This is a genomic window from Sphingorhabdus contaminans, assembly GCF_007280415.1.
Lineage (GTDB): Bacteria > Pseudomonadota > Alphaproteobacteria > Sphingomonadales > Sphingomonadaceae > Sphingorhabdus_B > Sphingorhabdus_B contaminans.
Map to the genome: position 1 here is coordinate 452175 of NZ_VKKU01000001.1, position 230686 is coordinate 682860.

Here is a 230686-nt window from a genome sequence, read left to right on the forward strand (position 1 = left end):
TTTCGAATAGCGCAGCTTCGACACGCAAAATCAGCCCCGGATTTGTCCCACCGGGCAAATGTTCTGCGCATTGCCAGGCAACTGGCCATTCTGCCCGGCGGAACAATTTGGATAGACCTTTAGCCAGATTGCGGTGCGGCGCTTCGCGGGATGGGACAAGAAGAAAGCCCGAGAAAGGAGGGCCTCCGACAAATTTGGATCCCGACAACATGACCATAGCGCCCCTGTCAAGATAGGCTCGGACCGCCCCCGGTTCCAGGCGGCATTGGCAGGCATCAACAACTATTGAAATAGAGTTTCCGAAACAGGCGTGTAATTGGTCGAGATCGTCGAGATCGGGCAGGATCAAGCCAGTTTTAGATCCGTGCACGGTATGCACAAGCAGATGGCGCCCACTACTGATTTGTTGCTCACCAATCGCCTTTAGGTGCGCTGTAATGGTGGCGCTGTCAAAGGGTTGGCCGTGTTCATCGCGGATAGGTAGATTGATGAGATCGGTGTCTTCGAAGCCTTTGACATAGGAACCCTTCTGTACAAAAGATTCCAAAGCGGTCTCGTTGGCAAAAAATTGTCCGGCGGCAGCAAAAACACAGCCGCTTCCTACTTCGTCCTGTCCGAGCAAGATGTTGGCGACCCGCTTGCCAGACAATGCATTTGCCAGTGCGAGTGCAACAAATTCAAGGTCGGTGCCGGACGGCGCGAAAATGACATCGACATCATTTTCCAGACCCCATACATCGCGTAACCTGCGTCGCTGAGCCTCCAATGTCTGAGTGTAGAACGCAGGGTCCGAAAGAGCGCCCGCCGGCGCCCGCGAAACAAATTTTTCCAGATGGCCGAAAGCCGAAAGAGAGATGTCGTTCGCTGTAGATGAAGCATAACCCAGAGTGGCGCGGGGGTAGGGTGATGCGCCATAGCGATTAGTGTTTTGTCCGGTCGGCACCAATATGCGGCTGTCGCCACCGGAAGTCAGCATCAACGATAGAAATGGTTCGTTGTTCATTGGACAATTCCATTGTGGATTTGCGCCAAACTAACAGTCAAATGCGACCGGCATGTTACAAGCATGCGTTCTATTCACGGTAGTGTCATATTGCTGGGCGATAATATGTCATCATGCAGATACTACGTTTTGGCGACCGTCGCATTTCACGCATTCCCGAAGAGACCCTCCGGCGTATCCGGATATTGTTCGTGGCAAAACACGTGTTTTGGCAGGGTGGGTTGCATCACGAAGATGGAAATCATGCCCTCTATCACCGCGAAATTAGAGAGGTTTTAGAAAGCCTTGGCCTCAACCTGCAACTAGCGGATAGCTATGAAGCGCTGTTCGCCGACCCGGGTTGTGATTTTGTATTTCCGCTTCTCAATCGCGGTGGTTTCCTGAATTCTGAAATGCTTTTGCCTCTGCTAACGACGCGACTGGGCATTCCGTTCTTGGGTGCCAGCCCGATTTTACGCGGCCTGTCAGATGACAAACATTTGACAAAATTGGAGGCACAGGCCCGGGGAGTGCCCACGGCACCATGGGCCATTTACCGTCGAGGTGCTCCCATTATCCATGATCCTTGTCCTCGGGCTGAAAGGCTGGTCATCAAGCCCAACGCATCCTCCGCAAGCTGGGGTGTACGCGACGCAACCAACTGGAATGAAACGCGTATCGCAATCGAAGAGATCCAAAGTGAAGGCCATGACGCGCTGGTCGAACCATTTCTGGATGGAAGCGATGTGGAGGTTCCCGTGATCCATTGCGGCGGCCTGCCGACGATTATGCCAATGATGCTGTTCGAGCAGACTGACCCGAGCCATCTTCGAACCTATCAGGAGAAAAGGGATTTGGTGGAACGGGAGCAAAAATACCGGTTGGTCCCGTTCGAAGGCAGCGAATGGGCACCCAAAATCGCCGAATATACTAAGATGATGGCCGGTATATTCTTTCCCTTTGATTATGGCCGCTTTGAATTCCGGCTGGATGAACGAAGCGGCAAATTGCATATGTTGGAAGTCAATCTTAACTGCAATTTATGGTCGCAAAAGGTTTTCGGGAAATCGGCCGAACTTGCCGGTTGGAGCCATGCCGACCTAATTGAGACAATCCTGTGCGAGAGCCTGATGCGGCAGGGTTTGATTGCCCACACTGAGGCTGTTGCAGCCTGAAAAATCTCCTGAAGGACCAATATGCCCCATGTTCGCGTTATAGTGCTTGCTGCCCAAAGAAATGGGCAGGTCGATCCGCTCGCGGTACGATTTGGCACGAGCCACAAATGCGTGGTTCCCTTGCACGGCGAAGCTCTGATCATCCATGTGTTACGGACCTTGTCGGTACATCCCGACGTCGAAACTGTGATGGTTTCCATAGAAACTGAAATGTTTCAGTCGATTGCCGACATTGCCGCAAACTATGGAGTAACCGCCGACAAAATCCATTTCTGTGCCGCCGCCGATAATATTGCGGACAGCGTACGGAACGCGGCCGAGGGCCACCAAGGCCCATTGATAGTAACGACCGCCGACAATGCGCTTTTGAAGGCTGCTTCAATCAACGCGATGGTCGGTGCGCTGCAAAGCCATGACGTTGCGATCGCCATGGCAACCCGTGAAGCTGTGCTCGCCGCCCACCCGGAAGGGCAGCGCCGATTTTATCGTTTTAAGGACGGAGAATTCTCCAACTGTAACCTTTATGGCCTGCGCGATGTATCCGCCCTGAAAGCTGCGGAGTTCTTCCGTGGGGGTGGGCAATTTGCCAAGAAGGCAAGCCGTATTGTTCAAGCATTCGGGCTGATCAATTTGCTCTTACTCCGCCTACGTCTGGTAAGCCTTCCGACAGGGCTCGACCGGATTGCACGGCGTATCGGAATGACTATAGCTCCGGTGATACTTCGCGATGGAACGCAGGCCATTGATGTCGACAATGATCGTACTTACGCGATTGTCGAACATCTGATGGCACAGCAACACGCCGCCTAACCGCACCTATTTTAGCGGCGCAACCTCTGCATCCGGAAGCGGAACGCCCAGCCATTTTGCCAAGGTCGGCGCGATCGCCCGCATGTCTACTTCGCCAATATTGTGTCCTTTGGGGATATTTTTGCCCATCATCATGAATGACGAACGCATCAGCGGACTGGTCGGAAAATAGCCATGCGTTCCTTTGCCCGGGGATCGCGATAGCAAAGGGGCATCCTTACCCTTGAAGCCACCGCCATAAGCGTTGGAAGCAAAGCTGACGTAGAAACTCGCCTGCGGATTGCCACCCATTTTTGCGATATCCGTTTTGTTCGCAATGGCAGCGATTCCGTTTGCTGGATCTGCTTTCAGCTTTTCGAGCACTGCCAACACGCGCGCTGTCAGAGCAGTGTCTTCGGGCCGTGCCAGCACGATGGCGGACGAACCGCCTGAGTTCCAGGGACTTGCTTCCCATTTTGAAATCTTGCCATTGGCATCGAGGGTAATCAGCCCGGCATCGATAAAGGCCCGATACAGATTGACCTCGGTGTCTACCTTGGAAAAACCATGGTCCGAGACGACGGCGATGATGCTGTCGGGCAGGGCTTCCAGTTGGACGGAAACCAGTTTTCCAACAATGGCATCAATCCGCTCCAGCACCGCATGTGCCGCAGCGGTGTCGGGGCCTTTTTCATGCTGCTCATGATCGAGCGCCGTAAAATAGAGCGTAGTGAAATAAGGCTTCTGTCGCTTGATAAGGGCTGCCCCAAATGCACCCCGGTTCTCATCAGCCTCGATGCTCTCGTCTATTCCGGCGGCATATGTCCCGAGATCCGCCTCAAGCCCCTCCAGCAGTCCGGGTGTCGCCAGCGCTTTTATCAGCTTGGCGTCATCGCCATGACCAGTGCGCCAAATTTGCGGAATATTCCACGTTATGCCGGCCGTCTTAACACTTACCGGCCAATGCACATTTGCCGTAGAATATCCAGCCTTGTGGACCGCGTCCCAAAGGGTAGGGACATTGAAATCGCTGGCATACCAGTACCATCCAGTCTGGTTGATCTGCATAGGATCAAAGCTCGTATTACCTATAATGCCATGTTCTGAAGGACTCACGCCGGTCAACAAGGTTGCATGGCTTGGGTAGGTGACGGTCGGTAGCACCCCTTTTACGCCGCTGGCATATGTGCCCTCGGTGACGAAGCGCTTCAAATTCGGAATATCTAGACCGCGCTGTTCGGCGTCGATAACATCAGCGGGCTGCAGCCCGTCAATCGAAATCAGCAACACTGGTTCGGCCAATGATGCCGATGGCAGCGCGCCCAATGTGAGCGCGCTGCCGATCAACCATCTCGTCTTCATCAGAAACCGACCTTGACCGTGGCAAAGAATTGCTGCGGTGCGCCCGCGAGCAATGTCTGGTTGTCGCCGCTATTTCCAAAACCATTGGAGCCTATGGTCGACACATATTTTTTGTCGAGCAGATTGGTAGCATTCAACTGCAACTCAATCGGCGACCGCATGCCCATGTCGAAGCGATAGCCGATGGTGGCATCAACAAGCACGCGGCTGGAAACCGAGCGATCGTTAAGGTAGTTGAAGTAACGCTTACTCATATAGTTTGCGCCGATACGACCAAAAAAGCTGTCGCTATCATAGGCAATTTCACCACGAAGCAAATGCTTTGGCGTATCGACCACATCCTTGCCTTTGGTCGGGATGATCGCGGTCGGGGTCACCACGTCGTCCCGATAGGAGGCATCGGTGTAACTATAGGATGCAAACAGCGTCAAACCTCCGCCGAGACGCAAGTCACCTGCTGCTTCAAAACCTATCGAACGAACCGAGCCTACATTCTGCAAGATCGCTGGATTACCAACGATACCGGCACCAGTCTGCACACCAAGCAGTCGGTTGCGGAAGTTGACATAATAGACGCCAATTACACCGTTGAAGACACTGTCGTTATAGCGGGCACCCAATTCATAGGTGTCCGACTCTTCCGGTTTCAACCCGCGTGCAATCAACGCGTTGAAGCCAGCCTGCGTGGTGGAGAAGGGACCACTGGTCGCGGATGAAACGAAAGCGCGAGTTACTTGGGTAAAGCCCCCGAAGATTTCTGCGTTGTCGGTGAGTTTATAGGCAACGCCGGCATGGGGTTGGAACCAGTCCCGGGATTTGATCTTTCCGGCCGCCAAAGCACCCTGTACCCGCGGATCGGCCTCATTATTTACTTGAAAGCCCTTCCAACCGAGATTGATGGTCAGATCGCCAAGGCTGATTTTGTCCTGCACATAATATTGCAGTGTGTCCGTGTTGAAGTCGAACAACCATTGGGTGAAGAAGGGGTTGCGCTGAAACTTGGTGTGGTCCCGACCCGGCGTTGTGAGGCTCTCATAGGCGTAGAAGCGGCGAGCCTGTGTAAAGTCATTATGCTCATACCAACCGCCGACCGTAATCTCATGGTCGCCTACTTGCGCATTTAGCGAACTGAAGACGCCACCGCGTTGGATGTCATATTCGGTGGTACGGATCGACATTGGTACGCCGTTCGGACTGGGAACATAAGGTGTGCCCCATGTGCCCTGACCCGTATTATCATGATAATAGGCCTTGATTTTGAAGGTCACGCCATCGCCGAGGGGAGCTGACAGTCCGTAAGATGCAAGCGTGTCCTTGCGCAGACCCGACGCATCATAATAGCTGTCGTCAAGATTGTTGATCGGTGCTGCGAAGATACCCTGCGCGGCGCGGATTGCCGTTGCATAGTCCGGAAAATAATTGTCGTGGTCGTAGCCAAGTCGCGCAATCATTTCCAGGGACAGGTCCTGGTAATCCTGCTCTGCACGATCGGAATAGGCAAAATAGGCATCGAATTCAGCTACACCAACTGGGATGATCGCCTTTGCATTGATCTGCCAGTTGCGCTGGTCGCCACCACCTTTCCATTTTTCGGCATTGTGATACACGCCTGAAATGAACCCGCGGATGCCGTCGGCTTCACCAAAATTGACCCGGCCAAAACCGCGAACGGTGTTTTCGGAACCATAGGTCAGGTTAGCATCTACGCCAAAACCATCGCTCGGGTCAGCAGAGAAAAACTCGAGTGTACCACCAAGATTGTTGGTCGCTTGGGTGCCGATGGAACCGGAGCCTTGGGAAACTCGGGTAACTCCGATATTTTCGGAAATGATGGCACGACCGATGTGGAGGCCGTTGTTGTTGCCGTATGTCGAGTCACCTAAAGGGATACCGTCAAGTGTGTAGCCCAGCTGGTTCTGGTTAAAACCGCGGATGGAGACACGGCTGGACCATTCATAGGTGCCGAACGGATCCGCCGATTGGAAGTTTACGCTGGGCAGTTTCTCAATTGCCTTTAGCGGGCTGGTCCCTGGGGCGAGAATCAGGAGTTCCTTACTGCTGATCTCCTGAACCTGCCGGGTCTCGCCTTGGCCGAAAACGACAATTTCGTCGTCTGTTGCCTCGGTATCCGCAGGCAAATTCGCCTGTTGCGCCATTGCGGGAGAAGCAATGAGGGCCGCACTCGCCAAAAGCATTGAAGTAAATGTACGCATTATTTTTTCCTTCCCTGAGATCGTTTGCGGTCTGCGAAATAGGGTCGGTCGATTGCGCTTTGATGCCGATATGCATTCAGTTTGATAGATGTTTCACGACAGCAATGTGACAGCCATCAATCATCTCGTCGGGCCCAACGACGAAAAATGACAGAAATATTACAATTTTATTGCATTAATGTCATATAACTGTAATATTTCTGTCAGGATTGAGGAGATTAGTCATGAAAACTCTATTTATCAGCGCTTTGGTTTTGGCCGGCATGAGTGGAGTCGCGCATGCACAACCCGCGGCAAATGGTGAAGTAAGCTATCCAAAGGGTTCGATTGGTTATGATGCCTTGATTGCGGGCGATAATGAGCGCGCGATTTCGCAGATTTTGTCGAACGAACGGGTAAGTCGCCATGACCCAGCGAAACTTATCAATTTGGGTCAGGCCTATGCACGTACCGGTCGCATTGCCGAAGCTGCCGATCTTTTCTCGACGGCACTGCAAAGCCGCGAAGAGGTCGACCTGGTTCTGGCCGACGGACGAGTCATTAACTCGAAAGAGGCAGCGCGACTTGCCCTGACAGGATTGCAGACGAAACTCGCCTCTCGTTAATTACACATCCTTTGCAAGGGTGCTGAAGGGCACTTTTGATAAATGGGCGGGTTGGTTTGACCCGCCCTTTTTACATGCGCAGAAAAATAAATGCTGCGCCGCACCACATGATTCTGCGGATGTCACAAAAGTGACCAAAATGATTCTCTCAATTGTAATGCGATAACCACAGCCCCGTCACAGGCGGCTTCTATCCGCATGCTCGACAACGGGTGGGGCCTCTGTTGATTCGTCGCTGGTCCGTTGCATGCGCCTGAGTACAGGCATTTTATTTGTTGCGGAGAATCAGAATGTTAGATCCAAAATTGCGTGGCATTATATATGCAACTGCGGCTGCTGCCCTTGTTGCCGGTTGCGGCGCAGACGATATCGCTTCGCCGGGCACCGGCGGAAATATTACAATTAACAATCCGGCGCCTCCGCCACCCCCGCCGCCTCCGCCACCACCTCCGGCGGCTGTGACGCCCGCTGGTGGCTGTCCCACGATCGCGGATGCTCAGGGTCTGACGGATTCCGGTACGATCACCGGGCCTACAGGAACTTATCGCGTCTGCACATTGCCGGCGCGCATCAATACGACAAGCACATTGCCCAAGATTACCGGCGTGCTTTATCGTTTGGGTGGCCGCGTTGACGTAGGTACGGACCAAGGTCCTGCTTCAACGAACAACGTCGTAACCTTAAACATTGAACCCGGCGTCATCGTTTTTGGCGGCACCGGCGTATCCTGGTTGAACGTGAATCGCGGAAACCGCCTGAACGCCGTGGGTACGGCAGCTTTGCCGATCATCTTTACCAGCCGTGACAATGTGCTTGGCTTGAACACTGACAGCTCAATAGGCCAATGGGGCGGCGTCGTTCTGAACGGACGTGCGCCAATCACCGATTGCGCAGCACCTGCGGCAACACCGGGTACAGTAGCGTGCGAACGCCAAGTTGAAGGCGCCGTTGATCCGGCACTTTATGGCGGCGCAAACAGTGCGGATAACAGCGGTCGTCTAAGCTATGTTCAAATCCGGTATTCGGGCTTTGTGCTCTCGGGTAACTCGGAATTGCAATCTTTGACGACGGGCGGAACCGGCACAGGTACCGTCTTGGATCATATCCAGTCATTCAACAGCTCGGACGATGGTGCTGAGTTCTTCGGCGGTAACGTCAACATGAAATATTTCGTGTCGATTGGCGCGGATGACGACAATCTTGATACCGACACGGGTGTTAAGGCGAACTTCCAATATGTTCTCGCCGTCCAGCGCCAAGGTGCGGGTGACTCAATGATCGAGGCGGACTCGGACAACGCACTAGACGGGAACATCCCGCGCCAGAATACGCGTCTTGCTAACTTCACCTTCATTCAACGCAGTAATACCGGTAACTTGGCTGCGATCCTTTTGCGCGGTGGCACGGACTACACGCTGGCCAATGGCGTGATCGTCAGCCCGAACACGTCCTGCTTGCGTATCAGCCGTCCGCAGACAATTTCCGCAACGGTAGACGCGGCAATAGATGAAGCGGGTGCACCTGTTATCCGTTCCGTCGTTGCGCAATGCGGAACGCCTGCATTCGTAGGTTCGAATGGTGTAACCGAAGCTCAGGTTTCTGCCATCTTCGGATCGGGAAGCAACAATAACAACAGCGCATTCACACCGACATTGACGTCGCTGTTCATCAACGGCGCAAACGAGACCGCAGTGGGTGCGTTTAACGCCAGCACACTGAGCGCATTTTTCGATGCGACGTCTTATGTAGGCGCCGTGCGCGATGCTAACGATACCTGGTATGCCGGCTGGACCTGCAACAGCGGGACAGCAAATCTCGGAACCAGCACATCGGGTCTCTGCACCTCCTTGCCGACCTTCTAAGAGGCGGCACGATATTGGGTGGGGTGCACGTTTGACCGCGCACCCCACCTTTTTTGAATGAAAAATAAGGGATAGTTTATGTTGAAGCCATTGGGGGCCATCAGCCTGTTGCTTTTGACGTCAGCGCTCGTTTCGCCGTCTTTGGCATTCGCGCAAGATGCTGAACAAACGCCAACCGAAACCACAGCCGAGCCACAAGAAACAGAAGCAAATAGCGAGCAGGTGCCCGCTGATCCTGCTGCCGACGCTGGTGCTACGGAAGAGGAGCAGGTTGACGTTTCCATCCCTGGTGGTGAAGAAATTGTTGTGCGAGGTTACCTTGACCGCAACATTTCGAAAAATGCGCCGCAAGTTGTTTCGGTTCTTTCTAGCGCCGACATTGAGCGTACTGGCGAAGGTGATATTGCCGGGGCGCTGGCCCGCGTAACCGGCCTTAGCGTCGTCGGAAATGGCTTCGTTTATGTGCGCGGCCTTGGAGATCGCTATTCACTGGCGTTGCTCAATGGCTCGCCGCTTCCAAGTCCGGAACCGCTGAAACGCGTTGTTCCGCTTGACCTTTTTCCGACCAGTGTGATCGCCTCTTCGCTGGTCCAAAAAACCTATTCCGCCAATTTCCCTGGTGAATTTGGGGGCGGGGTCATCAATCTCACCACTAAAGCCATCCCTCGCGAAACGTTCCTGACTATTGGCGGTGATCTGAGCATCAATGGTGAGACCACGAACCAGTTAGGCTATACTTATTATGGCAGCTCGCAGGACTGGAGCGGGTTCGACAATGGAAATCGTGACCTTAAGCCTGCGCTGGCGGCCTATCTTGCCAGTGGAGAGCGGATAAGCGCTGGCAATGTCAATACGCAAGCAATTGCCGGACAACTGGTCACAGGCCGAAACGCCGTAATACAGCGGAACCGCAATCTTCCGCCGAATGGCTCCGCATCCATTACCGGGGGCACCAATTTCGATATTGGCGATGATGCTACGATGGGTATCATTTTCAACGCCGGCTACAGTAACAAATGGCGCACACGCGACACCATTCAGCAAACTGCGTCGACCCTTGATCTCTCCCAGAAAGAGCTCGATTTCCAAAAAGTGATTACCGACAACCGTATCGTCGTAAACGGACTTGTCGGTTTTGGTATCGAAGCAGGTGATCAAAAAGTCCGCTGGACCAATCTGTTTATCCGCGACACGCTGAAGCAGGCCCGTCTGGGCGTAGGTACACGCCAGACCACATCGCCGACCGCGACACTGATGCAACAGGATACAGCATGGTTTGAACGCCAGTTGGTGGACTCGCAGCTTGTGGGTGAGTTCAAGCTTTCGCCGGACGTCAACCTGAACTTCCGCGTCGCCTATGCCAATTCAAAGCGGGAAGCTCCCGATGAATTCAGCTTCGAGTATTTTCGGAGCAACATCGCTACCGATCCTTTCGGCCAGCAGTTTATCAACCGACTGAACAATGGGCAGCAGGGTAGTGCGGAAGTCAGCTATTCCTATCTGAATGAGGATTTGTGGGCAGGTGGTCTTGATTTGTCGGTCAAGGTGACGCCTGACATCACCGCAACCGTGGGATATGCATATTCGGACACCACTCGCCGTACCGAACGTCGCGATTTCCAGTTTACGGCACCGGCGACATTCCCGACAGCTGTCGCGCTGTTCCGGCCAGATTTCCTGTTGCAGCCTGACGTCATCAATTTCTACAACATCGCTTTGATCGATACGAACGAAGCCAATCCGGTATTTGATGCGCGCTTGTTAAACAATGCCGGCTACGGACAGATCCAGGCATTCATTACACCTGAAATCAGTCTGAACATCGGTGTCCGATATGAAACGGCGAAACAGACTGTCGTTCCTGTCCAGGTTTTTAACACACCCACCGCTTCGCTTGCATCGACCAGTCTGAATAAGAGTTACTGGCTGCCGGCTGCGACGCTGACGTGGGATATAACCGATCAAATGAAATTGCGCCTGAGCGGTTCGAAGACCATTGCGCGGCCCCAGTTTCGCGAGTTGATCTTCCAAAATTACTACGACACCGATTCAAACCGTCTGTTCCGTGGTAATCCGCTGCTGACCGACAGCCAATTGTACAATGCGGAAGCGCGCTACGAATGGTATTTTGATCGTGACCAGCGTTTAACCGTGGCCGGATTTTTCAAACGGATCGACAAACCGATCGAATCCTTTTCGAGCTTCGACGATAACTCGGTCATCACCAGCTTCGCCAACGCCCCCAAGGCAGATCTTTACGGTGCGGAAATCGAAACTCAGAAATATTTCGATCTATCGGGTATTGGTGACAAAGGTTTCTTTTCGACACGCCGTGCGGTCATAATCGCGAACTATACCTACACCAAATCTAAGATCAACGTGAAGCCGGGAGACACGGTCGCCGTGTTCAACTCTTCTTCCACCAATGCTCTGGACTTTTTTACCAATGGGTCGCCATTGACCGGACAGTCTGATCATCTCGTAAACCTGCAGTTCGGCCTTGAGGATACCGAGCGCCTGTCGCAGCAAACCATCCTGCTGACTTATGCGACGGAGCGGGTCACGAGCCGCGGTGCATCGGGACAACCGGATATCAAGGAGAAACCCGGCTTTCAGCTCGATTTTGTCGCGCGCGAAGGCTTTACCTTTGCCGGCAAAGAAGCAGAGTTGAAATTCGAAGTTCGCAACCTGACAAACACTAAATATCAGGAGTTTCAGGAAAGCGGCGATAACAAGATCTTCTATAACCGCTACCGCCAGGGGATCAGTGCCTCGATTGGTGTGGAGATCAATTTCTAATCTATTCAAGGCCCCCTGACTCGCGGCAGCACGTCCTGTGATGTGCTGCCGTTATTTTTTCGGTCGCATCGCGCAGACCGGAGCAAGCGGTACTTTCCGGCGGTCATTAAACTGTCACTTTAGCGTCATTCGCGAGTCACAGCACCGCCTTAGTTCCGCATTTGATTGTACAGAATCATCGGGGGAAAGTGTGGCGTTTTTGCTGGCAGATCGACTTAAGTTGCGCCCGCGCCGGTTCGCATCGATTTCGGCAGCAACGGTGCTAATCGGTTTGTTGGCATTGCTCGCTGCGGTCCAGTTTGCCCGGTTGGTCTGGTTTATTGTCACTCCTGTCGGAACGCTTGGCGACTGGCGGATGCAGACGGTCAATATTGTGCCGCCGTCGGCACGCGCATCGTTATTCGCAGGCTTTGATCCCTTTTTTCGAAATGACCAGACGACGGCAGGTGCCGATAATGTGACGTCGCTCAACCTGACCCTGTACGGCATACGCGCCAATGAAAGTTCGGGCGGAGGATCGGCGATTATTGCCGGTGAAGATGGCGTGCAGCGTAGCTACGCTGTGGGTGAAGAAGTTACCCCCGGCGTTACACTTGATGCCGTTGCTTTCGACCATGTCATTTTGTCGCGCGGCGGTGTGAAGGAATCCCTGTATCTGGACCAGTCGGTTCCGGCGGAAACAGTCAATCCTTCAGGGACCGCTTCGGCCCCTGTCATGCCGTCCTCTCCGTCTTCCACAGGTGCCGCCCTGAACGCCGCTACTTTGCAAAAATCTATCGGTTTCGCTCCGCGCAACGAAGGTGGGCGAATTACCGGCCTTGTCCTTCAACCGCGCGATGACGGCACGATGCTGCGTCTTGCCGGATTTCAAGATGGAGATGTCGTTGTTGCAGTAAACGGACGACCTGTTTCTTCGGCCGCTGATGTTGCTGCCCAATTCCGACCCGGATCTCGCCTCAGCGTTGATGTTGAACGCGGCGGGGCCAAGGTACCTATTTCGATAAATTTGGAACAACCGTGAACCCTAAACTTCCCCTTTGGCTGGTGTGCGCAGCCTTGATTTTTGCCGAGCCACTTGCTGCGCAACATACATTGAATGTCCGCGACGCTGACATTCGCGCCTTTGTTCAGGATGCAGCACGTGTCACGGGACAGACGTTCATCGTGGACGGGCGCGTGACGGGCAAGGTTTCCGTCGTCACCGATCGCCCGCTTTCGCGGTCCGAATATTTTGAAGTGTTCCTGTCAACGTTACGCGCCAACGGTCTCGTTGCCATTCCGATGCGCGGCGGGGGATATCGTGTTCAACCATCTGAGGGCGCGGCTACACAACCAAGCCGCGTGGGCAGCAAGACTGCCGCTCCCAGCCAGTTCGTCACCGAGGTATTCCGCTTGCGATCCATCGACGCCACCACTGCCGTTGAAACACTCCGTCCGCTGGTCAGCCGCGAAGGGTCGATAACGGCCAACCGGAATGCCAACAGCCTTGTCGTAGCGGATTATGCAGACAATTTACGTCGTATCCGGGAGCTGGTCCGCCAGATTGACCGTGACTCCGCCGCCACGCAGATTGTGACATTGGACAATGCGGGAGCGCGCGAAATTGCGTTGGCTTTGCAAGGCTTGGCTGGGCAGGGTGGCGGTGAGGGCGGACGTCCACCGGTCACGGTTGCTGCGATCGACAGCAGTAACGCAATAGCGCTTCGGGGCGATCCGACATCGGTTGCCCGTTTTGCAGCCATGGCCAAGCAGTTGGATGCGCGTGCGCAGTCCGGCGCGGAAATTCGCGTTTACCGTCTTGAACATGCAAATGCGGAGACTTTGCTGGAAACGGTCCAGTCTTTAATCGGCGGGCAAAAGGGCGTCGATCCCGTTGCCGATATCCCGCCAGTGGCTGCACCCGCTGGTGCTGCCAGTGCACCCGTATCGGTACCGAGCCCTGTAACTTCTGTCTCATCAGCAAATGGCATGAACGGAATAGGGGGCAGGGGCCCCGTTGTGGTGACCCGCTATGAAGGCGCAAATGCACTGATCGTGGCCGCCAATCCGGAAATGCAACGAATGCTGGGTGAGTTGATCCGCCAACTGGATACGCGTCCGGAACAAGTTCTGGTTGAAGCTATCGTCGTCGAAATCGGCAACGATGCGGCGAAGAAGCTCGGTGTCCAGTTTCTTGTCGGCGGAGAGAATTTGCCCTTCGCCGCAACCAATTATTCCAATGCGACGCCCAATATCCTGACCATTGCCGGTGCTATCGGTGCCGAGGAACTGACCCGGACCACAACGACAGTCAACGGCAACACAACGACCACGTCGACCAACAGCGCGCTGGGCGACAGCTTGCAGGAAGCAGCCGCAGCTTCGATTTTGAGCGCGACCGGCGGATTTGGCGGATTTGCTCTGGATATCGGGAAGAACGCGGTTTTCGGTACAATCATCAATGCCATTGCCGCTGACACCGAATCCAACTTGCTCGCCACGCCTCACATTGTCACTTTGAACAACCAAAAAGCGAAGTTTTTGGTGGGACAGGAAGTTCCTGTCAGCACGGGCGAACAACTTTCTGCCAACTTCGAAAACGCTTTCCGCACCGTGCAGCGGCAGGAAGTCGGCATCAAATTGGAAGTGACACCGCAGGTGAATTCCCAAGGTGATGTAAAGCTTTTCCTCAAACAGGAAGTGTCAAGCGTTGCAGGCCCCGTATCCTCCCGATCAAGCGACCTTATCCTGAACAAGCGTGAATTCGAAACCACATTGACCGTAGGCGATGGCCAGTTGCTTGCGATCGGGGGGCTGTTGAATGACGACGAAAGGCGGACGATCGAACGAATCCCGCTTTTGAGCGATATTCCCCTGATCGGCGAATTGTTCAAATCACGCAGCCGTAGCCGCAGCAAAACTAACCTCATGGTCTTCATTCGTCCGACCATTTTGCGCAGCAAGGCGGACGGTGACCGGCTTACCGCACGGCGTTATGACTATGTCCGGGGGATGCAACTGGCCCGCAATCCGGACATCGAACCGAGCATCGATGATCTTTTGCGCGATTATATGGGCGCTGTTCCGCCTATCGCTCCGGAAGCCGGACCGAATGATGTTGTCGTGGGCGCGACCAATGTTCTGGAACGGCCCACGAGCAATGGTGCGCTTCAGCCTGCCGACATTCCACCCAGCAACATCATCCAGACGGACGGGGACGGCCGATGATCATACGGCGTGGCGATGCAGACCCAGCAGACATGGCAGAGACCGTGTCAGACGAGGTAGTGGAAAATGCTGTACGCGCTCCCTTGATCGATATTCCCTATGCCTTTGCAAAAACCCATGGCGTCGTGTTGCGCCACCAGGTTGATGACCGACTGGTTGTGGCGATGCGAGAGGGGGCGGACCCTCTGATGCTGCTGGAAGTCCGGCGTTATCTGTCGATGCCTTTTGATGTCGAGATATGCGATAACAGTACTTTCGACCGCCACTTGTCAGATCATTATGCGATGGACGGCTCCGCCGCCGCTATGGCCGGTTCTATCGGTATGGGCGACACGGATTTGCTATCCGACATGTTACCCAGTGCCGATGACCTTCTCGACAGTGCGGATGATGCTCCGGTAATTCGTCTAATCAACGGGATCATTGCGGAAGCCGTGCGGCAGGGTGTTTCGGACATCCACATCGAGCCTTATGAAACAGGCCTTGTTATCCGGATGCGGGCCGACGGGGTGTTACAGGAACGGTTGCGTCTGCCGGCCAATGTTGCCCCGGTCGTCGTCAGCCGGATCAAGGTAATGGCCCGTCTTGATATCGCCGAACGTCGCATACCACAGGACGGCCGGATCGGCCTGACATTGGGCGGTAAGCTCATTGATGTGCGTGTTTCTACGCTTCCCAGCCGGGTGGGCGAGCGCGTAGTGATGCGTATTCTGGACAAGGAAAATACCGGCATATCTCTCGATGTATTGGGCATGTCCGACGACACACTCAAAATATTGCAGGAAGCTCTTGCGGAACCGAATGGAATCATTCTGGTCACCGGGCCGACAGGGTCGGGCAAAACCACCACATTATATGCTGGGTTGAAGAGCCTGAACGACGGCACCCGCAACATTTTGACTGTCGAAGATCCCGTAGAATATGCCATTGACGGAGTTGGCCAGACGCAGGTCAATTCCAAGGTGGGCATGACATTTGCCGCCGGACTACGTGCGATTTTGCGCCAAGATCCGGATGTCGTGATGGTGGGCGAAATTCGCGATCGGGAAACGGCCGACATAGCGGTGCAGGCGGCACTGACAGGGCATCTGGTATTGACAACCGTGCACACTAATGACGCGATTGGTGCAATTACGCGGATGCGGGACATGAAAGTGGAACCGTTCCTGCTGGCATCGACGTTGCGCGCGGTCATTGCACAACGGCTTGTCCGGCGGCTTTGTCCGTCTTGTCGCCAGACGGTCCAAGCGGATGGGAATGCAGCATCGTTACTCGGCTTCGACCAGGGGACTGCCGTTTTCAAGGCTGTGGGATGTCCGCAATGTAGTAATACCGGATATCAGGGTCGCATTGGCGTGTTCGAAGCGGTCCGGGTCGACGAAACAATCCGCCGTTTGATCAACGATGGTGGTGACGAGGCAATTCTGGCGCGTCATGCGTTTGTGAACCAACCTAATTTAAGCGCTGCGGCGCGCAAGCTGGTGCGTGCCGGACTTACTACGCCGCAAGAAGCTATACGCATTTCCCGCCGCGAAGACATTGACGATGCCTGAATTTGCCTATCAGGTTATCGACACTTTAGGTCGGGACATCAAAGGTAAAATCCATGCTGCCGACGATGAAGCAGCGCGGGCGGCGCTTGCGAAAAAGAGCTATTATGTCGTTAAACTTGATAGTGCTGCGGCTCGACAATCTGTACTTACTGGTTTGCAACGGCGTCGGAGACGTCTGTCGACCAAACAACTCACCTTATTCACCCGGCAATTTTCGTCCCTGATCCAGGTTAGCCCACTTGAAGAAGCTATCCGTACCATCAGCCGGCAGAGCGAGCAGGCCCATGTACGCGATATTCTCGGAAACGTGCACACAGGTGTCGTGGAAGGCCAACGGCTTTCCGAGGCGATGCGCCGCGAAGCGTCAAGTTTCCCGGCGCTCTATCGCGCCATGATCGCAGCGGGCGAGGGAGCAGGGACCCTGTCGCTGATTTCCGAACGACTTGCGTCCTTGCTGGAGCGGCAGGCTGAAATGCGCGGCAAGATCATCGGGGCCTTGGCCTATCCAGCGGTACTTTCGCTTGTGGCGATTTTAGTCGTGATGGGCTTGATGGTCTCGGTCGTTCCCCGTGTCGTGGAGCAATTCGACAATGTCGATCAACAACTGCCCCTGCTGACACGCATCGTCATCGGCCTTTCAACATTTTTGGCAAGCTATTGGTGGGTGTTGCTCCTTGTTATCATGGCGTTTGCTATGCTGTTTTGGCGGGCGTTGCAGCAACCGCAATTCCGGTTGTTCGTTGATCGGAACGTGCTTGCAATTCCGGTAATCGGCAAATTGCTCCGTAATCTCCATGCTGCCCGAATGGCGCGTACCCTGTCGACTATGGTCGCCAGCCGTTTGCCCCTTTTGGAAGGCTTGCGTTTGACAGGCGGGACAATCCGTAACAAACTTTTGCTGCAGGCGAACGACGATATTGTCGAAGCGGTACGCAGCGGTGGCAGCCTTTCGGGCGCCATGCGCGCCAGCGGCGTGTTCCCGCCCTTGCTTGTCTATCTGACCGCCAGCGGAGAAAGTGCGGGACAGCTTGAGCTGATGCTGGAAAGGGCATCGGAATATCTGGAGCGGGAATTCGACAATTTCACGAGTGCCGCACTCTCCCTTCTTGAACCGCTTATCATCGTTGCCATGGGCGGCGTGGTGGCGATCATCATTCTGGCAATTTTATTGCCCATTCTCCAACTTCAAAATCTCACGGGAATATAGAAATGTTGCGCATCTTGTTTCACCTTTTCACCGATCTGGAACGTGCACCGATTGAATTCCGACGTTCGCGACCAAAGTCCGAGCGAAATGGTTTCACCCTTGTCGAAATGATGGTGACACTTTTCATCCTGGCCTTGCTGACCACCATCGTCGCCATCAATGTTTTGCCCAATCAGGACAAGGCAATGGTCCAAAAGGCGAAGGCGGATATCGCGGTTTTGGGGCAGGCGATGGAGACGTACCGCCTCGACAATCTGACTTATCCTGACGCTGGCACAGGGTTGCAGGCTCTCGTGAACCCTCCTTCAACGGCGGGTGGCCGGACTGAGGGCTATATCAAAAAATTGCCAAATGACCCGTGGAACCGCCCCTATCAATACACTGTTCCCGGCCGGAACGGGGCGTTCGACATTTACTCGCTGGGTGCAGATGGCGCGCCCGGCGGCGAGAATGAAAATGCGGATATCTACGGCGAATAGGCCAGCTTCCACATCCAAACCCGCAGTAAGCGAGCGTGGCTTTACTCTGGTTGAACTGATGGTTGTATTGTTCATCATCGGCGTGGCGAGTGCTGCGGTCGTGATGACAGCGCGAACCACGGAACGCGGTGCCCGCGACGAAGCCGAGCAATTGGCGGCGCGCCTTGCCGCGTTGCGCGACCAATCGATTTTACAGTCGACACCGATGGCTTTTTCAATCCGGCCATCAGGCTACTCTTTCGAAGCACGGACAGATGGAGCGTGGGGGCCATTGCAGGAAAAACCCTTTGTCAGCCAGAAATGGGCGCGCGGAACAAGCGCATCTATTGGAGGTGCGCGTCAGCTGCGAGTGGCCTTTGACAGCACCGGCTTGCCATCCAGCAGCGCGGAAATCGGCGTCAAACGGGGCGACAAGGTGGTCGTCGTCAACCTGTCCGCAACGGGAGACGTACGTGTCGCGCGTTAATTTGCCCATTGTCCGCGACGGATTCACGTTGCTTGAAATCATGGTTGCGCTTGCCATCTTCAGCCTGGCTGCGCTGGCAATGGTGCGGCTGCAGGGATATTCGGTCCGGTCGACGTCGCAACTGGGCGAAAGTGGTCTGGCGTGGCAGGTCGCGCGCAATGTGGCGGTCGAGATTTTATCCAGTCCATCCGTTCCGACATTGGGTGAAACGGGCGGAGAGGAACTTAACGGCGGGCAAAACTGGCGTTGGACCGCGACGACAAAAAGAACGGATGATGCGCGATTGGTGCTTGTCGACATTCAGGTGTCCGGCACCGGAATTGCAGCGGCGCGTAAGGCACAATTGACCATAGCGCGACCGGTAGAGCAATGAAGAAGGTAAGGACTTCCGAAGCGGGTTTCACGCTGGTGGAACTGCTTGTGGCCTTGGCCATTTTTTCACTGCTGTCACTAGCAGGGGTGATGCTGCTGCGGTCCGGAAGCGATACACAACTTGCTGTCAAAGACCGCTTGGATGAGCTTTCGCGCGGCAACCGTCTGCACAATAATGTTGAGGGAGATCTGGCCCAGGCGATTTCCCGTTCGGTTCGTGACCCTGCCGGTGCTTCGATCCCCGCATTTGTCGAAGAAAGCGGCGATGTTCCCGGCATGTTGTTCGGCTTCGTTCGGGCCGGCTGGTCCAATCTGGATGAAGCGCCACGGCCTGCTTTGCAAAGGGTGGCCTATGTACTCGACAAGAATAGCCTGAAGCGCTTGAGCTGGCCGATGCTCGACGGTGCAGCACCGTCGGATGCCACTGTCATTGTCGACAATGTGGTTTCTGCACAAGTCCGGTTCCGTGACGATCGAGGGGAATGGCGGAATGACTGGACTGCGGTCGATGCCGACGCACTTCCACGGGCTGTTGAGTTGCGCATCGCGGTTGCGGGTAAGTCCGAACAACGGATGCTTTTTCTGGTGGGGCCGCAAAACAGGATCAAACCGGCCGAAACGGATGAGGGTTTGGACGGATGATTAGTACCGCTCCATCGGAACGCGGTGCTGCACTGTTGTCGGTGTTGCTGATGGTAGCCATCCTGACGGTGATTGCCGCGACGACGCTTGATCGCCTCGCCATTGCCACAAAGCTTTCCGGCAACGGCAATAGCCTTACCCAGGCCCGTATGTTCAGTTACGCCGTTGAAAATCTGGCAAGCACCCGCATCGAAGATCTGCTGGCCCGCGATGCCGCACAGACAACGCTTGAAGGAAATTGGCTCGGCAAGGAACAGGTTCTTCCCGTACCTGTCGGTGCGGCTTCGGCAACGGTGCGCGATGGGGCCAATTGTTTCAACCTCAATAGTCTGGTGTCGGAAACAGAGGGACGATATTCGCCTAACTCCATCGGTCAGGAACAGATGGTTTCCCTGATGGTCGTTCTCGGTATCAATGAAAGCACTGCGCGGCCGGTTGCGGCAGCCGCGACGGATTGGGTGGATAGCGACAGCATCCCGTCGACCAATGGGGCCGAAGACGATAGCTACCGGTCGGCCGTTACACCCTATCGGACAGCGAACCGCCTGTTTGCGCATCCGTCGGAATTGCGTGCCGTAAAGGGCGTGACTCCTGCTCTTTATGCCAAGCTTCGGGGATGGATTTGTGCCTTGCCTGAGGCCCGTCTTTCGCCGCTGAATGTAAATACTTTGCTGCCTGAACAGGCGCCTTTGCTGGCAATGCTCTTTCCGCCCGGACAGTTTAGTCCGGTCACTGCACGCAGCTATCTCGCCAAGCGCCCCGCAAGCGGTTATGGCAGCCTCATTCGATTCTGGGGGGCACCCGAAATGGCGTCAATCGAGGCGTCTTCTCCGGTCCAAGGGCAAGTGAAACTGACTAGCACCTATTTCCTGTTACGCACGAAAGTGTCGCTCGGTGAGCTGATACTGGAAGGGGAGTCTATGCTCGCCGCCACGTCCGGGCAGGTCCGCCTGATTTGGCGCAGTTGGGGGGAACAGGCATGACTCTGCTCGTTACATTCCTTCCCAACATGAACCAGACCGACCCTCTGATATGGAGATTATCGGATTCGCTATGGTCCGAGCCACAGCGGCTTTCGGAGTATATCCCGGAGACGGACGATGACCGGATTGTCGCTATCGTAGGAGCAGAAGCGGCCCGAACAACGTGGTTTTCTTTACCCGATCTGACGGCCCGACAGGCAGAGGGCGTAGCCAAAGTCCGCGTTCTGGAACAATCCCTGGGTGCAGTGCATGTGGTGGCCCGTCATGTCGACGGGGATGAAGTGGTCACAGCAACGATTGACCCGACCATTTTGGAAACGGGCCTCGAAATATTGAAGGCTCGCGGGCTGGACCCTGATGTTATCATTCCCTTCGGGTTGCTTCTGCCGTCTGACCCGGCGCATGTTTTGCGGGCAGAGCTGGGCGGCAACATTGTTTTGCGCGGAAACCAGTTTATAATTCCTGACGAGCCGGCTTTCCGCAAAATGTTTGTGGGCGATGCTCCCATATTGGATATGGAAAGCACCGCACTGCATCAAGCATTGCAGGTAGCAAGCGTGAATCCGGCACTCAACTTTCGCGAAGGAGCATTTGCCAAACGCGAACCCCGCGTCATTGCCACTCCGAACCAGCGCAAATGGATTTTCCTGCTGTCCGGTTTTTGCATAGCGGCGACACTCCTTTTGGGTGTGGCGACCTATGCGAAATATAGCCTTGCGACATCCGCCGAAAATGAAAGGGCACTGGTTGCGGCGCAGCGGATCAACCCTGCCATTTCGGATATCACCCAAGCAGAGGCGCAGCTTTCCTCTGCGTTGCAGCAAAAAGGTTTGGCAGAAGGCCGCTTCACGCCGCTGTCCGCCGGTCTGTGGCGCGCGGTGCAAACGTCGCCAAATGTGTCGGTACGTGAACTCCGTTTCGCACGTGACGGAATTCTGATTGTAGTTCTTTCGGCTCCTGATGCGGGAAGCATCAACAAGGTACTGATCGCCATACAACGCGATGGTTTCCGCGTTACGGCCACATCGCGGCAAGACTCAACTGGCGCAACCTTGGTAGATCTGACCGTGAGGATGCCATGATGGACAAAATGAAAACATGGTATTCTGGGCTGAGCAACCGGGAGCGTATCCTGGTGTCGGTTGCAGGAGCGCTGACCGCTGTTGTCATCCTGCTTTTCGGAATTTTGCTACCAACCCTGTCGGCGCTACAGCAGGCCGAAAGCGGTCTGGATGAGGCTGTTCAGCGGCGTGGCCGGATTGAAGCCGCTGTTGCTGCCGCTGCATTGCAAAAGCCATCTGCTGCGTTGCCTCAGCAAGCTGACATTGATCTCGTAGTGACGCAAGGTGCCGCCGAGAAAGGTTTCGACCTTTTGAAGTCGGCAAATTCTGTTCCCGGACAAGCCAATTTCCGCATTGATCAGGCCCGCGCGCCAGCGCTGCTGGCATGGCTGAGCGAGCTTGAATCGCAGGGCATCTTTGTATCCAGCATTACATTGCGAAGCGCGGCCAATGGCAGTGTTTCGGTAGACGCCCAATTGCGACGGGCCGCCCGATGACCCGTCGATCCTACACAATCGCTGCTGCTTTGCTCCTGCTTGTTGCATTCGGCGCCTTCATTCCGCTGCGCACTGTTGTCAGTGGTGACCAGATTACAGCCCGCAAAGTCGAAGGCATCATCTGGGATGGATCGATCCGGGACCTGCGTCTTAACAAAGTACCCATTGGCGATGTGAACGCACGCGTGAAAATTCTGCCTCTCCTGCTCGGACGCGTTGAAATCGCATTATCGCGGGGCGACGCACCATTTGCCCCCGGAATAAACGGTTCGGTCACAAAGCGCTTTGGCGGCATCTCCATCGACAGGTTCAACGCAACTCTACCGATCGGGGCTCTGTTCGAACCGCTGCCTGTCGAAGATATTATCTTGCAGGATTTTTCTGCGCGGTTTTCAGGTGGCCGCTGTGCCGAAGCGAGCGGCGGGATCCGAATGACTTTGACTAAAGCAATTCCGGGGCTCGATCTGTCAAATGGCTTGCTTGCCAAGCCTCGGTGTGATCGAGGTCAACTGTTGATCCCGTTGCTCAGCCAGTCGGCGACCGAGCATGTCGATATCCGGTTATCTGCGGACGGCAGCTATAGCGTGATAATCTTGCTTGAAGGCGACAATAGCGAGAATGCCGGGACCCTCTCGCTCGCAGGCTTCCGGAAAAGCGCGCGCGGTTTCCAGATGACCAAAAGAGGTCGGCTCTGACGGCGATCCAACTCACGGTGGAACAGGGGCTTTCCGGTTTGCCGCTATGGTTTGTGCTCGCATGTCTCGCAACATTGGGCGCAATCTGGGGCAGTTTCGCAGGGGCATTATGTCGCCGTTGGCCAGAGGGCAGGAGCATAACCAGCGGCCGTTCCCACTGCGATAGCTGCGGCGCACAGATCGCCGCTTTCGATCTGATACCCATTTTGTCCTTTTTGGCTTTAAAAGGGAAATGTCGTAACTGTAGATCGCGCTTTACTGTCGGAACCGAATTTGCCGGCCTGTGCATCGGCGCGTTTACCGCCTTGTGGTTCCCCCCTGCGCAAGCATTCGCTGCTGCCATCTTCGGATGGTTCCTGCTTCCTCTGGCTATCCTTGATTACCGGCATTTGTGGCTGCCAAACGCATTGCTGTTTCTACTGCTGTTAGGAGCGGCTATATTCGCTCCTCTACTGATCAGCGATATCACTTGGACGGACCGATTGATCGGAGGCATTGCCGGCTTTGCAACACTGGAAGCTCTTCGGCAGCTCTACCATGTTATCCGCCGAAAAGAGGGTATGGGTGCCGGTGACCCCAAATTGCTCAGTGTTCTCGGTGTTTGGCTTGGGTGGCAATTGCTACCGCTGACCGTGTTGGTCGCGAGTTTTGTGGGTCTTGCGGTCGCCTTGCTATCGTCACACCGGAACGAAAGTGAGCCGTTGGAATATCCGCTGGGGACATTCCTGGCGTTTGCTGCCTTTATTGTCGTGTGCTTGCCCTGACCATTCGGTTGCGGCCAGGTCGGTTGTCTGCGCCATTGAAAAATGGTGAGCCCTGCTGGATTCGAACCAGCGACCTACTGATTAAAAGTCAGTTGCTCTACCGACTGAGCTAAGGGCCCGGACCAAAACCGGGATACCGGTTTGAACGAGAGCGCTCCCCCTAATGGCGCTAGACTGCGCGGTCAAGCCGCTTTGGACGGTTAAATCGTGTTTGTAGCTGTCTTATTGTCAGACCTGTGACGGGGTCGCGCCAGTCGGGTGCAATCATTGCCGCCGGCGTAAGGACAAAATTGCGGGTGCGGAGCGCCGGATGCGGTATCGACAGATGCGGGTGGCTCTCCGCCCAAATGCCTTCGGACCATAGAAGTATGTCGAGATCGAGCGTTCGTGCCTGCCATGGCTGTCCACGTCGGGTACGGCCGAAATGTATTTCAATCTCCTGCAATCGCCGGAGCAGGGCAGGCGGGACAAGCGGAGTTGCCACAACAGCCGCCGCATTTGCATATTGCCGCCGCGACGGCCCCAAGGGCGCACTCGCGACTATGGCTGACTGCGCAAACACGTCAATGTCATCCATTTCGAGCGCCGCAATAGCCTGATCGAGGATCTGCTGCGGGCGACCGACATGGGGAAGTGGCTGGTTCGATCCCAGACCAATGAGGTAGAGATAGGTCAGACTAAATATCCTCTACCAGCCGGCCATAGAGTTGCGGTCGGCGATCGCGGAAAAAGCCCATGCTCGCGCGATGGGCGCGGGCCTGATCGAGATCGAATGTGGCCACCAATATTCCGGTTTCGGCGTCGTCCAGATCGGAAACGATGTCGCCCCATTCATTGGTAATAAAACTGGTTCCATAAAACTTCTGGGGGCCAAGGCCATGATCGTTCTCGCTGCCGATCCGGTTAGCGGCGATCACCGGCATGCAGTTGCTGACGGCATGGCCCACCATGGCGCGCCGCCACATGTGGCGCGTGTCGAGCGTTGCATCCTGAGGCTCCGCCCCGATGGCGGTGGGGTAGAACAGCAGCTCAGCACCCATCAGGGCCATCGCCCGTGCGCATTCTGGATACCATTGGTCCCAGCATATACCGACGCCGATGCGGGTGCCGAACACGTCCCAGACTTTAAATCCCGTATTGCCGGGGCGGAAATAATATTTTTCCTGATAGCCAGGACCATCGGGGATGTGGCTTTTGCGATAGGTACCAACAATCTGGCCATCGCTGTCGATCATTGCGAGCGTGTTATAGAAATGCGCGCCATCGCGTTCAAAAAAGCTGGTGGGGATTGTAACGCCCAGTTGTTTTGCAAGTTTTGCCATCGCCTGCACCGACGGATGTTCCATGGTCGGGCGGGCGAGGGCGAAATGTGCTTCGTCCTGCGTCTTGCAGAAATAAGGGCCCGAAAAAAGCTCCGGCGGAAGAATGATCTGCGCGCCCGCTGCCGCAGCCTGACTCACAAGATCAGATACGGCGTCTATATTTGTCGCCTCGTCTCCCGCGAGAGGAAGTTGCAAGGCCGCAACGGTAATGGAGCGCGCAGTCATGGGATGTCAGGGCCGCTTTTTGAACAGGAGCGTCATACGATCGGATTCGCCAATGGCTTCATATTTTGCCTTGTCGGTTTCGCCTTTGGCAAGGCGCGGGGGCAGGGTCCAGACGCCGTCCGGCCAATTGGCCTCGTCCTTTGGATTGGCGTTTACTTCGCTTTTCCCGACCAGTTCAAAGCCGTTGATTTCCATGAATTTGATAACATCGGCTTCGCGCAGATATCCGTTCTTACCATCGGCATAGCTATAGGGAGCGTCCGCTTTTGCACGGTGCTGTTCGATGCCCAGAAGACCATCGTCCTTCAGCAGATCCCGCATGGCCTTGATCTCGGCGTCCGCGATATTCCAGCGCTGCATGTTATGTAGCATGCGCATGACGAGGATACGGTCGAACGTACCCTTTGCGCCTTCAGGAATTTCGCTCAGAGAAAAGGCGCTGAAGTCGGTCGCGGGGCGGCCGGAAACGGCAGCCACATCGGCGGGGAACTTCGCAATTCCGGCCTTGATGCCTTCTTTGGCAGTGTCGCTGAAATGGGTTTTTGTGCCGAAGAACAGCCCGACATATTTGCCCTTTTCATCGACATAGCGGCCCAGAATGCGCGACACCCACTCGCCACCCGGGGCGTATTCGCCGATGACATGGTCGGGATGAAGCCGGAAGAATTCGAACGTTTCCGCCGGATGGCGATATTTGTCGCGCTTTGAATCTTCGGCGCGCGCCGGATCGGCCAATATCTTTGCCATGCGCGCCTGATGCGCCTTGTGCATCTTGTCATGTTCGGCCTTGCTCATGCCCTTATGGTCGTCGGCATAAGAGGGAACAGTCAGCGCCGTGACGGCGAGGGCGAAAAGAAGGGACTTTTTCATGGGGGATTCCTCTCTGTTTAACTGTGCTTGTATATGGGTCGAAAGGTATCAAAAGCCAATACAGCTAAATTGGCACCTGCTGGCTGGAACAATGGAAGCTGCCGCCACCGGTCAGCACGGCATCGGCGGGTAGGCCGACAATTTTGTGGCGGGGAAACAGGCTTTCAAGTTGAGCCAGGGCTGTATCGTCGTAACGGCTGCCATAGGTGGGAACAACAACCACGCTGTTGCCGATATAGAAATTCATGTAGCTCGCAGGAACGGCTTCGCCATATTGTTCAAACCGCCCGACTGAGGGCAGGAGGGTGACCTGGCATCCGAAGTCCTCCGCCGCTTTGCGGGCGGCAGCATAGACGGCGCTATTGGGGTCGTCCGCATCGCGTGCTTCGGGAATGACCAGATGATTTGGTCCAACGAAACGTGCAAGATTGTCGACATGTCCGTCCGTATGGTCATTGGCAAGGCCATCGCCCAGCCAGAGCAGGCGCTCGATTCCGAGATCGCTGCGCAATCGCGCCTCGATCTGCGCCTTGTCCAGTTCCGGATTGCGGTTGGGGTTCAATAGGCAGTCGATAGTGGTAACGGCGCGGCCCTCGCCATCTACATCGATGGAGCCGCCTTCCAAAACCCAGTCGCAGGGCGTGACCGTCAAGCCAGCGGCCTTTGCCAGCGTCCTGCCGATATCCTGGTCGCCATCGAAATTGAAACGGTTGCCCCAGCCGTTAAAGCCGAAATCCCGCGCGATCCGGCCATTGCCTTCGCCGACGATGATGCAACCTGTGTCGCGGAGCCAGACGTCGCCGATATGGCGTTCCTCAACGATGACGCCGGGGGCGGCCAGTTCACGGGCGACCTTCGCCGCATCGGCATTGCCGGCGATCAGATATACGGTCTCGCCCTTACCACCATCGTGTACGGCATTGGCAAAGGCGGCAATCTGTTTTTGCGCGGCTGCAAAGGGTTCCTCCCAATGGCCCCAGAAGCTGGGAAAACCGATCCAGACGCGTTCATGCGGTGCCCATTCGGCGGGCATTCTCAAGGACATGGAAACTTATTTCCCTTCGCGGCTTTTGTCGCGAATGGCGCGGAATTCGTCGCCTTCATTCCAGTTGGGCCAGGCATCGGTCATCGCGAGCATCCGTCCGACGCGATAGTAAAGGCGAAGATCGGCCATCACGCCGGACCAGTCCCAGGACTCGTCATATTCGTCGCCGGGGGCATGGTAGCGGTTTTTCTCATAATCTTCGGCGGCCGCTTTTGCGGCTTCCTTGCCACCCTTCACCAGATCATCGCCACCTTCAAAATAGACCATCGGAACGCCCAGCTTGGCAAAGCTGAAATGGTCGGACCGGTAGTAGAAGCCCTTTTCAGGCGTCGGTTCCATTTCAGGTGTACGTCCTTCTGCCTTTGCGGCGGCGTTAAGATAGTCATCGAGCTGCGATTTGCCTTTGCCGATAACGGTCAGGTTTTTCGCAGGGCCAGCCATGGAGAAAGCATCCATGTTAACGCCACCGACCGTCTGGCTCAGCGGATAGATCGGGTTTTCGGCATAATATTTGGAACCCAGCAGACCCGATTCTTCGGCCGTCACCGCAAGAAACACGATGCTCCGGTCAGGTGCGCCAGCTTTTTTGAAGCCTTCGGCCAAGGCGACCAGAGCTGCGGTGCCCGTGGCATTGTCGACCGCGCCATTGCAGATATCGTCCCCATCGGCTGCCGCGGTGCACCGGCCCAGATGGTCCCAATGCGCGGTATATAGGACATATTCCTCGGGCCGCTTGGCGCCTTTCAGGACACCGACAACATTCTTGCTCGCCTTGCGCGCGATGTCATTATCGAAGCTCAACGACGCCTTCAGGCCCAAGGGAACGGCCTTGAACCCCTTCTTCTTTGCGGCTGCCATTTGCTTATCGAGATCCTGTCCGGCGGCTTCGAAGATTTCCCGCGCCACATCTTTCTGGATCCAGCCATTGGCGGCTGTCTGGCTTGCGCCTGCATCTTTGGACTGGGCCAGGAACTGTGTGCCGGTCCAGCTTGAATTGACGACATTCCAGCCATATGCGGCAGGCGCGTCATCGTGAATGATGAGCGCAGCTGCAGCACCCTGCCGGGCGGCTTCCTCAAATTTATAGGTCCAGCGGCCATAATAGGTCATCGCCTTACCGCCGAAATCGCCTTTCAGATCGGTGGCGTCGAAATCGGGGTCGTTGACCATGATGACCACGGTCTTGCCTTTGACATCCAGCCCTTCGTAATCGTTCCAGCCCTTTTCAGGCGCGACGATGCCATGCCCGACGAATATCATTTCGCTCTGGTCAATCTTTGTCTTGGGCGTTTCGCGATAGCTGCCGACAACAAATTCACTGCCATAGGCGAAGGACATAGCCTTCCCGCTCTTGTCCGCAATGCTCAGCGCCGAGACATTTTTAGCAGTAATTTCGACCAGAGGTACGTCCTGGGTCCAGCTTCCGTTGTTTCCGGGCTCAAGTCCTGCTTTTTTGAACCGGTCGATCAGGTAGGCAACTGTCTTTTCCTCACCCGCCGAACCCGGCGCACGACCTTCGTAGCTGTCGAGCGACAGTTCCTTGACCACATCCTTCATAGTCTGTTCGGACAGTTCCGGAACCTCAACCTGAGGCAGCGCCGCGCTGTCCACAGTCTTATCGTCCATCTGTTTACAGGCGGACGTGAGGGCAAGTGCCGAAGCGAGGGCGAGCGTAAGGAAACGCATGATATTCTCCAGAAGGGAAAAGTTGTTGCCGCGCCTTCTGCCAGAGGCTGTCTCTCGCCTCAAATGAAAAAGCGGTTTCCTTCGAAATGGAACGGAAATCCGCGCTGTTCTGCCACGTTGCCGGAGGAATCCATTATTTCCAAGCATTTCAACGCTTTTGGCTTGCAACCCGATTTCTTGGGATTACCCATCATGTAAACGGAAGTGGGGGGCTTCGATGCTGAGACAATTTTTCCTTTTTACCGCTTTATCCATGTCCACCGTTGCGGTGGCGCAGGACAAAGCCGCCTTGGACTTTGGTGCGCGTGAAGGCGTGGCAGACGTCTCGCTTTCCCCCGACGGCACGAAGATTGCCTATATCATACCGGACAAAGGGCAGGGCAGTCGCCTGTTTACCGTGGATATTGCCAATGGCGGTAAATCCGTTCCGGCGCTGTCCGCAACGGGAGATCCCGAACGGCTTTCCTATTGTGAATGGGTGTCAAATGCGCGCCTTATCTGTCTGGTTTCAATGGTTCTTCGGGAAGCTGGTGAACCCGTTTCGGTCAGCCGTCTCGTCGCGGTAAACTCCGACGGAACCGAACTGAAACTGGTTTCCATGCGGCAGGGATATAATGCGGAACGCTTTTCCTATTTCGGTGGCAGTCTGATTGACCTGCTGCCTACAGAGGATGGCGCGGTGCTGCTTGGCCGGGAATATGTGCCCGAAGGCCGCACCGGATCGCTGATTTCAAAATCGGACGAAGGCTATGGCGTCGACAGGGTCGATACCAAGACATTGGCCGCCAAATCTGTCGTGCGTCCGACACGACTGGCCAACGAATATATCAGCGACGGCACCGGAGCGGTTCGCATCATGGGGGTTATGAAAACCGACGCCGGATATGATAGCGGCGTGCGGCGCTATGTTTACCGTCCGGCCGGGCAAACGGGTTGGCAGGCGCTGAGTGAATATGACAACACCACAGGCACCGGCTTTAATCCCTATGCAGTCGACCCCGTCGAAAACGCGGCTTATGGTTTTGAGAAATATGAAGGGCGTTTTGCGCTTTACAAGGTGAAGCTGGACGAGAGCCTTGCAAAGACGCTGGTCTTCAACCGCCCGGATGTCGATGTCGACAATCTTATAACCCTGGGCCGCAAAAAGCGGGTCATTGGGGTCAGCTTCGCCACGGAAAAACGGCAAGCCGTCTATTTCGATCCGGCTTTTAAAAAACTGGGTTCTTCCTTGTCCAAGGCACTGCCAAACGCAGCATTGATCCACTTTGGCGGGATGAGCGCCGACGAACAGAAACTGATTGTCTGGGCGGGTAGCGACACCAATCCGGGGCAATATTATTATTTCGACAAGGCGACCAATGCGGTCAGCCCGCTGTTTGCAAGTCGCCCCGAATTGGAGGGCTACAAGCTGGCGCCGGTCAAGGCAGTCAATATCAAGGTGGGCGATGGCACTCTGGTTCCCGGTTATCTGACGTTGCCTGTCGGCGTGGAGGCCAAAGGGCTGCCCGCAATCATTATGCCGCATGGCGGGCCGAGTTCACGCGATGAATGGGGATTTGACTGGCTGGCGTAATATTTTGCAAATCAGGGCTTCGCGGTGCTCCAGCCCAATTATCGCGGGTCGGCCGGTTATGGCGATGGCTGGTATCAGGAAAATGGCTTCCAATCCTGGAAAACCGCCATTTCGGATGTGAACGACAGCGGCCGCTGGCTGGTTTCCGAAGGTATCGCAGCACCGGATAAACTTGCAATTGTAGGCTGGTCTTACGGCGGATATGCGGCGCTCCAGTCGGCGGTGCTGGACCCACAGCTATTCAAGGCAATTGTCGCCGTCGCGCCGGTGACCGACCTTGCAAAGCTGAAGGAAGAAAGCCGCGGCTATATGAGTTTCCGTATTGATCGAGATTTTATCGGTTCCGGGCCGCATATAACCGAAGGGTCGCCTGCGCGGAATGCGGCCAAGATCAAGGCGCCGGTGTTGCTTTTCCACGGCGCTCTTGACCGGAATGTCGGTGTCCACCAGTCAGAATTCATGGCGGATCAATTGCGCGAAGCCGGAAATCCCGCCGAACTGGTGCTTTACAAAAAGCTCGACCATTATCTCGAGGATAGTAGCGTTCGGGCCGAACTGCTTCAGAAAAGCTCCACCTTTTTGAAGGACAAGATGCAGATCAAATAAGGTTCACACCGCCGGTGACGATCAGGAAGCGGACGGCGGCTGCCGGGGCACTGGCGGACGGAAATGCGGCTTGCGCCAGGGCGGGTTGGGAATCTCGCCCGCCACCTGCTCAACGCCGTTAAGATAGCCGAAATAGGATGCAATCAGCCGGTCTTGCGGTTCGGTTATCGCGTTGCGGCCGTGCATGAAACGGCTGTTGTCTAGGATCAATATGTCCCCCGGTTGCCAGTCGACGGCAAAGGTGATCGGCCGTGCCGCTGCGGCGATAGCCTCCACAATCCAGTCTGGTATCCTGTTGCCGTCATCGAAAAGGGGGATGCGGTCATTGTGCAGGTAATAGCGCGCAAAAAGCAGGAAGTTACCAAAGGCAGCTTCGTTGCTGAGCAGCGTGCGGTGGATGGCCGGGTGCCAGAAATAGCGGACAACGGCATTATCAAACCGGCGAAAACGATAGGGGCAGTGTGCTGGTGGATTCGCCAGCGCTACATCATCGGGTTGTGCTGTTCCCAACCAGTAATTCAAAATATCGGGTCCGGCCGGCTGAATGTATAACAGCGCCCGGTTTTCGAGAGCCGACAGCACATTTTGCGGCAGGCGTTTCAGAAGTTCGACACCATCGCAATAGGTTGTTTCCCCGCCACTTTGCGGTGCATCGATACAGTGGAAAAAACACATATCGGGTTTCCACGGTTCGCGAGACAATTCGGGGTGCAGGGGAAAGGGTTCACTGCCCAGATTGACGGACTGGATATTGTTGTCGCCATCCAGAACCAGCCGGTTCGGACTTTCGTTGAAAACCGACACCGCGCAAAAACGTTTCGCAAAGGCATTGAACGAGGCGAGATCGGGCGCGAAACCCCTGACCAGCACAGCGGTTGTGCGGAGTCTTTCAAGGATATCGGGCGCGTTGATCGTATCGAGACTTTCACCAACCGCGGCCTGTACCAAGCTTAGGGGTCTGTCCGGATAGGGGGTCGAAAATTCGGGCATAGGTCCCAGGGTTGTTGCAAAGGGCGATGTTCAAATCCTGTGTAGGCGAGTGGGGCGTAGATTGCTACATCGCAGCTATGGAACGGATAACGCTACCGGATTTGCTCACGAACCCCGATTTTTATCTGTTCGGAACCGAAAATGATGTGGCCATTTTTCTGGCCATGAACCGGCAGAGTTACGAACGGTCGATATTCTTTGACGGCAGGATTGCGCCCGTTTCGGAACAAGCGATTCCCGTGGCGCTTCAGCCCTTGCTGGCGGCGTTACCCGCCACTCCCGCTTCGCCCCCGCACATTGGCTGGATTTTTCATATGGCCCATACAGGGTCTACATTGCTGGCACGGGCGCTCGATCTGCCAGGACGGAATTTGGTGATACGCGAGCCTGTCTTACTACGATCTTTAGGCATTGAGGCGGGACCTTTGCATCAAAGCGGCAAGGGCACTGCGCATTGGTCGCAAAAGCTCCAACTGGCGCTGCATATGCTCGACCGCCGTTATGCACCCGACCAGCCTGTGCTGGTCAAGGCCAATGTCCCTGTCAATCGCATCATTCCGGACCTGCTCGAACGGTCGCCTTATCAGAAAGCCGTGTTTCTGCATTTTGGACTGGAGGATTATCTTGCCGCCATATTGCGGGGGCCAAACCACCGAAAGTGGGTGGAGCATATCTACACCGAGCTTCAGCTTGCAGATGCTCCAGATGCGCAGACGGTTATGAATATCGGCGAAAAGGCGGCGGCGCTTTGGCTTTACCAGATCGACATCTACGCCCGGATGCTTGCACAGAACAAGGATCTGCGCAGTCTGGATGCCAACATCCTGTTTGACGATCCGTTGGAAAGTGTGCGTGCGGCGGCGGCCTATTTCGGATGCCCGATGGACACTGAAGAAGCCGGGAATATCGTCGCAGGGCCCTTGTTTTCGACCTATTCCAAAAATCCCGGTGCCGCCTTTGACAATGCGGCGCGCAAAAAGCGTCTGGCGCTTGCACAGACGGAGATTTCAGAACAGCTGATGGCCGCCAGGCACTGGGTCGAAAGGAACCCGGCAGCAAAAGCCTTGCCGGTGCGGTTGGGGCAGGCGCTGTGCGGCGAAAATGGATCGCTTCTCTGACCTTGCGATCCCGGTCCAAACAAAAAAGGCGGCCCCGCAGGACCGCCTCTTTGTTGGCTGAAAACCGGAATTAGCGCGAATAGAATTCGACGACCAGATTCGGTTCCATTTTTACAGGGTAAGGTACTTCGTCAAGCGTCGGAACGCGCGCGAAGGTTACCTTGTCGTTGCCGTCAACAGCAACATATTCCGGAATGTCACGCTCGGCGAGGCCTTGTGCTTCGATGACCAGAGCCATTTCCTTCGCCTTGTTGCCGAGGCTGATGACGCTGCCGACGTCAACCTGGCGGCTGGCGATGTTGCACTTCACGCCATTGACGCGGATGTGGCCATGGCTGACGAGCTGGCGAGCCGCAAAGATCGTCGGCGCGAATTTTGCACGGTAGACGATCATGTCGAGACGACGCTCGAGCAGACCGATCAGGTTCTGCGAGGTATCGCCCTTCATGCGGTTGGCTTCCTGATAAGCGCGCTTGAACTGCTTTTCAGTGATATCGCCATAATAGCCCTTCAGCTTCTGCTTGGCGCGCAGCTGAATGCCATAGTCGGACAGCTTGCCTTTGCGGCGCTGACCGTGCTGGCCGGGGCCATATTCACGCTTGTTGACAGGTGATTTGGGGCGACCCCAGATATTTTCACCCATCCGGCGGTCAAGTTTATACTTCGAGCTTGTACGCTTCGACATTTACAGTCTCCAATTTGCTAACAACGATGTTCCCGGTACCGCGCGACACATGCTGGATGGGCCGGACACCTGCTTCACCGGGGTGCAGGGTCAATTGCGAAGGCGCGCCTATGGCGGCAAAGCGCCTGATTGTCAACATCGCGCTCGACTTTATTGCCGCAGCTTTCTAAGGCGCGGCCATGTCCGAAATCGAACCGAGCGTAGACCCGCAAAATTGCAGAAACATGACCGAAGTCCGGGCCGGGGTCGACGCCGTCGACCGCGCGCTGGTTGCACTTCTGGCCCGGCGCTTTGGCTATATGGATGCCGCCGCGCGTATCAAAACCGACCGTGCCGCGGTCCGCGACGAAGCGCGCAAGGCAGAGGTGCTGGCCAATGTGCAAAAAGCGGCTCAGGCGGCGGGATTGCCGGAAGAGCCGCTTGTGCAACTTTGGGATCAGCTGGTGGAAAGCTCGATCGCGTATGAATTCGCCAAATGGGATGCCAGCCGTAGCTGATTAGCCTCCGGTCGGGAATTGCGGCGGCTGGGTTGTGCCCTGTGCGCCTTTGACCGAAAGTTCGGCGGCATATTCAGCCTGTTCCCACTGTTCCTTTGTCTTGCACTGGCGCTTGCCGATACGGCTGCCGGTCATGTCGACGTTTTTGCAGATTTTCTTGGGCTTGGGCTTTGCCGTTTCAGTAGCGGCCGCGCCATCTGCTGCAGGGGCGGTATCGCTTGCGCCCGAGGCAAGCAGCAGTATGGACAAAAGTGCGGTAGTTAGCATGTTGGGGGTCTCCAATATTCGAATAAGCAGAAACCTTATCGAAGCCGGAGCCGACCGCCAAGCGGCTATTTTTCTGTTCGTCGATTTCTTGTGAGCGTGGTCAAAACGCCACGCAAGGTCCGCACCTCCAGCGCATTCCACGCCGGTTTGGTGAGCAGGTTGCGCAATGTCCGGCGGGTCACAGGAGCACGGTCCTCCGGACGGAAATAGCCGAGCGGCTCCAGCATATCGTCCAGTTGCTGAATGAGGCCGTCCAGTTCAAACTGCGTCGCGGGCGGGTCCAGTTCGGTTTTGGGCGGGCTGGCGAGCTTTTGCGTCTTTGACCATTCATAGGCGCACAGGATAACCGCCTGCGCCAGATTCAGCGATCCGAATTCCGGATTGATGGGAACCGTGATGATCGCGCGCGCCACCGTAACCTCGTCGCTGTCGAGGCCGGAGCGTTCGGCGCCGAACAGGATCGCGCTGCGACCACTATTGCCGAGTACTTCCTGCGCAGCTGCTTCGGGGGTGATGACGGGTTTGGTCACGCCGCGTTTGCGAACGGTTGTGGCGTAGATATGGCTGATATCGGCAGTCGCCTCGGCCAGCGTGTCATACACCTGTGCATTAGCGAGCACGATGTCGGCGCCGGATGCCGCGGGACCCGCTGCCGGGTTGGGCCAACCATCGCGCGGTGCCACCAGACGCATCTCGGTCAGGCCGAAGTTGAGCATGGCCCGCGCAGCCTTGCCGATATTTTCGCCCAGTTGCGGACGAACGAGGATGATAATGGGCGGCGAGCTCATTTCTTCGCCGCTTCGACCACGCTCCCGGCGAATTCTTCGAAATCCTTGGCTTCGCTGAAATCCTTATAGACCGAGGCAAAGCGGATATAAGCGACGCTATCGAGCGCCTTCAGGCCCGCCATCACAAATTCGCCGATGCGTTTGGACTCGATCTCGCTTTCGCCCAGCGTTTCCAACTGCCGCTGGATGCCTGAAGCCAGTTTTTCAATCTGGCTCGCGTCCACAGGCCGCTTGCGGCAGGCGACGGAAAGCGAGCGCTCCAGCTTTTCCCGTTCAAATGGTTCGCGTTTGCCCTCGGACTTGACGACGGTCAGTTCGCGCAGCTGGATACGTTCGAATGTCGTAAACCGGCCGCCACATGCCTCGCACTGGCGACGGCGACGGATGGCGCTATTGTCTTCCGTCGGCCGGCTGTCCTTGACCTGGCTGTCGTCATGTCCGCAAAATGGGCAACGCATCTATTTCTGATTTTCCTGATTTTTCTTTTTATTTACATGCCGGTAGGCGACAATGCCAGCCCCGATCAACGCACCTGTGGCCAGTCCGATCGGTGCAATCACCGCTGCTGCAGCGCCGATGGCGGCACCGCCGGCGACTTTCTTGACGGTATCCTGATCGGCGAGATGCTTGCCTGTGTGATACGCGTCCTTGGTCGCGCCCCACAATTCGTCCGCAGCTTCGCCGACATAATGCCGGGCCTGGTTCGGAAAGCTTTCCGCCGCGCGCTGTTCCGGCGTTTTGGCGCCGCAATGCGGGCAGAATTTCGCGCCGTCCTGATACTCACCGTCGCATTCGTTGCAATATCCCATGGTCAATTTCCCTTCTGTGTATTAGATGGGTAAGTCACCTATATAGTTCAAGAGGGATAGATTGGAAAGCGCTTGCACAAGGCTTCCGCTTCGGCCTTCACCCGTGCTTCGATCTGGCCGTCACCGGCTTCGCCATTTTTGCGCAGACCTTCGACCACATCGGCAATCATCCGGCCGATTTCCCGGAATTCTGCCGGACCAAAGCCGCGCGTCGTTCCCGCAGGTGTTCCGAGGCGCAGGCCGGAGGTCAGGGTGGCCTTTTCCGTGTCGAACGGGATATTGTTCTTGTTGCAGGTGATTGAAGCGCGATCGAGTGCATGTTCGGCATGCTTGCCCTTTGCATCCTTGGGACGCAGGTCAACGAGCATCGAATGGTTGTCGGTTCCGCCCGACACGATGTCGAGGCCCTGTTCCTGCAAGCTGGCGGCCAGCGCCTTTGCGTTTTCGACAACGCTTGCGGCATAGGTCTTGAATTCGGGCTTCATCGCTTCGGCAAAGCATACAGCCTTGGCGGCAATGACATGCATCAGCGGGCCGCCCTGCAGCCCCGGGAAAATCGCGGAATTCAATTTCTTCGCCAGAGCTTCGTCGTTGGACAGGATCACGCCCGAACGCGGACCGCGCAGCGATTTGTGGGTGGTTGTCGTCACGATATGCGCATGCGGAATGGGTGAGGGGTGGGCGCCGCCCGCCACAAGACCCGAGATATGCGACATATCGACCAGCAAGGTTGCCCCGATTTCATCGGCGATGGCACGGAAACCGGCCCAATCCCAAATTCGCGAATAGGCGGTGCCGCCAGCGATGATCAGCTTGGGCTTGTTCTCGCGGGCAATCCGCGCGACTTCGTCCATGTCGATGATCTGGTCTTCACGGCGCACGCCATAGGGGATGGGGTTAAACCATTTGCCCGACAGGTTGACGGGCGAACCGTGGGTCAGGTGACCACCGGCCGCAAGGTCGAGGCCCATGAAGCTGTCACCGGGGTTCAGCAGTGCAAGGAAAACAGCCTGGTTCATCTGGCTGCCGCTATTGGGCTGCACATTCGCAAAATTGCATCCGAACAATTTCTTGGCGCGTTCGATGGCGATCGTCTCGATCTCGTCGACATATTCGCAGCCGCCATAGTAGCGTTTGCCCGGATAGCCTTCAGCATATTTGTTGGTCAAAATCGAACCAGTCGCCTCCAGAACGGCGCGCGACGTGATATTTTCCGATGCAATCAGCTCGATCTTGTCTTGCTGACGGCCAAGCTCCTTTGCAATCCAGCCCGAGATTTCGGGATCCGCCTCGGCAAGGCCGCGGGTGAAAAAGCCGTCGGGCTGTACATTGCTCAGATCATTGGCGGGATGGCTGCTCATGCTGATTCCTTCGCATTTTGCGGGTTGGACAATTTATCGACGCGACGCTGGTGGCGATCGCCGCCAAATTCCGTCGCAAGAAAACGGTCGACGCAGGCTTTCGCCATTTCAACGCCAATCAGGCGTGCGCCCATCGCGATAACATTTGCGTCATTATGTTCGCGGGCCAATTGCGCCGAGAGTGGCTCGGACACGAGCGCGGCGCGGGCGGCCGGGTTGCGGTTTACGGCGATCGAGATGCCAATGCCCGATCCGCACAGAGCAATGCCACGCTCTGCAGAGCCATCGGCAATCGCGGCGGCGAGTTTATAGCCATAGTCGGGATAATCGACCGAGCTTTCGTCATGCGGGCCAAGGTCCGTAATCTCATGGCCCTGTTCGCGCACATAGGCGACCAGCGCGGATTTCAGCGCGAGGGCGGCATGGTCGGAGGCAATGGCGATACGCATGGGCATATCCTTCGCGGGCGTGGGGACTCGTCAATGGCGTCCCTCTAAGCGAGGGACAGCCAAAACGCTATGGCGAATTTGCCCGATTGTGCAGCTTTTCCACGGGCTTTATGGGGGGATATGCTCAACGCCATACTCTCGCTCGCCATGATCGCCGCTTTTTTGCTTCTCATCGGGGCGTGGAAGCGTTGGCGGCGTGATGGATTCAGCCAGCAAATGTGGCTGATGGTCGCGGCGGCTCTGGTGATTTTTGCCAATATCGCAATCTGGGTCGTGCCCGATGAAAAGGGCAACAGCCTGGTGACGGGCGAAGTGAAATAAAACCCCGCCTGACGCTTAACAGACCAAATTCACTTGATGGGTGAATTGGGGTCCAGACGGAAATCCAGATAATTGTTCACCGAAGCCATCAGCATATCCATTTCATTTTCGTAGAAATGGTTGGCGCGGGGAATTTCGTCATGGTGGATTGTGATGTGGCGCTGGGTCCGCAACTTGTCGACCAGCTTCTGCACCGCATTGGGGTTCACAACCTCGTCCTGCGCGCCCTGAATGATAATGCCTGAAGACGGGCAGGGGGCGAGGAAGCTGAAATCATACATGTTGGATGGCGGCGAAACCGAGATGAATCCACGGATTTCAGGGCGACGCATCAGCAACTGCATGCCGATCCACGCGCCGAAGCTGAACCCTGCGATCCAGGTTGTGGATGCTTCGGGATGGAAGCTTTGTACCCAGTCGAGCGCCGATGCGGCATCGGACAACTCGCCAATGCCATTGTCAAATTCGCCTTCGCTGCGACCGACGCCGCGGAAGTTGAAGCGTAATACGGCAAAGCCGCGGGCCACGAAGGTCTTGTACAAGGCCTGCGTGATACGGTCGTTCATCGTGCCGCCTGCCTGCGGATGCGGATGCAGGATCATCGCAACCGGCGCACGCGGACGTGGCGGGGGCGAGAAACGGGCTTCGAGACGGCCTTCGGGACCTGGAATAGCAATGGCAGGCATCTGTTTTTTCGATTCTATATTTAAGTGCCGCGCAGCAACCGATTGTTCGGGCTTTGCAGGAAGTTGAAGCGCTATATAGAAGCAGTCACGATTTTCGCAACTGTCATGGAACAAATGACCCAAAGCCCGCGCATATATCTCGACCACGCCGCCACGACGCCACTGCTCCCGGCGGTACGCGAAGCCATGGCCGACGCGATGGAACGGTGGGCCAATCCATCGTCCCCCCATAGCGAGGGCAGAGCGGCGCGCGCTGCACTCGAAGATGCACGGGCGCGGATAAATGCCGCGCTGGGCTGGGATGGCGAACTGATCCTGACAAGTGGTGCCAGCGAAGCCATAGCACTCGCCCTGCGGGGACAGGATGCCGTGGCAAGCGCGGTTGAGCATGATGCGGTGCTGGCCGTGGCTGGAAAAACGCGCCTGCCGGTCAACGCGGACGGCTATGTGGAGGCATCCGCGATTCAGGCCGCCGCCCGCTATGCGGTGCAGTCGGTCAACAATGAAACCGGTGTGATCCAGCCGCTGCCCGACATTCTGGCGGCGGTCCGTGCCGTTGGCGGGACATTATTCACCGATTGCTCGCAAAGCGCCGGAAAATTGCCTTTGCCAGAGGCGGACCTGATTGCGATTTCCGCGCATAAACTGGGCGGGCCGCCAGGTGTCGGGGCCTTGCTGACCCGCAATTTGGGGCTTTTGCAACCCACCGGCGGACAGGAACAGGGCTATCGCCGGGGCACAGAAAACCTTCCCGCGGCGATCGGTCTGGCCGCTGCGTTGGAAGCCCGATTTGCATGGCTGGCCGAAGCTGCGCGTCTGCGGGCCGTTCTGGATGCTGCGGTGCGCGAGGCCGGGGGAATTATAGTTGCCGATGCGAGCAATCGGCTTGCGACCATTGCCAGTTACCAGATGCCGGGTGCGGCGGCATCGAGCCAATTGATCAGCTTCGATATGGCAGGAATCGCCGTGTCGGCAGGTAGCGCCTGTTCTTCGGGTACGCTGAAAACCAGCCATGTGCTGGGTGCGATGGGCTGGGATGAAAAGGCGGCCTCGCAAGTCATTAGGGTTAGCTTCGGCCCCGAAACCAATGCAGCCCATATCGAACGCTTTATCGACGTGTGGCGCGGAATATTTGCGCGGGCAAAGGCGGCATGATCTACCTCGATTATCAGGCCACAACGCCACTGGCTCCCGAGGCCTTCGCGGCGATGGAGCCCTGGTTGAAAGAGGGCTTCTGGAACCCGCACAGCGCCCATGCCGGTGGACGCAAAGCGGCCGCGGCGGTGGAAGTGGCGCGCGATCAGATCGCCGCCTTGCTCCCTAAAGGGGGACGGGTGATTTTTACCAGCGGTGCAACCGAGGCGCTCAACCTCGCCATCAAAGGCTGTGGATTGCCGGTTGCGGCGCTTGCAACCGAACATGCGGCGGTGCTGGATTGCGTGGCCCATCTGGGCGGGGCGGTTGTGCCGGTCGGGTCAGACGGACGCGCGGGCTTTGGTGATCTGGGGCAGGGCCTGTTTGCGGCCATGCTCGTCAACAATGAGGTGGGAACTATCCAGCCAGTCGCGGAATTGGCAGACCAGTGCCATCTGCAGGGCGGCCTGCTGCTGTGCGATGCGGTGCAGGCCTTTGGCCGGATGCCCATCCCGGACGGGCCGGACATGATTGCCGTGTCCGCACACAAGATTCACGGACCCAAGGGCATCGGTGCCCTTTGGGTGCGCGACGGGATTGAACTTGTGCCGCTCATGCATGGCGGGGGTCAGGAACAGGGGCTTCGCTCGGGAACATTGTCGCCCGCCTTATGCGCGGGTTTCGGCGCGGCCGCCGCGCTGGCTGCGCGGCACATGGAACAGGATGCCGCACATGTTGCGCAATTATGGGACCGTGCCCTTGCGGCATTTGCCGACTGGACGGTGAACGGTTCCACGACCCATCGTTACCGGGGTAATCTCAACATACGCCGTGACGGGGTGGACGTGGGTCGCCTGATGTCCGAATGCCGCGACATTGCCTTTTCCGCCGGTTCGGCTTGCGCCAGCGGGTCCGGCCGGCCAAGCCATGTCCTGTCCGCGCTCGGACTGTCCCAAACACAGGCAAAATCATCGATAAGGCTGGGTTTTGGGCGCTATACGACGCTTGCGGAAATTGATATTGCTGCCGAAGCAATCAACCGTGCAGCAGGGGCGATGATATGATCAAAATTACCTTCATCAACGCCGAAGGTGAAGCACATGAGGTTGAGGCCGAAACCGGCATTGGGTTGCTGGAGGTCGCACAGGGTGCCGGAATGCCCTTGGAAGGAACCTGCGAAGGCCAGATGGCCTGCTCGACCTGCCATGTGATTGTGGACAAGGCATGGTTCGACAAACTGCCGCCTGCCGTCGAAGATGAAGAAGACATGCTCGACCTTGCCAGCGGCGCACGGCGCACCAGCCGCTTGTCCTGCCAGATCCTGTTGACCGACGAACTGGACGGCCTTGTCGTGCGCATACCGGCGGAAAGCCGGAATATGCAGGGCGTTTAACGCTCTTCACTTCCCATTCACGAAACAGCGCCTATATAGGTCGGTGCCGGGTTCGCCCGGCTATGGCAATAAATTGCGATGTGCAATAGATGCAGCGGACCCGGGGGCGGTACCCGGCAGCTCCACCATATCTCCCGGTTTACCGGGCGTTCTGACGGGGCTGAACTAGGATCGACGTGCGTTGAAAAGCATTGTTTTTGCCCGGCATGAATAAGCCGTGAAATGGTTCAAAACTCATAAGTGCCAACGATAACGAAGCACTTGCTCTCGCAGCATAATTTTGGGCCTCACGGTCTGAAATTATCCTAAAAGAACGCGGCCGGACCGGCCGGGCAACAGAAAGGTTACAGCGGCCCCCCGGAGCCGGGCAACAGAATCCGGGGACTTTTCCTTTCAGTCGACGCCAAATGCCTTGTGCAGCTCAATCGCCTCCAGCATCTTGGATGCGGCGATAAATACGGCGACGGTGCACAGCACAAAGAACATCTTGCCGACATTGCCGGGATATTGGACCATATAGTCCTTCCCCCGCTCGGCTGCGCCCAGACCGAGCGCGTAGGTGATCAGGAAGACCTCCAATTTGGTCTTTATGGTGAACAGGCGGGCGATCTTTTTCATAGTTAAGAAAATAAACTGCAATGCCCGTGCCAGTTCAGCAATTGCGGGCATTGCAATGGTTAACGCCGGCGCCAATTGTAAAGGATTTCGACGCCTAGCGCAGTTCCGCCAGCCCGCAGGCATCGAGCAACGCCTCGCGCGCCTTGCGGACGGTCGAAACCAGTGCCGGATCACCCAGTTGGGCAGGCGCGATCGTCTCTGGCCAGTGCGCGGCGATAATCCCGGCAATCCGGTCCAGTTTGGCCTCGTCCGCCATGAAGCGCGGGTCGACCGTGGCGGGGTCGCATGCCACGCGCAGACGCAGACATGCCGGGCCGCCTCCATTGGCCATGGATTGGCGCACATCGACGGGGATCAGCGTGCGGATCGGGCCATTGCCCGCAACCATTTCGTTCAGCCAGCCCCAGACCCGGCTGTTTTCCTGCGCCTCACTGGGAAGGATAAGCGCCATGCCACCATCGGGCAGGGTCACAAGCTGTGCATTGAACAAATAGCTCTGGATCGCGTCGGCGAGCGATACGCGGTCGGCAGGGACAATCACAATCTCCGCCTCGGGCATCAGCCTTTTGATATCGGCATAGGTTTCTTTTGGATATTCAAAGGCCTGTTCATGGGTGAACAGGACGCGCTCATTCGCGACGGCAACGACGTCATTGTGGAAGGCGCCTGCGGCAATGGCCGTTTCCGACTGCTGCACGAACAGCGTCTTTGCCGGGTCCAGCCGGTGGGCGCGGGCGATGGCTTTTGACGATTCCACATGCTGCCGCGCGGGGAAGGGGCCGCCCGCCTTGCCATAGACAAATATCTCGATACCCGCCTCGCCATGCGATGGGCAGAGGCGCATGAAATTGGCTGCGCCTTCATCGCCATAGGGTGGCGGCACGGGGCCGTGGACGGTGAAGTGCCTTTCGTCGGCAAAGGCGATGCGCAACTGAGCAAGGGTACCGGTCCATTCGTGGCTGCGGTGCGCCATGGTCAGCAGGTTCGCCGCCGACAGATGGCATTTGCCATCGGCCGTATCGGGCGCAGGCGACACCGTCGCGGCATTGGCGGCCCACATGGCCGAGGCGGAGAAGGCCGCCGCGCGGATATGCGGCTCTGCACTTTCCATGTCGGTCGCCAGCCCTGAAAGCCAGGCGGTGTTCGGCCGGTCGAGCGGCATGAAAAAGCCCTGCGGCAGGCCGAGCCGCAGATTTGCGCGCATTTTCTCAACGCCCTGCAATGCCGCCGCACGCGGTTCCGATACTGCGCCTGCATTATTGGCCGAGGCGATGTTGCCAAGGCTGAGGCCCGCATAATTGTGGCTGGGGCCAATGATGCCGTCAAAGTTGATTTCCGCGAATGCCATGTCTTACCACCTTGGAACAAATGTGACGGTTTCACCCGCCGAAAGCTTCAGCGCTTTTGCGCTTTCGGGATCAAGGATGACCGTGTCGCCATCTTCCTGCACCCAGCCATAGGTCGCGGCAAATCTGTCGAGGCGGCCGCTGCTGACCAGCATCTTCTCGCCTTCCTTATGGTCGCCCAGCCGGTCGCTGATCTCGCCGACGATTGCATCTCGTGCCTCACGCACGCTGCGGATCTGATCGGTGCGGGCGGTCATGGTCGGGCCACCGTCGAAGATGTCGACATAATTTTCCCAGGCAAATCCTTCATTTTCCAGCATCCGCATGGCCGCCCGTCCCGAAGGATGGGGAACGCCAATCACCGATTTGGCATTTTCGGGAAGCATCGCGATATAGACGGGATGTTTCGGCATCAGGTCGGCGATGAACTGGTTGCCGAACTTTGCGTTGAATTCGTCCGCTTCCTGAAAGCTCATGCCAAAAAAGCGGCCCGCAACGCCGTCCCAGAAGGGCGAGCCGCCAGCCTCGTCGATTACCCCGCGCAGTTCGGCGATTGTCCGGTCGGCAAAGCGCGCGCGGTGGTTGCGGATAAACAGATAGCGGCTGCGCGCGATCAGCATGCCAAGGCCGCCCGCGCGTTCGCCGGGATGTAGGAACAGGCCGCCCACTTCGGTGGTTCCTTCCAGATCGGTCGACAGGTTCAGAATGTCGGCACGGAATGTCCGGCCCAGTTCTTCGCTATGCTGGGTCAATGCACCGATACGGTAGCTGTAAAAAGGCCATTTCTGCCCGACATAGCCGAAAATCTGGCAGGTCCCGCGCACTTCGCCGGTCGCGGTATTTTGCAGGACAAATACATAAAGGTCATCACTGACGCCGTCCTCGGTCCGGCTGAAACCTGCAACCGAACGCTCCAGCTTTGCGGTCAGCGCCTTGCGATCGGGCGGCAGGTTGGTGAACCCGCCGCCGGTCCGTTTGGCCATTTCATAGATTGGTTGCAAATCGTCCATATTTGCCGGACGGATAATGAAGGTCATAAGGCTCCCTTTTTGGCGATACGCAATATGGTCAAGGCGGACAGACGCGCGCGCTCGACCAGACTTTCGGTAATCAGAAATTCATCGGCACTGTGAATTGCCCCACCGCGCACGCCCATGGTGTCGATCACGGGGATGCCGCAGGCGGCGATATTATTGCCGTCGCACACACCGCCGCTCGCTTTCCAGGCAATAGCGAGACCGAGGTCGGCCCCGCATTGTTTGACCAGATCGAACAATTTTGCGGCCCCTGCATCAATGGGCTTGGGCGGGCGGCCAAAGCTGCCGTGCAGATGGGCATGCACATCATGCTCCCGCTCGACATCAGCGATCAGGGTGCGCAGGGCCTGATCAGTTTCCTCGACAATTTGCGGCGTCATCGGCCGGAAATTGACGCGCAGTATGGCGTGGTCGGGCACGACATTATTGGGGCTGCCCCCTTCGATCCGTGCCGGATTGACGTTTAGGCCGGGACGGGTGAGGGCCTTTAGCCGCAGCGCGAGGTCGGCAGCCGCCAGCAGGGCATTCCGGCCATCTTGCGGATTGCGTCCGGCATGTGCGCTTTTGCCGGTAAAGATGATGGAAAAATTCCCGCTGCCCCCACGTTCGCCCGCCAATGTTCCGTCGGGCAGGGCAGGTTCGTAGGTGAGTGCCGCGGTCTTTCCCTTGGCAAGCGCGGCAATCAGCGGCGCTGAAGAGGGTGATCCCACTTCTTCATCGCTGTTGATCATAACCTGATAGCCGACATTCGCAAATTCAGGCGCCGTTTCTGCGGCGGCAAGGGCGGCCAGCATGACGGCAATACCACCTTTCATGTCGGCAACGCCAGGTCCGTTCAACACGCCATCTTCAAGCCAGCGCTGTTCCTGAAAGCTGTGGTCGGCGGGGAATACGGTGTCCATATGGCCGGTAAAGAGCAACTGTACAGCGGCGTCGGGACGGACAGTGACGACCAGATGGCGGCCATGTTCGACATTTTCGACGACCCCGTCGGCACGTACCTTTTCAACCGGAACAGGTTCGCGCAATTCGATGGTTCCGGGAAGAATCGCAAAGGCGTCGGCCAGCATGTCGGCGGTCGCTTTCAACCCTGCAAGGTTGCCGGAACCGCTGTTAACGGCGGCCCATTGCTGCACCTGGGACAGCATCGGGTCGTGCGTGATCCGTTCAAGCGCAGCGCGTTCGGTGAAAGCCAGATTTTGCATCCATCGCCTTTAGCCGCGCGCAATGCGAAGCGCCACCCCTAGCGAAATGCAACATGCGCCTTGGACGCCGACATTATCCCAATTGCCGGGCGAGAGCACACCATTCGGGGATCGTGACCGTTTCCGGACGGCGGTCTGCCGCTATTCCGGCTGGTTCCAGTGCATCCAGTGCGCCGGGAACAGCTTTCAGGCTTTGCCGCAGCATTTTGCGGCGCTGTCCAAATGCAGCGGCAGTCAGTTTTTCGAGTACAGCCATCTTCACACCCTCGGGCGCCTCACCGGGGGTAATATGCACAACTGCGGACATAACCTTTGGCGGCGGGGTAAAGGCCGATCGGTGGACGGGCATCGCGATTTTGGCATGGGATCGCCACTGGGCCAATATGGCCAGCCGTCCATATGCATCGCTTGCCGCAGGGGCGACAATCCGGTCTGCAACCTCGCGCTGGAACATCAGGGTCAGCGAAAGCCATTCGGGCGGCCATGTGTCGCCGCCAAGCCAGCCGACGGCAAGCGCAGTGCCCACATTATAGGGAAGGTTGGACAGGATATGGAATGGCCCGCCTATTTCCTTCGCCGGATCGATCTTCAGGGCATCGCCTTCAATTACCCGCAACTGTCCGGGGAAAGCCTCCGCCAATTCGGCGAGCGCGGGCAAGCACCGGTGGTCTCGCTCAACGGCCAGCACATTGGCACCGGCGCGCAACAGGGCGCGGGTCAATCCGCCGGGACCGGGGCCGACTTCATAAACATTCTGTCCCTTGAGCGACCCGGGGATGGCGGCAATGCGGTCAAGGAGCTGTTCGTCGAACAGGAAATTCTGACCCAGCGCCTTGCTCGCGGACAGGCCGTGGCGGGCAATGACATCCCGAAGCGGGGGCAGGAGAGGCCGGGTCATGCCGCGTCGGCAGCTTGGCGGTTCAACGCCGCCATTTCCGCCATCTTGATGGCTGCAATCATGGAATGGGGCATCGCTATATTCTGGCCCGCAATGCCAAAGGCTGTGCCATGATCGGGGGATGTACGCACCACCGGCAGGCCCAATGTGATGTTGACGGCATCGTGGAAATATAACGTCTTCAGGGGAATCAGTGCCTGATCGTGATAGGCGCACAGGGCGGCGTCATAATGTGAGCGTGCCTCTGCATGGAACATCGTGTCGGCCGACAGGGGGCCAACCACATCAAAACCTTCGCTGCGGATCTGCGCGATGGCAGGGCCGAAAATGTCGATCTCCTCACGGCCCATATTGCCCGATTCGCCTGCATGGGGATTGAAACCGGCCACCGCCAGGCGCGGTTTTTCGATCCCGAAATTGCGTTGCAGCCCTTTCGCTGTGGCGCGCAGCCGCTGCCGTATCAGGCGCCCATCCAGTTTGGATGCGACCGACGCAAGCGGGATATGTGTCGTCATCGGCACGACGCGCAGGTCGGGGCCGGCAAGCATCATGACCGCATTATTCTTGGATACACCACAGCGTTCGGCGATGAATTCGGTCTGTCCGGGATGGGTGAAGCCGACGGCATAAAGCTGGGTTTTTGATACTGGCCCTGTGACCAAGGCCGAGGCACTGCCCGCGCGGGCGAAACCTATGGCCATTTCCAATGCCTGATAGGCGCAATGCGCACCATCCAGATCAGGCTCGCCCGGTTTGACGGAGATGCAGCTATGCACCTCAATCACCGGAAGCGCCGAATCAAAATGGGCAAAGCTGTCGGCGGGGTTGTCGATCTTCACGACCGGGCCGTTCCAATGCGGCGCAAAGCAGCCCACATCGCCGATGGCGAAAAACGGCGGCAGCTTTTCGCGGTTCCGCGCTTCCCATGCCTTGCCGATGATTTCCGGTCCTATGCCCGCCGGGTCGCCGACCGAAATCGCCAACGGCAGGTCAAGTCGCCGTGACGGCATCAGTTATATTCGATGACTGCGTCGCGGCGGAGGTCGCGCAAGTAGATTCGCGCACGTTTGTTGACCCGTTCCTCTTCCAAACGCGACATGATCTCGTCAAAGGATTCCGAAGCGGCTTCCTGCGGCGCGTCGCGGCCGCACATGACAAAAACGCGAACGCCATCTTCCAGCGACCCATAAGGCGGTGTCGACTGGCCAACCTGAAGATCGAGCATCACCTGCTGCAACGGGGCAGGCAGGTCGCGGATCTTGATGCCGTCGCGGTTCACCACATCGGCATTTAACTGGCGTGCCATTTCATCGGCGGCACCGCAGCCATTGATCTTGCTGGTTTCTTCGCTGAACCGTTTCACCAGCGGCGCAACCTGCGCCTCGGTCGTGCCGGCGGGGAAGGTGATCGCAATCTGCTTCAGGCTGAGAACCGAATCGCGTGGATCCGATGTCGCCACCTGGCGGCGATCAATCAGAAGCAGGATCGAAATGCCGCCCGGCGAGGGAACGGCCTGGATTTCATTGGCCCGCATATTGGCCGCTGCGGTCGCAAGCGAGGGCGGCAATTGGGCGAGCGACAACCAGCCAAGATCGCCGCCGACCGAAGCGGTCGATGCTTCCGAAAACTGGCGGGCATAGGCGACAAAATTGCCGCCCTGACGCAACTGGTCCATGATCTTGCGGGCATTTTCGGTCACCGCAGGCATGGTTTCGGGTGTGGCCGACAAATAGATTTCACCGATACGATATTCGGTGGTGCCTTTGGTCGCCTTGATACGTTCGATGATCGCGTTGACTTCATCGTCGCTGACATTGGCCGAAGGACGCACATTGCGCGACAACAGCCGGCTCCACGACAATTCGCCTTTGATCTGCCGCTTCAGCGTGGCGACCGACGAACCGATGGAAACGAGATATTTTTCAACTTCACTCGCCGGACGGTTGAAATTCTGTTGCGCGACGCGGTCGAAATACTGGTTCACCTCGGCATCGGTGACTTCGATTTCATTCGCGGCTGCTTCCTGGATCTGAAGTGTTTCGTCGATCAGGTTGGTCAGGATCTGGGCACGGAAACGTGCAACTTCTTCCGGGGGAAGCTGGTTGTTATTGGCAGCGACGATCAGGGCGAGACGGTGGTCAATATCGGTACCGGTGATGATTTCGCCATTTACCTGCGCGGTGGCGCGGCGCACGTTGGGATCGTTTTTGCCGTAAAGGGTCTGGCCATCGGGAATGTCGAGACGCGCTTCTGGCGATGTTTCATCCGAAACAGTTTGCGCGATCGAAGGTGTCAATGCTGTGGCAGTTGCCAGCAAAGCCGCAATGGAAAAGCGCTTGGAAAACTTCATTGATGACAATCCAGTATATAATCAAATTCGGTCGGGAAATAGTGCGGCACTGCTGAACCGCAGATGAGCAGCCACCATTCTGTCCCCCATGTGCAGTCGGCCTTACACACCCAGATTACGAAATGCCAGCCGGAACAGGAAACTGTTGCCACGGCGTGCATCGCCCGTCGGCTGGTAATCGCGCCGCCAGGTCAGGCTGAGCGAGAGGCAGTCGTCATCATAGGCCACGCCGAGGCGATGGCGGATCGGGTCAAACCCGTCGGAAAGGGTGGTGGGATCTTCGGTCGTGTCGGTCAGATCGATAATGGTCGACCCGAAAACCGACCAGTAACGCGCCACACGGACACGTCCGGCAAGGCGGATTTCCTCACGGTCCGAAAGGTCTTCGACCGTTGGACCGATATTGCGGTTGAGCTTCAGATAACCGGCTTGGACATAAGTGCCGCGCGATCCGATGGTCGCGTCAATTTCGTTGCGCCGTACCGCAAGATTGTCCTTGTCCAGCCGGAAACGGTGGGTCAGCTTCACGAAATCCTTGAAACGGAATTCGCTGCGTCCGACAATATCCGACGCCTTGTCCGAAAGGCCGGTGCCATCGGGGAAGATCGACTGGCGGTTCGACAAACGGTAACTTTGTCCGATATTGATATCGGCGGTGAAATTGGTTTTCCGTAAGGTCCAGTCGAAACCGTAGGTGATGCGATAGTCATCCTCAAACCGGTCGTAGCCCGGGAAACGGTTGAGGGCGAACAGGTTGCTATCCTCCAGATCAACAGCGCGCGAATCTTCGTTCGGAATTTTCAAATTGCTGACCGAAGGTGCGGCGACCAGCTGGATACGGGGCGTGAAAATCTGGGTTCCGCCAAAGGCTTTGCCCACGAACGGCCATTTGACGTCCATGGCGCCTGCAAAAATGGCCCGGCTTTGCCAGCCGCTGTTGCCGCGATAAATCACGGTGGTCGTGCTGGCATTTTCGTCGCTGTGGTAAACATCGCCACGGGCGAGGGCGGTAAAGGTGACTTCCTGGCCCAGGCCGGTAATCTTGCGCAGATCCCATTTGACGGAACCGAAGGCGCGCTGCGTATCCTGTCCGGCAGTGCGGCCGATGGCGAGGCTGTTTGCCTGCAACTGGATCGTGCCGCCCAGGAGCGGATCATTGAGGCGGCGGCGGTAATCAATCTCGGGCAGGGCGATGGGTGCCAGCCCCTGCCTGTCGCCGGTCCGCAAGGTCTGCACGGCCCAGCCGGCAAGCGAGAAATAGCTGTTCTCGTCGATCCGCTCGGCCGCAAATGTGGACCGCAGGCGGTCGTCGCGGCTGATATCGTAGCGGCGCAGGAATGTCCGGTCGGACGCATAACGGCCCGAAGCGGATACGGACCAGTTGGGGTTTAGCTGGAACCGGCCTGCACCCTCGACATATCCGCGGAACACATTGCTGCCCGTGGGGATGACCGCACCGCTGGTGTCGATACGGTTACTATAGGTGCCATAGGCCGCGATTTCGAAGGCGCCGCTTTTTTCCAGCGAGCGGAATTTGACCTGGCCCAGCGGGGCTGCGTCGGAAAACGCCGTGATGGACCCTGTCAAATCCCGGTTCTGTGCGATACGCCAATAATAGGATTGCTCGATCTCCAGTCCGTTGTTGCGCGAAAAGCCGACGCTTGGCACCAGAAACCCGCTGCCCGCCTTGGTATCGACAGGGTGCGACAGAAAGGGGAGCGGCACAATCGGCAGGCCGAACAGCTCGATCCGCGCACCCTGATATTTGACGCGCTTGGTCGCGGGGTCATAAACGACCTTCACCGCTTTCACTTCCCAGCTCGGCTTTTTGGGGCAGCCATCGGGGCCTTCGACCTTGCACGCGGTGTAGGCGGCATAGTCGAGCGAATAGACACCATCCTTGCGCGCGCCCCTTTTGGCGGCGAGGCGGCTTTCGTCAGCCAGAACGACGAGGAGATTTTCGACGATCCCGTCCTTCAGCGTGTCGGTGACGACAATCTTGTCCCCATAGGCGACATCGCCTTCCGGGCTGACCGACCGGATATTCCCCTCGGCCGTCACTTCGCCGCTGTTGCGGTTCCACACCACCGTATCGGCGCGCAGGGTGTAGCCGTCGCGGTTGACCACGACGTCGCCCTTGGCGGTAACGATTTCGGTGTTGGAGTCATATTCGACAACAGCCGCTGCAAAGCCAATCTGGTCCTCTGCCGCTTTGGTCTCCACCGGCGCAGGCGCGGCTTGCGCGAACGCCGCGGCTGGCAACGCGCCGCCTGCAAGCAGCAAAGCTGCCAGCAAAAGCCGGGAAGAGGAGGGCTGTAGGGCGGGGATAATCATAAAAACCGGCACGTCCTTTATAGCCGCTCTAAGCTCAGGTCCACCCATCTTGCGCCGGATGGCTGTATATGTGGTTAACAGCGGACAAACTGTGCTTATCTTTTGCTTTAAGTGACAGGCCAAATGGGCCTATAGAGCGCGGCCATAACCAACGCCCAGCGGAAAGGCTGACTATTTCCATGAAGATTGAATTTGTCCCCACACGTCCTGCCGAAGCCGATGTGCTCGCTTTCATCGTTACGAAAAGCAGCTTTGAAGGATTCGCATTCCCCCTCGAAAATGCGCAGATGGTGCACGACACCGCAAAGCTGGCGCGCTTCAAGGGTGAAGCCGGACAAAGCTTTTTGCTGATCGCCAGCGAAGGCGGCAAGCTGGTCCGTATCGTCCTGCTGGGCGTTGCTGACGGAGATGCGGGCGATTACCAGAAGGCGGGCGGTGAAATCATCGCCAAGGTGCAGACCTCGGGCGCCAAGCATATCGCCATCCACGCCGAAAACCTCTCGGCGCAGGCCGCTGCCGAGGCTGCCTATGGCGCGACCTTGCGCAACTGGCGCATGGATAAATACCGCACCAAGCTTGCCGAAACGGCAAAGCCCTCGGTCGAGGCACTCAGCGTCGCAGGCGCACCGGCAGAGGCCGCAGCTCTGTGGACGCGCTATGCCGCGATTGCCGACGGTGTTGCGCTGACCAAGGAACTGGTCACCGAGCCTGCCAACATCATCTATCCCGAAAGCTTCGTCGAACGGTGCAAGCATCTGGCGGACCTCGGCGTAGAAATCACCATCCTGGACGACAAGCAGATGGCCGAACTCGGCATGGGCGCGCTTCTCGGCGTGGCACAGGGATCGCGGCGTCCGGCACGTCTGCTGGCGATGAAGTGGGACGGCACCGGCGGCGCGCAGGAACGTCCCGTGGCTTTTGTCGGCAAGGGCGTCACCTTTGATACCGGCGGCATTTCGATCAAGCCTGCCGCAGGCATGGAAGATATGAAGTGGGACATGGGCGGCGCAGGCGCCGTTGCCGGCGTGATGAAGGCGCTCGCCGGACGCAAGGCCAAGGCCCATGTCGTCGGCATTTGCGGCCTTGTCGAAAATATGCCCGACGGCAATGCGCAGCGTCCCGGCGACATCGTCACCTCCATGTCGGGGCAGACGATCGAAGTGCTCAACACCGATGCCGAAGGCCGTCTGGTTCTGTGCGATGCCCTGCACTGGACGCAGGAAACCTTTAACCCCGAATATATCGTCGATCTGGCGACTCTGACCGGCGCGATCATCGTTTCGCTGGGCAGTGAATATGCCGGCATGTTCACCAACGACGATGGTCTTGCCGACAAGCTGAACGCTGCGGGCAAGGCTTCGGGTGACCAGTTGTGGCGCTTCCCGTTGTCCAAGGCCTATGACAAGATGATCGACAGCCCCATTGCCGATATGAAGAATATCGGCGGCAAGGGCGCAGGCTCGATCACCGCGGCCCAGTTCCTGCAGCGCTTTATCAAGGAAGGCGTGAAGTGGGCGCATCTCGATATTGCCGGGACCGTCTGGGCCGACAAGCCCGGTGCCGTCTGGGACAAGGGTGCGACCGGTTTCGGCGTGCGCCTGCTCGACCGCTTTGTGGCCGATAACTTCGAAAGCTGACGCCAAAAGGCGATGCAAGTCGACTTTTACCAGCTGACCCGCGACCCTGCCGAAAAGGTGATCCCCGTCCTCGCCCAGCGCGTGCTGGACGGGGGCGGGCGGCTGCTTGTCGTCAGCGGCGAAGGGGATCAACTGGACCGGCTGTCGGCCGCCTTGTGGAACGCCCGACCGGACAGCTTCCTCGCCCATGCCAAAGCGGGCGAGGGCGACGATGCGTTGCAGCCCATTCTTTTGTCGCCTGCGCCGGACGCTGCCAACAGCGCCCGCTTTGTCGCGCTTGCCGATGGCAAATGGCGGGACGAGGCGCTGCAGTTTGAACGCGTCTTCTATCTGTTTCCCCCCAGCCACACAGACAATGCCCGCACCGCCTGGCGCGCGCTAGCCAATCGGGACGATGTCGAGCGCCGCTACTGGAAACAGGATGGCGGCAAATGGGTGCAGGGCCCCTGATTTTGTGATAGGTCGCGCTTCTATTGCTGGAGGAACGACATGCGACACTTTATCCCATTTGCTGCGCTGCTGGCGCTGACCGCTTGCGGAAGCAAGGAAGAAACAACCACGGTTACCACCGCCGATGGTCAGGAAATCAAGATCACATCGGACGCCGACAATAATTCCGAAAGCGGCACCATCACGTTCGAGGGCAAGGATGGCGAAGGGAAAATCACCTTCGGCGATGCCGCCGCGAAAGAGGGATTGCCGCTGGGCATGCCGGTCTATCCGGGCGGCGAAGTCAAAGGCGCGTTCATGGGCGGCAGCGAGAAGGAAGGTTCCGCAGGTGGTATGGCAACCGTGATGACCAAGGATGCCCCGGCCAAAGTGGTCGATTTCTACAAGAAAGAGGCGGAAAAGCGAGGGTTGAAGATCGAATCGCAGGCAACATCATCGGCAAATATGGCGAGTTTTACGGCAAAGGGCGCAAATGACAGCTCGCTGGTGGTCACCGCAACACCCAGCGACGAGGGCGGAACGGCAGTAGTTCTGATCGGTGGGGCCAAGCAATAGGTCCTGACCCCGGACAGCCATCACAACCCTTGCCATGCTGCGCCGCAGCGGCTAGAGGCGCGCCAGTTTTTCACACATCATAATCAGGAGTTTCTCCCATGGCGGTTACCCGCACCTTTTCGATCATCAAGCCTGACGCAACCCGCCGTAACCTGACCGGTGCGGTCACCAAGATGCTGGAAGACGCCGGTCTGCGTGTTGTTGCGTCCAAGCGTATCCACATGACCCGCGAACAGGCCGAAGGCTTCTACGCCGTACACAAAGAACGCCCCTTCTTTGGCGAACTGGTCGAATTCATGACCAGCGGCCCAGTCGTCGTCCAGGTTCTGGAAGGTGAAAACGCCATGCAGCGCAACCGCGACATCATGGGCGCAACCAACCCTGCAAATGCCGAACCCGGCACGATCCGCAAGGAACTGGCCGAAAGCATCGAAGCCAACACCGTCCATGGTTCGGACAGCGAAGAAAATGCCGCGATCGAAATCGCCTATTTCTTCAAGCCGGAAGAAATTGTCGGCTAATTCGCGCGACAAAAGAATTTGAATAAGGGCTGCACATGCAAATGTGCGGCCCTTTTTCTTTGCTTGCCGAATGGACGACGCTAAGTATCGCCGGAAACGGAGAGACATATGATCGGCATGGGTGAGGGCGAAAACTGCCCCTTTGCATTTAACTTCGACCCCGCAACGTTCAAGGTTGGCGATACGGTCAGCTACCGCGTGACAGGTAGCCTTGCTGACTTTCCTTTTGTCGGCACTTTATTGGAAGTGCATGATGACTATGTCGTCATATCACCGGGCGAAAGCGAACCCGATGCACGCTACAAGGGGACCCGCGAAAGCAGGCCTTTGGTGGATGAAACGGAAATCGGTTAAAGCAGTATGACAGAACGCACTTCACCAACGAGGTGGTGCTGTTTCTCAAACCTTTCGCATTTCCCAGACATCGTTGGAATATTCGAACAGGGTTTCACCATTTTCAACATGCGATGATTTTCCACCGGTCATCAGCATCCGTGTGCCGTCCGTCCACGTCGCCATGCCTCCCCGGGCGGACCAGGGAGCCGATATCGGGGTCCAGTCCCGGCCATTGGGTGAAACGATCATTTCGCTTTTGAACGCACCCGAACGGTTTGCCCCGACAAGCCAGAGTTGGTTGTCAAAGATCTGGGGGACATAGGCCGTCGGATCGGGTTGTCCCACATGATCGGCGATTTTTGTCCATGCGCGACCATCCTTGGTGGACCAGACTTCGCTGCGTATGATGTCGCTGCCCGGTTCGCCATCAATTTCGCCGCCACCAATCAGGAGCAACCGGTCCTGAAATGCGACCGCTTTCGCTTGGGTCCGTGGGGACCAAGGGGGATCGGGCATCTTGTCCCAGGACTTTCCGTCTGCTGAACGCCAGATATGATTGACGCTCTGTCGCCCGTCAAAGCCGCCCAATATCCAGATAAAGCCGCCAAAACTGACGCAGCCGTAGAATATCACGCCGGGTAAGGATGGCGTATCCAGTCCTTCCCACCGTCGATAGTCCGTTGTGCGCCAGACCTTTTTGTCGATCGTAAATTCCTGATAATTTCCCTGATGCCGTTCGAGCGCGAAACTTGCGTTTCCGTGCTGAACGACGCCCATATAGGCGGTGTTGTTGGGAACAGCCGGCAGGCTTTCCTTTGTCCATGTGACGGCATCGGTCGATGACCATGTGCCGCGGGGATGCAGGGCGAAAAATCGGCCACCCGGCGCGACATGTACATGGTAATTGTAGGATTTCGGGTAAGGCGCCTCGTCCAAAATCCGTGTCCACCGATATTGTGTGGACGGCGCTGTGCCCCGTTCATCCGCCGGAAAACAGGAAACGGCAGGCAGGCTCGCCATGCCCGTCAAAACAGCCCTGCGGCTCATGTAGAAATCATTTGCCACGGGGGTATTTTAACCCCGCTGGCAATTCAGGCGCAATGGATTTTACAGTTATTATTTAAAGCAACCAACTTCAATTTAGTCGTACCATACCGCTATGGGTCTATGGCCCGGAGTAATGGCACAATGTTCAAATTTGATGCCATCTGTCCAGCCTTCCCAAACCTTATCCGGAGCGAGTTCATCCGGGAACAATTGTCTTACCGCTTCCGGTGATGCGGAAGTCATGATCCAAATTGTATCTGAAAATGGCCAGTCTTTCCCGGGATTATCTACACAGGTGATTTGGATACGCACATCGCTGACATCCGCCCTATCCCTAATCTCCTGCAATAAAGTGAGAAACTCGTCCGGGGTTGGTTCCGACATTAAATTGCACCCGATGGAACCAACAAATTCGTTGCCGTCGAAAAACTCTTCAATTGTCAGTAGAGGAGTGGGTACCGACCTGTCTTCGGGATTTCCATTTCGCATCACCCGTTGTGTGACACGCTTTAATGGCGTCGACTTTTCCCACCATTTGAACATCAAAACTCCCCCGCCACATCTATAAGCTTTGTCAGCTTCTTCGGGGCCACCGCGCGCCAGCTTTTGGCGAGCCAGTCGGCGATATGGTCCCAGTCGGTGTCGCCCAGATCCAGCCGGATGCCGATCCATCCGTCGCCGAAATAGGCCGGGCGGTAATAGCGGTCGGGGTCGCTGTCGATCAGCATGGCCTGTTCTTCCGCGCCGCTGATCTTCACCAATATAGCGGTTTTGCCGTCGCCATGGTGGTCGACGGAAACATAGGCGAATTTTTTGCCGCCTATGATGCCGAAACAGGGCATGCCGTGGGACGATATCTCGTCCGCCTCCGGTTGCGTCATTGCGCGTTCGCGGACTTGCGCGACCAGCCATTCGGGATTTTTATCGCGCGACACATAGGCGGACAGAACACGCGGATAAAGTTGGTGCTCGGCCAATTTTACCCGTGCGCCAAGCGTTTCGGCAGTATCGTCAGGACGAATGGCGACCTCTGTCTGGCCAAGGACCGGGCCTGCATCAAGTTCCGGGGTCACCAGATGTACGCTGCATCCCGCCACCTTATCGCCCGCATCCAGGGCGCGCTGATGCGTGTGCAACCCGGTATATTTGGGAAGCAGAGACGGATGGATGTTGAGCATCCTGCCATCCCATTGCTCGACAAAGGCGTCGCTCAATATGCGCATATAGCCTGCAAGCGCGACATGGGTCGCGCCGGCTTTTTCGATCTGCTGCTGCATGATCGCGTCGAAGGCAGCGCGATCGACGCCCTTGTGCGATTGGGCGAAAGTGGCGATGCCTTCGCCTTGCGCCAATGACAGCCCTTCGGCATCGGGGTTGTTGCTGGCCACCAGAACGATTTCATAGGGACAATCGGGCTGTTTGGCGGCGTAGAGCAGCGCGCCCATATTCGTGCCGCTGCCCGAGATCAGGACGGCGACTTTGGCTCTGTTCATAAAGCCACCTTCAAACCGTCATCCTGAACTTGTTTCAGGATCTTAATTTGATACGGGGCAACGAAACTAAGGCCCTGAAACAAGTTCAGGGTGACGGGAATTTTGGGCATGGGATTTTCATCCCGCATGCGTCGCGGTCCAGTCGCTCTTCGCACTCCATGTTCCGGCGCTGCCCGATACGGTGCAGCCTTTTTCTCCGGCCGCGATATGGCCGATGCGGTATGCGGTTTCCCCGGCGGCTTCCATGGCTGCCATTACCTCCGCTACATCCGCAGATGCCACAACCACGGCCATGCCGACACCGCAATTGAACGTGCGGGCCATCTCCTCGGGCTCGATATTCCCCTGCGCCTGTAAAAAGGCCATCAGGCGCGGCTGTTGCCATGCGTCGGCATCGATATGCGCATGCAGACCGGCGGGCAGGACGCGGGGAATATTTTCCAGCAGTCCGCCGCCGGTGATGTGCGCCATGGCGTGCACTTTGCCCGTGCGGACAAGCGGCAGAAGTGATTTTACATAGATACGCGTCGGCGCCATCAGCGCGTCGATCAGCAACACATTCTGGTCGAAAAGGGCAGGGCGGTCGAGTTTCCAGCCCTTGTCGGCGGCCAGGCGGCGCACAAGGGAAAAGCCGTTGCTGTGCACGCCTGAGGATGCAAGGCCGAGAATGACATCGCCGTCGGCGACCTTGTCGGCGGTCAACACCTGTTCACGTTCGACCGCGCCGACGCAGAAACCGGCAAGGTCATAGTCGCCATCGCTGTACATGCCCGGCATTTCGGCGGTTTCGCCGCCTATAAGGGCGCAGCCTGCCTGTTTGCACCCTTCGGCAATGCTGGCGACGACGGCGGTGGCCACATCATTGTCGAGTTTGCCGGTGGCATAATAATCAAGGAAGAACAGCGGCTCTGCACCCTGAACAATCAGGTCGTTGGCGCACATGGCGACAAGGTCGATACCGACCCCTTCATGGCGGCCCGATTCGATGGCCAGTTTCAATTTGGTGCCGACGCCGTCATTGGCGGCCACCAATAGGGGATCGTTGAATCCCGCCGCCTTCAGATCGAAAAAGCCGCCAAAACCGCCAAGATCGGCGTCTGCGCCTGCGCGGCGTGTGGCCTTGGCCAAAGGCGCGATGGCACGCACCAGTGCGTTGCCGGTTTCGATGGATACACCCGCCTTGGCATAAGTGTAGGGTTCGGATTGCTGATCTTTTGCGTCCATTTGTCGCCGTTAGCGAGAACAGGGTTGGAATTCCACGTCTATGTCGCCTAAAGGCAGGGTGATGTTAAAAATGGGCGGGAAATGGTTTCGGATTGCGGCGATCGGCCTGCCTTTGGCGCTGGTCGGTGGCGGCATTGTTGTGGCCCAGATCGAAGGCCCCAAGCGCGGCATTGCGCCCATTGCAAGCTCGGGCGATTTTGAAGTCACCGGCGTTTCGGTCAATATCAGCGGGAAAAATGCTTTTGAAGCCCGGCAAAAGGGTTGGGAAGAGGCGCAGCGTCTCGCCTGGGCCGCCTTGTGGCGCAAAACCCATGGCAGCGCGGGATCGACCCTGTCCGATTCGACGCTGGACGGCATTGTCGCTGCGATCGTGGTGGAAAATGAACAGATTGGCCCGCGGCGCTATGTCGCGAAGCTGAGCGTTTTGTTCGACCGTGCGCGGGCGGGCCAGTTGCTGGGGGTCAGCGGGGTGACGATCAAGTCTGCGCCGCTCTTGCTGTTGCCCGTTACCTATTCCGCCGGTGCGCCGACCGTCTTTGAACAGCGCACGTCCTGGCAGCGCAGCTGGGCGAAATTCCGCACCGCCGAAAGCCGCATCGACTATGTGCGGCCAAGCGGGGCAGGGGGCGAATCGCTTCTGCTGAATGCCGGGCAGATGGACAGGCGCAGCCGCATCTGGTGGCGCACGATCCTCGACCAGTTCGGTGCGGCGGATGTCATCATTCCCATTGCGCGTATCGAGCGGCAATGGCCCGGCGGCCCGGTGATCGGCCGTTTTTCCGCGCGCTATGGTCCGGATAACAAGTTTCTGGGGTCTTTCACCCTCAAAACCAGCAGCAGCGCCGGGATACCGGCGATGATGGACCAGGCCGTGGTGCGGATGGACCAGCTGTTCCAGGCGGCGCTGACGGCAGGAACGCTGCGCGCGGACGCTTCGCTTGTCCTTGAACCCGAGGTGGTGGAGGAAGAAGAGCTAGAGACCGAAGAGGAAGTGCCGCTGGAGGGTGTGGTCGATCCCAATATCGAGGCGCCTGCGGTGCAATCGCTGGAGGATGTCGTCCGGTCCATCGCGCCCGAGCCCGCGCCGCAGCGGGAGCCAGCCGCCCCGGCCCCGGCCCAGCCTCCGCGTCCGTGAGCGATCATCGCCGGTAAAATGCGCCAGATTGCCTTACCCTTGGACGAATTGCGCGGTGGCGCTTCGTCCAGCCTGATTATCACCCCATCCAATGCCACCGCCTTTGCGGGGCTCGGCAGTGCGGCAAGCTGGCCACGGCATTGTGCGATCCTCGTCGGGCCTGCGCGGTCGGGCAAAAGCCTGATGGCGCGCTATTTCAGCGGGCAGGGCGGGACCGTGGTCGACGATGCGGAGACCAATGCGGCCGAAACCCTTTTCAACGCATGGAACCGGGCGCAGGAAAGCGCTGTGCCGCTGCTGCTCATCTCGCGCTGGCTTCCAGCGGACTGGAACATAGCCTTGCCCGACCTGAAATCGCGGCTGGGATCGGCACTGTTGCTGGAAATCGGCGCGCCCGATGACGAGATGATTGAACAGTTGCTGCAAAAGCAGCTGGCCGATCGCGGGGCGGCGATCACCATGGACGCGCTCAGCTATGTGAAACGGCGTATCGAGCGCAGCTATGCCTCGATCGAAAGCTTCGCCCGCGCGGCAAATGCCATGGCGCTGGCCGAAAATGCGCCGGTCAACCTGACTTTGGTGAAAAAGGTGCTCGACGCCTAGCCGCAGTTGATGCGGGTGATGACCATGTCGTCATTATAATGGACGTTCAGCCGGTCTGCGCGATAGTCCATCGTTGCCATAGAACGCGGCGGCATCCAGCGCAGCGAGGCGGAACCGCTTTCCTTCACCAGCTTGCTGCCGAGTTCAGCGCTGCTTTTCTGGCCGATGGCATATTGGACCGATTCGGCGGCACAGGCAAAGCCGCCCGCCTTATCCGCCGGCACCGGCTCGGTGGTATAGGGCGCCTTCCGCTCCGGATTGGCGCAGGCGGAGACCGCCACACAGGCAAGCAAAGCGACTATTCTCATGGTGCCAGATCCTCTTCATGGGTGCGCGTCATCTTCAGCTTACCATTGACGACGGCAAAGGCCAAACGGCCTTCGACCAGATCAAGCGCATCATGGCCAAATTGTTCGTAGCGCCAGCCGGTCAGAAGCTCCAACCCATCCCGTTCGCCCGCCGCCAGCCGTTCCAGCTCTTCGGTCCGCACAATCAGGCGCGGCGCCACATTTATTTCGCGCGACCGGATTTTCAGCAACAGCTTCAAAAGGTCGGCGACCAGCGAGCCTTCCTTGCCGCCACCTGCACCATTGCGGTGCCGTTCGGGCAGGTCATCCTTGGACAGCGGGCCGGCACCCTCGATGACGGCCATCAGGCGCGCGCCGATTTCATTGTCCCGCCAGGCCGGCGATAGTCCGCGCACCTTGGGCAAATCGGCCTGCGACTTGGGTGGGTGCGAGGCAATATCGGCGAGCGTTTCGTCCTTCATGATCCGCCCGCGCGGGATATTCTTGCGCTGCGCCTCTTTCTCGCGCCAGGCGGCCATTGCCTTCAGCCGGCCCAGCACATCGGGCTTGCGCGACTGCACCTTGATCCGCATCCAGGCTTTATCGGGATCGTTGCGGTAGTTTTCCGCATCGGAAATCCGCTCCATCTCGTCATTCAGCCAGAGACCGCGGCCCGTGATCTTCAGCTTTTCGAGCATTTTGGGGAATATCACCGACAAATGGGTCACATCGGCAATGGCATAATCGATTTGCCGCTTGTCGAGCGGGCGGCGCGACCAGTCAGTAAAGCGCGCGCCCTTGTCGAGCTGGATACCCATCCACAGATCGACCAGATTGGAATAACCGATCTGCTCACCCTGACCCAGGGCCATTGCCGCAATCTGCGTGTCGAACATCGGGTGCGGCGTCTTGCCCGTCAGGTTGAAGAAAATCTCGATATCCTGCCCACCGGCATGGAAAACCTTCAGCACATCTTCATTATTGCACAAAAGGTCGAGCATCGGGGTCATGTCCAGCCCCTCGGCCTTTGGATCGATGGCGGCGGCCTCGTTCGTATCGGCAAGCTGGATCAGGCAAAGGTCGGGATAATAAGTATTTTCCCGCATAAATTCGGTATCAACGGCGACAAATGGCGATTGCGCAAGCCGCGCGCACAGTTCGGCAAGACGTTTGCTGTCGGTGATGAGTGGATGAATCTGCATGCGGCACGGGCCATAACAGGCATTCACGACTTGACAAAGTGTTGCTGCAAGGTTGTTAGGCGCGCTTTCCACAGCTTTTTTGAATTGAGTAAACAATGCACGCTTATCGCACGCACAAATGCGCGGAACTTCGCGCTTCCAATGTCGGAGACACCGTCCGCCTGTCGGGCTGGATCCACCGCAAGCGCGATCATGGCGGCGTCCTTTTCGTCGACTTGCGCGACCATTATGGCATGACGCAGATTGTCGCCGACAGCGACAGCCCCGCTTTGCCCGTTCTGGAAGGTCTGCGCCTGGAAAGCGTCGTCACCATCGAAGGCGAGGTAAAGGCGCGCAGTGAAGCGACCGTCAACCCGAACCTGCCGACCGGCGAAATCGAATTGTTCGCACGCAGCGTGACCATCCTCAGCAAGGCGGAAGAACTGCCGCTGCCCGTCGCCGGGGAGCAGGAATATCCCGAAGAAACGCGCCTGAAATACCGTTTCCTCGACCTGCGCCGCGAAACATTGCACGCCAATATCGTCAAGCGGACACAGATTATCCGCGAAACCCGCCGCCGGATGGAAGATATCGGCTTTACCGAATATTCGACCCCGATCCTGACCGCGTCCAGCCCCGAAGGCGCGCGCGACTTCCTCGTGCCCAGCCGTATCCACCCGGGCAAATTCTTCGCGCTGCCGCAGGCGCCGCAGCAATATAAGCAGTTGTTGATGGTGGCCGGTTTCGACCGCTATTTCCAGATCGCACCCTGCTTCCGCGACGAAGATCCCCGTGCCGACCGTCTGCCCGGCGAATTTTACCAGCTCGATCTGGAAATGAGCTTCGTCACACAGGAAGAAGTGTGGGACACGATGGAACCTGTCATGGCGGGCGTGTTCGAAAGCTTCGCAGATGGCCGCAAGGTAACGCCCGCCGGTGAATTTCCGCGCATTCCCTATTCCAAGGCAATGCTCGATTACGGCACCGACAAGCCTGACCTGCGCAATCCGCTGATCATCCATGATGTGACCGACCATTTCCGCAAGAGCGGCTTCGGCCTGTTCGAACGCATTGTCGAAGGCGGCGGCGTCGTGCGTGCTATCCCGGCCCCCAATACGGCGGAGAAGAGCCGCAAATTCTTTGACGACATGAACGACTGGGCGCGCAGTGAAGGCCATGCAGGTCTTGGCTATGTTACGCGCAAGGGTGGCGAATTTGGCGGACCCATCGCCAAGAATCATGGCGAAGAGGGCATGAAGGCACTTTACGAGGCCATCGGCCTTGGTCCCGATGACAGTTGTTTCTTTGCCGCTGGCAAGGAAGATCAGGCCGCAAAGCTGGCCGGTGCCGCACGTACCCGAACCGGCGAGCAGCTTGATCTGGTGGAAAAGGATGCGTTCCGTTTCTGCTGGATTATCGATTTCCCTTTCTACGAATGGGACGAAGAGGAAAAGAAGCTCGATTTTGCGCACAACCCGTTTTCCATGCCGCAAGGCGGTCTGGAGGCGTTGGAAACGCAGGACCCGCTGACCATCAAGGCATTCCAATATGATATGGTGTGCAACGGTTATGAACTTGCGTCGGGTTCAATCCGGAACCAGCATCCCGATTTGATGGTCAAGGCGTTCGAACTGACCGGCCTGACGCAGGCAGATGTCGAAGAACGCTTTGGCGGCATGTATCGCGCATTCCAATATGGCGCGCCTCCGCATGGCGGCATGGCGGCAGGTGTCGACCGTATGGTCATGCTGCTGTGTGGCGTGCAAAATCTGCGCGAAATCACGTTGTTCCCGATGAACCAGCGCGCCGAAGACCTGCTGATGGGTGCCCCGTCGCCCGCCATGGCAAAGCAACTGCGCGAATTGCACATCCGAGTGGTGGAACAACCGCCCAAGGCATAGGATTCCGGTCCATCGTCCAAACATGTCCCCCTTTAGTACGCTGCTGAATGGGGGGCTTGTTTGCGGCGGCAACTGCATTGCATAACAGTGTCATGATAGACCTATCCGACTATGAATCCGGTGCCAAATATGATGGCGATTATGATGCGGATCTAAAGGCGCTGCAGGACCGCATGGCGGAATTGCAATCGCTTCACATCCTGCACGGCGCGCGCACGCTGATCATCGTCGAAGGATGGGATGCGGCCGGGAAGGGCGGCGCGATCAAACGCCTGACCGCCACACTGGATCCGCGTTATTATCAGGTGTTCCCCATCTCCGCACCGACCCGCGAGGAAAAGGACAAGCATTTCCTCTGGCGGTTCTGGAACAAGCTGCCGGGCAAATGCGAAATAAACATCTGGGACCGCAGCCATTATGGCCGCGTGCTGGTCGAACGGGTCGAAGGTTTTTGCAGCGAGGCCGAATGGCGGCGCGGCTATGACGAAATCAACGAATTTGAATCACGCCAGGGTGAAATCGGCACCAAAATCATCAAGCTGTTTCTGCATGTGACTCAGGAAACGCAGGACAAGGTCCTGACCGAACGCCTTGAGGATCCCGCAAAACGCTGGAAAGTTACCGCAGAAGATTTCCGCAACCGCGACAAACGCGCCGAATATCTCGATGCGATGAAAGACATGTTCAAGCGCACCGACACCCACTGGGCGCCCTGGACCGTAATCGACGGCAACAACCAGAAAGCCTCACGCATCGCCGTTCTCGCGCATGTGGTAAAAGAACTGGAAAACAGCGTCCCGCAATTATTCCCGGAAGCCGACGAAGCCATCCTGAAACTGGCAGAAGACGCGCTGGGGTATAAGGCGGATAGTTGAGTCCAACCCGCACCGTCGGAGCCCCTCTCCAACTCCGCCTAGGCCTTGCGGCCAAGGCTCCGTATCCTCTCCCCTAAAGGGGAGAGGCGAGGCACATATCCCTCTCCCCTTCAGGGGAGAGGTACGCAGTCTTACGGCTTTAGCCGTTAGACGCAGTGGAGATGGGGAGGTCGGGCACTGCCATTCCGCTATTGAACTATCTCACAGTCGAGCTATCTATAAATAGTGCGAAATCAAACTCTTATCTTAAGAGCAAAGCAAATGCGTCGCGAGGCGACTCCGCCCGAACGTGCCTTGTGGGCATGTTTGAAATCAGACCAACTTCTTGGCGCGAAGTTTCGCCGGCAGGTTGTGATAGGCCCCTATATCGCAGATTTTGCATGCCGGTCGCCTGTGAAACTGGTTGTTGAACTCGACGGCGAGTCTCATGGCGCGCAAACTGAATATGACGCAAGGCGCACACACTATCTTGAGCAACTAGGATATCGTGTCTTGCGTTTTTCCAATCCGGATGTGTTCCGCAATAGGGAGGATGTGCTGGCGACGATAGCACTAAATCTCACCGCCGAGCCCCTCTCCAACTCCGCCTAAAGGGGAGAGACGAGGCATATTTCCCTCTCCCCTTCAGGGGAGAGGTACGCAGTCTTACGGCTTTAGCCGTTAGACGCAGTGGAGAGGGGGAGGTCGTGCACCAAACCCTATTCTACCCCGTCAGGATAGCTGATTTCCATCACTTCCCATTCCTTGGGGCCAGACGGCAGATGGACGGTTTTGACTTCGCCAACCTTTGCCCCGCGCAAGGCACGGGCGAGGGGGGAGTTCCAGCCTATGCGGCCTTCGGCGGCTTCGGCTTCGTCGTCGCCGACGATGGTCACGGTGCGGTGGACATCGTCTATGTCCGCCATGGTGACAGTTGCGCCGAAATAGACTTTGCTGCGATCCGGCTGTTTTGCGGGATCGAGGACATTTGCGAACTTCATTTTTTTCGACAACTGCCCGAGTTCGCGGTCAATCGCGCGCAGCTTTTGCTTGCCGTAGATATAGTCGCCATTTTCGCTGCGGTCGCCATTGCCCGCCGCCCAGCTGACGGTTTCGACCACGGCAGGGCGTTCGACGGCAAAGAGTTGCTCATACCGTGCGCGCAGGGCCGCGAATCCGGCGGGGGTTATCGGGTTGGTTCGTTCCATGGGGGTGACCTATGTCACCCCGGCGTGGATTTGCCCAGATAGGTACTGAGCGGCGTTGCCGAACGGATCCGCGCCTTTTCGGGGTGCAGATGGTCATATACCACCGCATTTTCGAGCACGCGCTGCACATAGTTGCGTGTTTCGAACAGCGGGATTTTTTCGATCCAGTCGATCACGCTGATGGCACCGGTGCGCGGATCGCCATTGGCGGCAAGCCATTTGTTCACATTGCCGGGACCGGCATTATAGGCGGCAACCGCAAGCGGGTAGCTGCCATTATAATAGTTCAGCATCCGCTGGATATAGGTCGAACCGAGCTGGATATTGTAATCGGTGTCCACGGTCAGCGCGTCGGGGCGATAGGCCATGGAAATCTTGCCCGATGTTTCGCGCGCCGTGCCCGGCATCAACTGCATCAGGCCGCGTGCGCCTGCATGGCTGACGGCGGCTTTGTCAAACTGGCTTTCCTGTCGGGCAATGGCATGGATCAGCGTCCAGTTATGCGACTGGTCGGCAGGAACACTGACGGTAGGATAACCAAGGCTTATAAGGCCGTCATGGCCATTAAGCCGCGCATTGCGACCGGCCATCACCGACAGGTCGGGGCGGTTGATCATTTTGGACAGGCTGACGGCCGACAGGAATTGCTGTTCGGTCAGGGCATTGCGCGAAATGGCGCGCAGGAAATTGCTCTGGTCCTTCCACGTGCCATATTTGGCCGCGAGTTTCGCCGCCAGATAGGATGCAGGTGCGGTCTCGGTCGATACGGGCGGCAAAGACGCGACTTTCGGGATGGATGGCATCGGGCGTCCCAAGGCCTCCAGCGCCAATTGGCCGTAGAAATTCTCATAATAGCTGCCAGCGCTGGCATAATGTTGCTGGGCAAGGGCAGAATCGCCCGCCTTGGCGGCGGCCTTACCGGCCCAGTAGAATCCCTTGGACCGTGTCTGGGGGGATTTGGCGGCGTTGGCGTAGCTGGTGAACATCGCCACGGCATCGCGCGGGCGTCCCAGATTGTTCATGGCAAGCGTTCCTGCCAGCCAGGTGAGACTGGTGTAATTGTCGCGCGTGGTCAAATCCTGGTCGGCGATATTCTGTCCGGGGGCAATCGCGTCATCTACGCGCGATGCGATCCGGTAGGCGACATCGCTTTGACCGTCTTTGGCCGCAGCCTGCGCATGGGTGAGCAGCAGCTTGTACCAGTCTTTCAATACCGGGACAGGTGCCGTCAGGCGGCTCCGGTTGGCGAGCAATTCACGGGCGGCAAAGCTGTTTCCGCCGGTGCGAAGGGCATCTGCGCGGGCGGCGAGAAGGCTTGCCTCGCCATTGGCGGCCGAACCGGCTTCACCGACTTTCAAATCCGCATCCGGGCTTTTCAGGCGCACGGCCATGGCCGCAACGAAGGATGGACGACGCTGCGGCGATGTGTAGGCAACCCAACGCTCGGCCGCGCGGGTCGCGCTTGACCACAGCAGGCGGTCAACGCGGGCATCATAGTCGGCGGACGTCAGGCTGGACCCTGCGATACGGAACAGGCGGGCCTCGTCATCATCGGACAGGGGGCCACCGCGCCAGGCTTCACGCGCCACCGCAATGGCGCGCGTCTTGTCGCCACCTGCATCCAGCGCCATGGCAAATTTGGCCCGGCCGCCATTGGTCAGCGGCGGCAAACGGTCAAAATAGGCAACAACCTGCGATGGCGAAAAGCTGAGCGGATTGATCGCCTGCTCGGCATTTTTGCGCATATCCTCGGCATTGGGCCAGTCGGGATAGTCCATCAGGAAGGATGCATAATCGTTGAAGCTGTAGCCTGCCGAAGCGCTCAGCATTTTCCAGCGTTGCAGTGCGGCGGGGATTTTGCCCTCGCTGGGGTCATATTGGATTGCCGGTGCCGGCTGTCCAGCCGCGGGGGCAGGGGTGCCTGCCGCTGTGCCCGTCGGTGTGCCGGTGCCGGGCTTCCAGATAATTTCAGGTTGCTGTTGTGCCGCTGCCATCGCAGTAGCAGGAAGAATCAGCAGCGATGCTGAAATGAGATGCTTTACCATGCTGGACATATTATGTGCCCCATCCTTATCAGGTGCTGAACGAACGACTATATTCCCCATAGCCTGTGTCTATGGTCTAAAATGAAAGATATATGCCATGTTTTCCGGATCAATACCGGCCCTAGTGACTCCTTTTTGCGACGGGGCGTTTAGCGAGAAGCATTTTCGCGCGCTGATCGACTGGCAAATCGAGAATGGATCCAGCGCGCTTGTGCCTGCGGGGACGACGGGGGAATCATCAACACTGTCCAATGCGGAGCACCATCGCGTGATCGAGGTCTGTATCGAGCAGGCGGCCGGACGCGTGCCGGTGATTGCGGGCTGCGGCTCGAACGATACCAACAACGCGATCCTGCACCTCAATTTTTCGAAAAAGAGCGGGGCGGCGGCGGGGCTTGTGGTTGCGCCCTATTATAACCGGCCCAATCAGGAGGGGATCTACGCCCATTTCGAGGCGATGACGAAGAAGAATGACCTGCCGATCGTGCTGTACAATGTACCGGCGCGGACGGTGACGGACATCAAGCCGGAGACGGTCGCGCGGCTGGCGAAGCTGCCGACGGTCATCGGCATCAAGGACGCCAGCGGCGATATGCCGCGGGTCACCGACCACCGCCTGGCCTGCGGGCCGGATTTCTGCCTGTTATCGGGCGTTGATGAACAGTCGCTCGCCTTCAATGCCGCGGGCGGGGTGGGGTGCATCTCGGTCACCGCCAATGTCGCGCCGAAGCTGTGTGCGGAATTCCAGGCGGCGTGCGCGTCGGGCGATTATGAGCTGGCACGCAATCTGAACGATAAGCTTTATCCTCTTCATCTTGCGCTGTTTTCCGACGCATCGCCCGGGCCGATCAAATATGCGCTGTCCCGGGTTATCGAAGGCTTCCCCACCGAGCTGCGCCTGCCCATGACCCCGCCGAGCGAGGCCAGCCGCCGTCAGGTCGATGCCGCTTTGGAGAATGCAGGTCTCATCTGATGTCGCGTCCCAAAACCGAAGAGTTCAACAAGGTCAAAACCGTCGCCGAAAACCGGCGTGCGCGGTATGATTACCATATCGACGACAAATATGAGGCCGGGATCGTCCTGACCGGGACCGAAGTCAAATCGCTGCGCTTTGGCGAAGGGTCGATTGCGGAAAGCTATGCCGAGGTAAAAGACGACCAGGTGTGGCTGATCAACGCCAATATCCCGGAGTTCAGCCATGGCAACCGCTACAACCACGAACCCAAGCGGCCCCGTAAATTGCTCCTTAATATTCGCGAGATAAACAAGCTGCACGGCGCGGTGATGCGTCAGGGTATGACGCTTGTCCCGCTGTCGATCTATTTCAACGGCAAGGGGCGGGCAAAGGTAGAACTTGCGCTCGCCAAGGGTAAGAAAGCCCCCGACAAGCGCGCGACCGAGAAGGAACGCGATTGGAAGCGGGAGCAGGGACGTATCATGCGGGATCGCGGATGAGCAAATTTGGCGCCTGGATACAGCGGCAAGCCCCGACTCGCGACAGTTTCGAGCGCAGCCGTTTCCTGCGCCCCTTTGCGCAGCGCGTCTTCCATCCGGCGCTGTGGCGTTTCACGCGCCGGTCGGTGCCGCGCGGCGTCGCGCTGGGCCTGCTCGTCGGCATTTTCCTGCTGATTCCCGGTGTCCAGATTGCGGGCGTTGCGTTGCTGGCCCTGCCGGTGCGCGCCAATATTCCCATCGGCGCGGCCATGACCTTTCTCAGCATGCCGGCCACCACACCCTTCATATTGTTCGCATCGGTCTATGTCGGCGAATCGGTTCTGCGTCTGAGCGGCGGCTCAGGGCGTTTTTACCAACTGATCGAATCCAGTGCGCCCCTGTCTGCATGGCTTGATTTCGTCTGGACCGAAGCACCCATGGCCTTTGTGCAGGGTGTTGCAGGACTCGCCATCATCTCGGTCGTCGCAGCAGCACTTGGCTATGTGCTGGCGGCTTGGTTCTGGCGCTGGTGGATCAGCGCCAAATGGCGACGCCGGTCGAAATCACTTGCGGCTGGTGGATAATCTGTAGCTTGGCTTTGCCGCTTGGATAGCGAATATTCCCCTGTAGTTTAGGGGAGTTTACCATGAAGATTACCAAAAGCTGGGCCCTCGGCCTGACTGTATCGATGCTCGCGCTGAGTACGCCTGCCGCTGCGGAAAATGCCGCCCCGGCACAAGAAGCGGCACCCAAAAGCGGGCCGCAACTTGGCACCTATGGTTTTGATACCGATGGCATGGATACATCGGTGTCGCCTGCCGATGATTTCTATCTCTACGCCAACGGCAAATGGGCCGAGAAAACCCAGATTCCCGCCGACAAGTCCAACTATGGCATGTTCACCGCGCTCGACGATCTGTCGAAGGAACGTGTGAAGCTGGTTCTGGAGGCCGAAAAGGATGTCAAAGGCAGCAAGGCCGGCGATGTTTACGCCAGCTATCTCGACACCGCGACGGTCGAGAAAAAAGGCCTGAAACCGATCCAGCCCTGGCTGAAGCAGGTGCGCGGTATCAAGAGCAAGGCCGCCTTTGAAAAGATGTTGCCAACCGCTGCCCGCAATGGCGTGGGCGCCCTGTTCGGCGGTTTTGTGGGGCAGGACGACAAGAATCCCGATGTCTATATATTCCAGATCTATCAGGGCGGCACCGGCTTGCCCGACCGGGACATGTATCTGGTCGAAAATGACAAGTTCGAGGCGATCCGCAAGGCCTATAAGGAATATCTGGCAAAGATGCTGACCCTTGCGGGTGAGAAAAATGCCGTCGCACGGGCCGATGCCATTTTTGCGGTGGAAAAGAAAATCGCGGAAGTTCAATGGACTCGCGAAGATTCTTCAGACGCCACCAAAACCTATAACAAAATGACTGTGGCCGAGCTCGACAAGATTACGCCGGGCCTGAAACTGTCGTCCGTGCTGACCGGCGTCAGCCCGAAGATTACCGAGGTGGTGGTGGCGCAACCCAGCGCGATAACCGGCATAGCCAAGATTTTTGCCGATACCGATCTCGCGGTTCTGAAGGACCAGATGATCGTCAACAGTCTGGCCACATTCTCCAACGTGCTGCCCGATTCGGTTTCGGACACAACCTTTGCCTTTTACGGCACCACCCTGCAGGGTACGCCGCAGCGCGAACCCCGCTGGAAACGTGGCGTTTCCCTGACCGAGGGAACGGTGGGCGATGAAGTCGGCAAGGCCTATGCCGCCAAATATTTCCCGCCGGAAACCAAGGCCGCGATGGACACTCTTGTCAAAAATGTTCTCGCTGCCATGGGACGTCGCATCGACGGATTAACCTGGATGCAGCCCGAAACCAAAGCCAAGGCGCGGACCAAGCTTGCCAATTTCACCACCAAGATCGGCTATCCCGACCGGTGGAAGGATTATTCGAAGCTGAAAATCGTACGCGGCGACCTGTTTGGTAATGATTTGCGGGCCAACCAGTGGGGCTTTGACGACAATATCTCCAAATTGGGTGGTCCAATCCGCCGTTGGGAATGGGGCATGTTGCCACAGACCGTGAACGCATACGCCAATTTCGGCATGAACGAGATCGTCTTTCCTGCCGCCATCCTGCAACCGCCGTTCTTTGATCCCAAGGCTGACCCGGCGATCAACTATGGCGGTATCGGTGCGGTAATCGGCCATGAAATCAGCCATCATTTTGACGATCAGGGCGCCAAATATGACGAAAATGGCAAGCTTTCCGACTGGTGGACGGAAAGTGACGTCAAGGCGTTCGAAGCCGCCGGCAAGAAGCTGATTGCCCAATATGATGCATATAAGATTTTCCCCGATGCGTCGGTAAAGGGCGAATTTACGCTGGGCGAAAATATCGGCGACCTTGCCGGTCTGACCATTGCCTATGATGCCTATCGCGCATCGCTGAACGGGAAAGAACCGCCGGTTATCGACGGCATGACCGGTGACCAGCGCTTTTTCCTGGGCTGGGCGCAGGTCTGGCGGCGCAATTATCGCGAGGCGAATTTGCGCCAGCGCCTGATTACCGACCCGCACAGCCCCTCGGCACAGCGCGCATGGGTGGTACGCAATCTTGACAAATGGTACGATGCGTTCCAGCCGAAAGCGGATGGAAAATTATACCTCAAGCCCGAGGAACGTGTCCGCATCTGGTAAGGAGCCGCTTTGACAACCCCGATCCCGCCTGCACAATTTGAGCTTTTGGGGGGCACGGGGGACGAAGACGCCCGCCAGCAATGGCAACATGCATTATGGCTGGTGGCGGCAACCCTGCTGTCACTGGCCATTTTGTGGTTCGTGTCCAAAAATGTCCTGTTGATGGGGACCTGCGCCGCGACGATGATCGCGGCCTGGGCGCTGGTCGATTATGTCCGGCGCACACGGCCCAAAGAGGTTGACGTCGAACTGTCGCCGCCCGACTGGTCGATTACCCATGCCACCGCGCAGTTGAGCAATGCGGCCATTGCCGTTAGCGACCGCGCAGGCCGGCTGGTATGCGCGAATGACCATTTCACCAAGGCCTTTGCCGGCCTGAAAGCACCGCCCGACCTTATCGTTGATGATGCAAGCCGCGACTTGCTGGTGGCCGCAGGACGCGCCGCATGGCGGGATGGCACCGCCCAGATCGACGCGATTACAAAGGATGACCGGCAATATAGTGTGAAAGTCGCGCGCGCCGGGACGGCCGATGAATATCTGCTCTGGCGGCTCGCGCCGATTGAGCGGCTGGATATCGAAAGCCGGGCGATCGAGATGATATCGGGCCGGATAGGCCGTGCCATGGCGCAAAGCGGCATCATGGCGGTGGCCATTGCCGAAGACGGACGTATCCGCGCGGCCAACGCGGCCTTTGCCCTGCGGGCGCTGGGCACTGATCAGGAACCGATTACCGGCCGCCCCTTCGCAAATTATATGCGGATGGATGAAAAGGGCAGCATATTCTTCGAACGTGAAGGGCGCCGCGGCCTGCCCATCCGTCTGCTCAACGTCCCCCTGACCGACGACAGGTCCGATGGCGCGGCGTTGCTTCTGGCTGTTGATGAAGAGGCGGCCAAGGTCGAACGGGGCATGGCGCTGGCCCATGTGGAACAATTGCTGTCTACACTCCCGCTGGGACTGGCGCTGGTCGACCGTGACGGACGTTTCCTGTTTGCCAATGACGCCTTTGCGCGGGTTTTGGATATCAGTGTGGAGGCGCTGCCCTCCTATCCCGCCGATCTTGTGATCAATGAGGATAAGGCCGCCGTCCTCGACAGTATTCGCAGGTTCGGCAGCGGGGCGATGACATCGGGCGATATTGCCGTGCGGTTAAAGGAACGGCCTGATGAGGTGATTGCGCTGTCCATCGCCGGGGTGCGCGGGCTGGGCGAGGCCGCCGTATTGCTGGGCCTGAAAGACAATAGTGAAGAGACGAAGCTGAAACGCCAGGTGGCGCAACAGACCAAGATGGAATCCATCGGACAGCTCGCCGGCGGCGTCGCGCATGATTTCAACAATATCCTGACCGCCATCATTGGATATTGCGACCTGATGCTGATGCGGCACCAGCCGGGCGACGGCGATTATGACGATATCCAGCAGATCAAGAATAATTCCAACCGCGTCGCCAGCCTAACGCGGCAATTGCTCGCATTTTCGCGGCAGCAAACCCTGCGTCCGCAGATATTGCAATTGCCCGATGTGGTGGCCGATGTATCGAACCTGCTGAAACGCTTGCTGGGCGAGACAGTGCGGCTGGAGGTGCATCACGGGCGGGCCCTGGGGCCGGTGCGCGCCGATCCGGGGCAATTGGAACAGGTCATTGTCAATCTCGGCCTCAACGCCCGCGACGCGATGGACAAGGGCGGCGTCGTCCATATCAGCACAAAGGCCGTGTCGCAGGACGATGTGCGGGCCATGGGCAGCGAGATTTTGCCGATTGGGGATTATGCCCTGCTGTCGGTCGAAGACAGCGGTTCGGGAATTCCAAAGGAAAATCTGGCCAAGATTTTCGAACCCTTTTTCACCACCAAGGAAGTGGGCAAGGGAACGGGACTGGGCCTGTCGACCGTCTATGGCATCGTCAAACAGTCGGGCGGCTTCATCTTTGCCGAATCGGAAGTGGGGCAGGGCACGCGTTTTGACATCTATCTGCCCGTCCATGTCGGCGAAGCGCCATCGGCGGATACGGGCAAACGCGAATTTTACCGGCCCAAGGATTTGTGGGGCAGCGGCCGGATCCTGATTGTGGAGGATGAGGATATGGTCCGCGCCGTTGCTGAACGCGCATTGGTGCGGCAGGGTTATGTCGTTGAAACCGCAACCGACGGTGAAGAGGCGCTGGCCCTCTTTGCCGAGGGCAAACGCTATGACCTTGTCGTCTCCGACGTGGTGATGCCCAATATGGACGGCCCGACCATGGCGCGGAACCTGCGCGCGCAATTTGGCGATATAAGGCTACTGTTCATGTCCGGATATGCGGAGGAACAATTGCGCGAGACCATCAGCCTCGACAATGTATCGTTCCTGCCCAAACCTTTTTCGGTGCAGCAAATTGCCGAAGCGGTGCATGACGCTATGGCGATGGAGTAGGGGACGGTCCCCCAGCAACAGAGGTTTTTCAAAAAAACAGTTTAACTATCTAAAAAATAACATTAATAAAAATTATGTTCCGCTCTTGTTCTTTAAGAACAAATAACGTACATCATGCTTCGTTCCGGTAATGTTCCGGATACGGACATGACGCTAAGGAGTGGAAAATGGCAGCAAGTCTTAAAGTTATCGATGGAGTTCAGGCAAAGAATATGAACAGCGCAGAACGTGATAAAGCACTGGAAGCCGCACTGGCGCAGATTGACCGTGCCTTTGGCAAGGGTTCCGCCATGAAGCTGGGCAGCCGGGAAGCAATCGCTATTGAGGCGATTTCGACAGGATCGCTCGGCCTTGATATTGCGCTGGGGATTGGTGGCCTTCCCAAGGGCCGCGTCATTGAAATCTATGGTCCTGAAAGCTCGGGTAAGACGACCCTGACCCTGCACGCCATTGCCGAAGCGCAAAAGGCAGGGGGAACGGCGGCCTTTATCGACGCGGAACATGCGCTCGATCCCGTCTATGCCAAGAAACTGGGTGTCGACATCGACAATCTGATCGTCTCGCAACCCGATACCGGTGAACAGGCATTGGAAATCGCCGACACGCTGGTGCGGTCCAACGCCGTCGACATTTTGGTGATCGACTCGGTTGCCGCGCTTGTGCCCCGTGCCGAAATCGAGGGCGAAATGGGCGACAGCCATGTCGGTTTGCAGGCCCGTTTGATGAGCCAGGCGCTGCGCAAGATTACCGGTTCGATCAGCCGTTCCAACTGCATGGTGATCTTCATCAACCAGATCCGCATGAAAATCGGCGTCATGTATGGCTCGCCCGAAACAACCACGGGCGGCAATGCGCTGAAATTCTACGCATCGGTCCGTCTCGACATTCGCCGCACCGGCCAGATCAAGCAGGGTGAAGATATTGTCGGCAACACCACCCGTGTGAAGGTTGTGAAGAACAAGGTGGCTCCGCCTTTCAAGCAGGTCGAATTCGACATCATGTATGGAGAGGGTATCTCCAAGACCGGCGAATTGCTTGATCTGGGCGTGAAGGCCGGGATCGTTGAAAAGTCGGGCAGCTGGTTCAGCTATGATTCGATCCGCATCGGGCAGGGGCGTGAAAACTCCAAAACCTATCTGATCGAAAATCCCGAAGTGGCTGCAAAACTCGAGGCGGCAATCCGCGGCAAGACCGAGGAAGTGGCCGAGGTGATGATGACGGGTTCCGACGCGGAAGACGATATCATCGAATAAGTTCCTCTCCCCCTAAAGAGGATTAAGCGCGGCCTTGCCTGAGACCGCTGCTTTAGACCCGCCCTGGTCCACCCCGGGGCGGGTCATTTCATGGGCGGGTCATTTCGAGGGCGGGGGGCTTGAGCATTTTACCGTCCTTGACAGGGGCGAAGGCAAAAGCCCATCTGCTGTCATGCATCCTGCCATCCATCTTATCGGGCTTCCGACGGACCAGAACAGCTCGTTCGAACGCGGCGCCGCGAAAGGACCTGCCGTCATCCGCGCGGCCTTGTGGAGCGACAGGGGCAATATATCGTGCGAATCGGGGCTGGAAATCGGCCGCGATATCGAACTTGTCGACCATGGCGATCTTCCGCTGACCGATCATGATTGTGCCGCCGACGATGCGATGATCGCCGATGCGATTGCCGGAATAATGGCGCAGGGCGGCTTGCCTCTGGCGCTGGGCGGGGACCATGCGGTGACCTTTCCGCTCGTCGCGGCGGTGGCGGCGCATCATGGCCCGCTCAACATCCTGCATTTTGATGCCCATCCCGATCTCTATGAAGATTTCGAAGGTAATCCGCGCAGCCACGCCTCCCCCTTCGCCCGCATATTGGAAGGCGGCCATGCCAAGCGTCTGGTGCAACTCGGCATCCGCACGCTCAACCGCCACTGCCGCGAACAGGCGGCTCGCTTCGGCGTCAAAATCATCCCCATGGCCGGTTTCAACCCCGCGCAGGTGCCGGTACTGGACGGCCCGCTCTATATCAGCATCGACCTTGACGGCATCGACCCATCCGAAGCCCCGGGGGTCTCCCACCCCGAACCCGGCGGCCTCACCGTCCGCGAAGTCCTCGCCGTCCTCGCCCGCCAGAAAGGCCCGCTCGTCGGCGCCGACATCGTCGAACTCAACCCGGCCCATGACCAAAACGCCGTCACCGCAACCCTCGCCGCCAAGCTCCTCAAAGAGCTCGCAAGCTTCAGCCAGGTTAACAAAACCGATTTTTAGGAGAGCCAAATGTCACTGATCGTCCACCATCTCAACAACTCCCGCTCCCAGCGTATCCTCTGGTTGCTGGAGGAGCTGAACGTCCCCTATCAAATCCGTCACCACCAACGGGACGCCGTCACCAATTTGGCACCCCCCGAATTGCTCGCCGTCCATCCTCTCGGCAAATCCCCGGTGATCGAAGATGACGGCAAGATAATCTACGAATCCGCCGCCATCGTCGAATATATCTGCGAACGCCACGGCGGCGCTCATCTCGTTCCGGCGCGCGGCACCGACGACCATATCCGCTATCTCGAATTTCTCCACTTCGCCGAAGGTTCGGCGATGACACCCATCTTGCTGAACCTCTACACCGGACGCCTGGGCGAAGCCGCTGCACCGCTGCGTCCCCGCATCGACCAGCAACTGCAAAGCCATTTCCAATATATGGAGGATCAACTCCGTCCTTCAGGCTGGTATGTTGGTGACACATTGACCGGCGCGGACATCATGCTCAGCTTCCCGGCAGAAGCTGCCGTCAAAATGGGATATGCAGCCGACAAGCCAAAATTGTCCGCCTTTGTGACCGCAATCCACGCCCGCCCAGCGTTCCAGAAAGCGCTCGAAAAGGGCGGGCCTTATGCCTATGCCTGAAAATATCGCCAGATTATCTTCGAAAGACGGTGATATCTTGCTTGTTACAGGTTCCATCTATCTGGAAATACATCTAAGTCGCACACGCTATGACCTCAACAAATGACATCCGCCGCGGTTTTCTCGACTATTTTGGTAACGCCCAGCATGAGGTAGTGCAGTCCGCACCCCTCGTGCCGTATAATGATCCTACGTTGATGTTCGTCAACGCAGGGATGGTACCGTTCAAAAATGTTTTTACCGGCCTTGAAAGCCGGGAAATCCCGCGGGCGGCGTCGAGCCAAAAGTGCGTTCGCGCCGGGGGCAAGCATAATGACCTCGATAATGTCGGCTATACGGCCCGTCACCACACCTTCTTTGAAATGTTGGGCAACTTCTCCTTTGGGGATTATTTCAAGGAACAAGCAATTGTTCATGCCTGGACATTGCTGACTAAGATTTGGGGACTTGATCCGAACCGGCTGACGACCACCGTTTATCATACGGATGACGAAGCGTTCGACCTGTGGCGCAAGATTGCAGGGCTACCCGAAGACAGAATCATTCGCATCGCGACCAACGATAATTTCTGGTCGATGGGCGATACTGGTCCTTGCGGACCCTGTAGCGAGATTTTCTACGATCATGGCGACCATATTTTTGGTGGGCCACCAGGAAGCCCGGACGAGGATGGCGACCGATTTGTCGAAATCTGGAACCTCGTATTCATGCAGTTCGAACGGCATGATGATGGCAGCCAGACAGACCTTCCTAAGCCTTCGATCGATACCGGCATGGGCCTTGAACGCATTGCGGCGGTTTTGCAGGGCGTTCATGACAACTACGATACCGATACGTTCAAGGCGCTGATCGCAGCATCTCAGGAATTGACGGGAACCAAGGCCGAAGGCGAACAGATGGCCAGCCATCGCGTCATTGCCGACCATCTTCGTTCGACCAGCTTTTTGCTGGCGGATGGGGTTATGCCATCCAACGAAGGGCGCGGTTATGTTCTGCGTCGCATCATGCGTCGCGCCATGCGCCATGCGCATATACTTGGGGCGAAAGAGCCACTGATGCACAGGCTTGTCGGAAATCTGGTTTCCGAAATGGGCGCTGCCTATCCCGAGCTGGTCCGTGCCCAGCAGTTGATTGAGGCAACGCTAAATCAGGAAGAAACCCAGTTTCGCCGCACTCTCGATAAAGGTTTGAAGCTGCTGGATGAGGCGACTTCGGGAATGCAGCCTGGGGATACGCTTGCTGGCGAAACGGCGTTCAAGCTCTATGACACTTACGGATTCCCATATGATTTGACCGAAGACGCGCTACGGACGCAAGGCTTTGGTATTGATGCAGATGGTTTCGACGCCGCAATGACCGCGCAGAAGGAACGTGCGCGAGCCGCTTGGAAAGGTTCCGGTGCCAAGGCATCGGACGATGTCTGGTTCGATATTGCTGAACGAGTCGGTTCGACCGAATTCACAGGATATACGGCCAGCGAAGGCGAAGGTCAGGTGCTCGCCTTGGTCAATGACGGGATTGAGGTTCAGTCGGCCGTCGCAAATGACACCGTCACAGTTATCACCAACCAGACACCCTTTTACGGTGAGAGTGGTGGCCAGATGGGAGACGCGGGGACCATCACAGGGGCGAATATGAAAGGCGAGGTCACCGATACGGCCAAGCCATTAGGAAGGCTACATGCGCATCAAGTCACTTTGACGTCGGGCGAAATCAAAGTTGGTGATGTCGTTACCCTGAAAATCGATACAAAACGTCGCGATGCCCTGCGCGCGAACCATAGTGCGACCCATCTTCTCCACGCCGCCTTACGGAACAGTTTAGGCGGCCACGTGACACAAAAGGGTAGTCTCGTCGCGCCAGACCGATTGCGTTTTGACTTCTCACATAATCAGGCCGTCACTGCCGAAGAAATTGCGCAGATTGAATCGGACGTGAATGCCCAGATACGGGGGAATCGCGCCGTCACCACGCGCCTCATGACTCCCGATGATGCCGTAGCGGCAGGTGCGCTTGCCTTATTTGGCGAAAAATATGGTGACGAGGTGCGTGTTCTCAGCATGGGTGACACGGAAGGTTCAACCTATTCGGTCGAACTGTGCGGTGGCACGCACGTTAACGCGCTTGGCGATATTGCTTTGTTCACCATCCTTTCCGAAGGGGCGGTTGCCAGTGGTATCCGACGGATCGAGGCGTTAACCGGCGAAGCGGCACGGCAACATTTGGCAGGACGCGAGGGCCAGCTGAAAGATGTCGCCGCTCTTTTGAAAACAGCACCTGATGAAGTAATGGCTCGGGTTGAAACCCTGCTTGCCGACCGTAAACGGCTTGAGAAGGAATTGGGCGAGGCAAAGACGGCGCTCGCACTTTCAGGTGGCTCTGGACCCAAAGCCGAAGCTGAAGATGTCAACGGTGTTTCCTTCATGGGCCAAATCATCAATGGCATTGAACCCAAGGCGCTCCGCGGTTTGGCTGATGACCAGATGAAAGCCATAGGAACTGGCGTTGTGGCAATTGTGGCCGCTAACGAGACGAGTAACACCGTTGTCGTAGCAGTGTCGGCCGAATTGCACGGGAAAATAACCGCGCCAGATCTTGTCCGTGCGGCGACGTCCGCTATGGGCGGGCAGGGCGGTGGTGGTCGTCCGGACATGGCCCAAGGTGGCGGTCCAGCCGGAGCAGATCAGGCAAAAGCAGGGATTGAAGCGATAAAAACGGCATTGAAAGCTTAGCTTCTTTCGGTTGTGCGCAGCTTCAATGTGGGCGCTTTTTCCAATCCGCCTTGCTCCATGATGATACGGCGGAATTCGTCTCGTTTATCGTGGATAGATGCGATCACAAAGCCCATCGGAATGCCGAGATCGACAAGGACCGCCTCCGACAGTTGGAGTGAACTTTCCAACGTTTCCGGCACGGCATCCGAGACACCGGCACGATAAAGTTCGGCTGCATGATCGGCGTCGCGGGCGCGAGATATGATTGTCAATTCTGGAAAATCAGTCCGCACACGCTTAACAATGCGTGCTGCCAAGACAGGTTCATCCATTGTGATGATCAGTGCTTTTGCATTCGCAATGTCGAGCTTTTCCAGAACTTCGGGGCGGGAAACATCGCCAAACATGACTTCGTAACCGCGCCGCCGTGCCGATGTCACCGCGTCGATATTGGCTTCAACAGCTACATAAGGAAGGTCATGCTTATTCAGCATATCCGCGATCAGCATCCCGACACGTCCAAAACCGACAATGATCGCCCGCTCAACTTGGGAAGCAGCGACCGCTGGAGGTGGTTCGCTTTCACGCAATTCAATGCGTTTAGCCATGTCGTGACCGATCCGAGCGAGAATAGGTGTGATGGTGAGACCAATCGCCGTTGCGGCCTGCCAAAATGTCGCAGTTTCAGCGCTGATCAATTGTGCGGCGCTGGCAGCGGCTAATACGATCAGTGTCGTTTCTGAAGGACTGGACATCAGCAGCCCGGTTTCCGTCGCCGTACCAGTGCGCGCGCCAGCGATTTTTAAAAGACCACCCGTAACGAAGGCTTTCACAAGGATTATTCCTGACACAGCCGCCGCAAGCAGGGACCAGTTTTCGCGAATGAAATTGAGGTCAATCTGCATCCCAATGGTAATCAGGAACACGCCAAGAGCGAGGCCTTTAAATGGGGCGATAATGACCTCTACCTCATGTCGATAGTCGGTTTCGGCGATCAACAATCCGGCAATGAGTGCTCCGAAAATGGGAGAGAGGCCAACAGCGCTGGTGGCAAGGCTGGCGATAATGACGACCAGTAAGCTAGCCGCCAAAAACAGTTCAGGGCTCTTTGTACGCGCCGCCTGACCGAAAAGATAAGGTAACAGAAAACGACCCAAGATCAGCATTAGGCCTACGACAAGCGCACCCTCTACCAAAACGGTGAACAACCCGCTCCATGATCCTCCTGTAGCTTGCGGTGCCAATGCACCGAGAATGAAGATGATGGGTACAATTGCCAGATCTTCAAAAAGAAGCATGCCGAGTGCACGTCGGCCAACGGCTGACTGCGTACCTGCAATTGGTACCACGAGCGCGGTTGATGATAATGCCAAGGCAAGACCAAGGCCTATGGCACTCCCCCAGTTGTAATCGAGAAACGACAGCCCAAGTGCAATAAGCAGACTACTTGTAAACAGCTCAGCGGGTCCGAGGACGAAGACCATGCGCCGCATTTTCCATAACCGGCGGAACGATAGTTCCAATCCAATGGTGAACAGCAGTAGGATGATGCCATAGTCCCCTATGGGACTTATTTCTTCGATATCTGATATAGTTATCCAGCGCAGCCATGGAAATTGCGCGGCCAAAGAACCGAGGCCAAATGGTCCGACCAAGACACCGACGAGCAGGAATCCTACAATCGGATTTATTCGGACGCGGGCAAAAGCGGGTATAACGACCCCTGCGGCGCCCAGTATGACCAGTGCGTTGCTGAGACCTTCGGTTTGGAGTTCACCTGCCATGGCAATCTATTACGCACATGCAGCACGTAAAGGGAAGGGCACCCTCAAACAAAAAGGCGCAGAAATCTCGTTCTGCGCCTTTTGATATTCTATCGGGAAGTTAGCTTACTGCCAGCTACCCATCTTGTTTTCGAGATTAACCCGAACTTGTTCGAAAAACTGTTCGGTTGTCATCCAAGCCTGATCTGGGCCAATGAGAATGGCAAGATCCTTTGTCATGTGGCCATCTTCGACAGTCTGAATGCAGACTTCTTCCAAAGTTTCTGCAAAGCGAGTTACTTCGGGGGTTTCGTCGAACTTTCCACGGAACTTTAGACCACCGGTCCAGGCGAAAATGGAGGCAATCGGGTTTGTAGAAGTCGCCTTTCCTTGCTGATGCTGGCGATAGTGGCGCGTAACGGTTCCATGGGCTGCCTCGGCTTCCACCGTTTTCCCATCGGGAGTCATCAGGATTGAGGTCATCAGCCCGAGCGAACCGAAACCTTGTGCTACCTGATCGGATTGCACGTCACCGTCATAGTTTTTGCATGCCCAGATGAATTTACCAGACCATTTGAGGGCAGATGCAACCATGTCGTCAATCAAACGATGTTCATAAACGATACCCAGTTCTTTGAACTTCGCTTCAAATTCGGTTTCGTATACCTCTTGGAAGATATCCTTAAATCGACCATCATATGCCTTGAGGATCGTATTCTTGGTCGAAAGATACACGGGCCATTTACGTCCGATGCCGTAATTCAGAGACGCCCTTGCAAAATCACGGATGGAGTCATCCAAATTGTACATGGCCATGGCGACGCCTGAGGATGGAAAGCGGAAGACTTCTTCGTCAATAGTACGGCCATCATCGCCATCCCAAACCAGACGTAAAGTGCCCGGGCCGGGAACGAGATAATCGGTCGCACGATATTGGTCTCCAAAGGCATGACGTCCAACGACAATTGGATCAGTCCAACCGGGAATCAACCGAGGTACGTTCTGAATGACGATCGGCTCACGGAAAACAACGCCGCCAAGTATGTTGCGGATTGTCCCGTTTGGCGATTTCCACATCTTTTTGAGATTAAATTCTTCAACCCGTGCTTCGTCAGGCGTGATCGTCGCGCACTTTACGCCAACGCCATATTCACGGATTGCGTTAGCCGAGTCGACTGTAATGCGGTCATCGGTTTCGTCGCGCTTCTCAACGCCAAGATCATAATATTTCAGATCAATATCAAGGTAAGGCAGGATGAGTCGTTCGCGTATCCATTCCCAGATGATGCGGGTCATTTCGTCGCCATCAAGTTCGACGACCGGATTTTTCACCTTGATTTTTGCCATGGCAGGAAGTGCTTTCCATTGGGAAGGTTGGTTGTTCGAGCGGTGCCATAGCAAAGTCTGGCATATGTTCAACTGCGCTTTGCCAAGTAAGAAGGCGAACGTAAACGCACCTAACGGTTGTAACATGGCGTACATTGCCCTAGCTAATGGGGATGAGCAGACAAGAACTGACAAACCGGGGTACCGGGGTCGCAAAATGGTCGTTTCCTCCCGTTCATCCAGAAGGCCGCAAATTTGGCCTTATTGCGGGCGGTCTAACTTTATTCTTCGCCTTCATGGCGTGGGAGACACTTGCTTGGCCTATGGCGGGTGTGACGATTTGGACGCTGGCCTTTTTTCGCGATCCTGCGCGCGCGACGCCCACCGATGACCGTTTTGTGGTGTCGCCTGCAGACGGATTGGTCACCCTTATTGAGCGAGTAACTCCGCCCCCTGAATTAGGTGGTCCGGACGGCCTCGGCGATCAGCCGATGACAAGAGTTTCTATATTTATGAGTGTGTTTGACGTCCACATCAACCGGACACCCATTCGTGGGACGATTAAGCGCGTTGTTTACATTGCCGGTAAGTTTTTGAATGCGGACCTTGATAAGGCCAGCGAGGAAAATGAGCGGCAGCATTTCCTTGTAGAGCGCAGTGACGGCGTTCGTATAGGATTTACCCAAATCGCAGGGCTTGTGGCACGCCGGATCGTTGCGTTTGTCAAAGAAGGAGACAGTGTTGCCAACGGTCAGCGTGTCGGCCTCATCCGTTTCGGCAGCCGGGTTGATGTCTACTTGCCAAATGGCACAGCATCGCGGGTTATAAAGGGACAGCGGTGCGTGGCTGGTGAAACAGTGATCGCCGAACTTGGGGTGGATCAAGACCTTATCGCGGTCGCGCATTGATGGAAACTGGAAGTACCCGTCCTGGTATCTCGTTGAGGGCTTTGGCACCCAACGCGGTTACAGCTATTGCTTTGTGCACAGGGCTTTCCGGTGCTTGGTTCGCGCTTCAGGGGCGCTGGGAAAATGCTGTCGCTGCTATCGTTGTGGCCGGCGTTCTTGACGCTATGGACGGACGAATAGCCCGCATGCTGAAGGGTGAAAGTCGATTTGGCGCAGAACTTGACTCCCTTTCTGATGTGATCGCCTTCGGTGCTACGCCTGCGCTCATCATTTATATGTGGGTCATGCAAGACATGCCGCGTTTCGGTTGGACGATTTCTGTCTTTTTTGTCCTTTGCGCCGCGCTTCGACTGGCTCGGTTCAATGCGCGGATCGATACAGAGGATCAGCCTCACAAATCCGCTGGCTTTAACACGGGAGTGCCATCTCCTCCTGGAGCAGGACTCGCGCTGCTGCCGATGATTATCTGGTTTGAAACCGGTGCGGAATGGGTGCGTGATTACCGGATTATTGCACCTTGGTTGCTCATTGTTGCGGTCCTGATGATTTCTAATGTCGCAACCTATAGCTGGTCATCACTAAAAGTCCGTCCGAGTTTCCGCTTCATGGCAATTGCGGGCATTGGACTCTTCGCCGCAACTTTGGTTGCTGCGCCTTGGGTCGCCTTGATTGCTGCAAGTGTAGTTTATGCTTTGCTCATCCCGCTGAGTATCGTGAGCTATTCCAAGGTGAAACGCGCTCGCAAAGCGGCATTAATCGCCGCTTGACCTGCTCGGCCTTCGGGCTATGTTCCTAATTCGTTCTGGACTGGGGAAATGAATTGGAGCCATTGTTAATCGCCGTCGTCGGTATAGTGGCATTGTTGCTGGGGTTGGCCATTGGCTGGTTTGCTGGTGGCCGCAGCGTTAGCGGCGGAGCTGAAACCGTGGCATCCATGCGTCTAAGTCTGGATAGCGTCATCGCCGAGCGCGACGAAGCACGCATCAAACTGGCACAGGTTGAAACAGCACTGACGGAGCGGGAGCGTGCATTTGAAGATCAGCTGACGGCCATGGCGGAAGCCAAAGAAATTCTTGCCGGTCAGTTTTCCGAAATAAGCCAAAAGTTGTTACACGAGGCGCAGTCCCGCTTTTTGCAACGAGCGGATGAACGGTTCAAGGAATCGGAGACTGTGGCCGGACAGAGATTGAGCGCTCTTTTGCAGCCGGTACATGACCGGCTCGAGAAGTATGAGACTGCCGTTGGCAAGGTGGAGGCTGAACGGCGTGAAGCGTTTGGAAATCTGCATGGCCTGATGGAATCGATGCGTGTGAGCACCGAGGCGGTCAAAACCGAAGCGCAACGATTGGGCAATTCTTTGCGGAATGCACCGAAAGCCCGGGGGCGTTGGGGCGAGCAACAGTTACGCAATGTGCTGGAAAGTTGTGGTCTGTCCGAACATGCGGATTTCCAGACTGAAGTATCCATGGAAGGAAGCGAAGGGCGTCTGCGTCCAGATGTCATTTTGCGCGTACCTGGCGGACGTAACCTTGTCATTGACGCAAAGGTGTCATTGAACGCCTATCAGGATGCGTTTGAAGCGGGCGATGAGTATGGCCGCGAAAACTCTCTCGCCGCGCATGCCGCAGCGATGAAAAGTCACGTCAATTCGCTTGGCCAAAAAGCTTATCAGGATCAGTTCGAAGACACGCCGGATTACGTGATAATGTTCGTACCCGGCGAACATTTTCTGGCGGCGGCCTTGGAAAAGGATCCCGATCTTTGGGATTTTGCGTTCAGCAAGCGGGTTCTGCTGGCCACGCCGACCAATCTCATTGCTATCGCACGCACAGTTGCTGCGGTGTGGAAACAGGAAAAGATGGCCGGTCAGGCTCGCGAAATTGCCGAGCTTGGCAAAGAACTTTACGCCCGCTTGACAACAATGGGGGCGCATGTGGGGCGGATGGGCAAAAATCTCGATACCGCAGTGTCCGCCTATAACGCTTTGGTCGGAAGTCTTGAGTCGCAAGTTCTGACACAGGCGAAGCGTTTCGAAGATTTGAGCATTGATACCGGCGGGAAATCGATCGAAATGCTCCCCGTCGTAGATCAGACGACGAGGCCTATGGTTAAACTGGTTGAATCTGCGCCGAAGAATGAGGATGCGGCATAACTGTTAGCCATTACGCCGGAACTGGTTCAATACTTCGTAGGCCATCACCGCAGTCGCAATCGCTGCATTCAAACTGTCCGCTTTGCCACGCATTGGCATTTTGACACGAAGATCACATTCATCTTCATATTCCGCCGGCAATCCCTGGGCCTCATTCCCTGTCAAAATGAAGCAAGGCGCGGCATAATTCGCGGCTTGGTAATCAATATCGGTGCGCAGGCTGGTGCCAACCAATTGACCTTCGCCCTTGCGTAACCAGGAAATAAACACCTCCCAGCGGCACAGCACCACCTTCTGCGTAAATATCGCACCCATGCTGGCACGCACAGCTTCGACCGAGAAGGGATCGGTACAATCGTCAATTAAGATCAAGCCGCCCGCGCCGACAGCATCACCAGTCCGCAGCATCGTGCCGAGGTTCCCGGGATCGCGCATAGCCTGCGCGACCAGCCAGATTGGCGCAGTAGCGCGATCAATATCCTCTAGAGCAGTCGCGTGATCCCGATACACACCCACGATTGCTTGCGTGTTATCTTTACCGGAGAGCTTTGCCATGATTTCGGCGCTGGTTTCGATAACATCGCCACCTGCGGCCAGTACGGCCGACTCAAGGGCAATTTCGAGCGCGTGGACTTCACGGTCTTTCACACGGAACAGCATTTCCGGAAGAAAACCTGCATCACGCGCCTCGGTCATGATCCGCAAGCCTTCGGCAAGGAATAGCCCTGCGCGCTTGCGTAATTTCTTTTCCCTTAGCCCGCGAACTTCTTTCAAAAGGGGATTGGAAAATCCTGTAATTTCACGGCGCATCAGTCTTCGCCGAAACCGTCAACCACCAGTCCAACGAGCTTCCCAAGGGCCATTTCGGCCTGCTCACCTTCGACATGCACCGTGATTTCGCTACCTTTTGCGGCACCCAGCATCATGAGGCCCATTATGGATGTGCCGGTCACGCACTGGCCATCTTTCTCAACTTCTACTTTCAGACCTTCGGGAAGACGGCTGACAAATGTAACAAATTTTGCGCTGGCCCGTGCATGCAGGCCCTTCTGGTTTACAATAGTGACCTGACGGCTAAGCCTGCTCACGCGATGCCTCCAAAACCTCGGACGCAACGCTGATATATTTTCTTCCAGCCTCACGCGCCGCGGCAACGGCTTCCCGCACGTCCATATTCTTGCGTGCACTGTCCAGGCGAATGAGCATGGGCAGGTTTACACCCGCTATCACTTCCACGCTGCCGGCATCCAATAGTGAAATCGACAGATTGGACGGCGTTCCGCCAAAAAGGTCAGTCAGGATGATGACACCTTTTCCATCGTCGACCTGCTTAATCGCTGTTGCAATTTCCTTGCGACGGCCTTCCATGTCGTCCCGTGGTCCTATGCATACCGTCGCAATATTTTTTTGCGGGCCGACAACATGTTCAAGCGCGACGAGAAATTCCTCGGCCAGCCTGCCGTGTGTGACCAAAATCAATCCGATCATTTGCGTTCGCTACCCCGTTTAGTCTTTTTCGTTTTGGCGCCGTTAGCAGGCCCTTCCAGCGCGTCAATTGCTCTTGACGTCAGATTACGATGAACCACCGTGGGCGAAAATCCTTCCTCGCGCAACCATTTGCCGAACTGTTCGGCAACATGTACCGACCTGTGACGCCCGCCGGTGCAGCCAAAAGCGATATTGACATATGCCTTACCCTGCGCATCGTAGAGGGGAAGCAGGTAGGAAAGCAGGTCGCGAATTTTACGCATAGCCTCATCATAGGTGGGGTCCGCCTCCACATATTCGGAGACCGCAGCGTCCAGCCCTGTCAGGGGTCGCAATTGATTATCCCAATGGGGATTCCGTAAAAATCGCAAATCGAAAACGAGATCCACATTGTGAGGAACCCCGCGGGAAAAACCGAAACTCGTGATCGTAATGATGGAATGCGGCGTTACTTCGCTGTTGAAGCGGACGCGAATGTCATTCTGCAAATCGTGCGCCGACATCTTGCTCGTGTCGATCACTGTTTCAGCCCAACGCCGGAGTGGCTCCATCATCATACGCTCTTGGGCGATTCCGTCCATCGCGGGACGGTCCTGCGCCATTGGATGACGTCGCCGTGTTTCTGAATAGCGGCGCTCGATTTCGGTCCCGGCGCAATCCAGAAACAACGTCATCACGTTCAGATCGGGATTTTTCTGCAATTGTTTTATCTGGCGGATAAGTTTGTCGGCTTTGAAACCGCGGGTACGGCTGTCGAAACCCAAGGCAAGTGGTATGGACGGGTCGGACCGACCGCCAGAAGCTGGGATGTCAAGCAATGGACCGGCGAGGCGGATAGGAAAATTATCCACTGCTTCCCATCCCAAATCTTCCAACGTTTTAAGAACAGTTGTCTTGCCGGCACCTGATAACCCGGTGACGAGCAAAATAGTCTGAACTTTAGGCGTGGATTTGCGGGTCAATCGTTCCGGCTTTCCTGGGTCAATTCGGGCGTTGATGCCATTGGCTGGGTGCCAGCGTCAATCACCATGCGCAAGGCATATTCAACCTTTATGGGCGCGCTGGCCTCGAAGGGGGCAATCTTTGCCGATGGTACCGAAAAACCGGCAACATCTATGCTTTCTGCGTGGGCGGGCAGGCGGTCCTTTGGCGGCACCAATTCTACCGCGAGCCGGAGTGGGGCATGTGTAACATGGGCGACCTTCACGACCCCGATCCCCCGAACCTCCATTTGCCCCTCTATATTTGGCACAGCGCAGAGTTCCGGTCCTTCGGCACCGGGTTTAACCGACACAGCATCATCGCTTATCAAGAGCGCGCCCCGATCGATGAGACGAAGCGCCAGATCGGATTTTCCAGCAGCGGAAGGGCCAAGCAGCAATATGCCAAACCCATCAATAGAAACAGCGGTCGCGTGAACTAATGTGGCTGTCATTGGCTGGACGCGGCAGCACAGGGCAGGGCAATTTCAAAGCAGGCACCGCCCTTGCCATCGACGCGATCTCGAACAGAAATCCGACCATGATGTCCCTCTATAATTGTTCGAGCGATCGCAAGCCCGAGACCGCTGTGTTTTCCAAAATTTTCTGACGCCGGACGTTCACTGTGGAAACGGCGAAAGATCGCTTCACGGTCCTGAACTGGAACGCCGGGACCTTCATCACTGATCCGGATAACAACCTCGTCATCGGCGAGCGTTGCGGAAATCTCCACAACCGATCCGGGTGGCGAGAAAGACACAGCATTATCGATAAGATTGGTCAGCATCCGCTCCAGTCGAACATCTTCGCCCATGACAGTGGCAATTGTCTTACGCGGACGCGCAAAGGCAATGTGTACGTCGCCATCGCTGGCGCGATCTTCACGCGCTTGCAAAAGTTGTTCTATCATATCGCCCAGATCGATCGGTTCGAACTTCGCCTTAGCAAGTTGCGAATCGACGCGACTTGCATCGGATATGTCGCTGATCAGGCGGTCCATGCGCTGGACGTCCGCCTTAGCGACATCCATCAGCTGCTTGCGTAAGGCGGGGTCTTCGATCCGCTCGGCTCCATCAAGTGCCGAACGTAATGATGCAAGAGGGTTTTTAATTTCGTGCGCGACATCCGCGGCAAAGGCTTCGGTCGCGTCAATTCGCTGTCTCAGGGCAATGCTCATGTCGGACAAGGCGCGTGCCAGCATTCCGATTTCATCACGCCGCGACGGCAGCCTGGGTACGGTCACTTCCTGCGCACGGCCCAACCGCACCTTTACTGCTGCACGTGCCAAGTGGCGCAATGGACGCACGATGGTACGCGCCAAAAAAATCGAGAGCAGAACGCCAATCCCTAGTGCGAGGAGGAAGAACATTCCGATCTTGAATCGTTCTGCACGTACAAACAGTCGGATATCGCGCTCATTTGCGGTTGTTAGAACTGAAAAGGAACCCGACGGAGAAACCGCACCGGCGCTAATCATATGGGTCAGATCGGGAGCGAACCGGGCCATTGACGACGGTTTGCCCAGCTTGGCGCTGGCCAGTTCGCTCCATGCGCGACCGGTATCGATCTCAGGTTCTACATAAGGTTTGAGTTCCGGCGCGCCGACCAGAAAATCGACCACCTTATCGATCCCGCGTGCAGCGACTTTTCGCCACGGCTCCTTATCCGGGTCGCGAAAAACATAGGATGGCGGTCCGAGTTGAAAACTGTCGAACAATTTGACGCCGTTGCTGTCATAGAGCCGAATGCGGGAGGAGTTCCGTGCACCGAAGGCTGAAATATACGCCCCCTTTTTTTCGGGGCTGACCAAAGCCAAGCTTTCGACAAGAAACTCTGCTTGGGTTCGCGCGGCTGTCTCACGTTCCGCGATCAGCCTTACACGGTAACTATCGAGAAAAAACAGGCCGGCCCCTAAAAGGGCAAGGACGAACAAGTTAACCGCCATTATCCGGGCGGTTAGCGATAACCCCCGGCTCCAACCCAACTGCAAGTCAGCGGGTTCAGCTGTCGGCGAAGCGATATCCGGCCCCATAAAGTGTATCGATAGCGGCAAAATCGGGGTCAACCTCCCGGAATTTCCGCCGCAGGCGTTTGATATGGCTGTCGATGGTTCGGTCATCGACATATACATCATCTTGATAAGCCGCGTCCATTAACTGGTCGCGTGTCCGGACAACGCCCGGCCGGTTGGCCAAAGCCTCCAAAATCATAAACTCGGTTACTGTCAATGTTACGGACTTGCCGTCCCATTTCACATGATGCCGCGCAGGATCCATTTCCAGTCGCCCGCGGATCATCGGTTCAGGTTCGTCCGTCGATTCACCGTTTGCCAATGGCCGGTCATAGGTCGCACGCCGCAAAATTGCTTTTACCCTGGCAATAAGCAGCCGTTGCGAGAATGGCTTGGTGATATAGTCATCGGCCCCCATAGCCAAACCCAAGGCTTCATCCAGTTCTTCATCCTTTGAAGTGAGGAAGATAACTGGCATATCGCTTTTTTCACGCAATCGGCGCAAAAGCTCGAGACCATCCATTCGGGGCATCTTTATATCAAAAATTCCCAAATCGGCCGGATTTTCCAAAATTGCCTTCAACGCGCTTTCCCCATCGGGGTAAAGGCGTGTCACATAACCCTCGGCCTGCATCGCAATAGACACGGATGTCAGGATATTTCGGTCATCATCCACAAGGGCGATTGTTGCGCTCATGACCTGCCTATAGGGATGACAATGCGCAGGTTCAATCCATAGCATTTGACGTTGTCTTTTGTCTCGGCTACCGGCGCGGAAGCATTAGTGCATACGTATGCCCTAGATTCGTTATTAAGCTAATTTCGCCGATTGGAGAAAGTTGTAATGTCCGTGGCCCTTAACATTCCGCTTGCAAAGCAAGGTATTTCAACGACTGCGCGCATTTTTGCCAATTTGGGAACGGCACCTCTGGTAGAGGCAGCGTTGGCCAACGGTGAAGGCATGCTCGCAAAAAACGGGCCGCTGGTTGTAAAGACCGGCGCCCATACAGGCCGCTCGGCGAAAGACAAATTCATCGTACGCGATGCAGAAACAGAAAACAGCATCTGGTGGGGCAAAACCAATGTGGCCATGGACCCCGCGCATTTCGCTGCGTTGAAGGAAGATTTCTTTGCGGCGCTTGGCGGCAAGGAAAAGCTGTATGTCGCTGATCTCTTCGGCGGTTCGCAGCCGGAGCATCGTGTGAACGTGCGCGTCATCAACGAATTGGCATGGCATAACCTGTTCATCCGCACGTTGCTGGTGCGGCCTTCCACAGAGGAGCTGGCAGGATTTGAACCCGAATACACAATCATAGATCTTCCGAGCTTCCGCGCCGATCCAGCGCGCCATGGTTGCCGGAGCGAAACCGTTATTGCAGTCAACTTCACCGAGAAGCTGATCTTGATCGGCGGCACCGCTTATGCTGGCGAAATGAAGAAGTCGGTCTTCGGCATTCTTAACTATCTACTTCCGACAAAGGGCGTGATGCCGATGCATTGCTCGGCCAATATTGGCGCAAATGGCGATACGGCTGTGTTTTTCGGACTTTCGGGCACAGGCAAAACGACACTGTCAGCCGACGCGAGCCGCACCCTGATCGGGGATGACGAACATGGTTGGTCGGACACTGCAGTCTTCAATTTCGAAGGCGGGTGCTACGCCAAGATGATCCGTTTGTCGGAAGAAGCCGAGCCAGAAATTTTTGCGACAACGAAGCGTTTCGGTACGGTTCTCGAAAATGTCGTGATGGATCCCGAAACCCGGGAACTGGATTTTGACGACGCCAGCTTGGCCGAAAACAGCCGGGGATCGTACCCAATTGAGTTCATTCCGAATGCTTCGGAAAAGAATATGGGTCCAGTGCCCAAGAATATCATCATGCTGACCGCAGATGCCTATGGCGTATTGCCTCCTATTGCGAAGCTGACGCCAGAGCAGGCGATGTATCACTTCCTATCGGGCTACACCGCACGGGTTGCTGGTACGGAAATCGGCGTGACCGAGCCGGAAGCAACCTTCTCGACCTGCTTCGGTGCGCCGTTCATGCCGCGTCACCCGAGCGTTTACGGCAATCTTTTGAAGGAGCGGATCGCCAAGGGCGCCGTACAGTGCTGGCTGGTGAATACCGGTTGGACCGGCGGTAAAGCGACGATGCCTGGCATCAGCCGCATGCCCATCAAAGCAACACGCGCACTTTTGAACGCTGCGCTTGATGGAAGCCTAAACAACGCGGAGTTCCAGAAGGACCCGAATTTCGGTTTCGAATTCCCCGTTTCAGTTCCAGGTGTAGACAGCGCCATCCTCAATCCGCGCGAAGCGTGGGTTGACAAGGCGGAGTATGACGCCACAGCCCGTAACCTGGTACAGCAATTCATTGATAACTTCGCGCAATTTGCCGATCATGTCGATGAAGGTGTAAGGCAGTCTGCACCCAAAGCAGCGTAATCGCCCGGACATTTCCGGGTCCAATAGAAAGCCCGGAAATGTCCGAATTTGAAGTCCGCCTATTCCAAGATGATGCCGCAATCGTTGCGATTGGCGAAGGCTTGCTTGCGCGCACGTTGCCCCGCGAAGCTTGGACGCATGAGGCGCACCTTGCCGCGTGCACTTGGATTGTTCGCGATCGTCCAGACATAACGCCCGAGGAAGATATGGCCGGGATCATCTCGACCTATAATGTGGCGGTGGGCGGCGTGAATGATGACAGCCAAGGCTATCACGAAACGATCACACAGGTTTATATTGCGGCGGTAAAGGCACACTTGGCTGAAGTCGAAAAGAACCTGCCACTTTGGCAGTCCGTGAACGCACTGCTTCTTTCGGAGCGGGGAGGGCGGGGGTTGCCGTTGAAATTCTATTCGAAAGAGCGTCTTTTTTCGGTCGAGGCACGGCGAAACTTTGTCGAACCGGATTTGCTGGAATTGGAGAAAATCTAGCGGCAACACAAACGCGTCGGTCAGGAGACGCGCGTCCAGTCCATCCACCAATTCCATTCCCAGTTCTCCCCACCATCCTTGGACGTGGATTGGTGCCAACGGCAACTTGTGGGCGTGATCCGGTCCCATGTGCCGCGATAAAGCCAGCGCACTCCGTCCACCACTTCTTCGCTGATGAATATTCCTTCACCATCGATAAACTCGCCCTTTTGCGCCGGATTGACGACGCCATTATAGGTGCCGGTCCAATGGTCGGCCCATTTCTTTTCCTGCGGTAGCCAGATGCGGATGCCCATTCCCATGAAGCTGCCATCGGGTTTGCGCAATTCTTCGATGCTGCCCATCCCGTCCAGAACACGATGAACCGTCGCGCCGCTATATGATTCTTCCCAGACATCGGTGGTGCCGTCTTTCAATCGCCGATGCGCGATTTTCCATTCGCCGGTTAGAAAATCAAAATCACCAATACCCTTTCCGGTTACTATTTTTTTTCCCGTCGATGAATAGTCGATGTCGTTCATTGCCAATGCTCCCTGAGATAATAGTAACAAGCCAGCAGATCCGGTCAGAAGGAGACGTCGATTGATGGGTGCGGTCATTTTTTCTCCTCCTCCGCAAGTGCAGAAACGGTTCCGGCATAAACAGCTATACCTGACACATCATGTCAGTTATTATCGGGTAGAGGCGAAATATGCGTGCAAGCCGGCTTTTATCGATCCTAATCCTGCTGCAATTGCGGGCCCGTCTGACGGCGGAATATTTAGCCGACGAGTTCGAAGTTTCGGTCCGGACGATATATCGCGATATCGACGCGTTGAGTGCGGCCGGTGTACCGGTTTACGGTGATCGGGGGCCGGGGGGCGGATTTTCGTTATTGGACGGGTATAAAACCCGGTTGACCGGTCTCAATGCATCCGAGGCCGAAGCTATGTTGATGATCGGACTACCGGGTCAAGCGGCAGAGTTGGGATTGGGGGCAGCAACCGAACGCGCCAGAGGCAAATTGCTGGCGGCGCTTACGCCGGAAGGCAGCGCGCTTGCCAGCCGGATCACCGGGCGGTTCCATCTCGATCCTGCTGATTGGTATCAAGCAGCCGAACCTGTTCCCTGCTTACCCGCCCTCGCGCGAGCAGTGATCGACAGTCATACGGTCTTTCTGGTCTATAAAAGCTGGAAGGGTGTGCGGGAGCGTAAAGTCGATCCTTTGGGTTTGGTTCAAAAGGGCGCAAAATGGTATCTTGTTGGCCGCGTTGACGAAAGTCTGCGGACTTATCGGGTCGGTTCGATACGAAAGATGGATGTTTTGGATCAGAGGTTTGAACGTCCCGCCAATTTCGAACTGGCCACATATTGGTCGCAGCAGTTGCAACGTTTTGAGCAGGAGTTGCGACCCGAAGTAGCGCAGATAACTGCATCCAATGAAGCATGTCGACGTTTGGCAGAACTGGGCGGCTATGCGGCACAGGCAGTCGCCGCCGCCACGGACGATGGGCAAGGCTGGCGTGAAATTTGCCTGCCATTTGAAAATAGCGACCAAGGCGCCCGCCTGTTGCTTTCATTGGGTCCTGAAGTACGTGTTGAGGGGCCTGCCAGTTTACGCAAAGCAATGCGTGAAATGGCCCAAGCAGTGCTCAAGAATCTGGAGGATGTCGAATGAGTCAGCCGATAATGCGCTTTAATCAGGGCGAATTGCTAGCCCAGATTGAAAAATTGCCCGAACATAGCCGGTTCCATTATCCGTTACGCCACGGATCCATGAAGGTGGGCATCTACGCACCGGTTGGTGTCGACGATCAAACTCCGCATAAACAGGATGAACTCTACATCATCATCTCGGGCAACGGAGTTTTTGAGCAGGAGGGCACATCGACACCCTTCGCACCGGGAGATGTTTTGTTTGTAAAGGCGGGCATAGCCCATCGTTTCGCCGAATTTTCAGAAGACTTCAAAACATGGGTGATTTTCTGGGGACCGGACGGCGGCGAATGACGATACACAATGTGCGATCGTCACGTCTTATGGAGTGATCCCCTCCACAAGCAATACGGCACCATCTGCCCCCGTTACGCGAACGCGAGACCCGAGAGCAGCGTCGGTTCCGCGTGCTGCCCAAACGGAGTCGCCGACTTTGACCCGTCCATGACCATCGGCAATTTCTTCCACCACGGTGACAATTTCACCTGTCAGGCGCGCGCCACGGTCATTCAGTTTCGGATCGTCCGTTTCGATCGGGTTGTTCGCAAGAAATTTTTTGCCTGCAAAGACAGTGAGCACTGATAGAACAGCAAACATTGCCACCTGATAAGCGACGGTGATTGGCAGGAAATAGTCGAGTACACCGACAATGATGGCGGCAAGGCCAAGCCACATCAGAAAGAAGCCTGGCGCGACCATTTCGGCCGCGCCAAGGATCAGGCCGAGCGAAAGCCAGAACCAGTGGGTAGATATGCTATCAAGCCATTCGGCCATGCTGAAACTCCTGTTGCCTAATGCGTGTGCCTCGCCCCTTCGGGGGCTTTATCGGGACATTATTTGTCTTTGGTTGCCAATGCCTCTTTTGCCAGCTCGCCAATGCCACCCAGGGTTCCAATTAACTGTGTTGCTTCAACGGGGAACAGGATCGTTTTGGCATTTGGCGAAGTTGCAAATTGGCTGACGGCTTCGGTATATTTTTGTGCGATAAAGTAGTTCAGCGCTTGCGTACCCGATGAGGCGATTGACTCTGAAACCATCACGGTCGCTTTTGCTTCTGCCTCCGCCTCACGTTCGCGAGCTTCTGCATCGCGGAATGCGGCTTCTTTACGACCTTCGGCCTGTAATATCTGGCTTTGCTTTTCGCCTTCGGCACGCAAAATTTCTGCTGCCCGCAAACCCTCGGCTTCCAATATCTGGGCCCGCTTTTCACGTTCTGCCTTCATCTGGCGCGCCATTGCATTGCTGATGTCAGCGGGCGGGCGGATATCTTTCACTTCGACGCGGGTAATCTTTACACCCCACGGACTGGTTGCATGATCCACCACAGACAACAGGCGACCATTGATATCGTCGCGCTTTGACAAGGTTTCGTCGAGGTCCATGCTGCCCATAACGGTACGCAAATTTGTCGTCGTGATCTGCATGATCGCCACATAAAGGTCGCTGACTTCGTAAGCGGCTTTTGCGGCGTCCAGCACCTGAAAAAACACGACAGCGTCGACGCCAACCATGGCGTTGTCCTTGGTGATGATTTCCTGTCCCGGAATATCGAGCACCTGTTCCATCATGTTCACTTTGCGCCCGACGCGATCAAAGAAGGGTATGATAATGGTCAAGCCGGGCTGGGCGGCGTGGGTGAAGCGCCCGAAGCGTTCAATTGTGTACACAAATCCCTGTTGTACGACCGTTACCCCCATCATCACAAAAATGATGACGATCAGCACCAGAAAGCCGAAAAAATATTCCATGAAATTCCCTCCGTTTGACCTGAAACAGATTGTCGTAAATATGGCATCACTTGCCAAGGAAAATCGGTTTGCCTCGAAGAATAATCGTCGCAGAAGATGTGCTGTCCATTTCCAGTTAAAATGGGGTTTTGAATAGTTTTATGAAATCCATCGATCGTTTGAAGTTCGTTCGCTCGGCGCTTTACGTGCCGGCATCCAATGCGCGTGCGCTTGAAAAGGCGCTGGGTTTGTCTGCCGATATGATTATCGTCGATCTGGAAGATGCGGTTCCCGAAGATGCAAAGGCGCAAGCAAGGAACGCCGCATTGGCTTATGCGAAAGCCGGTGTGGGAAACCGACTGCTGGCCATTCGTGCCAATGCTTTTGACAGCGCCCATCATGCGGACGATGTGGCAGCGCTTAAAAATTGTGCTGCCGACTTCGTGGTGTTGCCGAAAGTCGAGGATGTATCCGAGATTTCAGATTTCGGCGTCCCGTTGCTTGCGATGGTTGAAACGCCGAAGGGCCTTTTTAACGCTCGGTCGATTGCGGGACATCCAACTGTCGCCGGACTTATTGCCGGTATCAATGATATCGCGGCCCAAACTGGGATACGACCCGGTCCAAATCGGGAGGGGCTGGAGCTGTCACTGCAGATGATCGTGCTGGCGGCTTCGGAATTCGGAAAGCCACGCTTTGACGGCGTGTGCAACCGGCTGGATGACCTTGATGGATTTGATGCCGAATGTCGCCAGGGGGCGACCTTCGGATTCACAGGGAAAACCCTTATCCATCCCAACCAGATTAGTTCCGCAAATGCGGCCTTCGGCCCAAGTGCGTCGGCCATTGCCGAAGCGGAAGAACTGATTGCGGCGAGCCGAGGCGGGGCACAGCGATTTAAGGGTCGCATGATTGAATCGATGCATGTAGAGGAGGCTAAATTGACGATAGAACGTTCCCGACATGCGATGGGTGACGTCATCGATTAGCCTGGAGCGGAAATTAGATGCGCCTGTTTTTGAGAGCGGTTTTTGCGGTAGTAGTTCTTGGTGTTTCTGTTCCTGCACTCGCCAAAGGCGTGAGCGAAACCGATTTGCGTGAACATATTGCTGTACTGGCGAGCGACGAATTCGAAGGTCGCAAACCGGGTACCGAGGGCGAAGCAAAAACCGTCAAATATATTGCCGAGCAATGGGCCAAGGCGGGGCTCAAACCTGCCGCCGGTGACGGTAGCTGGTTCGAACCTGTGCCGTTAATCCAGCGCGGACGTGGTGATGCGACCTATGCCTTCAATGCAAAGGGAAGAAAACTGCGGATTGTGTCCGACGAAATCGTCCTGATTGGCAAGGAAGCTGCCTACGCCAAAAATGATCTGCCGGTTGTGTTTACTGGCATAGGCGTCAAATCGGACGGAAGCGTGGGTGCCGATGTGGCGGGCAAACTTGCTCTGGTGCTTTTCGAAGCAGACAATGCTCCTGCAAAGATGAAGTCGCCCCGCGCACGGCGGGAGGCATTGATCGAAGCAGGGGCCGAAGGCGTGATCTTTGTTGGCGATAGCCAGGGCAATTGGCCGACTTTGCGGCGTCAACTGCTATCGCGTCCAATAGGATTGGAAAGCCGTGAAAAGCGGGCGAATCTCGAAGGTGCCATCAGTTCCGAATTTGCGGTCGCGATGGTGACCGCGGCGGGACGTGACTGGGATAAACTTCGTGCGCATGCGAAGGGCGCCGATTATGCGGGTGAGTCGTTGGGTGTAGAGGCTGACTTCAACGTCACGACCGACATTTACCGTTTCAAAAGCTCCAATGTGATTGGGAAGCTTGCCGGAAAGAAGAAAGGCAGCGGTGCTGTGCTCTATATGGGGCATTGGGACCATCTCGGTATCTGCGCGCCCGAAGATGCACCGGACCGGATCTGCAACGGAGCCGTCGATAATGCGAGCGGTATCGCCGTACTGACCGAAGTCGCCCAACGGCTGGCCAAGAAGCGTCATGACCGTGATATCTATTTCATTGCCACCACAGCGGAGGAAAGCGGACTTTTGGGGGCTTACGCCTATGCGGATAAGCCGGTCTTCCCGCTGGAGGATATCGTCATCTCGCTCAACGTCGACACGATTGCAATTGCACCACGCAATTCCAAAGTCGCCATAATCGGCCGCGGCACGACATCGCTGGATGCTACGGTAGAGGCAGTTGCGCGCAAGACGGGCAGAGCCATTGAAAGCTCGACTGATGCGAATGATTTCATCCAGCGCCAGGATGGTTGGGCTTTGGCACAAAAGGGCGTGCCTGCATTGATGGTGGGCGGCTCCTTTGCCGATCTTGACCTGATGCAGAAATTCCTGGGCAGCGATTATCACGGACCAAATGACGAGTTGACGGACCAGACCGAACTGGGTGGTGCGGCCGAGGACGCGGACCTTCACATTGCGCTTGGGAACTATTTTGCCGATACGCGCAAATATAAAGCTGCGAAGGCTGGCGAATAGAGGCCTTACTGTTTACATGGGCCGCCACGAATCGAACGATAACGCGAACGTAGAAGCGGTGGCAGCATGAAAGACATTCCTCTCGGCCTTACATTTGACGACGTGCTGTTGCAGCCGGCCGCCTCGGACATGCTCCCGAGCCAGGCCGACACGCGCACGCGGCTGACTCAAGCCATTTCGCTTAACATTCCCATTCTGTCATCGGCTATGGACACAGTGACCGAGGCGCGCATGGCAATCGTGATGGCGCAGTTGGGCGGCATTGGCGTTTTGCATCGCAACCTCAGCATTGAAGAACAATGTGCAGCTGTGCGGCAAGTAAAGCGCTTTGAGAGCGGGATGGTGGTAAACCCCATCACCATCACACCGGACGCGACTTTGGCCGACGCGCAGACGCTTATGGCCACACATTCCATTTCCGGTATTCCGGTCGTTGAGAATGGCGGCAAGTTGGTTGGCATTCTGACTAACCGTGATGTGCGCTTTGCTGAAAATCCCCTGCAACCGGTCTCGGAACTGATGACCCATCAGGATCTGGCCACCGTGTCACCCGGCGTCACCCAAGAAGAGGCGCGTCGATTGCTGCATCAGCGGCGGATTGAAAAACTGTTGGTGGTAGACGACAATTACCGGTGCATCGGCTTGATCACCGTCAAGGATATTGAAAAGGCCGTTTTATATCCCGAGGCAACCAAGGATAAATCCGGACGGCTACGTGTCGCTGCGGCAACCACTGTTGGTGAAAAGGGCATGGCCTATACAAAGGCCCTGATCGATGCCGAATGTGACTTGATTGTTGTGGATACCGCACATGGGCACAGCGCAATGGTGGCTGCGGCAGTTTCGGAAATCAAGCGCATGGCCCCCGAAGTGCAGGTTGTTGCCGGCAATGTTGCGACTGCCGAAGCGACACGGGCTCTGATTGACGCGGGCGCGGATGGTATCAAGGTCGGGATAGGTCCGGGCTCGATTTGCACGACGCGCGTCGTGGCAGGGGTGGGCGTACCGCAACTGACCGCAGTTATGGAATCTGCTGCGGAAGCGGCGAAATCCAATATTCCCGTGATAGCGGATGGCGGTCTGCGCACATCCGGTGATGTTGCAAAGGCGCTGGCCGCCGGTGCGTCTTCGGTGATGGTCGGATCGCTCCTCGCCGGTACTGAAGAAGCGCCGGGCGAGACTTTTCTGTACCAGGGGCGCGCCTACAAAAGCTATCGTGGTATGGGCTCTGTCGGTGCAATGGCACGTGGGTCGGCCGACCGTTATTTCCAGCAGGACATCAAGGACCAGCTCAAGCTGGTTCCCGAAGGTATCGAAGGACAGGTACCTTTCAAAGGTCCTGCGCGTGACGTCATCCACCAGCTTGTTGGCGGCGTAAAAGCGGCGATGGGCTACACCGGATCGCGAACAATTGCCGATCTTCAGCAGCGTGCCCGTTTCGTCCGCATCACCAATGCCGGATTGCGCGAAAGCCATGTGCATGACGTGACGATTACGCGTGAAGCGCCCAATTATCCGACCCGATAATCCATGAGGCCGGCAGCGCGTCTGCAATCGGCAATTGAATTGCTCGACGCGATACTTGTCGCGGCGAAAGATGGTGGGGCATCTGCCGACCAGTTGGCTAAATCTTTCTTTGCCGAGCGGCGGTATGCAGGCTCGAAAGACCGCAGGGCCGTGCGTGATCTGGCATGGCGGGCGATCCGTCGCTTTGGTGAACCGCCGCCAAGCGCGCGTTCCGCCTTCATTGCCCTTGCCGACGAAGATGCAGAGATTGCGGCCTTGTTTGATGGTAGCGATTACGGTCCCGCCGCGATTGGGCCTCAGGAGCAGCGCGCACAGGGCGGACCTTTGCCGGCATGGATACTGCCACATCTCAGCATCCTGGTCGATGATTCCGAGCGACCTGCGCTGCTCGACCGTGCTCCGCTCGATATCCGGGTCAATGCGTTAAAGGCAACGCGCGAAGAGGTGGTTCGGCAACTGCCGGAGGCAGAGATATTACATCAATCGCCCTATGCACTGCGTCTTCCGGCCGGATTTCCGGTCGACAACCATCCGCTGTTTGCCGCTGGCCTCGCTGAAATTCAGGATTTGGGCAGCCAACTGATCGTCGACGCCTGCGCCGCAGTCGCCGGAATGACCGCGCTGGACTTATGTGCAGGGGCTGGCGGAAAAACACTGGCATTGGCCGCGGCAATGCAAAATAAGGGCACGTTGATTGCGTGCGATACCAACAGGAATCGCCTCCAAAAGCTTCAGCCACGTCAAATACGGGCTGGTGTATCCAATATCCAAACACAGTTGCTCGACCCGGGGCGTGAAACTGACATGCTTTCTAAATATTCGGGGGAGTGTGATCTTGTTCTGATCGACGCCCCCTGTTCGGGTAGCGGAACTTGGCGTCGTAATCCTGAAACGCGATGGCGTCTTAATCCCCAGCGGCTTGAACGCGTATGCGCCGACCAAGAAAAGATACTGAATATTGGCGCAGAATTGGTCGCGTCTGGTGGACATCTTGTATATGCTGTATGCTCGATCTTAGCGGATGAAGGCAGGGGGCAAGTGAACAAGTTTCTGGACACACATCCTGATTGGCGTGCCGTTGATCCCTGTGTGGTTGCGGGCCGAACGGAAGGTGCAGGAATTCTGTTGACCCCGAACCATGATGGATCCGACGGATTTTTCTTCGCGCGACTTAAGAAGTTGTGATAGTGATGCAACTTAAACAGATTTGGACATTAATTATGCGTTTTTCTCCGGCTGCGATTGCACTTTCACTTAGCTTTGCCATGATTTCCAGTGCGGGAATTGGAAGTCGCGCCGACGATGATATCGATCCTCAATCCATTGCCTTGTTGCAATCGGGGCAAGAGGCAATGAAGACGGGTAAAGTTGAAGAAGCCATTGATTGGTATGAAACAGCTCTTGCAGTCGATCCACGCAATCGCGCTGCTTATATCGCCATGGCGGAAGCGGTGCGCAAGCAGGGCCTGAATGGCAAAGCGATCCGATTCTACAAAGAGGCACTCGAAATTGATCCCAACGATCAACTCGCCTTGGGTGGCCAAGCCGAAGCAATGATTGCCAAAGGTGCGATTGAACCTGCACGGAAAAATATTGCGCGCTTAAAAATGTTGTGCCGTAGCGATTGCGGCATAGTCGACAAGCTCGCTTTAGCCGCCACCAAAGCTAGCGAAAAGCCACAACTTCAGGCGAGCGCTCTTGAAATCAAACCAACAGTTGGTGAGGCGCCAAAATCCCAACCCAATTGATCTGTCGGATTAAGGTCAGATCAAATCGCCAAATTCCGTCACGAGACTTTCGTACAAACGTTTTTTGAACGGGACGATCAGTTGGGGCAGCCTTTCGGGACTCACCCATTGCCAGCGCGAAAACTCGGGGTGGTCGGTTTCGATGTTTATATCGCTGTCTTTTCCCTTGAATCGCATCAAAAACCACCACTGGCGCTGCCCGCGATATTTGCCCTTCCAGATTTTTCCGAGCAGCTCGTCCGGTAAATCATAAAAATGCTCGTTACGGCTGCGGGCGATCACATCGACAAGTTCCGGCGCAATGCCGGTTTCTTCTACCAATTCGCGCAGCGCAGCTTTTTCGGCGTCTTCACCTTCATCAATCCCGCCCTGGGGCATTTGCCAGGCATCACCTTCCGGAGCTTTGTCAATGCGCTGACCTACAAAAACCTTCCCTTCGGTATTGGCAAGCATGATTCCCGCGCAAGGGCGGTACGGTAATTCTGCAAATTTCGGGTTCATGCGTCAGCCATGACCTCAGCGAGCAGGGATTTCAAGGCCTCAATATTTCCTTCAACATCTTGTTGTGTCGAGGGAATCGCCTGGCGAACGTTTATATGACCGTGAATCGTTCCTTCTGCGTTGCGATGTTCGACCCGAACGCCAGCCTTTCTAAGTTTCTCGACATAGGCGATCCCTTGATCCCGCAAGGGATCAAGGCTTGCAGTCGTGACAAGGCTTGGCGGCATTCCTTCTTGATCAAAATTCAGGGGCTCCGCGCGAAAATCACCAGGTGTTGCCGCGTGACCTTCGCCGAAATAGGCCATAGCTTCATCGGTCAGCAAATAGCCCGTGCCGAATTCCCGCATGCTCGGCCAGTCGGCGTCCAGCGTAACAACAGGATAGATTGGATGTTGTACCAAAACGGGAACATCGGCAGGCTTGTCCCGCAGTGCCATCGTCGTCACGATCGTCAAATTCCCGCCAGCGCTATCGCCCGACGTTATGAGGCCAGTTACCTGCAAGCCAAGCTCTACAGGACTCGACGCAATCCATCGCGTTGCCGCCTCGCAATCTTCGGCAGGTGCGGGGAAGGGATGTTCAGGCGAGAGGCGGTAGTCAATGGAGATGACCGGCAAGTCGAGCAAGCGCGCAACTTCAGCGCAATAAGGTTCGTATGTGTAAAGGCTGCCAATGACAAAGCCGCCTCCATGATAAAACACCATTACAGGCCCTGCAGCGCGATCCTCTCGTTTGTCGTATAGGCGGGCGGGGATTGATCCAGCCGGACCCGGAATAGTGATGTCTCGAATAACGGCAAGTTCCCCAACGGGAGCATCGGCAACATCACGCATGGCGGCGGTCATCGCACGCGCGTCGTTCGGGGAAACCTCCCAAAATTTGGGACCAGGCACAGCATTTAGAAATTGCAGGAACAGGGCAACATCAGGCCGTACATATGGTTCGTTATCGCTCATCTTATTCTCCATCCGTCGTACCTGATAAGGTGCCTTACCGGACAGGTCTAGCATATGCGCACATAGTTTTTCTAACATTGCAGTGCAGTCGGAATGGGATTAGGCAAAACAGCAACAGAAAAGTAAACTTGAAACGGGCTGGAACGAATGGCTACGGCATTCAAAGAAGAGAACACGGGCGCGCATACGCCTATTCATAGCGACGCGGTCGTCGTACGTTTTGCGGGCGATAGTGGCGACGGCATGCAGTTGACTGGGGGGCAATTTACATTGTCCTCGGCACTGGCGGGTAACGACTTTGCTACATTTCCTGATTTTCCCGCGGAAATTCGGGCTCCGCAAGGCACGCTCTTCGGCGTTTCCGCTTTCCAGATCAATTTCGGTTCTCAGGCAATAGATACTGCGGGCGACCAGCCAGATGTTTTGGTTGCCATGAATCCCGCTGCGCTCAAAACCAATGTAGGGTCATTGCGCGAAGGCGGTTTGATCATCGCAGATACGGGTGAGTTTACGCCACGCAATCTGGACAAGGCCAAGTACACTACCAATCCATTCGAAGATGGCAGCTTGGCCAAGTGGAAGGTGTTGGCATTCGACATCAGTGCGCTGACGATGGAATCGGTCAAGCCATATGGGCTGGGTAACAAGGAAGCGCTTCGGTGCAAGAATATGTGGACGCTCGGTTTGGCGCTGTGGATGTTCGACCGCGACCGTCAACCGATCATAGACTGGCTTAACGCCAAATTCGCGAAGAACCAGATTCTGGCGGACGCCAATATTGCCGCTCTAAATGCCGGCCATGCTTATGGTGAAACAGCCGAACTTTCCGGGCCCCTAAAACAATATCATGTTGATGCAGCACCCGCACCTTCGGGTTTATATCGCACAGTTACCGGCGCTGAGTCGATTTCCTATGGCTTGGTGGCTGGTGCACAACTGGCTGGCCTGAAAATGTTCTTTGGCGGTTATCCGATTACGCCCGCGTCCGCCATTCTGCACCATTTGTCGCGGTTGAAAGAATATGGGATTACGACATTCCAGGCGGAGGACGAAATCGCAGCTATCTGCTCGGCAATCGGTGCAAGTTATGCCGGACAATTGGGTGTCACCAGCTCGTCCGGTCCCGGTATCGCCCTCAAAGGGGAAGCGATGGGTTTGGCCATTATGACCGAATTGCCCTTGGTAATCGTTAATAGCCAGCGTGGCGGACCATCCACCGGTCTCCCTACTAAGACGGAACAATCGGACTTGTATCAGGCCGTGTATGGCCGCAATGGCGACGCTCCGATGCCTGTCATAGCAGCACGCTCGCCTGTCGATGCATTTGATTGCGCCGTAGAGGCGGTTCGAATTGCGGTTGAGTATATGACCCCGGTCATGTTGCTCACCGACGGCTATATCGCAAATGCGGCTGAACCTTGGAAGGTGCCGGATTTGGCTAGCTACAAGCCGTTCCCGGTTGAATTTCTGGAATCGGTGCCGGAAGGTGGGTTTAAACCCTATGCGCGCGACCACAAGTTGAAGCGTCCCTGGGTCAAGCCAGGAACACCCGGTTTGCTGCACCGGATTGGCGGTATCGAAAAGGAAGTCGACACCGGCCATATCAACTATGCACCGGCCAACCATCAGGCAATGACCGATATCCGCTCGGCTAAGGTCAACGGCGTTGCGGACAGCATTCCCGACCAATTGGTCGAGCAAGGTGCGAAAGGCGCCAAGATTGCGGTTGTCGGGTGGGGGTCAACTTACGGTCCAATTGCGCAAGCCGTCCGCCGCAAGCGTGCAGAAGGATTGGACGTTGCCCATGTGCACATCCGTCATATCTGGCCAATGCCGAAGAATTTGGGCGAGGTGCTGAAAAGCTTTGACCATATCATCGTGCCCGAAATGAACACCGGCCAGTTGAAAACTGTGCTGCGTGACCAGTTTCTCGTCGATGCCAAGCCCGTGAACAAAGTTTCCGGACAACCCTTTACCATTGCAGAAATCGAAGCCGCGATCGAAGGTGCATTATCATGAACGACATGACCCCTGTAAAAGCTTCAAGCCCCAAAGACTGGGAAACTGATCAGGAAGTCCGCTGGTGCCCGGGTTGCGGTGATTACGCTATTTTGAAAGCCGTACAGCGGACGATGCCCGAACTGGGCAGCACGCCCGAAAATACGGTCTTCATCAGCGGCATCGGCTGTTCGTCGCGCTTTCCCTATTATATGGAAACCTATGGCTTCCATACGATCCACGGTCGTGCACCCGCTATCGCCACCGGCGTAAAGCTGGCAAATCCCGATCTCGACGTCTGGATCATTACTGGAGACGGTGACGCTCTTTCTATCGGCGGCAATCACACCATGCATCTGCTGCGCCGCAATCTGGATTGCCAGATCATGCTGTTCAACAATGAGATATATGGTTTGACCAAAGGGCAGTATTCGCCCACCAGCCGTGTTGGGACCACAAGTCCATCCACGCCTTACGGTTCAGTTGACCGGCCGGCGACCCCCTGTGCTTTCGCATTGGGTGCAGGTGCGCGCTTTGTCGCCCGCGGGTTTGATGTGTCCAAAAATCTGCCCGAAGTGCTGAAGGCCGCGCATGCCCATCGCGGGGCAGCTTTCATTGAGATCTTCCAGAACTGCATCGTATACAACAAAGATGTTTTCGAAGATTTCGCCGCACCTAAGGGTGCTGAGGACCGGCAACTGTGGCTGCGCAATGGCGAGCCGATGCTTTTCGCAAAAGGTGAAAAAGGTATCGCGCTCGATGCTGACGCGTTGACCTTGAAGGTGGTTGATGTTGTCGATGGCGATTGGCAGTCGGCGGGCGTTATCGTCCATGATGTCACCAACCGTTCGGTTGCACATATGTTGGTGGAAATGCGTTTTGGCGAGTTTCCGATGGCACTTGGTGTCCTGTATGACGATCCGCGTCCAACGTTCAACGATGCCGTAATTGCGCAAAATGAATCGGCAAGTGCGGGCAAAACTGCAGACCTTGGAAAGCTTTTGGCGAAGGGGCAGACTTGGACTGTAGAAGAAGGGCATCCCGAAACCTGACTTCGGTGCCGACATAACGCTGTATTGCATTCAGCGGCTTAGTCCGCCAGCAAAGCGTCATGGATAATCTTACGCATAGCCTGGTCGGTGCATTGCTGGGACAGGCAGGATTAAAACGCAAAACCGGACTGGCGATGCCGACGCTGATCATCGCCGCCAACATTCCGGATATCGATGCCGTTGCCGTGCTGCTCGGCGGCAGCCAGCATCTGGCGCTGCGTCGCGGGATTACCCACGGACCGATTGCTATGGTCGTGCTGCCGCTGTTGCTTTGGGGTATAATGCTCTGGTTTGACCGATGGCAAACGAGGCGCGGCAAACGGCCGGAAAGTCGTTTGCCTGTCGACACAAAATGGTTATTGGCGCTCGCCTATATCGGTTGCCTTAGCCATCCCTTGTTCGATTGGTTCAACAGCTATGGCATCCGCTTGCTTGAACCCTTTTCCAGCCAATGGTTCTACGGCGACACGATTTTTATCATCGACATCTGGCTGTGGTGCGCCTTGATTGCAGGTGTGTGGCTGTCGTTACGCGGCGAGCGGCGAGGAAGACAGAATTGGCGCACGCCTGCGTTGGTGAGTATGTCGACCATTTTTGCCTACATTGCCGCGAATGGGTTGATTACTGGGCGGGCGGAGCAACTGACAGGCAATGCTGTGCAATCCCAGTTTGGCGTCGTTCCAGCTATGGTAGTGGCCAATCCAGTCCCGGTACAATTCTGGAAGCGAGAAATGCTGTGGCGCGACGCAACCCATTATGGGCAGGGCAGTTTCTCGGTGCCAGATGCTGTCAGTCTCGATCCCAAAATCGGCAAACACAACATGGGCGACGCTGAAGCAGTCGCGCAAATGGCCAGAGACAAAAATGCCGATGCCTTTCTTTTTTGGTCGCGTATGCCGGTGTTGCGTGAACAAGTGCATGGATCTTCGAATGTTCGTGTCCTGTCGGACCAACGCTTTGGCAATCCCTTGGTTCAGGACCGTTTCACGGTTGCCGTTCCTGCCGAGAATCCGGAAAAATGACCCAGCCAGTTATTCTATGGTTTCGCCGCGATCTGCGTCTGGCGGATCAGAAAGCGCTGACCGCTGCGGCAGGAAGCGGCTCGCCCGTCATACCCGTCTATATTCTTGATGACGAAACGCCCAAGCACCGCAAAATGGGTGGTGCATCGCGCTGGTGGTTGCACCACAGTCTCGCATCCCTCGATGACGATTTAAAGAAGGCCGGATCCCGTTTACTCCTCCGACATGGCAAATCCGAAGAGGTGCTAGCGAGCCTTGTTAATGAAACGGGCGCTTCGGCCATCCATTGCATCAGGCATTATGAACCTTGGTGGCGAAATGCCGAAAAAGCGGTGGCGAAGGCTTTGCCCGCTGATTGCGCATTCTATTGTCATGACGGCAACTATCTTTTGCCACCCGGCAGCGTGACCGCAGGCAGCGGCGGTCAGTACAAGATCTATACACCGTTCATGCGCGCATTGTGGCAACATATGCCACCTTCCGATCCTTTACCTGCACCTAAGAACATTCCAGCGCCGCAAAATTGGCCGAAAAGTGAAACGATTGCCGATTGGAACCTGCTGCCAACCCGTCCCGATTGGGCAGGCGGCATGCGTGACATGTGGAAGCCCGGTGAAGCGGGCGCGAAAGCCCGTCTCGAGGCCTTTGCCGATAAGGCGAGGCATTATGATGAAAAGCGCAATCTGCCTTCCGTTGCCGGATCTTCTTTTTTATCTCCGCACCTCCATTTTGGCGAAATATCGCCCGCAACCTGTTGGCATCGCACTATGTCCGCTGGCGGTTCGGTTGACGTATTTTTGAAAGAGTTAATCTGGCGGGATTATGCGCAAAATGTGATCTGCCAATTTCCCGAATATGGAAGCAAGAACGCCCGCGACACCTTTGACAAGATGCCATGGCGGGATCTGGACGACCCAGCCGTCAAAGCAGACTTTGTCGCATGGACAAAGGGACAGACAGGATATCCGATTGTTGATGCCGGTATGCGGCAGCTTTGGACAACCGGCTGGATGCACAACCGGGTTCGGATGATTGCTGCATCCTTTCTGATTAAGCATCTGCTCATCGACTGGCGGGCGGGCGAGCAATGGTTTTGGGACACGCTCGTTGATGCCGACTATGGATCAAACGCCGTAAACTGGCAGTGGACGGCGGGATCTGGCGTGGACAGCAATATGTTCGTCCGTATCATGGCACCATTGTCCCAATCGGAAAAATTTGATGCAGCGCGCTATATCCGGGAATGGGTGCCGGAATTATCCGACTTGCGCGAACCATATATTCATGACCCTGAGGAGCATGGTGTCCGGCCGAAAGCATACCCACGCAAATTGATTGGCCACAAGCAGGCGCGGGAACGTGCGTTGGCGGCCTTTTCTGAAACAAAAGATTAGAAGCGATCAGCCGTCTACGGCGATCCGAGTGCCCGTCTCAAATTCCCGTTGCAATAAAGCAACAATGGCTTCTGCAACCACAGAGGGTTCTTTTACGGTCGCCGGGTCTTCACCAGGATAGGCTGCGGCCCGCATTTTTGTCCGGGTTTTACCTGGATCGACAATGGCGGCTCGTACAGCAGAGATATTCTTCACTTCCTCGGCATAGCTGCGCACCAGCGTCTCCAAAGCCGCTTTAGAAGCTCCATAGGCACCCCAAAATGCGCGGGGTGTAGCGCCGACGGAGGAGGTGAGGGCGATCAGGCGACCGGCGTCACTCTTACGGAGAAGCGCATCGAACGATGCGATGAGCACTTGCTGCGCCGTGACATTCAATGTGAAAAGACGAGCAAATTCAGCGCCATCTATCGCCGGTACCGGGGCCAAGGTACCCAGCATTGCCGCGTTGAGTATAAGATGATCGAGTTTGCCCCAGCGTTCCGTGACCGCGGCGGCAAGACGGGAAATGCTGTCCCCGTCGGTGAGGTCCAATGGAGCGATGGTCGCGCTGCCACCTGCTTCGAAAATCTCATCCTCTACTGATTCGAGATCCTTGGCGGTACGCGCAGTTATGATCACATGTGCGCCCTGTGCAGCGAGTGCTTTTGCCGTTGCGGCGCCGATTCCCCGGCTGGCACCGGTGACCAGTGCAATCTTATCTTCAAAAATATTGCTCATGGATTAGGCGAGCTTTCTTTCGCCAAGCATGATGAGGTCTCCGGCTTCGGATTCTTCATGATCTGTCAGACTTGTGGGATAATCACCGGTAAAGCATGCGTCGCAATATTGCGGCTTGCCGTTGTTGCGCGCATCTTCTCCCAGCGCGCGATACAATCCGTCGATCGACAGGAATGCGAGGCTGTCCGCCTGAATGAATTTGCACATTTCCTCGACGTCCATTCTGCTCGCCAGCAATTTTGACCGCTCGGGTGTGTCGACGCCGTAGAAACAACTGTTCATTGTCGGCGGGCTGGCAATGCGCATATGCACTTCGGCAGCACCCGCTTCACGCATCATTTGAACGATTTTTAGCGAAGTAGTGCCGCGCACAATGGAATCGTCGATGAGAACGATTTTCTTGCCCGCTACGAGGTTCTTGTTGGCATTATGCTTCAGCTTAACGCCTAAATGGCGAACGCCGTCGCCCGGCTGGATAAAGGTGCGGCCGACATAATGTGACCTGATGATCCCTAGTTCAAATGGGATGCCCGCAGCTTCGGCATAGCCGATGGCGGCAGGGGTGCCGCTGTCGGGAACCGGAATCACATAATCGACGTCGACGCCATTCTCCCGCGCGAGTTCAGCACCAATAGCCTTACGCACGGAATATACGCTGATCCCTTCGACGATGGAGTCGGGGCGGGAAAAATAGACATGTTCGAAAATGCAGGGACGCTGTGCGACCGGGATGAACGGCTTGTGCGAATGGATTTCGCCATTACGCACGACGATGAGCTCGCCCGGCTCAACGGCGCGGATAAACTCGGCTCCGACAATATCGAGAGCGACGGTTTCCGAAGCAAAGATGATGGATTCGCCCAGTTTGCCCATCACCAAAGGCCGTATTCCCAGCGGGTCGCGGCAAGCGATCAAACCCTCGGTTGTCAGACAGATCAGCGAGTAGGCACCTTCGACCCTTTTTAGCGCGTCGATCAGGCGGTCGAGCAATGTCCTGTAGCCGGAGGTCGCGACCAGGTGGATGATCACCTCGGTGTCGGATGTCGACTGGAAAATGGAACCTCGCCGCACGAGGTCGCGCCGCAAAGTCATCGCGTTCGAGATGTTACCATTATGTGCGATGGCAAAACCGCCGGTCGCCAGGTCGGCGTAGAGCGGCTGCACATTGCGAAGGGATGTCTCGCCTGTTGTGGAATAGCGTACATGTCCGGCGGCGCTGCGTCCGACCAGACCGCTGATGATTTCTTCGCGGTCGAAATTGCCTGCGACATGGCCCATGGCGCGATGGGTATGGAAGTCGTGACCGTCGAAGCTCGTGATTCCAGCTGCTTCTTGGCCGCGGTGCTGCAGGGCGTGCAGGCCAAGCGCAACCATGGCGGAAGCACCTTCGGCGTCAGTCACGCCGAAAATGCCGCACTCCTCCCGAAGTTTGTCGTCGTCAAATGGGTCGGTGGTCAGCATTATATCGAATCCCGCTGCGCTTCGCTGGGTGGCATATAGGCATGGTTGGCCCTCTTGTCTCCCCCTTGTCGTGATAGTGTCATAAAGAAAATGTTGGCGAGCCTTTTCGGCATGGTTTAGGTCCCTAACCATGACAGATGACCGCGAAACAGGGTTGGAGCTAAATCCGAAATTTGACGCCAATGGTTTGGTGACAGCAGTCGTGACCGATGCTGCAGATGGCACCGTGCTTATGGTCGGCCATATGAATGCCGAAGCTTTGGCGAAAAGCGTGGAAACTGGAACTGCAGTTTTCTTTTCGCGCAGTCGTCAGCGTCTGTGGCAAAAGGGGGAAAGCAGCGGAAATTTCCTTTTTATCAAGGAATTGCGGGTCGATTGCGATCAGGATGCCATCTGGGTAATTGCAGAGCCAAAGGGACCAACCTGCCATACCGGTGAACGCAGCTGTTTCTATCGCCGCCTGACGGACGATAGGTTGGAACGCGTGTGAATTACCGCAGGTTACATGCTTCGTTGCTGCTGCTGGCACTTGCTGCGTGCGACAATGGGGCTTTGGCGCCAACGACCTCGGATGCCCCGTCAGGCGAAGCATTGGACGACCAGGCGGTTGCCGTTGGGATTATGCCCGATCCGGATGATGTCGAATTTGCCGGACGTTTTGAAACGCGTAGCGAGCTGGGCACAGACAAATTTTGCGCGGTTTCCAACGGGACGCAACAGTTTAATATTGGATTTCTGGCGGTGTACGGTCCGGAGAGCAAATGCGAAGGAACGGGCACCGCGACGATCAAAGGGCAGACAGTGCGCGTCGTGCTGACAGGGCAGGGAAGCTGTTCGTTCGATGCACGCTACGACGGCATAGAATTGCGCTTCCCCGGCACTGTGGAAAGTGGCTGCTCAACCTATTGTTCTGCCAACGCCAATCTGTCGGGCACCCATTATTTCATGGTTCAACCCGGAGATGAAGCTGCCCGTCAAACACTGGGGCGCGATATCGAAAGATTATGCGGTTAGCCCGGAACAACGAGGCAGGCTTGTCCGGCGGCCTTTAGCTTGCCGCACATTTCGTCTGCTGCCGCACGGCTGGCAAAGGGACCAGCCTGTAACCGAGTGAGTTGTCCGCTGTTCTTATAAGTCGGTTGCAGGGAATCAATTCCCGCAACTTTCCCTTTCAACGAAGCCCATAACTTCCTGGCGTTCGCATCTTCCCCAAAAGCGCCCAGCTGGATACGCCACGGGCTCGCCGCCGCAGGCGTCGCTGGTTTGGGGGCTGGCGCTGCCGCAGGTTTAACTGCAACGGGCGTCGTGGCTTTCGGCTTGGCTGCTGGAACGCCAACCGCTGGTATGTTCGCCGGAAAGCCGGGAGGATTTGCCGATGGTATTGACGAAGGCGGGACCGCTACCTGCTTGGTGGGTTTGGCCGGGGGGCTTGTGTTGATCGGGAATCCGGCGGCCTGAGCCGAAGCATTCCGGCTGGCGCGCTGTTCCAGATCGCCCGCAAGCACTGTTGCTGCCTGACGCTGTTCAAGTGGAACATATTTGTCCATTTGCGACAGGCTTTGCGAAGCCGGAGCCATGCCAGCCGACGAGGCAAGCGACATCAGGGCGTAAGCGCGAACCCAGTCTTTTGCGATATGTGTGCCATTGAACAATTCGGTTGCCAGCAAATATTGTGCCCGCGGGTCACCACGGTCGGCCGACGCCTGCAAAATGGGAAGCGCCTCAGGAACGCGGCCTTGATAGTGCAGCAGGTGGCCATAACTATCCATTGCCTTCAAATGACCTTGTGCGGCTGCCTTTTTATACCAGTCGAGCGCGATATTGAGGTCGGTCTTTACACCGCGTCCCGTTTTGTAGGCCTGACCCATGTTGAACTGGGCATCCGGATCGCCTTTTAGGGCAGGTTCGCGCCATTCCTTGACAGCGGCCTCATAGTCGCCGCGGCTCCAGGCATCGACCCCCGCCTTGACGTCAGCTGCAGCTGGTGCCGATTGCAGCGATAGTGCCAAGGCAGCTATAGCCAGTTTCGAAAGGTGCGACCCTAACTTCATGTAATTCCTCCGAACTAAAAGCGAGTTTCTTATAATATGCAAGAAACTCAAAAATGGTAAACATTTCCGATTAATCTCTTAACCAGCCCAATGCCCCAAATCATTAGGTCAGATGCGGCTATATAGATTAAGGTTTACGCTATGCCAGCCAATATTCGTGCGGTGAAATCAGGTGCAGCGTTAACGGATTTTTAGCCCTGTTCTGTCACATCCCCATTTGAAACATTTACAAAGGGGAATGATGTGAGGGTTCTCGCATTAGCATCACAGAAGGGCGGGTCGGGCAAAACCACCCTTTCTGGCCACTTAGCGGTTCAGGCACAACTTGCCGGAGCCGGGCCTGTCGTCTTGATTGATATCGATCCGCAAGGGTCGTTGGCCGATTGGTGGAATGAACGTGAGGCCGATCTTCCCGCTTTTGCCCAAACCACCGTTGCGCGCCTAGCCTCGGATTTGGCTGTTCTGCGCCAGCAGGGCTTCAAACTTGCTGTTATCGATACGCCACCTGCCATTACCATGGCGATCCAGAGCGTTATTTCGGTTGCCGAGTTGATTGTCGTTCCGACCCGTCCGAGTCCGCATGACCTGCGCGCCGTGGGAGCCACAGTCGATCTTTGTGAACGCGCCGGAAAGCCGCTGATCTTTGTGGTCAACGCAGCGACGCCAAAAGCAAAGATCACATCAGAAGCTGCCGTTGCTTTGTCGCAGCATGGCACCGTTGCACCAATCACTCTTCACCACCGTACCGATTTTGCAGCGTCGATGATCGACGGCCGTACGGTAATGGAAATCGATCCGGGCGGCAGGTCTTCGCAAGAAGTTGTCCAGCTCTGGGCTTATATTTCGGACCGACTGGAAAAGAATTTCCGCCGGACAGTATTCAGTGCTCCCGCCGCTGCGGCCAATCCGCAAGTCGCTGCCGCACGACCGATGGGCGGCTTTGGCCGCCGTGTTGTTGGTTGAGCGAAGAAAAGGGGGCAATGAAGATGAGCGAACCTAAGCCGATAGCATCACTTTCCGGAATTTTGCTGGCCCGCAAAGGGCTGGCCCGTCCCGCCATGCGCCGTCCGTCTTTGATGGGCAGCAATGGAAATGCCGCTTTGTCGCAGGACGACCTGGGCTGGAACGACATGGGTTATGATGTCGATCCTGATCCCAATACGCCGATGGATTATGACCACAGCTTCCACGGACAAAACCCGCTGGCGGGCGCTGTTCCGGAAGTTAAAAGCCAACAGGAACGTATTTTTGATGAATATGATTCTGAGTTTGACGCCGGATTTGACAGTTTGGCCGGAGCAGAACCGGAAGTTGATACGGCACTGACTGTGGTAAGCATGATCCCCGAACCGCCGGTGCAACCAATTACGCGCCGTGGAAAAACCGACGCGCCGCGTTCGCGGGCACGTTCGAAACCGGGGCTCAAGGAAAAGGCGGCCTTCACATTGCGTCTCGATGGAGAGCGTCATTTGAAGCTGCGTCTTGCCTGCGCTGTCCGGCATCAGTCGGCACAAAATCTCGTGACCGATGCGCTGGACGCATTTCTCGAATCCATGCCGGAAATTGGGCACCTTGCGTCCCACGTTCCAACGAAAAAACATTGAACCCAAGTCTGAGCTTTTTTGAGGTGATACCATGAATAGCAAATTTGTCGTAAAGCTCGCATTATCGACTGCTTTTGTGGCAGTGCCCGCGATGACCGCGTCGACTGCCGGTTTTGGGAGCACCGATAAAGTTTCGGCTAAAAAGGCCGGCCCTGAAAAAGCATATGACTGGGCGAAAAAGGCAGAACAGGCGTTCGCAAAGGGTAAGGCCGACCGTGCCCTGACCTTTGCGGAACTTGCTGTTGAAGCCGATATGCAGAACCGCGACTATCGTGGTCTTCTGGCCCGTATTTACATGTCGCAGGGACGTTTCGTCTCGGCAGAGCGGACGTTGATGGACGTGATGGAATTGGGCCAGGTGGATCCCCGCACGGTGATCAGCCTTGCCCTAGCCCGTATTGCCCAAGGCAATGTCGATTCTGCCGTCATGCTGGTCGAAGCAAACCGTTCGATCCTGCCCGTCAGCGACTATGGCCTGACCCTTGCCCTTGCGGGTCGTGCGGGTGAGGCTGTGAACATTCTTTCCGATGCGATCCGGGCCGACAGCGCCACGGTGCGCACCCGCCAGAATCTGGCGCTGGCCTATGCCCTTGACGGCCGCTGGCGCGATGCACGCATTATGGCGTCGCAGGACATGGCACAGTCGCAAGTAAATGACCGGATAGCCGAATGGGCGCAGTTTGCACGCCCCGAAGCCTATACATTGCGCGTCGCCGGACTATTGAAGGTGCGCCCCAACATGGCGGATACCGGGCAACCCGTCCGGCTGGCTCTCAACAGCGCCCCATCTGCAGGATTGGCGCAAGCCGAAGTGCCAGCGGCTCCGGTTGAAATGGCCTCTGCACCGCAAGCTGCACCGGTTGAACTCGCTGCACTTGGCCCTGCGCCTGTGTCGGATAGCGTTGGCTTTGCCGCTGTCGAAGCCGCTGTAAACACAGTGGAATCGGATCCATTGGCAGTTGCCGCTGTTGAAGAGGCTCCGCTGATCAAGGCGCCCGTTGTTCCTGCAAAGGCGGCTGCGCCTGCCGCACCGGTCAAGCTCGCGCTTGCCGATGTGCCGGCGTCGAAACCGTCGCTGAAGTCTTCGACCCATCTGGTGCAGCTTGGTGCGTTTTCGAACGCTGCAAATGCCGCTGCGGCGTGGAACAAATATAGCAAACGCTACGGCGTGTTGAGTGGCCTGGATTCGGCCAGCTCGACTGTTACGGTGAACGGCAAGAAATTCGTCCGTCTGGCCGCAACAGGTTTCACCAATAGTGCATCGGCAAATGCAGCATGCAGCAAGATCAAGGCGCAGGGCGGAGTTTGCCTTGTCCGTGCAGTGGGTGCCGAAAAGCCTGTGCGCATGGCGAGTGCTGCAGGTCGCAAGATCGCCGCGCGCTAAGTCGCAGCACATCGAAGTCCTTAAGGGGCGGCGGGTTCGGCTTAGGCCGGTATAACCTTGCCGCCCTTTAACATATGCCGCACCCGTCCTTGCACCGGCAAGCGGTCAAAGGGCGTATTTCCGGCAAGTGCAGCCATTTTGTCGCCATCGACCTGCCAAGGCGCATCGGGATCGATGAGGATAACATCGGCCTCGCAACCCTCGGCGATGCGCCCGGCATTTAATCCCAAAATGCGCGCCGGATTGGTGGCGAGCAGCTCGAAGAGGCGTCCGGTCGAAATCGTCCCCTCACGCACCAGATTGAGAGATAGGGCGAGCAGCGTTTCGGCCCCGGCCATGCCAGGTGCGGCTTCCGAAAAGGGAAGGCGCTTATCTTCGGGGCCCCGCGGGTCATGGCCCGATGAAATTACATCAATCGTTCCATCGGCCACTGCCGCGATGCAGCTCATGCGATTGGCCTCATCCCGCAGAGGTGGCGAAAGTCGGGCGAAAGTGCGGAAATCGAAAATGGCGTTGTCGGACAGGAATAGATGTCCCGGCGTGATACCACAGCTAATCCGTAAGCCACGAGATTTACCCTCCCGTATCAAATCAAGGCCGCGGGCGGTGGTCACCTGCCGGAAGTGGACATGAGCTCCACTTTCCTCGGCGAGAATCAAATCGCGGGCTATTGCAAGCGTCTCGGTTGCCGGCGAAGCGCTCGAAAGGCCAAGCAGTGTCGCTGTTTCGCCATTGGTTGCAACCGCTTTGCCGGCAAGTCCCGCATCTTCGCTGTGGACGATGACTGGCAAGTCAAGCGCCGCACAATAGCGCATGATCCGCAGCATAATCCCGCTGTCGGCAATCCAGCTACGTCCGGTGGCTACACCAACGGCACTCGCTTCTTTCATCAAGGCAATTTCGGCCATATGAAGCCCGTCCAACCCTTGCGTAGCGGCAGCGAGCGGGTGCACCCACAGGTCAGGTTTCCCTTTTAACGCGGCGTAACGAACGGTGGCGGGGTCATCATGAACCGGCGACTGGTCCGGCATCAGTGCCGCCCGTGTAATGCCGCCAAAGCGGAAAGCCGGCTTGTCGGTTTTGAAGACGCCCAGATCTATAATACCCGGCGCTACTATCAGACCTGATGCATCCAGCTGTTCGGCGATCGGCGCAGCCTTGCCGACGGACGCAATCTTGCCATTTTCGATATGGATATGCGCCGCCTCGGCCTTTGCAATGCCGGGAAGGACTGCCTGGCCGCCGAGGATGTTGATTCCGGTCATGCCCAACCCTCCACAGATCGCGCTTTTCGGGTTAGGATATCGAGGCAGGCCATACGGACGGCTACGCCCATTTCGACCTGTTCGGTAATGGCAGAACGTTCCACATGGTCGGCAATGTTGCTGGCAATTTCGACGCCGCGATTCATGGGGCCAGGGTGCATGACAAGCGCATCCGGTTTCGCCAGCGCCAGCCTGCGTTCATCCAGCCCGTAAAGATGGTAATATTCTCTGGGGGAGGGGATGAAATCGCCCTGCATACGTTCATTCTGCAGCCTGAGCATCATGACCACATCCGCGCCGTTTAACGCTGTGTCGAAATCGCTGTAAGATTTGGCACCAAATGCTTCGATCCCGTGCGGCATAAGGGCAGGCGGAGCAACCACACGGACGTCGGCGCCCAGACTTTTCAGGCAGAAAATATTGGACCGGGCCACACGGCTGTGGAGCACGTCGCCGCAGATCACAACAGTCTGTCCTTCCACGTCACCCTTCCGGCGCATGATAGTGAGGGCGTCGAGCAGTGCTTGGGTTGGGTGTTCGTGGCTGCCGTCACCAGCATTCAGAACTGGGCAGTCGACTTTGCTGGAAATGAGCTGCACCGCCCCCGAGCTTGCGTGGCGAATCACAATTGCATCGGCGCGCATGGCGTTCAGCGTCATGGCCGTATCAATTAGCGTTTCACCTTTTTTGACGCTGGACTGCGCAGCGTGCATGTTGACGACGTCGGCACCCAGCCGCTTTCCCGCTATCTCGAACGAAAGCAGCGTGCGTGTCGAATTTTCAAAGAAGGCGTTGATGATCGTCATGCCGGACAACCGGTCATCATGCTTTGCGGGCCCCGAACGGTTAAGAGCTACCCAATGTTCGGCCTCTTTCAAAATGTAGAGAATTTCCCATTTTTGGAGTCCGGCAATGCCAAGCAAATGCCTGTGCGGAAAAGCGTCCGAACCGGCTGGAAAACGGTCGGCGGCGATATTCTTTGTCCATGTCATTAAAGCGATGCCCTTAGAGGGAAAGCGGATGCATAGCAAGCATCACACAGTCAAAGCATCAATGGCCCCTTGCAGGATAAATGCAGCCGCACCGCTATCAATTTTCTCGGCTCTTTTGGCGCGGCTCATGTCGGCGGCGATCATGTCCCGCTCGACTGCCTGTGTCGACCAGCGTTCGTCACGCAGCAGGATGGGTAAGCCCAGATCGGCGATATTACGGGCAAAGGCACGGCTCGACTGGCTTCTGGGACTCTCGCTGCCATCCATGTTCAAAGGGAGGCCGATCACGATGCCCTTTGTCGGCCGGGTGGCGATTGCGGCCTGCAATGCGACTTTGTCTTTGGAAAATTTGCTCCGCTTGATGAGGTCGGAGGGTGAGGCAAAGGACCAGCCTGCGTCACAGAAGGCCGTTCCAATGGTTTTGCTGCCTACGTCCAGACCGATCAGCACCCCGCCTTCAGGGAGCGCATTGCGAAAATCGGAAACCTGTTCAAAGATCATTTGGCCAGGAACTTCTGCGTACGCCAAAGAGCATCCGCCCGGACATTTGCCCAGAAGAGCGGATAATCATAAACATGGTAGTTGTTGCCCGGCAGGACATAGGGACCCATGTCTACGGGGGCTCCAATCAATAAAAACCCTTTTTCATCGCAACGGGCAGGGACGGTTTCCGGGATTAGTTCGCCAGTGCTCATATCGCCCGAGGGTTTGAGCGTGCCGAGATTGGCTGCTGGGGGCGACGCGCCGTCCGCCCCGCCATTAAGGGGGTTGGTGCACAGGATCGGCGTGTCCTTACGCGATTCGCCGTTAAAGCCTGTCGTTGCGTTATATAGTTCCAGTATTTTGGTATATTTGGCGGGTTCTGCATAGCTTTCCCAACCCATGATGCAGCCTGTCTGGTCCGGCGACGTGCAGACAGGCAGACCCATTTCGGGGATGTCTGTGGTGATCGAAACCGGCCAGCCAACGACATAGGCCGCGACAATGCGCTTGGCGATTGGTTTGCCTGCAATGCGGTCTTTAAGAAGATGTGTCAGATGCAGCGCGCCCTGGCTGTGACCTGCCAATATGATGGGGCGGTCTTTCTGCACCGTTCTCACAAAATGATCGAAGGCAAGCAGGATGTCCTGATAGGCATCGTTCAGAGCTTGTGCGCCTTCCGGCTTTGTTGTCAGAAACGCACCAATTCCGGCCTGACGATAACGGGGCGCCCAGATTTCGCCCGACGCGGCAAAAGGTGTCGCAAGACCGCGCAGGAACAGTCGGGCCCGTGCCTGCGATTCCTGATCGTCAAGCGGCGCGTTCCAGTGCGTGCGAGCCATGAACGATGTGGGATGGATGAAGAAAATGGCGGCTGAACCCGGAACTTCGGTCTTTGGCGCGCCCACCGGTACCCACAATGTCGGATTGTTGTCCTTCTGCCCGGCACGCGAAAACCACATGGCAGGATCTTCATAGACATTTTTGGCAAGCGCGGCCTGCTTTTCAAACTTTACTGTCGGTTCAAGCTGGCCAATCGCAAAGTCGGTCAGTTCGTCCTGATAAATGCGCAGGACGAAACCACCCGCTATGACCAATACGATCAGGCTGGCGAACAGATAAAGAAATTTGCGAGCCAAAGTTGTAATTCCCGATGTTCGTGCGGCTGAAACAGCCAGCGCATGTACTCTATTTCGCAAAAATAGCACCGCAAATTTGAATGTGACCTGACAAGGGCCGCTTTTCCGTTGAAGCGAGCCATACGCAATGCTAGCGGCGGCGCTATGTCTGTAGATAAAGATACCGTGAACAAAATAGCACGGCTTTCGCGCATCGCGATCAGCGATGCAGAGGCTGACAAGATGGTCGGCGAGCTCAATGGCATTCTGGCCTGGGTGGAGCAATTGGGCGAGGTGGACGTCACCGGCGTTGAGCCGATGACGGCCGTCATTCCCAATAAGCTGCGCCTGCGTGACGATGTCGTCACCGATGGCGATGTGCGCGAAAAGGTCCTTGCAAACGCGCCCGCCCGTGAGGGCAGTTTCTTTGGCGTGCCGAAGGTGATTGAATAATGACCGATTTTTCCAGAATGGGCGTCGCCGCCATTCGCGATGGCGTGGCCAATGGCGAATTCAAGGCCGTTGAAGTGGCCGAGGCGCTGAATGCACGCGTTGCAAATGCAAAAGCGCTGAATGCGTTCATCGTAGAAACTCCGGAAAAGGCGCTTGAAGCAGCAGCGGCCGTTGACGCCGACCGCGCCGCAGGCAAGCCGCTTGGCAAGATGGCAGGTGTGCCGATTGGCATGAAGGATCTGTTCTGCACCGAAGGTGTCCAGACGACCGCCGCCAGCCACATTCTTGAAGGTTTCGTGCCTACCTATGAATCGACGGTGTCGGCGAACCTGTGGAAAGCGGGCGCCGGGATGCTGGGCAAGCTCAATCTCGATCAGTTCGCCATGGGATCGTCCAACGAAACCAGCTATTTCGGCAATGTCATTTCGCCCTGGCGCCGCAACGACGGAAGCAACGCCGCCCTTGCGCCTGGCGGGTCGTCGGGTGGATCGTCTTCGGCCATCGCAGCACGTCTGTGTCCCGCAGCAACCGGAACCGACACTGGCGGGTCCATCCGCCAGCCTGCGGCGTTCACTGGTATCAGCGGTATCAAGCCAACATATGGCCGCTGCTCCCGCTGGGGGATTGTGGCTTTCGCTAGTTCACTTGATCAGGCGGGCCCGATGGCACGCGATGTCCGCGATTGCGCCATCATGCTGGAGGCGATGGCCGGGTTTGATCCCAAGGACTCGACATCTCTCGACCTGCCTGTCCCTGAATGGGAAGCTGGTCTGAACAGCGATTTGAAGGGCAAGCGGATCGGTATACCCCGCGAATATCGTCTCGACGGGATAGACGAGGATATTGCCGCCATGTGGGACAATGGCATCGCCTGGCTGAAAGATGCCGGTGCCGAAGTTGTCGACATCAGCCTGCCGCACACCAAATATGCATTGCCTGCCTATTACATTATCGCCCCGGCGGAGGCATCGTCCAATCTGGCGCGCTATGATGGTGTGCGCTTTGGCTTGCGGGACCTGCCCGATGGTTCGGGCCTGCAGGATATGTATGCCGCGACCCGTGCCGCAGGATTTGGCGCCGAGGTCCGCCGCCGCATCATGATCGGTACATACGTTCTGTCTGCCGGCTTTTATGACGCCTATTATACGCAAGCCCAAAAGGTCCGCGCTTTGATCGCGCGCGATTTTGAGCAGGCATGGGCAAGCTGTGACCTGATCCTGGCCCCGACCGCACCAAGCGCGGCGTTCGGACTGGGTGAAAAGACGAGCGATCCGCTGGCCATGTACCTGAATGACGTGTTCGCCGTGCCTGCATCTCTGGCCGGTCTGCCTGCCATGTCGGTGCCTGGCGGCCTCAGCAAAGACGGATTGCCATTGGGCCTTCAGATCATCGGCAAGGCGCTTGATGAGCAGTCTGTACTGAATGCCGGTCTGGCAATCGAAGAACGTTCCGGATTTACGGCGGAAGCCGGAGAGTGGTGGTAAGATGAGCGAGTATCGTATCCAGGGAAACACCGGTGAGTGGGAGGTCGTCATCGGCCTTGAAGTCCATGCACAAGTTACATCCAATGCCAAGCTCTTTTCCGGCGCCTCTGCGGCCTATGGTGGCGAGCCAAACAGCCATGTTTCGCTCGTGGATGCGGCCATGCCGGGGATGTTGCCGGTGCCGAACCGCGAATGTCTGCGTCAGGCCGTCCGTACCGGAATGGCGATCAATGCCCAGATCAATCGGTGGTCGCGCTTTGACCGCAAGAACTATTTCTACGCCGATTTGCCGCAGGGATACCAGATTTCGCAGCTTTACCACCCCATTGTGGGCGAAGGTGAAATCGAGGTGACATTGAACGAGAAGGATCCTGATAGCCCGACCAAGAAAATCGGTATCGAACGTATCCACGTCGAACAGGATGCCGGCAAGTTGATGCACGACCAGCATCCGACCATGTCTTTTGTAGACCTCAACCGTTCGGGCGTTGCGCTGATGGAAATCGTCTCGCGGCCGGACATGCGTTCGCCGCAGGAGGCTGGAGCCTATCTTAAGAAACTGCGGTCCATTCTGCGCTATGTGGGGTCGTGCGACGGAAATATGGAGCAGGGCTCCATGCGCGCAGACGTCAATGTTTCGGTGCGCAAGCCTGGCGGCCCCTTGGGCACGCGGACCGAAACAAAGAATGTGAACTCGATCCGCTTCATGATGCAGGCCATCGAATATGAGGCGCAGCGCCAGATCGATCTGATCGAAAGTGGCGGCGAAGTTGTGCAGGAAACCCGCCTGTTCGACCCGAATAAGATGGAAACCCGTTCGATGCGGTCCAAGGAAGATGCGCATGACTATCGTTATTTTCCGGACCCTGACCTTTTGCCTGTCGAACTGGACGATGCGTTTCTGGAAGAATGCCGGGAAAGCCTGCCGGAACTGCCCGATGCAAAGCGCAAACGGTACGAAGGCATGGGGCTGTCTGCCTATAACGCCGCAGTCCTGACTGCAGAGGCAGAGACCGCGTTCTGGTTTGAGGATTTGCTCGGCCATGGCGTCGATCCCAAACAGGGGTCGAATTGGCTGCTGTCCGAATTATTCGGCGCACTCAACAAATTGGGCAAGTCGCTGGATGAAAGTCCGGTGAATCCTGCGCAAGCAGCCGAATTGCTCGGTCTTGTTGCCGATGGAACAATTAGCGGCAGCATTGCCAAGCAGGTCTTTGAAATCATGCTCGAAACAGGGCAGGGCGCAGCTGCCATTGTGGAAGAGCGCGGCCTGAAACAGACCAATGATACCGGGGCAATCGAAGCCGAAATCGCCAAGATCATGGCCGCCAATGAAGACAAGGTCGTCGAATATCGCTCGGGCAAAGATAAGCTTTTTGGCTTCTTCGTCGGTCAGACCATGAAGGCGATGCAGGGCAAAGCCAACCCGCAGGTCATCAACGAGCTGTTGAAGAAGGTGTTAGACGTCTGATATTAGGGCAGAACGTGCAGGAACAACAGTCCGTTTGACCAGATCAGAATATCGTCCGGGCTGAGGCCACCACGCTTTATGATCGGGCCATTGTAGCCAGCAGCGAACCCCTGCTCACGGTTCTTGTTGCCGAAAGCGTTTAAGTCGGCGGACGTCATGTTCAAAGCGATCGGGATCAGCTGCTCCATTTGGCGAAAAGAATCGACGATCGCCTCTTTGGCGCGTTTGCCGTCGTCTTCACTCCAAAGAAGGGCATTTTTGTCATGTTCGAACGATCGTTTATTTAACTGAACGATGCTCGTCACAGTTTGTTTGAAAACAACCGCATTGTTTCGAGCCAGCCGTACATCAGCGAAAACACGGATACTGGAAAAGTCAGGAGACAGATCATAGCGGAAGGATATCTCTGCTACATTCTCACCGGGCTGACCTGTATAGGACATGTCCTTGTGCAGGGCAGGCGTTCCTGCGTGTAGCCAATCAATAGTAGCCAGCGCTTTCGCTGAACTAGTTAGCGCAAGTGCATCAACGTCAAACCCGCTCAGTACTCCGCGTACAGGCTGTATGGTGTGTTCTGCTTTATCTTTCAGGGACTTGGATAAAATCTTCTTTTTGTCGTCAAGGGAATAGACGATCAAGGTATCAAGCAATCCCCCTGAAGGCGGGCGTGCGACACGGCCGACATCGACGGTGGATTCGATCGCAGTTTGGGGCAAAAACACGCGAACCTCGAATAGATCCGCCGACGTACGGTCCTTGGCAGAAAGTGTTACTGGATCGTTTCGCTTGCCTTGTGAGGCATCCGCAACAGCCGAATGCAATCCAGCGCACAGTCCCAAGATTAGGATCGGTCTCAGCATAGGACGGCTCTCAATAAATGGCAGGATAAACGGTTTTTTGATTTGCCCGTTCGAGGCGAACTGCGGTGGGTAGCCGAAAAGCTCCCACCGCAGGATCGGGTAATTGCCTTATTTTGCAGCCTTTATGGTTTTCGCGAACTCGACAAAGTTCTTTGCAAATACTTCGCGTAATTCGGTTTCGGCCGCTTCAGTTTCGTCGGTGGTTTTCGGAGGAAAGCTCGACAGGCCATTGCCACCCCGACCTTTGACCAGCTTAGCCTTGGTTTTACCGCCTCTAAAATCCTTGAAAATGAAGCGGTTGTTTAGCGAACGACCATAAATAGCCCTTTTGGTGTAGAAATTCTGCGTGATTAGCAGCTCCACGTAGCAAGGGGCGGTCGATGAGCTAAGCCGGTTGGTCGCCTTTGTCGAAACCTTCCTGTCGGCAATTGGGGTTTCATATATGATCTGCGAAGGCTGCAGCTTCAATTCCGTAACCAAATCAAGCGATTTAAGTGCTTCGATTTGGAGCCTAGGCCCGAGTGCTTCTTTCAGATATTCGGCTTCACTAATGTTCCGGTCCTTATTGGCGGCGGCATCGGCAACGGCTCCGATGATTCCGAAGCCCGAGAGAAGGCTAGTGGTCATAGCCTGGCCTTCCAATGTGGGAAAAACATGCAATTCACATTCAGGCGCTGCGGCATCCTGTGCCATTGCAGGGTGCGTAACGCAAACTGCAAATAATGCAGCAATTTTGCTTATGGTTGAAAATTTCATCATTCAGTCTCCAGCTTGAATTTAGAAAAGGGCAGGTCAGGACGGAGGCGTATTGGCTTCCGGGGGTTTGGGCGGTGAGTCTTGCGGTAATTCTGGTGCTTTGGTCTCAGAAATCGGACCAGAAGATGGTTCGGTTACTACCGCGAAGCTGATGTCTTCGCCGGTTCGTGCTTTCAGTTCGCGGCCTTTGGGAATGAAGCTTGATTTACCCTTCACCAGCGCCGCCGCGACGCCGACCGCAAACATTGTAGCTGCCGCCGCGCCGTTGTTGTTGCCGCCTTCTTCTCTATACCGTCCGTCGAGTAGAATCCGTTGGCCGTTGAGTTCTAGAAAACGTAATGAAATTCCCAAAATGCCGGGTTTGCCAAATGCGCCGTTCTTGGTGACGAAGGTGACTACACCTTCGCCTAATGTGCCTTTCGGAATAGCAATAGTTCCACCATGTACGACGTCATGCACAACCATGACCTTGAACTTGTCGCCTATATTGCTGCTCGTTGTTGAAATGTCGTCGATCAGGGACACAATTACCGGCGAACCGGCTAAAAGTTTCGCCTTTAAAGGCTCCACCTGCATCTGGGCCGTTTCCGAGGTGGGGTTCGGAAGAGACGTGACAGGAGTTTGTAAATCTTGGGCATTAACCGCAGCGCAGCAAATACCGAAAAGCGGCACAATTATTGTTTTCATGTGCCCCCCGGCAAAAGTCAGTGAAGATATAACTGGCTTATGGTTGCTTTGTACGTTTCGAGGGATGCCGATGCCCCGTTTATATTGCAAGCTGTTTCGGGGCCGTGATTGTTCAAAAAGCTATCAATTTTACAACTGGGCAAAAAGTTGCAGGTGGCTTGTCTAATAACTATGCAGAGTTCTGCATCAGAAATCCGCCTTTGGCGAAAAATTTTACTTTCTTTCCGGCGCCGCCGATTTAGAAAACATACGCACAAACAATAGACTGGTTTCTGTACCGGTCCGCAAAAGAGGGGGAGTTTTGCGTGCGTCCATTGACCATCGCGCTTGTCTTGAGCGCGTCATTTCTGTCGAGTCCGATTTCCGCCAATGACAGCGATAGCCTGAGTGCTTCGCCTTTTGGCGTTGTCGAAATCGCTGCTGACGAAGCTTCCAAGCTCGAGATGCCCAAACTGGAATTTACCGAGGGCCTTGAAGACGCGAAAAATTACGACAAATATTATTATTTCCGGCGCGACGAGACGGATTTTGCAACGGCCTATGCCGATATAACGGAATGCGACGGCTATGCCCGAGCGCTGGTTTCCAGCTATAAATATCAGGAAGCGCCTTATCCCTATGCGGGTACGCTGGCGGGAGCCGCCGGTGGCATGATTGCCAACGCCATGATGGCCGCGATCTTTGTGCCGGGCGAAAAGCGGCGGATGCGCCGCGTCAACATGCGGCAATGCATGGGATTCAAGGGTTATGAACGGATCGGGCTGAACAAGGAATTGTGGGAAACCTTCAATTTTGAAGAAGGGACAGGCGCCGAAGAGGAAGAGTCGCGGCTGCGTGCCCTGAAACTACAGGCTTTGGTTGCATCAAAAGCCGCTGCCACCGAAAAGGTATTGCCACGATGAACAAGATAATTCTCACTCTTGCCGCCCTGTCTGCTGCGGCAGCCCCCCAGATCGCTGCTGCCAAATCGAAGGTGCCGGTGTTTGTCGAGGCCAAGCATGTCAAAGACGCGCCTGTCGTCACTCTTGATCCGGCAAAGGCATATGTCCTCCTGCGTACGCCTTACGCAATGCCGATGCATTTTGTGAAAATTCCCAACGCCGAAGACCAGGCCGCCTACGACAAGCTTCGGGAAGAGGCATTCATCGAGGCCAAAGAAGACTATGCCAAAGCGATCGTGAAATATGAACGTGATCTGGCCGTCGCCAAGAAAACATCAGGCATGAAGCTGCCGAAAAAGCCCGTAGAGCCTACCGAATCCAATTTCCAGTTCACCCAGTTTTCGCAGATGGCGAACTTTACGATAGGCCCATTCAATCGCTTTTATAGCAAGGGCGGCGGGACCTACCTTCACGCTGTAACCCCCGGAACATACCGCATATTCGGGCAGGTAGATCCCTTGATCGGGGCAGGCGTCTGCTATTGTATGGGCAGCGTGACATTTACGGCAGAAGCTGGAAAGATTGTTGATCTCGGCACGTTGACCACCGATTTGGCCAATTCCGGCCCGGCGGAAAAGGGCGACAGCAGTTCGCCCCGGCTTGCCGCAATGACCCTCGCTTTGGACCCAGTTGACGCCAATACGCCGGTTGACCCGCGCCTTGCGTCTTTGCCGCGCATTCCTGCCGATTTGCGGGCTGCAGGAAAGGTGCCCAACTATATGGGTATTGCGATATCGCGCTTGCCTGCGATCAAAGGTGTTCTGGGATATCAGCGTGACCGCATAATCGACCGGAAGGCCGTGACGGAAGTTGCTCCGCAGGCCCCCGGCGATAGCATCCAACCCGCAGCAGACGCACCGGCAGCACAAAACTAGCGTCTTTCATTAAGACGACGACCCTGCGGAAAAGCTCAATCGCCGCTTGGTACTTGCCCTTGTGCACCTTTCCCGTTAGAGGCTCCCGTCGTTTGTGAAACGGCAGCTTTTCGTAAGCGGGCGTGGCGGAATTGGTAGACGCACCAGATTTAGGTTCTGGCATCGCAAGGTGTGGGGGTTCGAGTCCCTTCGCCCGCACCACGAAATGGGGTATAACCTGGGCTGCCGTTGAACCCGAAAGCCATTTAACAGTTTAAGGCAAGCTACCCGCTTGTCCCAGATAGAGAAGATAACATGCAGACCGTCGAGACACAGAATGAAGGCCTGAAGCGCGCATATCGGATGACGATTACCGCGAAAGATGTCGAATCGCGCATTGATGCCGAGGTAAAGAAAATCGCCCCTCAAGTGCGGATGCCCGGCTTCCGTCCCGGTAAGGTTCCGGCCAATCTGGTCAAGAAAATGCACAAGGATTCCTTGCTGCAGGATGCGCTCAACAGCTCCATCCAGGAAGGCGTGCAGAAGGCGATTGCCGACAATAAACTGCGTCCGGCAACCCAGCCCCATGTCCATCTCGACAATGACTATGCGCCCGGCAAGGATGCTGTGGTCGACTTCCATCTCGAAGTATTGCCGGCAATTTCCGCTCCGTCGATTGACGGTATCACGCTGGAGCGTCTGACCGTCGAAGTTACAGACGCCGCGGTTGACGAATCGATCCTGAAGCTGGCCGCTGGTCAAAAGAGCTTCGAAGCCGCAGATAAGAAATATGCCGCCAAATTGGGCGATAGTGTCGTGATCGATTTTGAAGGCAAGATCGATGGCGTCCCGTTCGAAGGCGGGAAGGGCGAAGGCATGGCGGTCGAGCTTGGCTCAGGCCAGCTGATCCCTGGATTTGAAGACCAGCTGGTCGGCGTAAAAGCCAATGATGAAAAGGTCATCAACGTAACTTTCCCGGAAGATTACAACGCCGAGAACCTGAAGGGCAAGGCTGCAACTTTCGATATCGTTGTGGCTGAAGTCCGTAAGCCGGTCGAAGCAAAAGCCGATGATAATCTTGCCAAGATGTTCGGCTTGGAAGGCATCGACAAGTTGCGCGAGCTGATGAAGGTTCAGGTCGAGCAGGAACATAATGGCCTGACGCGCACCTATATGAAGCGCCAGTTGCTTGACCAGCTTGCCGCGGACCATGATTTTGACGTTCCGCCATCGATGGTCGAAGCGGAATTCGAGCAGATTTGGGCACAGCTTGAACAGGAAGCTGCGCGTGAAGAAGATCCCGAAGCCGCGAAGAAGGAAATGGAAGCCGAGCGCAATGATTATCGCGATATTGCCGTTCGTCGCGTGCGTCTTGGCCTGTTGCTGTCCGAAATCGGTCAGGCAAATGGCGTCGAGGTCAGCAGCCAGGAAATGAACATGCTGGTTCAGCAAGCGGCCCAGCAATACCGCCCTGAAGACCGTCAGCGTTTTGTGCAATATTTGCAGGAAAATCCGATGGCGGCGGCTCAGCTGCGCGCGCCTCTGTTCGAAGACAAGGTTGTCGATTTCCTTTTCGGTAAGGCGACCGTAACCGAAAAGACAGTGACGAAGGAAGAACTGGAAGCGGCGATCGAAGCCGAACCGGATGCAAAGCCCGCTGCAAAGAAGAAGGCTCCTGCCAAAAAGGCAGCGGCTAAGGAAGAGGCGTCTGCCAAGGAAGCCAAGCCTGCGGCAAAGAAGGCTGCTCCTAAAAAGGAAGCCGCCGAGGCTAAGGACGATGCTAAGCCGGCTGCGAAAAAGGCACCGGCCAAGAAGGCTGCAGCGAAGAAATAAGCTTCCTGTAACTTCACATAAGACAATATTTTGGGGGCCGCATTTTGCGGCCCCCTTTTTGTTTGAGGGCAATCAGGCCATGGGTATGAAAAAGGGGGCCGGAATGCACCGGCCCCCTTTTTCTGCTTTGATAGGGTTCAGGCCAGATCAAACCGGTCTGCGTTCATCACCTTGACCCATGCCTTGACGAAATCACGCACGAACTTTTCTTCGTGCCCTCGCTCCGCATAGACTTCGGCGGTGGCGCGAAGCTGGCTGTTCGATCCGAAGATGAGATCGGTACGCGTGGCGCGCCATTTTTCGGTGCGACCGCCACGTGTGTAGCCAATGAATTCTTCATCGCTTGCAGTATCGACACGTTCCCAGAATGTTTCGATATCCAGCAGGTTGACGAAGAAGTCGTTCGACAGCACGCCTTTCCGATTTGTCAGCACACCTTCGGGAATGTCCTTATGGTTTGCACCCAGAACCCGCAAACCGCCGACGAGCACTGTCATTTCCGGGCCTGACAGGCCAAGTAGCGAAGCCCGGTCAATCAGCAGTTCCTCGGTCTTCACCGGCTGACGCGTTTTCAGATAATTGCGGAAGCCATCGGCCTGAGGTTCCATCCAGTGGAAGCTTTCGACATCTGTCCAGTCCTGGGTCGCGTCGCCGCGTCCTCCTGTAAATGGAACGGTGATATCAAATCCTCCGTCTTTTGCCGCCTTTTCGACCGCTGCCGATCCCGCCAAAACAATCGCGTCGGCAAGGCTCATCGAACCGCGCAGTTCTTCAAGCTTTGCCAGAACCTTAGCCAGCTCTTCGGGCTCATTAACATCCCAGTCCTTTTGCGGTGCAAGCGCAATCCGTGCACCATTGGCACCACCGCGTTTGTCCGATTTGCGGAAAGTTGATGCCGATGCCCAAGCGGTTTTGACAAGCTGCGCTACAGTCAGGCCGCTCGACAGGACAGCGGACTTGAACGCAGCGACCTCTGCATCAGATGGAACGACGCCCTGCGGCACAGGATCCTGCCATATCAGGTCTTCTTCCGGAACTTCCGGTCCCAGATACAGGCATTTCGGTCCCATATCGCGGTGGCACAGTTTGAACCAGGCACGGGCAAATGCGTCATCCAGGGCGGCCTGATCATCGCGGAAGCGCTCTGAAATTGCCCGGAATTCCGGATCCATCTTCAACGCCATGTCGGCGGTGGTCATCATTGTGGGGACCCGCTTGTTCGGGTCACGCGCGTCAGGTGCCATATCTTCGGGGTCAGGATTGATCGGCTGCCATTGCTTGGCACCCGCCGGGCTCTCGACCAGTTCATAGTCATATTTGAACAACAGGCGAAAATAGTCGCCGCCCCATTTTGTCGGGTTGTTCGACCAGGAACCCTCAATGCCGGAGGTTGTGATGTGACCTTTTCCGATTTCCTCGGCGTCGGTCAGCCAGCCGAAACCCTGCTGGTGGATTTCCTCGCTTGCAGGCGCCTTGCCGAAATTCGCGGCGGGCTTTGCCCCATGCGCCTTGCCAAATGCGTGGCCACCGGCGGTCAGAGCGACGGTTTCTTCCGAGTTCATTGCCATTCGGCTGAACGTCGCCTTCATGTCGCGTGCAGATTTCAGCGGGTCGGGATCGCCACCGGGTCCTTCCGGGTTTACATAAATCAAGCCCATCTGGATTGCAGCCAGAGGACCCTCCAGATCAGCTTGCTCTTCGGTAATGCGGGTCTTTGCGCCCTCGTTCACCCAGATTTCCTCGGCACCCCAGAATGTGTCGCCTTCGGATTGGTATACGTCCTTGCGACCGCCGCCAAAACCGAAGACGGGGCCACCCATGCTTTCGATCGCGACATTACCGGCAAGGATGAACAGGTCTGCCCAGCTTATCGATTGGCCATATTTCTGCTTTATCGGCCACAAAAGGCGCCGTGCCTTGTCAAGATTGCCGTTGTCCGGCCAGCTGTTGAGGGGTTCGAACCGTTGCTGCCCGCTGCCGGCCCCGCCACGACCATCGGTCACGCGATATGTTCCCGCTGCGTGCCATGCCATGCGGATCATGAAGGGACCGTAATGGCCATAGTCGGCCGGCCACCACGGTTTGCTGTCCGTCATCAATGCCGTAAGATCGGCTTTCAACGCCGCGTAATCGAGCTTTTTGAACGCTTCGGCATAATTGAAATCCTCGCCCATCGGATCGGGCGAAACGCCGTGTTGGTGCAACATATCAACCGGCAGCGCGTCGGGCCACCAATCCTTATTCTGTCGTCCGAGCAATGAGCGGATTTGATTCTCGCCGCCATGTACGGGGCAACCTGCCTTGGGGTCTGCATCTGCCATAAGTCTATCCTCTTCTTTCGGGTTTGAGTCGATTTTTAGAAAATGCCACTCGCTCCTTAATCGGTCAAAGCAATGAAACGACACACACTAATCGATTTTATCGAAATTAGTTCCGGCATGGCGAACGTAATCTTAACCCTTTTCCTGCTTGAAACTTTTGCCCTTCACGCCGATGTAGGCGCAAAGGCAATTGAGCCAAAACAGAGGTATTTATGCACGATCCTTATTTCGATCCTACCACCGCACTCGTTCCCGTTGTTATTGAGCAATCAAACCGAGGCGAGCGCAGCTGGGACATTTTCTCAAGGCTACTGCGTGAACGTATCATTTTTGTGACGGGCGAAGTCGAAGACGGCATGGCCTCGATCATTACGGCGCAATTGCTGTTCCTCGAGTCGGATAATCCGAAAAAAGATATCTGGATGTACATCAACTCGCCCGGAGGCGTTGTGACCGCCGGTATGGCGATCCACGACACCATGCAGTATATCCGTCCCAAAGTGGGCACGGTCTGCATCGGTCAGGCGGCGTCGATGGGCAGTTTCCTTCTCGCGGCGGGTGAGCCCGGAATGCGGGTTGCGCTGACCAACAGCCGCATCATGGTGCACCAGCCTTCGGGCGGCGCACGCGGGATGGCGTCGGATATCCAGATCCAGGCGAATGAAATCCTGCGTATTCGCAAGCGGATGAACGATCTGTACGCGAAATATACCGGAAAGCCGCTCAAGGAAATCGAGAAGGCGATGGACCGCGATACGTTCCTGGAAGCAGAAGAGGCTAAGGCGTTCGGTATCGTTGACCAGGTTTTCGATAAGCGCCCTGCAAATCCAGACGCTGAAGCGGGATAAACCTGTTAGGTTTTTGTCCACCAGTTTTACTAACATGGCGAACCCCTTTTTGGGCTATTGCCAAAATCGAACGCATCTTTAGGATGACGTTTCTATTACAATTCGCGCCCCTGCGGGCGTGGAAGCAGGACATTTTATGACTAAGCTAAGCGGATCCGATACCAAGAGCACACTTTACTGCTCCTTCTGCGGGAAATCGCAGCACGAAGTCCGCAAACTGATTGCAGGGCCTACGGTATTCATCTGCGACGAATGCGTTGAATTATGCAACGATATCATTCGCGAAGAAACCAAGGGTACGTTGACCGGCCGCAAAGAAGGCGAAGTGCCGAGTCCGCAGGAAATCTGCGACGTTCTTGACGATTATGTCATTGGCCAGCCGCAGGCGAAGCGCGTTTTGTCCGTTGCTGTCCACAACCACTATAAGCGCCTGAACCATGGCGCAAAGGGTGCTGATGTCGAACTGGCCAAGTCGAACATCCTGCTTGTCGGACCGACAGGTTGTGGCAAGACCCTGCTGGCGCAGACTTTGGCAAAGACGTTTGACGTCCCATTCACGATGGCGGACGCGACGACTCTGACCGAGGCGGGCTATGTCGGTGAAGATGTCGAAAACATCATACTGAAGCTGTTGCAGGCGTCCGACTATAATGTCGAAAAGGCGCAGCGCGGCATTGTGTACATCGACGAAATCGACAAGATCAGCCGCAAGGCTGAAAATCCGTCAATCACGCGCGATGTCAGCGGGGAGGGCGTTCAGCAGGCCCTTCTGAAGCTGATGGAAGGCACGACCGCAAGTGTGCCGCCCCAGGGTGGCCGCAAGCATCCGCAGCAGGAATTTCTGCAGGTCGACACCACCAACATCCTGTTCATCTGCGGCGGCGCGTTCGCAGGCCTGGAAAAGATCATTTCCAATCGGCTTGAAGGCAAGTCCATCGGATTTGGTGCCCATGTGGCCGATCCGGACGAACGCCGCACAGGCGAAGTGCTGAAACAGATCGAACCCGAAGATCTGCTGAAATATGGTTTGATCCCTGAATTTGTGGGCCGTTTGCCGGTGACCGCAACGCTGGAAGATCTCGACATTGCCGCACTGGTGAAGATCCTGTCCGAGCCGAAGAATGCGCTTGTTAAGCAGTATCGCAAGCTGTTCGAGATGGAAGATGTGGGCCTGAGCTTCACCGACGATGCTCTTGAAGCGGTCGCCAAAAAGGCGATTGAGCGCAAGACAGGTGCGCGTGGTTTGCGTTCGATCCTAGAGGCGATTTTGCTCGATACGATGTTCGACCTGCCGACATTTGACGGCGTGGACGAAGTTGTGGTCGACAAGGATGTTGTTGAAGGCCGTAAAACTCCGGTGCTCGTATACGCCAAATCGGCAAAGGCCGAGAAGGAAGACGCGGCTTAAAGGCAGGCTGCGGAAGGGCACTGTTGCGCCGCTGCAACAACTTCTAAAAAAAACATTAAATGCCCCTTTATGCCGCGGTTGCTGCAGCGCAGCACTTTGCCTGCGTGTGCGCAGTCGCTAAGGCCGAATCACTGCTGATTTGGGGCCCGGCTGTCATTTAACTGACATTTTCCAACCCCAAGGGGGCGCTGCGACCACTCCCGCCGCCGCGATTCGACAAATCGGACGCGTAGATTTGAGGTGGGTCGTTGGACATATAAGGGGTCTAGACATGAAATTTCGTTACACACTCGCTGTCAGCGCTGTTGCGCTTTCGGTATGCAGTTTTTCAAATGCGGCTTTCGCACAGTCGACCGGCTCGATCGAAGTCGACGATGAAGAAGTTGAAGCCATCGTTGTGACCGGTAGCCGTGCAGAGCAGGGCGTAAAGGGAGTTGTTGTACCCGACGCCACCAAGCCTCGCGCGGTTCTGACCGAAGAATTCATCGCCACGCAAACCTCTGGCCAGTCGATTCTGAACACGATCAACCAGGTTCCCGGCGTCAACTTCACCAACTCGGACGCTTATGGTTCGTCTGGCGGTAACCTGCGTATTCGCGGTTTTGACGGTAACCGTATCAGCCTGACCTTCGACGGTTTTCCGCTGAACGATACTGGTAACTACGCCATCTTCTCGAACCAGCAGCTTGATCCGGAACTGATCTATTCGGTCAACGTCAACCTCGGCACCACCGACGTTGACTCGCCCACGGCATCTGCTGCCGGCGGCACGGTCAACTATCTGACGCGCACCCCGAAAAGCGATATGGGCGGCGTTACTGTTCTGACTCTGGGTGGCGAAAATTATAAGCGTGCTTTCGGTATGTTCGACACCGGTGAATTCACCAAGTTCGGCACCCGCGCATTCATCGCCGCGTCCAGAACGGAATATGACAAGTTCAAAGGTCCGGGCGAAATCAAGAAATTCCAAGTGAACGCCGGTATCTACCATCCGATCGGCGACAATGGCGACTTCATATACATCAAGGGCCATTACAACGAAAACCGGAACAATTTTTACCGGAACATCACCCTGGCTGAAATCCGCTCGATCACCGGCCGTCCGTTGATGGCCAATGTCGGCGGCTTCACGAAGGCGCAGGAAGAAACCATCTTCAACTTCGACAACCTCGATACCTGCGCACGCACCTTTGCCGGTCCTGGCGTTGCCCAGAACGACAATGGCGGTTCGGGCCCCAACGGAACCGGTGCAAGCGCCCCGGCAATTGCTGGTTCGACGGCAAATAACCCGTTGAACACGTCGAGCTGCAGCAACTTCTTTGGAGTCCGTATCAACCCTTCGAATACCGGTAACATCCGCCTGAACTCGAAGTTCACGATCACGGACAGCCTGACCTTCACCTTCGACTATGGCTATCAATATGTTCAGGCCAATGGCGGCGGTTCAACGGTTATCGCTGAAAACTCCGCGATTGTGCGTGGTTCTTCGGGTCTCGCTGGCAAGGATTATAACGGCGATGGCGATTTTCTCGACTCGATCCGTTTCTACACGCCGAACAACACCCGCACCAACCGCTTCACGGTCCTGACCTCGCTGATCTGGGACATCACCGACGCGCACCGCGTTCGTGTGGCCTACACCTTTGACCGTGGTCGTCACCGTCAGACCGGCCAGTGGGGCTATCTGGATGGCCGTGGTTTCCCTGAATCGCCCTTTGGCGGCTTGACCGGACGTCCGGTTCTGTCGGCAGATGGCGTTGAGCTGCGTCAGCGCGATCGTCTTTCGATCGCTTTGCTGAACCAGCTTTCGGCGCAATATGTCGGTAAGTTCTTCGACGACGCCCTGCGGGTCGAGGCAGGTCTGCGTATGCCGTTCTTCGAGCGCGATCTCGAAAACTTCTGCTTCACGCAAACCAGCGGTAGCGGTTTTGCAACCTGCACCTCGCAGCCCGTTGGCACGACAGCAGTTCCGAACACCGGTGGCCAGATCTTCATCGTGCCGCCTACGGCAGTGGGTCCTTTCGCATCAAACGCGGTATGGGCACCTTTCACGGCGAAATACAAATTCTCGCCCGTCCTGCCGAGCTTTGGCTTCACCTACCGGATTACCGATGATGCATCGATCTTCGGCAGCTATGCCAAGGGCTTCTCGTCGCCGCGTACCGACAACCTTTACCGTGCGCCGATCGTGTCGGTTGATCCTGAAACCACCGATACGTTCGATTTGGGTGTTCGCTACACCACCAACCGCGTCCAGGCACAGGCTACGGCATGGATGACCGATTTCAAAAACCGCATCGTAACCTCGTTCGATCAGGTTAATGGTATCTCGGTCGACCGTAACATTGGTACGGTTAAGGGTAAGGGCGTCGATATCGGTATCGCCATCCGTCCGCTGGACTGGTTCACCTTCCAGGGTAATGCGTCGTACAACGACTCGACGCTGCGTGACGACATTCTGGTGTCGAGCACCGTTACCCTGCCCACAAAGGGCAAGCGCGTCGTGGAAACGCCGAAATGGACCCTTGGCTATCGTGCACAGGTCGAATTCGGCCCGGTTTCTGCTGGCCTGCAGGTCAAATATGTCAGCGACCGTTTTGCGACCGACCTGAACGACATCAAGTCGGAAGCCTACACCACGGCTGACTTCGATGCCCGTTTCGATCTGGATCAGTTCGGTGCGAAGAACAGCTGGTTGCAGTTCAACGTGACCAACATCTTCGACCGCTTCTATCTTGCCAACATCGGCACCCAGATTGCTGGCCCTGCAAACAATGGTCTGGTTCTGGTTCCGGGTCTGGCCGCAGGCGCTTCGATCCCTGGTGGTTCGGCTCCGAACTTCAGCATCGGCGCACCGCGCACCTTCTCGGGCACCTTGCGCATCGGTTTCTAATCAACCGATCAGAGCGAATAGGAAAGGGCGGGGCTTCGGCTCCGCCCTTTTTATTTGCTATTTGTAGATGCAGCTATCGAGGCCATCGCGTTGAACCACGCGGATGCGGGCGGCGATGCTGTTGCCATAACGACGTGTAAAGCCGCCTGCACCGTGGACGGCACGTTTTTTGGGCAGCGGAAGTACTGCGGCGATTCTCGCTGCTTCCTGACGGGTCAGGTTCTTCGCGCTTTTCTTATAATAACGCTGTGCTCCGGCTTCGGCACCATAAGTCCCGATGCCCGTTTCGGCGACGTTCAGATAGACTTCCATGATGCGGCGCTTGCCCCAGATCGTTTCGATCAGGAATGTGAAATAAACCTCCGGCACCTTGCGCAAATAGCGTGTCCAGCCGCTGCCTTGCCAGAGGAACACATTTTTGGCGGTCTGCTGACTGATCGTGGAGCCGCCGCGCATACGGCCGCCGCTCTTGTTACGTTCCAGCGCCTTTTCAATAGCTTCGCGGTCAAAGCCGTCATGATTGCAAAATTTGCCATCCTCGGCCGCGATAACGGCCCGGACCAGATTGGGTGAGATGTTGGACAGCCGCGTCCAATCCCGCGTCGCTCCATTGCTGTCGAACAGCATGGTCAGGGTCGTAGGGACGGGTACCACGGCGTAAATCGCGGTCAATGCGACACTACCGATCAAAAAATAAAGCAACCATTTGAAGGTAAAGCGGAAGAAACGGGCGGAAAACGAGCGCTTCGGTTCGGTCATAGACCAAAGCTAGCGCAGCATATTCCGCCCGTCACCTGTTTTTACGGTTTGCCTTAATTGGCGAGAATCAAACGCTTTTCACCCGCGATGCGCATCATCGCCTTCTGAAGCTTTTCAAACGCGCGTACTTCGATCTGACGCACACGTTCGCGGCTGACATTATATGTCTGGCTCAGCTCCTCGAGCGTTTTAGGCTCGTCGATCAGGCGGCGCTCGGTCAGGATGTGCTTTTCACGATCATTCAGGCTGTCGAGTGCTTCAGACAGCATTGCATGCCGCATGTCGCCTTCCTGTGCCTCGGCAACACGTTCATCCTGCAAAGGCTCGTCATCAACAAGCCAATCCTGCCACTGGCCGTCACCATCTTCGCGCATCGGCACGTTGAGTGACGTATCGCCACCCATCGCCATCCGGCGGTTCATGTTGTGCACTTCTTCTTCAGACACGCCCAAATCTGTCGCGATCTTGCTGACCGCTTCCGGATTTAAGTCGCCATCTTCAAAGGCTTGCAGGTTATTCTTCATACGACGCAGATTGAAGAACAGCTTCTTCTGCGCTGCGGTGGTGCCGATTTTCACCAGGCTCCAGCTACGCAGAATGAATTCCTGCATCGATGCACGGATCCACCACATTGCGTAGGTGGCAAGACGGAAGCCCCGGTCGGGATCAAATTTCTTAACGCCCTGCATCAACCCGATATTGCCTTCCGAAATAAGCTCGGAAACCGGCAATCCATAGCCGCGATAGCCCATCGCAATTTTGGAAACGAGGCGCAGGTGCGAGGTGACGAGCTGCTCGGCAGCTTTCGGGTCACCATGTTCCTGATAACGCTTGGCGAGCATATATTCCTGCTCGGGCTTGAGCACCGGGAATTTCCGGATTTCGCTCAAATATCTATTTAGGCTCGCATCCCCCCCGAGAGCAGGGATTGTGGCCGGAACATTCTTATGATCAGACATGTTTCTCTCTTTCAATGTTGCCTGCAACCGGGCCTCATCAAGCACCCGACAGCACGCGTTCCCTATCAAAACCTATATACGAAGATGACTTAACAGAAGCTGCATATCTTCTGGTAAACTGCTTTCGAACAATAAAGTTTCTCCAGATATTGGGTGAATAAACCCCAGCGACGCGGCGTGCAATGCCTGTCTATCGAATTTGGACTGATTTTGTCCGATTCTGTATGGGTTTTGTCGATTAGAATAAACGGAATCCCCAATTAACGGGTGTCCGATATGCGCCATATGGACGCGAACCTGATGTGTCCGCCCAGTTTCCAATGTGCACTCAACAAGCGCTGTTTTGGCAAATGTTTCAACCGTGCGGTAATGGGTAACGGCATGCTTTCCTTTGTTTTCAGGAAGTACGGCCATTTTTTTGCGGTTGGTCGTCGACCGGCCTATTTGCGTCTTTACCGTGCCGGCGGGCGGCGCAGGAATGCCGTTGACGATCGCTAGATAGCGTCGCTCAATGTCATGTGCGGCGAATAGTTTTGCCAGCCCCTCATGCGCGGAATCGCTTTTCGCAACGACCAGCAGGCCCGACGTATCCTTGTCGATTCGATGCACGATACCCGGACGTTCGACGCCGCCAATACCGGATAGCTGCCCTTTGCAATGGTGTAGCAACGCATTAACGAGTGTGCCGTCCGCATGGCCAGCCGCGGGATGGACGACAAGGCCCGCTGGCTTGTCGACGATGATCAGATGTTCGTCTTCGAATACAATAGTCAGGCCGATTTCCTGCGCTTCGGCCTTGTCCGGGCGTGGGGCAGGGACAGAAAGCTCGAAATTCTGTCCGGCAAATTTCTTGGAGGCTGCGTCGGTCGTCGCCTTACCTGCAATCCGCAGCGCGTCCTCAGCGATCAGAGCCTGAATACGGGCGCGCGAAAATTGGGGCAGGGCATGGGCCAATGCACTGTCCAGGCGTCCTTCGCCTAACACTCCTGAAAATATGGTATTTTCCCCAACCATCGCCTAGACATGGGTGATGCCATTGCGAATATCAAGGAAGCATCACAACGAACTTCTGGAACGGTCGCTTGCTGCCGGAAATCAGGAGTGCTGCGGCCTTCTTTTGGGGCAGGGTGATCGTGTGCTGGAGGTGGTGTCTTGTACCAATGTGGCGGATGATCCTGCGCTAAATTTCGAACTGGACCCCGGGGTTCTGCTGTCCCGCCACAAGGCCGCGCGTCACGGCGGAATGCCGATTATCGGCTATTACCATTCCCATCCCAATGGCCGCGCCGAACCATCGGCAACCGATGCAGCACAGGCGGCGGATGATGGACGCTATTGGGTGATAATCGCCGGAAACAGCGTGTCAGGCTGGAGACCTGAAGGGCAAGCAGAGCAAGTAATCGGATTTGAGTCCATTCCCATCCTAGTCGAGGGTTGAATCCACGGGAAACAACGTCCATGAGCGCTGCAACAAGCTAATTTGGGAATTTTATCAATGACGGAGTCCGAAGTAGACCTTGCCAGCCTCTTATGTTCGCGGTTGTGCCATGACCTCCTGAGCCCTGTCGGGGCGATGAATAATGGCCTCGAATTGCTGGCGGACGAACATGATCCGGAAATGCGGCAGCGGTGCATGGATTTGCTGGCCGAAAGCGCGAAATCGGCGGCGGACAAACTGAAATTCTTTCGCCTCGCTTTTGGTGCGGCGGGCGGATTCGGTTCGGAAGTTGATCCCAATGATGCCAAAGCAGTCATCGAACCTTTGGTAACAGCGTCCGGACGGACGACCCTGGAATGGGCGGTGCCCGCCGGTTTCATGCCCAAACGCGCCATCAAGATTTTGCTGAACCTCGTCCTGCTCGCCAATGACGCTCTCGTGCGGGGCGGAACTTTGTTCGTCGGTGCCGAAAGCCGTGAGGGCGAACATGAGATCGTCATCCGTGCCAATGGCCCGCGGATTGTGATGGACGAAGCCATACGCACGACGCTGTCGGGAAATCTGGAAGCTGGATCGGTTGATTCGCGTACGGCGGCGGCCTGGATGGCGCGCAATCTGGCGGTGCGTGGCGGCGGTTTGGTGCAATTGGCCGAACCTGATGCCGAACATCTGATAATCGGCGCGCTCATACGCAATTGACCCTTGCGAAAAGGGGCTTTGTAAACGGCATCTTAACCATATCAGGGCACATCTCCAGCTTCGCTTATCGAGGCTGGATAAATGGACGAACTGCTGGACGAATTTATCGCTGAAACGCGCGAAACGCTTGAGGCGTTGGCCGGTCAGTTGGTTCAATGGGAAAAGACCCCGCAAGATCGCGCTCTGATCGACAGCGTTTTCCGCTTTGTCCATACCGTGAAGGGGAGCTGCGGCTTTCTCGATCTGCCCCGTTTGCTGCGGCTGAGCCATGCTGCAGAAGATGTTCTGAGCTGCGCCCGTGATGGCCTGATCGTCGCCTCTCCCGCGCTCGTGTCTGCTATCCTCGCCGTCGTCGACCGCATTGCGGCGCTGACCGAAGCGCTGGAATCGGGTCGCGCAGTGTATGACGATGATGGCGACCTGATCGACGCCATGCACGAATTCCTGCCAACGCATTCCGGCAATGCGACGCCATCGCTATCGGGCGAAGAGGGTGCGCCTGCCGATATGGATGACGACGCAGCCGGCACACGGTCAAAGGCGCGGTCGGTCCGCGTATCGCTCAGCCTGCTCGACCGGCTGATGAATGGCGTGTCAGACATGGTATTGGCCCGCAACGAAGTATCGCGCCAGCTACGAAAATCCCAGGCAGGTGCAGAAGTCGACCTGGCCTTCGCCCGCCTGTCCGCCTCGGTTGCCGAAATGCGCGATGCGGTCGGACTGATGCGCATGCAGAATATTGACCGCCTGTTTTCGTCCTTGCCCCGTTTGCTGCGGGATATTTCGCTGGAGCTCGGCAAAGAGGTCGAACTGCGGATTGACGGAAGCGAGGTCGAAGTCGACCGTGAAATGGTGGAAGCATTGCGCGATCCGCTCACCCATATCCTGCGCAATGCGGTCGATCATGGCATTGAACATGCCGACGAACGTATCGCCGCCGGGAAAGATCCCGTTGGCCATATCCGCATCGTCGCGCGCCAGTCGGGCAACCAGATCCTGATCGAGATCATAGACGACGGCCGCGGTATCAACCTTGAGAAGCTCGGCACACGGGCCGTTTCCGCGAAAATTGTCAGCGCTGCGGAATGGCAGAAAATGCCGGAGAAGGCGCAACTCGGCACCATTTTCATTCCCGGTCTGTCAACAGCGGATTCCGTAACCGCCATTTCGGGTCGCGGTGTCGGAATGGACGTTGTCAAAAGCAATCTGCAAGCCATCGGCGGAACCGTTGATCTGGAGAATTATGAGGGGCTCGGCCTCAAAATGACGCTGCGGCTGCCCTTGACGCTATCGATCATCGCAGGGCTGACGATTAAAGCGGGCAACCAGTTTTTCGGGATTTCGCGCAATTCCATTGTCGAAATCCTGTCCACGACAAACAAGAATGTATCCATTGAAGAACTGGGCGGCGCACAGATCGCGCACATCCGTGGCGAACGCTACCCATATGCGAAACTCGAAAAACTGCTCGGCATCGCCGAGTCGACGGACAGCGTGATGACGGGCCGGACACTGGTCCTCATCCGCCCTGCCGTTGGCACCACCTATGTGCTCGATGTCGAAAATGTGATCGATACCGAGGAATTGGTGGTTAAGCCGGGCGCCCCGATCATCATGGAAACCGGTCTTTATGCGGGAACGACGTTGCCTGATAATGGCCGGCCAATGCTTTTGCTGGATGCAAGCGGCTTGGGCGCAGCGATTGGTATTGAGCAGACCGAAGACAATAGAACCGACGACGTCGCGGAATATGCGGTTAAGGAAGCGAAACGACCCTCCGCCTTGCTGTTCATCGCAACGGACGGAGCGCAGCGTGCGGTGCGTCTGAATGTCGTCGACCGCATCGAAGATATCGATGCTGATCAGATCGAATTTGTCGGTGGCAAGATGCGCGCAAAAATCGGTGAAAGCCTGTTCGATATTTGCGAGCTGGCTGATATCCCGGCCGAGGGGCAGGTCAAGGCACTGCGTCTGACCGACGGTACTTCCACCAAATATATGGCAGTGGACGATGTCCTGGATATCTTCACGCTGGACGAAGAAATTTATCCAAGCGCCCATCCGGAAAAATGTGAAGGCGTGGTGTCCGCGCTCGGTAAGTCGGTAGAACTTGTCAATATATTTCAATATTTTGAAATGGAGGGGAGCGCAACGCGGGACGTTTCGGCACGACCGCTCTGCTATATTGGCAGCGCTGGCGATGCGGAGTGGGAGAAACGGATATTGGCGCCGCTACTGACAGCATCAGGTTATGCAGTCAGTTTCGACGAGCAAGATCGCCATCAGGCCGCAATCGTCTTGAGCCGAACGCATCAGGAAGCCGCAGCCTATGCTGACGATGCGCGCCTATTGCTGTTGCGCGACACGGTGCACGTAAAACCGGACGCCCGGTCCAGCATATACCGGTACGACCGTATCGGCCTGTTATCCGCCATTGAAGCCAAATTAGCAGGAGTCGCGTGATGCCCAGCCTGTTTTTGATCGCCCATATTCACGGTTGTCGTGTTGCCATCAACAGCGACCAGATCGAATCTATCGTAAATGTACCGGACGTGATCCCGGTGCCCCATTGCGATCCGCGCGTTGCGGGTCTTTTCGCTTTGCGTAGCCGGGTGCTGACGCTGATCGACAGCCAATATCTCGTGACAGGCGAACGCCGCACGCTTCAGCGCGGATGTCTGGCGGTCGTGGTCGAAATTGTAGGCCATCATTACGGCCTGGCAGTCGACAAAGTGGAGGATGTGGTGCCGCTGTCTGCGGATAAGATCCAGCAATGCATCCAGCCGGATGGCCAGTGGCAATCGATTGTGTCGGAAACGGTCGAAGTAGGGGACCAGCTTGTCATGATACTCGACCCGGCGCGGCTGGTTACGCGCGAACAATTGATGGCTGCTTGAGCGGTGCAGAAATTCGCCGACATGAAGGGAAATTAACGTGTCGATAACGACCGACCGATAAGGTCAGGGCCGGATCAGAATGAAGGTGGACTATAGATGAAATCCTGTTTGATAGTCGATGATAGCAAGGTAATCCGCAAGGTTGCGCGGCATATACTTGAAACCATGCAATTTGACGTGGCCGAAGCTGCTGACGGCAAGGAAGCGCTCGACCATTGTGCGCAAACCACGCCAGACGTTATCCTGCTCGACTGGAATATGCCGATCATGAGTGGCATGGATTTTCTGCGTGCCTACCGCTCATCGGTTGCGGCACCTATGGCAAAGGTCATCTTCTGCACGACCGAAAATGGCATCGGGCATATCAAGGCGGCGATTGAAGCCGGCGCCGACGAATATGTGATGAAACCGTTCGATCGTGAAACGCTTGAAGCCAAGCTGCAAATCGTCGGCTGCATATAGAGGCTGCTGGGGGTGACGGTCACGCACCAACTATCCGGTGTAACGCCGGGCCCGGATGTGGCGCCTATCCGCGTCATGCTCGTGGACGACAGTGTGGTGGCCCGTTCCATTTTCTCGCGCGTTCTTGGTCAGCATCAGCATATCGAGATAGTATGCGAAGCGCCCGATAGCGATGCGGCGCTTGACCATCTGGAAAGCAAGGATGTCGACATCATCCTGCTCGATATCGAAATGCCCAAGCGCTCGGGTCTCGATGCGTTGCCCGATATTCTGGACAAGTCGAACGGTGCGCGTGTTCTGGTTGTTTCGGCATTTGCCGAAGAAAACGGCCCTGCCGCCCTGAATGCCCTGGCGCTGGGGGCGTGCGACACACTGGCAAAGCCGGGGCGATCCGGATTTTCGGGACGCTTTTCCGAAATATTGATTGATAAAGTCGTCCGCCTAGGCCGGACCGCGCGCCAGCATAACCGCAGTGAAGCGATGGTTACCGCAAAGATGGCGGTGGAATATCAGCAGATTGTCCGGCCGAAATGCATCGCAATAGGTGCATCTACAGGTGGCATTCCGCCGATCTACGAAATCATTCGCAATCTCGATCCTGCATTGGATTGCCCGATATTCATCACACAGCATTTGCCCGACGCCTTCATGCATTTTTTTGCGCGGCAACTGGGCGGACTGACGGATCGTCAGGTTTCGGTTGCGACACCGAAAGATCCGGTGCGGAACGGGCATATCTATATTGCGCCAGGTGATGCGCATCTTGTCTGCCGTCGCGAGCGGAATGGCGTGATACTGGATAGGCTCGAAGAGTACAGCGAAAGCCGCTACTGCCCGTCGGTTGACGCCATGTTCCAGTCGCTTGCACGTGTTTATGGTGCGGGTTGCCTCGGCATTGTTTTCAGTGGGATGGGCAATGATGGTGCGAGCGGTGCTGAAGATATCATCGAAGTTGGCGGAACGACCCTTGTGCAGGATGTGGAAACATCCGTGGTATGGGGCATGCCGGGCGCCGTCGCCAAAAATGGTTTTGCCAGCGCCATTCTGGCCCCACATGAGATGACCGAGTTGCTCGGCCGAATTGCGAAAGCGGCATGAGTACGACGCAGCCTAAAGCTTATGCGACCCTTTCGGCGCTTCTGGAAAAACATACCGGGCAAACGCTGATGGCCAACCGGCACTGGCGCATCGACATGGCGCTGAAACCGCTGATGCGCGAGAATTCGATTCCCGATCTCGATACGCTGATTGCCCTTATTGAAATAGATGCGGACCCCAAATTGACCAGTGCCTGCGTAGAAGCCATGATCAATAACGAAACTTGCTTTTTCCGGGATCAGGCAAATTTCGCCCTCTTGACGGGTCCGGTGCTGGATATGCTCCGCGAACAACGCATGGCGACCAAAAAGCTGCGTATTTGGTCGGCGGCCTGTTCGACGGGACAGGAGCCTTATTCGCTGGCAATGGCCATTCAGGAAAATGCGGAAAAGTGGCGCGGATGGACAATCCAGATCATGGCCACCGACATTTCGACCTCGGCCCTCGCGCAGGCGCGGGCAGGGCGCTATTCCCAATTTGAAATCCAGCGTGGATTGCCGGTGATGCAGATGCTGCGTTACTTCGACCAGGATTTAGAAGACTGGGTTGCCAAAGACACTTTGCGGCGTGCCGTGACCTTCTCCGAACATAATATGCTGCAACCGGCGCCGCATTTCGGCAAATTCGACATCATCCTTTGCCGCAATATGCTGATGTATCTGGGTGAGGAAAAACGCGTGCAAGTGCTGGACGCCATTGCGTCGCGTATCGCCGATGACGGCATTTTGATGCTCGGTGCGGCGGAAACCGTCATTGGCCAGACAGAAAAATTCAAATCGAGCGCAGAGTTTCGCGGATTTTACGAACCTGTCACCCGCGCTGCGACACAAAGCCTGCTCGCGCAACGCCGTTTCGGCTGATATTGCGCCAGTCCTCGGCTTTGCCTATGCATGGCGCATGACCATGATCTGGAACCCATCGCCTAACTTTGGCGAACGTACCTTGCCCATCACGATGCTGGTTCTGCACTATACCGGCATGCCGACGGGTGCCGCCGCGATTGACTGGCTTGCCAATCCGGCATCCAAGGTTTCGGCCCATTATGTAGTCGATGAAGACGGGCAACTGATCCACATGGTTCGTGAAGAACAGCGCGCGCAGCATGCCGGTATATCCTATTGGAGGGGGATTACGGACTGCAACAGCGCGAGTATCGGTATAGAGATTGTCAATCCGGGCCATGAATTTGGCTATCGCCCATTTCCCGAAGCGCAGATGGATACGGTCACACGGCTCGTCGCCGAACTTATTAAAACCTATGGTATCGAACCCCGCAATGTTGTGGGCCACAGCGATGTTGCCCCTACGCGCAAGGAAGACCCGGGTGAGTTGTTTGACTGGGGCCGATTGGCGAAACTGGGCCTTGCAGTGCCGCGACCGACCGAGAAACTGGTTGATCCCGGCTGGACCGACGCTGCGTTCCTTCTTGCGCTGGAACGTTATGGCTATAGCGTCGCCGATGGCCGTGCCGCCGTGGTCGCATTCCAGCGCCGTTTCCGGCAGGAAAATATCGATGGGGTGATCGACGGTGAAAGCCGCGCAATATTGTGGAGCCTGCTCTTGGCCTATGAAAGCGGCAGTGCTACATAGACCGGGCCAGAGGGTCGGGCGACCGCCGCTTCACGGGTAACTGTGTCGGGGAGGAAAGTCCGGGCTCCAGCGAGGAACGGTGCCGGATAACGTCCGGCTGAGGTAACTCAAGGGAAAGTGCCACAGAAATCATACCTCCGCATTTCGATGCGGTAAGGTCGAAATGGTGCGGTAAGAGCGCACCGCGTTGCTGGTAACAGGAACGGCACGGCAAACCCCACCGGGAGCAAAACCGAATAGGGGCGGCACATGGCATCCTCCTGCCAGTCGCCCGGGTTGGTTGCATGAGCGGCGCAGCAATGTTCCGCCTAGATGAATGGTCGCACAATCGCCTTCGGGCGATGGACAAAACCCGGCTTATAGACCCTCTGGCTTTTTACCCCATGACCAATAGGCCAGCGCAAAGATGGCGACCACCCCGGCCTCGATTGCGATCGGCGCACCGACTCGCGGTCCGAAACCGTCAATTGCAAGACTGACAAAACGGCCAACCAACGCACTTCCGACAAGCAGCATCGCCGCCAACGCCCATGTCCTGCTCTGCTTTGCAGCCGCGATGAATGCGAACAGGGCAATCGCCAGGAACAGGCCGCCGACATCGGCACGAACATTGGCGCGGCCTATATCGCCCAGTGCCTGCATGCCCCGCTCAACGGGCAAATGCTGTAGCCGGAACCAGTGTGGCCCCACGCCCAGAAGCGCCATGATACCAATCAATCCAACCAAAATCCTTGAAACCAGCGCCATAGTCCCTCCCGTTTACGCTTACGTCACATTTACTTATCCTATTGATTATGGTTCTTATCGACACAAGAGGCCAATTTTCCGGAGGGGTAAGACCATGTCGTTAGTTGATCGTGCAAAGAATATGATATTGAAGCCCGCTGAAGAGTGGAATGTCGTCGCGGACGAACCTGCCACGGTGGGCGGGCTTTTCACAGGCTATGCCATGATCCTGGCGGCAATTCCGCTTGTGGCAGCAATTTTGTTTACCGGCGTTTTCGGTATCACTGCGGCCGGACTTGGCGGCATGGGCGGGGGCATGATGGCGATGGGCGTCAGCGCCATTACCACCATGGCGGTCATTGGTTATGTGCTGTCCCTAGTCACACTTTATGTCATGAGCATCATCGTCAACGCCGTTTCGCCCCACTTTAATGGCAAATCGGACGTTGTGCAGTCGACCAAGTTGATGACCTATGCGTCGACGCCGACCTGGGTGGCTGGCCTGGTAAGCTGGATACCGTTATTGGGCGGACTCATATCGCTCGCTGCGATCGCTTATGTCGTTTATCTCATCTATTTGGGGCTTCAGCCCGTACTCGGCGTGCCCAAAGAAAAGGTGGCGGGTTTCACTGTGGTGATTGTGCTTATCTACATCGTGCTCTCGCTGATCGTGTCGGGCGTGATTGTCGGCCTGCTTTTCTCCACATTTTTCAGTGCCGGCATGATGAGCGGCGCGCTCACCGGTGCATAAAAAGCATATAGTGCTCTAGCAATATCGCCATGCCGTCGCTAAGTCGGCGGCATGGTTCGATCCACGCGAAAAAATGACTGGGGATTTCCCCGCTGGCGCGGCTATGGCAGCAGCAGCGAAGCGCAGGAGGTTCGGCTTTGCGACCGGCACGGCTGTACCAAGGCGGGCAATTGCCCGGCACCCAAATCGCCCAACAGCCCGGACCGCTGGATGTTCTGTGAGGAACATGCTGCCGAATATAACCGTGGCTGGGACTATTTCGAAGGTCTGACCAAAGAAGAGGCCGAGCAGCGCGAAGCCAATGAACGGCGCGATGCATCCGGCTATAAGGAATCCGCCCATTATGGCTGGGCCGGCTCGGGCGATGGCAGCCGGACTCGCGACGAGATGCGTGCGCTCGACATTTTGGGGCTCGACAGCGATTCCACGTTCGAAGACGCCAAGAAAGCCTGGCGAAAAATTGCCAAGGAAACCCACCCCGACGTGAACCCCGGTAACGCCGATGCGGCCAAGGCTTTCCAGGCCGGGCAAGCGGCATATGATGTCCTGCGCGTTGCCGAAGAACGTCGGGAGTGGAAGGGTTAGGGGCTTGCACGCCCAAACAGGCAGGCGCATAGGGCCCGCGTGATTCGTACCTTTACCCCTTTCCGGAATCTGGCGTCTGCGCTAATTGTGCTGGCGCTGGCGGTACGCATTGTCTTGCCTGCGGGTTTCATGCCGTCGAGCGAGCGCGGTTTTGCGCTCACCATCTGTACCGGCATGGACACGCAGACGGTCTGGATGGACAAATCCGGCAAACTGCACAAAGAAGACCCGGCCAAGGGTAAATCGGTCGAGCATCAGCCCTGCGCCTTTGCAGGTGCCGCGATGGCCGGCGATGCGCCTGCCGACACAGTCTTTGTCGCCATGCCGCCGGTTGCCACGGCGGTTCCCGTCTTCGCAATACGCGAGATTTCGGTCGGCCAAGGCCTCGCCGCACCGCCGCCTCCTGCCATAGGTCCACCGTCCTACATCTAAACCTCAGGGCTGCTTTGCGGCCTTTCTCCCGTTTAGATTTAGGAATTATACATGAAATACATAAGCTTTTTGCGTGCCACGTCGGCATGCGCCCTTTGCATTAGCTTCGCTCAATCTGCCGCAGCCGAGGAAGCGGCTGACCCTACGATCATCGTCACCGGCCGCGCGGCAACCGATGATGCGGAGGAGCGGGCAACCAAGACACCTGGCGGCACAGACATTGTCAGCCACGAAGATTATGCCGACAAAACCGTTGTCTCCCTGCGCGACACGCTGGCTTTCTCCCCCGGCGTCTATACCCAGCCGCGCTTCGGGCAAGAGGTCCGCATCTCCATCCGCGGATCAGGCCTGTCGCGTGGTTTCCATATGCGGGGCCTGACGCTGCTGCAGGATGGCATTCCGATCAATCTCGCAGATGACAATGGCGACTTTCAGGAACTGGAGCCGATCTTTTTCGACCATCTGGAAATCTACCGCGGGGCCAACGCCCTGCGTTTCGGGTCCGGCACCTTGGGGGGAGCGATCAACGGCGTTACGCCGACCGGTGATAATGCAAAGGGCCTGTATCTGCGCGGCGACGTAGGAAGTTTCAATTTCTACCGCGGGCTGGCATCCTTTGGGGCAGGGGACGAAAAGGCAAATGTCTGGGCCGCGGTCAGCGCCGACAGCCATGACGGTGATCGTCGGCATGCGCGGCGCGATTCCATCCGCTTTAACGGAAATGTCGGCCTGCGCCTTTCCGACGTGATTTCCACGCGCTTTTACGCAAGTGCAACCACGCTGGATCAGGAGCTGCCCGGCGCGCTGAATGCAACCACCGCGTTGTCGGCGCCACGAACCGGAAATTTTGTCGGCGATCAGGCCCGTGATATCAACTCGATCCGCATCCAGAACCGCACGCGGTTTGACTGGGACCAAAGCCGTCTGGATGTCGGCGCGTTCCTGAACGCAAAAGAGCTGTACCACCCCATTTTCCAGGTGATCGATCAAGTGTCGACCGACAGAGGCGTGTTTGCACGCTATGACCGGGAAGGGGAAGGCTGGAGCCTGACCTTGGGCGGGGAGTCGCGGTGGGGCACGATTGACGCGAAGCGCTTCGTCAATGTGAACGGCAAACGCGGCGCGTTGACATTTGATGCAGACCAGACGGCACGCACATCAAATATCTATGGCGAAATAAGGTTCACTCCCGTTGCGCAACTGACACTGGTCGCTGGCGGTATCTATGCCGACGGTTCCCGAAAGCAGGCACAGATCGTCCCGACGACAGTGACCGCCAGTGCCTCTTTCAACGCTTTCTCGCCAAAGTTCGGTCTTTTGTGGGAACCTTCCGAAGACGTCCAGTTTTTCGCCAATTATAGCAAATCCGCCGAGTTCCCTACCTTTGTGGAACTGGCGCAAATTGCCGCCTTCGTTCCGGTCAAGGCACAGACCGCCTGGACAGCTGAACTCGGCACACGCGGCAAATCGGGTTGGGTCAGTTGGGACATCGCCTTCTACCGCGCGGCGGTAAAGCGGGAAATGCTGCAATTCACGGTGGGTCCAGACATTCCGGCATCGACATTCAATGCCAACAAGACACGCCACCAAGGCATTGAGGCGGCCTTTAGTGCGGAACCAACCGACTGGCTTCGCTTCCGGCAAATCTGGCAATATTCGGACTTCCGGTTCGTGGATGATGCCCAATATGGGAATAACCGCCTGCCGGTCGTGCCCAGACATGTTCTCCGGTCCGAAGTGCGAATTGGTAGTGACGATCTGCACATTGCACCCAATCTGGAATGGGTGCCGCAGGGCGCATGGGCCGACTATCGTAACACCACGCGTACTTCCAGCTACACATTGCTTGGCATTTCGGGTGGCGCTCGCATTATGGACGGCGTGGACCTGTTTATCGATGCCCGCAATGTGACGGGCAAAAAGGCCATTGGTGATGTTTCGGCAGCAATCCTCGCAACGCCGGCATCAGTCATCTATTACCCCGTCGAACGCCGTGCCATTTATGGCGGCATTCGCGCACGCTTTTAAGGGAGGGCATGATGGAAGCGACATCCTTTTATCGCACCATCTGGCGCTGGCATTTTTACGCTTCGCTTTTTGTGATGCCGCTTGTGCTCTTGCTCGCGACTACGGGCGCAATTTACCTGTTCAAACCGCAACTGGATCGTTGGGAGGAGCGTGCCTATTCCGGCCTGCCGACCGACGGTGCGGTGTCACCCAATGCGCAGTTGGAGGCCGTCATGACGGCCAATCCCGATGCGCAATTTCACGGCTATCGTCTGCCCGAAAGGGCGGGCGATGCTGCGGTGATCCACATCGGCCTTGCCGACGGCCGGTCCATGCGTGATGTCTATGTCTCCCCGCAGGGCAAGGTTCTGGGCAGTGTCGATCCGGAAAAGCGGATCTCGGCCACCGTGTCGCGTATCCACGGATCGCTCTTTCTAGGGAAAGTCGGCGACTGGATCGTGGAACTGGCGGCGTGCTGGGCCATCGTCATGATCATCACCGGCCTATATATGTGGTGGCCTCGCGGGCAGGGCCTGGCAGGTGTTGTCTGGCCCCGGCTTCAACGCGGGTCGCGTGTTATGCTGCGTGATTTGCATGCGGTCACGGGGTTCTGGGTGTCAGGTCTGGCACTGGTGCTGTTGACCACAGGTTTGCCCTGGGCGAGCGTCTGGGGCGATGCATTCCGGTTGGCGCGTACCGAACTGGGTCTGGTGCAGGGGGCGCAGGATTGGAAAACAGGGGCCGCTTTGCCCCATGCCGAACATGACCATGATGCCATGATGAAGATGCAGGCCGCCGGTGTTCCGCTGGTGGCGTTGGGGGATATGGTTCGCAAGGCCGAGGCGGAACGACTGCCGCATCCGGTCTGGGTCAAGCCGCCGGGCGCGCCCGAACGTTTCGGCCCGCCTGCACCCATGGCCTGGACCGTCAAATCGGAGGCGCAAAACAGGCCGCTTAATCGCACCATAATGTTCGACATGGCAACAGGCGAAGAAGTATCGCGCAAGGGGTTCGCCGACAAACATGTCATCGACCGTGCGGTGAACTATGGCATTGCCTGGCATGAAGGGCAATTGTTCGGCTGGATCAACCAGGCGATCGGCGTGCTGACCGCCGTTGCACTCATCACCCTGACCGTCACCGGATTCATGATGTGGCGGCGGCGCAAGCCAGCGGCTTCCTTGGGCGCACCGCCACTGCCATCGGCAACCCACAAGATGCGGGGTGCCGTCATAATCCTGTTTGTGCTGGCTGTGCTGTTGCCGCTGCTGGCAGGCTCGTTGTTGCTTCTGTGGTTGTTCGACCGGCTGGTGTTGCCGCGTCTTCCGTCACTGGCGCAATGGCTCGGCCTGCGACCGGTTCAACCGGCGTAGCGCGCGGCAGTTTCGCGGATCAACGCGATCATATTGGGGATGCCCTGCGTCCGGTTCGAGCTTAACTGGTTTTTGAGGTCGAACGGGGCGAGGGCGCCTTCAATATCTGTTTGGCCGATCTCGGCGGCCGACTTGCCTTCGACGGTTTTCAGTACAAGCGCAATGATGCCTTTGGTGATGGCCGCATTGCTGTCGGCCAGAAAAGACAGTTTGTCCGCGTCAGTCACCGGATAGACCCAGACGCTCGCCGAACATCCGCGCACAAGGGTCGCGTCGGTCTTGAGAGCGTCCGGCATTTCCGGCAGTTCCTTGCCGAGATCGATCAGCAAACGGTACCGGTCGTCTGCGTCCAGAAAGTCATATTCTTCAAAAATATCGTTCAGCGCGCTCATGTCGCGCCCCGCTTATGGCGGCAGGGCTCAGATATCAATCCCTGCCGCAATAGCTTCCAGCTTTTTCACGCGTTCTTTCAGGTCCGCGACTTCGATCCGCGATGTGGCCGATGGTACCGGTGCATCGCTTCCTTGACGTGCAAGGTCGAGTTCGGCGTGCTTCAGCGCGATCCAGTCGCGCCAGCCGCGTAAACCCAGGGTGGAGACTATACCGACGCACAGGACGGCAAACGCACCTACGATGATATAGAAATTAGGATCCTGTGGCATGGTTCCTTCCTTTCCTTCCCTTTTCGCGTCCGCATTAGCGGTTACGCAATTCCTCTATCTGACGGTTGAGATCTGTGGCGCTGTTGTTGTCGGTCGCGATCCGCTCAAGAACCTGGATGCGTTCCTTCAACGCGCGGATTTCTTCCTGCATTGCGCTGGTGTCGCTGTTGCCGATCATACGCTGGGTTTTGTTGCCCATCATATCTTCGTCTTCGATAATGCCGAGCTTCGCCTTTTGCTTGGTCTGGATGATCTTGCCGATCGTCACGATTGCGATGATCGCAACCACCATTTCAAATGGGCCCATTTTTTCCTCCGTTATCTCAAATCTGGTTTGGGTTCGAGTTGCCGTGGCGGCAAGCTGCGTAGCTCTTCAATTTCTTTCGCGATGCTGTAGCCCTGATCGGTAATGATCCGCTCCAGTACGGCGACGCGCTCTTCCAACACGGCTTGTTTGCTCGCATATTGGGCTGCCTTTTCCGCGATCATATCTGCTTCCATGGCCATCCGCTGCTCCTTCAGCTTGAACCAGGGACGGACAAACACGCCGCCGAATATCGCCAATAGTCCGCAGGATATCCCTAGGATTGGAATGAGGAGGGGGTTGATTTCCATAATTGTTACCTCTTAATTTGACGGGCCGCGAAGGGCTTCGATTTCGGCCGTCAGGCGGTGGCTGTCGTCGACTACAATCTTTTCGATGTTGGCGAGGCGATCTTTCACCGATCCGAGTTCAGCGCGCAGTTGGGCATTTTCCTGGCTCAGCAGGCGCACGCGTTCGACAGCCTCCTGGTCATTTTTCGGATATACTGCCTGGCCCCAGGCACCGTCGAGCGGATAGCCGTTCTTGATACGCAACCAGGTGGTTATGACCCATCCTGCTGTCCCTACCACGGTGATGAGCGTGATGGGCATTGCCAAGCGCATCAATCCTTCGACCAAAGTTGGATCCATGACTAATTCCTCTCTTCGCGCTTAACGCAGCTTTTCAATTTCTTCCGAAAGGCGGCCGGCCTTATCGGTGACAATACGTTCCAGAACCGCAATGCGTTCTTCCAGATTGCCGATCTTGCCGTTCAGCGATTCATTCTCGTTGGTCAGCAGGGTGATTTTACGTTCGGCATCCACATCAACCTTGGGCGTCGTGCCACCCCACTCGTTTTCGAGTGGGTATCCGTGACGTGCCCGGATCCAGTTGTTGATAATCCATCCAGCGGTGCAGATCAGAACGATCGCAACGATAAATGAAGACCCTCCAATGCTCATGCTATGTCCTTCCACGGTAGACGGCGGGTAACAGGTTTGATTTCGGAATGGCGGTAATCAACACGCCAGTTTTGCCGGTTTGCATTCCGCTTTTTCTGGGCGAAGTGCCGGTAAACAAACCAGGCAATCAGGCCGAGAACGATCAGGGTGAACATTATTTTCCTCCTTTGCGCGCCGCTTAACGCAGGCGTTCGAGCTCTTGATTCAGGCTCAAATGGTTGTCTGTCGTGATGCGTTCCATCACCGAAAGGCGCTCTTCCAGCCGGAGCATCTGGCCCCGCATCATTTCATTTTCGTTGATCAACAACTCGGTTTGACGGCTTGGCGCGATCCCTTCCGATTTGAGGGCTGCTTTGACCTTGCGTCGGCCGTACCACTGTATTGTCAATGTGCAGATGGTTCCGATCCCCATTCCAAAGAATGTTGTCAGAAAAAATGCATCGGCTTCCATTATCTATTCCCTCCCAAAATCCGGCTTAGCGCAGGCTTTCGATTTCGTCGGCGAGCTGCTTGTTGTTGCTCACATAATAGAGCTCGACGTCAGCAAGGCGGTTGTCGATTTCGCGGAAGCGCGAACGGATGTCGCGGGTCGTGCGGGCAGGGGACTGGCGTACGCCCTGCCAGAACTTCTGGTCTTCATTGTCGACATAAAGATGGATCGGCTTTTTGTTTGCAAACCATGCTGCGCCGAAATAGGCGATCAGGGTCCAGGGAAAGCCGCCGGCCAGGGTCAGGATGACGGCGCCTAAACGGACCCAGAGAACGTCAACACCTGTATAGTCCGAGATCCCTGCGCATACGCCCTTCCATTTGGCATTTTGCTTGTCGAGATAAAATTGGGTGTGTTTGCTGCTCATCTCAACGGTTCCTTTCCAGCCGGCGAATATTTTCTGCGGTATAATCTTCTGTTTCATGGGTAAGGCGACGCGGCGAGAAAGATGGATTGTCCTGGCTTACAAGACGTTCCACCGTGTCCATGCGATCTTCGAGGCGGCGTGCCAGTTCGTACATTTCGGCCAGCATCCGCTCATCATCGTTGGTAAGCGTGGCTGCTGTTTTCCATTTGGTGACATGGTGCAGGATCAACCAAGGGAGACCCAGAAAGATAGTTGGTATGACAACGAGGGCAATTGCTGCGTCTTCCATGGGGGATTAACCTTCCTTCTTCGATTCTTGCTTCATGGCCTTTTTCATTTCCTCGAGCTCCGCATCGACAACGTCGAAGGATTCAAGGGCGGCAATCTCGTCACCAAGGGTGCGTGGCGCATCATTTCCGATGGCAAGGGCATCTGCGTAACCCTGGGCTTCATCCACGCGGCGTTCCAGAACGTCGAAGCGTGAAAAGGCTTCGCGGACCTTGTCGCCATTGTACATGGTGCGCAGCTTGACCTGATTTTCCGCGCTTTCGAGGCGCGTCATCAGCGCATTCTGACGGCTGCGGGCATCGGCCAGCTTCTTCTGCAGCTTGTGGATGTCCTGCTCCGATGCCTTCAGGGCGTCGTTGAGTACATCGACTTCAGCGGTCAGCTGGTCCTTCATATCGGTCGCCTTGCGCTTTTCGAGCAATGCCGCCTTGGCGAGGTCTTCACGTCCCTTCGACAGCGCGAGATGCGCCTTGTCCGTCCAATCCGCCTCGAGAGTGTTCAGCTTGTCGATATGGCGACGCAGTTCTTTCTGGTCGGCGATCGTGCGCGCGGCAGAGGCGCGGACTTCGACAAGAGTTTCCTCCATTTCGAGGATGATCATACGGATCATCTTTGCCGGGTCTTGCGACTTGTCGAGCAAGTCGGTGACATTGGCGGCGATGATGTCGCGGGTTCGTGAAAAAATGCCCATAGGGTAACTCCGGTTATGACTTGTTCTGTACGTGTCTTCAAAAATTGGGGCGACCGGGGCTAGGGGGGAGCTGGGGGACCCCGGTCGCGGGCTCACGAAGTCAGGCGAGATAGCTGACAACGATAGGCCGTTGGGAGTGGGTGTATGCATTGACCTGGTTATCTTCCTGGTGATTGAACACCGAAATCGCATAGCTGGTGAAGATCATGGACATGGACAAGGCCACGGCCACCCAGAGACGGCTTTCGCTTTCTTTGAAGCTTTCCTGTGCTTTGTGTTCGGTGTTCATTTTGGTCTTCCCTTTGTTTGCTTTGCCTGCTTTTGCCGGCTTGCAAACAGTATTGCAGGGAGCGTGCCAATTTCAGTTTTTCGCGGAAATTAGCCAGTTTTTCATATTTATCGCCCATATCGACTAGTAAATATTGCTATTAGGTGGTGAAATATGCCAATCTTTAAAAATGGAGCGTGATAGCCATCAATTTATCGGGCAGTCGTCCGCCTTTCTGGACGCGGTGGAGCGTGCCAGCCGGGCTGCGCCGCTGAACCGGCCTGTCCTTGTGGTTGGTGAGCGCGGGACGGGTAAGGAATTGATCGCCGAACGTCTGCACCGCCTCAGCTCGCGCTGGGACGGCCCGCTGGTGACCATGAACTGCGCGGCGTTGCCGGAGACTCTGATCGAGGCGGAGCTGTTCGGGCATGAGGCAGGGGCCTTTACCGGTGCCACTCGCGCCCGCGAGGGGCGCTTTGAAGAGGCGGATGGCGGGACCCTGTTCCTGGACGAGCTCGGGACGCTGAGCATGGGCGCGCAGGAAAGGTTGCTGCGCGCGGTCGAATATGGCGAGGTTACCCGCATCGGTTCCTCGCGCCCCGTCCGCGTCGATGTGCGCATCGTGGCGGCGACAAACGAGCATCTGCCTAACATGGTCGAGGCGGGGAAATTCAGGGCCGACCTGCTGGACCGGCTCTGCTTCGAAGTCGTGACCTTGCCCCCCTTGCGGGTGCGGGAGGGCGATGTGGAGGTACTGTCCGACTATTTCGGCCGGCGCATGGCGGCGGAGCTGGGCTGGGATGGCTGGCCGGGATTTGGTGAGGTGGCGCGGCGGGCGATGGAGAATTATCTGTGGCCGGGCAATGTGCGCGAGCTGCGCAATGTTGTCGAACGCGCGGTCTATCGCTGGGCCGACCCCAGCCAGCCTGTCGACTATATCCAGTTCGATCCGTTCGAAAGTCCGTGGCGCGTGGGCATCGCCGCCGCCGCGCCGACCAATGTGCCGACCAGCAGGGACAAGGAAACCGCCGAACCCCGCTATTCCACAGACCTCAGCCAGTTGGTCGACGTCACCGATTTCCGGGAAGCGACCGAAAAATATGAAAAGGCGGTGCTGGAACAGGCGCTCGCCAAATGCCGCTATAACCAGCGCCAGACCGCAAAGGCGCTCAACCTCAGCTATGACCAGCTACGGCACACGCTGAAAAAACACGACCTGCTGAATTAAAAAAAATCCCCCTCCGGTTAGGGAGAGGGATTTTTTAGCATGCCCCGCTAAACGGAGGCGACTTAGCCGCCGTTGGCGCTGACCATGCAGTACAGCATCGGAATCGACAGCATCGTGTTGAGTCGCGAGGTCATCATGGCGGTGGTTGCCGCCTTCGCCTTGGTCGCATCGTCGGCTTCGACAATGCCCAGCGCCTTTTTCTGGTTCGGCCAGATGATGAACCAGACGTTGAACGCCATGATCACCGCCAGCCACATGCCAACGCCGATCAGCTTGAATGGCGACTGCAGGGTGAATGCCTGATGTGCATAACCGGCAAGAACCGCGACGATCAGGCCTGTCAACACCGTCAACGCCGCGCCCCAGCGGAAGAAGAACAGAGCCGCCGGTGCAATATGCTTCGATACGCCGGGTTTCAGTTCGGCGGGAATTTTCGGCATGGTCGGGATCTGCACAAAGTTGAAATAATAGAGCAACCCGATCCAGACGATGCCGAAGAAGGTGTGCAGCCAGCGTGTGACAGCCTGAGCGGTTACTTCATCGGCGCCGTGCACCGAAAACATGACGCCAAAGGCCAGTATGAGGCCTGCCACCAGCACCAGATGCAAATTTCCAAAAAACTTTGCCATTCCAAATCCCCTATATTGAACGTCTTTATACCCTCAGCCTAGCCAAGCGCGGGTTGTCTTACAAGCCGGGCGTGCCCCCATCTTTTGTTTGGTCGCCCAAATTCAAACCATGCCGCAACAGCATGGGGATGTTTGCCATGGCAAACAAAAAGGTGAGAGCCGGAAGCCCGAAGGTTTTTACCGTTATATACTGGTCACTGGTCAGCAACGGGATCATCACCTCGTTCAAGCCGGCAAGAAACAGGAAAAACAGGCCCCAGCTCAACGACAATTTGAGCCAGCCTTGCTCGCTCAGTCCGTCATAGGCTTGTTCCAGAAGATATTTCAGAGCAGGTTTCGACCGGAGCCAGCCGACCAGAATGATCGCCGCAAAGAGCAGATAGACGGCCGTTGCCTTATGCTGGATGAATCCGAAATCGCGGAACCAAAGGGTCAACGCGCCGAAACCGATCACAAATACCGCCGACATCTTCATCATCGGCGAGATGCGTCCGATCTTCCACTTGGACACGATCATGGCGATCACAATCGCAACCATGAAGGCGGCGGTACCAACCAAGGGCCCTTGCACGGGGTCGGTGTCGGAATGACCGAAGCGCGAACCCAGAAAGAAGATCAGCAGCGGACCGAAATCGAGCGCGAAGTTAAGCAGGCCGGAGGGCTTTTTTGCCGTCTGTTCGGATGTCATTGCGCACCGCCGCTAATCGCGCGGGCAAGATCCTGCGCGTTAAAGGGGCGCAGGTCATCAATGGTTTCGCCCACACCAATGGCGTGGATAGGCAGGCCGAACTGCTTGGCCGCCGCAACCAAAATGCCGCCGCGTGCGCTGCCGTCCAACTTGGTCATGACAAGGCCGGTAACATTGGCGACTTCCTTGAAAATCTCGATCTGCGACAGGGCATTTTGTCCCGTCGTCGCATCCAGGACGAGCACAACATCATGGGGCGCCTCGGGGTTGAGGCGGCCCAGCACGCGCCGGATTTTGGCCAGCTCGTCCATCAACTCGCGCTTGTTCTGCAAACGACCCGCGGTATCGACGATCAGGACATCGATGCCTTCGGCTGTGGCGCGCTTGACCGCGTCGAACACGACACCTGCGGCATCGCCTCCTTCGGGGCCGGTAACGATGGGCACGCCGATGCGCTCTGCCCACACCTTCAACTGGCCGATGGCGGCGGCACGGAATGTATCGCCTGCGGCCAGCATGACGCCATAATCCTGTTCGAGGAAAAGATGCGCGAGTTTGGCTATCGTCGTCGTCTTGCCCGATCCGTTCACCCCGATCACAAGGATGACTTGCGGGCGCGGGAATGCATCAATGTCCAGTGGCTCTGCGACCGGTGCCAGCACGGCTGCAATCTCGTCCTCGACAATCTGGCGAATACCTTCGGCGTCGATGCCCTTGTCAAAACGGCCCGTGGCAATCTTGTCGCGTATCTGGGCGGCCATCGCCGGGCCGAGGTCCGATGCAATCAATGCATCTTCAATCTCGTCAAGGTCTGCGGCGTCAAGCTTTGCCTTGGTCACCAACCCTGTAATATTATCGGTCAGTTTGCTGGATGTTTTCTTGAGCCCGCCAAACAGCCGGTCTTTCCAACCTGCCTTCTCTTCGCTCATGCAATGACCTCTGCGTGCAAACTTCCGTCCTTCACTTCAACAATGCGGGCCGACACGATGCTGCCTTCGGGCATTGGCCTGTCCAGACCCACATAAGCAAAATTTTCCGCATGACCAGCACGACCGCCTCGTTCGACCGCAATTTTCTGCACGGACCCTGTCAGGCTGTTCAGCCATTGGGTGCGCTCGGTTGCAACCGCTTCCCGCAATGCCCGGGCGCGGGCCTTGATATCGGCGGCAGGAACCTGAGGCATTTTCGCCGCGGGCGTGCCCAATTTGGGCGAGTAGGGGAAAATATGGCCGTGCACGATCTGGCATTGGCGGACCAGATCAAGGCTGTTCTGGAACATTGCATCATCTTCGGTTGGGAAACCGGCAATGATGTCGGCGCCTATGGCGATTTCCGGACGCTGGGATTTCATCCGCGCCACAAGATCAATGGCCATTTCACGGCTATGTCGGCGCTTCATCCGTTTAAGGATCATATTGTCGCCTGCCTGCAGAGATAGATGCACATGCGGCATCAGACGCGGCTCGCCTGTCAGCAGGGCAAAAAGACGCTCGTCAATTTCCACGCCGTCAATGGAGGAAAGGCGCAAGCGTTCCAAATCCGGAACCAGCTTCAATATCCGTTCCACCAGCAATCCCAGATTGCCCTTGCCGGGCAGGTCGGGGCCATAGCTGGTGACATCCACGCCGGTCAGAACGACTTCTTTAAAGCCTTTGTCGACTAGGGTGCGGATATGTTCGATAACACTGCCCGCCGGGACCGACCGGCTGTTGCCGCGTCCAAAGGGTATGATGCAGAATGTGCACCGGTGGTCGCATCCATTCTGTACCTCGACAAAGGCGCGGGTCTTTCCCGAATAGGCGGTGACCAGATGCGGGGCCGTCTGCTGCAACGTCATGATGTCGGACACCACGACAGGACGTTCGGGGTTCCGCACAATCTGGTTGAGCAGGGCAGGGTCCTGCTTTTCGGCGTTGCCAAAAATGGCCGATACTTCGGGCATATTCCGGAATGTATCGGGCTCTACCTGCGCAGCGCAGCCGGTGACCATGATACGGGCATCGGGACGCCGTTTGCGGGCCTGCCGGATCGCCTGGCGGGTCTGGCGCACCGCTTCATTTGTCACCGCGCAACTGTTGACGATGACTATATCGTCCTGATCCGCCAGTTGTTCGGCCAGCGCATTGCTTTCAGCGAGATTGAGGCGGCAGCCCATGCTGATGACTTCAATCTGGCTCACCCGAAATCATCCCAGTCAACTTCGCCCATGAAAACATAGGTCGCCCCGCCGGTCATCTCGATCGGACCGCCGGGTGTCCAGCCAATGGTCAAATCACCACCGGCCTGATGCACGGTCACAGGGGATGCGACTTTACCCTGACGTATCGCGGCAATGGCGGTGGCGCAGGCTCCGGTGCCGCAGGCGCGTGTTTCGCCAACACCCCGTTCCCAGACGCGCAAAAACAGTTCCCCATTGCGTATCGACGCAACGTTGACATTCACGCGCTCGGGAAAGGCAGCATCATGCTCAATCTGCGGTCCCAAATGGGCCAGATCGACCGCATCTGCGTTCGCAACGAAAAAGATGGCATGCGGATTGCCGACATTGACCGCCATCGGGCTGGCGAGTTCGTCCCAGGCCATGGGCATTGCCGCGCTGTCCATCGCAAATGCGAGCGGAATGTCCTGCCAGTCGAAACGCGGCGGCGGCATTTGCAGGGTGATGCTGTTTTGACCGTAGGTGCCGTCAATTTTTCCGCCATCGGTTTCAATTGTGGCATCTTGCCCAAGTAGGGAGACCACGCACCGGGTTGCGTTGCCGCAGGATTCTACCTCGCTGCCATCCTGATTGAAAATGCGCATCCGGACGGTTGCCACATCGGACGGTTCAAGCAGGATCAACTGGTCGCAACCAACGCCGGTTTTACGGTCTGCCAACGCTTTTGCACGTGCCGCTGTCATCTCCACAGGGGAGGTACGGGTATCAATGATCACGAAATCATTGCCCAATCCATGCATTTTATGAAAATTGCCACGCGCCATGCCGCGCGATTTAGGGGCAGTGTGCTCTCAAGTCCAGAATTCATCCATTGTCCGGCGGGACAAATGGGCAATCAGGACGCCTTGCGCTCCGTATAGTCGTCCTGCCGTGCCGCTTCCGTACCGTTCTGGCGACGACGGCTGGGTATCAGGTCCTTTTGGGCCAATATGGTGCGAACCTGATCAATGTTCATTGGCTGGCCGAAATACCAGCCTTGTCCTTTTGTGCAGCCTAGAGCCTTCAGCTTGGCAATGCTTTCCTCATCCTCGATACCTTCTGCCGTGATTGGCACGTCCAGGCTTGCACCAAGGCCGGCAATGGCACTGACAATCGCGGCGCTTTCGGCATTTTCGAACATGGATGAAACAAAACTGCGGTCGATCTTGATCCGGTCAAACGGCAGCGCGCGCAAATGGGCGAGCGAGCTGTAACCGGTGCCGAAATCATCCAGCGCGATGCGGATACCCTGATTTTTGAGGCTTCCGACAATCGACTGGGCGAGGCTCAGATTCTTGAACAGCGAGCTTTCGGTTATTTCCACTTCCAGACGGCTGGCCGGAAAGCCGGTTTCCACCAAAAGCTTCACGATTTTTTGTGCAAGCCACGGGTCCTTCAACTGGACAGGCGAAATATTGACGGAAATGGTCAGTTTCGGGTCCCAGTTCTTCGCTTCGATCATGGCCTTGCGGATGATGCTCATCGAAAGGTCACCGATCATTCCCGTTTCTTCTGCGACAGGGATGAAGTCATCGGGTGAAATCAGGCCGCGGACGGGTGATACCCAGCGGGCCAGCATTTCAAATCCGACCAGTTCGCCGGTATTCAAATCGATCTGCTGTTCGAAATAGGGCACAAATTCTTCGTTCGGAATGGCGGCACGAATGTCACCCTCCAGCGAGTTGCGCGACCGCAATTCGACTTCCATGCCGCTTTCAAACCAGTTGAAACCGTTTCGTCCATTCTTTTTCGCCGCGTAGAGCGCGATATCGGCGCGGCGGATCAGCATGTCGATCGAGTCACAATCAATTTCGGGACGGCTTATGCCAATGGATGCTGTGACCGTCTGTTCGCTGTCAGAAATCATGACCGGGCGGGCAAGTGCCTCGACCAGATCTTCTGCAACGCGGTCCACCGATTCCGGATATTCGGGTTCAAATACCATGCAGATGCCGAATTCGTCGCCGCCCAGACGGGCGATCACACTGCTGGGTGGTACGACGTCGCGCATGCGGTCGGCAATCTCGCGCAGCAGGAAATCGCCACAATCATGGCCGTAAATGTCGTTGACCTTTTTGAACCCGTCCAGGTCGACCATAAGGAACGCGATGGATTTGCCGCGACGCGACGCCCGGGCGCTCAGTTCCGCGGTTTTTTCCTTGATGGCACGGCGATTGAACAAATTGGTCAACGGATCGGTCATTGCCATATGCTGCGCGCGCACTTCGGCCTTGCGGTACACGTCGATCTCGTCGCTCAGCGCGCTCGTGCGGCGCCAGATAAGCAGAATAAGCGCGATATTGAGCAAAAGAGCGGTGACCATCACCTGGTCCGTACCCTGATGGCTCACCCCGATAATGGAACGGACCGTTTGGGCGCCAACCTCGCCACCAATTGCCACAAACATGGCAATCGCGGCAAACATGACTACACCGTACATGACGCTGCGGCTTTTTCCCGCTGGCGTCACTTTGGGCAATGCCATATTTTCTGCCTCAGATGGCTGTTGTTCCATAGCTTTTGCACGTTCCAATCGGGCACGTCCATGCACCTGGAAAGGTCAAGATTTGATTAAGTTCCGTTCAGTATAAGGTTCAAAAGGGATCGATCGGCCTGTTTGCGCAAAGAATCTTGCAATTGGCTACCTTTCCGACTAAGGCGGCGCCAAGCGGGCGAAGGTTCGCAACTGAAATTATGGAAAATCAATCTTTTCCAGGCTGGTCGGCGAAGGTTCGCTCACCGGCTTTTTGTTCGTTTATGCCCTGAATGGGGCATTTTGGTAAGGAAGACGCATGTTTGACAAGCTGAGCGACCGGTTAGGAGGGGTGTTCGACCGCCTGCGTGGTCGCGGTGCGTTGAACGAAGCCGACGTCCGCGAAGCAATGCGCGAAGTGCGCGTTGCCTTGCTGGAGGCGGACGTTGCTCTGCCTGTGGTTCGCGAATTTGTTGAAAAGGCGACCGAAAAGGCCGTTGGCCAGTCGGTTCTGAAATCGGTCACGCCCGGCCAGCAGGTGGTCAAGATCGTTAATGACGCTCTTGTCGAAATGCTGGGCGCGGAACAGAGCGACCTCAATCTGGCGGTTGCACCGCCGGCGATCATCATGATGGTCGGTCTGCAAGGTTCGGGTAAAACCACCACGACCGCCAAAATCGCGAAGATGTTGAAGACGAAGCAGGGCAAAAAGGTCCTGATGGCGTCGCTCGACGTCAACCGTCCGGCCGCGCAGGAACAGCTTGCAACGCTGGGAACGCAGACCGAAGTTGCGACCTTGCCAATCGTGCTGGGGCAGCAGCCGGTTGATATTGCAAAGCGTGCAATGCAGGCGGCAAAGCTGCAGGGCTTTGATGTGCTGTTGCTCGACACCGCCGGGCGTTTGCATGTCGATCAGCAATTGATGGACGAAATGCAGGCGGTGGCGAAGGTATCGACGCCGCAGGAAATCCTGCTCGTTGTGGACTCGCTGACTGGTCAGGATGCGGTCAACGTCGCCAAGAATTTTGGCGAGCGGGTCGATCTGACAGGTATCGTGCTGACCCGTATGGACGGCGATGCGCGCGGCGGTGCGGCGCTTTCGATGCGTGCCGTTACGGGCAAGCCGATCAAATTTGCCGGTGTCGGTGAAAAGCTGGATGCGATCGAGGCCTTTAATCCCGAGCGTGTTGCTGGCCGTATTCTTGGCATGGGCGACGTCGTCGGGCTGGTCGAGCGGGCGGCCGAAATCGTCGACAAGGACGAGGCCGACAAACTCGCCGCGAAAATGGCCAAGGGCCAGTTCGACATGAACGATCTTCGCATGCAGTTCCGCCAGATGACCAAGATGGGCGGCCTGGGCGCGCTGGCAGGGATGATGCCGGGCATGAAAAAGGCTAAGGCAGCGATGGATGCCAGCGGCATGAACGATAAGCTTCTGATCCATATGGACGCAATCATTGGCTCCATGACGCCAAAAGAGCGGGCCAAGCCGGAATTGCTGAACGCCAAACGGAAAATCCGTATCGCCAAGGGTTCGGGCATGACCGTGCAGGATGTGAACAAGCTGATCAAGATGCACCAGGAAATGGCGACCGCCATGAAGCGGATCCGCAAGATGGGTGGCTTGAAGGGATTGGCCGCGATGTTTGGCGGCAAGGGCGGCGCAGATCTGGGCGGGGCGATGGAGGGCATGCACGGCCTGCCGCCCGGCGCGATGCCGCCGGGGATGGGCGGGCTGCCCGGCATGGGCGGCGCAGGCGGACTTCCCCCCGACCTCGCACGACTTCTTAGTAAAAAGAAATAAGTTTCGGATTTAATATAATTTAATACCAGAAAGGTGAGTTAGTTTTATGGCATTATCCATGCGTTTGTCACGCGGCGGTTCGAAGAAGCGTCCTTATTACAAAATCGTCGTTGCCGACGCCCGCGCACCGCGGGACGGCAAGTTCATCGAGCGTATCGGCAGCTACAACCCGCAGCTTCCCAAGGACAGCGACCAGCGCGTTGTACTCGACAGCGAGCGTGCGAAGCACTGGCTGGCCGCTGGCGCGCAGCCTTCGGACCGCGTTGCCCGTTTCCTCGACGCCGCAGGTGTCAAGGAGCGCAAGGCCAAGAACAACCCGAACAAGGGTGAGCCTGGCCAGAAAGCCAAGGACCGCGCTGAAGACAAGGCTGCCAAGGCAGCTGAGGCTGCTGAAGCCGCTGCCGCTGCTGCCGCCGCACCTGAGCCTGAAGTAGTCGAAGAAGCCCCCGCTGCAGAAGAAGCAGCCCCGGCTGAAGCGGTTGCCGAAGAAGCACCTGCCGCGGAAGAAGCACCCGCTGCTGAAGAAGCTGCACCTGCAGCCGAAGAAGCTTCGCAAGAAAAGGCAGAGGGCTAAGCCTTGCCAAACACCACCGTCACGCTGGCCGCCATTTCGGGCGCGCATGGCGTGACGGGTGAGGTGCGGTTGAAGCTGTTTGCCGACAGCATCGACAGCCTCAAACGCTATAAAAGCTTCAATGATGGCGCGCTGACGGTCAAATCCCTGCGCCCCACCAAAGACGGCGCCATCGCGCGCTTTGCCGAGATCAACGATCGTAACGCGGCGGAAAAGTTGCGCAGCACATTGCTGACAGTCCCGCGGGAGGCTTTGCCGCCGCTGGGCGAGGACGAATATTATCACAGCGATCTGCTGGGGCTTCCCTGCGTTTCGACAGAGGGTAAGGACCTTGGCACCTGCATCGCCGTCGAAAATTTCGGCGCGAGCGATGTGCTGGAGATCCAGTTACCATCCGAAGACGGCAAACCGGGCAAGAAATTCATGGTGCCCATGACGAAAGAGGCCGTTCCCGAATGGGGCGACCGCATCGTGATCGATGCCGACTTCGTGATATGAGCTTTCACGCACAGATCCTGACGCTTTACCCCGAAATGTTTCCGGGTCCGCTGGGCGTGTCGCTCGCGGGACGGGCTCTGGAAGAGGGCAAATGGTCGTGCACGCCCATCCATATCCGCGATTATGCGACCGACAAGCATCGTACCGTTGACGATACACCGGCGGGCGGCGGGGCTGGCATGGTGCTGCGCGCGGATATATTGGCGGCGGCTGTCGACGACGCCATGGTCCGGCAGCCAACCGTGCCCATTCTCGCCATGACCCCGCGCGGCAAACCCATTACACAGGCACGCATCCGTGAACTGGCCTCCGGCCCCGGTGTCACCGTATTGTGTGGCCGTTTCGAAGGCTTTGACGAGCGTCTTTTTGACGCACGTCCGCACATTGAGCAGGTTTCGATGGGCGATATTGTCCTGTCAGGGGGCGAAATTGGCGCTTTAATGCTGTTAGACGCTTGCATTCGGCTGCTTCCCGGCGTAATGGGCGCGACTTCCAGCGGTGACGAGGAGTCCTTTGAACAAGGATTGCTTGAATATCCGCACTATACCCGACCCAATGATTGGGAAGGGCGGATGATCCCTGAAGTGTTGCGATCGGGGGATCATGCGAAAATCGCCGCCTGGCGGAAACAAAGGGCGGAGGAAGATACTCGGTTACGCAGACCGGACCTTTGGGGGCGTTACAAGGACGCTCGGGTTCAGCCTGCCTCTGACGTGCAACAGAAGAATAAGGATTAAATGGGGCATGAACCTCATCCAGACACTCGAAGCCGAAGCCATTGCGGCACTGGCAGAAAACAAGAAAATCCCGGCGTTCCGCGCGGGTGACACCGTTAAGGTGGGCGTGAAGGTTATCGAAGGTGACCGTACGCGTATTCAGAATTACGAAGGCGTCTGCATTGCGCGTTCGAACAAGGGTATGGGCTCCAACTTCACCGTACGCAAAATGTCGTTTGGTGAAGGCGTTGAGCGCGTATTCCCGCTGTACAGCCCGAATATCGACAGCATCGAAGTTGTCCGCAAGGGCGTCGTACGTCGTGCGAAGCTTTATTATCTGCGTGGTTTGACCGGTAAGAAGGCGCGTATCGCCGAACGCCGTGACCCGCGCACTATTAAGACCACCGAGGCTGCCGAATAAGGCAGGGGCTCCGCTGCGTTCTTAAACCGAACATGAAAGGCCGGGCTCCCACAAAGAGCCCGGCCTTTTTCTTTGTCCAAACCTGATCTGAGGGAAACATTTATGGGTTATCGTATCGTAGTCGCCGGCGCGACGGGCAATGTTGGCCGTGAAGTCGTCAACATCCTGGCAGAGCGCGAATTCCCCGCTGACGAAATCGCCGTACTGGCATCGTCGCGCAGTCAGGGGATCGAAATCGAATATGGCGACACCGGCAAAATGCTGAAGGTCCAGAATATCGAACATTTCGACTGGAACGGCTGGGATATGGCCATTTTTGCGATCGGTTCGGATGCGACCAAGAAATTTGCGCCCATCGCTGCGGCGGCAGGTTGTGTGGTCATCGACAACAGTTCGCTGCACCGTATGGACCCCGACATTCCCCTGATCGTTCCGGAAGTAAATCCGGACGCGATTGACGGCTACACACGCAAGAACATCATCGCCAATCCCAACTGCTCCACGGCACAGCTTGTCGTCGCCCTGAAGCCCTTGCACGATTATGCCAACATTACGCGCGTTGTCGTGTCGACATATCAATCGGTGTCGGGCGCAGGTAAGGCAGGTATGGATGAACTGTTCGATCAGAGCCGAAACATCTTTGTAGGTGACAGTGTCGAGCCCAAAAAGTTCACCAAGCAGATCGCCTTCAACCTGATCCCCCACATCGACAGTTTCCTGGAGGACGGATACACCAAGGAAGAATGGAAGATGATGGTCGAGGTGAAGAAGATACTCGACCCCAAGATCAAGCTGACGGCAACCTGCGTCCGCGTGCCGGTCTTTGTCGGCCACAGTGAAGCCGTTTCCATTGAATATGAGCGGGAAATGTCGGCGGCCAAGGCCAAGTCGATTTTGCGCGAGTCGCCCGGCATCATGCTGGTCGACAAGCATGAAGATGGCGGTTACGCGACCCCGATCGAGGCCGCTGGCGATGACGCCACCTATGTCAGCCGCGTCCGCGAAGACCCGACCGTAGATAACGGACTTGCCTTCTGGTGCGTGTCCGATAACCTTCGCAAGGGGGCGGCTTTGAATGCCGTACAGATCGCTGAACTGTTGGGACGGCGGCATTTGAAGAAGGGGTAATTTCGGTCACCGCGCATGTTTGACTATAGTCATGCCATCGTCCGAAGCCCTGCCGCATCCGTGGTGGCAGGGTTGCGGGCAGGTGACGGGCCGGATCCCGATTTCGAAGCGCTCTGCGCCGAACATGATGCCTATGTGCGGACGTTGGAAAGCCTCGGTCTGCACGTAACGCAGCTGCCTGCATCGGAAGCGTTTCCCGATTCCATATTTGTCGAAGACCCTGCGCTTGTTTTTGGCGAGGGGGCGATTGTGCTCAATCTTGCAGCGCCGAGCCGGGCAGGGGAGTCGGCCCTGCTTGCGCCTGTGCTGGAAGAGCGCTTTGAAACCGTCCTTCGCATGCAGGGGCCGGGTCACGCGGATGGCGGAGATATCCTGGTTCTGCGGGATCGGGTTTTAATCGGGCTGTCCAACCGCACTGATCGTGCCGGTGCAGAAGAGCTGATTTCTTTGCTGGCACGCTTGGGAAAGAAGGGCGAGATTGCGGAAACGCCCCCGGGCATCCTGCATTTCAAGACGGGATGCAGCCTGATTGACGAGGAAACTGTATTCGCGCTCGCGCCGATGGCCAATTCAACCGCTTTTGCCGGTATGCGCGTGGTTGAAGTTCCGGAAGGCGAGGAAAAAGCCGCCAACAAGCTCCGTATCCGGGACAGCATATTGATGGGCGCTGGGTTTCACAAAAGCCGCGCCATTGTCGAATCCTTTGGTATCCCGACCATCGGTTTAAGTGTCGAACATATCGGCCGGATTGATGCGGGCCTGTCGTGCATGTCATTACGCTGGAGAGAGAAGATATGACATTATCCGCAGATGTGTTCTGGTCATTTCGTAGCCCCTATAGCTACCTAGCGACACGGCGCTATCGTGCCCTGGCCGAAGAATATGATCTGGAGATCAACCTTCGCCCGGTCTATCCGCTGGCAATACGGGAGCCCAATTTCTTCGAACGCAACCATCCCAACTGGCTGCGTTATACCTTTACCGACATGTTCCGCGTGGCGCAGTATCACGGTATCCCATTTGGTCCGCCCAAGCCCGATCCCATTGTCCAGAATGTCATCACGCGGCAAATCGCAGAAGAACAGCCCTACATTTTTCGTCTTACGCGCCTTGGTCAGGCTGCGGCGCGTCGGGGGCAGAGTCTGGCATTTTGTGACGAGGTTTCCCGCCTGATCTGGGGTGGCGCGGAAAACTGGCATGAAGGCGATCATCTTGCCGGCGCGGCGACACGCGCAGGATTAGACCTGGCCGAACTCGATGCCGAAGCCGCGCAGGACGCCGAAGCACTGGACGCCGAAATTGCGGCTAATCAGGCGATGCTGGAGGCTGCGGGCCATTGGGGCGTTCCTACACTGGTTTTCGATGGCGAACCCTTTTTTGGGCAGGACCGTATCGAAATGGCGGTCTGGCGAATGCAGCAAAAGGGTTTGGAGCCGCGCTGAATAAGGCTGTTAATCTGCCATCACCGGTTGTTGGCCCGGGGCCGGTTTTCCTGGTTTGAGCATGAAGATCAGCGGGCTCATCAATATGAGCAGGAACATCATCAGCTTGAAGTCATCGAGATAGGCGATCATCGCGGCCTGCCGGTTAATTTCCAGGTTGATCAGTTGCAGACCTGCTTCACCCAATGCGCCCAGCCGATCGGTCGTCGACAGGTCCAATGTGGGCATGGACGACGCGGTAATGTGCCCCGCCAAGTCCGCATGGCTTGTCTGCATGTTGCGGGCGAGCATCGTTGTCATGATCGAAATGCCGAAACTGCCCCCCAGACTGCGGAACAGATAGAGTAGAGATGCTCCGTCCGTCCGGAGTCGCATGGGAAGGGTGGAAAAGGCTACACCATTCAGTGGAATGAAAACGAAACCCATGCCGAAGCCCTGCAAAAGGCCCGTATAGACGATCAGGTGCCAATCCATATTGAGCGACCATTTTGTCATCATCCATACTGAAATGGCAGTCATAATGAAACCGCTGAAGATGATGATCCGCGCATCCATTTTTCCGGTCAGGCGCGAGGCAATGAACATGGCAAGCAAAATGCCGACGCCCCGGGGAGCCAGCAAAACCCCCGTGTCGTAAACGCTATAGCCGAACAGATTTTGCAGCATTGGCGGCAGCAGGGCGAATAAACCGAACATCATCATGCCGACGAGCAGCATCATGTTGAGCGCGATGAAAAAGTTCCGGTCGCTGAGCAGAAGCCGTTCGAACATCGGTCTTTTGGTCGTCATTTGATGGACGGCAAAAATCCACAAGGCTCCGATGACCACAAGCAGTTCAATGATGATTTCCCAGCTTTGCAGCCAGTCTTCCTGCTGACCTCGGTCCAGCAGCAGTTGCAGCGTCGCAAGGCCAATGGCCAACATGGCAAATCCGAACCTGTCCAGTTCACGCCGCACAACCGGGCGGGATGGCAAGAGCCACCACAATATAATCAGGGTCGGTATTCCTATTGGCAGGTTGATATAGAAAACCCAGCGCCAGTTATAGCTTTCGGTCAGCCACCCTCCCACCATCGGGCCCATGATCGGGGCAATCATGATGCCCATGCCCCAGATGGCCATTGCCCGGGGGGCTTCCGATGGCTTGTTGATGTCCAGCATGATGGTTTGGGACAAAGGGCCGATGAAGGCCGCGCAAATCCCCTGGAAAACACGGAATATAACCATTTCCGTCAGGCCGGTTGCGATGCCGCACAGCATTGATGCAAAAATGAAACCCGCCACCGCACCCAGAAACAAATTCCGGCTGCCAATCCGGTCGGACAGCCATCCGGTAATGGGCATGGCAACTGCACTGGCCACAATATAGCTCGTCAGGACCCAGGTGATCGTATCCATCGTGGCGCCAAGGCTAGTCTGCATATGCGGAATAGCGACATTGGCGATGGTGGAATCGAGAATTTGCACGATACTGGCGCCCATCACCGCAAGCGTGAGCAGCGCCTTGTTTTTGACCGGATAGGCCGCGACGTCGTGGGGATTATTTGTCGGTGTCGATGCGGACATGTGCCGACAGCCCTGCGATCATTTTGCGCTTCGGTTTGTCGGTAATCATGATGCGAACCGGTACACGCTGCGTCACTTTCACCCAGTTACCATTGGCATTTTGCGCAGGCAGAACGGAAAACTCCGATCCCGTTCCGGCACCGATGCTCGATACCTTTCCGCGCAGTTTCAGATCGGGGTAAGCGTCAAAAGTGATTTCGGCCGGCTGCCCGACGCGCATCTGGGCAAGGTCGGTTTCCTTGAAATTGGCTTCGATCCAGCTTCGGTCGCTGGCCACGATCGTGACGCCGGGCAGGCCCTGGACCATCATCTGTCCGACTTGCAACCGGTCTGCCTGGCTTACAATTCCCGAAACCGGTGCGCGTACCGTTGTGCGGGACAGGTTCAGCAATGCCTGTTCACGCTGCACCTGACCGGCTTTGATGGCCGGGTTTACGCCGGGTGCTGCAGACCCTGTGGCAAGGGCGGCGCGCGCTTTCGTTGCCTCGGCCTCGGCAGAGGCAACGCGGCTACGTGCATCGGACAGGGCATGCTCGGCGGCTTGCAGCCGGGCGCGTGTGGTAAAGCCGTCCTGCATCAGGGACGCCTGGCGCTGATATTCCTTTTCGTAAAAGGCGACATCCTCGCGTGCGCTTTCGATATCAATGCCGGTGGTCTGGTAATCGGTTTGCAATGTTGTGACACGGACCTGTGCGGCGGCGATGCTGGCATCGGCCTGTTCGATTGCGATGCGGTAGGGTTCGGGATCTATCCGGAACAGAAGATCGCCTGCCTGCACCTGCTGGTTTTCGCGCACGGCGACTTCGACAATGCGTCCGCCCACCTCGGCAGAGATGGACACCTTATCCTGCTGCACATAGGCATTGTCGGTGGATACATAATGATCATTGGCAATATAATAGCCCACGCCGCCTGCAATCAGCAGGAGGGGGACAGAGAACATCAGAGCGATCCGCGCAAAACGGCGCGGCTTTTTCTGGATATGTGTATCCATGTCCATCTTGGGGTCGGCTTCAGCCATGGGCGGTCTCTAAAGGCTTTCGGGTCAAATTGGCGCGGATGGTGTCCAGCATGGATTCAAGTTGCGTCCGCTGGTTATCGTCCAGCCCTGCAAGCGCATCTTCGAACAGGGCGAGGGCGGTCGGCCGCAAGGCGTCGATCCGGCTTTCCCCCAAAGGTGTCAAATGCAGGCGCCATGCGCGCCGGTCCTTGGGATCCGCCCTGCGCTCGACCAGGCCGGATTCCTGCAGCCGGTCGATCATGCGGCCAAGGGTAATGGGTTCGACATCCAGCATATCGGCCATGCTCACCTGGGTGGAACCGTCAAAACGTTTCAGCAAAGCGAGGACGCGCCACTGCGGACGAGTCACGCCGACGGCGCGGGCCCGCTCGTCAAAGGACCGCCGCAAAAGGCGTGCCGCATCACCCAACAAGAACCCGATATCGTCGCTCATTCCATCGACATAATAGCTATGCTTATTATAGGCAAGTCTAGTCTGTTGGTCCGGACCGAAAAATGGCTTTTCTCCGGCCTCCAGCCATGGCAACACCACAACCCAACCGAATGGAAAGAGCCCAAATGGCCGTCACTTCAAACAGCTTCGAAAGCTTCAGCCAAGTTAACATATTCTGGAAAGAAACCGGGGAAGGGCGACCATTGTTGCTAATCCACGGCTATTTCAGCGAAGCGGAAACAAACTGGATAAAATACGGCCATGCCGACGCGCTGGCCAAAGCAGGCTATCGCGTAATCATGCCCGACCTACGCGCCCATGGACTCAGCGGAAAACCTCACGACCCTGCATCCTATCCTCCGGACATACTTGCCGATGACCAGTTCGCCTTGCTCCAACATCTGGGTATCATCGATTATGACCTTGGCGGATATTCTCTGGGCGGACGAACCGTCGCTCGGATGCTTGCCAGAGGAGCAAAGCCCGGTCGGGCGATCATATCCGGCATGGGTCTCGAAGGATTGACCCAAACCGCAAAGCGCAGCGGGCATTTCAAGCATGTTCTCGATAATTTAGGCCAACACGAGCGGGGTTCTCCCGCCTTCATGGCGGAAGCTTTTCTGAAAACTACCGGCGGTGATCCCGTTGCACTGCGACTCATACTGGATAGTTTTGTTGATACCACAGAGGCACAGTTACGCAGCATTGAAGTGCCCGTGGCGGTCATTTGTGGTGCTGAGGATCAGGACAATGGCTCGGCATCAGATCTTGCGGCAATTCTTCCACTAGGCAGACTTTTCGAAGTGCCCGGCAATCACATGAGCGCTGTCGTGAAACCAGATTTGGGCGCAGCAATGGTAACAGCATTAACGGGGCCGTTGTGGTGATGTTTCCTCCATTCGATATCCAGCCCACGCTGGTCGGTACAAAAGTGTGCCTCCGTCCGCTTGCCGAAGATGATTTTGATGCGCTTTATACTGTCGCATCAGATCCTGATATTTGGGCAATGCATCCCCATCGGGACAGATACAAACGCGAGGTGTTCGAAGGCTTTTTTGCCGAAGCCATAGCATCGCGTGGCTCCTTTGCTATTTTGGATCAATCTACTGGTGTTATGATCGGAAGCAGCCGCTTTGCAAATTATGACGCGGAGGCGAGCGAGATTGAAATCGGGTGGACCTTTTTCGCTTGTAGCCACTGGAGGGGAGGGTTTAATCGCGAAGCGAAAGCTCTGATGCTCCGGCATATTTTCCCACATGTAAACATTGTGGTTTTTCAGATCGGCGCACATAATCTGCGATCACGCAAGGCAGTCGAGCGGCTTGGAGCAAGGCTAGTCCGAAACTATGTGCGGGAATACCGGGGGCAAAAGCAAGGTTACGTAATGTACCATTTAACCTTAGAAGGGGCGCAAACCGGTGCCCTGGCATTGGCGTTGGAGAATATATGATGCGCGAAAGCAAATTGGAGCGGCATTTCTGGCGTTTTTGGCTTGGTGGGTTGCTTATTCTTGCTGCAATGATCGCCATGAACCCTTTGTTTACTAATCCTGTTTCCCCCTGGGGTATCCGCGATCATCAGTCTGCGGGGTCTGCGCTTCGAGTCGACGCCATTCAGGCTGCATGGCAAGCTGCGGGCGTTATGAATTTGGCCCGTTTCGGAATTGCGCTCGATCTAGTTTATATCGGCATTTATTCTTTTGGAGCGTATTGTGGCGGACGGTTGTTCGCGCGTTCTGGGGGCGCGGCTCTGCGTCGTCTCGGATGGGTCATTGTTGGGGCCGCGGTCGTTGTGGGCGTTGCCGACTATGTGGAAACTATAAGCGAATTCATTCAGGCCATGACCTTTAAAGGTGATGATAACTTGGCCTTCATCGCGGCGACGGCCCAACCTGTTAAATCAACGGCATTTCTTGTTACTTTTTTTGGTCTGCTAATTGCTTTGTTTCTTCGACGAAAGGCGAGGCAGTCCGCTTGACGACCAAGAAAGAAAGTTCCAACATCCGGTCATATTATTTGCTGGGAACCTCAAATGAAAAAACTAGTCTCCTTTGCCGCTCTGGCAGCTGCATCCATCACGATTCCATCGGTCGCTTCTGCGCAAAGTGCCGATGTGGCAACCACGGCACCCTCTATTGCAGAAGCTGAAGCTTTTCTGGCCCGAGCCGAAAAGGATCTGTTCGATTTCTCCGTTGAGGGTGGACGTGTTGCTTGGGTAAACAGCACATATATTACCGACGACACCGACGCATTGGCGGCCAAATATGGCGAGATTGGTACGGAAAAGTCAGTCCAATATGCTCTCGAGGCAGCAAAGTATCAGAACGTCAGCGGACTCTCATCTGAAGCCAAGCGCAAACTTGACATATTACGCGGTGGCTTAGTCTTGCCGGCGCCAACCACGCCGGGCGCTGCCAAGGAATTGGCTGAAATTGCGACCCGCCTCAATTCTTCTTATGGCAAAGGCAAAGGTACTCTGAGGGGCCAGCCGATCAACGGTTCTGATATCGAAGCGGAAATGGGCACGAACCGCAATCCGGACGAATTGAAAGAGATGTGGGTTAGTTGGCATGACAATGTCGGCGCGCCCATGAAGACCGATTATGTCCGAATGGTAGAGATAGCGAACAAGGGCGCGCAAGAACTCGGCTTTGCTGATTTGGGCGCGATGTGGCGTTCTGGTTACGATATGCCTGCAGATGATTTCGCAAAGCTCACCGACAAGCTTTGGTTGGAAGTGAAGCCGCTCTACGATGAGCTGCACACCTATGTCCGCACTCAGTTGAATAAGAAGTATGGCGACGCAGTACAGGGGAAAACCGGCGCTATTCGTGCGGATCTGCTCGGCAATATGTGGGCACAGGAATGGGGCGATATCTATGATATCGTTGCACCGGCAGGATCTGGGGACATCGGTTATGATATCGGCGAATTGCTGAAGGCAAAAAAAGTCGATGAGATTGGCATGGTCAAAATTGGCGAAGGCTTTTTCTCGTCACTCGGTTTCGCACCATTGCCCGAATCATTTTACGCTCGCTCACAATTTCTGAAGCCCGCCGATCGTGAAGTTGTATGTCATGCTTCGGCATGGAACATTGATAATGTCGATGATCTGCGGATCAAAATGTGCATCAAAATCAATAGCAACGATTTTGTGACGGTTCACCATGAACTCGGTCACAATTACTATCAGCGTGCGTATAACAATCAGAGCTATCTACACCTTAACGGAGCCAATGACGGCTTTCACGAAGCGATTGGCGACGCGATCGCGTTGTCGATTACTCCAGAATATCTGGTGCAGATTGGTTTACTTGACGCGTCCAAGGTGCCAAGCGCGGATAAAGACAATGGTCTGCTGTTGCGGCAAGCAATGGACAAGGTGGCTTTTCTGCCATTCAGTGTCATCGTTGATAAATGGCGTTGGGGCGTGTTTGCCGGCGACATCAAACCTGCCGATTATAACACTGCTTGGACGAAACTTCGTACCCAGTATCAGGGTATTGTTCCACCTGTGCCTCGTGATGTGAATGCATTTGACGCAGGTGCGAAGTATCACGTGCCTGGAAACACGCCTTATACACGCTATTTTCTTGCGCGCATCTTGCAGTTCCAATTTTACAAGGCCGCTTGCGATGCCGCCGGTTGGAAGGGACCGCTTCACCGTTGCTCCTTCTATGGCAACAAGGAAGTCGGCAAACGATTGAATGCCATGTTGGAAATGGGAGCGTCAAAGCCATGGCCATACGCATTAGAGGCTTTTACTGGCAGCCGCGAAATGTCTGGCAAAGCAATGCTGGAATATTTTGCACCGTTAATGAAATGGCTGAAAACTCAAAATAAAGGCGCAAAGAAGGGCTGGTAATTTAGGAAGAGGCCCCACGTTGTTATGGGGCAGCTTCCCTTCAATGAGCGAATTCCGCTTATGGCTGATCTATTCAGTCGCCTTCGCAGCTGGCTTTGATGGTGCGATTGCCTTGGGCTTTGCTGGTGATTTTGTAGTCGTGCCGACCGCTGTCGGCTTAGATTCCGAACTTGGTTTAGTTGGGGCTTTTACGTTGGGTGCTCCCGGCTTTTTGGCGCTTGGCTTTTTGAGCGCAGCTTTTTTGACAGGCGCTTTGCGAGGAGCTTTGGATTTCTGAGCATCCAGTGCTTTCTTCCCAGCAACTGCGGCAACGGCTGCTGCTGCAACCACAGCACCAGCAACGGCCGCTGTCTTGCCCGGATGAGCTTTCACGGACTTAACAGCCCGCGTGGCTACGTCACCAATTCTGTCAGCAGCAGATCGCGCGCTATTGGAAGCGGATTCGACTCCTGACTGCGTTTTGCCCTTCGCCTTTTTCGCAATAGAGCGCAGTTTGGTTCCCACCTTTTCCAATGCGTCTGATGTTTTACTTTTTTGTACCATCATTATCTCCCTTGCGGTCTAGAAGTGTAACATAACGCGTTGTACCAATAGTAAGTTCCGACTTAGGTTAACGGAATGGCGGCTCGTTAAAGGCACGAAGCTTGCGGCTGTGTAAACTGTTGCCAGCTTCTCTGAGCAGATCACAGGTTTGGATTCCAATTTGGAGATGTGCAGCAATCGCTTCTTCGTAGAACCGATTTGCTTGTCCTGGCAGTTTGATTTCGCCATGTAACGGCTTGTCCGAAACGCACAGCAATGTGCCATAGGGGACGCGGAACCGATAGCCTTGCGCCGCAATCGTAGCTGATTCCATATCAATAGCGATTGCACGGCTTTGCGAAAAGCGAAGTGCCGAAGCGGAGTAGCGCAATTCCCAATTACGGTCGTCTGTAGTCACGACAGTACCCGTACGCATTCGACGCTTGAGGTTTGCTCCGCTTGTGCCTGAAACATGTTCCGCCGCTACAGCTAGTGCTTGCTGTACTTCTGCAATTGGAGGGATAGGTATTTCGGGCGGCAGTACATCGTCTAGAATATGGTCGTCTCGCAAATAGGCGTGAGCCAACACATAGTCGCCAATACGCTGAGTTTCGCGTAACCCCCCGCAATGGCCAATCATTAACCACGCTTCAGGGCGCATGACCGCCAAATGATCACATATTGTTTTTGCGTTTGACGGGCCGACGCCGATGTTTACCAACGTTATACCGGATCGGTCCGGCGCCATCAGGTGATAAGCAGGCATCTGATGGCGACGCCAAGTGCTATCAGCTACAAGTTGTGCCGCATTATCGGTAGATTGGTCAACATAAAGTCCACCAGCACCGGAGAGAGCGGTATAGCGCCCATTACCTACTTGCGTGCATGCCCAGCTAACAAACTCGTCCACATAGCGGTGGTAGTTTGTAAACAGGATATAATTCTGGACATGCTCAGCAGGTGCGCCCGTATAGTGACGTAGGCGCGCAAGGGAAAAATCAGTGCGCAAAGCGTCGAACAATGCCAGCGGTGCGTTATCGGTTCCCTTAATTCGCAGAAGTCCATCCGCTATCTCGTCACCAATATCTGCCAACTCGGTTGTCGGGAAGTGTCTGGCTAATTCGTTCGGGCTGGTCGTGCCCAATTCCAGATCTGCCGAGCCGTCAAGGACGTAGGGAAACGGTATTTCCTGACTACTGCGGCCTACGGAGATATCGAGTTCATATTGTTCGACTAAAAGGTCAAGCTGCTCTCCCACATAATCCGCAAACATTTCCGGCTTGGTAAATGTTGTTCGATATGTTCCGACTTTCTCCAACTTGCCGAAAGATAAGTTAGTAACAGTCTCCCGCTCCTTTCCGCGGTAGGTGATTACCAGTTCCGGATAACAGAAGTCGCGACGCTCTCGTTCGTCAGCGCTAGGCGGAGTGCCCGTCTTTAGATAGTGAGCTACAGCGTTTTGAAGCCGCTTAACCGAGGCATCATACTCGGTTATGAGCTGATTTATGAGCGTGGATGAATATTCGCTAGGCATAAGCACGCTTCGACGAATTTTCCAATTTTCGCAACAAAAAAGGGAGGGTGAGCCCTCCCTTCGTTGTGTTTGGATCCGACAAATCTAATCTAGGATGGGATAATCTCGTTTTAGAGTTGACCGAGCATATGTTCTGCGGAACTCACATTGAAGTCACCTGGGGCTTCAACATTTACCTGTTCCACGACGCCATCATTGACGACAAGAGAGAAACGTTGACCGCGCTTGCCCATCCCGAAAGCAGTTCCATCCATCTCAAGGCCTAAAGCAGCGGCAAAATCGCCATTCCCATCGGCCAGCATTGTAATCGCATCTGAACCACCCGCCTTGTTCCAGGCTCCCAGCACAAATGCGTCATTGACTGCCGTGCATGCAATCTCATCTATTCCCTTTGCTGCCAGTTCATCAGCCTTTTCTACAAAGCCAGGCAAATGCCGTGCGGAACAGGTCGGTGTAAATGCTCCGGGTACGGAAAAAAGTGCAATCCGGCGGCCAGCGAAATAATCGGCCGATTGGACGGGCTGGGGGCCATCGGCAGTTGCTTTGACCAACTTAACATCGGGAATTTTGTCTCCAACTGAAATGCTCATTTTCGTTCCTTTCGGGGGTGGTTTCAGGTCAGTCTAATCTGTGACAGCCACTTAAGTGTCAAGGGTGTCGAGCCAGGACGTGGTAACTCAAGCATATCTCTATTGTGCTAGCGCATCAGCTGTGTCTTTTTTTTCGAAATTAATCTCTCGCAATTTTCAACCAGATAAGAGGTTTAACTTTGTTAACCAAATCTCTTGGTTGCTGATTAATCAGGATCGTCAATTCTTGCGCTGTTGAACAGTAAAGGGGTTGGGGAAATGATCAACTTTTCGAAGAAATTGAGTTTTGTAGTTGGTATGGTCGCATTGTCATCGCAACCGGCACATGCTTGTTGGACGAACGCAGCGCAGGATGCAGCCAAGATAAAGCACTTGAATACCATGTTAATGGTAACAGCGTTAAGGTGTCGAAATACGTCGGATAACTTCCTTCCACACTATAATCGTTTCGTGACGAAGCATAACAACCTGATCGGATCGCAGAATGCCGCGTTGAAAGGACACCTCGCCCAAACGTACGGCGCTCGCGGTGCCGAAGGCGCATTAGATCGTATGTCGATCGGATTTGCGAACAGTTATGGGAATGGCCACAAAACTATGAACTGCAAGCAACTGAAAGAGTTAGCCGCGAAGCTAGCGTCGGAATCACACGGTGTAGTCACTATGGCCGCCGCCGCTGATTCCACAGTGATCGGTCATTCATGGAGCGGTCCTGCTTGCCCTACACGAATGGCAACCCGTCCTTAGTGGGTGTATGTAAGCATATAAAGTAATCTTTATATTTGATTTCGTTGAAGGCCACGGCTATGGGCAGAGCCATTCTAAACCCTCCCGGAGATCAAGCCTGTGGCTTTCAACGATTATGTCATTGCCGATATCGGCGAGGCCGACTTTGGCCGTAAAGAAATCAACATAGCTGAAACCGAAATGCCCGGCCTTATGGCCCTGCGAGAAGAGTTTGGTCCGTCCCAGCCATTGAAGGGTGCGCGGATCGTAGGATCGCTGCACATGACGATCCAGACAGCAGTTCTAATTGAAACCCTTGTTGCTCTCGGCGCCGAAGTGCGCTGGGCTACCTGTAACATTTTTTCAACGCAAGACCATGCCGCTGCTGCGATTGCAGCCCGCGAAATTCCAGTCTTTGCCGTAAAAGGTGAAAGTCTCGCCGATTATTGGGATTATGTCGGTCGTATCTTTGACTGGGGCGATGATGCCACCGCAAATATCATTTTGGACGATGGTGGTGATGCAACCATGTTTGCGCTTTGGGGTGCGAAGCTGGAGCGGGGTGAAAGTTTTGGCGAACCTGAAAACGAAGAAGAAGTCGAATTCCAACGTGCCTTGAAGGCATTTGTTGCCGCAAAGCCCGGCTATCTAACGGAGACCGTTCGTAATCTTAAGGGCGTGTCTGAGGAAACAACTACCGGCGTTCACCGCCTGTACGAAATTGCCAAAAAGGGCGAACTGCCTTTCCCGGCTATTAACGTAAATGACAGCGTAACGAAGTCGAAGTTCGACAACTTATATGGTTGTAAGGAATCGCTCGTTGATGCCATCCGTCGCGCTACAGACGTAATGTTGGCCGGCAAAGTTGCATGTGTTGCCGGTTTCGGCGATGTGGGCAAAGGTTCGGCCCAGTCGCTGCGCAATGGCGGTGCACGGGTGATGGTCACTGAAGTTGATCCGATCTGCGCATTGCAAGCTGCTATGGAAGGCTTCGAAGTTGTCACTATGGAAGAAGCTGTGACGCGTGCTGACATCTTTTGCACTGCGACCGGAAACGCGGACGTCATTACCGCTGAGCACATGATGAACATGAAGCCTATGAGCATTGTTTGTAACATCGGCCATTTCGACAGCGAAATTCAAATATCTGCACTGTCAAACTACAACTGGACCGAAGTTAAACCAGGCACCGATCTCGTTGAATTCCCGGACGGCAAACAGATTATCGTGTTGGCCAAGGGACGTCTTGTGAATCTCGGCTGCGCTACCGGGCACCCAAGCTTCGTCATGTCTTCGAGCTTCACAAACCAAGTGCTGGCGCAAATCGAGCTTTGGACTAATGGCGCGAAATATAAAAATGAAGTGTATGTTCTGCCCAAACACCTCGATGAAAAGGTGGCTATGCTGCACCTCGAGAAGCTGGGAGTTAAGCTAACAAAACTGACCGAAAAGCAGGCCAATTACATTGGGGTTTCGACCGAGGGACCTTTCAAGCCCGATCACTATCGCTATTGATACCAATAAATCTGAGATCAAACGGGCCCGCTGTAGAAATACAGCGGGTTTTTTGTTGCGCCGTGTCGCCTTTCGGGCATTAGAAAATCTGTGAAAGAGCAAAGGATAGCGAACCAATGACGGGCGAAGGCCTGCCAATTGCATTGATAGGCTTTTTGATGGCGCTTTGGCTGGTCGGAGCCACAGTAGCCATTTGGGTGGGCTTTTCGTTACGGCGGCGTTCGCAAAAAATACTCAGGCAGACATCCCGTCTGGCGCGGCTACTCGAAACAGCACCTGCCTTTCCGGTGCTTGTAAAAGGCGATGGTCGAATTGAAGCCGCTGACCGCTTTTCCCGATTGATGGGATTGCCAGCTCCAGCTGTATCGCTAACCGATCTGGGTGGTCGTAGCGAGGGGGGATTGAGCAACCACGATCTTCTCATGCTCGAAGAAAAAGTACGAGAAACGCAGAGGACAGGTAAAGATTTTGAATTGCCTTTGGCAATCATGGGTTCACCTCGTCGCCTGCTAGTTATGGGCGAGATTGCCGATACCGTCATCTATCCAAATGGTGCGGCATTATTATGGTTTTTCGATTCGACAGAAAGCCTGCGTGAGCTAGAGGCCCGAACTCAAGAATCTGAAAAAGCCAAGGCTGCTTTTGCTGCTTTAGCCGGACTTATAGAATCTGCACCTTTGCCTATGTGGCATCGGGGTCCGGATCTTACGCTTAACTTTGTAAACCAAGCATATGTTGAGGCTGTCGGAGCCACAGACGGATTCCAAGTAGTGCAAGACGGCATCGAACTGCTGGAACCGGAGAATGGTAAAAATGCCGCGGCTTTTGCTGCCGATGCCATGCGGAACGGCCAGAAAATGGAGCGTGTTGTTTCTGCTACCTTGGGCGCCGAGAGGCGACAACTGCGCGTTTTTGACATCCCTCTGGGACCGGACGGTGCGTTGGGCGTTGCGGGCATGGCGATTGACGTTCAGGACCTCACCGCAGCCCGAACCGAGTTTCGTTTATTGTCCGATGCGCAACGCCATTTATTGAATATGATGTCGGCGGGTGTTGTCCAATTTGGATCAGACCACTCTCTTATTTTTGCAAATCTGCCCTTTCAGAGACTATTCGCTTTTCGTGATCAATGGCTTACCGAAAAGCCGGAATTTGCTCGTGTGCTCGATCGAATGCGGGAAAATGGTAAGCTTCCCGAAGTTCGTGATTTCCCTGCTTGGCGAACTGAACGGGAAAACTGGTTCCGGAATCCCGAACCAAGCGAGGAAAACTGGCTGTTGCCAGACGGAACGCACCTGCGTGTCTTGGCCCAGCCAGTTCCAGATGGCGGGCTTTTATTGATATTTGAAGACCGAACCGAACAAGCGCAATTGGCAAGTGCCCGGGATATTTTGCTGCGGGTCAGGACAGCGACATTCGACAATCTTTTTGAAGCGATTGCTGTATTTGCAGCGGACGGACGATTGAGCATTTGGAACCGTCTGTTTGCGGAAACATGGGGATTGCCCGATGATACTCTAATCCGACATCCACGGCTTGACGAGATTTTGCCTCTGATGTCGAAGCACCTCAAAAAGCAGTCGCAGATATCCATTATTGGTGAGTTGGTGCGAATGACGACAGCAAACCGGGAACAACGTCGCAGCAAAGCGGTGTTTGCTGATGAGCGGATATTTCAGATTGCGACCATACCGCTTCCCGATGGCAATGCGTTGTTTACGATGCTGGATATGTCGGACAGCCTGAAGATCGAGCAAGCTCTGCGGGATCGGAATGCGGCGCTGCAGGAAGCGGACGGGATTAAGGCCAAGTTTCTGGCCAATATGAGCTATGAATTCCGGACGCCGCTGACTTCGATCAGCGGTTTTGCCGATTTGTTGAAGGCGGGGGTTGCCGGGGAGTTGAATGGGCAGGCGCTGGAATATGTCGATGCCATCCTGACTTCTGCTGAACGGTTGTCGGAGCAGATCAATACGGTGCTGGATTACAGCCAGAGTGAAGCCGGAGCGATGCCGATTGCCAGGGAGAAGGTTGATGTCCGGACCCTGCTTGTTAACTCGGCTGAAGCTAAAGCGGCTTTTGCCAGGGAGCGGGGTGTTGAATTGCACCTTCGGCTGGATGAGGCAAAAGGGCAGTTTTCCTTGGATTCTAAGCGGATAGGGCAGGCCATCGGGCAAATTCTTGATAATGCAATTCGTTATCATAAAGAGGGCGGCGAGGTCCTTTTGTTTGCGCGGACCAGCAAGGACCAGCTCGAGATCGTCATCTCCGACAATGGCCCCGGCATCAGTGAGGAAAACCAGAAAATCGTCGAGGGCAATGGCAAGAAGGCCTTGCAGCTTTCCGACGATCCCATTTTGCAAGGGCTCGGCCTGCCACTCGCCAAGCAGTTGATCGAAACGCATCATGGCACATTCCAAATCCAGTCCAAGCCGGGCGAAGGCTCCACCATCATCATGACGATCCCGAGCCGATGATCCTGAAGACCGAAGAAGACATGCGCGCCTTTGGACGCGAATTGGCGGGCACGCTGCACGCCGGCGACTGGGTATCGATCGACGGCCCCTTGGGCGCGGGAAAAACGGTGTTGTGCGCCGGCATTTTGCAGGGGCTTGGTTTCGATGGCGAAGTCGCGAGCCCGTCCTATGCCATCGTGCATCAATATGATCCCCCCGAAGTATCGATTGCCGTCGCCCATGCAGATTTGTATCGCTTGGACGGTGTCGCCGATCTGGAGGAACTCGGCCTCGCGGATGAACGGTCTGACCGGATTACATTGGTGGAATGGGCAGGCCGGGCCGGCGCCGACTATACGGTGCCAACCCTCTCAATTGAAATACAGCCTCAGCCGGACGGTTCCCGCGCTGTACAGATGAAAACGGAAAAGAATGACGCAACCCATTGACCCTGTCATGCCCGCCGGGCTCGACGAATTTCTGCACCAGACAGGCTGGAGCACCGCGCGTGTCTACCCCATGCCGGGCGATGCTTCGTTCCGCCGCTATTTCCGGGTGACGCATGCCGAAAAAGGCAACGCCATATTGATGGACGCCCCGCCACCGCATGAAGACCCCAAGCCGTTCATTGATGTTGCCCAATATCTGATCGGGCAGGGATTTCGTGCGCCCGTCATTTACGGAAAAGACCTGACACGCGGTCTGGTCCTGATCGAAGATTTCGGCGACCGGCGGATGCGGGAACATCTGGATGCGTTTCCTGCCGACGAGGAGAAAATCTACCGCAGGGCGATCGACACCATCATAGCCCTTTCCAAAAGCAGTTGCGCCGACCTGCCGCCCTATGATGAGGACGTTTACCTGCGCGAGGTGCGGCTGCTGACCGAATGGTATATGCCGGCGATGCGGCTCGACTTTGATCCTGCCGAATTTGACCGCATCTGGCGCGATGCGCTTGCGCCTATTGCCAATGCCCATTTGGTCACCGTCTTGCGCGATTATCATGCGGAAAATGTCATGTTGCTGGATGACGGGGATCAAGGTCTGATCGATTTTCAGGACGCGCTGATCGGGCATCCTGCCTATGATCTGGTGTCGCTGTTGCAAGACGCGCGCCGCGACGTGTCCGTGGAACTCGAGGCGAAAATGCTCGATCATTATATCCAGCAGGCAAATCCGGGCGACGATTTCCGCGATCATTATGCGCTGGTCGGGGCGCAAAGGAATACCAAGATCATCGGAATCTTCACCCGGCTGTGGAAGCGCGATGGCAAGCAACGTTATCTGGATTTTCTGCCGCGCATGTGGAACCTGCTGGAACGCGACCTGGATCATCCCCAGCTCGCCCCGCTGAAAAGCTGGTTCGACACCACTATTCCGCACGAAGTCCGTCGGATCGCCCCCAATATGCTGGCGCCGGAATGAGCCACCATGTGAACACCGCCATGATCATGGCGGCAGGCAAGGGGACCCGGATGATGCCGTTGACGGCAGACCGGCCCAAACCGCTTGTCGAGGTCGCAGGGACTGCCTTGCTCGACCATGTACTGGACCATTTGCGGGCCGCAGGTGTTGGCCGGATTGTCATCAACGCCCATTACCGCGCATCCCAGGTCGAAGAGCATATGGCCGCCCATGCTGCCGATTTTCAGGTCGCAATATCGGATGAGCGCGATTTGCTGCTGGATACAGGTGGTGGTCTGGTTCGGGCCCTGCCGCTGATTTCCGACGATCCCTTTATCTGCGTCAACGCGGACAATTGGTGGACCGACGATGGCGTAAATGCCTTCACCCGGCTGATGTCGGCATGGGATGACGAGGCAATGGACGTCCTCATGCTTCTGATCCCCTATGCCGAGGCGAATAATACGCAAGGACAGGGTGATTTCGATCTTGATGCCGATGGCCGTCTGTCCCGCCGGAAACCGGACCAGCAGGCGGCCTATGTGTGGACCGGTATCCAGATGCTGTCCAAGCGCCTGATCGTTGATCCGCCATCGGACGTGTTTTCCACCAATATCTTCTGGGATCGCGCTATCGGCAGAGGCCGTTGTTTCGGGTTGGTGCATCAGGGCCTTTGGTTCGACGTCGGATATCCTGACGCAATTGCCGCAACCGAGGCGAAATTGATGAGCCATGCCCAGCGCTGAACCCGCACATCGGGCGACACGCGTCTTCACGGTTCCCCTCGGCTCGGATTTTTGCGACGCGACGGTCGGATTTGTTCTGGCGAACTGCGGCGATGATCCGCTCGCCCTAACACAGACTACGCTTTTGCTGCCGAACAACCGCGCGATCAAGGCAATGACCGAAGCGTTTGTGCGCACCGTATCGCCGGGATTGCTGCTGCCAAAAATGGTGGCGATTGGTGACCTCGCGCTCGACGAAGCTTTGGGACCCATATTGGATCCGCTGTCGGACGATGATGTGGTGTGGCCTGTCATCAGCCCCACAAGCCGCATCCTTTTGCTGGCCGATCTGGTCGTAAAAAACCGGCCGGAGGGGCAGTCCGTCACCGCGGCAGAATCCTTGCGCCTTGCGCGCAAACTGGCCGAAATGATTGACGAGCTGGAAATCGAACAGGTCGATTTTGAACGGCTCAAATCGGTTGAGGCGGTGGCCGAACTGCCGGAACACTGGCTGAGTGCCTATGGTCAGATCACCGCCATTGTACCCGCCTATCGAACCGAACTTGCCAACCGCAAGCTGCTGGGGCCTGCGGAACGCCGCAATATTTTGCTGGGCCGGCTCGAGCGGCGTTTGCGGGAAAATCCGCCGTCTTCGCCATTGATCGCCGCAGGCATCACCACATCGGCAAAGGCCGTTTCCAACCTGTTGCGCCGGATTGCACGGCTGCCCAACGGATCGGTCATTTTGCCGGGCGTGGACCTGAATATGCCCGAGGCGGATTGGGACGCCCTGCATCCACCAAAAAGCGACGACGGGGTCGCAAAGCCACCTCGCAATGTTGAGGTCCATCCGCAATTCCATCTGCGGCTGTTGCTCGATCGCATGGCGATTGCGCGGGATGAAGTTGTTGCGGTGTCCTCCGGTGCAACCCATGCCATGGCCGACAGTATCACTGACATATTCTGCCTGCCGGAACGAAGTACCCATTGGCGTGCGCTTCCGGCCCGCCGCAAAAAGCTGGAACATGTCCGTCTGGTCGAGGCGGATGACAGCGCACAGGAAGCGAAAATCATCGCTGTCCATATTCGGCAACGGCTTGAACATGCGGGGCAACGCACCGCATTGATTACCCCGGATCGCGAGATTGCGGCGCGGGTAGCGTCGCAGTTGCGCCGCTGGGGCATTGTCGTGGATGACAGTGCCGGTAAGCCTTTGCTGCAGTCACCGGAAGGCACCCTTTTTCTGGGACTGGCCAATGCTGTAGCGCGGCGCTTTTCGGCAACCGACATATTGGAAATTGCGAAGCATCCGCTTGTCCAGATGCAAATGGACCGGCTGGAATGGCTCAACCAGGCGCGCGCGCTCGATATGCGCATGCGCGGGCCAAATGTGGGTGTGGGGATATTCGCCTTTGCCGATGAAATTGCAAAGGCCGCGGATGACGCACTCAACCAGTGGTGGAGCACATATAGCGCCCAACTGGCGTTGCTGGATGATGCGGCAAAAGGCGGCCTTGTTGCCGCGCTTGATGCCATGAAGATGGTGGCCGATACATTAACCGCCGGACAGATCTGGAAAGGTGCCGCTGGCCGGGAACTTGCCCGTGTTTTGGCCGAACTGGGCGAGTGCAATCTGTCCGCTATTCCGCTTGAAGACAGCAGCGCGTTGCCCGCCATTGTCAGCGAACTGCTTTCAGGTGCTGTTGTGCGCCCGCCTTATGGTGGCCATCCGCGCGTCGCAATATACGGTTTGCTGGAGGCGCGCCTGCAACAGGCAGATCTTGTTATCTGTGCAGGATTGAATGAAACGGTCTGGCCGCAAATTGCACAGCCGGACCCTTGGCTTGCCCCGGCGATACGTCGTCATTTGGGTCTGGCGACGCTGGACCGCAATGTCGGTCTTTCGGCGCATGATCTGGCGACCGCGCTCGGCGCAAAGGACGTGGTGCTTATACGAGCGCGGCGGGATCGTGGCGGACCAACGGTTGCATCGCGCTTTTTGTTGCGGATGCGTGCCTATCTTGGCGACGCGTTGCAGAAGGATGAAACAACGCCGCAGTTTGCCGCCCTATTGGACGATGTACGGGAAAAGCTGCAATTCGCAACGCGGCCCAAACCCATGCCGACGGCAGAGCAGCGGCGCGTTGCCATTTCGGTAACCGATTTCGACCAGCTCAAGTCTGACCCCTATTCCTTTTATGCCAAGCGTGTTTTGGGATTGCGTCCGTTGGACCCGGTTGATGCCGAACCCGACCACAAGTGGCGCGGCATCCTGGTGCACGAGATATTGGAAAAATGGTTCCGGGACGACAAATGCGATCCCGAAAAGCTGACTGCACGGGCGGAGGCCTTGCTGACCAACGGCGCGCTTGATCCCATTTTGCGCACATTGTGGCAGCCCCGTATTGCGGACGGACTGCGCTGGATTGCCGGGCAAACACAAAAGCTGCGTGACGAAGACGGGCGGCAATTGTTGGTTGCGGAAGAAAAAGGCAAATTTGAACTGTGTGGCATCACCATTACCGGACGCGCCGACCGTATTGATGCCGCCGCCGATGGCAGCCTGATCATCATGGACTATAAAACCGGCGGATCGCCCAAGCCGAAACAGATTTATGCAGGCTACGCGCTGCAGTTAGGGTTGATCGGTTTGATGGCCGAACGCGGGGCTATCAAGGGCGTAAGCGGTGATGCGCGGGGATTTGAATATTGGAGTTTAGGCAAGGATCGCAATCGCGGCGGTTTCGGATATATCGCCCATGCCACGGCTCCAACGGCCAGCGACAAAAAGAAAGCCGCCGATGAATTTGTAGCCTTCATCGCGGGGCAAGCCGAAGAAGCATTGAACGACTGGATATTGGGCGAAGCACCTTTCACGGCAAAGCTGCACCCTGAATATTCCAACTATGCGGACTATGATCATTTGATGCGTCTTCAGGAATGGGACGGTCGCCAGTCGATTGCCGAGGCGGACGGCGCATGAGCGAAGAAAAGAACCCCAAGCCGCTTTATCCGCTCATTCCCGCACAACGTGCTGCGGTGCAGCCGGAGGAGAATGTCTGGCTCAGCGCATCGGCGGGCACCGGCAAAACGCAGGTATTGACCGCGCGTGTTATCCGTCTGCTTCTGGAAGAGAAAGTCGAGCCCGAAAATCTGTTGTGCATCACCTTTACCAAGGCGGGTGCTGCGGAAATGGCCGAACGTATCAACCAGCGGCTCGCCGCATGGGTCCAAATGGAAGATACCGCGCTGTTCAGGGATATGGAGGCAATCGGGGCCAAATCGGGCCCGGAATACCGCCAGCGCGCCAGCGAATTATTCGCCAAAGTATTGGACGCGCCGGGTGGCGGATTGCAGATTGTGACCATCCACAGTTTTTGCCAATCGCTCTTGGGAAGCTTTCCCGAAGAGGCAGGGCTCGTGCCGGGTTTCAAGCCTATTGAAGGTGCCGAGCAGCAGACCTTATTGCGTGAGGCGCTGGCCAGCATGGTTATCGCGGCGGAAGAAACGCATGATCAGGGCTTGATCCGCAGCCTGCAACAACTCAGCCTCGCCATGGGCGAAGAGGCGGCGGAGAAATTCCTCGCCAAATGCGCGGCGGTTCCCGATGTTATGGAGGGTATTCCCGATGGGGCGGGGGCTATTACCTGGGCACGGCGTGTGGCGGGGGTTACATTTGATGAGCCGTTAGACCAGTGGATCGCATCGGCGCTGTCTGATGACGCGATAGATCGTACTGCGCTGGAATCCGTTGCCGCATTAAACAAAAATTGGGGGACCTCCACCGGTTTAAAACGTGCCGCTACCATAGCGGAATGGCTGGAATCCGATGTGACGCAGCGTGGGGCGACCCTCGAAAAACTGCATTTTTGCTGGTGGAACAAGTCTAAGGACGAACCGCAGACGCAGACAAAAGGTCAGGTTCCTCAAGTCGATGAATATCCTGAATTAGCGCTCGATCTCGCAAACTGGACCAAACCTCTGTTGGAGACTCTGATCCGCGCCGACTATGCCGAACGGCTCGCCAGCGCGTTGCTCGTCGGTAAGCGGCTGGCGCAATATTATGCGCACGCCAAGCATGCGCGGGGCGTTATCGACTTTGACGATATGATCCGGCGTACGGCCGCGCTCCTCAACAGCGGTGCGATGGCGCAATGGGTGCGGTTCAAGCTCGACAAGCAAATCGATCATATCCTTGTCGACGAGGCGCAGGATACGAACAAGGCGCAATGGGATATTGTGGCCGCGCTCGCGTCCGATTATTTCAGCGGATTTGGTCAAAACGCCGATACAATCCGGACCATATTCTCGGTCGGCGATTTCAAGCAGGCCATTTACGGTTTCCAAGGCACGGCGCCCGAACGCTACGAAGAGGCAGGGCTGAAATTCGGCAAGGATATCGAAGGGGCAGGGGGCGAGCTTGCCCGCCTGACCCTGTCGCAAAGTTTCCGGTCAACGACTCCCGTCCTGCAGTTCGTCAATGCGCTGATAAAGGAAGTGGGCCATGATAATTTCGGCATCTCTGACCCGGTCCCCGACCATTATAGCCGCATGCCGGCCGAAGTCGGGATGGTCGAACTTCTGGCGCCTGTATCGCCGAAGCCGGGTGACGAGGAGGGGGATGATGACGAGGAAAGCTGGGTCCCCAACCAGAAGCGCGAACTCGCCGAACGCCTCGCCGATTATGCCAAGGAACTGATCGACCAAAGGCCGTGGCTCGCGACGCAGAAACGGTTTTTGGAGCCCAAGGATATCATGTTCCTCCTGCGCAGCCGCGGCGATGTTGCCTCGCTGCTCGTGGCGCAACTGCATGAGCGCGGGGTTCCGGTGGCCGGTGTCGACCGCCTGCGGCTGGCACAGCCTCTGGTGGTGCAAGATCTACTCGCGGTCATCCGCTTCGTGCTGCAGCCGGGCGACGACCTCAGCCTTGCCTGCATCATGGTGTCGCCGATTATCGGCTGGACGCAGGAAAAGCTGCTCGAACATGGCTATCGGGGCGACCGGAAGATCAGCTTGTGGCAGCATCTGCGGGGGCAGGACGCGATTGCGGCTGAACTCGAACCGCTGCGTGCCATGCTGGACGCGGCGGATTTTGTGACCGTCTATGATTTTCTGGAGCAGATCCTGTCCGGCCCCATCGGTGCGCGGCGGAAATTCGTGGCGCGGCTGGGGACCGAGGCGCTGGTGCCGATGGAGGAAATGCTGAACATGGCCCTGCTGTTCCAGCAACAGCAGGGCGGCGGGCTGCAGAGCTTTCTGCACTGGTTCGAAAAGGGCGAAAATATCATCAAGCGCGAAGGCGAGGGGGGTGCGAACGAGGTGCGGGTGATGACGGTGCACGGCTCCAAGGGGCTGCAGGCACCGGTCGTCATCCTGGCCGACGCCACCTCCGATCCGCATAAGAAGCCCGACCGGACGGCGGCGCTGGTGATGGATGAAGGCAAGAATGTGCCGCTGCTCGCCATACGCAGTGCGGAAAAGTCGGGGCGGCTGCAGGAGATTGTCGAGTTGCAGGAAACCCGCGAATTGCGCGAGCATCGCCGCCTGCTCTACGTCGCCATCACCCGGGCCGAGGAGCGGCTGATCATGGGCGGGGCCTTGAGCGCGCAGAATAAGGGCGTCGCCCCGGCGGATAGCTGGTTCGCGATGATGGAGGGCGCCATGCGCGCTCTCGGCCATGACTGGGAAGAGGACGCGCGCTGGGGTCAGGTCATGCGGCATGTCGGCAAGGATGGTATCGCGGCCGCGCCGCCCGCGACCAGCGATCAAAGCGCCAAGGACGAACCCGCACCGCTGGATCCACCCCCATGGCTCTTTGCCCCCGCGCCGCAGGAGCAGCGCCCGCCAAGGCCTCTGGTGCCTTCGCGGCTGGAAGATGACGACTATGGCGACGCCCCGCCCAGCCTTGCGATGCAGGCGGCGGCCACGCGCGGGAAATTGCTGCACGCGCTGTTCGAGCGGATCACGGACGAAGCATCCCTGGATGCTGCCGCCAAATGGCTGGATATCACGGTGCGCGACAGTGCCATCGACAAGCGGCAGATCCTCGACGCAGTAACGGCGGTGGTCCGCAACCCGGACTGGTCGGATTTCTTCAAGGCCGGGGCCCGGTCCGAGGTGCCGCTGGCGGCGCTGGTGGGCGAGACGGTCATCACCGGACGGATCGACAGGATGATCGTCGAGCCCGGGCGCGTGCGGTTCATCGACTTCAAAACCGGACGCTCCGTCCCCGACGATGCGCAGGGCGTCATCACGCCTTATCTACGGCAAATGGCACATTATGTCGCCGCGCTGGAGACGATATTTCCGGATTGCGAAGTGGAGGCATCACTGCTTTTCACCCATGGGCCGCGCCTGATCCGCTTGCCGGACAGCATATTACAGCCTCACAAACCAGCCTCTACCCTTTAAAAGCAATTCTATCGCGCCGCCGCCTTGTCAGCCTACACCGCAACGCATAGATTGCAGGTCAACAAAGGAGATTATTATGGCTACCAAATCCGTAGGCGACAGCGATTTTAGCGCGCAGGTGCTGCAATCCGAACGGCCCGTTCTCGTCGATTTCTGGGCAGAATGGTGCGGCCCGTGCAAAATGATCGGCCCCAGCCTCGAAGAAATCAGCGAAGAGCTGAACGGACAGGTCGATATCGTGAAGCTGAACATCGACGATCATCCCGACACCCCGGCCAAATATGGCGTGCGCGGAATTCCGACGATGATCCTGTTCAAGGGCGGCGAAGTTGCCGACACCAAAGTTGGCGCGGCACCCAAGGCGCAGATCAAAGGCTGGCTTGAAGCCGCACTTTAAAGCAATTTGCGGCGTCGCGGGGGCTATCCCTTCGATGCCGTCAAATAGGGTTTAGACCCTAACTTCGATAATCGGCGTTGATGCTGATATAGCCGTGGGTGAGGTCGCACGTCCACACACTGGCTTTGCCAGTGCCGAGCCCCAGATCAACGCCGATTTCGATTTCCTGACCCTTCAGATGCGCTGCCACTGGGGTCTCGTCATAACCATCCACCGGCAAACCGTTGCGCGCAACCTGGGTTGAACCAAAACGGATCGACAGCAGGTCGCGGTCCGCAGGTTCACCTGCTTTGCCCACCGCCATCACCACACGCCCCCAATTGGCGTCCTCGCCTGCTATGGCTGTTTTGACGAGTGGCGAATTGGCAATGGCAAGGCCCACGCGCCGGGCGCTTTCGTCACTTGTGGCTCCGCTCACATGGATGGCGATGAACTTCTGCGCGCCTTCACCGTCGCGGACAACCAGATGCGCAAGCTGCAGGCACACATCGCGCAGCGCGGCCGCGAACGCATCGGCACCTGCATCGGCGAAGGAACCAAGTGGCGCATTTCCGGCCTTGCCGGTTGCAAAGGCGAGTACGGTATCGCTGGTCGATGTATCGCTATCGACGGTGATGCAACTAAAACTGTCGCTGTTCGCGGCGGACAGAAGTTGCTGCAGGAATGGCGCTTCGACCGCGGCATCGGTGAAGATGTAGCCGAGCATGGTGGCCATATCGGGTGCGATCATACCCGACCCTTTGATGATGCCGACAAGATTTACTTTAACCCCGTCGACCATCGCGCTGGCGACCGCGCCTTTGGCGAACGTATCTGTTGTTCCAATGGTGTTGGTGGCATCTTCCCACGAACAGGGCGGGGCCTGGAACACGGCGTCCAGACCGGCTTCGGCCTTGACTTTTGGCAAAGGCACGCCAATGACGCCGGTGGAGGACACAAATACCGCGCTTTTCGCGCATCCCAGATGTGCCGCAACCTTGGACGTAATGGCTTCCACCGCCTCCAGCCCGCGCCGTCCTGTAAAGGCATTGCTGTTACCGGCATTGACAATCAGCGCGCGCGCTTGTCCGCCTTTGATATTCTGGCGGCACAGTTCGACTTCGGATGAACAGCAGATATTCTGCGTTGTGACACCTGCGACCGTTGTCCCTTCATCCAGTTCGACAAAGGTCAGATCGCACCGCCCCCAATCCTTGTAACCCGCCCGCGCAATCCGCGGCGTTGCCCCCGCAATCGATGGCATTGCGGGAAAGGGCAGGGCGAGGGGCGATTTTGCTAACACTTCCGGAAACTTTCATTAAATAACAGGCATCGAAAGGGAGTATCGAATGTCCATTTACGTTGTTGTGGCGCTAGCAGCAATTTCCATCGAAACAAATGTGGAAACGACGGCTCCACCCGCTCCGCCGCCACCTGTGGTCACGGTGCGGACAGTTGATGGTCCAACGCCTTTCGCTCCTCCACCCAAAAAGGGTGTGGAAAGCCCGCCAATTCCTAAAGGCAGTCCAGGCTTTTGGGCAAATACCGGGGACTATCCTACGCTTGCCCTCAAAGAAGAGCGTGAGGGGATATCCGCATTTCGCGTAACTGTCGGTGTAGACGGACGCGTTACCGCTTGTGAAATCACCGGGTCCAGCGGGCATCGCGATCTGGATGAAGCAACCTGCGCAAATGTAACGCGGCGCGCGGTCTTCTATCCGGCCCAGGATAAAAAGGGAAAGGTAACAAGCGGTACCTACGCCAACCGCATCCGCTGGCAGATACCCGTTGTGACAAGCTATGCGACTGGTCCAATGCGGTCCGAAAGCTATCCTTATCCCCCGCAACCGGCAAACCGCGCAGAGATGCAAGTTGCAACGGAAGATTATCCCGCCTCTGCTTTGGCATCAGGGGAAGAAGGGACGAGCATATTTAACCTTGATGTTGATGACACCGGAAAAGTGCAGGGGTGCAGCATCACCACGTCGAGCGGTTCTTTGGCTTTGGACCAGCAGGCCTGTGTCGTTTCTGCCCGATGGAAATTCCAACCGGCGCGCGACGTCAATGGAAAGCCGACCTATGGCCGGACAAAACACAATCTTGTCTGGCGTCTGCCGAAAGGAACACCGCGCGTCACTGCGGGGCCAGTCCGGCCAACATATAACCCCTTTGAAAAATCGGGCAGCTTTACACTGACGATGGATTTTGATGCGCAAGGCAAAATGGCAAATTGTGCGTTTGAAAAAACAGGCGATTTCATGTCGATGGGGCCGATGGGTCCGAATTTGATGGCGAATGTGTGCAACGAAGAGAGCGCGCGCGCCATCAAACCTTTCGTCGATGCTGAAGGCAAACCGGAAGCCCGAAGGGTCATTTTCCGCATGGGCGTAGAACATTCCGAGGCCATACTGCCTGCAAAGGCGAAATAGCATTTCCGCCTTCGGGATAGACTTTGTTGCGAGGCGTCCCTATATGCGCCAGAGCACGAAACAGGGCCCACCATGCGTTTGCTGATTTATCTTTTGGCGATGTTGACCGGATTTTCCGCGGCGGAAGCTGCGCGTCCGGTGACGGCTACGCCTGCGACGCTTGGTTCCGCAGTGTCTTCGGCGGCGATTGTCGCGGCCACGGTTTCGCTTTCGGAACATCATGAAGCAATTTTGCCGTTGCAAACTTATGATACCCGTGCCCGGCGTGAACGGACTATCAATTATCCGGCATTTGATCGCGAAATCTCTGCCTTTGCGACACCTGTCCAGACGCACGACGTCTCTCGGCAATAGATTGCCGCCTGCGCGAAATTAATCGCGCCCGATCTGATCAATTTAATCGTTGCAGGGGACTGCGACGCTTTCACTCATAAAAATCAAAAGGAAACACCCATGTTTGGTGGAATAGCCAAGGCTTTATTCGGATCGTCGAACGACCGTTATGTCAAATCGGTCATGAAGATCGTACAAAAAATCAATGCGTTGGAGCCGGAAATTTCGGCAATGACGGACGAGCGTCTGGCGCAGCAAACGCAGTTGTTCCGCGACCGCCTGACGGCGGGCGAAACGCTGGACGATATCCTGCCCGAAGCATTTGCAACGGTTCGCGAAGCATCCAAGCGCGTTATGGGGATGCGGCATTTTGACGTCCAGATGGTCGGCGGCATCGTTCTCCACCGCGGTGAAATTGCCGAAATGCGTACAGGTGAAGGTAAAACCCTGACCGAAACGCTGGCCTGTTATCTGAACGCCCTGGAAGGCAAGGGCGTGCATGTTGTGACCGTCAACGACTATCTGGCCCGCCGCGATGCCGAATGGATGGGCCGGATATACGGTTTTCTGGGTCTGACGACCGGCGTCGTGGTTCCCAATGTGTCCGAGCATGAGCGGCGCGCCGCCTATAATTGCGACATTACCTATGCGACGAACAACGAACTCGGTTTCGATTATCTGCGCGATAACATGAAATATGAACGGTCGCAGATGGTGCAGCGCCCCTTCAATTTCGCCATCGTCGATGAAGTCGACTCCATTCTGGTGGACGAGGCACGGACACCGCTGATCATTTCCGGTCCGACCGACGACAAATCCGAACTTTATATGCAGGTCCATTCGGTGGTGCTGCAACTGGACGACGGTGATTATGAAAAGGACGAGAAAAGCCGCAACGTCACACTGACGGAAGACGGAACGGAAAAGGCCGAACGTTTATTGGAGGCCGCCGGACTGCTGACAGGTTCCAACCTGTATGATTATGAAAACACGCTGGTTGTCCATCATCTGGATCAGGCATTGAAAGCCAATGTCATGTTCAAGCGTGACATTGATTATATCGTCAAGGACGGCAAGGTTATCATCATCGATGAATTTACCGGCCGTATGATGGATGGTCGTCGCTGGTCAAATGGCCTGCACCAGGCGGTTGAAGCCAAGGAAGGCGTGCAGATCGAGCCGGAAAACCAGACGCTGGCGACGATTACGTTCCAGAATTATTTCCGCATGTATCCGAAACTGGCCGGCATGACCGGAACCGCCGCGACCGAGGCGGGCGAGTTTTTCGAGATTTACAAGCTGAACGTCGTGGAAATTCCCACAAACCTGCCGGTGCAGCGCGTTGATGAGGATGACCAGTTCTACAAGAATACGCAGGACAAATTCGGGGCGATTGCCAAGACCATCAAGGAAGCCAATGACCGTGGCCAGCCGGTGCTGGTCGGTACCGTGTCGATTGAAAAATCCGAATTGCTCTCCGAATTCCTCGAAAAGGAAGGCGTCAAACATAATGTGCTGAACGCCCGTTTCCACGAAAGCGAGGCGCATATCGTGGCGCAGGCCGGGCGTCTGGGCAGCGTGACTATTGCTACAAACATGGCCGGGCGCGGTACCGACATCCAGCTGGGCGGCAATTTCGAATTCCGTCTGGAAGATGAAATTGGCGACATGCCCGAAGGGCCGGAACGCGATGCCGCGATTGCCGCGTTGAAGGAAGAAATTGCCGCCGAAAAGGCCAAAGTAATTGAAGCCGGCGGTTTGTTTGTTCTTGCAACCGAACGTCATGAAAGCCGACGGATCGATAACCAGTTGCGCGGCCGTTCCGGTCGTCAGGGTGACCCTGGCCTGTCGCGTTTCTATCTGTCGCTGGACGACGATCTTTTGCGCATTTTCGGATCGGAAACACTGTTTTCGCGCATGATGAATTCCAGTCTGGAAGACGGCGAAGCCATTGGCGGCAAATGGCTGTCAAAGGCGATCGAAACCGCGCAGAAAAAGGTCGAGGCGCGCAACTATGATATCCGCAAACAGTTGGTTGAATATGACAACGTCATGAATGACCAGCGCAAGGTGATCTATGACCAGCGCAGCGACATCATGGATGCCGAGGCCGTCGACGACATTATCGAGGATATGCGCAACGATACTGTCAACATGCTTGTCGGCGACCATTGCCCGGTCGGTACCTATCCCGAGCAGTGGGACATTGACGGCCTGAAACAGAAATGTGCCGAGGTATTGGGGCTGGCCCCCGATATCGACAGCTGGTTGCAGGAAGAAGCAATCGAGCCTGAAATCATTGAATCGCGACTGGCCGATATGGCGACAGCGAAATTTGCCGCCAAGGGCAGTGATCTGGACGAAACCGTCTGGCGCCAGGTCGAAAAGAGCATTTTGCTGCAAACGCTCGACCATCATTGGAAAGAGCATCTGTCGACGCTCGATGCATTGCGCCAGGTTATCTATCTGCGTGCCTATGCGCAGAAGAACCCGATCAACGAATATAAGCAGGAGGCATTCGGTCTTTTCGAACGCATGCTGGCCGCCATTCGTGAAGGGGTGACCAAGACCATCGCCACCAATGAATTCCGTGCCGAACAGGAGATGACGCCGCCCGAATTGCCGGAACTTCCGGACTTTCTGACGACGCATATCGATCCCTTTACCGGTGATGACGACAGCGATGATGTTGATGGCGGTTCGCTGGGTCTGGTAACCACACGCGCCGTCCGCCAGACACCGGCACCGCAAGGCGAAAATCCTTTCGCGGGCAATCCCAATATCCGCCGCAATGACCCATGCCCCTGTGGTTCCGGGGAAAAATACAAGCATTGCCATGGCGCCTATTGAGGCATGATGGGGCATTCCGCCTGATCATCCCGCATTCCGGCAGGCCGGAATGAAAAAGCATTGTTGCAGGACATCCTGAAAATGGTTCAGGATGTCCTTGCCGATTTGGGGGAGGGCAGGGATGTTTTGGCTAACCGGATTATTCGCCATCGTTGCGCTGGTTTACGCATCGGTGGGTTTTGGTGGCGGTTCGACCTACACGGCTCTGCTTGGCCTTTGGGGCGTTGAATATTCCCTGATTCCTATCATCGCCTTGCTGTGCAATATCATCGTGGTCACAGGGGGCAGCGCGCGCTTTGTGCGGGCGGGGCTGGTGAAATGGCCGCAGGTGATGCCCTTGTTGCTGGTTTCGGCGCCCTTGGCTTTTATCGGCGGTCTCGTGCCGCTGAAGCAGTGGTTGTTCCTGTTGATCTTGGGCGGCGCGTTACTCGTGTCGGCGCTGGCGCTGCTGGTGCAGCCCGAAAAGATGGCACCGCGGCGAATTTCCAAGCGGATGCTGCTGGTGCTGGCCGGCGGCGTGGGATTGCTGGCCGGGCTGTCGGGAATTGGCGGGGGGATCTTCATGGCGCCCGTGCTGCATCTGATCCGTTGGTCCAATGCGCGGCGGATTGCTGCTTTTGCCTCTCTATACATTCTAATCAACTCGGTCACCGGCCTCGCCGGGCAGTTGATCAAGGCGGGGCCGCAATCGCTGGCGGAACCGGCGGGCCATTATTGGCCGTTGCTGATCGCTGTTTTTGTGGGTGGCCAGATTGGCAGCATGCTGGGGATGAAGATACTCACACCGCGTCTGCTCAAGACATTGACCGCGCTTCTGGTGGGCTATGCCGCGCTGCGCCTGCTGTGGCAGGGCTGGAGCCTGATGTAGGTGAAAATGGCTCCCCGGGAGGGATTCGAACCCCCGACCAATTGATTAACAGTCAACTGCTCTACCACTGAGCTACCAGGGAGCAGCCCGATTGCTCGGGCAGAGGCGCGCCTATAGCAGCGCTTTTTAAACTTTGGCAAGCACCCTTTGCCAATTCAGACAATAAATTGTTCCATCGCAATCCGGTCGTCCAGGGCATGCTCCGGATCGAACAAAAGCGTTAGTGCGCGGTTGCGGTCGAGGGCTACCTCGACATGCGAAATGTCGCGGATTTCCCGCTGGTCCGCGACGGCGCTGACGGGGCGCTTGCCCGCTTCCAATATCTTCAGCTTGATCACATAACGGTCCGGCAGGATCGCCCCTTTCCACCGGCGGGGACGGAACGGGCTGATGGGCGTGAGCGCGAGCAGCGACGAATCAAGGGGCAGGATGGGGCCATTGGCCGACAGGTTGTAGGCCGTTGATCCGGCGGGTGTGGACACCAATATCCCGTCGCAAATCAGCTCGGGAATCACGGCCCGGCCGTTCACCGAAATCTCCAGCTTCGCCGCCTGCCGTGTTTCACGCAGCAGGGACACCTCGTTGATGGCGGGCAGGGTAAAGCTTTGGCCGCCCACCGTCGTGATGGTCGCGACCAGCGGCCGGACCTGAAACGCCTTTGCCCGGGCCAGCCGGCTCAACAATTCGCCGGGCTGCCATCCGTTCATCAGAAATCCGATGGTCCCGCGGTTCATGCCATAGGCCGGAATATCGCGGCGATCCTCGTGCAGCCGGTGCAGAACCTGCAGCATATGGCCATCGCCGCCCAGCACGATCACCGCCTCGGCATCGTCGAGCGGTACAAAGTCGATCTGCTCGCGCAAAATGGCCTCCGCCTCCCGCGCGGTGGGTGTGGCGGATGCGAGCACGGCGAGGCGCGTATATTCCGTCATCCGCCGGTCGCATTCATATGGCGGGCCAGACGCAGATCGGGTTCGGCCAGTTGCCGTTCGAAATCATGCCGTGCCGGTTTCAGACGCAGCGCCTTTTGCAGCAATGTATCGACCGCGGCCATGCCATCCTCCCGGATTGCCTTGCGGAAATCGACGTGCATGGACGAGCCCAAGCACATATAAATCTTACCATCGGTGGTCAGCCGCAGGCGGTTGCAATCGTCACAGAAATTGTGGCTGAGCGGCGTAATCAACCCCAGCCGCAGGCCCAAGGGCGCAACATTCCAGTAGCGCGCGGGGCCGGAACTGCGGTGCGCAAGCGGCGACAACGTATAGCGTTCACGCAAGGGCGCGATGAAATCGTCCATGGCGATATAGCGATCCTGCCGGTCTGCAACACCTTCGCCCAACGGCATGGTTTCAATGAGCGACAGGTCATAGCCCTTCGCGGCGCAGAATTCGGCCATGCGGAGCAGCTCGGCTTCGTTTTCTTGCCTTAACGCCACCATATTGATTTTGATGCGTATCCCGTGCGCCACCGCCGCCTCGATTCCCGCCAGAACCTGCGCGAGATCGCCGCCACGGGTGATGGTGCGGAATGTTTCGGGATCAAGGCTGTCGAGACTGACATTGATCCGGCGGAAATGCGCTGCGGCCAATATGGGTGCGAATTGGGCAAGCCGGCTGCCATTTGTGGTCAGCGTCAATTCGTCGAGGCGGCCCGCCGCGACATGGCCGCCAAGCTCTTTCAACAGCACTTCAATATCCCGCCGGACGAGCGGTTCGCCGCCTGTCAGGCGGATTTTGCGGATGCCGTGGGCGATAAAGCGGTTCGCCAAAAGCGCGATTTCGCTATAATCCAGAAGATCATTATGCGGCAGGAAGGTCTGTTTTTCCGGCATGCAATAATGGCACCGGAAATTGCACCGGTCGGTCACCGAGATACGGAGATAGTCGATTTGCCGCCCTTGACCGTCAATCATGCCGGTCATGTAAGCGGAAATTTAAAGGCTGACAAAGCCGAAATGCGAAAATCGCAATAGTTGCTAAAGATATTCGCGTTAAACTCGCAGGATGCACTCATTGCGCGATACACAGACAAAGATACGGCCGTATGGCGCACTGACCCTGCGCCGGGCCCGCCATGTGCGCGAATGGCTGGCCGAAGCGTCGCAGGAACCGGTGACCCTGCTGCTGCTCGGTATCAAGGATTTAAAGCAGATCAACGACCGTTTGGGCCGCGCCGTGGGCGATGCGGCCATCCGCCGTGTAGGCCAGCAAATCCGTGCCTTTGCCGAGCAGCAATTATCGCCGATCCGGTTGATGGCGAAAATGCCGGGGCGCGAATTCATGCTGGTCGTAGATGGCAATGCGGGCGGAAAGCAGCTTGAACTTGCTGCGCAAAAATTGCTGGAAATGGTTTCGGTTGATTTGGGCGAGGGTGATGCCCCGCTGCACATTAACGCACGTCTCGGTATTGCCCTGTCGCGCCCGAATGAAAGCCGTCCGAATCTGGCCGCTCGGGCCGCCGATGCGCTGGCCAAGGCCTATGGCCGCAAGGGAAAGCGCTATGTTGTGGCCGAAGCGCAAACCCCGTTCAACCCGGCGATGGAGCAGGTCGACATTGCCCTTCGATCCGCATTGGCTGCGCGCGAAATTGTCATCGTGCTGCAACCCCAGTTTGAGGTCCTGTCCGGACGGCTGGTCGGTGCCGAGGCATTGGCCCGGCTGAACCATCCACAACTGGGTGAAATCAGTGCAGGCGATTTGTTTGCATCCGCCGACCGGTGTGACCTGCGCGAGGAATTGTCGCACCTGATCCAGGAAAAGGCGATCAACATCGCCGCGGCCTGGCCTGCTGCGCTGAGCGATCTGCGGCTTGCCGTCAATCTGGGTGCGGAAGAGTTGACCGAAACCTACGGCACACATTTGCTGGAACTTTTGGCGCTGGCCGGTTTCGCGCCCGAACGCCTGACGCTGGAACTGACGGAAGAAAGCCTGATCCGCGATCTCGACCGGACGGCGGAGCAGCTTGAACTGCTGCGCGCGAAGGGCATGCGGATTGCTGTCGACGATTTTGGAACCGGCTATTCCAGTCTCGCTTATCTCAAATCCCTGCCGCTCGATTATCTCAAAATCGATAAAGGCATGACGCCCGATATTGTCGGTACCGGCAAAGACCGCATCATCATGCGCGCCATCATTGCGATGGCCAAAGCGCTTGGAATGGCGATTATCGCAGAAGGTGTGGAAAAGGCCGAAGAACTGGAGATGCTGCAGGCCGAAGGGTGCGACTATTTCCAGGGATTCCTACGCTCGCCACCACTGGCGCCCGCCGAGTTTGAGCGATTTGCGTTAAGGGCGAATTGAGGTTTAGTGGAAGGTTTCGAGCGTCTACCCTCTCCCCTTCAGGGGAGAGGTACGCAGTCTTATGGCTTTAGCCATTAGACGGAGTGGAGAGGGGGAGTTTGCGCACAAACCTAACCGTCCAGCCCCTCTCCGCTGCGACTAGACGGCAAGCCGCCAAGTCTCGCTTCTCTCCCCTAAAGGAGAGAGGGAATGTTATCTGGGATTTCCCCAGACGTCCGGCTACCCCGCCTTCCGCGCCAGATTGGCCAGACCCTTGGACAGTTGCAGACATCCGTTCAAACGCGATGCCGGATCGTGCCAGACGCGATTGATGACCAGTTTGCTGTCGGGACGCAGCTTTGCGGTTTCGCCGAGTTTGGCAACATAGGCGAGCAATCCGGGCACATTGGGCGGCCTGTCTTCGTGGAAGCTGACCAGCGTTCCGCGCGCGCCGACCTCGATCTTGGCAACCTGGGCGACCAGTGCATTTTGCTTGATCTGGATAAGCTTGAGCAGATTTTGGGTCGGCTCGGGTATGGGACCGAAACGGTCGGTGATTTCGGCTGCAAAACCTTCGACATCCTGTCCTTCTTCCAGTTCGTTGAGACGGCGGTACAGCGCCATGCGAACGGAAAGGTCGGGTACATAATCGTCGGGGATCAGGATTGGTGCATCAATGGTAATCTGCGGCGAGAAGCTGCCACGTGGTTTGGCGAGACCTTGTGAATCCGCCCGTGCTTCCAGAATCGCATCCTCCAGCATCGACTGGTAGAGTTCAAATCCGACTTCCTTGATATGGCCGGACTGTTCATCGCCCACCAGATTGCCCGCGCCGCGAATATCAAGGTCATGGCTGGCAAGCTGGAAGCCCGCACCAAGACTGTCGAGATCGCCGAGCACTTTGAGCCGTTTTTCCGCGGTTTCGGTCAGCACGCGGTTTGCCTCGTGCGTCATATAGGCATAGGCGCGGGTCTTTGACCGGCCGACACGCCCGCGCAACTGGTAAAGCTGGGCAAGGCCGAACCGGTCGGCGCGATGGATGACGAGAGTATTGGCGCTCGGAATATCGAGGCCGCTTTCGACAATGGTGGTCGACAGCAGAACGTCATAGCGTTTTTCGTAAAAGGCGCTCATACGCTCTTCAACTTGTGCGGCGGACATTTGTCCATGCGCGGTCACATATTTGATTTCGGGAACTTCGGTACGCAGGAATTCCTCGATCTCGGTAAGATCGGCGATGCGCGGGACCACGAAAAAGCTTTGGCCGCCGCGATAATGTTCGCGCAGCAAAGCCTCGCGCAGCACCACCGGATCCCAGGGCATGACATAGGTGCGCACCGCAAGACGGTCGACCGGCGGAGTCTGGATAACCGACAATTCGCGTAAGCCGGACATGGCCATCTGCAAAGTGCGTGGGATGGGTGTCGCCGTCAGGGTCAGCATATGGACGTCAGTTTTAAGCGCCTTCAACTGTTCCTTGTGGTTGACGCCGAAACGCTGTTCCTCATCCACAATGACCAGACCGAGCCGTTTGAATTTTAGCGATTTCGCCAGAACCGCATGGGTGCCAATCACGATATCGACTGTACCATCGGCTAGCCCATCGCGTGTCGCTGTTGCTTCTGCGGACGGGACAAGACGGGAAAGGCGGCCGAGCTTTAACGGCAGGTCCCGGAACCGTTCGGCAAAATTCGTATAATGCTGCCGCGCGAGCAGGGTTGTCGGTGCAATGACGGCCACCTGATGCCCTGCCATTGCAGCGGCAAAGGCGGCGCGCATCGCAACCTCTGTCTTGCCGAAACCGACATCGCCGCAGACGAGGCGGTCCATGGGCTTACCCGCCGACAGGTCTTCCAACACTTCGTCAATCACGCGCAACTGGTCTTCGGTTTCCTCATAAGGGAAACGGTCGACAAAGCTGGCATAGGCCTGATCATCGACCTCGATAACCGCGCCGGGGCGCAGGGCGCGTTCGGCGGCGGTCTTCAGCAGTTCGTGCGCGATGGCACGAATACGCTCTTTCAGTTTCGATTTACGGCGTTGCCATGCCTCGCCACCCAGTTTGTCGAGCGCAACATTTTCACTGTCCGAACCGTAGCGCGACAGAACGTCGATATTTTCAACCGGGACGTAAAGCTTATCCCCGCCGGAATAGCTCAGTGCCACGCAGTCATGCGGGCTGTTCCCGACCGGAATGGAGATCAGCCCTTCGTAGCGGCCAATGCCATGATCCTGATGCACGACCAGATCACCGGGGGTTAGCGCGGCAAGTTCGGCCAGGAAGGCATCTGCCGATTTGCGCTTCTTTTGCCGTCGGACTAGCCGGTCGCCGAGCATGTCCTGTTCGCTGATCAGCGCGATATCGGACGACGTAAAACCATGGTCGATGGGCAGCACAACCATCGCAACGGTGCCCCGTCCGCTTACGGGCGCCGCAAGCCCCAGTGCAGCCTGCCAGCCATCGGCGTCGGCAAGGGGCGGAGCGCCATGATCGTTGAGCAATCCCTTCAGCCGTTCGCGTGCGCCGTTGGAGTAGCTGGCGATGATCGGCCGGTTGCCCGACTTCAGTAACGATTTCAGATGGTCGGCGACTGCCTCATACACGTTGATTTTCTGCGTGCGTTCGGGTGCGAAATCGCGTGCGGCGGCGACGGCGAAATCGATCGTCCGGTCTGAATCCGGTTGGGCAAAAGGCGTCAGAAGATGCGCAGCATTGTCCGCCAGAACTTTTTCAACATCGTCGCCCGAAAGATAGAGCATTTCCGGGAGCAGAGGACGGTAACTTCCGGGTTCGGCCACCTGCGCCTTGACGCGGTTGTCGTAATAATCGGCGATGGCATCCAGCCGGGATTGTCCGGCCGCGATTGCCCCTGAATCGCGGATGACCAGCGCATCGGCACCGACATGGTCGAAGATCGTCGCCATGCGTTCTTCGAACAGCGGCAACCAATGATCCATCCCGGACAGGCGGCGGCCTTCGGACACGGCCTGATAGAGCGGATCGCCGGTTGCGGTGACGCCGAAGCGTTCGCGATACCCCACGCGGAACCGCTTGATCGCCTCTTCATCCATCAAAGCCTCGACAGCCGGCAGGATGTCGAAATGGTCGACACGGTCGATGCTGCGTTGGTCCGACGGGTTGAAACGGCGGATGCTTTCGATTTCATCCCCGAAAAAATCGAGGCGAAGGCCAAATTCGCTGCCCGCAGGAAACAGATCGACAATGCTGCCGCGAATGGCAAATTCGCCCGCTTCGGCCACCGTATCTACACGGAAATAGCCATTGGATTGCAGCAGCGAAGCCAGCCGTTCGCGTGTAATCTCCCGCCCGGCCGTCAGCCGTTCACCGGTCTGCCGGATGCGGAAGGGTGTCACATATTTCTGGATGACGGCACCGATGGTGGTCAGCACCAACTGCTTTTTGGATGTAGGTTGCTGCAAAGCCTGCAGGGTCGACATACGCTGCGACGTTACCGCGACCGAAGGCGATGCGCGGTCATAGGGCAGGCAATCCCATGCGGGCAGCAACAATATTTCCAGCTCGGGCGCAAAGAATGGCACCGCATCGGCGATGGCGCGCATGGCGCTATCGTCGGGCGCGATGAACAATGTGCGCGTCTTCGCCGCGCGTGTCAGATCGGCAAGCAGGAGCGGCGCGAAACCAGAAGGCACCGACGACAGGGTCAGCCCGGCCGGGCTGTGAATGATGCGCTGCAGGTCGGTCATTTGTCCGCCGTGTTCAGCCCTTCCGGCAAGGAAATGAAATCTAGCCGTTGCAGCAGGTCCATCATCGGCCCTGCAAAACCCGGGTCGGGTGCCGCGGTTTGCATTGCCCAGGCCATGATATCGACATCCTGTTCTTCCAACAGCCTTTCGAACCAGGCGAAATCCGCTTCGTTCCACTGCTTGTGGTAGCGGTCAAAAAAGCCGCCGACCATGGCATCCGCTTCCCGCGTGCCACGGTGGTGCGCGCGAAAGTGCAATTTGCGAAGATAGGGGTCGGCGTCCATCGGGCGCATCCTTTATGCTTGTGCTTTTATGAGGGTTTCCGGTTATAGATGGCCCTAGCCATGCGTCCAGATATTCTCAATCCGTTATTTGCAGAAGTGCGCGCAATGAAAGGCGTCGGACCCGGGCTGGCAAAGCCGCTTGAGAAGCTGGGTTTGGTGCGGATCAAGGATGTGCTGTACCATTTTCCGGCAAGCTGGACCTATCGCAAGGCCGTCCAGCGTCTGGACGTTGCCGATGTCGGGTGCAATATCATCCTCGCCGTGACGGTGATGGACCACCGCAGCAGCGGCAGCGCGCGGGCGCCGCTGCGGATCTACGCCTCCGATGCGGAGGGCAATTATATCACATTGACCTTCTTTGGCCGCAATGGAGGCTGGGCCCGCAAGCAGTTGCCTATAGGCGAAGCACGGATCATTTCGGGAAAGCTCGACCGTTATGGCGATGAATTGCAGATGGTGCATCCCGACCATATCGTTGCCGTGGGCGAGGCGGGCGCACCCGGCCTTGCCGAGCCTGTCTATCCGTTGTCGGAGGGGCTGACGAACAAGCGGATGGGGCAGCTTGCGACGGCCGCGCTCGAAAGTGTGTCTGAACTTCCCGAATGGATCGAACCCAGCCTTTTGGCGGCGCGCAACTGGGCGGGGTGGCACGCCGCGCTCAATCAGGTGCACCAAAGGGACGATATGGCGAACCGCGACCGGCTGGCCTATGACGAACTGTTTTCCAACCAGCTTGCCATGCGTCTGGTGCGCGCAGCGATGGACCAGCGCAAGGCGGTGCCGATTTCGGGCACAGGTGCGTTGGTTGACCGGTTGCAGCTTCCCTTCGCACTGACCGGCGCGCAGCAGCGGGTGATTGCAGAGATAGAGGGCGACATCGCCCAGTCGCGCCCGATGCTGCGGCTGTTGCAGGGTGATGTGGGGGCGGGCAAGACGATGGTCGCTCTGCGCGCGCTGCTCCGCGCGGTGGAGGCGGGAATGCAGGGCGCCATGCTTGCACCGACCGAAATATTGGCGCGGCAGCATTTTGCGGGATTGCAGAAATTGCTGGCGGGGCTGCCCGTCAACATCGCCATCTTGACCGGCCGCGAAAAGGGCAAATTGCGCGAGGCGACGCTGATGGGCCTTGCCGATGGCAGCATCCACATCCTTGTCGGCACCCATGCCATATTCCAGGAGGCGGTAACCTATAAGGCGCTCGCGCTCGCGGTGATTGATGAGCAGCACCGTTTTGGTGTGTCGCAGCGGCTGATGCTCTCGCGCAAGGGCAGGGGGGTGCCGCATCTTCTGGTCATGACCGCAACGCCGATCCCGCGCAGCCTTGCGCTTGCCGCCTATGGCGAAATGGATTCCTCGCAGATTGACGAGCTGCCGCCGGGCCGCACGCCGGTGGAAACGCGGGTGATTTCGCAGGAGCGGCTGCCCGAGATTGTCGACGGCGTGGCACGGCATCTTGCGTCGGGAAAACAGGCTTTCTGGGTCTGCCCGCTGGTGGAGGAAAGCGAGAATAGCGATCTTGCCGCCGCCGAACAGCGCGCCGAGATGCTACGGCTGCGTTTCGGTGACCAGGTCGCGGTGGTGCATGGACGGATGAAGGGGCCGGAAAAGGATGCGGTGATGGAACGCTTCATCCTTGGCGAAACACGGCTGTTGGTCGCAACCACAGTGATCGAGGTCGGGGTCGATGTGCCCAATGCCAGCCTGATGATCGTCGAAGCGGCCGACCGCTTCGGCCTTGCCCAGTTGCACCAGTTGCGCGGACGGGTGGGGCGCGGCGCGGAGAAATCGGTCTGCCTGCTGATCCGCAGCGCCCAGATTGGCGAGACGGCGCGGGCGCGGCTGGCGTTGATGCGCGAGACCAATGACGGCTTCCGCATTGCCGAGGAGGATCTGAAACTGCGCGGGGCAGGGGAGCTGCTGGGAACGCGGCAATCGGGCGACAGCCCTTTCCGCGTGGCGACGCCCGAACAGGTCCGCGAGCTGATCGGCGTGGCGGCAGATGATGCGCGGTTGCTGCTGGACCGTGACGGCGGTCTGGCGGGCCCCAGGGGGGAAGCCGCGCGCCTATGTCTCTATTTGTTTGAAAGGGACGCTGGAATTGCGACCCTGCGGGGCGGATAGTTACCGCAATTTGGGGCTGACATGCTCCAGAAGCGCAAGGAAATCCGGCAGACGAACGACCCGTTCGAACTGGAAGCCTGCGCGGTTTTCAACGGTCCAGATAACCAGAGCTTCCAGACGACCAACCACAGGCAAGCGGATTTCCACCCGGTCGCCACGTTCAAACACCTGATTGTCATCGATCATGAAACCATGCGCAGACACGTTGACGATATGGATCGTCTGGTCGCCATGAAATTTGCTTTCCGCGATAACCTTGTGGTTCGCACGATGGCGAGCCGCGCGGCGGAGATCCATGTCGTTATTCGGTGCAGGTTGCGCCATTCATTGCGGCCCTTGTTTTAATTTCGATAGCCGCAACATGACATCAAGTTACAAATAAATGGTAAAATAGTAGGGGCCGCAAATTTACCCTGCGACCTCAAACGAACCGCAAAATCCCGTGCTTTTTCTTCCCTGCCGAAAGCTTCACATCATCCGAAGTTACGGAAATAACGGCATTTTCGTCGGCAACTGCCTCGCCATTGATCCGCGCACCGCCGCCTTCGATCAGACGACGTGCCTCTTTCTTCGATGCAACAAAATTAAGTCCAATTAGGGCATCAATTATCGATACCGCGCCAGATGCTTTGAAAATGGGCAAATTGTCACCCGTTGCACCTTCCGCAAATGTCTTGCGCGCTGTCTCTTCGGCAAGCTTTGCTGCTTCCGCACCCCGGCACATTTCGGTCGCCGCATTGGCAAGCGCAATTTTCGCTGCGTTGATTTCCGAACCCTGCAACGCCTCCAGCCGCGCGATTTCGTCGAGTGGCAGATCGGTGAACAGGCGGAGGAAACGGCCCACGTCACGATCATCGGTGTTGCGCCAGAATTGCCAGTAATCATAGGCGGGCAACTGGTCTTCGTGTAGCCACACGGCACCTGACATGGTTTTGCCCATCTTTCCGCCATCGGCGGTGGTGATCAGCGGGGTGGTAACGCCATATACCTCGGTACCGTCCATCCGGCGTGCAAGCTCAATACCATTGACGATATTCCCCCACTGGTCGGACCCACCCATTTGCAGGCGGCACCCTGCGCGGCGCGAGAGTTCCATGAAGTCATAGGCCTGCAAAATCATGTAATTGAATTCCAGGAATGACAGCGACTGTTCGCGGTCCAGACGCAGTTTCACAGAATCAAAGCTGAGCATCCGGTTGATCGAGAAATGTTGCCCGACCTCACGCAGGAAAGGGATATATTCAAGCGCATCGAGCCATTCGCTGTTATCCAGCATGATCGCATCGGTCGGCCCGTCACCAAAGGTGAGGAAGCGTTCGAAAATCCGCCTGATCGAGGCGCAGTTGTCCTGAATGACTTCGTTGGTCAGCAACTTGCGGGCTTCGTCCTTGAAACTCGGATCGCCGATCTTCCCCGTGCCGCCGCCCATCAGGACAATCGGCTTATGTCCCGCCTGTTGCAAACGGCGCAACAGCATGATCTGTACAAGGCTGCCGACATGAAGCGATGGCGCAGTGGGATCGAAGCCGATATAGCCTGGAACGACTTCTTTCATGGCCAAGGCATCTAGTCCTGCGGCATCGGTTGCCTGGTGAATGTAGCCACGCTCATCAAGCAGGCGGAGGAGGTCGGATTTGTAAGCAGTCATAACGCGGCAGCGCCTAGCATGGAGTTTCAAGATTGGCCAATATTTCGATAGAAGAAATCGCACTGGCCTGCCATCCCGCAACACAGTCCATACAGGCAGATGCCATCCGGGTGTCGCTGTCGCGGGGGAGGGGCGGCGCTTTGGTGCTGCGTTACCATGTCGATTGCGATCCATCCTCTCTGGAAATTTCCGGAAAAATGCCGCCGGAACGGACCGACGAACTTTGGAAAACGACCTGTTTCGAACTCTTCGTGCGCCGTGAGGGTAGCGATGCCTATCTCGAATATAATTTTGCGCCATCCACCCAATGGGCGGCATATGGATTTGATGCCTATCGGGCGGGGATGTCCGATTTGGTGACCGATCGACCCCATATAAGCAGCAAAGCCGGCGAAGCCCATTTCGCGCTTGAAGCAGAGCTCGCACTGCCCGAGATCTGGTCCGGCGGCCCATTATTGATCGGGATCACGGCCGTCATTGCGGAAAGTGGTGGTACCAAATCCTATTGGGCCTTGGCGCATCCCGACGGAAAGCCCGATTTTCATCATAGGGATTGCTTTGCGCTCTATCTGGAGGCACCAAGCGCGGCATGAAATTCGGAATAGATCGCCTGCTCACCGAGCCTTCCTTGCGTGCACCCTTAAAGGGCAAACGTGTGGCCCTGCTCGCCCATCCCGCTTCGGTCACATCGGACCTAACGCATAGCTTCGATGCGCTCGCAGCGTTGGACGACATCGATATCACCGCGGCTTTCGGTCCGCAGCATGGCCTGCGCGGCGACAAGCAGGACAATATGATGGAATCGCCTGATTTCACCGATCCTGTCCACGGTGTGCCGGTATTCAGTCTCTATGGCGAAGTGCGTCGTCCCACCGGACAATCGATGGGGACATTTGATGTCATCCTGATCGACATGCAGGATCTGGGCTGCCGCATCTATACCTTCATCACGACGCTGCTCTACATGCTGGAGGCCGCCGCCGAACATGGAAAGTCGGTCTGGGTGCTCGACCGTCCCAATCCGGCGGGACGGCCGGTTGAAGGTCTGACATTGTTGCCCGGTTGGGAAAGTTTTGTGGGCGCGGGGCCAATTCCCATGCGTCACGGCCTGACCCTGGGCGAACTGGGGCAGTGGTTCATTGACCATTATAAGATCGATGTGGATTACCATGTTGTTGCGATGGAAGGGTATCAACCCGATGCCGCGCCGGGCTATGGCTGGCCAGCAGACCGTTTGTGGATCAACCCCAGCCCCAATGCGCCCAACATCAACATGGCGCGTGCCTATGCAGGGACGGTGATGCTGGAGGGCACCACATTGTCCGAAGGACGCGGCACCACACGGCCATTGGAAATATTCGGTGCACCCGACATCGACGCCCGCGCGGTCATCGCCGAAATGCGCCGCTTTGCCCCCCAATGGCTCACAGGCTGCACGTTGCGCGAAATATGGTTTGAACCGACTTTCCACAAACATGTCCACAGCCTCTGCCACGGCGTGCATATTCATGCCGAAGGCGCGGCCTATGACCATCAGGCGTTCCGTCCATGGCGCGTGCAGGCACTGGCGTTCAAGGCGATCCGGAGCCTGTATCCCGACTATGATCTGTGGCGTGATTTTCCTTATGAATATGAATTCGGGAAACTGGCGATTGATGTGATCAATGGCGGTCCCGGCCTGCGCGAGTGGGTGGATCGGGATGGGTCGACAGCGGATGAGTTGGATGCGGTGACCGGGCCGGATGAGGAGGCTTGGGTTACCGACCGGCGCCCCTATCTCTTATACTGACCGGCGGTTCCTTGGTCTTAAGTCATTGGCCCGTGGGGTCTATCTCCGCATCGGTTGTCGTTCCCAATAGGTCAATGATCTCCATAGCCACTCCATCGGACCGAAGCGGAAAAAGCGAAGCCAAATCGGGCTCCAAATGAGCTCGATAGCCCAGATTGCAGCTACCACATAAAATAGTTCATGGCGTTCCAACCTGTTGAATAGACCAAAGCCAAATCCGTAAAATAGCATGGTGCAGATGAGTGTCTGTGCAATGTAGTTTGTCAGCGCCATTTGGCCGGTCGCGGCAAGGACGCGCTGCAAAGGCTTCAACCATCCGCCCTTAATGATGCTCAAAAACAGTCCAAGATGTCCGATGACCATAGCGAGCCTGCTAATTTCATAGGTAATGGCCGCTTCGCTGTACCCCAGAACGGTGAAACCGCTATTCTGGAAGATATGTAATTCCATATAGTTGAGCGGTAAGCCTACCACATAGCCTGCGACCATCATGCTGAAATAATATGCCCGGCTTTTGTACGCGCCCAGTATTCCAAGACCCAGAAAGGCCATGCCAATCATCATGAATGACATCATGTCGAACACAAGCCACCAAGGTAAATGGGTCCACTGGAACTCATAAGCTATGGGGAACTGATCCTTCACCGCTTCGAAATATCCTTCGCGGTGAATTTTCAAAATGGACTCGAGATCTTCCATCTTTGGAGAAAATTCACTCTGAGCTTCTTCCCAATCTGTAACGGACGCCTGTTGTTCCTCCGTCAATTTTACTCCGGCGGTTTTCGCTTCAGATGCCTTTTCGGCGGCAATGCTGGTTTCGACCATGTCGCGATGTTCAACGGCAGAAATCGCAACGCTTGTGAGCAACAAGGCGCCTGCGATCATCAGAAGATGCTTTGGCGCCATTTTCCGAAAAGCGAAGAGAAGGAGTCCGCCGATCGAATAGGCAAATAATATCTCGCCGATCCATAGCAGTAGCGCCCAGTGTATTATTCCGAAAAGAAGCATCCAGAGCATCCGGCGGAAATGGATGTCGGCTGTTTTCAGCCCAGCGCCGGATTTTTCCATCCGGTCGGTCAGCATGACAATGCTGGCGCCGAACAGCAGCGAAAATATTCCGCGCATTGTGCCTTCAAAAAACAGGGTCGGAATGACCCATGCCCAGTAATTGGGTGGGTCCATACCGCCGGCGACGGTGGGATTGTCATATGCCCAGGGCAAGCCAAAGCCGATGATGTTCATCAGCAATATTCCGAGAACGGCAATTCCCCGCAAGATATCGAGCGACTCGATCCGTTCGGTTTGGACCAGTGGCGATAATGCCTCACTTCTGGCTTCTTCGATGACCATGGCATCCCCCTTACCGTTGGTTCGCACAAGAGAGCGATACTGGTCCGCCTTCCTGATGAAGTGGGCAAAGGCTATAGGCTATCGGGATTAATGCAAATTATTTTACAACTGCACACATGGTCGACACTGTTGTCGCGAAATGGATCGCTCAATGCCCATGCTTCCGGCTCAATTCCCGCATGGCATCGTCCAGACCCTCTAGCGTCAGGGGATACATCCGGTCGTTCATCACTTCCTTGATGATCTTGGTCGACTGTGAATAGCCCCATTGCTTTTCCGGCACCGGGTTCAGCCATACGGTCGCCGGGTAGGTGTTGCTGATCCGGTGCAGCCAGACCGCGCCTGATTCTTCGTTGAAATGTTCGACGGAACCGCCCGGATGGGTGATTTCATAGGGGCTCATTGACGCGTCGCCGACGATGACGACCTTATAGTCGTGCGGGAATTTGTGCAGGACTTCCCAGGTGGGCGTGCGTTCACTAAAGCGGCGCTTATTGTCTTTCCACAGGCCCTCATAGGGGCAGTTGTGGAAATAGAAAAATTCGAGATTTTTAAACTCGCTTGTCGCCGCGCTGAACAGTTCCTCACATAATTTGATGAAGGGGTCCATGGACCCGCCCACGTCAAGAAGCAGCAACAGCTTAATGGCATTGCGCCTTTCGGGCCGCATCTGGATATCAAGCCAGCCTTTGCGCGCAGTGCCGTTGATGGTGCCATCAATATCCAGCTCTTCAGCCGCCCCGTCGCGGGCAAAGCGGCGCAGGCGGCGCATGGCGATCTTGATATTGCGGGTGCCCAGTTCGCGGGTGTTGTCAAGATTCTGGAACTCGCGCTTTTCCCACACTTTGACAGCGCGTTTATGCTTCGATTCTCCGCCGATGCGGACGCCCTCGGGATTGTAACCGGAATTGCCATAGGGCGAAGTTCCGCCGGTACCGATCCATTTATTCCCGCCCTGATGGCGCTTTTCCTGCTCTTCGAGCCGCTTTTTCAGCGTGTCCATCAACTCGTCCCAGCTGCCCATTTTTTCGATGGCAGCCATTTCTTCAGGGGACAGATATTTTTCGGCAATCGCCTTCAGCCATTCGGACGGAATGTCGATCGGTTCTTGGCCATATTCGGTGAAAATGCCTTTGAAGACTTTACCAAACACCTGGTCAAACCGGTCCAGCAGCGCTTCGTCCTTCACCAGGGTGGCGCGGGCGAGATAGTAGAATTCTTCGGGATTCTGGGCGATCACGTCGGCTTCTAGCGCCTCTAACAGGGCCAGATGTTCTTTGAGCGATGCGGAAATCCCCGCAGTTCGCAACTCGTCCATGAAAGAAAAAAACACCGGCTCTATCCTCGCAAAACTCTGTCTTGGGCTTGTGCCGATTTGGGTGCTTCTCGTCAACTAAAGAGGGTTAACGAAGCGCTAACCAAAACAGGTTACACGGCTTTGCAACTGTGATGAGGGTCGCCTGCATGAAGATGGAAAAGATCGACGTTCCCGAAAATGCGTGGATACGGGAAACGGCAAAAATCTGTGGTGATGTTACCGTGGGGTGCGCCGGTGCTGCAGGTGTTCTGGAACAGGCGCTTCAGTCCGCAGACTGGCTGAAATCCCGGCACTCTGAACTGACGGAACTGACATTGCGTCTGGACTCGGATATTGCTGAAGTCACGCAGGCCACATCGGAAGCGAGCGCATTGTCCGAAGCAGCCGTTACCCGGCTGATGGGGGGCAACGATACCATCAAATTGTCAATTGCCAGCTTTTCGGCGTTGATCGGCCTCATCGGGAATCTGGGTACGCATATCACCGGCTTTGCCGCAGCCATGGAGCAGGTGAAGCGGGTATCGCAAGCTATCGATACCATTGCACGTACGACAAATATGCTGGCGCTCAATGCCGCGATCGAGGCCGAGAAGGCCGGTGATGCGGGCCAGACATTTTCGGTGGTGGCTGCAGAAGTCAAAAAGCTGGCGCTGGATTCCCGCGCTGCTGCTGTTGAAATTACCGGTACCGTCAATTCGCTGTCAAACGAGGCAGCGAAATTTGTCGGCCAGATCGAGGATGGCATCGCCACCAGCAGCGAAGCGCAGCAGCAATTTTCCAGCCTGCAGGATTTGATCGACGATGTCAGCGAGATCATCGGCCAAATGGGGAACCGGAGCCGTGAAATCGCTTCGAACACGGCCGATGTGCACCAGAGCCTGATCGAGGCGCAACATGTCCGTGATGCGGTGGCCGAGGCCAATGGCACGATGTTCAGCGCGGTGGGCAATGCGCACAAGCAACTGGTCGAGCTCGAAGCGTTGGCGAACGGTATGTTTGATTCGATCGTCCACAGCGGCTTGTCGCATGATGATCTGAAATATGTCGAACTGGCGACCGAACAGGCCCGTAAAGTTGAAGCGCTGACGGAAAATGCGATTGGGCTGGGGACTTTGTCCATGGATGCGCTGTTTGACTCAGACCTCCAGCTGATTGAGGGCAGCAACCCGCCCCGCTACCGCACTCGCCTGACCGACTGGGCGGAACGCAACTGGCAGCCGGTTCTGGAATCGGTGAAAGCAACGAATCCCGACGCGATCATGTCGGTGGTGTGCAGCAGCAACAAAGGCTTCCTGCCGGTACATCTCAAGGAATTTTCGCGCGCGCCAACCGGCGAAATCACGCACGACACCAAATATTGCCGCAACGGCCGCGTCCTGTTCGAAGGATGCGATATCACTGCGAAGGCGAGCGAAAAGGACTTCACCATGGCGGTCTACCGGCATGAGGGCGACGGTAAGACGTACAAGATCGTCCGCAACGTCTATGTGCCGCTGCGCATCAATGGTCGCCGCTGGGGCGACCTTGAAATCGCTTATGTGATTTAGGGATTAACTGCCCTGACGCCGCGCCATGAAGGCAAGGCGTTCGAACAGCATCACATCCTGCTCGTTCTTCAGCAGCGCACCATGCAAAGGCGGGATCGCCTTGGTCGGGTCGCGCGATTGGAGAACGTCGAGCGGCATATCTTCATGCAGCAGCAGTTTGAGCCAGTCGAGCAGCTCGGACGTCGACGGCTTTTTCTTCAGGCCCGGCACGTCGCGGACTTCGTAGAAGATATCCATCGCCTTCGACACCAGGATTTTCTGGATGTCCGGGAAGTGGACGTCGATGATCGACTGCATCGTGTCGCGGTCCGGGAATTTGATATAGTGGAAGAAACAGCGGCGCAGAAATGCGTCGGGCAGTTCTTTTTCATTGTTCGAGGTGATGATGACGATGGGACGTTCAACCGCCTTGATCGTCTCTTGCGTTTCATAAACGAAGAACTCCATCCGGTCGAGTTCCTGCAACAGGTCATTGGGGAATTCGATATCGGCCTTGTCGATCTCGTCAATCAGCAACACGGGAAGCTGCGGGCTGGTGAATGCCTCCCACAATTTTCCCTTTTTGATATAGTTGCGGATGTCGTGCACGCGCTCGTCACCCAACTGGCTGTCGCGAAGACGGGCGACGGCGTCATATTCATACAGGCCCTGATGCGCCTTGGTGGTCGATTTGATGTTCCACTCGATCAACGGGGCACCCAACGCGGTTGCGATTTCCTGTGCCAGCACGGTCTTGCCGGTGCCCGGTTCACCCTTGACCAGCAACGGACGGCGCAACTTTGTCGCCGCGTTGACCGCAACCTTCAGATCATCGGTTGCTACATATTTGTCGGTGCCTTCAAAACGCATCATCAGATCCCATTACTTAATCGAACGGTTAATTCGTTAAGTGCGGATGCTGCTATATGCAAGACACTATATGGGGCAGGGGTGGTTAAGCGGCCAATGCCTCGGCATGACGCGCCGCGATCAGGCGCCAAAGCCCGCGTTGCTGGGCAAGGATCTGTTCTGCCCCGAAACGCATTGCGCGCCGGTAATTGTCCGTGACGCCCAGCTTGTCGGCAACGTCGGTGCATTCGTCTATGTCGGGCAGCCCCAGCGGAGGGACATCCATACCGACGTGCAGGGCGACCGCCGACAGCAGAGGCCGGCTGCGATGCCAGTCGATGACAAAGGCCAAGGCGGCGCCTGCGGGGCAGCCCTTACGATCGGATGTTGCCAGCATTTCGAAATTACGCGCCTGGCTTGTGATGAGGGCGGCGACCTTGTTTTCGCCCTGATGACGACGTTCGGGCCCTGCCGCTACGGTCAGGGCATTCATGAAGCTGCGCTCCACCGCGAAGCCGTCAATTGCCTTGATCAGCCATTTACGCGCCGCGTCGTCGACAATCTTGTGCGCCGCGTGATCGACGATGCCGGGATGCCGTCCGTGCGAAATGTTGATGAAATGCGCGATATCGGCAACCAAAGCCCCGCGCGCATATTTATAGGGTGAGCGCAAATCGGGGCGCGTCGACCCTTCACTGATGAAATCGGCAAGCGGCTGGATAATGGACACGCTCCCGTCCGCCAGAACGGCGTCGGTAAATTGTGATCCAAAATCACGCACTTTGTCCGGCCGCGCCAGATTGTCCATTGCCCACTCCGCATGACGATCAAACGGCCTTTTCACAGCGCTTGATTGAGGAGGGGTAGCAAAAAGTCCTAAATGACATGTTTACGAGGGGAAAAGTTTCTGTTGAACAGTTTATTCCGGCGAGCGCGTGGTCGCTATGCGTCCCAAATCGGGACCGCGACGCCCTCTTTTCCCGCAGATCCTAGCTATTTCTGGGTACCACCTTTGCTTAAATGACTTCTTGTGTCGTCTCGCTAAGGTGAAGGGGCGAATTTCTGTATTTTTACAGGGCAAGAGCCGGAACGAATTTGATGACTGAATATGGTAGAACGACGGCTTCGGCGCTGGCGTACCGCCCCGATATTGACGGTTTGCGGGCCATTGCCGTTTTGGCTGTCCTGTTTTTCCACGCTGATCTGGGCTTTGTACCGGGCGGTTATGTCGGGGTTGATATCTTTTTCGTCATTTCAGGCTACCTGATTTCCAGGCTGATTGTCGGCGAGATCGAGCAGGGCAATTTCTCTCTGATGCGCTTTTACGAACGCCGGATCAGGCGGTTGTTTCCGGCCCTGTTCCTTATGCTTTTTGTCTCGCTGGTTGCCGGTGCATTGATCCTGTTGCCGCAGGATTTCACCTACATGTCCCGAAATAGCTTTGGTGCGGCGGCCTTTGTGTCGAACATCGCCTATTGGACGCAAACGGGCTATTTTGAAGGCGATGCCAAGGTGCGCGTTCTCTTGCACACATGGTCGCTTGCTGTCGAAGAGCAGGTGTATATCATCTATCCCATCATCCTGATGCTCATCCTCAGGAAATGGGCGCAGCATATCAAAAGCATTTTGCTGGGCCTTGCGGGATTGTCTTTCCTCGCCTGTGTCTGGATGACCGGCATCGACCAGTCGACAGCCTTTTACCTGATGCCATTCCGGGCATGGGAGTTTCTGATTGGCGCTTTGCTGGCAGTCGGGCTGTTCAAGGCGCCCGAGCGTAAGCAGACCGCGACGATTGCCGGCCTGGCAGGCCTCGCTCTGTTGATCGCCACATTCGTGATTTTCGATGATCTCACCGTTTTTCCCGGCGCTGCTGCATTCTTTCCATGTTTAGGCACCGCCTTGCTGATCTGGGCGGGGAAGGATGTGTTGACGGGACGGATGCTTTCCAACGCGGCAATGCGGTTCGTCGGCAAAATCTCTTATTCCGTATATCTCTGGCACTGGCCGCTGTTCGTGTTCGTCAATTACGTGAATATCGGAAAGCTGACCCTGCTGCAAAATGCCGGGCTTGCCGGCATTTCCATTGCGCTAGGCTATCTGTCCTGGCGTTTCGTCGAACTGCCGTTCCGGCGGCCCTATGACGAAACGCCGCAACGTTCTGTCTTTGCCTTGGGCGGGGCATCGATCGTGCTCGTGTCCTGCATCTCGGCCGCAATCTATTTCAGCGGAGGCTTGCCTGACCGGTTCAAGGACCGGACCGTCGAACTGGCATCTTACGAAAAGTCGATGAATCCGGAATCCGATATGTGCGGAAAAGTGGAACTTCAGCTGGAACCCAATTCCCGTTGCACCATCGGCGATCCAAGCGATGCCTCTGTATTCCTGTGGGGCGATTCCCATGCAGGCGCGCTGTTCGGTGCACTGGATCAGGTAGCCATGGAAAGCGGATCGGGCATTGTCTATGGCGCATCCCCGCAATGCCCGCCCTTGCTGGGGGCAGGAACAAGCCCGGCTTGCGTCGAAGGCAACCGTAAGCGGCTGGACTATGTTCTGGCCAACAAAGACATCCATACGGTCATATTGGCGGCACGCTGGTCACTTTATCTCGAAGGGCGCTTTGTCTCGACCGGAGAGGCTGAAACCAACAACGGCGCGCCCAAGTTGATTGGCCCGGATGGGGAACCTTATCCTATGTTCAGCGACGCCGCGCGCCATCATTTCCGCGACGGGATCCGCAATCTGGTGCAGATCCTGATGGCAAACGGAAAGCATGTGGTCCTCGTCTATCCAGTGCCGGAAACCGGATATGACATTCCGAAAACACTCGCCCTGTTGAGCTTGCGCGGAGAGGACCCCGCTGACTTTACCGTGTCGCGCGATCTTTATGTGGAGCGGCAGTGGCGCGCGACCAAGATATTGGAAGATCTGGGCCATCACCGTTTGCTGACACGAATCTATCCGGCCCGGATATTCTGCCCGACGTCACGGTGCATGACCTTTGCCAATGGATCGCCGCTCTATTTCGATAGCCATCACCTGAGCGTCCCCGGTGCGCGTATGCTCAAACAACCGATTGAAGACGCCATCAATCGCGTTCCGCACGCATAAAAAAGGCCGCCCTTGATGGAAGGGCAGCCTTTTTCATTTCATTCGCTTTACTGATTATTGGTCGAGGAACGAGCGCATCTTGCGGCTGCGGCTCGGGTGTTTCAACTTGCGCAGAGCCTTTGCCTCAATTTGGCGGATACGTTCGCGGGTCACGCTGAACTGCTGCCCGACTTCTTCCAGTGTATGGTCCGTGTTCATGCCAATGCCAAAACGCATGCGCAACACACGTTCCTCACGCGGGGTGAGGGATGCAAGAACGCGGGTCACCGTTTCCTTGAGATTGGCCTGAATGGCGGCATCCACGGGGATAATCGCGTTTTTGTCCTCGATGAAATCACCCAGGTGGCTGTCTTCCTCATCCCCGATCGGGGTTTCAAGGCTGATCGGCTCTTTGGCGATTTTCATCACCTTGCGGACCTTTTCCAGCGGCATGGAAAGGCGCTCTGCCATTTCCTCAGGGGTCGGTTCGCGACCCTGTTCGTGCAGGAACTGGCGGCTTGTGCGGACCAGCTTGTTGATCGTTTCGATCATGTGCACCGGAATACGGATTGTCCGCGCCTGGTCAGCAATCGAGCGGGTGATGGCCTGCCGGATCCACCATGTGGCGTAGGTGCTGAACTTGTAGCCGCGGCGATATTCGAATTTGTCGACCGCCTTCATGAGGCCGATATTGCCTTCCTGAATAAGGTCGAGGAACTGAAGCCCGCGGTTGGTGTATTTCTTGGCAATGGAAATCACGAGGCGCAAATTGGCTTCGACCATTTCCTTTTTCGCGATGCGTGCCTCGCGCTCGCCCTTTTGCACCATGTTCACGATGCGGCGGAATTCGCCAAGGCTCATGCCGGTATTTGCCGCGATATCGGCAATTTCGGCACGGATGCGTTCGACGGCGTCCGCTTCGTTGGTCGCAAAGGCATTCCATTTTTTGTCGATGTTCGCGACATCGGCCAGCCAGTTTTCGTCCAGCTCGTGGCCCATATAGCTGTCGAGGAACGCCTTGCGCGGAACCTTGTGCCGTTCCGCAAGACGCAACATCTGTCCGCCAAGGGCGGTCAGGCGGCGGTTGAACGAATAGAGCTGGTCCACCAGATACTCGATCTTGTTGGCATGGAACTGGACCGACTCCACTTCGGCGGTCAATTCTTCGCGTAATTTGTGATATTTATTTTCCGAAGCTGCGGAAAATTCTTCACCGGCATTCAATGCCCGCATGCGGTCAAGCTGCACGTTGGAGAATTTCTTGAACAGCGATGCGATCTTGGCAAAACGCTCCAAAGCCGCAGGCTTCAGCGCTTCTTCCATCTGCGCGAGGCTGAGGGTATTGTCCTCTTCCTCTTCTTCGACGGGACGCGCACGGCGTTCGGTCATATCGTCGTCATCATCGTCCGACGATTCCGGTTCATCCTCAACTTCGTCTTCTTCCTTGTAGGAAGGGCCAGCGGTTTTTTCGCTGATTTCGCCGTCGCCTTCTTCCTCACCGTCTTCGGTCAGGCTTTCAGGCGCTGGTTCCTTGGACAACATGGCGTCAAGGTCGAGAATTTCGCGCAACTGCATGTTGCCGTCGTTCAGTGCATTGGACCAGTCGATAATGGCATGGAACGTGATCGGGCTTTCGCACAGACCCAGGATCATCGTGTCGCGGCCGGATTCGATGCGCTTGGCAATCGCGATCTCGCCTTCGCGGCTGAGCAATTCGACGGCACCCATTTCGCGCAGATACATGCGGACAGGGTCGTCTGTGCGTTCGCCCGCGCCGGTTTTCTTGGTCGTGTTGGTCAGCGAGCGCGGGTCATTCTCCGAGATATTGTCGATGGTTTCGACTTCTTCCTCGGGCTCCTCGCCATCTTCACCGGCTTCATCATTCTCGACAATCTGAACGCCCATGTCGTTGATTGCGGACATGACGTCTTCAATCTGCTCGGAAGACATCTGGTCCTGCGGCAATGCGGCGTTGAGCTCATCATAGGTCAAAAAGCCCCGGCGTTTCGCCTTTGCGAGCAGCTTCTTGATGGTCGCATCGTTAAGGTCAATCAGCGGTGCATCACCGTTTTCGGACATATCTTCTTCATTTTCGTTTGCGCGACTTGCCAAAATAATTCCCCGATAACTCTAAATTCTACAATCCGTCCGCATCGCGCCGAAAAAATGCGATGATGCGGTCGTCAAATGCCTTTTTCTCGGCGCGCAATCGTTGCTGTTCCGCAAAAGTCTCGTCGGTCATCTCCGAACTTGCCCGCAATGTGGCGCGTTCCAAAGCTTCTTCCAGCGCGGGACGCTGCTTCATAAGCCTGATTGCTTCACCCAATTCCTTTGAAGCGTTGGACAATCCGTCGCTTCCAACCCCGACATCTCCACGGTTAAAAGCAAAGACTTTGCCGTTGCTGTGGAGAAGCGATATGGCGACATTATACAACTTCTCGTCCAATATGGTAATTAACCCCTCCGTATCAAGCGATTCTTTGGCAAAACTTGCATCAAGTATCGCACCCAACAATTTTGCATGATTCGGGTCGGCCGGAACGAAGTCGCTCAGGGCTTCCTGATGATGCTGGATCAGCACGGGATTGCGTAAAAGCGCGCCGAGCACGCCCTGAACCAGAAAGTCCGAATTTTTGGCGTTGAAGCTCTTGGTTTCTGCGCCGGGCGGCAGGATTTGCGGTGCGCGCCAGTCGCGGGCTTTCCCCTTGCGGGTTGGGATGCTGGGCTGAAAAGGGGCGCGTGCTTTGGGCGCGAACAGCGTATCGAACCGTTCGCGAAAAGCATCGGCATAATGGCGACGTATTTCGGCATCGGCGATGTTTGCCATATGCCCGCCTAGCCGTTGCTTGAGACCCGCGCGGTCTTCCGGGGTGTCCAGGGGGCCTGCGGCCACTTCGCTGCGCCAGAGGCGCTCGACGAGCGGTTCAGAACGGTCGAGGAGTTCGGCGAATGCCTTGGGCCCTGACTTTTTCACCAGATCATCGGGGTCCTGACCCTCGGGCAAGGTAACGAATTGCAGGCTGTGACCGGGCTTCAGCAGTGGTAACGCCCGCAATGCGGCGCGCATCGCGGCCTTTTGCCCTGCGCTGTCGCCATCAAAGCAGAGCAGGGGCTTTTCGGTCATCCGCCACAGCATCTGGATTTGTTGCTCCGTCAAAGCGGTTCCCAGTGGCGCGACGGCATCTGCAAAACCGGCCTGTGCGATGGCGATCACGTCCATATAGCCTTCGACAACGATCACGCGCCCCGTCTTGCGGGAGGCAGGCGAGCATTTGTCGAGATTGTAGAGCGTGCGGCCTTTGTCGAACAAGGGGGTGTCCGGGGAATTGAGATATTTGGGCTCGCCATCGCCCAATATCCGGCCGCCAAAGGCAATGACACGACCACGCGGGTCGCGGATCGGGATCATCAGGCGCCCGCGGAACCGGTCATAGGGCTCCTTGTCGTCGACCGCGATCAACAGGCCCGCCTCGACCAGCATGGGAATGCCGAATTTCTGCAACGCGGATTTGAGCGCGGTGCGGTTGTCGGGGGCAAGGCCGAAACCGAATTCCTGGATTGTCTTTGCCGAAAAGCCGCGCTTTTGAAGATAAGAGCGGGCCGCTGCGCCCTCGACGCCCTGCAACTGCTGGACAAACCAGTCCTGCGCTGCCGTCATGACGTCATATAAATTATTCGCTTTTTCAGCGCGTTGCGCGGCCCTCGGGTCGGCTGCCGGAACTTCCATGCCGGCTTCGGCGGCCAGTTCCTTGATGGCGTCCATAAAGGACAACCCCCGCTGGTCCGTCATCCAGCGGATTGCATCGCCATGCGCGGAACAGCCGAAGCAATGGTAGAACCCCTTTTCATCGTTGATCGTGAAACTGGGCGTCTTTTCATTATGGAAGGGGCAGCAGGCCTTGAACTCGCGCCCCGCACGCGTGACCTTCACCGTACGGCCGATCAACGCGGACAGCGTGATCCGGGAACGGAGTTCATCAAGCCATTGCGGGGTTAGTGTCACTTCAAGCCAGCGCCGCTTTCACAAGGCCGCTGGCCTTACTCATGTCGAGTTGCGGGCCGTGGCGTTCTTTCAACGTGGCCATGACGCGTCCCATGTCCTTCACGGTGGAGGCGCCCAGTTCCGCCTTGATTGCCTCAATGGCCGCGCTGGTTTCGGCTTCGGTCATCTGCGCGGGCAGGAATTCTTCAATGACGGCCAGCTCCGCCGCCTCGACCGCCGCAAGCTCGGCGCGGCCACCCTGTTCGTACAGGGCAATGGATTCGCGACGCTGCTTCACCATTTTTTGCAGGACTTCGACGACAAGCGCGTCGTCATCGGGCTGTTGTGACGCGGTGCGCAGCTCGATATCGCGATCCTTGATCTTGGCAAGGATAAGGCGGACGGCGGCAAGGCGGTCTTTTTCGCCCGCCTTCATGGCAGAGATCTGGGCGGCTTTAATGGTGTCACGAATCATTTTGCATTTCCGAATTTTTGAAGAGGAAGTGCGTTAGACGAACATCCATTTTTCGTCACCCTCAACTTCGCCGGGCACTATTCCACAACTTTCTCGTTTTCCGCATTGACGCTGCGGCCCGCCATGTCTAGGCGCGGTGCCTTAGCGACATTGCTGCAACCTTCTGACCGGAGCGACCCCATCATGGCCGACCCTACCTCTACGCGCGCGCCCACCGGAGCGACAGGCGTATTGGTATTGGCGTCAGGCGAGATCATCTGGGGCAGGGGCTTTGGAGCCGAAGGACAGGCGGTTGGCGAGGTGTGCTTTAACACTGCGATGACCGGTTATCAGGAGGTGATGACCGACCCGTCCTATGCCGGGCAGATCATCAACTTCACCTTTCCCCATATCGGCAATGTCGGCGCAAATCCCGAAGATGTGGAGGCGCTGAACCCGCACGCCCTCGGTGCCATTGTGCGCCAGGATGTGACCGATCCGTCGAATTTCCGAAGCACACAGCATTTCGATGCCTGGATGCAGGCCAATGGCCGCATTGGTATTTCCGGCATCGACACCCGCGCGCTGACCCGCCTGATCCGCATCAATGGCGCGCCGAACGCGGTTATCGCCCATTCGTCGAGCAGTAAGTTTGATATCCCGGCATTGCTCGCGCAGGCACGGGCCTCGGCCGGGCTGGAGGGGATGGACCTTGCGAAAGAGGTGACGGCCCTGCAAACCTATGGCTGGGACAGGGGTTTGTGGAAACTGGGTGAGGGTTATGCCGCCCCTGCAAAGGGCAGTCGCAAGGTTGTCGCCATTGATTACGGTATCAAGCACAATATCCTGCGCAATCTGGTCGATGTCGGTTGCGACGTGACAGTGGTCCCGGCGACCGCTGCCTTTGACGAGATCATGGCGCACGCACCCGATGGCCTTTTCCTGTCCAACGGCCCGGGCGATCCCGCGGCGACGGGCGAATATGCGGTGCCGGTCATCCGGCAATGGCTGGAAACGAAAAAGCCGCTTTTCGGCATCTGCCTCGGGCACCAGATGCTGGGCCTTGCGGTCGGCGCAAAGACCGAAAAGATGCATCAGGGACACCGCGGTGCCAACCATCCGGTCAAGCGCCTGTCCGATGGCGCGGTCGAGATTACGAGCATGAACCACGGCTTTGCAGTCGATGCGGAAACTCTGCCCGCCAATGCCAAGGCAACGCACACCAGCCTGTTTGACGGCTCCAATTGCGGCTTTGAACTGGTCGATCAGCCTGCGTTCAGCGTGCAATATCACCCCGAGGCCTCACCGGGGCCGCAGGACAGCCATTATCTCTTCGAAAAATTTGCGGGGATGATGGGGTGAGCCAAGCGAGCATCAACTTCTCGATGGTGATGATCGCAAGCGCGACCCTGATCCTTGGTGCCTGCGGAGACGCCGGCAATAGCAGCTCCGGATCCAAAACAGCGATGACCGAGGCGCAATTTGCTGAGCTGAAGGCCAATTGCAAGCTGCAGACCGCCCGTTTTGGTCCCTCAACCACGAACGAGACTTCGGTTATTGATGGCGTACCAGTGACGGTTGAAGAAACAAAGGGAACCAGTGGCGTAATGATCAAGCTCAGCCAGGCCGAAGGCACAGCTGCCTTTTCGTGCATAACCGGCGAGTTTGAGCGCACGGGCGCCGAAGCTTATGTGAGCATGGAATAATAATGCCCAAAAGAACTGACATCTCCTCTATCCTGATCATCGGTGCAGGCCCCATCATTATCGGGCAGGCGTGCGAGTTTGACTATTCGGGGACGCAGGCGTGCAAAGCGCTGCGGGAGGAGGGCTATCGCATCATCCTCGTCAATTCCAATCCTGCGACAATCATGACCGATCCGGACATGGCCGACGCGACCTATGTCGAGCCGATCACGCCCGAAATCGTGGCCAAGATTATTGAAAAGGAACGGCCCGACGCGGTGTTGCCGACGATGGGCGGGCAAACCGCGCTGAATACGGCGCTTGCCCTTTTCAACGATGGTACGCTTGCCAAATATGGTGTCGAAATGATCGGTGCGGATGCCGAGGCAATCGACAAGGCCGAAGACCGGATCAAATTCCGCAACGCAATGGACAAGATCGGGCTGGAATCCGCCCGTTCCGGCATCGCGCACAGCCTGGACGAGGCGCTGGAAGTGCTGGAGCGCACCGGCCTGCCGGCCATCATCCGTCCCAGTTTCACCATGGGCGGCACGGGTGGAGGCATCGCCTATAACCGCGACGAATTTATCCAGATCGTGACCGGTGGTCTCGACGCCTCACCCACGACCGAGGTGCTGATCGAGGAATCGCTGCTCGGCTGGAAAGAATATGAGATGGAGGTCGTGCGCGACCGCAATGACAATGCCATCATCATCTGTTCCATCGAGAATGTCGATCCGATGGGCGTGCATACAGGTGACTCGATCACCGTCGCCCCTGCCTTGACCCTGACGGACAAGGAATATCAGATCATGCGCAACGCAAGCATTGCCTGCTTGCGCGAAATCGGCGTGGAAACAGGGGGATCGAACGTACAGTTCGCAGTCAATCCGAAGGACGGCCGCCTGATCGTTATCGAGATGAATCCGCGTGTTTCGCGTTCCTCGGCGCTGGCGTCCAAGGCCACCGGCTTCCCGATTGCCAAGGTCGCGGCCAAGTTGGCGGTCGGCTATACGCTCGACGAGATTACGAACGACATTACCGGCGCCACTCCGGCATCGTTCGAACCGACGATCGACTATGTCGTGACCAAGATCCCGCGCTTTGCTTTTGAAAAGTTCAAAGGCGCCGAACCGTTGCTGCACACGGCGATGAAGTCGGTGGGCGAGGTGATGGCCATTGGCCGCAACATCCACGAAAGCATGCAAAAGGCGCTGCGCGGTCTGGAAACCGGACTGTCGGGTTTCAACTATGTCGATGCGCTGCGCGGCGCGTCGAAAGACGAGCTTTCCGCCGAATTGTCGCGGGCCACGCCCGACCGCTTGCTGGTCGCTGCGCAGGCACTGCGCGAAGGCATGACCGTTGCGGAAATCCACGCCATTGCGAAATTTGATCCCTGGTTTCTGGAACGATTGGCCGAAATCATCGCCGAGGAAAATGCGATCAAGGCCAATGGTCTGCCCAATGGTCCGGAGGCTTTGCGCAGGCTGAAGGCTATGGGCTTTTCGGACAAGCGGCTTGCCTATCTCGCCGTGGAATCGCTCAATATCCGGCCCGGCATGGAAACGGCTGTGCGTCATGGGTCCGGTATCGCGATGCAGGCGGCGCGCGCCATGGCGGGTGCGGTGACAGAGGACGAGGTTCGCGCCCTGCGGCACAAGTTGGGTGTCCGGCCGGTTTTCAAGCGGATCGACACCTGCGCTGCCGAATTCGAGGCGAAAACACCTTATATGTATTCGACTTACGAAGCACCGAGCTTCGGAACGCCCGAATGCGAAAGCCAGCCATCCGACCGCGAGAAAGTCGTGATCTTGGGCGGCGGGCCGAACCGCATCGGACAGGGGATCGAGTTCGACTATTGCTGCGTCCACGCCTGCTTTGCGTTGGCGGATGCTGGGTATGAGACCATCATGGTCAACTGCAACCCGGAAACGGTGTCGACCGACTATGACACGTCAGACCGGCTCTATTTCGAACCGCTGACCGCAGAAGATGTGCTGGAAATCCTTCATGTCGAACAGCAAAAGGGCCGGCTGAAGGGCGTGATTGTCCAATTTGGCGGCCAAACCCCGCTGAATCTGGCCAAAGCGCTGGAGGCGGCGGGCATTCCGATCCTTGGCACCTCGCCGGATGCGATTGACCTTGCCGAAGACCGGGAGCGTTTTGCCGCGCTCATCAACAAGCTGAAGCTGCGCCAACCCCAAAACGGCATCGCGCGCAGCCGGGAAGAGGCCATCGCGGTGGCCGAAAAGATTGGCTACCCTGTATTGATGCGGCCGTCCTATGTGCTCGGTGGCCGGGCGATGGAAATTGTCGATACGCAGGCGCAGCTTGAAAATTATATCCAGACGGCCGTGATTGTGTCGGGCGACTCGCCCGTCCTGATCGACAGCTATCTGCGCGATGCTATCGAAGTTGATGTCGACGCGATTTGCGACGGCGACGATGTCGTTGTGGCCGGTATCCTGCAGCATATCGAAGAAGCAGGCGTGCACAGTGGCGACAGCGCCTGCACCATTCCGCCCTATAGCCTGCCGGCGGACATTATCGCCGAAATCCGGCGTCAGGCGGAATTGCTGGCGTTCAACCTCCACGTCCGCGGGCTGATGAATGTCCAGTTCGCGGTCAAGGATGGCAAGGTCTATCTGATCGAGGTCAATCCGCGTGCCAGCCGCACGGTACCCTTTGTCGCCAAGGCCATCGGCGCGCCGATAGCGAAGATTGCGGCGCGTGTCATGGCGGGCGAAAAGCTGAAAGACTTGCCGCCGATCAAACTCGACATCGATTATATCGCGGTCAAAGAGGCGGTGTTCCCGTTTGACCGGTTCCCGGGCGTTGACCCTGTCCTGTCGCCGGAAA

222 protein-coding genes, 3 tRNA genes, 2 other RNA genes and 1 pseudogene (2 of these 228 only partly in view) are annotated in these 230686 nt (G+C 56.5%); 126 read left to right on the forward strand and 102 right to left on the reverse strand.

Annotation, left to right across the window (positions count from 1 at the left end):
• Positions 1-1003 carry the 5' portion of a hypothetical protein gene (locus tag FOM92_RS02285; RefSeq protein WP_143775156.1) on the reverse strand. The gene continues 428 nt to the left of window position 1, outside the view, so 1003 of the gene's 1431 nt are visible here — the first part of the coding sequence; it begins with the start codon at positions 1001-1003; its stop codon lies off the left edge, out of view.
• 113 nt (positions 1004-1116) lie between these two features.
• Between FOM92_RS02285 and FOM92_RS02290 the strand changes: the two genes are divergently transcribed.
• Together FOM92_RS02290 and FOM92_RS02295 are read left to right on the forward strand one after the other, a co-directional pair.
• Positions 1117-2157 carry a D-alanine--D-alanine ligase family protein gene (locus FOM92_RS02290; protein ID WP_143775157.1) on the forward strand — a complete coding sequence of 347 codons (1041 nt, stop codon included), beginning with the start codon at positions 1117-1119 and terminating at the stop codon, positions 2155-2157.
• Between the two features lie 21 nt (positions 2158-2178).
• The gene (locus tag FOM92_RS02295; protein ID WP_143775158.1) at positions 2179-2967 is read left to right on the forward strand and encodes an NTP transferase domain-containing protein; all 789 of its coding nucleotides are present in this window, start codon (positions 2179-2181) and stop codon (positions 2965-2967) included.
• Positions 2968-2973: 6 nt separating this feature from the next.
• On the opposite strand, the gene FOM92_RS02300 is transcribed toward FOM92_RS02295, so the two are convergent.
• Positions 2974-4308: an alkaline phosphatase family protein gene (locus FOM92_RS02300; RefSeq protein ID WP_143775159.1), complete on the reverse strand. Its 1335-nt coding sequence runs from the start codon at positions 4306-4308 to the stop codon at positions 2974-2976.
• Complete coding sequence (locus tag FOM92_RS02305; RefSeq protein WP_143775160.1) at positions 4308-6521, reverse strand: TonB-dependent receptor; 2214 nt, start codon at positions 6519-6521, stop codon at positions 4308-4310. The genes FOM92_RS02300 and FOM92_RS02305 overlap by 1 nt, the downstream gene beginning before the upstream one ends.
• Positions 6522-6745: 224 nt before the next feature.
• Here FOM92_RS02305 and FOM92_RS02310 point away from each other — a divergent pair, with 224 nt between their 5' ends.
• The 16 genes from FOM92_RS02310 (at position 6746) to FOM92_RS02385 (ending at position 23713) form a co-directional block, all read left to right on the forward strand.
• Positions 6746-7126: a hypothetical protein gene (locus FOM92_RS02310; RefSeq protein WP_143775161.1), complete on the forward strand. Its 381-nt coding sequence runs from the start codon at positions 6746-6748 to the stop codon at positions 7124-7126.
• Positions 7127-7416: 290 nt separating this feature from the next.
• Positions 7417-8988: a hypothetical protein gene (locus tag FOM92_RS02315; protein WP_143775162.1), complete on the forward strand. Its 1572-nt coding sequence runs from the start codon at positions 7417-7419 to the stop codon at positions 8986-8988.
• Between the two features lie 78 nt (positions 8989-9066).
• Complete coding sequence (locus tag FOM92_RS02320; protein WP_143775163.1) at positions 9067-11787, forward strand: TonB-dependent receptor domain-containing protein; 2721 nt, start codon at positions 9067-9069, stop codon at positions 11785-11787.
• Between the two features lie 190 nt (positions 11788-11977).
• Positions 11978-12808 carry a type II secretion system protein N gene (locus tag FOM92_RS02325; protein ID WP_246087123.1) on the forward strand — a complete coding sequence of 277 codons (831 nt, stop codon included), beginning with the start codon at positions 11978-11980 and terminating at the stop codon, positions 12806-12808.
• Positions 12805-14994: a type II secretion system secretin GspD gene (gene gspD, locus FOM92_RS02330; protein ID WP_143775164.1), complete on the forward strand. Its 2190-nt coding sequence runs from the start codon at positions 12805-12807 to the stop codon at positions 14992-14994. The genes FOM92_RS02325 and gspD overlap by 4 nt, the downstream gene beginning before the upstream one ends.
• 32 nt (positions 14995-15026) lie before the next feature.
• Positions 15027-16547: a type II secretion system ATPase GspE gene (gspE, locus tag FOM92_RS02335; protein ID WP_143776279.1), complete on the forward strand. Its 1521-nt coding sequence runs from the start codon at positions 15027-15029 to the stop codon at positions 16545-16547.
• Positions 16540-17754 carry a type II secretion system inner membrane protein GspF gene (gene gspF, locus FOM92_RS02340; protein WP_143775166.1) on the forward strand — a complete coding sequence of 405 codons (1215 nt, stop codon included), beginning with the start codon at positions 16540-16542 and terminating at the stop codon, positions 17752-17754. Before gspE ends, gspF begins: the two co-directional genes overlap by 8 nt.
• Before the next feature lie 2 nt (positions 17755-17756).
• Positions 17757-18233, forward strand: a complete 477-nt coding sequence (gene gspG, locus FOM92_RS02345) for a type II secretion system major pseudopilin GspG (protein ID WP_143775167.1) — start codon at positions 17757-17759, stop codon at positions 18231-18233.
• Positions 18205-18699: a type II secretion system protein gene (locus FOM92_RS16060; protein ID WP_246087124.1), complete on the forward strand. Its 495-nt coding sequence runs from the start codon at positions 18205-18207 to the stop codon at positions 18697-18699. The genes gspG and FOM92_RS16060 overlap by 29 nt, the downstream gene beginning before the upstream one ends.
• The gene (gene gspI, locus FOM92_RS15885) at positions 18686-19072 is read left to right on the forward strand and encodes a type II secretion system minor pseudopilin GspI (protein WP_246087125.1); all 387 of its coding nucleotides are present in this window, start codon (positions 18686-18688) and stop codon (positions 19070-19072) included. Before FOM92_RS16060 ends, gspI begins: the two co-directional genes overlap by 14 nt.
• Positions 19069-19713, forward strand: coding sequence for a type II secretion system minor pseudopilin GspJ (gene gspJ, locus FOM92_RS02360; protein ID WP_143775170.1), 645 nt, complete (start codon positions 19069-19071; stop codon positions 19711-19713). Before gspI ends, gspJ begins: the two co-directional genes overlap by 4 nt.
• The gene (gene gspK / locus FOM92_RS02365; protein WP_143775171.1) at positions 19710-20696 is read left to right on the forward strand and encodes a type II secretion system minor pseudopilin GspK; all 987 of its coding nucleotides are present in this window, start codon (positions 19710-19712) and stop codon (positions 20694-20696) included. The genes gspJ and gspK overlap by 4 nt, the downstream gene beginning before the upstream one ends.
• Positions 20693-21778 carry a type II secretion system protein GspL gene (gene gspL, locus FOM92_RS02370; RefSeq protein ID WP_143775173.1) on the forward strand — a complete coding sequence of 362 codons (1086 nt, stop codon included), beginning with the start codon at positions 20693-20695 and terminating at the stop codon, positions 21776-21778. Before gspK ends, gspL begins: the two co-directional genes overlap by 4 nt.
• Positions 21779-21786: 8 nt before the next feature.
• Complete coding sequence (gene gspM, locus FOM92_RS02375; RefSeq protein WP_170226771.1) at positions 21787-22254, forward strand: type II secretion system protein GspM; 468 nt, start codon at positions 21787-21789, stop codon at positions 22252-22254.
• A complete protein-coding gene (gene gspN / locus FOM92_RS02380; protein WP_143775177.1) occupies positions 22251-22949 on the forward strand; it encodes a type II secretion system protein N in 699 nt (232 codons plus the stop codon). The genes gspM and gspN overlap by 4 nt, the downstream gene beginning before the upstream one ends.
• A gap of 17 nt (positions 22950-22966) precedes the next feature.
• Positions 22967-23713, forward strand: a complete 747-nt coding sequence (locus FOM92_RS02385; RefSeq protein WP_143775179.1) for a prepilin peptidase — start codon at positions 22967-22969, stop codon at positions 23711-23713.
• Positions 23714-23756: 43 nt separating this feature from the next.
• Here the strand turns inward: FOM92_RS02385 and FOM92_RS02390 are convergent.
• The 6 genes from FOM92_RS02390 to FOM92_RS02415 form a co-directional block, all read right to left on the reverse strand.
• Positions 23757-23832 (reverse strand) — tRNA-Lys (locus FOM92_RS02390).
• Between the two features lie 50 nt (positions 23833-23882).
• Positions 23883-24398: a 2-amino-4-hydroxy-6-hydroxymethyldihydropteridine diphosphokinase gene (gene folK, locus FOM92_RS02395; protein ID WP_143775181.1), complete on the reverse strand. Its 516-nt coding sequence runs from the start codon at positions 24396-24398 to the stop codon at positions 23883-23885.
• Complete coding sequence (gene aguB / locus FOM92_RS02400) at positions 24391-25260, reverse strand: N-carbamoylputrescine amidase (RefSeq protein WP_143775183.1); 870 nt, start codon at positions 25258-25260, stop codon at positions 24391-24393. Before aguB ends, folK begins: the two co-directional genes overlap by 8 nt.
• A gap of 6 nt (positions 25261-25266) precedes the next feature.
• Positions 25267-26130, reverse strand: coding sequence for a class I SAM-dependent methyltransferase (locus FOM92_RS02405; RefSeq protein ID WP_143775186.1), 864 nt, complete (start codon positions 26128-26130; stop codon positions 25267-25269).
• 64 nt (positions 26131-26194) lie between these two features.
• On the reverse strand, positions 26195-27175 hold the full coding sequence (locus FOM92_RS02410; RefSeq protein ID WP_143775187.1) for an agmatine deiminase family protein: 981 nt from the start codon (positions 27173-27175) through the stop codon (positions 26195-26197).
• 6 nt (positions 27176-27181) lie between these two features.
• Positions 27182-28861 (reverse strand): M28 family metallopeptidase, encoded by a 1680-nt coding sequence (locus tag FOM92_RS02415; RefSeq protein WP_143775189.1) that lies wholly within the window; start codon positions 28859-28861, stop codon positions 27182-27184.
• A gap of 217 nt (positions 28862-29078) precedes the next feature.
• On the opposite strand from FOM92_RS02415, the gene FOM92_RS02420 reads away from it, so the two are divergent.
• Both FOM92_RS02420 and FOM92_RS16210 read left to right on the forward strand, forming a co-directional pair.
• Positions 29079-30434, forward strand: coding sequence for an alpha/beta hydrolase family protein (locus FOM92_RS02420; RefSeq protein ID WP_342778156.1), 1356 nt, complete (start codon positions 29079-29081; stop codon positions 30432-30434).
• Between the two features lie 12 nt (positions 30435-30446).
• Positions 30447-31040 (forward strand): annotated as a pseudogene (locus tag FOM92_RS16210) (alpha/beta hydrolase family protein); the annotation flags it as partial.
• 21 nt (positions 31041-31061) lie between these two features.
• Here FOM92_RS16210 and FOM92_RS02425 read toward each other — a convergent pair.
• The gene (locus FOM92_RS02425; protein WP_143775191.1) at positions 31062-32030 is read right to left on the reverse strand and encodes a TauD/TfdA family dioxygenase; all 969 of its coding nucleotides are present in this window, start codon (positions 32028-32030) and stop codon (positions 31062-31064) included.
• 26 nt (positions 32031-32056) lie between these two features.
• Between FOM92_RS02425 and FOM92_RS02430 the strand changes: the two genes are divergently transcribed.
• Positions 32057-33148 (forward strand): hypothetical protein, encoded by a 1092-nt coding sequence (locus FOM92_RS02430; protein ID WP_143775193.1) that lies wholly within the window; start codon positions 32057-32059, stop codon positions 33146-33148.
• 70 nt (positions 33149-33218) lie between these two features.
• Here the strand turns inward: FOM92_RS02430 and rpsD are convergent, their stop codons facing one another.
• Together rpsD and FOM92_RS15890 are read right to left on the reverse strand one after the other, a co-directional pair.
• On the reverse strand, positions 33219-33833 hold the full coding sequence (rpsD, locus tag FOM92_RS02435) for a 30S ribosomal protein S4 (protein WP_143775195.1): 615 nt from the start codon (positions 33831-33833) through the stop codon (positions 33219-33221).
• Positions 33805-33972: a hypothetical protein gene (locus FOM92_RS15890; protein WP_170226772.1), complete on the reverse strand. Its 168-nt coding sequence runs from the start codon at positions 33970-33972 to the stop codon at positions 33805-33807. Before FOM92_RS15890 ends, rpsD begins: the two co-directional genes overlap by 29 nt.
• Before the next feature lie 40 nt (positions 33973-34012).
• On the opposite strand from FOM92_RS15890, the gene FOM92_RS02440 reads away from it, so the two are divergent.
• A complete protein-coding gene (locus FOM92_RS02440) occupies positions 34013-34330 on the forward strand; it encodes a chorismate mutase (RefSeq protein WP_143775197.1) in 318 nt (105 codons plus the stop codon).
• Here FOM92_RS02440 and FOM92_RS02445 read toward each other — a convergent pair whose 3' ends face one another.
• The 6 genes from FOM92_RS02445 to rpiB all read right to left on the reverse strand — a co-directional run bounded on the left by FOM92_RS02445 (position 34331) and on the right by rpiB (position 38004).
• The gene (locus tag FOM92_RS02445; protein WP_143775199.1) at positions 34331-34597 is read right to left on the reverse strand and encodes a hypothetical protein; all 267 of its coding nucleotides are present in this window, start codon (positions 34595-34597) and stop codon (positions 34331-34333) included. It lies immediately after the preceding gene.
• A gap of 65 nt (positions 34598-34662) precedes the next feature.
• A complete protein-coding gene (locus FOM92_RS02450; RefSeq protein WP_211347338.1) occupies positions 34663-35385 on the reverse strand; it encodes an RNA methyltransferase in 723 nt (240 codons plus the stop codon).
• Positions 35382-35843, reverse strand: a complete 462-nt coding sequence (nrdR, locus tag FOM92_RS02455; protein ID WP_143775201.1) for a transcriptional regulator NrdR — start codon at positions 35841-35843, stop codon at positions 35382-35384. The genes FOM92_RS02450 and nrdR overlap by 4 nt, the downstream gene beginning before the upstream one ends.
• Positions 35844-36194 (reverse strand): zinc ribbon domain-containing protein, encoded by a 351-nt coding sequence (locus FOM92_RS02460; RefSeq protein ID WP_143775202.1) that lies wholly within the window; start codon positions 36192-36194, stop codon positions 35844-35846.
• Positions 36195-36241: 47 nt separating this feature from the next.
• Entirely contained in the window at positions 36242-37555 is a 1314-nt protein-coding gene (glyA, locus tag FOM92_RS02465) for a serine hydroxymethyltransferase (protein WP_143775203.1), read from the reverse strand.
• On the reverse strand, positions 37552-38004 hold the full coding sequence (gene rpiB, locus FOM92_RS02470) for a ribose 5-phosphate isomerase B (protein ID WP_211347339.1): 453 nt from the start codon (positions 38002-38004) through the stop codon (positions 37552-37554). Before rpiB ends, glyA begins: the two co-directional genes overlap by 4 nt.
• A 69-nt stretch (positions 38005-38073) precedes the next feature.
• Here rpiB and FOM92_RS02475 point away from each other — a divergent pair, with 69 nt between their 5' ends.
• Positions 38074-38325 (forward strand): hypothetical protein, encoded by a 252-nt coding sequence (locus tag FOM92_RS02475; protein WP_246087126.1) that lies wholly within the window; start codon positions 38074-38076, stop codon positions 38323-38325.
• A 29-nt stretch (positions 38326-38354) separates the two neighbouring features.
• On the opposite strand, the gene FOM92_RS02480 is transcribed toward FOM92_RS02475, so the two are convergent.
• A complete protein-coding gene (locus FOM92_RS02480) occupies positions 38355-39011 on the reverse strand; it encodes an alpha/beta hydrolase (protein WP_143775205.1) in 657 nt (218 codons plus the stop codon).
• Between the two features lie 114 nt (positions 39012-39125).
• Between FOM92_RS02480 and FOM92_RS02485 the strand changes: the two genes are divergently transcribed.
• From FOM92_RS02485 to ssrA, 4 genes are all read left to right on the forward strand, one after another.
• The gene (locus tag FOM92_RS02485; protein WP_143775206.1) at positions 39126-40166 is read left to right on the forward strand and encodes a cysteine desulfurase family protein; all 1041 of its coding nucleotides are present in this window, start codon (positions 39126-39128) and stop codon (positions 40164-40166) included.
• Positions 40163-41209: a cysteine desulfurase family protein gene (locus FOM92_RS02490; protein ID WP_143775207.1), complete on the forward strand. Its 1047-nt coding sequence runs from the start codon at positions 40163-40165 to the stop codon at positions 41207-41209. Before FOM92_RS02485 ends, FOM92_RS02490 begins: the two co-directional genes overlap by 4 nt.
• Positions 41206-41538: a 2Fe-2S iron-sulfur cluster-binding protein gene (locus FOM92_RS02495; RefSeq protein ID WP_143775208.1), complete on the forward strand. Its 333-nt coding sequence runs from the start codon at positions 41206-41208 to the stop codon at positions 41536-41538. The genes FOM92_RS02490 and FOM92_RS02495 overlap by 4 nt, the downstream gene beginning before the upstream one ends.
• Before the next feature lie 6 nt (positions 41539-41544).
• Positions 41545-41889: a transfer-messenger RNA gene (gene ssrA, locus FOM92_RS02500) on the forward strand.
• A gap of 42 nt (positions 41890-41931) precedes the next feature.
• Here the strand turns inward: ssrA and FOM92_RS02505 are convergent.
• The 8 genes from FOM92_RS02505 to FOM92_RS02540 form a co-directional block, all read right to left on the reverse strand.
• Positions 41932-42207, reverse strand: coding sequence for a hypothetical protein (locus tag FOM92_RS02505; RefSeq protein ID WP_425473361.1), 276 nt, complete (start codon positions 42205-42207; stop codon positions 41932-41934).
• A gap of 43 nt (positions 42208-42250) precedes the next feature.
• A complete protein-coding gene (locus FOM92_RS02510; protein ID WP_143775209.1) occupies positions 42251-43504 on the reverse strand; it encodes an N-succinylarginine dihydrolase in 1254 nt (417 codons plus the stop codon).
• Between the two features lie 3 nt (positions 43505-43507).
• The gene (locus FOM92_RS02515; RefSeq protein WP_143775210.1) at positions 43508-44539 is read right to left on the reverse strand and encodes an arginine N-succinyltransferase; all 1032 of its coding nucleotides are present in this window, start codon (positions 44537-44539) and stop codon (positions 43508-43510) included.
• The gene (locus FOM92_RS02520) at positions 44536-45744 is read right to left on the reverse strand and encodes a hydrolase (RefSeq protein ID WP_143775211.1); all 1209 of its coding nucleotides are present in this window, start codon (positions 45742-45744) and stop codon (positions 44536-44538) included. The genes FOM92_RS02515 and FOM92_RS02520 overlap by 4 nt, the downstream gene beginning before the upstream one ends.
• Before the next feature lie 73 nt (positions 45745-45817).
• The gene (gene rsmA / locus FOM92_RS02525; RefSeq protein ID WP_143775212.1) at positions 45818-46642 is read right to left on the reverse strand and encodes a 16S rRNA (adenine(1518)-N(6)/adenine(1519)-N(6))-dimethyltransferase RsmA; all 825 of its coding nucleotides are present in this window, start codon (positions 46640-46642) and stop codon (positions 45818-45820) included.
• Positions 46639-47652, reverse strand: a complete 1014-nt coding sequence (gene pdxA, locus FOM92_RS02530) for a 4-hydroxythreonine-4-phosphate dehydrogenase PdxA (RefSeq protein WP_143775213.1) — start codon at positions 47650-47652, stop codon at positions 46639-46641. The genes rsmA and pdxA overlap by 4 nt, the downstream gene beginning before the upstream one ends.
• On the reverse strand, positions 47652-48992 hold the full coding sequence (locus FOM92_RS02535; protein WP_143775214.1) for a peptidylprolyl isomerase: 1341 nt from the start codon (positions 48990-48992) through the stop codon (positions 47652-47654). The genes pdxA and FOM92_RS02535 overlap by 1 nt, the downstream gene beginning before the upstream one ends.
• Positions 48993-49094: 102 nt before the next feature.
• Positions 49095-51326 carry an LPS-assembly protein LptD gene (locus FOM92_RS02540; RefSeq protein WP_143775215.1) on the reverse strand — a complete coding sequence of 744 codons (2232 nt, stop codon included), beginning with the start codon at positions 51324-51326 and terminating at the stop codon, positions 49095-49097.
• 179 nt (positions 51327-51505) lie between these two features.
• Here FOM92_RS02540 and FOM92_RS02545 point away from each other — a divergent pair, with 179 nt between their 5' ends.
• From FOM92_RS02545 to FOM92_RS02565, 5 genes are all read left to right on the forward strand, one after another.
• Positions 51506-52963 carry a leucyl aminopeptidase gene (locus FOM92_RS02545; RefSeq protein WP_143775216.1) on the forward strand — a complete coding sequence of 486 codons (1458 nt, stop codon included), beginning with the start codon at positions 51506-51508 and terminating at the stop codon, positions 52961-52963.
• A gap of 12 nt (positions 52964-52975) precedes the next feature.
• Entirely contained in the window at positions 52976-53413 is a 438-nt protein-coding gene (locus tag FOM92_RS02550; protein WP_143775217.1) for a DNA polymerase III subunit chi, read from the forward strand.
• Between the two features lie 39 nt (positions 53414-53452).
• On the forward strand, positions 53453-53968 hold the full coding sequence (locus FOM92_RS02555; protein WP_143775218.1) for a YgdI/YgdR family lipoprotein: 516 nt from the start codon (positions 53453-53455) through the stop codon (positions 53966-53968).
• Positions 53969-54066: 98 nt separating this feature from the next.
• Positions 54067-54489 carry a nucleoside-diphosphate kinase gene (gene ndk / locus FOM92_RS02560; RefSeq protein WP_143775219.1) on the forward strand — a complete coding sequence of 141 codons (423 nt, stop codon included), beginning with the start codon at positions 54067-54069 and terminating at the stop codon, positions 54487-54489.
• A gap of 108 nt (positions 54490-54597) precedes the next feature.
• The gene (locus FOM92_RS02565) at positions 54598-54843 is read left to right on the forward strand and encodes a hypothetical protein (RefSeq protein WP_143775220.1); all 246 of its coding nucleotides are present in this window, start codon (positions 54598-54600) and stop codon (positions 54841-54843) included.
• 45 nt (positions 54844-54888) lie between these two features.
• On the opposite strand, the gene FOM92_RS02570 is transcribed toward FOM92_RS02565, so the two are convergent.
• The 4 genes from FOM92_RS02570 to purM form a co-directional block, all read right to left on the reverse strand.
• Positions 54889-55872 (reverse strand): kelch repeat domain-containing protein, encoded by a 984-nt coding sequence (locus tag FOM92_RS02570; protein ID WP_143775221.1) that lies wholly within the window; start codon positions 55870-55872, stop codon positions 54889-54891.
• Positions 55873-55965: 93 nt separating this feature from the next.
• Positions 55966-56415: a hypothetical protein gene (locus FOM92_RS02575; RefSeq protein WP_143775222.1), complete on the reverse strand. Its 450-nt coding sequence runs from the start codon at positions 56413-56415 to the stop codon at positions 55966-55968.
• Positions 56415-57365 (reverse strand): phosphoribosylglycinamide formyltransferase, encoded by a 951-nt coding sequence (purN, locus tag FOM92_RS02580; protein WP_143775223.1) that lies wholly within the window; start codon positions 57363-57365, stop codon positions 56415-56417. The genes FOM92_RS02575 and purN overlap by 1 nt, the downstream gene beginning before the upstream one ends.
• A gap of 117 nt (positions 57366-57482) precedes the next feature.
• Positions 57483-58589 carry a phosphoribosylformylglycinamidine cyclo-ligase gene (purM, locus tag FOM92_RS02585; RefSeq protein ID WP_143775224.1) on the reverse strand — a complete coding sequence of 369 codons (1107 nt, stop codon included), beginning with the start codon at positions 58587-58589 and terminating at the stop codon, positions 57483-57485.
• A gap of 61 nt (positions 58590-58650) precedes the next feature.
• On the opposite strand from purM, the gene FOM92_RS02590 reads away from it, so the two are divergent.
• Both FOM92_RS02590 and FOM92_RS02595 read left to right on the forward strand, forming a co-directional pair.
• The gene (locus tag FOM92_RS02590; RefSeq protein WP_143775225.1) at positions 58651-59724 is read left to right on the forward strand and encodes a heavy-metal-associated domain-containing protein; all 1074 of its coding nucleotides are present in this window, start codon (positions 58651-58653) and stop codon (positions 59722-59724) included.
• Between the two features lie 18 nt (positions 59725-59742).
• Complete coding sequence (locus tag FOM92_RS02595; RefSeq protein ID WP_143775226.1) at positions 59743-60327, forward strand: P-loop NTPase family protein; 585 nt, start codon at positions 59743-59745, stop codon at positions 60325-60327.
• On the opposite strand, the gene FOM92_RS02600 is transcribed toward FOM92_RS02595, so the two are convergent.
• Both FOM92_RS02600 and rnd read right to left on the reverse strand, forming a co-directional pair.
• A complete protein-coding gene (locus tag FOM92_RS02600; protein ID WP_143775227.1) occupies positions 60324-60635 on the reverse strand; it encodes an I78 family peptidase inhibitor in 312 nt (103 codons plus the stop codon). The two genes, FOM92_RS02595 and FOM92_RS02600, sit on opposite strands and share 4 nt — an antisense overlap.
• Positions 60632-61816: a ribonuclease D gene (rnd, locus tag FOM92_RS02605; protein ID WP_143775228.1), complete on the reverse strand. Its 1185-nt coding sequence runs from the start codon at positions 61814-61816 to the stop codon at positions 60632-60634. The genes FOM92_RS02600 and rnd overlap by 4 nt, the downstream gene beginning before the upstream one ends.
• A gap of 95 nt (positions 61817-61911) precedes the next feature.
• Between rnd and aspS the strand changes: the two genes are divergently transcribed.
• The 3 genes from aspS (at position 61912) to FOM92_RS02620 (ending at position 65162) form a co-directional block, all read left to right on the forward strand.
• Positions 61912-63696, forward strand: coding sequence for an aspartate--tRNA ligase (gene aspS / locus FOM92_RS02610; RefSeq protein ID WP_143775229.1), 1785 nt, complete (start codon positions 61912-61914; stop codon positions 63694-63696).
• A 92-nt stretch (positions 63697-63788) separates the two neighbouring features.
• Positions 63789-64571, forward strand: a complete 783-nt coding sequence (locus tag FOM92_RS02615) for a polyphosphate kinase 2 family protein (protein ID WP_246087127.1) — start codon at positions 63789-63791, stop codon at positions 64569-64571.
• 261 nt (positions 64572-64832) lie between these two features.
• Positions 64833-65162 (forward strand): endonuclease domain-containing protein, encoded by a 330-nt coding sequence (locus FOM92_RS02620; RefSeq protein ID WP_246087128.1) that lies wholly within the window; start codon positions 64833-64835, stop codon positions 65160-65162.
• Positions 65163-65269: 107 nt separating this feature from the next.
• Here FOM92_RS02620 and FOM92_RS02625 read toward each other — a convergent pair whose 3' ends face one another.
• Entirely contained in the window at positions 65270-65758 is a 489-nt protein-coding gene (locus FOM92_RS02625; protein ID WP_143775231.1) for a GreA/GreB family elongation factor, read from the reverse strand.
• Between the two features lie 14 nt (positions 65759-65772).
• On the reverse strand, positions 65773-67812 hold the full coding sequence (locus tag FOM92_RS02630) for a lytic transglycosylase domain-containing protein (protein WP_143775232.1): 2040 nt from the start codon (positions 67810-67812) through the stop codon (positions 65773-65775).
• A gap of 88 nt (positions 67813-67900) precedes the next feature.
• On the opposite strand from FOM92_RS02630, the gene dapA reads away from it, so the two are divergent.
• From dapA to alaS, 9 genes are all read left to right on the forward strand, one after another.
• Positions 67901-68776: a 4-hydroxy-tetrahydrodipicolinate synthase gene (gene dapA, locus FOM92_RS02635; RefSeq protein WP_143775233.1), complete on the forward strand. Its 876-nt coding sequence runs from the start codon at positions 67901-67903 to the stop codon at positions 68774-68776.
• Positions 68776-69258 (forward strand): SsrA-binding protein SmpB, encoded by a 483-nt coding sequence (gene smpB / locus FOM92_RS02640; protein ID WP_143775234.1) that lies wholly within the window; start codon positions 68776-68778, stop codon positions 69256-69258. Before dapA ends, smpB begins: the two co-directional genes overlap by 1 nt.
• Positions 69255-69821, forward strand: coding sequence for a DUF2062 domain-containing protein (locus tag FOM92_RS02645; protein WP_143775235.1), 567 nt, complete (start codon positions 69255-69257; stop codon positions 69819-69821). Before smpB ends, FOM92_RS02645 begins: the two co-directional genes overlap by 4 nt.
• 62 nt (positions 69822-69883) lie before the next feature.
• A complete protein-coding gene (locus FOM92_RS02650; RefSeq protein ID WP_211347340.1) occupies positions 69884-71932 on the forward strand; it encodes a M13 family metallopeptidase in 2049 nt (682 codons plus the stop codon).
• A gap of 45 nt (positions 71933-71977) precedes the next feature.
• Complete coding sequence (locus FOM92_RS02655; protein WP_425473373.1) at positions 71978-74347, forward strand: hybrid sensor histidine kinase/response regulator; 2370 nt, start codon at positions 71978-71980, stop codon at positions 74345-74347.
• A gap of 167 nt (positions 74348-74514) precedes the next feature.
• Positions 74515-75600 (forward strand): recombinase RecA, encoded by a 1086-nt coding sequence (gene recA / locus FOM92_RS02660; protein ID WP_143775236.1) that lies wholly within the window; start codon positions 74515-74517, stop codon positions 75598-75600.
• 34 nt (positions 75601-75634) lie between these two features.
• Positions 75635-76591 (forward strand): agmatinase, encoded by a 957-nt coding sequence (speB, locus tag FOM92_RS02665; RefSeq protein ID WP_246087129.1) that lies wholly within the window; start codon positions 75635-75637, stop codon positions 76589-76591.
• Positions 76592-76600: 9 nt separating this feature from the next.
• Complete coding sequence (locus tag FOM92_RS02670; protein ID WP_143775237.1) at positions 76601-77227, forward strand: glutathione S-transferase family protein; 627 nt, start codon at positions 76601-76603, stop codon at positions 77225-77227.
• A gap of 89 nt (positions 77228-77316) precedes the next feature.
• The gene (alaS, locus tag FOM92_RS02675) at positions 77317-79959 is read left to right on the forward strand and encodes an alanine--tRNA ligase (RefSeq protein WP_143775238.1); all 2643 of its coding nucleotides are present in this window, start codon (positions 77317-77319) and stop codon (positions 79957-79959) included.
• Here alaS and FOM92_RS02680 read toward each other — a convergent pair.
• Positions 79956-81725, reverse strand: coding sequence for a cation:proton antiporter domain-containing protein (locus FOM92_RS02680; RefSeq protein WP_143775239.1), 1770 nt, complete (start codon positions 81723-81725; stop codon positions 79956-79958). The two genes, alaS and FOM92_RS02680, sit on opposite strands and share 4 nt — an antisense overlap.
• Positions 81726-81830: 105 nt before the next feature.
• Entirely contained in the window at positions 81831-83051 is a 1221-nt protein-coding gene (locus FOM92_RS02685; protein WP_143775240.1) for an NADP-dependent isocitrate dehydrogenase, read from the reverse strand.
• A 152-nt stretch (positions 83052-83203) separates the two neighbouring features.
• On the opposite strand from FOM92_RS02685, the gene FOM92_RS02690 reads away from it, so the two are divergent.
• Genes FOM92_RS02690 through FOM92_RS02700 form a run of 3 tightly spaced genes read left to right on the forward strand, consistent with a single transcriptional unit; the run spans position 83204 to position 86090 of the window.
• On the forward strand, positions 83204-83938 hold the full coding sequence (locus FOM92_RS02690) for a phosphatidylserine decarboxylase (protein WP_143775241.1): 735 nt from the start codon (positions 83204-83206) through the stop codon (positions 83936-83938).
• On the forward strand, positions 83938-84705 hold the full coding sequence (locus tag FOM92_RS02695) for a CDP-alcohol phosphatidyltransferase family protein (protein ID WP_143775242.1): 768 nt from the start codon (positions 83938-83940) through the stop codon (positions 84703-84705). Before FOM92_RS02690 ends, FOM92_RS02695 begins: the two co-directional genes overlap by 1 nt.
• A 53-nt stretch (positions 84706-84758) precedes the next feature.
• Positions 84759-86090: a DNA recombination protein RmuC gene (locus tag FOM92_RS02700; RefSeq protein WP_246087130.1), complete on the forward strand. Its 1332-nt coding sequence runs from the start codon at positions 84759-84761 to the stop codon at positions 86088-86090.
• Between the two features lie 3 nt (positions 86091-86093).
• Here the strand turns inward: FOM92_RS02700 and FOM92_RS02705 are convergent, their stop codons facing one another.
• The 7 genes from FOM92_RS02705 to FOM92_RS02735 are packed head-to-tail and all read right to left on the reverse strand — an operon-like array spanning position 86094 to position 91266.
• Entirely contained in the window at positions 86094-86900 is an 807-nt protein-coding gene (locus FOM92_RS02705) for a TrmH family RNA methyltransferase (protein WP_143775243.1), read from the reverse strand.
• Positions 86900-87178, reverse strand: coding sequence for an HPr family phosphocarrier protein (locus FOM92_RS02710; RefSeq protein ID WP_143775244.1), 279 nt, complete (start codon positions 87176-87178; stop codon positions 86900-86902). The genes FOM92_RS02705 and FOM92_RS02710 overlap by 1 nt, the downstream gene beginning before the upstream one ends.
• Positions 87165-87578 (reverse strand): PTS sugar transporter subunit IIA, encoded by a 414-nt coding sequence (locus FOM92_RS02715; RefSeq protein WP_143775245.1) that lies wholly within the window; start codon positions 87576-87578, stop codon positions 87165-87167. The genes FOM92_RS02710 and FOM92_RS02715 overlap by 14 nt, the downstream gene beginning before the upstream one ends.
• Positions 87575-88540: an RNase adapter RapZ gene (gene rapZ, locus FOM92_RS02720; protein WP_143775246.1), complete on the reverse strand. Its 966-nt coding sequence runs from the start codon at positions 88538-88540 to the stop codon at positions 87575-87577. Before rapZ ends, FOM92_RS02715 begins: the two co-directional genes overlap by 4 nt.
• Positions 88537-89013 carry an HPr kinase/phosphorylase gene (locus FOM92_RS02725; protein ID WP_143775247.1) on the reverse strand — a complete coding sequence of 159 codons (477 nt, stop codon included), beginning with the start codon at positions 89011-89013 and terminating at the stop codon, positions 88537-88539. Before FOM92_RS02725 ends, rapZ begins: the two co-directional genes overlap by 4 nt.
• Positions 89010-90590 carry a sensor histidine kinase gene (locus FOM92_RS02730; protein ID WP_143775248.1) on the reverse strand — a complete coding sequence of 527 codons (1581 nt, stop codon included), beginning with the start codon at positions 90588-90590 and terminating at the stop codon, positions 89010-89012. The genes FOM92_RS02725 and FOM92_RS02730 overlap by 4 nt, the downstream gene beginning before the upstream one ends.
• A complete protein-coding gene (locus FOM92_RS02735; RefSeq protein ID WP_143775249.1) occupies positions 90559-91266 on the reverse strand; it encodes a response regulator transcription factor in 708 nt (235 codons plus the stop codon). The genes FOM92_RS02730 and FOM92_RS02735 overlap by 32 nt, the downstream gene beginning before the upstream one ends.
• A gap of 147 nt (positions 91267-91413) precedes the next feature.
• On the opposite strand from FOM92_RS02735, the gene FOM92_RS02740 reads away from it, so the two are divergent.
• Both FOM92_RS02740 and FOM92_RS02745 read left to right on the forward strand, forming a co-directional pair.
• The gene (locus FOM92_RS02740) at positions 91414-93015 is read left to right on the forward strand and encodes a phosphoenolpyruvate carboxykinase (RefSeq protein WP_143775250.1); all 1602 of its coding nucleotides are present in this window, start codon (positions 91414-91416) and stop codon (positions 93013-93015) included.
• A 38-nt stretch (positions 93016-93053) separates the two neighbouring features.
• The gene (locus tag FOM92_RS02745) at positions 93054-93506 is read left to right on the forward strand and encodes a lysozyme family protein (protein ID WP_143775251.1); all 453 of its coding nucleotides are present in this window, start codon (positions 93054-93056) and stop codon (positions 93504-93506) included.
• A 20-nt stretch (positions 93507-93526) separates the two neighbouring features.
• On the opposite strand, the gene FOM92_RS02750 is transcribed toward FOM92_RS02745, so the two are convergent.
• The gene (locus FOM92_RS02750; RefSeq protein ID WP_143775252.1) at positions 93527-94027 is read right to left on the reverse strand and encodes a hypothetical protein; all 501 of its coding nucleotides are present in this window, start codon (positions 94025-94027) and stop codon (positions 93527-93529) included.
• A 170-nt stretch (positions 94028-94197) separates the two neighbouring features.
• Between FOM92_RS02750 and FOM92_RS02755 the strand changes: the two genes are divergently transcribed.
• Positions 94198-95163 carry a helix-turn-helix transcriptional regulator gene (locus FOM92_RS02755; protein WP_143775253.1) on the forward strand — a complete coding sequence of 322 codons (966 nt, stop codon included), beginning with the start codon at positions 94198-94200 and terminating at the stop codon, positions 95161-95163.
• Positions 95160-95495, forward strand: coding sequence for a cupin domain-containing protein (locus tag FOM92_RS02760; RefSeq protein ID WP_211347341.1), 336 nt, complete (start codon positions 95160-95162; stop codon positions 95493-95495). The genes FOM92_RS02755 and FOM92_RS02760 overlap by 4 nt, the downstream gene beginning before the upstream one ends.
• A gap of 27 nt (positions 95496-95522) precedes the next feature.
• Here FOM92_RS02760 and FOM92_RS02765 read toward each other — a convergent pair whose 3' ends face one another.
• Together FOM92_RS02765 and FOM92_RS02770 are read right to left on the reverse strand one after the other, a co-directional pair.
• On the reverse strand, positions 95523-95975 hold the full coding sequence (locus FOM92_RS02765) for an NfeD family protein (RefSeq protein WP_143775254.1): 453 nt from the start codon (positions 95973-95975) through the stop codon (positions 95523-95525).
• Positions 95976-96034: 59 nt separating this feature from the next.
• Entirely contained in the window at positions 96035-96949 is a 915-nt protein-coding gene (locus tag FOM92_RS02770; RefSeq protein ID WP_143775255.1) for an SPFH domain-containing protein, read from the reverse strand.
• Positions 96950-97089: 140 nt separating this feature from the next.
• On the opposite strand from FOM92_RS02770, the gene FOM92_RS02775 reads away from it, so the two are divergent.
• The 5 genes from FOM92_RS02775 to FOM92_RS02795 all read left to right on the forward strand — a co-directional run bounded on the left by FOM92_RS02775 (position 97090) and on the right by FOM92_RS02795 (position 102694).
• A complete protein-coding gene (locus FOM92_RS02775) occupies positions 97090-97917 on the forward strand; it encodes an HpcH/HpaI aldolase/citrate lyase family protein (RefSeq protein ID WP_143775256.1) in 828 nt (275 codons plus the stop codon).
• A 17-nt stretch (positions 97918-97934) separates the two neighbouring features.
• On the forward strand, positions 97935-99419 hold the full coding sequence (locus tag FOM92_RS02780) for a M28 family peptidase (RefSeq protein ID WP_143775257.1): 1485 nt from the start codon (positions 97935-97937) through the stop codon (positions 99417-99419).
• 66 nt (positions 99420-99485) lie between these two features.
• On the forward strand, positions 99486-100946 hold the full coding sequence (guaB, locus tag FOM92_RS02785; RefSeq protein ID WP_143775258.1) for an IMP dehydrogenase: 1461 nt from the start codon (positions 99486-99488) through the stop codon (positions 100944-100946).
• Between the two features lie 3 nt (positions 100947-100949).
• Entirely contained in the window at positions 100950-102131 is a 1182-nt protein-coding gene (locus tag FOM92_RS02790) for an RsmB/NOP family class I SAM-dependent RNA methyltransferase (RefSeq protein WP_143775259.1), read from the forward strand.
• Between the two features lie 5 nt (positions 102132-102136).
• Positions 102137-102694: a tetratricopeptide repeat protein gene (locus FOM92_RS02795; protein WP_246087131.1), complete on the forward strand. Its 558-nt coding sequence runs from the start codon at positions 102137-102139 to the stop codon at positions 102692-102694.
• A 15-nt stretch (positions 102695-102709) separates the two neighbouring features.
• On the opposite strand, the gene FOM92_RS02800 is transcribed toward FOM92_RS02795, so the two are convergent.
• The gene (locus FOM92_RS02800) at positions 102710-103195 is read right to left on the reverse strand and encodes an RNA pyrophosphohydrolase (RefSeq protein ID WP_143775260.1); all 486 of its coding nucleotides are present in this window, start codon (positions 103193-103195) and stop codon (positions 102710-102712) included.
• Positions 103192-104151, reverse strand: coding sequence for an alpha/beta hydrolase (locus FOM92_RS02805; protein WP_143775261.1), 960 nt, complete (start codon positions 104149-104151; stop codon positions 103192-103194). Before FOM92_RS02805 ends, FOM92_RS02800 begins: the two co-directional genes overlap by 4 nt.
• A 147-nt stretch (positions 104152-104298) precedes the next feature.
• Between FOM92_RS02805 and FOM92_RS02810 the strand changes: the two genes are divergently transcribed.
• Genes FOM92_RS02810 through FOM92_RS02825 form a run of 4 tightly spaced genes read left to right on the forward strand, consistent with a single transcriptional unit; the run spans position 104299 to position 109617 of the window.
• On the forward strand, positions 104299-106170 hold the full coding sequence (locus tag FOM92_RS02810) for a 2-oxoacid:acceptor oxidoreductase subunit alpha (protein ID WP_143775262.1): 1872 nt from the start codon (positions 104299-104301) through the stop codon (positions 106168-106170).
• Positions 106167-107201, forward strand: coding sequence for a 2-oxoacid:ferredoxin oxidoreductase subunit beta (locus tag FOM92_RS02815; RefSeq protein WP_143775263.1), 1035 nt, complete (start codon positions 106167-106169; stop codon positions 107199-107201). Before FOM92_RS02810 ends, FOM92_RS02815 begins: the two co-directional genes overlap by 4 nt.
• A 59-nt stretch (positions 107202-107260) precedes the next feature.
• Complete coding sequence (locus tag FOM92_RS02820; protein WP_143775264.1) at positions 107261-108223, forward strand: metal-dependent hydrolase; 963 nt, start codon at positions 107261-107263, stop codon at positions 108221-108223.
• Positions 108220-109617, forward strand: a complete 1398-nt coding sequence (locus tag FOM92_RS02825; protein ID WP_143775265.1) for a cryptochrome/photolyase family protein — start codon at positions 108220-108222, stop codon at positions 109615-109617. The genes FOM92_RS02820 and FOM92_RS02825 overlap by 4 nt, the downstream gene beginning before the upstream one ends.
• 6 nt (positions 109618-109623) lie before the next feature.
• On the opposite strand, the gene FOM92_RS02830 is transcribed toward FOM92_RS02825, so the two are convergent.
• Together FOM92_RS02830 and purF are read right to left on the reverse strand one after the other, a co-directional pair.
• A complete protein-coding gene (locus FOM92_RS02830) occupies positions 109624-110334 on the reverse strand; it encodes an SDR family NAD(P)-dependent oxidoreductase (RefSeq protein ID WP_143775266.1) in 711 nt (236 codons plus the stop codon).
• A gap of 3 nt (positions 110335-110337) precedes the next feature.
• The gene (gene purF, locus FOM92_RS02835; protein WP_143775267.1) at positions 110338-111795 is read right to left on the reverse strand and encodes an amidophosphoribosyltransferase; all 1458 of its coding nucleotides are present in this window, start codon (positions 111793-111795) and stop codon (positions 110338-110340) included.
• Between the two features lie 130 nt (positions 111796-111925).
• On the opposite strand from purF, the gene hisI reads away from it, so the two are divergent.
• Both hisI and FOM92_RS02845 read left to right on the forward strand, forming a co-directional pair.
• Positions 111926-112285, forward strand: a complete 360-nt coding sequence (gene hisI / locus FOM92_RS02840) for a phosphoribosyl-AMP cyclohydrolase (RefSeq protein ID WP_143775268.1) — start codon at positions 111926-111928, stop codon at positions 112283-112285.
• Positions 112282-112809, forward strand: coding sequence for a hypothetical protein (locus FOM92_RS02845; protein WP_143775269.1), 528 nt, complete (start codon positions 112282-112284; stop codon positions 112807-112809). The genes hisI and FOM92_RS02845 overlap by 4 nt, the downstream gene beginning before the upstream one ends.
• Here FOM92_RS02845 and FOM92_RS02850 read toward each other — a convergent pair.
• Complete coding sequence (locus tag FOM92_RS02850) at positions 112806-113846, reverse strand: SPOR domain-containing protein (protein ID WP_143775270.1); 1041 nt, start codon at positions 113844-113846, stop codon at positions 112806-112808. The genes FOM92_RS02845 and FOM92_RS02850 overlap by 4 nt on opposite strands.
• A gap of 243 nt (positions 113847-114089) precedes the next feature.
• On the opposite strand from FOM92_RS02850, the gene FOM92_RS02855 reads away from it, so the two are divergent.
• The 3 genes from FOM92_RS02855 to FOM92_RS02865 are packed head-to-tail and all read left to right on the forward strand — an operon-like array spanning position 114090 to position 116834.
• Positions 114090-114809, forward strand: coding sequence for a ParA family protein (locus FOM92_RS02855; protein WP_143775271.1), 720 nt, complete (start codon positions 114090-114092; stop codon positions 114807-114809).
• 23 nt (positions 114810-114832) lie between these two features.
• Positions 114833-115450, forward strand: coding sequence for a hypothetical protein (locus FOM92_RS02860; protein ID WP_143775272.1), 618 nt, complete (start codon positions 114833-114835; stop codon positions 115448-115450).
• Positions 115451-115481: 31 nt separating this feature from the next.
• The gene (locus FOM92_RS02865) at positions 115482-116834 is read left to right on the forward strand and encodes an SPOR domain-containing protein (RefSeq protein WP_143775273.1); all 1353 of its coding nucleotides are present in this window, start codon (positions 115482-115484) and stop codon (positions 116832-116834) included.
• A gap of 41 nt (positions 116835-116875) precedes the next feature.
• On the opposite strand, the gene FOM92_RS02870 is transcribed toward FOM92_RS02865, so the two are convergent.
• The 4 genes from FOM92_RS02870 to FOM92_RS02885 are packed head-to-tail and all read right to left on the reverse strand — an operon-like array spanning position 116876 to position 120710.
• Positions 116876-118099, reverse strand: coding sequence for a dihydroorotase (locus FOM92_RS02870; protein ID WP_143775274.1), 1224 nt, complete (start codon positions 118097-118099; stop codon positions 116876-116878).
• Entirely contained in the window at positions 118096-119091 is a 996-nt protein-coding gene (locus FOM92_RS02875) for an aspartate carbamoyltransferase catalytic subunit (protein WP_143775275.1), read from the reverse strand. The genes FOM92_RS02870 and FOM92_RS02875 overlap by 4 nt, the downstream gene beginning before the upstream one ends.
• A gap of 42 nt (positions 119092-119133) precedes the next feature.
• Positions 119134-119592, reverse strand: coding sequence for a Holliday junction resolvase RuvX (ruvX, locus tag FOM92_RS02880; RefSeq protein ID WP_143776290.1), 459 nt, complete (start codon positions 119590-119592; stop codon positions 119134-119136).
• Positions 119589-120710, reverse strand: a complete 1122-nt coding sequence (locus FOM92_RS02885) for a DUF3089 domain-containing protein (protein WP_143775276.1) — start codon at positions 120708-120710, stop codon at positions 119589-119591. Before FOM92_RS02885 ends, ruvX begins: the two co-directional genes overlap by 4 nt.
• A 144-nt stretch (positions 120711-120854) precedes the next feature.
• On the opposite strand from FOM92_RS02885, the gene gatC reads away from it, so the two are divergent.
• The 3 genes from gatC to gatB are packed head-to-tail and all read left to right on the forward strand — an operon-like array spanning position 120855 to position 124097.
• Entirely contained in the window at positions 120855-121142 is a 288-nt protein-coding gene (gene gatC / locus FOM92_RS02890) for an Asp-tRNA(Asn)/Glu-tRNA(Gln) amidotransferase subunit GatC (protein WP_143775277.1), read from the forward strand.
• Positions 121142-122626, forward strand: a complete 1485-nt coding sequence (gene gatA, locus FOM92_RS02895; protein ID WP_143775278.1) for an Asp-tRNA(Asn)/Glu-tRNA(Gln) amidotransferase subunit GatA — start codon at positions 121142-121144, stop codon at positions 122624-122626. Before gatC ends, gatA begins: the two co-directional genes overlap by 1 nt.
• A gap of 1 nt (position 122627) precedes the next feature.
• Positions 122628-124097: an Asp-tRNA(Asn)/Glu-tRNA(Gln) amidotransferase subunit GatB gene (gene gatB, locus FOM92_RS02900; protein WP_143775279.1), complete on the forward strand. Its 1470-nt coding sequence runs from the start codon at positions 122628-122630 to the stop codon at positions 124095-124097.
• 2 nt (positions 124098-124099) lie between these two features.
• Here the strand turns inward: gatB and FOM92_RS02905 are convergent, their stop codons facing one another.
• The 3 genes from FOM92_RS02905 to FOM92_RS02915 all read right to left on the reverse strand — a co-directional run bounded on the left by FOM92_RS02905 (position 124100) and on the right by FOM92_RS02915 (position 126400).
• Positions 124100-124957, reverse strand: coding sequence for a hypothetical protein (locus FOM92_RS02905; protein ID WP_143775280.1), 858 nt, complete (start codon positions 124955-124957; stop codon positions 124100-124102).
• A gap of 108 nt (positions 124958-125065) precedes the next feature.
• Positions 125066-125716 (reverse strand): hypothetical protein, encoded by a 651-nt coding sequence (locus FOM92_RS02910; protein WP_143775281.1) that lies wholly within the window; start codon positions 125714-125716, stop codon positions 125066-125068.
• 33 nt (positions 125717-125749) lie between these two features.
• Entirely contained in the window at positions 125750-126400 is a 651-nt protein-coding gene (locus FOM92_RS02915) for a hypothetical protein (protein WP_143775282.1), read from the reverse strand.
• A gap of 305 nt (positions 126401-126705) precedes the next feature.
• Here FOM92_RS02915 and FOM92_RS02920 point away from each other — a divergent pair, with 305 nt between their 5' ends.
• The 4 genes from FOM92_RS02920 (at position 126706) to tig (ending at position 130028) form a co-directional block, all read left to right on the forward strand.
• The gene (locus FOM92_RS02920) at positions 126706-127302 is read left to right on the forward strand and encodes a hypothetical protein (RefSeq protein WP_143775283.1); all 597 of its coding nucleotides are present in this window, start codon (positions 126706-126708) and stop codon (positions 127300-127302) included.
• Positions 127299-128216 (forward strand): hypothetical protein, encoded by a 918-nt coding sequence (locus tag FOM92_RS02925; protein WP_143775284.1) that lies wholly within the window; start codon positions 127299-127301, stop codon positions 128214-128216. The genes FOM92_RS02920 and FOM92_RS02925 overlap by 4 nt, the downstream gene beginning before the upstream one ends.
• Positions 128217-128332: 116 nt before the next feature.
• A tRNA-Leu gene (locus tag FOM92_RS02930) sits at positions 128333-128417 on the forward strand.
• A 93-nt stretch (positions 128418-128510) separates the two neighbouring features.
• Complete coding sequence (tig, locus tag FOM92_RS02935) at positions 128511-130028, forward strand: trigger factor (RefSeq protein ID WP_143775285.1); 1518 nt, start codon at positions 128511-128513, stop codon at positions 130026-130028.
• Between the two features lie 137 nt (positions 130029-130165).
• Here tig and katG read toward each other — a convergent pair whose 3' ends face one another.
• Positions 130166-132349, reverse strand: coding sequence for a catalase/peroxidase HPI (gene katG / locus FOM92_RS02940; protein ID WP_143775286.1), 2184 nt, complete (start codon positions 132347-132349; stop codon positions 130166-130168).
• A gap of 212 nt (positions 132350-132561) precedes the next feature.
• Between katG and FOM92_RS02945 the strand changes: the two genes are divergently transcribed.
• The 3 genes from FOM92_RS02945 to FOM92_RS02955 all read left to right on the forward strand — a co-directional run bounded on the left by FOM92_RS02945 (position 132562) and on the right by FOM92_RS02955 (position 137498).
• Positions 132562-133197: an ATP-dependent Clp protease proteolytic subunit gene (locus FOM92_RS02945; RefSeq protein ID WP_143775287.1), complete on the forward strand. Its 636-nt coding sequence runs from the start codon at positions 132562-132564 to the stop codon at positions 133195-133197.
• A 136-nt stretch (positions 133198-133333) separates the two neighbouring features.
• Positions 133334-134605 carry an ATP-dependent Clp protease ATP-binding subunit ClpX gene (clpX, locus tag FOM92_RS02950; protein ID WP_143775288.1) on the forward strand — a complete coding sequence of 424 codons (1272 nt, stop codon included), beginning with the start codon at positions 133334-133336 and terminating at the stop codon, positions 134603-134605.
• A gap of 271 nt (positions 134606-134876) precedes the next feature.
• On the forward strand, positions 134877-137498 hold the full coding sequence (locus FOM92_RS02955) for a TonB-dependent receptor (RefSeq protein WP_143775289.1): 2622 nt from the start codon (positions 134877-134879) through the stop codon (positions 137496-137498).
• 57 nt (positions 137499-137555) lie between these two features.
• Here FOM92_RS02955 and mtgA read toward each other — a convergent pair whose 3' ends face one another.
• From mtgA to FOM92_RS02970, 3 genes are all read right to left on the reverse strand, one after another.
• Complete coding sequence (gene mtgA, locus FOM92_RS02960) at positions 137556-138257, reverse strand: monofunctional biosynthetic peptidoglycan transglycosylase (protein WP_143775290.1); 702 nt, start codon at positions 138255-138257, stop codon at positions 137556-137558.
• A 53-nt stretch (positions 138258-138310) separates the two neighbouring features.
• Complete coding sequence (rpoH, locus tag FOM92_RS02965) at positions 138311-139216, reverse strand: RNA polymerase sigma factor RpoH (protein ID WP_143775291.1); 906 nt, start codon at positions 139214-139216, stop codon at positions 138311-138313.
• Between the two features lie 72 nt (positions 139217-139288).
• On the reverse strand, positions 139289-140230 hold the full coding sequence (locus FOM92_RS02970; RefSeq protein ID WP_143775292.1) for an RluA family pseudouridine synthase: 942 nt from the start codon (positions 140228-140230) through the stop codon (positions 139289-139291).
• 22 nt (positions 140231-140252) lie between these two features.
• Here FOM92_RS02970 and FOM92_RS02975 point away from each other — a divergent pair, with 22 nt between their 5' ends.
• From FOM92_RS02975 to FOM92_RS03040, 14 genes are all read left to right on the forward strand, one after another.
• Positions 140253-140654 (forward strand): M67 family metallopeptidase, encoded by a 402-nt coding sequence (locus tag FOM92_RS02975; RefSeq protein WP_246087132.1) that lies wholly within the window; start codon positions 140253-140255, stop codon positions 140652-140654.
• 57 nt (positions 140655-140711) lie between these two features.
• Complete coding sequence (locus FOM92_RS02980) at positions 140712-141353, forward strand: histidine phosphotransferase family protein (RefSeq protein ID WP_143775294.1); 642 nt, start codon at positions 140712-140714, stop codon at positions 141351-141353.
• A gap of 81 nt (positions 141354-141434) precedes the next feature.
• Positions 141435-143816: a chemotaxis protein CheA gene (locus FOM92_RS02985; protein WP_143775295.1), complete on the forward strand. Its 2382-nt coding sequence runs from the start codon at positions 141435-141437 to the stop codon at positions 143814-143816.
• The gene (locus FOM92_RS02990) at positions 143816-144250 is read left to right on the forward strand and encodes a chemotaxis protein CheW (protein WP_143775296.1); all 435 of its coding nucleotides are present in this window, start codon (positions 143816-143818) and stop codon (positions 144248-144250) included. Before FOM92_RS02985 ends, FOM92_RS02990 begins: the two co-directional genes overlap by 1 nt.
• 96 nt (positions 144251-144346) lie before the next feature.
• Positions 144347-144712 carry a response regulator gene (locus FOM92_RS02995; RefSeq protein ID WP_143775297.1) on the forward strand — a complete coding sequence of 122 codons (366 nt, stop codon included), beginning with the start codon at positions 144347-144349 and terminating at the stop codon, positions 144710-144712.
• Between the two features lie 12 nt (positions 144713-144724).
• The gene (gene cheB / locus FOM92_RS03000; RefSeq protein ID WP_143775298.1) at positions 144725-145810 is read left to right on the forward strand and encodes a chemotaxis-specific protein-glutamate methyltransferase CheB; all 1086 of its coding nucleotides are present in this window, start codon (positions 144725-144727) and stop codon (positions 145808-145810) included.
• Positions 145807-146670, forward strand: coding sequence for a CheR family methyltransferase (locus FOM92_RS03005; protein WP_143775299.1), 864 nt, complete (start codon positions 145807-145809; stop codon positions 146668-146670). Before cheB ends, FOM92_RS03005 begins: the two co-directional genes overlap by 4 nt.
• Before the next feature lie 37 nt (positions 146671-146707).
• Positions 146708-147400, forward strand: a complete 693-nt coding sequence (locus tag FOM92_RS03010) for an N-acetylmuramoyl-L-alanine amidase (RefSeq protein ID WP_143775300.1) — start codon at positions 146708-146710, stop codon at positions 147398-147400.
• Positions 147401-147406: 6 nt separating this feature from the next.
• Positions 147407-147776: RNase P RNA component class A (gene rnpB, locus FOM92_RS03015), an RNA gene on the forward strand.
• A 465-nt stretch (positions 147777-148241) separates the two neighbouring features.
• On the forward strand, positions 148242-148877 hold the full coding sequence (locus FOM92_RS15895) for a Yip1 family protein (RefSeq protein WP_170226773.1): 636 nt from the start codon (positions 148242-148244) through the stop codon (positions 148875-148877).
• Positions 148878-148928: 51 nt separating this feature from the next.
• Entirely contained in the window at positions 148929-149462 is a 534-nt protein-coding gene (locus FOM92_RS03025) for a J domain-containing protein (protein WP_143775302.1), read from the forward strand.
• A gap of 39 nt (positions 149463-149501) precedes the next feature.
• A complete protein-coding gene (locus FOM92_RS03030; protein WP_143775303.1) occupies positions 149502-149894 on the forward strand; it encodes a hypothetical protein in 393 nt (130 codons plus the stop codon).
• A 51-nt stretch (positions 149895-149945) separates the two neighbouring features.
• Complete coding sequence (locus tag FOM92_RS03035; RefSeq protein ID WP_143775304.1) at positions 149946-151922, forward strand: TonB-dependent receptor family protein; 1977 nt, start codon at positions 149946-149948, stop codon at positions 151920-151922.
• An 8-nt stretch (positions 151923-151930) separates the two neighbouring features.
• Positions 151931-153274 (forward strand): PepSY-associated TM helix domain-containing protein, encoded by a 1344-nt coding sequence (locus tag FOM92_RS03040; protein WP_143775305.1) that lies wholly within the window; start codon positions 151931-151933, stop codon positions 153272-153274.
• On the opposite strand, the gene FOM92_RS03045 is transcribed toward FOM92_RS03040, so the two are convergent.
• The 12 genes from FOM92_RS03045 to FOM92_RS03095 all read right to left on the reverse strand — a co-directional run bounded on the left by FOM92_RS03045 (position 153262) and on the right by FOM92_RS03095 (position 157327).
• Complete coding sequence (locus FOM92_RS03045) at positions 153262-153666, reverse strand: SufE family protein (protein WP_143775306.1); 405 nt, start codon at positions 153664-153666, stop codon at positions 153262-153264. The two genes, FOM92_RS03040 and FOM92_RS03045, sit on opposite strands and share 13 nt — an antisense overlap.
• A 27-nt stretch (positions 153667-153693) precedes the next feature.
• Entirely contained in the window at positions 153694-153936 is a 243-nt protein-coding gene (locus FOM92_RS03050) for a hypothetical protein (RefSeq protein ID WP_143775307.1), read from the reverse strand.
• A gap of 34 nt (positions 153937-153970) precedes the next feature.
• Positions 153971-154243 carry a hypothetical protein gene (locus tag FOM92_RS03055; protein WP_143775308.1) on the reverse strand — a complete coding sequence of 91 codons (273 nt, stop codon included), beginning with the start codon at positions 154241-154243 and terminating at the stop codon, positions 153971-153973.
• Between the two features lie 11 nt (positions 154244-154254).
• On the reverse strand, positions 154255-154551 hold the full coding sequence (locus FOM92_RS03060) for a hypothetical protein (protein ID WP_211347342.1): 297 nt from the start codon (positions 154549-154551) through the stop codon (positions 154255-154257).
• Positions 154552-154563: 12 nt separating this feature from the next.
• A complete protein-coding gene (locus tag FOM92_RS03065; RefSeq protein ID WP_143776292.1) occupies positions 154564-154863 on the reverse strand; it encodes a hypothetical protein in 300 nt (99 codons plus the stop codon).
• Positions 154864-154911: 48 nt separating this feature from the next.
• A complete protein-coding gene (locus FOM92_RS03070) occupies positions 154912-155202 on the reverse strand; it encodes a hypothetical protein (protein WP_143775309.1) in 291 nt (96 codons plus the stop codon).
• On the reverse strand, positions 155199-155357 hold the full coding sequence (locus tag FOM92_RS15900) for a hypothetical protein (protein WP_170226774.1): 159 nt from the start codon (positions 155355-155357) through the stop codon (positions 155199-155201). Before FOM92_RS15900 ends, FOM92_RS03070 begins: the two co-directional genes overlap by 4 nt.
• Before the next feature lie 23 nt (positions 155358-155380).
• A complete protein-coding gene (locus FOM92_RS03075) occupies positions 155381-155653 on the reverse strand; it encodes a hypothetical protein (RefSeq protein ID WP_143775310.1) in 273 nt (90 codons plus the stop codon).
• Between the two features lie 25 nt (positions 155654-155678).
• Entirely contained in the window at positions 155679-156059 is a 381-nt protein-coding gene (gene pspC, locus FOM92_RS03080; RefSeq protein WP_143775311.1) for an envelope stress response membrane protein PspC, read from the reverse strand.
• 1 nt (position 156060) lies between these two features.
• Positions 156061-156348, reverse strand: a complete 288-nt coding sequence (pspB, locus tag FOM92_RS03085) for an envelope stress response membrane protein PspB (protein ID WP_143775312.1) — start codon at positions 156346-156348, stop codon at positions 156061-156063.
• Between the two features lie 6 nt (positions 156349-156354).
• Entirely contained in the window at positions 156355-157038 is a 684-nt protein-coding gene (gene pspA / locus FOM92_RS03090; protein ID WP_143775313.1) for a phage shock protein PspA, read from the reverse strand.
• Between the two features lie 100 nt (positions 157039-157138).
• The gene (locus tag FOM92_RS03095) at positions 157139-157327 is read right to left on the reverse strand and encodes a hypothetical protein (RefSeq protein WP_143775314.1); all 189 of its coding nucleotides are present in this window, start codon (positions 157325-157327) and stop codon (positions 157139-157141) included.
• A gap of 169 nt (positions 157328-157496) precedes the next feature.
• On the opposite strand from FOM92_RS03095, the gene pspF reads away from it, so the two are divergent.
• On the forward strand, positions 157497-158534 hold the full coding sequence (pspF, locus tag FOM92_RS03100; protein ID WP_143775315.1) for a phage shock protein operon transcriptional activator: 1038 nt from the start codon (positions 157497-157499) through the stop codon (positions 158532-158534).
• A gap of 62 nt (positions 158535-158596) precedes the next feature.
• Here the strand turns inward: pspF and FOM92_RS03105 are convergent, their stop codons facing one another.
• The 6 genes from FOM92_RS03105 to FOM92_RS03130 form a co-directional block, all read right to left on the reverse strand.
• Positions 158597-159163, reverse strand: a complete 567-nt coding sequence (locus FOM92_RS03105; RefSeq protein WP_143775316.1) for a urate hydroxylase PuuD — start codon at positions 159161-159163, stop codon at positions 158597-158599.
• A 58-nt stretch (positions 159164-159221) separates the two neighbouring features.
• The gene (locus FOM92_RS03110; protein WP_143775317.1) at positions 159222-159851 is read right to left on the reverse strand and encodes an inner membrane-spanning protein YciB; all 630 of its coding nucleotides are present in this window, start codon (positions 159849-159851) and stop codon (positions 159222-159224) included.
• Entirely contained in the window at positions 159848-160780 is a 933-nt protein-coding gene (gene ftsY / locus FOM92_RS03115) for a signal recognition particle-docking protein FtsY (protein ID WP_143775318.1), read from the reverse strand. Before ftsY ends, FOM92_RS03110 begins: the two co-directional genes overlap by 4 nt.
• A complete protein-coding gene (gene mtaB / locus FOM92_RS03120) occupies positions 160777-162030 on the reverse strand; it encodes a tRNA (N(6)-L-threonylcarbamoyladenosine(37)-C(2))-methylthiotransferase MtaB (RefSeq protein ID WP_143775319.1) in 1254 nt (417 codons plus the stop codon). Before mtaB ends, ftsY begins: the two co-directional genes overlap by 4 nt.
• Positions 162027-162833, reverse strand: coding sequence for a diaminopimelate epimerase (gene dapF / locus FOM92_RS03125; protein WP_143775320.1), 807 nt, complete (start codon positions 162831-162833; stop codon positions 162027-162029). The genes mtaB and dapF overlap by 4 nt, the downstream gene beginning before the upstream one ends.
• Before the next feature lie 71 nt (positions 162834-162904).
• Positions 162905-164533, reverse strand: coding sequence for a putative bifunctional diguanylate cyclase/phosphodiesterase (locus FOM92_RS03130; RefSeq protein ID WP_143775321.1), 1629 nt, complete (start codon positions 164531-164533; stop codon positions 162905-162907).
• Positions 164534-164840: 307 nt separating this feature from the next.
• Here FOM92_RS03130 and ffh point away from each other — a divergent pair, with 307 nt between their 5' ends.
• From ffh to FOM92_RS03170, 8 genes are all read left to right on the forward strand, one after another.
• On the forward strand, positions 164841-166325 hold the full coding sequence (gene ffh / locus FOM92_RS03135; RefSeq protein WP_143775322.1) for a signal recognition particle protein: 1485 nt from the start codon (positions 164841-164843) through the stop codon (positions 166323-166325).
• A 46-nt stretch (positions 166326-166371) separates the two neighbouring features.
• Positions 166372-166899 (forward strand): 30S ribosomal protein S16, encoded by a 528-nt coding sequence (rpsP, locus tag FOM92_RS03140; RefSeq protein ID WP_143775323.1) that lies wholly within the window; start codon positions 166372-166374, stop codon positions 166897-166899.
• A gap of 3 nt (positions 166900-166902) precedes the next feature.
• Positions 166903-167397 carry a ribosome maturation factor RimM gene (rimM, locus tag FOM92_RS03145; RefSeq protein ID WP_143775324.1) on the forward strand — a complete coding sequence of 165 codons (495 nt, stop codon included), beginning with the start codon at positions 166903-166905 and terminating at the stop codon, positions 167395-167397.
• Complete coding sequence (gene trmD, locus FOM92_RS03150) at positions 167394-168134, forward strand: tRNA (guanosine(37)-N1)-methyltransferase TrmD (RefSeq protein WP_143775325.1); 741 nt, start codon at positions 167394-167396, stop codon at positions 168132-168134. The genes rimM and trmD overlap by 4 nt, the downstream gene beginning before the upstream one ends.
• 7 nt (positions 168135-168141) lie before the next feature.
• Entirely contained in the window at positions 168142-168534 is a 393-nt protein-coding gene (gene rplS / locus FOM92_RS03155; RefSeq protein ID WP_143775326.1) for a 50S ribosomal protein L19, read from the forward strand.
• Between the two features lie 102 nt (positions 168535-168636).
• Positions 168637-169662, forward strand: a complete 1026-nt coding sequence (locus tag FOM92_RS03160) for an aspartate-semialdehyde dehydrogenase (protein WP_143775327.1) — start codon at positions 168637-168639, stop codon at positions 169660-169662.
• 15 nt (positions 169663-169677) lie between these two features.
• Complete coding sequence (locus FOM92_RS03165; protein ID WP_143775328.1) at positions 169678-170460, forward strand: dimethylarginine dimethylaminohydrolase family protein; 783 nt, start codon at positions 169678-169680, stop codon at positions 170458-170460.
• Complete coding sequence (locus tag FOM92_RS03170; protein WP_143775329.1) at positions 170457-171104, forward strand: 2-hydroxychromene-2-carboxylate isomerase; 648 nt, start codon at positions 170457-170459, stop codon at positions 171102-171104. Before FOM92_RS03165 ends, FOM92_RS03170 begins: the two co-directional genes overlap by 4 nt.
• Positions 171105-171113: 9 nt before the next feature.
• On the opposite strand, the gene FOM92_RS03175 is transcribed toward FOM92_RS03170, so the two are convergent.
• Genes FOM92_RS03175 through FOM92_RS03185 form a run of 3 tightly spaced genes read right to left on the reverse strand, consistent with a single transcriptional unit; the run spans position 171114 to position 174220 of the window.
• Complete coding sequence (locus tag FOM92_RS03175) at positions 171114-172670, reverse strand: DHA2 family efflux MFS transporter permease subunit (protein WP_143775330.1); 1557 nt, start codon at positions 172668-172670, stop codon at positions 171114-171116.
• A complete protein-coding gene (locus tag FOM92_RS03180; protein WP_143775331.1) occupies positions 172645-173691 on the reverse strand; it encodes an HlyD family secretion protein in 1047 nt (348 codons plus the stop codon). The genes FOM92_RS03175 and FOM92_RS03180 overlap by 26 nt, the downstream gene beginning before the upstream one ends.
• Positions 173684-174220, reverse strand: a complete 537-nt coding sequence (locus FOM92_RS03185) for a MarR family winged helix-turn-helix transcriptional regulator (RefSeq protein ID WP_342778157.1) — start codon at positions 174218-174220, stop codon at positions 173684-173686. The genes FOM92_RS03180 and FOM92_RS03185 overlap by 8 nt, the downstream gene beginning before the upstream one ends.
• A 29-nt stretch (positions 174221-174249) precedes the next feature.
• Between FOM92_RS03185 and FOM92_RS03190 the strand changes: the two genes are divergently transcribed.
• The 4 genes from FOM92_RS03190 to FOM92_RS03205 are packed head-to-tail and all read left to right on the forward strand — an operon-like array spanning position 174250 to position 177988.
• Complete coding sequence (locus tag FOM92_RS03190) at positions 174250-175011, forward strand: alpha/beta fold hydrolase (RefSeq protein WP_143775332.1); 762 nt, start codon at positions 174250-174252, stop codon at positions 175009-175011.
• The gene (locus tag FOM92_RS03195) at positions 175011-175574 is read left to right on the forward strand and encodes a GNAT family N-acetyltransferase (RefSeq protein ID WP_246087208.1); all 564 of its coding nucleotides are present in this window, start codon (positions 175011-175013) and stop codon (positions 175572-175574) included. The genes FOM92_RS03190 and FOM92_RS03195 overlap by 1 nt, the downstream gene beginning before the upstream one ends.
• Complete coding sequence (locus tag FOM92_RS03200) at positions 175571-176101, forward strand: hypothetical protein (RefSeq protein ID WP_143775334.1); 531 nt, start codon at positions 175571-175573, stop codon at positions 176099-176101. Before FOM92_RS03195 ends, FOM92_RS03200 begins: the two co-directional genes overlap by 4 nt.
• A 54-nt stretch (positions 176102-176155) precedes the next feature.
• Positions 176156-177988, forward strand: a complete 1833-nt coding sequence (locus FOM92_RS03205) for a M2 family metallopeptidase (RefSeq protein WP_143775335.1) — start codon at positions 176156-176158, stop codon at positions 177986-177988.
• A gap of 69 nt (positions 177989-178057) precedes the next feature.
• Here FOM92_RS03205 and FOM92_RS03210 read toward each other — a convergent pair whose 3' ends face one another.
• The 3 genes from FOM92_RS03210 to FOM92_RS03220 form a co-directional block, all read right to left on the reverse strand.
• A complete protein-coding gene (locus FOM92_RS03210; protein WP_143775336.1) occupies positions 178058-178534 on the reverse strand; it encodes a hypothetical protein in 477 nt (158 codons plus the stop codon).
• A 64-nt stretch (positions 178535-178598) separates the two neighbouring features.
• Positions 178599-180044: an AMP nucleosidase gene (locus tag FOM92_RS03215; protein WP_143775337.1), complete on the reverse strand. Its 1446-nt coding sequence runs from the start codon at positions 180042-180044 to the stop codon at positions 178599-178601.
• A 110-nt stretch (positions 180045-180154) separates the two neighbouring features.
• Positions 180155-180634 carry a peroxiredoxin gene (locus FOM92_RS03220; protein WP_143775338.1) on the reverse strand — a complete coding sequence of 160 codons (480 nt, stop codon included), beginning with the start codon at positions 180632-180634 and terminating at the stop codon, positions 180155-180157.
• A 258-nt stretch (positions 180635-180892) separates the two neighbouring features.
• Here FOM92_RS03220 and FOM92_RS03225 point away from each other — a divergent pair, with 258 nt between their 5' ends.
• From FOM92_RS03225 to trxA, 9 genes are all read left to right on the forward strand, one after another.
• A complete protein-coding gene (locus FOM92_RS03225) occupies positions 180893-181381 on the forward strand; it encodes a hypothetical protein (protein WP_143775339.1) in 489 nt (162 codons plus the stop codon).
• A gap of 99 nt (positions 181382-181480) precedes the next feature.
• Entirely contained in the window at positions 181481-182875 is a 1395-nt protein-coding gene (gene ahcY / locus FOM92_RS03230; RefSeq protein ID WP_211347343.1) for an adenosylhomocysteinase, read from the forward strand.
• A gap of 116 nt (positions 182876-182991) precedes the next feature.
• Positions 182992-185352, forward strand: a complete 2361-nt coding sequence (locus FOM92_RS03235) for a PAS domain-containing sensor histidine kinase (protein WP_143775341.1) — start codon at positions 182992-182994, stop codon at positions 185350-185352.
• Positions 185349-185780: a tRNA (adenosine(37)-N6)-threonylcarbamoyltransferase complex ATPase subunit type 1 TsaE gene (gene tsaE / locus FOM92_RS03240; protein ID WP_143775342.1), complete on the forward strand. Its 432-nt coding sequence runs from the start codon at positions 185349-185351 to the stop codon at positions 185778-185780. The genes FOM92_RS03235 and tsaE overlap by 4 nt, the downstream gene beginning before the upstream one ends.
• Positions 185764-186756: an aminoglycoside phosphotransferase family protein gene (locus FOM92_RS03245; RefSeq protein WP_246087133.1), complete on the forward strand. Its 993-nt coding sequence runs from the start codon at positions 185764-185766 to the stop codon at positions 186754-186756. Before tsaE ends, FOM92_RS03245 begins: the two co-directional genes overlap by 17 nt.
• Positions 186753-187481 (forward strand): nucleotidyltransferase family protein, encoded by a 729-nt coding sequence (locus FOM92_RS03250; protein ID WP_143775343.1) that lies wholly within the window; start codon positions 186753-186755, stop codon positions 187479-187481. Before FOM92_RS03245 ends, FOM92_RS03250 begins: the two co-directional genes overlap by 4 nt.
• On the forward strand, positions 187468-190443 hold the full coding sequence (gene addB / locus FOM92_RS03255) for a double-strand break repair protein AddB (protein ID WP_143775344.1): 2976 nt from the start codon (positions 187468-187470) through the stop codon (positions 190441-190443). The genes FOM92_RS03250 and addB overlap by 14 nt, the downstream gene beginning before the upstream one ends.
• A complete protein-coding gene (gene addA / locus FOM92_RS03260) occupies positions 190440-193871 on the forward strand; it encodes a double-strand break repair helicase AddA (protein ID WP_170226775.1) in 3432 nt (1143 codons plus the stop codon). Before addB ends, addA begins: the two co-directional genes overlap by 4 nt.
• Before the next feature lie 76 nt (positions 193872-193947).
• Positions 193948-194268 (forward strand): thioredoxin, encoded by a 321-nt coding sequence (gene trxA, locus FOM92_RS03265; protein ID WP_143775346.1) that lies wholly within the window; start codon positions 193948-193950, stop codon positions 194266-194268.
• Positions 194269-194326: 58 nt separating this feature from the next.
• On the opposite strand, the gene argJ is transcribed toward trxA, so the two are convergent.
• Complete coding sequence (gene argJ, locus FOM92_RS03270; protein WP_246087134.1) at positions 194327-195550, reverse strand: bifunctional glutamate N-acetyltransferase/amino-acid acetyltransferase ArgJ; 1224 nt, start codon at positions 195548-195550, stop codon at positions 194327-194329.
• Between the two features lie 46 nt (positions 195551-195596).
• Between argJ and FOM92_RS03275 the strand changes: the two genes are divergently transcribed.
• The 4 genes from FOM92_RS03275 (at position 195597) to FOM92_RS03290 (ending at position 200727) form a co-directional block, all read left to right on the forward strand.
• Entirely contained in the window at positions 195597-196676 is a 1080-nt protein-coding gene (locus FOM92_RS03275; RefSeq protein ID WP_143775347.1) for an energy transducer TonB, read from the forward strand.
• Positions 196677-196748: 72 nt separating this feature from the next.
• On the forward strand, positions 196749-197030 hold the full coding sequence (locus FOM92_RS03280) for a hypothetical protein (protein ID WP_143775348.1): 282 nt from the start codon (positions 196749-196751) through the stop codon (positions 197028-197030).
• Positions 197031-197129: 99 nt separating this feature from the next.
• The gene (gene secA, locus FOM92_RS03285; protein WP_143775349.1) at positions 197130-199859 is read left to right on the forward strand and encodes a preprotein translocase subunit SecA; all 2730 of its coding nucleotides are present in this window, start codon (positions 197130-197132) and stop codon (positions 199857-199859) included.
• A gap of 121 nt (positions 199860-199980) precedes the next feature.
• The gene (locus tag FOM92_RS03290) at positions 199981-200727 is read left to right on the forward strand and encodes a sulfite exporter TauE/SafE family protein (protein WP_143775350.1); all 747 of its coding nucleotides are present in this window, start codon (positions 199981-199983) and stop codon (positions 200725-200727) included.
• A gap of 7 nt (positions 200728-200734) precedes the next feature.
• Here FOM92_RS03290 and FOM92_RS03295 read toward each other — a convergent pair.
• From FOM92_RS03295 to moaA, 3 genes are all read right to left on the reverse strand, one after another.
• Positions 200735-200809 (reverse strand) — tRNA-Asn (locus FOM92_RS03295).
• Positions 200810-200882: 73 nt separating this feature from the next.
• Entirely contained in the window at positions 200883-201659 is a 777-nt protein-coding gene (locus FOM92_RS03300; protein ID WP_143775351.1) for an NAD kinase, read from the reverse strand.
• Positions 201656-202651 (reverse strand): GTP 3',8-cyclase MoaA, encoded by a 996-nt coding sequence (moaA, locus tag FOM92_RS03305; RefSeq protein ID WP_143775352.1) that lies wholly within the window; start codon positions 202649-202651, stop codon positions 201656-201658. Before moaA ends, FOM92_RS03300 begins: the two co-directional genes overlap by 4 nt.
• Positions 202652-202742: 91 nt before the next feature.
• Between moaA and FOM92_RS03310 the strand changes: the two genes are divergently transcribed.
• Positions 202743-204029: a GGDEF domain-containing phosphodiesterase gene (locus FOM92_RS03310; RefSeq protein ID WP_170226776.1), complete on the forward strand. Its 1287-nt coding sequence runs from the start codon at positions 202743-202745 to the stop codon at positions 204027-204029.
• 219 nt (positions 204030-204248) lie between these two features.
• On the opposite strand, the gene mfd is transcribed toward FOM92_RS03310, so the two are convergent.
• Both mfd and FOM92_RS03320 read right to left on the reverse strand, forming a co-directional pair.
• Complete coding sequence (gene mfd, locus FOM92_RS03315) at positions 204249-207734, reverse strand: transcription-repair coupling factor (RefSeq protein WP_143775354.1); 3486 nt, start codon at positions 207732-207734, stop codon at positions 204249-204251.
• Positions 207731-208018 carry an FAD assembly factor SdhE gene (locus FOM92_RS03320; protein WP_143775355.1) on the reverse strand — a complete coding sequence of 96 codons (288 nt, stop codon included), beginning with the start codon at positions 208016-208018 and terminating at the stop codon, positions 207731-207733. Before FOM92_RS03320 ends, mfd begins: the two co-directional genes overlap by 4 nt.
• A gap of 60 nt (positions 208019-208078) precedes the next feature.
• Between FOM92_RS03320 and recG the strand changes: the two genes are divergently transcribed.
• Positions 208079-210139: an ATP-dependent DNA helicase RecG gene (gene recG, locus FOM92_RS03325; protein ID WP_143775356.1), complete on the forward strand. Its 2061-nt coding sequence runs from the start codon at positions 208079-208081 to the stop codon at positions 210137-210139.
• On the opposite strand, the gene FOM92_RS03330 is transcribed toward recG, so the two are convergent.
• Together FOM92_RS03330 and tyrS are read right to left on the reverse strand one after the other, a co-directional pair.
• Positions 210140-210463, reverse strand: coding sequence for a PilZ domain-containing protein (locus FOM92_RS03330; protein ID WP_143775357.1), 324 nt, complete (start codon positions 210461-210463; stop codon positions 210140-210142).
• 97 nt (positions 210464-210560) lie between these two features.
• Positions 210561-211787 carry a tyrosine--tRNA ligase gene (gene tyrS / locus FOM92_RS03335; protein ID WP_143775358.1) on the reverse strand — a complete coding sequence of 409 codons (1227 nt, stop codon included), beginning with the start codon at positions 211785-211787 and terminating at the stop codon, positions 210561-210563.
• 32 nt (positions 211788-211819) lie between these two features.
• Between tyrS and FOM92_RS03340 the strand changes: the two genes are divergently transcribed.
• Together FOM92_RS03340 and FOM92_RS03345 are read left to right on the forward strand one after the other, a co-directional pair.
• The gene (locus FOM92_RS03340) at positions 211820-212380 is read left to right on the forward strand and encodes a DOMON-like domain-containing protein (RefSeq protein WP_143775359.1); all 561 of its coding nucleotides are present in this window, start codon (positions 211820-211822) and stop codon (positions 212378-212380) included.
• Positions 212377-213576 (forward strand): exo-beta-N-acetylmuramidase NamZ family protein, encoded by a 1200-nt coding sequence (locus FOM92_RS03345; protein WP_143775360.1) that lies wholly within the window; start codon positions 212377-212379, stop codon positions 213574-213576. The genes FOM92_RS03340 and FOM92_RS03345 overlap by 4 nt, the downstream gene beginning before the upstream one ends.
• A gap of 39 nt (positions 213577-213615) precedes the next feature.
• Here the strand turns inward: FOM92_RS03345 and FOM92_RS03350 are convergent, their stop codons facing one another.
• Together FOM92_RS03350 and FOM92_RS03355 are read right to left on the reverse strand one after the other, a co-directional pair.
• Positions 213616-214926 carry a DUF418 domain-containing protein gene (locus tag FOM92_RS03350; protein WP_143775361.1) on the reverse strand — a complete coding sequence of 437 codons (1311 nt, stop codon included), beginning with the start codon at positions 214924-214926 and terminating at the stop codon, positions 213616-213618.
• A gap of 148 nt (positions 214927-215074) precedes the next feature.
• Positions 215075-216259, reverse strand: a complete 1185-nt coding sequence (locus FOM92_RS03355) for a vWA domain-containing protein (protein WP_143775362.1) — start codon at positions 216257-216259, stop codon at positions 215075-215077.
• 131 nt (positions 216260-216390) lie between these two features.
• Between FOM92_RS03355 and FOM92_RS03360 the strand changes: the two genes are divergently transcribed.
• Positions 216391-217791 (forward strand): methyl-accepting chemotaxis protein, encoded by a 1401-nt coding sequence (locus tag FOM92_RS03360; protein WP_170226777.1) that lies wholly within the window; start codon positions 216391-216393, stop codon positions 217789-217791.
• A gap of 3 nt (positions 217792-217794) precedes the next feature.
• Here the strand turns inward: FOM92_RS03360 and FOM92_RS03365 are convergent, their stop codons facing one another.
• Both FOM92_RS03365 and FOM92_RS03370 read right to left on the reverse strand, forming a co-directional pair.
• Positions 217795-218640, reverse strand: a complete 846-nt coding sequence (locus FOM92_RS03365) for an AAA family ATPase (protein WP_143776296.1) — start codon at positions 218638-218640, stop codon at positions 217795-217797.
• An 85-nt stretch (positions 218641-218725) separates the two neighbouring features.
• A complete protein-coding gene (locus FOM92_RS03370; RefSeq protein WP_143775364.1) occupies positions 218726-219427 on the reverse strand; it encodes a DUF6975 family protein in 702 nt (233 codons plus the stop codon).
• A 290-nt stretch (positions 219428-219717) separates the two neighbouring features.
• Here FOM92_RS03370 and FOM92_RS03375 point away from each other — a divergent pair, with 290 nt between their 5' ends.
• A complete protein-coding gene (locus FOM92_RS03375; protein ID WP_143775365.1) occupies positions 219718-221727 on the forward strand; it encodes an acyltransferase family protein in 2010 nt (669 codons plus the stop codon).
• Positions 221728-221781: 54 nt separating this feature from the next.
• On the opposite strand, the gene rpoD is transcribed toward FOM92_RS03375, so the two are convergent.
• From rpoD to FOM92_RS03390, 3 genes are read right to left on the reverse strand one after another with little or no spacing between them, the layout of a single operon-like run.
• Entirely contained in the window at positions 221782-223785 is a 2004-nt protein-coding gene (rpoD, locus tag FOM92_RS03380; protein ID WP_246087209.1) for an RNA polymerase sigma factor RpoD, read from the reverse strand.
• 58 nt (positions 223786-223843) lie between these two features.
• Positions 223844-225709: a DNA primase gene (gene dnaG / locus FOM92_RS03385; RefSeq protein ID WP_143775367.1), complete on the reverse strand. Its 1866-nt coding sequence runs from the start codon at positions 225707-225709 to the stop codon at positions 223844-223846.
• Between the two features lies 1 nt (position 225710).
• Positions 225711-226163, reverse strand: coding sequence for a GatB/YqeY domain-containing protein (locus tag FOM92_RS03390; protein WP_143775368.1), 453 nt, complete (start codon positions 226161-226163; stop codon positions 225711-225713).
• A 183-nt stretch (positions 226164-226346) separates the two neighbouring features.
• On the opposite strand from FOM92_RS03390, the gene carA reads away from it, so the two are divergent.
• The 3 genes in view from carA to carB are tightly spaced (at most 2 nt apart) and all read left to right on the forward strand, a layout consistent with a single transcriptional unit that may run on beyond the window.
• Complete coding sequence (gene carA, locus FOM92_RS03395; protein WP_143775369.1) at positions 226347-227504, forward strand: glutamine-hydrolyzing carbamoyl-phosphate synthase small subunit; 1158 nt, start codon at positions 226347-226349, stop codon at positions 227502-227504.
• Positions 227501-227848, forward strand: coding sequence for a hypothetical protein (locus tag FOM92_RS03400; protein WP_143775370.1), 348 nt, complete (start codon positions 227501-227503; stop codon positions 227846-227848). Before carA ends, FOM92_RS03400 begins: the two co-directional genes overlap by 4 nt.
• 2 nt (positions 227849-227850) lie before the next feature.
• Positions 227851-230686: the 5' portion of a carbamoyl-phosphate synthase large subunit gene (carB, locus tag FOM92_RS03405; protein ID WP_143775371.1), read on the forward strand. The gene runs 485 nt beyond the window's last position; only the first 2836 of its 3321 coding nucleotides appear in the window; it begins with the start codon at positions 227851-227853; the stop codon falls past the right edge of the window.

Bases quoted from the DNA above. Each gene is read 5' to 3' on its own strand.
- FOM92_RS02290 (WP_143775157.1), top strand. From the start codon at position 1,117: ATGCAGATACTACGTTTTGGCGACCGTCGCATTTCACGCATTCCCGAA.
- FOM92_RS02295 (WP_143775158.1), top strand. From the start codon at position 2,179: ATGCCCCATGTTCGCGTTATAGTGCTTGCTGCCCAAAGAAATGGGCAG.
- FOM92_RS02300 (WP_143775159.1), bottom strand. From the start codon at position 4,308: ATGAAGACGAGATGGTTGATCGGCAGCGCGCTCACATTGGGCGCGCTG.
- FOM92_RS02305 (WP_143775160.1), bottom strand. From the start codon at position 6,521: ATGCGTACATTTACTTCAATGCTTTTGGCGAGTGCGGCCCTCATTGCT.
- FOM92_RS02310 (WP_143775161.1), top strand. From the start codon at position 6,746: ATGAAAACTCTATTTATCAGCGCTTTGGTTTTGGCCGGCATGAGTGGA.
- FOM92_RS02315 (WP_143775162.1), top strand. From the start codon at position 7,417: ATGTTAGATCCAAAATTGCGTGGCATTATATATGCAACTGCGGCTGCT.
- FOM92_RS02320 (WP_143775163.1), top strand. From the start codon at position 9,067: ATGTTGAAGCCATTGGGGGCCATCAGCCTGTTGCTTTTGACGTCAGCG.
- gspE (WP_143776279.1), top strand. From the start codon at position 15,027: ATGGCAGAGACCGTGTCAGACGAGGTAGTGGAAAATGCTGTACGCGCT.
- gspF (WP_143775166.1), top strand. From the start codon at position 16,540: ATGCCTGAATTTGCCTATCAGGTTATCGACACTTTAGGTCGGGACATC.
- gspG (WP_143775167.1), top strand. From the start codon at position 17,757: ATGTTGCGCATCTTGTTTCACCTTTTCACCGATCTGGAACGTGCACCG.
- FOM92_RS16060 (WP_246087124.1), top strand. From the start codon at position 18,205: ATGAAAATGCGGATATCTACGGCGAATAGGCCAGCTTCCACATCCAAA.
- gspJ (WP_143775170.1), top strand. From the start codon at position 19,069: ATGAAGAAGGTAAGGACTTCCGAAGCGGGTTTCACGCTGGTGGAACTG.
- gspK (WP_143775171.1), top strand. From the start codon at position 19,710: ATGATTAGTACCGCTCCATCGGAACGCGGTGCTGCACTGTTGTCGGTG.
- gspL (WP_143775173.1), top strand. From the start codon at position 20,693: ATGACTCTGCTCGTTACATTCCTTCCCAACATGAACCAGACCGACCCT.
- gspM (WP_170226771.1), top strand. From the start codon at position 21,787: ATGAAAACATGGTATTCTGGGCTGAGCAACCGGGAGCGTATCCTGGTG.
- gspN (WP_143775177.1), top strand. From the start codon at position 22,251: ATGACCCGTCGATCCTACACAATCGCTGCTGCTTTGCTCCTGCTTGTT.
- aguB (WP_143775183.1), bottom strand. From the start codon at position 25,260: ATGACTGCGCGCTCCATTACCGTTGCGGCCTTGCAACTTCCTCTCGCG.
- FOM92_RS02405 (WP_143775186.1), bottom strand. From the start codon at position 26,130: ATGAAAAAGTCCCTTCTTTTCGCCCTCGCCGTCACGGCGCTGACTGTT.
- FOM92_RS02410 (WP_143775187.1), bottom strand. From the start codon at position 27,175: ATGTCCTTGAGAATGCCCGCCGAATGGGCACCGCATGAACGCGTCTGG.
- FOM92_RS02415 (WP_143775189.1), bottom strand. From the start codon at position 28,861: ATGCGTTTCCTTACGCTCGCCCTCGCTTCGGCACTTGCCCTCACGTCC.
- FOM92_RS02420 (WP_342778156.1), top strand. From the start codon at position 29,079: ATGCTGAGACAATTTTTCCTTTTTACCGCTTTATCCATGTCCACCGTT.
- FOM92_RS02425 (WP_143775191.1), bottom strand. From the start codon at position 32,030: ATGCCCGAATTTTCGACCCCCTATCCGGACAGACCCCTAAGCTTGGTA.
- FOM92_RS02430 (WP_143775193.1), top strand. From the start codon at position 32,057: ATGTTCAAATCCTGTGTAGGCGAGTGGGGCGTAGATTGCTACATCGCA.
- rpsD (WP_143775195.1), bottom strand. From the start codon at position 33,833: ATGTCGAAGCGTACAAGCTCGAAGTATAAACTTGACCGCCGGATGGGT.
- FOM92_RS15890 (WP_170226772.1), bottom strand. From the start codon at position 33,972: ATGTTGACAATCAGGCGCTTTGCCGCCATAGGCGCGCCTTCGCAATTG.
- FOM92_RS02440 (WP_143775197.1), top strand. From the start codon at position 34,013: ATGTCCGAAATCGAACCGAGCGTAGACCCGCAAAATTGCAGAAACATG.
- FOM92_RS02445 (WP_143775199.1), bottom strand. From the start codon at position 34,597: ATGCTAACTACCGCACTTTTGTCCATACTGCTGCTTGCCTCGGGCGCA.
- FOM92_RS02450 (WP_211347338.1), bottom strand. From the start codon at position 35,385: ATGAGCTCGCCGCCCATTATCATCCTCGTTCGTCCGCAACTGGGCGAA.
- nrdR (WP_143775201.1), bottom strand. From the start codon at position 35,843: ATGCGTTGCCCATTTTGCGGACATGACGACAGCCAGGTCAAGGACAGC.
- FOM92_RS02460 (WP_143775202.1), bottom strand. From the start codon at position 36,194: ATGGGATATTGCAACGAATGCGACGGTGAGTATCAGGACGGCGCGAAA.
- glyA (WP_143775203.1), bottom strand. From the start codon at position 37,555: ATGAGCAGCCATCCCGCCAATGATCTGAGCAATGTACAGCCCGACGGC.
- rpiB (WP_211347339.1), bottom strand. From the start codon at position 38,004: ATGCGTATCGCCATTGCCTCCGACCATGCCGCCCTCGCGCTGAAATCC.
- FOM92_RS02475 (WP_246087126.1), top strand. From the start codon at position 38,074: ATGGCGAATTTGCCCGATTGTGCAGCTTTTCCACGGGCTTTATGGGGG.
- FOM92_RS02480 (WP_143775205.1), bottom strand. From the start codon at position 39,011: ATGCCTGCCATTGCTATTCCAGGTCCCGAAGGCCGTCTCGAAGCCCGT.
- FOM92_RS02485 (WP_143775206.1), top strand. From the start codon at position 39,126: ATGACCCAAAGCCCGCGCATATATCTCGACCACGCCGCCACGACGCCA.
- FOM92_RS02490 (WP_143775207.1), top strand. From the start codon at position 40,163: ATGATCTACCTCGATTATCAGGCCACAACGCCACTGGCTCCCGAGGCC.
- FOM92_RS02495 (WP_143775208.1), top strand. From the start codon at position 41,206: ATGATCAAAATTACCTTCATCAACGCCGAAGGTGAAGCACATGAGGTT.
- FOM92_RS02505 (WP_425473361.1), bottom strand. From the start codon at position 42,207: ATGCCCGCAATTGCTGAACTGGCACGGGCATTGCAGTTTATTTTCTTA.
- FOM92_RS02510 (WP_143775209.1), bottom strand. From the start codon at position 43,504: ATGGCATTCGCGGAAATCAACTTTGACGGCATCATTGGCCCCAGCCAC.
- FOM92_RS02515 (WP_143775210.1), bottom strand. From the start codon at position 44,539: ATGACCTTCATTATCCGTCCGGCAAATATGGACGATTTGCAACCAATC.
- FOM92_RS02520 (WP_143775211.1), bottom strand. From the start codon at position 45,744: ATGCAAAATCTGGCTTTCACCGAACGCGCTGCGCTTGAACGGATCACG.
- rsmA (WP_143775212.1), bottom strand. From the start codon at position 46,642: ATGACCCGGCCTCTCCTGCCCCCGCTTCGGGATGTCATTGCCCGCCAC.
- pdxA (WP_143775213.1), bottom strand. From the start codon at position 47,652: ATGCCGTCACGGCGACTTGACCTGCCGTTGGCGATTTCGGTCGGCGAC.
- FOM92_RS02535 (WP_143775214.1), bottom strand. From the start codon at position 48,992: ATGAAGTTTTCCAAGCGCTTTTCCATTGCGGCTTTGCTGGCAACTGCC.
- FOM92_RS02540 (WP_143775215.1), bottom strand. From the start codon at position 51,326: ATGATTATCCCCGCCCTACAGCCCTCCTCTTCCCGGCTTTTGCTGGCA.
- FOM92_RS02545 (WP_143775216.1), top strand. From the start codon at position 51,506: ATGAAGATTGAATTTGTCCCCACACGTCCTGCCGAAGCCGATGTGCTC.
- FOM92_RS02550 (WP_143775217.1), top strand. From the start codon at position 52,976: ATGCAAGTCGACTTTTACCAGCTGACCCGCGACCCTGCCGAAAAGGTG.
- FOM92_RS02555 (WP_143775218.1), top strand. From the start codon at position 53,453: ATGCGACACTTTATCCCATTTGCTGCGCTGCTGGCGCTGACCGCTTGC.
- ndk (WP_143775219.1), top strand. From the start codon at position 54,067: ATGGCGGTTACCCGCACCTTTTCGATCATCAAGCCTGACGCAACCCGC.
- FOM92_RS02565 (WP_143775220.1), top strand. From the start codon at position 54,598: ATGATCGGCATGGGTGAGGGCGAAAACTGCCCCTTTGCATTTAACTTC.
- FOM92_RS02570 (WP_143775221.1), bottom strand. From the start codon at position 55,872: ATGAGCCGCAGGGCTGTTTTGACGGGCATGGCGAGCCTGCCTGCCGTT.
- FOM92_RS02575 (WP_143775222.1), bottom strand. From the start codon at position 56,415: ATGTTCAAATGGTGGGAAAAGTCGACGCCATTAAAGCGTGTCACACAA.
- purN (WP_143775223.1), bottom strand. From the start codon at position 57,365: ATGAACAGAGCCAAAGTCGCCGTCCTGATCTCGGGCAGCGGCACGAAT.
- purM (WP_143775224.1), bottom strand. From the start codon at position 58,589: ATGGACGCAAAAGATCAGCAATCCGAACCCTACACTTATGCCAAGGCG.
- FOM92_RS02590 (WP_143775225.1), top strand. From the start codon at position 58,651: ATGTTAAAAATGGGCGGGAAATGGTTTCGGATTGCGGCGATCGGCCTG.
- FOM92_RS02595 (WP_143775226.1), top strand. From the start codon at position 59,743: ATGCGCCAGATTGCCTTACCCTTGGACGAATTGCGCGGTGGCGCTTCG.
- FOM92_RS02600 (WP_143775227.1), bottom strand. From the start codon at position 60,635: ATGAGAATAGTCGCTTTGCTTGCCTGTGTGGCGGTCTCCGCCTGCGCC.
- rnd (WP_143775228.1), bottom strand. From the start codon at position 61,816: ATGCAGATTCATCCACTCATCACCGACAGCAAACGTCTTGCCGAACTG.
- aspS (WP_143775229.1), top strand. From the start codon at position 61,912: ATGCACGCTTATCGCACGCACAAATGCGCGGAACTTCGCGCTTCCAAT.
- FOM92_RS02615 (WP_246087127.1), top strand. From the start codon at position 63,789: ATGATAGACCTATCCGACTATGAATCCGGTGCCAAATATGATGGCGAT.
- FOM92_RS02620 (WP_246087128.1), top strand. From the start codon at position 64,833: ATGCGTCGCGAGGCGACTCCGCCCGAACGTGCCTTGTGGGCATGTTTG.
- FOM92_RS02625 (WP_143775231.1), bottom strand. From the start codon at position 65,758: ATGGAACGAACCAACCCGATAACCCCCGCCGGATTCGCGGCCCTGCGC.
- FOM92_RS02630 (WP_143775232.1), bottom strand. From the start codon at position 67,812: ATGTCCAGCATGGTAAAGCATCTCATTTCAGCATCGCTGCTGATTCTT.
- dapA (WP_143775233.1), top strand. From the start codon at position 67,901: ATGTTTTCCGGATCAATACCGGCCCTAGTGACTCCTTTTTGCGACGGG.
- smpB (WP_143775234.1), top strand. From the start codon at position 68,776: ATGTCGCGTCCCAAAACCGAAGAGTTCAACAAGGTCAAAACCGTCGCC.
- FOM92_RS02645 (WP_143775235.1), top strand. From the start codon at position 69,255: ATGAGCAAATTTGGCGCCTGGATACAGCGGCAAGCCCCGACTCGCGAC.
- FOM92_RS02650 (WP_211347340.1), top strand. From the start codon at position 69,884: ATGAAGATTACCAAAAGCTGGGCCCTCGGCCTGACTGTATCGATGCTC.
- recA (WP_143775236.1), top strand. From the start codon at position 74,515: ATGGCAGCAAGTCTTAAAGTTATCGATGGAGTTCAGGCAAAGAATATG.
- FOM92_RS02670 (WP_143775237.1), top strand. From the start codon at position 76,601: ATGTCACTGATCGTCCACCATCTCAACAACTCCCGCTCCCAGCGTATC.
- alaS (WP_143775238.1), top strand. From the start codon at position 77,317: ATGACCTCAACAAATGACATCCGCCGCGGTTTTCTCGACTATTTTGGT.
- FOM92_RS02680 (WP_143775239.1), bottom strand. From the start codon at position 81,725: ATGGCAGGTGAACTCCAAACCGAAGGTCTCAGCAACGCACTGGTCATA.
- FOM92_RS02685 (WP_143775240.1), bottom strand. From the start codon at position 83,051: ATGGCAAAAATCAAGGTGAAAAATCCGGTCGTCGAACTTGATGGCGAC.
- FOM92_RS02690 (WP_143775241.1), top strand. From the start codon at position 83,204: ATGAGCAGACAAGAACTGACAAACCGGGGTACCGGGGTCGCAAAATGG.
- FOM92_RS02695 (WP_143775242.1), top strand. From the start codon at position 83,938: ATGGAAACTGGAAGTACCCGTCCTGGTATCTCGTTGAGGGCTTTGGCA.
- FOM92_RS02705 (WP_143775243.1), bottom strand. From the start codon at position 86,900: ATGCGCCGTGAAATTACAGGATTTTCCAATCCCCTTTTGAAAGAAGTT.
- FOM92_RS02715 (WP_143775245.1), bottom strand. From the start codon at position 87,578: ATGATCGGATTGATTTTGGTCACACACGGCAGGCTGGCCGAGGAATTT.
- FOM92_RS02725 (WP_143775247.1), bottom strand. From the start codon at position 89,013: ATGACAGCCACATTAGTTCACGCGACCGCTGTTTCTATTGATGGGTTT.
- FOM92_RS02730 (WP_143775248.1), bottom strand. From the start codon at position 90,590: ATGGGGCCGGATATCGCTTCGCCGACAGCTGAACCCGCTGACTTGCAG.
- FOM92_RS02735 (WP_143775249.1), bottom strand. From the start codon at position 91,266: ATGAGCGCAACAATCGCCCTTGTGGATGATGACCGAAATATCCTGACA.
- FOM92_RS02740 (WP_143775250.1), top strand. From the start codon at position 91,414: ATGTCCGTGGCCCTTAACATTCCGCTTGCAAAGCAAGGTATTTCAACG.
- FOM92_RS02745 (WP_143775251.1), top strand. From the start codon at position 93,054: ATGTCCGAATTTGAAGTCCGCCTATTCCAAGATGATGCCGCAATCGTT.
- FOM92_RS02750 (WP_143775252.1), bottom strand. From the start codon at position 94,027: ATGAACGACATCGACTATTCATCGACGGGAAAAAAAATAGTAACCGGA.
- FOM92_RS02755 (WP_143775253.1), top strand. From the start codon at position 94,198: ATGCGTGCAAGCCGGCTTTTATCGATCCTAATCCTGCTGCAATTGCGG.
- FOM92_RS02760 (WP_211347341.1), top strand. From the start codon at position 95,160: ATGAGTCAGCCGATAATGCGCTTTAATCAGGGCGAATTGCTAGCCCAG.
- FOM92_RS02765 (WP_143775254.1), bottom strand. From the start codon at position 95,975: ATGGCCGAATGGCTTGATAGCATATCTACCCACTGGTTCTGGCTTTCG.
- FOM92_RS02770 (WP_143775255.1), bottom strand. From the start codon at position 96,949: ATGGAATATTTTTTCGGCTTTCTGGTGCTGATCGTCATCATTTTTGTG.
- FOM92_RS02775 (WP_143775256.1), top strand. From the start codon at position 97,090: ATGAAATCCATCGATCGTTTGAAGTTCGTTCGCTCGGCGCTTTACGTG.
- FOM92_RS02780 (WP_143775257.1), top strand. From the start codon at position 97,935: ATGCGCCTGTTTTTGAGAGCGGTTTTTGCGGTAGTAGTTCTTGGTGTT.
- guaB (WP_143775258.1), top strand. From the start codon at position 99,486: ATGAAAGACATTCCTCTCGGCCTTACATTTGACGACGTGCTGTTGCAG.
- FOM92_RS02790 (WP_143775259.1), top strand. From the start codon at position 100,950: ATGAGGCCGGCAGCGCGTCTGCAATCGGCAATTGAATTGCTCGACGCG.
- FOM92_RS02795 (WP_246087131.1), top strand. From the start codon at position 102,137: ATGCAACTTAAACAGATTTGGACATTAATTATGCGTTTTTCTCCGGCT.
- FOM92_RS02800 (WP_143775260.1), bottom strand. From the start codon at position 103,195: ATGAACCCGAAATTTGCAGAATTACCGTACCGCCCTTGCGCGGGAATC.
- FOM92_RS02805 (WP_143775261.1), bottom strand. From the start codon at position 104,151: ATGAGCGATAACGAACCATATGTACGGCCTGATGTTGCCCTGTTCCTG.
- FOM92_RS02810 (WP_143775262.1), top strand. From the start codon at position 104,299: ATGGCTACGGCATTCAAAGAAGAGAACACGGGCGCGCATACGCCTATT.
- FOM92_RS02815 (WP_143775263.1), top strand. From the start codon at position 106,167: ATGAACGACATGACCCCTGTAAAAGCTTCAAGCCCCAAAGACTGGGAA.
- FOM92_RS02820 (WP_143775264.1), top strand. From the start codon at position 107,261: ATGGATAATCTTACGCATAGCCTGGTCGGTGCATTGCTGGGACAGGCA.
- FOM92_RS02825 (WP_143775265.1), top strand. From the start codon at position 108,220: ATGACCCAGCCAGTTATTCTATGGTTTCGCCGCGATCTGCGTCTGGCG.
- FOM92_RS02830 (WP_143775266.1), bottom strand. From the start codon at position 110,334: ATGAGCAATATTTTTGAAGATAAGATTGCACTGGTCACCGGTGCCAGC.
- purF (WP_143775267.1), bottom strand. From the start codon at position 111,795: ATGCTGACCACCGACCCATTTGACGACGACAAACTTCGGGAGGAGTGC.
- hisI (WP_143775268.1), top strand. From the start codon at position 111,926: ATGACAGATGACCGCGAAACAGGGTTGGAGCTAAATCCGAAATTTGAC.
- FOM92_RS02850 (WP_143775270.1), bottom strand. From the start codon at position 113,846: ATGAAGTTAGGGTCGCACCTTTCGAAACTGGCTATAGCTGCCTTGGCA.
- FOM92_RS02860 (WP_143775272.1), top strand. From the start codon at position 114,833: ATGAGCGAACCTAAGCCGATAGCATCACTTTCCGGAATTTTGCTGGCC.
- FOM92_RS02865 (WP_143775273.1), top strand. From the start codon at position 115,482: ATGAATAGCAAATTTGTCGTAAAGCTCGCATTATCGACTGCTTTTGTG.
- FOM92_RS02870 (WP_143775274.1), bottom strand. From the start codon at position 118,099: ATGACCGGAATCAACATCCTCGGCGGCCAGGCAGTCCTTCCCGGCATT.
- FOM92_RS02875 (WP_143775275.1), bottom strand. From the start codon at position 119,091: ATGACATGGACAAAGAATATCGCCGCCGACCGTTTTCCAGCCGGTTCG.
- ruvX (WP_143776290.1), bottom strand. From the start codon at position 119,592: ATGATCTTTGAACAGGTTTCCGATTTTCGCAATGCGCTCCCTGAAGGC.
- gatC (WP_143775277.1), top strand. From the start codon at position 120,855: ATGTCTGTAGATAAAGATACCGTGAACAAAATAGCACGGCTTTCGCGC.
- gatA (WP_143775278.1), top strand. From the start codon at position 121,142: ATGACCGATTTTTCCAGAATGGGCGTCGCCGCCATTCGCGATGGCGTG.
- gatB (WP_143775279.1), top strand. From the start codon at position 122,628: ATGAGCGAGTATCGTATCCAGGGAAACACCGGTGAGTGGGAGGTCGTC.
- FOM92_RS02905 (WP_143775280.1), bottom strand. From the start codon at position 124,957: ATGCTGAGACCGATCCTAATCTTGGGACTGTGCGCTGGATTGCATTCG.
- FOM92_RS02910 (WP_143775281.1), bottom strand. From the start codon at position 125,716: ATGATGAAATTTTCAACCATAAGCAAAATTGCTGCATTATTTGCAGTT.
- FOM92_RS02915 (WP_143775282.1), bottom strand. From the start codon at position 126,400: ATGAAAACAATAATTGTGCCGCTTTTCGGTATTTGCTGCGCTGCGGTT.
- FOM92_RS02925 (WP_143775284.1), top strand. From the start codon at position 127,299: ATGAACAAGATAATTCTCACTCTTGCCGCCCTGTCTGCTGCGGCAGCC.
- tig (WP_143775285.1), top strand. From the start codon at position 128,511: ATGCAGACCGTCGAGACACAGAATGAAGGCCTGAAGCGCGCATATCGG.
- katG (WP_143775286.1), bottom strand. From the start codon at position 132,349: ATGGCAGATGCAGACCCCAAGGCAGGTTGCCCCGTACATGGCGGCGAG.
- FOM92_RS02945 (WP_143775287.1), top strand. From the start codon at position 132,562: ATGCACGATCCTTATTTCGATCCTACCACCGCACTCGTTCCCGTTGTT.
- clpX (WP_143775288.1), top strand. From the start codon at position 133,334: ATGACTAAGCTAAGCGGATCCGATACCAAGAGCACACTTTACTGCTCC.
- FOM92_RS02955 (WP_143775289.1), top strand. From the start codon at position 134,877: ATGAAATTTCGTTACACACTCGCTGTCAGCGCTGTTGCGCTTTCGGTA.
- mtgA (WP_143775290.1), bottom strand. From the start codon at position 138,257: ATGACCGAACCGAAGCGCTCGTTTTCCGCCCGTTTCTTCCGCTTTACC.
- rpoH (WP_143775291.1), bottom strand. From the start codon at position 139,216: ATGTCTGATCATAAGAATGTTCCGGCCACAATCCCTGCTCTCGGGGGG.
- FOM92_RS02970 (WP_143775292.1), bottom strand. From the start codon at position 140,230: ATGGTTGGGGAAAATACCATATTTTCAGGAGTGTTAGGCGAAGGACGC.
- FOM92_RS02980 (WP_143775294.1), top strand. From the start codon at position 140,712: ATGACGGAGTCCGAAGTAGACCTTGCCAGCCTCTTATGTTCGCGGTTG.
- FOM92_RS02985 (WP_143775295.1), top strand. From the start codon at position 141,435: ATGGACGAACTGCTGGACGAATTTATCGCTGAAACGCGCGAAACGCTT.
- FOM92_RS02990 (WP_143775296.1), top strand. From the start codon at position 143,816: ATGCCCAGCCTGTTTTTGATCGCCCATATTCACGGTTGTCGTGTTGCC.
- FOM92_RS02995 (WP_143775297.1), top strand. From the start codon at position 144,347: ATGAAATCCTGTTTGATAGTCGATGATAGCAAGGTAATCCGCAAGGTT.
- FOM92_RS03005 (WP_143775299.1), top strand. From the start codon at position 145,807: ATGAGTACGACGCAGCCTAAAGCTTATGCGACCCTTTCGGCGCTTCTG.
- FOM92_RS03010 (WP_143775300.1), top strand. From the start codon at position 146,708: ATGACCATGATCTGGAACCCATCGCCTAACTTTGGCGAACGTACCTTG.
- FOM92_RS15895 (WP_170226773.1), top strand. From the start codon at position 148,242: ATGTCGTTAGTTGATCGTGCAAAGAATATGATATTGAAGCCCGCTGAA.
- FOM92_RS03025 (WP_143775302.1), top strand. From the start codon at position 148,929: ATGGTTCGATCCACGCGAAAAAATGACTGGGGATTTCCCCGCTGGCGC.
- FOM92_RS03035 (WP_143775304.1), top strand. From the start codon at position 149,946: ATGAAATACATAAGCTTTTTGCGTGCCACGTCGGCATGCGCCCTTTGC.
- FOM92_RS03040 (WP_143775305.1), top strand. From the start codon at position 151,931: ATGATGGAAGCGACATCCTTTTATCGCACCATCTGGCGCTGGCATTTT.
- FOM92_RS03045 (WP_143775306.1), bottom strand. From the start codon at position 153,666: ATGAGCGCGCTGAACGATATTTTTGAAGAATATGACTTTCTGGACGCA.
- FOM92_RS03050 (WP_143775307.1), bottom strand. From the start codon at position 153,936: ATGCCACAGGATCCTAATTTCTATATCATCGTAGGTGCGTTTGCCGTC.
- FOM92_RS03055 (WP_143775308.1), bottom strand. From the start codon at position 154,243: ATGGGCCCATTTGAAATGGTGGTTGCGATCATCGCAATCGTGACGATC.
- FOM92_RS03060 (WP_211347342.1), bottom strand. From the start codon at position 154,551: ATGGAAATCAACCCCCTCCTCATTCCAATCCTAGGGATATCCTGCGGA.
- FOM92_RS03065 (WP_143776292.1), bottom strand. From the start codon at position 154,863: ATGCGCTTGGCAATGCCCATCACGCTCATCACCGTGGTAGGGACAGCA.
- FOM92_RS03070 (WP_143775309.1), bottom strand. From the start codon at position 155,202: ATGAGCATTGGAGGGTCTTCATTTATCGTTGCGATCGTTCTGATCTGC.
- FOM92_RS15900 (WP_170226774.1), bottom strand. From the start codon at position 155,357: ATGTTCACCCTGATCGTTCTCGGCCTGATTGCCTGGTTTGTTTACCGG.
- FOM92_RS03075 (WP_143775310.1), bottom strand. From the start codon at position 155,653: ATGGAAGCCGATGCATTTTTTCTGACAACATTCTTTGGAATGGGGATC.
- pspC (WP_143775311.1), bottom strand. From the start codon at position 156,059: ATGAGCAGCAAACACACCCAATTTTATCTCGACAAGCAAAATGCCAAA.
- pspB (WP_143775312.1), bottom strand. From the start codon at position 156,348: ATGGAAGACGCAGCAATTGCCCTCGTTGTCATACCAACTATCTTTCTG.
- pspA (WP_143775313.1), bottom strand. From the start codon at position 157,038: ATGGGCATTTTTTCACGAACCCGCGACATCATCGCCGCCAATGTCACC.
- FOM92_RS03095 (WP_143775314.1), bottom strand. From the start codon at position 157,327: ATGAACACCGAACACAAAGCACAGGAAAGCTTCAAAGAAAGCGAAAGC.
- pspF (WP_143775315.1), top strand. From the start codon at position 157,497: ATGGAGCGTGATAGCCATCAATTTATCGGGCAGTCGTCCGCCTTTCTG.
- FOM92_RS03105 (WP_143775316.1), bottom strand. From the start codon at position 159,163: ATGGCAAAGTTTTTTGGAAATTTGCATCTGGTGCTGGTGGCAGGCCTC.
- FOM92_RS03110 (WP_143775317.1), bottom strand. From the start codon at position 159,851: ATGACATCCGAACAGACGGCAAAAAAGCCCTCCGGCCTGCTTAACTTC.
- ftsY (WP_143775318.1), bottom strand. From the start codon at position 160,780: ATGAGCGAAGAGAAGGCAGGTTGGAAAGACCGGCTGTTTGGCGGGCTC.
- dapF (WP_143775320.1), bottom strand. From the start codon at position 162,833: ATGGCGCGTGGCAATTTTCATAAAATGCATGGATTGGGCAATGATTTC.
- FOM92_RS03130 (WP_143775321.1), bottom strand. From the start codon at position 164,533: ATGGCATTGCCCAAAGTGACGCCAGCGGGAAAAAGCCGCAGCGTCATG.
- ffh (WP_143775322.1), top strand. From the start codon at position 164,841: ATGTTTGACAAGCTGAGCGACCGGTTAGGAGGGGTGTTCGACCGCCTG.
- rpsP (WP_143775323.1), top strand. From the start codon at position 166,372: ATGGCATTATCCATGCGTTTGTCACGCGGCGGTTCGAAGAAGCGTCCT.
- trmD (WP_143775325.1), top strand. From the start codon at position 167,394: ATGAGCTTTCACGCACAGATCCTGACGCTTTACCCCGAAATGTTTCCG.
- rplS (WP_143775326.1), top strand. From the start codon at position 168,142: ATGAACCTCATCCAGACACTCGAAGCCGAAGCCATTGCGGCACTGGCA.
- FOM92_RS03160 (WP_143775327.1), top strand. From the start codon at position 168,637: ATGGGTTATCGTATCGTAGTCGCCGGCGCGACGGGCAATGTTGGCCGT.
- FOM92_RS03165 (WP_143775328.1), top strand. From the start codon at position 169,678: ATGTTTGACTATAGTCATGCCATCGTCCGAAGCCCTGCCGCATCCGTG.
- FOM92_RS03170 (WP_143775329.1), top strand. From the start codon at position 170,457: ATGACATTATCCGCAGATGTGTTCTGGTCATTTCGTAGCCCCTATAGC.
- FOM92_RS03175 (WP_143775330.1), bottom strand. From the start codon at position 172,670: ATGTCCGCATCGACACCGACAAATAATCCCCACGACGTCGCGGCCTAT.
- FOM92_RS03180 (WP_143775331.1), bottom strand. From the start codon at position 173,691: ATGGCTGAAGCCGACCCCAAGATGGACATGGATACACATATCCAGAAA.
- FOM92_RS03190 (WP_143775332.1), top strand. From the start codon at position 174,250: ATGGCCGTCACTTCAAACAGCTTCGAAAGCTTCAGCCAAGTTAACATA.
- FOM92_RS03195 (WP_246087208.1), top strand. From the start codon at position 175,011: ATGTTTCCTCCATTCGATATCCAGCCCACGCTGGTCGGTACAAAAGTG.
- FOM92_RS03200 (WP_143775334.1), top strand. From the start codon at position 175,571: ATGATGCGCGAAAGCAAATTGGAGCGGCATTTCTGGCGTTTTTGGCTT.
- FOM92_RS03205 (WP_143775335.1), top strand. From the start codon at position 176,156: ATGAAAAAACTAGTCTCCTTTGCCGCTCTGGCAGCTGCATCCATCACG.
- FOM92_RS03210 (WP_143775336.1), bottom strand. From the start codon at position 178,534: ATGATGGTACAAAAAAGTAAAACATCAGACGCATTGGAAAAGGTGGGA.
- FOM92_RS03215 (WP_143775337.1), bottom strand. From the start codon at position 180,044: ATGCCTAGCGAATATTCATCCACGCTCATAAATCAGCTCATAACCGAG.
- FOM92_RS03220 (WP_143775338.1), bottom strand. From the start codon at position 180,634: ATGAGCATTTCAGTTGGAGACAAAATTCCCGATGTTAAGTTGGTCAAA.
- FOM92_RS03225 (WP_143775339.1), top strand. From the start codon at position 180,893: ATGATCAACTTTTCGAAGAAATTGAGTTTTGTAGTTGGTATGGTCGCA.
- FOM92_RS03235 (WP_143775341.1), top strand. From the start codon at position 182,992: ATGACGGGCGAAGGCCTGCCAATTGCATTGATAGGCTTTTTGATGGCG.
- tsaE (WP_143775342.1), top strand. From the start codon at position 185,349: ATGATCCTGAAGACCGAAGAAGACATGCGCGCCTTTGGACGCGAATTG.
- FOM92_RS03245 (WP_246087133.1), top strand. From the start codon at position 185,764: ATGACGCAACCCATTGACCCTGTCATGCCCGCCGGGCTCGACGAATTT.
- FOM92_RS03250 (WP_143775343.1), top strand. From the start codon at position 186,753: ATGAGCCACCATGTGAACACCGCCATGATCATGGCGGCAGGCAAGGGG.
- addB (WP_143775344.1), top strand. From the start codon at position 187,468: ATGCCCAGCGCTGAACCCGCACATCGGGCGACACGCGTCTTCACGGTT.
- addA (WP_170226775.1), top strand. From the start codon at position 190,440: ATGAGCGAAGAAAAGAACCCCAAGCCGCTTTATCCGCTCATTCCCGCA.
- trxA (WP_143775346.1), top strand. From the start codon at position 193,948: ATGGCTACCAAATCCGTAGGCGACAGCGATTTTAGCGCGCAGGTGCTG.
- FOM92_RS03275 (WP_143775347.1), top strand. From the start codon at position 195,597: ATGTCCATTTACGTTGTTGTGGCGCTAGCAGCAATTTCCATCGAAACA.
- FOM92_RS03280 (WP_143775348.1), top strand. From the start codon at position 196,749: ATGCGTTTGCTGATTTATCTTTTGGCGATGTTGACCGGATTTTCCGCG.
- secA (WP_143775349.1), top strand. From the start codon at position 197,130: ATGTTTGGTGGAATAGCCAAGGCTTTATTCGGATCGTCGAACGACCGT.
- FOM92_RS03290 (WP_143775350.1), top strand. From the start codon at position 199,981: ATGTTTTGGCTAACCGGATTATTCGCCATCGTTGCGCTGGTTTACGCA.
- FOM92_RS03300 (WP_143775351.1), bottom strand. From the start codon at position 201,659: ATGACGGAATATACGCGCCTCGCCGTGCTCGCATCCGCCACACCCACC.
- moaA (WP_143775352.1), bottom strand. From the start codon at position 202,651: ATGACCGGCATGATTGACGGTCAAGGGCGGCAAATCGACTATCTCCGT.
- mfd (WP_143775354.1), bottom strand. From the start codon at position 207,734: ATGACCGACCTGCAGCGCATCATTCACAGCCCGGCCGGGCTGACCCTG.
- FOM92_RS03320 (WP_143775355.1), bottom strand. From the start codon at position 208,018: ATGGACGCCGACCCCTATCTTCGCAAATTGCACTTTCGCGCGCACCAC.
- recG (WP_143775356.1), top strand. From the start codon at position 208,079: ATGCGTCCAGATATTCTCAATCCGTTATTTGCAGAAGTGCGCGCAATG.
- FOM92_RS03330 (WP_143775357.1), bottom strand. From the start codon at position 210,463: ATGGCGCAACCTGCACCGAATAACGACATGGATCTCCGCCGCGCGGCT.
- tyrS (WP_143775358.1), bottom strand. From the start codon at position 211,787: ATGACTGCTTACAAATCCGACCTCCTCCGCCTGCTTGATGAGCGTGGC.
- FOM92_RS03345 (WP_143775360.1), top strand. From the start codon at position 212,377: ATGAAATTCGGAATAGATCGCCTGCTCACCGAGCCTTCCTTGCGTGCA.
- FOM92_RS03350 (WP_143775361.1), bottom strand. From the start codon at position 214,926: ATGGTCATCGAAGAAGCCAGAAGTGAGGCATTATCGCCACTGGTCCAA.
- FOM92_RS03360 (WP_170226777.1), top strand. From the start codon at position 216,391: ATGAAGATGGAAAAGATCGACGTTCCCGAAAATGCGTGGATACGGGAA.
- FOM92_RS03365 (WP_143776296.1), bottom strand. From the start codon at position 218,640: ATGCGTTTTGAAGGCACCGACAAATATGTAGCAACCGATGATCTGAAG.
- FOM92_RS03370 (WP_143775364.1), bottom strand. From the start codon at position 219,427: ATGGACAATCTGGCGCGGCCGGACAAAGTGCGTGATTTTGGATCACAA.
- FOM92_RS03375 (WP_143775365.1), top strand. From the start codon at position 219,718: ATGACTGAATATGGTAGAACGACGGCTTCGGCGCTGGCGTACCGCCCC.
- rpoD (WP_246087209.1), bottom strand. From the start codon at position 223,785: ATGTCCGAAAACGGTGATGCACCGCTGATTGACCTTAACGATGCGACC.
- FOM92_RS03390 (WP_143775368.1), bottom strand. From the start codon at position 226,163: ATGATTCGTGACACCATTAAAGCCGCCCAGATCTCTGCCATGAAGGCG.
- carA (WP_143775369.1), top strand. From the start codon at position 226,347: ATGGCCGACCCTACCTCTACGCGCGCGCCCACCGGAGCGACAGGCGTA.